Genomic DNA, 224223 nt, shown 5'->3' with positions numbered 1-224223 from the left:
CCCAGAGGGCCAGCTGGCCCTGACGCTGCAGGTTCGCGGACTCGTGGTCGAACCGGCGCACCACGACCATGTCGCGGTAGAAGCGCCGATAGTCGTCTTCACCGAGACGCTCGAGATAGGGGAGGTATTCCGCGGCCTCGTCGGTCGGCTGGAACCGGCCATCAGCCGTCAGCAACTGGACGGTGTTCGCCGGGCGCGGGTTATCGTTCGTTGCAGCCACCGTACTAACCTAACCGCTTGGCCGGGTGCCCATTTGGTAGGTTCCGCACAAGATCGGCCGCGACCTGAAGGAGTTTCTCCACAGATTCCTGCTCCCCGACGCTGATCCGGATGCCCTCCGGTGCGAATGCGCGAACGGTCAGTCCGGCATCGAAGAAGGCGTCGTTCGCCCAGGCCGTCTCGTCGCCGGTCGCCAGCCAGATGAAGTTGCCCTGCGCCTGCGGAACGTTCCAGCCCTGCGCGATGAGCGCATCCCGGAGCTCGTCGCGACGCATCGCGACCCGCGCGACGCGCTCCATGAGCTCGTCCTCCGAGTCGATCGACGCGAGCGCGGCCACGCGGGCGGCGTCGATCACCGACAGCGGGATCGCGGCGGAGCGTGCCGCGTTGAGCACCGCCTCCTGACCGACGGCGTAGCCGATACGGAGCGCGGCGAGCCCGTAGGCCTTGGAGAAGGTGCGGAGCACGACCAGGTTGGGGTAGCGGCCGAGCAGCGGGATGCCGTCCACCGACCCGTCGTCGGTGACGAACTCGTAGTAGGCCTCGTCGAGGAGCACGAGCAGGTGCGGCGGCACCGCCGCCATGAACGTCTCGAACTCCGCGGCCGTGACGATCGGGCCGGTCGGGTTGTTGGGGGTGCAGACGATGACGACACGGGTGCGATCGGTGATCGCCGCCGCCATCGCGGCGAGATCGTGCGAGCCGTCGGCGCGGTTCGGAACCTGCACACTCGTCGCACCGGCGACGGTCACGAGACCCGGATACGCCTCGAACGAGCGCCACGCGTAGACGACCTCGTCCCCGGCTCCGGCGGCGGCGGAGATCAGCTGCGCCAGCAGGGAGACCGAGCCGTTGCCGAGGTGCACCTGTCCCACGCCGATGCCGTGGCGCTGGGCGAGCCGCTCACGCAGATCGAGACCGCCGGCGTTGGGATAGCGGTTGAGGTCGCCGAGAACGGCGCCCACCGCATCCACCACCGAGGGCAGCGGAGCGAAGGGGTTCTCGTTGCTGGACAGCTTGAAGCCGTCGGCCGGTGCCGCGCGTCCCTGCTTGTAGGCGGGTACGTCCACGATCTCCTGGCGCAGCTTCACGCCGGGGGCGTCTTCAGAGCTCACAGACCCAACTTACCCGCGGCCGCATTCCGCAGGGGGAATTCCTCGCACGCCCGATTGGCGGCGCAGGGGTACAGAATCCCGGTCACGCTGCCATCATGGTGCCATGCGATTCCTCCTGCGCCTCATCATCAACGCGTTCGCGCTCTGGCTGACGACGCTCATCGTCTCGGGCGTCACCGTCAAGCCGTACGACCCGGGAACCCTCCCGACCGTTCTCACGTACCTGCTGATCGCCCTGATCTTCGGTGTGGTGAACGCGATCGTCGGCACGGCCATCCGGATCGTCGCCTTCCCGCTGTACATCCTGACGCTCGGGCTCATCTCGTTCATCGTGAACGGTCTCCTCCTGCTGCTCGTCGCGTGGATCAGCAGCCTGATGGGCTTCGGCCTCTACATCTCGGGCTTCTGGTGGGGCGTGCTCGGCGCGCTGGTGCTCGGCCTGATCGCCTGGCTGCTCGGGCTCGTGCTGCGCCCGCTCACCCGCCGCGACTAGCCTCCGGCGCCGGCCGTGGTGCGGATGCGCGAGAATAGTCGCGTATCCCACCACGCAAGGAGCCTCATGACCGCCCTGCCTCCCCAGCCGCTGAGCCCCCTCGACGGCCGTTACCGCCAGGCGGTCCTCGGCCTCGGCGACCACCTCTCGGAGGCGGGCCTCAACCGGGCCCGTGTGCAGGTCGAGGTCGAGTGGCTGATCTTTCTGACCAGCCACCGGATGTTCGGCTCGTCGCCCCTCACCGAGGCGCAGGTCGAGTCGCTGCGCGCGCTGGCCGCTGATTTCGGGCAGCCCGAGATCGACCGCCTCGCCGAGCTGGAGGCCACCACCAAGCACGACGTGAAGGCCGTGGAGTACCTGGTTCGCGAGCGCCTGCACGCGCTCGGTCTCGACTCGATCGCGGAGCTCACGCACTTCGCCGCCACGAGCGAAGACATCAACAACCTTTCGTACGCCCTCACGGTGAGCGCCGCGATCAACGAGGTGTGGCTTCCGAAGCTCCGGTCGGTCATCGGCGAGCTGCGCGCCCAGGCGATCGAATACCGCGACGACGCGATGCTGGCCCGCACACACGGTCAGCCGGCGACGCCCACCACGATGGGCAAGGAGCTCGCGGTCTTCGCGTACCGCCTCGAGCGCGTCGCGGCTCAGGTCGACCGCACCGAGTACCTCGGCAAGTTCAGCGGGGCCACAGGAACGTTCGCCGCGCATGTGGTCGCCGATCCGGATGCGGACTGGCCCCGCATCTCGCGCGAGTTCGTCACCAGCCTCGGGCTCGAGTGGAACCCGCTCACCACGCAGATCGAGTCGCACGACTGGCAGGCCGAGCTCTACAACCGCGTCTCCCACGCCAACCGCATCCTGCACAACCTGGCCACGGACATCTGGACGTACATCTCGCTCGGCTACTTCCGTCAGACGCCGGAGCCCGGCGCCACCGGATCGTCGACGATGCCGCACAAGGTGAACCCCATCCGGTTCGAGAATGCCGAGGCGAACCTCGAACTCAGTTCGGCGGTGCTCGACTCGCTCGCCGCCACCCTCGTCACCAGCCGCCTGCAGCGCGACCTCACCGACTCCACCACGCAGCGCAACATCGGCGTCGGGCTCGGCCACTCGCTGCTCGCGCTCGACAACATCCAGCGCGGCCTCGGTCAGATCGCTCTCGACCGCGACCTGCTCGCCGCCGACCTCGACGCCAACTGGGAGGTGCTCGGCGAGGCGATCCAGACCCTGATCCGCGCGGAGGTCACCGCCGGCCGGTCGCAGATCACCGACCCGTACGCGCTGCTCAAGGAGCTCACCCGCGGCAAGCGTGTCGACCGTGATGGACTGGTTGAGTTCGTGGCCGGACTCGATCTCAGTCAGGCGGCCAAGCAGCGCCTGCTCGAGCTCACGCCGCAGACCTACACGGGCGTCGCGTCCGCCCTCGTCGACTACCTCTGAGCCCCGAGTCGCCGCCGCCATCGAGTCCAGGAGAAATCAGCCGTCGGGTCGCGATGACCCCGATTTCTCCCGGACTCGATTACGTCGGGCTTCGGGGTGAGAGGGCCGGGCTCAGTGGGGGGCCGGGCCGTCTTTCTTCTGCTCGGCGTTCTGCTCTTCGAGGTCGTGCACCTCGGCCGCGTTCGGCTTGAACGCGAGGGCGAACAGGGCCATCAGCACCAGCGAGAGGATGAAGGCGACGCCGAGCGCGATGCCGGCCAGAACGAATTCCCGGGTGGAGATGAGAACGATCAGGCCCACGAACACGCCGAGAGCGGCGGAGATGCCGAGCAGCTCGGTGGGCAGGAAACGGTCTCGACGGCTCGGCTGGGTGCTGGAAGTCACGCGGGGGTCTTTCTTGTCTCGCCTGCTCACGATCCGCTCCCAGCGCTCTCGGGGGCGGTGTCGTGACGCGCGGCGTTCTGAAGAGTGGCTCCGCCGATCGCCTGGAAGACGCCGACGACGACCGCCCAGGCGCCGAACAGGCCGATGGCCAGCACGACGTCGGACGGGATGAGGAGGAACACGATCGCGAGCACTGCTGTGAGCGATCCGGTCACCAGCCAGTCGCGTGCAGCCGGGTCTTTGGCGCGGTTACGCAGTCCGGCGTAGAGCTCGAGGAAGCCGGTGAGCGCTGCCCACACGCTGACCAGGAAGAGGTAGAGGCCCAGTCCGCTGGTCATGAGCGTGAGCGCGAGGATGCCCGAGAGCACCCCGATCGCGCCCTGCACCAGGAAGAGCGTGCGGGTGACGGGGTCTGTGACCGTGCGCAGACTCAGCAGCGCGACCGCGAACCCTTCGATCAGGGCGAACACGCCGAAGACGATCAGGCCGAACTCGGCCGTGTGGGCGTCGCGGGTGAAGGTGATCACCGCGGCCGCGATCAGAGCGACGACGGCCCTGACGACGGGGACGACCCAGTACCGTCTGGATTTCTGGGCAGGAACAGCGGGTGCCACGAGGCGACCTCTCTCATACGGGATTCCCTCCCAGTTTAGTAGCGCCATTGCTGCGCGTTTGCCGCGTGGAGGACCGCGCCATCACTATGCTCGGCCCTGTCGGCGACCGGCCGGCCGACCCACGAGGAGATTCGATGCGCATCGGATTCGGCATCGTCCGCGTCGTCATGGCCGTGCTCACCATCGTCGCCATCGTGGCCCAGTTCGTGCACAGCGCGAACTTCACCAGGGCCGACGGCGGCGATGTGGGGTTCTTCGCTGTCAACTTCTTCAGCTTCTTCACCATCGAGTCGAATGTCGGCTACGTCGTCGTGCTGCTCATCGGCGCGTGGTTCATGTTCACCCGGTCGGGCGCCGATCCGGAGTGGTTCAGCATCCTGCGCGCGGTGATCACGACCTACATGGTGACGACCGGGATCGTCTACAACCTGCTGCTGCGGAACATCCCGCTCCCGCAAGGGCGGACGCTCGAGTGGTCCAACGAGATCCTGCACGTGGTGGGACCGATCTACCTGCTGCTCGACTGGCTCTTCGCGCCAGGGCGCACGCAGCTGCGCACGAACGTGCTGTGGTGGATCGCGAGCTTCCCGATCGTCTGGGCGCTCTATACGCTCATCCGGGGCCCGCTCGCGATCGACAAGCTCACCGGAAGACCCTGGTACCCGTACCCGTTCATGAACCCGGCGACGTCGGCGAACGGCTACCTCTCGGTCTCGTTCTATGTGCTGCTCATCGCTGCGGTCATCCTGTGCGTCGGGTTCGTGATCCTGTGGATCTCGAGACGCTGGCCCGGGCGATCCGCGGTCGCTGCGGTCGAAACCGCCTGAGACCTCAGACCGGACGGACGGCGGGGGAGTCGGTCTTCGACCAGACGATGGTCGCGGTCACCGCTGACAGGGCGAGCAGGAACGCGCCGGTCGGCGTGATGGTGTCCGCGATGCGGTGCTGAGCGAAGAGGCCCGACACGATTCCCGCGAAGAGGCCGGCGATCGAGACGATGGCGTAGGCGTACGACACGACGCGCGTGACCCCGGTCGCCAGCAGGCCGCGTAGCAGCAGGGCCGCCGCGGCGATGAGCCAGGTCGCCGCCACAGGGAAGACCAGGGCGAACCCGAGCTGGTCGCGCAGGAGCAGCCCGGGCGCGAGATAGAGCGGCACCGTCGCGATGAGGAGCACGAGGCCGAGCCCGCAGAAAGTCAGCAGGCGTGAGCGGTCCGTGCGCATCCCCTGGATCGGCGCGATCAGCGACGGCCAGGTCAGCGCCCCCGCGAACGCCACCACGGCCAGCGCGACGGCGCCGACACCCTGGAGCAGAGCGAGAAGTGTGACGTCCATACCTCTATTCCACACCGCGCGGCCGGTGCTCGCGTCGTGCGCTCGGCCGACCCGCATCATCCTCGGGAGGTATTCTGCGGGCGGTGCCCGCATTGCATGTTCAGTGCTGCTCCTCGTCGCAAGACTTGAGAGGATGTTCCTGTCGGGCCATCGCGGTGGTACCGGAAGTGAACCCTGGGAGATCTCGCTGCGCGAGGCCCAGGGTTCTGCGCTTAAACGGTGACGATCGTCACACGTTGCCGGATCGGCCCGAGAAACGACCCCTCGCCGCTTCGACCGAAGTTGATTGCGCCGCACACCGTGTCCGGAATCCATAGCAACGGCTCAGCCGAGCCGCGCTGGTGGTGCATACGCAACGAGCTGTCGATGACCTTGCGGGCACGAAGCGTGTCCAACAGTTGACGATCCAGCCGGTCTTCCTTTCCGCAAGACTCCAGGACTGGTCCGGCTCTGATTCGTCCACGAACGCGGTGATCAGAGGACGACTTCCGCCACATTCCTTCATCGACCGAGCTCCCCATCGGCGGCGATCACGTCGTGAAGGTACGCCACCGCGAGCCGCTCCGCTTCGGATCGACGAGTGACAGCGCTGCTGAGCGACGCCATCCATTCGCGATAGAGCGCCGCGCACGCGAGCAGGGCCTGCGCTGCGGCCGCGCGGTCGTAGGCGCCGATGGTCGCCTGCAGCGCCCGCGCATCGTCGGGCGCGACCGCCTCGAGTCGACGGACGCCCCGTGGACGCTCCCCGGCGCGCAGGGCGGCCAGCGGGCCGAGGACGAGCGAACGCAGGTCGCTGAGCACGCTCAGCACCTCGAAGAGCTCCCCGCGTCCCAGCTTGGTGGCGCCGTAGTGCACCCAGACCCAGAATCGGTCCTCGAACCACTGAAAGTCGGTTGCGGCCACCTCGAGCGGATGCGCGGCCAGTTCACGCGCCAATGCATCCGTGCGGTCCGAGACGATCACGGGATCATCGATGCGCTGCGCGAAGTCCGAGATCCGCACGAACTTCAGGTCGACATGAACGACAGGCGGCCCGACCAGGCTCACGATCAGGCGCGGCTCCCCGACGTGTTCACCGGTGAATCCGATGACGAGCGGCGTCCAGGAACCGACGAGCTCGAGCCGTTGCGCCATGACCTCGTCGAAGGCCCCGTCGGCGACGGCGATGATCAGGTCGACATCCGAGTAGTCGTCTGCGTGCCCAGCGGCGATCGATCCGGCGACGGCGACGCCGACCACACGGTGATCCGCCTGGATGCGCGGCAGTGCGGCATCCAGGACGTCGCGCTGCAGGCGGGGCAATTCCATGTCGAGACGGCGCGGGGAGTCGCGGCCTAGATCGGCGCCATATCGGTGAACCGCGAGAAGTGGCCCTGGAAGGCCACGGTGACAGTTCGCGTGGGGCCGTTACGGTGCTTGGCCACGATCAGGTCGGCCTCGCCCGCGCGCGGGTTGTCCTTCTCGTAGGCGGACTCGCGGTGGAGCAGGATCACCATGTCGGCGTCCTGCTCGATCGATCCGGATTCACGGAGGTCGCTCAGCGCCGGCAGCTTGTCGGCGCGCTGCTCGGGGCCACGGTTCAGCTGCGAGAGGGCGATCACGGGCACCTGGAGCTCCTTGGCGAGCAGCTTGAGCGCTCGGGAGAACTCGCTGACCTCCTGCTGGCGGCTCTCGACGCGCTTGCCGCTCGTCATCAGCTGGAGGTAGTCGATGACGACCATCTTGAGGCCGACGCGCTGCTTGAGGCGACGGCACTTGGCCCGGATCTCGACGAGCGTCATGTTCGGGCTGTCATCGATGTAGAGCGGGGCGTCATTGATGCGACCGCGGGTGGCGGCGATCGTGGTCCAGTCGCGGCTCTCCACCTTGCCTTTACGCATGCTCTGGAGGGGCACCGATGCCTCGGCCGAGAGCAGACGCATCGCGATCTCGCTGCGACCCATCTCGAGGGAGAAGAAGATCGTGGGCATCTCGTGGTGGATGGACGCGGCCCGAGCGAAGTCGAGCGCGAGCGTCGACTTTCCGAGCGCCGGACGCGCGGCGACGATGATCATCTGGCCCGGGTGCAGGCCGTTCGTGAGCTCGTCGAGCTCGGCGAAGCCGGTCGGCACGCCGGTCATGGAACCGTCTTTGTGACTCGCGGCCTCGATCTCGTCGATCGCGACGGTCACCGCGTCGGTGAGCGGCACGTAGTCCTCGGTCTCCTGCGAACCGGTGACCGAGTAGATCTCGGCCTGCGCGTTGTTCACCAGATCGAGCACCTCGCCCTCGGCCTTGTAGCCCATCTGCGTGATGCGGGTGCCCGCCTCCACGAGACGTCGCAGAAGCGCCTTCTCGGCGACGATGTTCGCGTAGTAGCCGGCGTTGGCCGCGGTAGGCACGAGGCTGGTGAGCGTGTGGAGGTACTCCGCACCGCCGGCGCGGGAGAGCTCGCCGACCTTGGTCAGCTCGTCGGTGACCGTGATCACATCGGTCGGCTCGCCGTGCGAGTACAGCGACAGGATGGCGTCGTAGATGATCTCGTGCTTGGGGATGTAGAAGTCGCCACCGCGCACCACTTCGACGACGTCCGCGACGGCGTCCTTGCTGAGCAGCATCCCGCCGAGCGCGCTCTGTTCAGCCAGGAGGTCGTGCGGCGGCGTTCGCTCGTGAGTCCTGCCTTCGCCCGGTTCGCGTTGGTCAGCGAGACCCAGATGGGCGATCGACACGATGTCTCCTCTGTTGTTCGTTGCGTTGCGCGGGCGTGCGTATTCGGCGCTCGTTTCCAGTGAACGCCTGCACGCGACCCTGCGCGCGACGGCTCGCTGGCGAGACCGATACTCACTCCTGGATACTGCGACCCACCGACACGATGAGTGCGAAGCCGGGTTGCGCCGACCCCCGTGTGTCGACGTCGCTCCACCCTAGGGAGCGCGTGACGATCCTCACAACTCGGCCTGTGGATAACCCTGGGGACAAACTGCGCGAAACGCCGTAGCGCTTGTGCACAACCTGTGGGGAGAACTGTGGAAAGTCAAAGAATTTCGGCGGTTATAGATCCCCTGACCAGGGATTTATCCTTCCCCACCCTGTGTGTAGAAACTTGTTTAAAGGTTGTGTCGAACCTTGTCCCCCGTGAGGGTGTCCCTGTGTACAAACATGAGGATGAAGCTTGCGTCCGCGCGTTAAAAGGGTGTAGCGGCGGGCCGGAGCCCGCCGCTACGAATACTGCTCGAGTGCGCCTACTTGGCAGCGACCACCTGAAGGGTGATCGTCGCTGACAGATCGTCGCGGAGACGAACGGTCGCCTCGTGGTCGCCCACGACCTTGATCGCGTTGGGCAGCTCGATCTTGCGCTTGTCCAGCTCGCCGATACCGGCCGCCTTGACGGCGTCGGCAACGTCGGAGGTCTTCACCGAACCGAAGAGGCGGCCTTCGCGACCGGCCTTGACGGTGAGCTTGACCTTGGTGGCCTCGAGCTTCGCCTTGAGGTCCTGGGCCTGCTCGATGGTGGCGAGCTCACGGGCGGTGCGAGCCGCCTTGATCTGCTCGACCTGCTTCTCGCCGCCACGGCTCCACGCGATGGCGAAGCCCTGGGGGATGAGGAAGTTGCGTGCGTAGCCGTTCTTGACGTCGACGACGTCACCGGCCGAGCCGAGGCCGGAGACCTCGTGCGTCAGAATCAGTTTCGACATATCCGTGGCTCCTAACGGCCCGAGCCGGCGTAGGGCAGAAGCGCCATCTCGCGCGCGTTCTTGACGGCGCGGGCGATGAGGCGCTGCTCCTGCACGGAGACACCGGTGATGCGACGGGCGCGGATCTTGCCACGCTCCGAGATGAACTTACGCAGGGTAGCGACGTCTTTGTAGTCAATGACGCCGACGCGAATCGACTTCGCGGGTGCGGCGTTCTTGCCGTCCTTGCCCTTGCGGATCGGCTTGCGGCGGTCGCCGCTCGACTTTCCAGCCATGATTTCCTTTGCTTTCGTTGAAGTGTGTATCGCCGCAGGGAGTCACTCCCCGGGTGCACCCTTTAGAAGGGAGTCTCGTCGTTGTAGTTGCCCGGCGTGTTCCAGACGTCCGACCCGGAGGACGAAGCGTCGGACGGCGCTGAGGCAGCCCACGGCTCTTCGACGGCGCCGCCGGGTGCTCCACCCGGGCCGCGCGACGACTGTGCGCGAGTGATCGAAGCAGTGGCGTAGCGAAGCGACGGACCGATCTCGTCGATCTCGAGCTCGATGCTCGTGCGCTTCTCGCCCTCCTTCGTCTCGTAGGAGCGCTGCTTGAGGCGACCCTGGGCGATGACCCGGGAGCCCTTCGTCAGCGATCCGGCGACGTGCTCGGCGAATTCACGCCAGACGCTCGCACGCAGGAAGAGAGCCTCACCGTCCTTCCACTCGTTCGCCTGACGGTCGAACGTGCGGGGAGTGGACGCGATGGTGAAGTTGGCAACCGCGAGTCCGTTCTGCGTGTAACGCAGCTCCGGGTCGCTCGTGAGGTTGCCCACCACGGTGATGACGGTCTCGCCGGCCATCGGACTAGGCGCCGGCCTTTTCGGCGGCAGCAGCCTTGGCGGGAGCGGCAGCCTTGCGGGCGGCCTTCTCGTCGGCGAGCTTCGCGGCGGCGGCGACCTGAGCGATCGCCTCTTCTGCACGGAGGACCTTGGTGCGCATGACGGCCTCGCTGAGCTTCAGCTGGCGGTCGAGCTCCTTGGTGGCGTCGCCGTCCGAGGTCAGCTGAACGACGGCGTAGATGCCCTCGGTCTTCTTGTTGATCTCGTAGGCGAGGCGACGGCGGCCCCAGATGTCCACATTGTCGACGGTTCCACCGGCGTCGCGAACGACGTTGAGGAACTTGTCAAGGCTGGGAGCTACGGTGCGCTCGTCGATCTCTGGATCGAGGATGACCATCAACTCGTACTGATGCATGACTAACCCACCTCCTTTGGACTTAGCGGCTACAGACGGTCTGTAGCAGGAGGGTTCTACATCTGCTGCGCGGGCATAGATCTGCCCAGACAACCTACCTAGAGTAGCGGACTGCGGGCATCCGGCGCCAATCGGAGCGGGACGGGCTCAGGATGCCGAGCGCTCCGACCACCATGCGAGCAGCCGGCGGGTGGCCTCCTCCTCGCCGAGCGGCCCGTGGTCGAGGCGCAGCTCGAGCAGGTACCGCATTGCGTCACCCACCTCCCGGCTCGGCCGCAGGCCCAGGATGCGCATGACCTGCTCGCCGTCGAGGTCGGGGCGCACGGCATCCAGTTCCTCTTTCTCCTGCAGCTCCCGGATGCGCGCCTCGAGGTCGTCGTAGGCGAATCCCAGCCGGTCGGCCTTGCGGCGATTGCGGGTCGTCACATCGGCGCGGGTGAGCATGTGCAGACGTTCGAGCTGCGGCCCGGCATCCCGTACATAGCGGCGCACGGCGGAGTCGGTCCAGTGCCCTTCGGTGTACCCGAAGAACCGAAGATGCAGCTCGATCAGGCGCGCGACCGCGTCGATGGTCGCCTTGTCGAAGCGCAGAGCGGTGAGCCGTCGCTTGGCGAGCTTCGCCCCGACCACGTCGTGGTGGTAGAAGCTGACCACTCCTCCCGGCTCGAGGCGGCGCGTGGCCGGCTTGCCGATGTCGTGCAGGATGGCCGCGAGCCGCAGCACGAGATCGGGCTCCGAGCCCGGATGGCGTTCCTTCTCGTAGCCGATGGCCTGATCGAGCACGGTGAGGCTGTGCTGGTAGACGTCCTTGTGGTGGTGGTGCTCGTCCATCTCGAGGCGGAGCGCAGGGATCTCGGGGATGACCCGATCGGCGAGACCGGTCTCGACCAGCAGTTCGATGCCGTCGCGCGGACGGTCGGTGACGAGGAGCTTGCTGATCTCGTCACGCACCCGCTCGGCGCTCACGATCTCGATGCGGTCGGCCATGTCCGTCATCGCACGCCGGGTGTCCTCGTCGACCGTGAATCCGAGCTGCGAGGTGAAGCGAGCGGCGCGCATCATCCGCAGCGGGTCGTCGCCGAACGAGATCTCCGGGCTGCTCGGGGTGGTGATCGTGCGGCTCAGCAGGTGCTCGACGCCCCCGGACGGGTCGACCAGCTTCACCTCCGGCACCCGCAGCGCGAGCGCGTTCACGGTGAAGTCGCGGCGCAGCAGGTCGTCTTCGAGGCTGTTGCCGAACTCCACGTCCGGTTTGCGTGTCTCGCCGTCGTAGCTGTCGGTGCGGTAGGTCGTGATCTCGACCGTGTCGTCGCCGAAGCGGGCACCGATCGTGCCGAAGTCACGGCCGATGTCCCAGACCGCGTCGGCGATGGGCCCGACGATCGACAGGATGCGGTCGGGGCGCGCATCCGTCGTGAAGTCGAGGTCGTGCACGGCGCGGCCGAGCAGGGCGTCTCTGACAGGGCCGCCGACGAGCGCCAGCTCGTGTCCGGCGTCGGCGAAAGCCGTGGAGACCTGGGTGACCGTCGCGGAGCGCGCGAGGTCGCCGAGGCGTTCGAGGGATTCGGCGACGCTCTGCATGGTGCCCCAGTTTACGGGCGTGCTCGCCGCGGTCTCTCAGGGCCCGCACTCTAGAATCGTCGACATGGAGGCCGAAACGGGATCGTGCGTCGACGCATGAGCGTACCCGGCCTCACCCGACTGCGGGGTGTGCGGGGCCTCGCTGCGCTCATCGGCGCCACCGTCGCCCTTGCCCTCGCTCCCGCTGCTGTCGCCGGCGCAGCCGCGCCGCCTGCCGCTCACGCCGCTGCGGCGTCATCCGCCCGCGCCGCCGCTGCCGCCGCATCTTCGCCGATCACCGCGTCGGTGACGACCATCGACGGGGGAGTGCTCGGCAAGGGCAAGAACCTCGTCGCCTCCGTCAGCGTCAGCAACACCTCGGAGACCGCGTACCCGGCGGGCACGGTCGATCTCTGGGTCGACCCGGACCCGCTCGCCACCCGCTCGAGCCTCTCGTCCTGGCTCGCCGCCACGGACGCGCCCGACGGGACGAGCACGATCGGCCACGCCGCCGTCGGCGCTCTGGAGCCGGGGACGAGCACGGTCGTCACCGTGACGGTCCCCGCGGCGAACGTGCCGTTCGCGGCGAGCACGACACAGGCGGTGTACGGGATCGGTACGACCGTCACCCTCCCGTCGGCCACCACCGCGATCGCCCGCGGCAGCGTCGCGTGGAACCCGGGAGGCGCAGCGACCAAGTCGTCGATCGGCGTCGTGCTCCCCATCATCAGCCCCTCGACCGGCGGGGGACTCATCTCCGCCGACGACCTCACGACCTACACGGCCGCCAACGGCGTGCTCACACGCGATCTCGACGGCGTGGCCAAGCACTCGACGGTCGCGATCGGCATCGACCCGATGATCATCGCGTCCATCCGGGTGCTCGGCAACGCGGCGCCGGCGACCGCGAGCGACTGGCTCGCACGGCTCGCCGCCTTGCCGAACGACGTGTTCTCGCTCGGCTTCGGAGACGCCGACCTCGTCGGGCAGATCCAGAGCGGCATCCGCACCCCACTGACGCCGACCTCGCTGTCCTACGCGCTGGATCCGAAGAACTTCACGCCGTCGCCGACACCGGTGGGCGAGGCGCCGGTCACGGAGACCCCGGCGCCGACCGGCGGCACCACGGAGACGCCGACCCCGACGCCCACCCCCACCGCGGGAGCCGGGCCGGTCCTCCCGACGCTGGACGAGCTGCTTTCGTGGACATATACGATGCAGGGCATCGCGTGGCCGGGGGATGCGACCGTGGTCAAGTCCGATCTGCCCGCGCTGGTCACGGCAGGGCTCACCACCACCATCGTCTCCGGATCGAACACGAACGCACCGGGGATGCAGAGCACCCCGAACGCCGTGCTCCCCTTCACCGGCGGCAAACTGGCGGTCTCCGACTCCGGACTCTCCGATGCCATCCGCGATGCCGCGTCGGCACCGAGCGACGTGGCCTGGAACAGTGCGATGTCGAAGGTCAACGCCCAGCTCCTGCTGACCAGCCAGGAGAGCGCGGACTCCAAGAACCTGCTGGTGGCGTTCGACCGCGCGTGGCCGTCGAGCGGCACGCAGCTCGACCGCACGCTCGACGCGCTGCTCGGGTCCGCCTGGTCGGCCCCCGCGACGCTTCCGTCGACCCTCGCTGCGCCCTCGACCAGCGGCCTGAGCCTCTCCGACAAGCCGGAGGGCCCCGCACGGATCGCCTCGATCAAGAACCTGGCTGAAGACGAGAAGGCGATCGGCGGCTTCTCCACGGTGCTCGACGACCCGACGACCATGACCGGCCGCACCCGGGCAGAGCTCCTCACTCTTCTCGCCGTCTCCTGGCAGGATCCCCGCAACGACTGGGCTGCAGCGGTCGTCGCAAGCCGGAAGGCGACCTCGGCGACTCTCGATTCGATCACGATCCTGCCGACCGAGAACGTCAATCTCGTGAGCGCTCAGGGCTCGATCCCGTTCACGGTGAGCAATGAACTCAAGGGCGAGGCCGTCAACATCGTGCTGAGCGCCTCGCCGTCGAACAGCCGGCTCGAGATCGACGAGGACGCGACCAAGCACATCCTGCCCGAGTCCCGCGCCACTGTGCTGGTTCCGGTCAAGGCCAAGCTCGGCAACGGTCAGGTGGTGCTCTCGCTGCGGCTGTTCAGCCCGACCGGTGTGGAGATCGGCTCGCCGAGCTTCGTGACGGTGGACGTGCACGCCGACTGGGAGGGCATCGGAGCGCTGATCTTCGGAATCCTCCTGGTGCTGCTCTTCGGCTTCGGCATCGTGCGCAACATCCTGCGACGCCGCAAGCGCGGCAGCGACGACGACGAGGCGACGGGCGCGGGGGCAGGGGCGGGGGCCGATCCGGATAGCGCACCGGATGCCGGACTACCCGCCGCGCCGGATGCCTCACCGCACTCCTCGGCGGAGAAGGACTCCGAGCGTGGCTAGCGTCGGTCGCGCGAGCGCGATGCTCGCGTCGGGCACGTTCGTCTCGCGCATCCTCGGCTTCGTCAAGGCCTGGCTGCTGCTGCAGGCCATCGGCGCCGTCGCGTTCGCCTCCAACCCGTACGCGACGTCGACCATCGTCCCGAACAGCATCTACGCGCTCATCGCGCAGGGCATCCTCAATGCCGTCCTGGTGCCGCAGATCGTGCGGGCGTCGTCGAACTCCGACGGCGGCAAGGCCTACATCAACAAGCTCGTCACCGTCGGCATCGTCGTGTTCGCCGGCGTCGCGCTGATCGCCACGCTGCTCTCGCCGGTGCTGATGCAGCTCTTCGGTCTCCGTGGCGATGGCGCCGCGATCGCCACGGCGTTCGCCTACTGGTCGCTGCCGCAGATCTTCTTCCTCGGCCTCTACACGCTGCTGGGGGAGGTGCTCAACGCCCGCAAGTCGTTCGGGCCTTTCACTTGGGCGCCGGTGGTCAACAACGTCATCGGCATCACGATGCTGGTCATCTTCATCGCCGTCTTCGGGTCGGACCCCGACAGCCTGCGCGGCGCGCACGCGTGGAACCCCGCGATGGTGGCGCTGCTGGCCGGCGGCGCGACGCTCGGCGTCGCCGTGCAGGCGTTCATCCTGTTCTTCTTCTGGAAGCGGATCGGACTCCGCTTCCGCTTCGACTTCGCCTGGCGCGGCGTGAACCTCGGTCACGCCGGACGCGCGGCCGCCTGGACCTTCGGCATGCTCATCGCGACCCAGATCGCCGGCCTCGTCGAGACGAACGTGGCGAACTCGGTCGGCAAGGGATTCGCCGGTCCGGCGATCATGAACAGCGCCTGGCTGATCTTCATGCTCCCGCACGGCATCATCGCCGTTTCGATCGTCACCGCCTACTACACCCGGATGGCGGAGCATGCGCATCGCGGAGACACGGTGTCGTTCCGCTCGGACTTCTCGAACGGCGCCCGCTCCATCCTGCTGCTCATCGTGTTCTCGGCCGCCGCCCTCATCGTGGTCGCGTTCCCGTTGGCGAGCGTCTTCACTCCGACCTACCAGGACTACGGGTTCGTGCTCATCGCCTATCTGGTGGGCCTCGTGCCGTTCTCGATCGTGTTCATGGCGCAACGCGCCTTCTACTCGCTGGGCGACACCCGCACACCCTTCTACTTCACCGTCGCGCAGGTGGTCCTGATCATCGCCGGTGTGCTTCTCTGCCTCACCGTCGACCGGTCGTTCCGCGCCGCTGCTATCGCGCTCGTCGTGTCGATCGCCGGCACCGTGCAGGCGATCATCGCGATCTGGCTGCTCCGCCGGCGCATCGGGGGAGTGGACGGCAGGCGCATCCTGCGCGGCCTGTGGCGGTTCGTCGTCGCGGCGGTCGCGGCGATGATCGCCGGAGCCGGCTTCCTCGTGCTGCTCGGCGGGGTGCGGGAGGGGTCCTTCTCGGTGTCGTCGTTCTTCGGCGCGCTGGTGTCGATCGCGGTCGTGGGCGTCGTGATGCTCATCGTCTACGTGGGCTTCCTCGCCCTGCTGCGCTCGCGCGACCTGGAGGCCGGGCTGGTGCCGCTTGTGAACCGGCTCAGCCGCCGATCCTGAACCCGCTTCTCGCGGGGCTGTGACCCGGATCGGTGCGGATTCTGAACCGTTCGGCCGCCCGCTCCGAACACACAGGTGACACGGAATAGCATCCGCCTAGGATGTGTTCTACACGTCAGCGATTCCAATCGGGACCGCTACAGATAGTGCAAGGAGCTCCGCTGTGCGGCAGATCATCATCATCGGTTCCGGCCCCGCTGGGTACACGGCTGCGGTCTACGCTGCCCGTGCCAATCTGAATCCGCTGCTGATCGCCTCGTCGGTCGAGGCGGGCGGCGAGCTGATGAACACCACCGAGGTCGAGAACTTCCCCGGCTTCCCGGATGGCATCCTCGGCCCCGACCTGATGTTCAAGATGCAGGCGCAGGCCGAGAAGTTCGGCACGGAGGTCGTGCTCGACGACGTCGTGTCCGTCGACCTGTCGGGCGACGTGAAGACCGTCACGCTCGGATCCGGTGCCGTGCACCAGGCCCTCGCGGTCATCTTCGCCACCGGCTCGGCCTATCGCAAGCTGGGACTCGACGACGAAGAGCGCCTGTCGGGCCACGGCGTCTCCTGGTGCGCCACCTGCGACGGCTTCTTCTTCCGCGAGCGCACGATCGCCGTCGTCGGCGGCGGTGACTCGGCGATGGAGGAGGCCAACTTCCTCACCCGCTTCGCCGACAAGGTGTACGTCATCCACCGCAAGGACAGCCTCCGCGCCTCCAAGATCATGCAGGACCGCGCGTTCGCCAACGAGAAGATCGAGTTCGTCTGGAACTCCGAGGTCGTGGCGATCAACGGCGACCAGACCGTGAAGAGCGTCACCCTGCGCGACACCGTGAACGGTGAGAAGAGCGACCTGGAACTCCAGGGCCTGTTCATCGCGATCGGCAACGACCCGCGGGTGCACCTCGTGCACGGTCAGCTCGACCTCACTCCGGAGGGCACCATCGCGGTCGCCGGCCGGAGCTCGAAGACGAAGGTCGCCGGTGTGTTCGCAGCCGGTGACGTGATCGACCCGACCTATCGTCAGGCGGTCACTGCGGCAGCATCCGGAACCGTTGCGGCTCTGGATGCCGAGCACTACCTCGCGACCCTCCCAAAAGACCTGCTGGCCCAAGCCGTTCCGGCTGAGGCGAGCGATCTCGAACTCACAACAACCGCATAAGGAGAACTACACAATGTCTGCAGCACGTTCGGTCACGGACGCTTCTTTCGAGAGCGACGTCCTCAACAGCGAGAAGACCATCCTGGTCGACTTCTGGGCAGAGTGGTGCGGCCCGTGTCGCGCCGTCGGACCCATCCTCGACCAGATCGCGTCCGAGCACTCCGACAAGATCGAGATCGTCAAGCTGAACGTCGACGAGAACCCGCAGACCGCTGCGAAGTACCAGATCACCTCCATCCCCGCGATGAAGGTGTACCAGGGTGGCGAGGTCGTCAAGACCGTCATCGGCGCCAAGCCGAAGCCCGCCCTCGAAGCCGACCTGGCCGCCTACCTCGCGTAGCCGACCAGTCCTTCACAGACCCGTCCGGCACACGCCGGGCGGGTCTTTTTTTTGTACCTCCCGCTGTACCGCGCACCATCCGCACTGCGTTACCTCGCACCACCCGCACCAAAAGTGTCACCGGCACCACGTCCCGACCCGATTTCGGGTCGGGACTCCACCCAAATAGCATTGGCAAACGGCGTTAGAAACGGAAGAGACGTGACTGATCAGGGCAGCCCGCGTTCACGCGGCAACAATCTGGACCCGTGGTACAACCACTACGCGCAGCGTACGAGCGGCCTGGCCGCCAGTGAGGTCCGAGCCCTGTTCGCCGTCGCCAGCCGCCCTGAGGTGGTCTCTCTGGCCGGCGGCATGCCGTTCGTCTCCGCCCTCCCCGAAGATCTGGTGGTCGGGGCGATGGATCGCGTGATGCGCGAGCAGGGTCCGGTCGCGCTCCAGTACGGCTCGGGGCAGGGCGTTCCTGCACTTCGCGAGCAGATCCTCGACGTGATGGCTCTCGAAGGCATCAGCGGGAGCGCCGACGACGTCGTCGTGACGACGGGCTCCCAGCACGCTCTCGAGCTGTTCAGCAAGCTCTTCCTCGACCCGGGCGACGTGGTGCTGGCCGAGGGCCCGAGCTACGTGACCGCCATGGTGATCTTCAAGTCGTACCAGGCCGAGGTCGACCACGTTCCGATGGACGAGAACGGGATGATCCCCGAAGCGTTGCGCGAGCACATCGCCCGCCTCAAGGCCGATGGCCGGCGAGTGAAGTTCTTGTACACCGTGCCGACGTTCCACAACCCCGCCGGAGTGACGCTGTCGTGGGAGCGCCGGCTCGAGATCCTCGAGATCGCGCGGCAGAACGACATCCTGGTACTCGAGGACAACCCGTACGGGCTGCTGTATTTCGGCGAGAAGCCCCCAGCCGCGATGCGCTCCGTCGAGCGCGAGGGTGTGGTCTATCTGGGCACCTTCTCGAAGACGCTCGCCCCGGGCTTCCGCGTCGGCTGGGCGCTGGCTCCGCACGCCATCCGCGAGAAGCTCATCCTCGCGAACGAGGCCGCGGTGCTCAGCCCGAGCTCGTTCAGCCAGCTCGTCGTCTCGCAGTACCTGAGCGACGCCGACTGGAAGGCGCAGATCGACACCTTCCGCGGGGTGTACCGGGAGCGCAAGGAGACGATGATCTCCGCGCTGCAGGAGCACCTCCCCGATCTGAGCTGGACGGATCCGAACGGCGGGTTCTACGTCTGGCTCACCCTGCCGCCGCACCTGGACTCCAAGGCAATGCTCCCGCGCGCGGTCACGGAGCTCGTGGCATACACGCCCGGCACCGCCTTCTACGCCGACGGCTCCGGACGCCACAACATGCGGCTCTCGTTCTGCTACCCGACACCGGAGAGCATCCGGGTGGGAATCCGGCGCCTCGCGACCGTCATCAACGGCGAGACCGATCTGCTCGAGACATTCGCCGGCACGGGACTGCTCTCGTCCGTGCGAGCGGACCGCACGAGCAACAACCTCCCGACCGACCTCCGCTAGTCGCAACGAGTTAGGAAACTACCTGATCATGGCCGATATTTCCGCTCTCGATATCGTGGTGCTCGCCGGCGGGATCTCGCACGAGCGCGACATCTCACTGCGTTCTGGCCGTCGCGTGGCCGACGGTCTCAACTCCCTCGGCCACACGGTGTCCTTCCGGGATCCGGATGCGTCGTTGCTGGGTTATCTGGCCGAGAACCGACCCGACGTGATCTGGCCGGCCCTCCACGGTGCGAGCGGCGAGGACGGCGCTCTGCGGGCACTGCTCGAGCAGACCGGCATCCCGTTCGTCGGCTCGCGCACCGACGCCGCTCGCCTGGCCTGGTCCAAGCCGACAGCGAAGACACTCGTTGCCCGGGCCGGGGGCGCGACACCTGCGTCGGTGACCCTGCCGAAGGAGACGTTCCGGGAGCTCGGCGCCAGCAGCGTTCTGGCGACGGTTCTCGCCGGGCTCGGTCTTCCCCTCGTCGTGAAGCCGGCCCAGGGTGGTTCTGCGCAGGGCGTGACGATCGTGACGACAGAGGACGAGTTGCCGCGAGCGATGGTGGACGCGTACACGTATGCAGACGTCGCGCTCATCGAGCGCAAAGTCGAGGGCGTCGAGGTCTCGGTCGCCGTGATCGACACGGGCGATGGTCCGGAGGCGCTGCCGGCCGTCGAGATCGAGCCTGTGGAAGGGGCATACACCTTCAACGCCCGGTACAACGCGGGGGAGACCCGGTTCTACGTGCCGGCGCGGCTGGACGATTCCGTGGCTGCGACCGTGGCCGAGGCAGCGACGACCGCTCACATTGCCCTCGGGCTGCGGCACCTGTCGCGCATCGACCTGATCGTCGACGCGGATGGCGTGCCGTGGTTTCTGGAGGCGAACGTGCTTCCCGGCCTGACCGAGACCTCGATCATGCCGCAGGCGATCGCCGCCTCCGGGCGGGACCTCGGTGACGTGTACGCGGCGCTCGCACGCGCAGCGATCGAGGACTCCGCGACGGGGCTGTAGGGACGACTGCCGCGGCCGCCGGCCTGGAGCGGCGCTCTGCATCGTGTTTCACGTGAAACGAGATGGCGTGCGGGAGCCCCACTCGTATCGCAGGTCAGCGTTTCACGTGAAACCGGGAGAGTCAGCTGTAGCTCGGCTGGCCGATCTCATCGAGGATGCGGTTGAGGTCCTGAATGGTGGCGAAATCCACCACGATCTGGCCTTTTCGTGCACCGAGCGAAATCTTGACGCGCGTATTGAGCCGATCACCGAGCCTTTCGGCGATTTCGTCGAGGTGCCCACGATGCTTGCCGGCCGTGACCTTCGTGCGGGCGGGCTTGGGCTCTTTGCTCGCGACCGCCTCAGCAGCGCGTACCGAGAGATCCTCGTTGACGATCTTGTCGGCAAGCCGCGTCATCGCAGCATCATCGGCACCGACGGAGAGGATGGCACGGGCGTGCCCGGCACTCAACACACCCGCCGCGACGCGGGACTGAACGCCCGAAGGCAGTTTCAGCAGACGCAGGGTGTTGGTGATCTGCGGGCGTGACCGACCGATGCGGTTTCCGAGCTCTTCCTGTGTGATCCCGAAGTCGGCGAGCAGCTGCTGGTACGCGGACGCCTCTTCGAGCGGGTTCAGCTGCGAGCGGTGCAGGTTCTCGAGCAGAGCATCACGCAGCATGTCCTCATCGGCGGTGTCCTTGATGACGGCCGGGATCGTCGGGAGCCCGAGCTGCTTGGTCGCGCGCAGCCGGCGCTCGCCCATGATCAGCTCGTACTTGTCCTTCTGACCGGCGATCGGGCGCACGACCACCGGCTGCAGAACACCGACTTCGCGGATGCTGACGACAAGCTCGTCGAGCGCCTCGCGGTCGAACTCGGTGCGCGGCTGCGCAGCGTTGGGAACGATGTCATCGGGGGAGAGGTTCGCGAGGCGAGCCCCCGGCACAGCGACGAGCTCCTCGGCCTGCGCCGAGGAGTCGGGGAAGAAGACATCGACGGGTCGTGCCGACGAATCGGTGGTGGGGATGAGTGCGCCGATCCCGCGGCCCAGTCCTGTGCGCTTCGCTGCCATTAGCGGGGTACTCCTCTTCGTGCGATCTCCGCAGCCGCCTCCAGGTAGGAGAGGGACCCGGACGAGTTCGTGTCGTAGCTGATGACGCTCTGCCCATAGCTCGGCGCTTCTGAGATACGCACCGAGCGCGGGATGATCGTGTTGAGCACTTCCTTGGGGAAGTGGGCTCGTACGTCCTCTGCCACCTGATGGGCGAGGTTGGTGCGCGAGTCGTACATCGTGAGCAAAATGGTCGAAACCCGGAGCTTCGGGTTCAGGTGCTTTTCGATGAGCTGGATGTTCTTGAGCAGCTGACTCAGCCCCTCCAGCGCGTAATACTCGCATTGGATCGGGATCAAGACTTCGGTCGCCGCCACGAAAGCATTGATCGTCAGAAGTCCGAGGGACGGGGGGCAGTCGATGAGCACGTAGTCGAAGTCGTATTCATCGAGGAACGTCGCGAGCGATCTGGAGAGTCGCTGCTCACGGGCGACCATGGAGACGAGCTCGATCTCGGCGCCGGCGAGGTCGATGGTCGCGGGGATCACGAACAGTCCGTCGAACTCGGGGCTCTTCTGAATGACCTCTTCGAGTTCCTTGTCGTTGACGATGACGTCGTAGACGCTGGGTGTGCCTTCCCGGTGCTCCACACTGAGCGCGGTCGACGCGTTGCCCTGTGGATCCAGGTCGATTACGAGCACTCGGGCGCCCGATTTCGCCAGCGCGGCGGACAGGTTGACGACAGTCGTCGTCTTGCCGACCCCACCCTTCTGGTTGGAAATCGTGAATATCCGAGTCCGCGAGGGGAGGGGGAGTGTTTCCGCGGCGATTGCCTGTCGGCGACGTGTCAGATCCTGAATTTCGCGCGCGAGCGGCGTCGATCCATCGAACTCCTTTGAGGTCACATCGACCTGGGCGTCCTGATCAGGATGTTTCACGTGAAACCTTGTCGCTCGATATGGTGTCCAACACCGCGTTCAGCAGTTGGGGCAGTCGTCGGGGAACAGTCGCGCCAGGGCAGCGGACCACCCGATCAACTCTAGCTTGAATGAAAGTCTGACTCGTCCGGTCCTCCTGACTGTGGATGAAACTCCGTGTTCCGCACCCGTGGAGGAAACTTCGTCCTAAATCCGCCCAGGGGCCCGCGTTTCACGTGAAACATTGCCGGCACGGCCACACCCGTACATTCAGAGAGCGGTAAGGACCAACGCCTGCGAATCGGGGGCGCAAGGTGAGTACAGGGAGGTCCCATCCAGCCCGCGCACGATGCGGCGTTCGTGGCCATAGCACCGCTGGGTGGGGTGAGCTCCCCAGCCGACGGGGCCGACAGTGCGTCTGTGCATGCGCAGCACCGCATCGCAAACACAATGGACGCGGAATTCAAAGCAGCCGCGGTCGCACAGCGGTAGCAGCTGCCCAAGGCGCTCCTGACGCTTCGTAGTCGGGGCCGACCGGGGCGCTAGCTACTACCCAAGGGCACTACCGGCGCTCCACAGCCGGGGGCCGACCGGGCAGCAGTAACAACTACTGACGCTCCACAGCCGGACGCCGACCGGGCAGCAGTAACAACTGCCCAAAGACACTCCCAACGCTTCGCAGTCGGACGCCGACCCGGGGGGCGCGACAACTCCTGCCGACGTCCGCCCGCGCAGCATCGCTGATGCCAGCACGCGAGAACCGTGCGGTCATGGCCACTCGCCGGACAATCTCTGACTCGACACACCTGGGTACGGCGAGGCTCAGCGTCCTACAGCCGGCCTTCGCGCGCCGGAAACGGCGGACTCGTGTGAGGAGCGTCACCCTCCTGCTGGCGGCGGCGGCGATGACCTTCGGGAGAGCCCGCCGCGCGCGCGTGGAGCTGCGAACTTCTGTGGGGGAGAGCGCACACCTGGGCCGAGCACGGAGCTAGAACCCGCGAGTCGCCTGAATCGCGAGTCGCGTCCTCCCCACGTCCGCCGCGGCCGCGACTCGCATGAGGAGGGGTGCCGCGCGCCATCCGTGAAGCCACGCCAAGTCGAGTAGTGGTGTCGAGGATTGGCCTGGTGTCAGGGCGGTCCGATCTTGACCAGCTGCAACGCTCACGCCATGCGCCGGCCGACGCCCAGTCCGTGTCGCCGAACTCGGTCTGGCGATCGGCAACCCCGTGTTGTGGCGCGAGCCTGCCGCGCCCGCCCCACGCGCTTGTACGACCGCGCTCGCCCTGTCGGGTAGAGGACCCTACGTCCAACACCGGTCGGTCGACGAAGTGTTTCACGTGAAACATGCCGCCTAAGATCTAGCGACGGACCCCGTGCGAGGCGCATTCAATCTCGTCCGCGACCGACAAGCACGAACACGCCTCCAGGCTGCGCAACGACGATCTGCGCCGTCCCGCGCACAGGCCCACCGGTGCCGGGGGAGGGGTGATGCCTCTTGGTTGCGCTCCGGCAGATCACGCTTGAACCCAAACCAAACCAGTACCGCTAGGTGGCAGGCATAGGCAGCCGTTGCCAGCCATGTCCATTAATGGCCGAACGCGAGGAAAGAAATCGAGACTGGGTCACCAGACCCAACCTCACCGTGAAGGACTCGGGCGGTCAGAAGGCACGCGCCTGCCCGTCAGTCGTCATCTTCCCGCTGCCTGCGAGTACCAACCGACCACAACACGGGGCCGACGAGGAACGGGGCCGGCGAGCGAATGGCGAAACCGTCGAACACATCCGTCGAGAACGGATCACCGGGCACCCGCGCCACCCACCGAACAACTGCCAGGAACGAGTGGCGGCCAGCTACCTCGCTCAGCGAGCCCCGCTGGCAGATGATTGGACCCCAGACGCCGCGTACCCAGCCTCCGTCACGTCGGCATCAGTCTCGCCTCCGCGTCCCATGAGGGCGGATAGTCCGCGTCTCCTGCTATGGCCATCAAGCAACGACTCACCAGGCTGATTGAGATGTGAGCTCAACGCCCCCCTGGCGTCGAATGTTTCACGTGAAACGTCGGCTGGAATGATCGGCGGGAGCCGCGTGACTTACAGGGAGCGAGTGGCCGAGGAGCCAGTCAGACGCGCAACGCTCCGCTTGTCCGCGGCAGAAGCCGATCGCAAAACACGGGTGCCTTCCCGACGCTATAGCGGCTCCAGTCTGGAAGGCGCACGCTCGACCAGCTCTCCGTGCAAAGCCCTGTGCCTGGTCGTCCGCGAGTGCAGATTCTCTCGAACCAGACAGCGGCGGGACTCAGTGAGCGTCTCGCGATCGAGTGAACGGGAGCACGTCCGCTGAAGTGAGCTCGGGCCAGGCGAGTGGGGGAGTGCATCCGAACGGCGACAGCTCGACGACGGGTTGACCCAGGCCACCTAGCGTCCGATCGGAACACGTTCGATCGACCACGCGACTCTCTCGCTCGAGGGTGCCGAATCCTTATCCTTGAGGCGAATGGATCGACCACCCCGATGCAGACCTGGTTCATGAGCGATCGCGTCCGATCGCCGATCAGCCAAGAAACGGACAGCAGACTCGACCCGGTTAGGACCGCTGGCCCATCGCCGAATAGTGGCGATCGCAAAAAAAACGCCACAAATCGCCGCGAAAACGGCCACCGAGCCATTGCCCAAACGGCCGGAGAATGGCTCTGACAGCAGCGAAGAGGGGTGCTTCCGCGCGCTCAGAGCGATTCTGCGGGTCCCATCGACCCTCCGCGCCGACCGAAAACTAGCGGACGCCGGCCCGAATCACGCGGGTGACGTCGTCGAGAACACCCTCGCCGAGGGTGAGAACCTCGACGTCGTGCAGTCTGAACTTGCGGATCTCCTTCGCGGCGGCATCCACCTCGGCAGGAGCGCCGGCACCCTTCATGAGGATCAGCTCGCCGCCATCCCGAACCAGGGGAGCGGTCAACGGGATCAGCTTGCGGAACGCACTCACTGCGCGCGCCGTCACCTGATCGAGAGGGGCATCAAGTCGGGCCTCCTCCGCCCGGGCGCGAACGACCTCGACGTTGTCGAGTCCAAGCTCCTCGACCTGCTCGGACAGCCAGGCAACACGTCGCTCCATCGGCTCGATCAACACGAGTGTCACATCCGGGCGGGCGATGGCAAGCACCAAGCCGGGAAGGCCGGCGCCACTACCGACATCCCCGGTTCTGCCGGGGCGCAGCAATGGCGCGACGATCGCACAGTTCAGGACGTGGCGTGACCAGAGACGGGGGAGCTCGAGGGGTCCGATGAGACCACGCTCCTCACCCTGCTCAGCAAGGTTTCTCGTGAAGCGTCGCGCGAGATCGATTCGCTCGCCGAAAAGTTCGGTCGCCGTCGAGGGCTCGGTCTCGAGGAGTTCCGTCGTCACGTTGTGTGCCGGCCTTTAGCGTTTCACGTGAAACTAGGCTGCGGTGATGACCGTGTGGCGGTCGCGACCCTCGCCCTGCGAGTTCGACACATAGCCGCGCTCGGACACGATGTCGTGGACCAGCTTGCGCTCGTACGACGACATCGGGGGAAGGGCAGCCTGCTCCGCGCCCTCTTCGATGCGCGTGATCGCGCGGGCGACGAGTTCCGCGAGCTCGGCCTGTCGAGCGTCACGGGATCCACCGATGTCGAGGATCAGCCGCGAGAACGAGCCGGTCTTGCTCTGCACCGCGAGGCGCGTGAGTTCCTGAAGAGCGGTCACGGTGTCCGGCTTGGAGAGCAGACGAAGGTTCGTCTCCTCGCCCGCGTTCACCGAGATGTACGACCGGCCGTTACGAGTGTCGATGTCGATGTCGCCGTCGATGTCGGCGATGTCGAGCAGCTCCTCGATGTAGTCGGCGGCGATGTCGCCTTCCTGGTCGAGCTGCGCTGCGGTCGGCTCCGCGTAAGCACTCTCACCGGCGGTCTCAACGTCGTTCGACGCCGCAGCGGCGGAATCGGTCGACTCGGCGGCGTCGGCGGTTGCGGCATCCTGGTCGACGATGGACTCGGATTCGGTCTGCTGTACGTCGGTCATCTGTCGGGTCCTCACTACTTTCCGGCTTGCTTCTTCGCGCGGTTCTTGCCGACCGGCTGAACTCGCTGCGTCGGCTTCTTGACCTCTTCGACCGTCAGAACGGTCGCGCCGTCGGCCTCGACGAGCTTGCCCTTGCGGGCCAGGCGCGCCTCACGTGCCTTCGCGGCGTCCGAACCGGGCGTCGGCATGTTGCGGATGACGAGGAACTGCTGGCCCATCGTCCAGATGTTCGAGGTCAGCCAGTAGAACATGACTCCGAGCGGGAAGGCGAAGCCCGAGAAGAGGAAGACGAACGGGAGCAGATACAACAGGATGCGCTGCTGCTTGAACTGGGGGCTCGCCTTGGTCTCCGGCGACATGTTCTTCGAGACGATCTGCAGCTGCGTCAGGAACTGCGAGCCGGTCATCAGCACCACCATCGTGGCGGCGATAACCATGACGGCGACCTGCTGCGGGTGGGCGTTCAGCGCACCCTGGAAGCTCTGGTGGAGCGGTGCGATACCGAACAGCGAGGCGTTCCCGAACTGCTGGGCGAGCGTCTCATTCAGCGGGCCGACACCGGCCTTGCCGCTCTGCGCCCCATTGAGCACCTGGAAGAGGCTGAAGAAGATCGGCATCTGGAGCAGCAGAGGCAGACACGAACTGAGCGGGTTCGTGCCCGTCTTCTTGTACAGCTCCATGGTCTCGCGCGACATGGCCTCGCGAGAGAACTGGTCCTTCTTGCCCTTGTACTTGTCCTGGATCTTCTTGAGCTGCGGCGCCACCTCGAGCATCCGGCGCTGGTTCTTGATCTGGCGAACGAAGATCGGGATGAGCGCGGCACGGACGACGACGGTGAGTCCGACGATGGACAGCACCCACGTCAGGCCCGCTGCCGGGTCGAGGCCCATGTTCGTGAGCAGCCAGTGGAAGGCCACGAGGATCAGTTCTACGACCCATTTGATGGGCCACAGAATCGTTCCGATGATGTCCATGTGGTTGCTAGGCCTTTCCCTGGCTTGCTGCGACGACGAAACCGAACGACGTCACCCGATAGCGACGGTTCTTCTTGAGAGGGACGTCATCGACCCCTCCGGCTGCCCACGGGTGGCAGCGAGCGATACGGCGGACGGCGAGCGCCGACCCCACTACGAGCCCGTACTCCTGGATGGCCTGCAAAGCATACGAGGAACACGACGGGTAGTAGCGGCACACGTCGCCGTACAACGGCGAGACGACAGCGCGATAGCCGCGCAACAGCAGAACCGCGACATTCCGAGGCATGAGCAGCACTGCTGTGAGCGCGGTGTTCATGAACGGAGGTTGCCTCTACTGGTGATGCGGCTGATCGAGCGTGACATCTCTTCGTGCAGGGTAGCCCACTCCGCATGAGCGGACGCTGGCAATGCCCTGATCACGACATCCATGCCAGGCGGGAGCTGGGGGAGCAGCTCGTAGGCCGCCGCCTTGAGCCGGCGGCGAACGAGGTTGCGCCGGTTGGCGATGCCCACCGTCTTGCCGACGATGAAGCCGAATCGCACCACGTCGGGATCGCTACCAGGGCGCACGTACGTCACGGTGTTCGCTCCGGTGAAGCGAGCACCGCGCCGCACGGTCGCCTTGTAATCGGCCCCCCGCGTGATGCGATTGGCGTGAGCGAGCACCCGGCCGGCCAGCTAACCGGGCTGGGTTAAGCCGAGAGCTTCGTGCGGCCCTTGCCGCGACGAGCGGCGAGGATGGCGCGCCCGGCACGGGTGCGCATCCGCAGACGGAAACCGTGGGTCTTCGCGCGCTTGCGGTTGTTCGGCTGGAACGTTCTCTTGCTCATATCAATCTCCGTGTGGTCTCTTAACAGGCCGGTGCTGAAGGAAAAGCCAGCACGGGGAGGCCATGAAAAGTTTTTGGGCAGCCTGAACGGCTGAAGTCAACTGATTAAAGCTACGACCTGAGGCCGACGAGGTCAAACCAATCGAGCCAAATCCATTGATTATGCACAGCATTAGCAGGAAAGCCGAGAACGACGCGCCGCTGTATTCCGAAGAACGAATTTGATCCCGTGCCTGTGGATTAGTTACCGTGGGGGACGAAAGTTATCCCCAGCCGTACCGAAAAAGGGCCGGAGATCGCTACGGTATTGGACACACAGCGGTGGATAACCCTGTGAATACCATTCCGGCGGCGACCACGCTTCCGGCTCGACGCTACGAGTCACGACGTTGTGACCTCGTCGTCGGATGACGGCATCAACACGACGACGAATACGGGGAACGATGGCAGGCGGCGAAGCGTCCATTTCTGCGGCATGGCAGAACGTGCTCGACACACTCGAGACGGATGACCGCATCACACCGCAGCTCCACGGCTTCCTGAGCCTGGTCGAGCCCAAGGGCATCATGGCAGGCACCTTCTACCTCGAGGTGCCCAACGAGTTCACCCGCGGCATGATCGAGCAGCGCAGCAGGGTCCCCCTTCTCAACGCCATCGGCACCCTCGACGAGGGACTCGAGGTCAGCACCTTCGCGATCGTGGTGAATCCGGAGATCCAGCAGGAGACGATGGCGGGCCCGACGGAACCGTCGGAAGCCGCGTACATCGAGACTCCGCTCGTGGCACCCCCGGCCGAGATCACGGCGCCGCCCCGCAACAACGACACCCGCCTCAATCCCAAGTACAGCTTCGACAACTTCGTCATCGGCCAGTCCAACCGTTTCGCCCACGCGGCCGCCGTCGCCGTCGCCGAAGCGCCGGCCAAGGCGTACAACCCGCTCTTCATCTATGGGGACTCCGGGCTGGGCAAGACGCACCTCCTGCACGCCATCGGCCACTACGCGATGAGCCTGTACCCGGGCATCCGGGTCCGCTACGTCAGTAGTGAGGAGTTCACCAACGACTTCATCAACTCGATCGCGAACAACCGCGGCTCGTCGTTCCAGGCCCGCTATCGCAACATCGACATCCTGCTGATCGACGACATCCAGTTCCTGCAGCGAGCGGTCGAGACCCAGGAAGCCTTCTTCCACACGTTCAACACCCTCCACGACCACAACAAGCAGGTGGTCATCACGAGCGACCTCCCGCCGAAGCACCTCACCGGCTTCGAAGACCGGATGCGCTCCCGCTTCGAGTGGGGTCTGATCACCGACGTGCAGGTCCCCGACCTCGAGACCCGCATCGCGATCCTCCGCAAGAAGGCGCAGAGCGAGAAGATCCAGGTCCCCGACGACATCCTCGAATTCATGGCGACGAAGGTGTCGAGCAACATCCGCGAGCTCGAGGGGACGCTCATCCGGGTGACCGCGTTCGCAAGCCTCAACAGGACCCCTGTCGACATGCCGCTCGTGCAGACCGTGCTCAAGGACCTCATCACGCTCGACGACGACAACGTCATCGCGCCGACCGACATCATCACGAACACCGCCGACTACTTCAAACTCACCGTCGACGACCTCTACGGCTCGAGCCGATCGCAGGCTGTCGCGACTGCCCGTCAGATCGCGATGTACCTCTGCCGAGAGCTCACCAATCTGTCGCTGCCCAAGATCGGTCAGCTGTTCGGCAACCGCGACCACACGACCGTGATGTACGCGAACAAGAAGATCAGCGAGCTCATGAAGGAGCGTCGTTCGATCTACAACCAGGTGACCGAGCTCACCAGCCGCATCAAGCAGAACCACCGCTACAGCAAGTAGCCGCTGGCGCTCCGAGAGTTATCCACAGCCTCTCCCCAACGTGGGGACAATGCGGTTTCCGCACATGTGGATAACTTGTGGACAACATCCGGAAACTCGGGGCGTTAATGGGGACGAATCATGAGTGCTTGTGAGTTACACGATTTTCACGGCCCCGACGATCGGCCTGATTACACCGGGTCTCCCCAGGCCATCAACAAGTGACATGGCTGTGCTTCCCTGTCATTCCGCGGTCTCCACCGAGTTATCCACAGTTTCCACAGCGGTTAACACCATTAATCGTTAACTCTTCTTAGTGGGGATGCCGACAACCTTCGCCCGGCGCTCGAATCGCAACTTTCCCCGACGGGGGCAGGCGCTAGGATTTGTCACGATCCATTTCCCGCCGACGACAGAGGTGACTTCGTGAAGTTCCAAGCCAATCGGGATGTGTTCAGTGAAGCCGTCTCGTTCGCTGTCAAGCTCCTTCCGCAGCGCACGACCCTTCCCATCCTGAGCGGCGTCCTGATCGAAACAACCGATACAGGGCTGCAGCTGTCGTCGTTCGACTACGAGGTCTCGGCGCAGACCGAGATCGCAGCCGAGGTCGAGGAGCCCGGTCGCGTCCTGGTCTCCGGCCGCCTTCTGGCCGAGATCGCGTCGAAGCTCCCGAACGCACCCGTCCAGCTCTCGACGGAAGACTCCAAGATCGTCGTGCGCGCCGGATCTGCGAACTTCACGCTGCTCTCCATGCCGGTCGAGGAATACCCGAGCATCCCGCAGGTGAGTGGGCAGTCCGGTCTGGTTCCGGCCGACGAATTCGCCGAGGCCGTCGCCCAGGTCGGCGTCGCCGCCTCCCGCGACGATGTGACCCCGGTGATCACGGGCGTTCAGCTCGAGGTCGGCGACAACACGCTCGGACTCGTGGCCACCGACCGCTATCGCGTGGCCGTCCGCGAGATCGACTGGGACAACGGCACCACGTCGGGTGAGCCCGTCACCGCGCTCGTGCCCGCGCGCACCCTCACCGAGATCGGAAAGACACTCGGTCACAGCGGCACCATCGCGGTCTCGATCACCAATCGCGACGATCGCGAGCTGATCGCCTTCACGGCCGACAAGAAGACCGTGACCTCCCTGCTCATCAAGGGCAACTTCCCGCCTGTGCGCCGGCTCTTCCCCGAGACGGTCGACAACTACGCGGTCATCAACACGGCCGAGCTCATCGAGGCGACGCGACGCGTGTCGCTCGTCCTCGAGCGCGAAGCCGCCCTTCGGTACACCTTCTCCGCCGACGGACTCACCCTCGAGGCCATCGGTTCGGAGCAGGCGCAAGCATCCGAGAGCATCGACGCTCTCCTCACTGGCCAGGAGACGGTGGTTTCGTTGAAGCCGCAGTTCCTGCTCGATGGTCTCGGTGCAGTGCACTCGGAATTCGTGCGCATTTCCTTCACCAAGACCGACAACCCCAACAAGCCGGGTCCGGTGCTCATCACGAGTCAGACATCGAAGGACCAGGCCGGCGCGGACAACTACAAGTACCTGCTGCAGCCGAACCTGCTGCTGCGCTAGTCGTCTCGCGTCCGAGAGAACAGAAGAAGGACAATCATGCACATCGGCCTCATCGGTCTCGGAAAAATGGGCAACAACATGCGTGCCCGCCTCGAGAAGAACGGCATCGAGGTGACCGGATACGACACCAATCCCGATGTGTCGGATGTCGCAACACTCGCCGACCTCGTGGCAGCACTGCCCGCCCCGCGCACGGTCTGGATCATGGTCCCGGCCGGAGCGATCACCGACGCCGTGGTCACCGACCTCGAGCCGCTGCTCGAGAAGGGCGACCTGGTCATCGACGGCGGCAACTCGCGCTTCACCGAGGACTTCAAGCACGCAGAGCAGCTCGCGCCCAAGGGCATCGACTTCATGGACGCCGGTGTCTCCGGCGGTGTGTGGGGTCTCGAGAACGGCTACGGCCTCATGGTCGGCGGCAGCGCCGAGCAGGTCGAGCGCGTGATGCCCGTCTTCGACGCGCTCCGCCCCGAGGGCCCGCGCGACGAGGGCTTCGTGCACGTCGGAATGGTCGGCGCCGGTCACTACGCCAAGATGGTGCACAACGGCATCGAGTACGCGTTGATGCAGGCCTACGCCGAGGGCTACGAGCTCCTCGACACCCGCAAGGACATCGTCAAGGACGTCACCGGAACCTTCAAGGCGTGGCAGCGCGGAACCGTTGTGCGGTCTTGGCTGCTCGACCTCCTGGTGCGCGCTCTCGAGCAGGACCCGGAGTTCGAGCACATCGAAGGCTATGTACAGGACTCGGGCGAAGGACGCTGGACCGTCGAAGAGGCACTCGCCAACGCGGTTCCCGTCCCCACGATCAGCGCGTCCATCTTCGCGCGGTTCGTCTCCCGCCAGGAGGACTCGCCCGCCATGAAGGCCGTGGCTGCGCTGCGCAACCAGTTCGGCGGCCACGCCGTGAAGGCCGTGGATTAACCCTCTTTGAGAGTTACACATCTTTCCCTGACCGACTTCCGTAACTATCGACACGCGGAAGTCCCGCTTGCGGCCGGCGCGAACCTCTTCGTCGGCCGCAACGGTCAGGGCAAGACCAACCTGGTCGAGTCACTCGGCTACCTCAGCACCCTCGGCTCCCATCGGGTCTCGAGCGACCAGGCGATGATCCGGCAGGGTGCGGAGTCCGCGATCGTGCGGGCCCGCATCCAGCACGAAGGCCGGGAGCTGCTCGTCGAGGTGCAGCTGAACCGCGGCACCGCGAACCGTGCCCAGGTCAATCGGTCGGCCGTGAAGACCCGGGAGCTTCCTCGCTACTTCTCGAGCGTGCTCTTCGCTCCTGAAGATCTCGCGCTCGTGCGCGGGGAGCCGAGCATCCGGCGCCGGTTCTTCGATCAACTGCTGGTGCAGCGGAACCCCCGCTTCTCCGGAGTGCTCGCCGACTACGAGCGGGTGCTGAAACAACGCAACACCCTGCTCAAGTCGGCGCGCTCATCCGGTCTGCGTGAGAGTCAGCTCGGCACCCTCGACATCTGGGACGAGCGCCTGGTCGCCCTCGGCTCCGAGCTGGTGGATGCGCGGGTCGACCTGGTGCAGCGGCTGACGGATCCCCTCATCTCGGCCTACCAGTCCGTCGCCGGCGACGACCACCATCCGAAGCTCATCCCTCTTCTCACGGTGCGCGGCGCGGATGTCGACGACATCGACGCTGATGGATCAACGGATGCCGGGGCTGTAACCGACTCGACCGGTTTCTCGACCGCGGACGCGTTCCGTCAGGCTCTGGCGACAGTGCGGCGCAAGGAGCTCGACCGCGGTCTCACGCTCATCGGGCCGCACCGCGACGACATCCTGTTCGAACTGAACGGCCTGCCGGCCAAGGGCTACGCGAGCCATGGCGAGTCCTGGTCGTTCGCGCTCGCCCTCAAGCTCGCCTCGGCCGAGCTCCTGCGCCGCGAGTCGGTGACGGGGGATCCAGTGCTGATCCTCGACGACGTGTTCGCCGAACTCGACCAGGCGCGGCGCCGGATGCTTGCAACCGCCGTAGCAGGTTACGAGCAGGTGCTCATCACGGCGGCGGTCTTCGACGATGTCCCGGCCGACCTGACGGCACACACGGTGCGCATCGAGGCCGGGGCAGTGGTGGAGCCTGGGCCAGTGGTCGATCCCGCCGCAGAACTCGAGGCAGGTTCCGAGGCCGACCATGCCTGACGAGCGCCCCGAACTGAGCGAGGCATCGGCGGTCTACCTGCGGTTCCGCGAGCTGTTCGGGGGAGTGCCGAGCCGAACCCGGCGAGCGAAGAAGCGCGACGAACGGGATCCTTCCGCCAGCCAGCCGTTCGGTAAAGGCCGGGATCCGCACGGCGTCGGCGATGTGGTCGACGCGCTCGCGACGCAGCTCGGCTGGAGCTCGTCGCTCGCTCAGTCGGACCTGCTCGCAGGCTGGCTCGAACTGGCCGGCGAGGAGACCGCGAAGCACGCGGTCCCGGAAGGCATCACCGAGGGTGTCCTCACCGTCAGATGCGAGTCGACGGCATGGGCGACCCAGCTGCGGATCATGCGCTCCGACCTCCTCGCGCGCATCGCCGACAGGTTCCCCCAGGCGGAGATCCAGTCCATCCGTTTTCAAGGGCCGGACGCCCCCTCCTGGAAAAGAGGCCCCAGGTCGATTCCAGGGCGCGGTCCGCGCGATACTTACGGCTGAGTGCACAAAAGAGGTCAGCCGCGTAAAAATAACGCGTCAGACGGGCGATTTCGGGCAATCCGGCACCCATCGCTTGGTAGAATGTATAGGTCACACCCAGTGCGGTCAGGAGCCTAACTTCATATGACGATGGAACCGAACAAGGCCGAGGCAGAACACGACTACGGCGCCAATGAGATCCAGGTACTCGAAGGTCTCGAAGCCGTACGCAAACGACCCGGAATGTACATCGGTTCCACCGGCCCTCGTGGACTCCACCACCTCGTTCAGGAGATCGTCGACAACTCCGTCGATGAGGCTCTCGCCGGCCATGCCGACAACATCGTGGTGACCATCCTCGAAGACGGTGGTGTGCGCGTCTACGACAACGGCCGTGGCATCCCGGTCGACATCCACCCGGTCGAGAAGAAGTCGACGGTCGAGGTCGTCCTCACCATCCTGCACGCCGGCGGCAAGTTCGGTGGCGGCGGCTACGCCGTCTCCGGTGGCCTGCACGGCGTCGGCAGCTCGGTGGTCAACGCGCTCTCCTCCCGTCTCGACGTCGAGGTGCGCCGTCAGGGCAACGTCTACCGGCAGAGCTATCGCCACGGTGTTCCCCAGGCTCCGCTCGAGATGGGCGAGGCGTCCGACGAGACGGGCACCATCATCACCTTCTGGCCGAGCCCGGAGACCTTCGAGAGCGTCGAGTTCGACTACGACACGCTCCGCACCCGCTTCCAGCAGATGGCGTTCCTCAACAAGGGGCTCCGCATCGCCCTCACCGACGAGCGTCCCCAGCCCGACGAAGACGATGACGCCGAACCGCGCTCCGACGTGTTCCTCTACGAGCAGGGTCTGACCGACTACGTGCACTACCTCAACTCCGCCAAGAAGGCCGAGGTCGTCAACGAGGAGATCATCTCGTTCGAGTCGGAGGACACCGAGCGCAAGATCGCGCTCGAGGTCGCGATGCAGTGGACGACGGGTTACAACGAGAGCGTCTTCACCTACGCCAACACCATCAACACGCACGAGGGCGGAACCCACGAAGAGGGCTTCCGCGCCGCACTGACCACGCTGGTCAACCGGTACGCGCGTGAAAAGGGCATCCTCAAAGAGAAGGACGACAACCTCTCGGGCGACGATGTGCGCGAAGGACTGACCGCGGTCATCTCCGTCAAGCTCTCGGAGCCGCAGTTCGAGGGTCAGACGAAGACCAAGCTCGGCAACACCGAAGCCAAGGCATTCGTTCAGAAGGTCGTCGGCGACCGGCTCGGCGACTGGTTCGACCGCAACCCGAATCAGGCCAAAGACATCATCCGCAAGGCGCTGCAGGCTGCGACCGCCCGTCTGGCCGCCCGCAAGGCGCGCGAGACCGCACGTCGCAAGGGTCTGCTCGAAGGCGGCGGAATGCCGGGCAAGCTCAAGGACTGCCAGTCGAAGGACCCGTCGATCTCCGAGATCTTCATCGTGGAGGGCGACTCGGCCGGTGGTTCGGCCGTTCAGGGCCGCAACCCCGAGACGCAGGCGATCCTTCCGCTGCGCGGCAAGATCCTGAACGTCGAGAAGGCCCGTCTCGACCGGGCGCTCGCCAACAACGAGGTGCAGGCGATGATCACGGCGTTCGGCGCCGGCATCGGCGAGGACTTCAACCCGGACAAGGCGCGCTACCACAAGATCGTGCTCATGGCGGATGCCGACGTCGACGGCCAGCACATCACCACGCTGCTGCTCACGCTCCTCTTCCGCTACATGCGTCCGCTCATCGAGCTCGGCTACGTGTACCTCGCACAGCCGCCGCTCTACCGGCTCAAGTGGACCAACGCGGAGCACGAGTACGTCTACAGCGACCGCGAGCGCGACGCCTTCCTGGCCGACGGCATCGCGGCTGGCAAGCGCATCCCGAAGGACAACGGCGTGCAGCGCTACAAGGGTCTCGGCGAGATGGACTACAAGGAGCTGTGGGAGACCACGATGAGCCCCGAGACCCGCACCCTGCTGCAGGTCACACTCGACGACGCCGCGGCGGCTGACGAGATCTTCGCCACCCTGATGGGCGAAGACGTCGAGTCGCGCCGTAATTTCATCCAGAAGAACGCGAAGGACGTGCGTTTCCTTGACATCTGACGACAACACCACCGGAGACGAGAACATCGTGACCGACGGCGACGACGCCACCACCGACGGAGCCGGCTTCGGCATCCACGGCCGCATCGACCAGGTCGATCTGCAGTCAGAGATGCAGCGGTCCTACCTCGACTACGCGATGAGCGTCATCATCGGGCGTGCGCTGCCCGAGGTGCGCGACGGTCTCAAGCCGGTTCACCGACGTGTGATCTACGCGATGTACGACGGCGGCTACCGCCCCGACAAGGCGTTCTCCAAGTGCGCCCGCGTGGTCGGCGACGTGATGGGGCAGTTCCACCCGCACGGTGACACCGCGATCTACGACGCCCTCGTTCGTCTCGTTCAGCCGTGGAGCCTCCGCTACCCGCTCGCGCTCGGGCAGGGCAACTTCGGCTCGCCCGGCAACGACGGCGCGGCCGCTCCGCGATACACCGAGACGAAGATGGCCCCGCTCGCGCTCGAGATGGTCCGCGACATCGACGAGGAGACCGTCGACTTCCAGGACAACTACGACGGTCGCACCCAGGAGCCGGCGGTTCTTCCGAGCCGTTTCCCGAACCTGCTCGTCAACGGGTCGGTCGGCATCGCGGTCGGCATGGCCACGAACATCCCGCCGCACAACCTGCGCGAGGTCGCGGCCGGCGCCCTCTGGCACCTCGCGAACCCGGATGCGTCGCGCGACGAGCTGCTCGAAGAGCTGATCAAGCGCATCAAGGGGCCGGACTTCCCGACCGGTGCCCAGATCCTCGGCATCAAGGGTATCCAGGACACCTATCGCACCGGTCGCGGCTCGATCACCATGCGCGCCGTCGTGACGATCGAGGAGATCCAGGGCCGCGTGTGCCTGGTCGTCACCGAGCTCCCGTACCAGGTCAACCCCGACAACCTCGCGATCAAGATCGCCGAGCTCGTCAAGGACGGCAAGATCGGCGGCATCGCCGACATCCGCGACGAGACGAGCGGCCGCACCGGTCAGCGCCTCGTCATCGTGCTCAAGCGCGATGCCGTCGCGAAGGTCGTGCTGAACAACCTCTACAAGCACACCCAGCTGCAGGAGAACTTCGGCGCCAACATGCTGGCGATCGTCGACAACGTTCCCCGCACGCTGCCGCTCGACGGTTTCATCACCGCGTGGGTCGATCACCAGATCGAAGTGATCGTCCGTCGCACGCAGTTCCGTCTGAGAAAAGCCGAAGAACGCGCGCACATCCTGCGTGGTTACCTCAAGGCTCTGGATGCACTCGACGAGGTCATCGCGCTCATCCGCCGGTCGCCGACCGTCGACGACGCGCGAGAAGGCCTGATGGACCTCCTGGAGGTCGACCAGATCCAGGCCGACGCCATCCTGACCATGCAGCTGCGCCGCCTCGCGGCCCTCGAACGCCAGAAGATCATCGACGAGCACGACGCGATCGAGCGCGAGATCGAGGACTTCAAAGCCATCCTCGCCGACCCGCAGCGTCAGCGCACGATCGTCAGCGACGAGCTGACCGAGATCGTCGACCGGTTCGGGGACGACCGCCGCACCGAGATCATGTTCGGCTTCGACGGCGACATGAGTGTGGAAGACCTCATCCCCGAAGAGGAGATGGTGGTCACGGTGACGCGTGGCGGCTACATCAAGCGCACGCGCAGCGACAACTACCGCAGCCAGCACCGCGGCGGCAAGGGTGTGAAGGGTGCGCAGCTGCGCGGGGAGGACGTGGTCGACCACTTCTTCGTCACCACGACGCACCACTGGCTCCTCTTCTTCTCGAACAAGGGCCGCGTCTATCGCGCGAAGGCCTACGAGGTGCAGGAGGCCGGCCGCGATGCCAAGGGTCAGCACGTCGCCAACCTGCTCGCCATGCAGCCGGATGAGGAGATCGCCGAGATCCTCGACATCCGCGACTACACAGCGGCCAAGTACCTGGTGCTGGCGACCCGCGACGGACTCATCAAGAAGACCGCACTCAGCGAGTACGACACAAACCGATCCGGCGGCATCATCGCGATCAAGCTCCGCGAGGAGGACGAGCTCGTCTCGGCCCTGCTGGTCGAAGACGATTCCGATCTGCTCCTCGTCTCGCGCAAGGGCATGTCCATCCGGTTCACGGCGTCCGACGAGGCGCTCCGTCCGATGGGCCGTTCGACCTCCGGTGTCATCGGCATGCACTTCCGGGGCGAGGACAAACTGCTCGACGCCTCCGTCGTCTCCGACGAGGGCTACGTGTTCGTCGTGACCGAGGGCGGCTATGCGAAGCGCACCGCCGCCGACCAGTACCGCCTGCAGAACCGCGGTGGTCTGGGCATCAAGGTCGCCAAATTGAACGACGATCGCGGCGACCTGGTGGGCGCCCTGATCGTGGACGAAGACGACGAGGTCCTTGTGGTTCTTGCCAGCGGCAAGGTGGTACGCTCTGCCGTGGCCGAGGTACCCGCCAAGGGCCGAGACACCATGGGTGTCGTATTTGCACGTTTCGCCGAGTCCGACAAGATCATCGCTCTGGCCAAGAACACCGAACGTAACCTCGATTCTCAGGAAGCTGACGAAGAATCCGAGGACGCCGGGAAGGAAGAAACCGTAGATGAGCAGTAGTGTCGCCGAGAAACTCGCGAAGAAGTCGTCGCGTCGACCGACGTCGGCCAAGCAGGTCCGGCTCAAGCTGGTCTACATCGACTTCTGGTCGACTGTGAAGCTGTCGTTCCTCGCTGGGATCTGCCTTGCGATCATCGCCATCGTCGGCACGTTCCTGGTGTGGACCGTGCTGGACCGCACCGGCATCTTCGACCAGGTGAACAGCCTGTTCAAGGACATCTCCGGGGCGGGCGGCACCGACCTGAAGGCCATCCTGGGCCTCGGGCAGGTGATGGGCTTCTCGCTCGTCGTCGGTGTGCTCGACATCATCGTGATCACCGCGCTCGGCGCCGTGTTCGCACTGCTGTACAACCTGTCGGTGAAGATCACCGGTGGGCTGCTGGTCGGATTCACGAACAGCTAGAACGGCGGTTCGGCGCGATTCGAGCCCGCTCGATTTCGTAATGCCGGGGCAGATCAGGTAGTCTCTAATCTGCCCAATCGGGGATATAGCTCAGGCGGTTAGAGCGCTTCGCTGATAACGAAGAGGTCCGAGGTTCAAGTCCTCGTATCCCCACGCAGAGTGTCATATGAACGACACGCTCCCGATTCGGGGCCTTAGCTCAGTTGGTAGAGCGCCTGCTTTGCAAGCAGGATGTCAGGAGTTCGAATCTCCTAGGCTCCACAAGAAAGTGTCTGAGCGTCAGCTCGCGGCCGGTGGCACGATCGGCCTCGTCGGGAACGGGCTCGAGTACGACACGCTCGTGGTCACGCTCCCGAGTGTTCCGATCTTGCCGGTCACCTGCTCGAGGTGCCGCATCGATGTCGCCACCACCTTCAGGATGAAGCAGTCGTCGCCCGTGACATGGTGCGCTTCGATCACTTCGGGAGTCTGCCCCAGCAGATCGTGCAGCGGCGTGTAGACGCTGCTCGGGTATCTCAGCCGCAGGAACGCGAGCACGGAGTACCCCAGCCGCTCCGGGTCGACGACCGCCCGGTAGCCGCCGATCACACCGGCTTCCTCCAGCCGGCGGACGCGCTCGGCAACCGCGCTGTTCGACATGTGCACCGACCGGGCGAGCTCGGCGATCGACTGACGGCCGTCGCGTTGGAGCTCGGCGAGGAGGGCATCATCGACGGAATCCGTGCTGATCGTGAAATTCGCGGCCATGCCCGGATTCTTCCACGAAAACGACGGCGCACGAGGCCGAACGCCGTGAGAAGTCTCTTCAATCCGGGCATCCGGCTGCCTAATCTCGTAGTCATGTCAACCATCGAAGCGCCCGTCGCCACCGCCCCCGCCACTTCCGACACCGTCGCCGCCGTCGCCGCCACCGCCATCTCGCCGTCGGAGGTCGCCCGACATTTCGCGGCGAAGCTCCGGTTCGAGACCGACCCCTCCGATGTGAAAGCAGCGCTGGATGCCGGGGAGCGGTTCGCCCTGGTGGACAGCAGGGGCGAGACGTCGTGGCGTCAGGGCCGCATCCCCGGCGCCATCCACCTGCCGACGGCCCAGATCGCGGAGAGGGCCGCCGAGCTGATCGACCCGTCGACCCCGGTCGTGGTCTACTGCTGGGGGCCGGGATGCAACGGCTCGACACGGGCAGCGCTCCAGTTCAGTCTGCTCGGGTACGACGTCACGGAGATGATCGGCGGCTTCGAGTACTGGGCACGCGAGGGACTCGGCATCGTCGACGACCACGGACGGATCGAACGCCCGACCGATGAACTGACGGCGCCCGTCTCCGTCGCGGCGATCGACTGCGACTGCTGACCGCGCGGGGCGTGCGCGTCCGGGTGCGACGCGGGCCGGGTGCGACGCGGTCCGGTGTTACTTGAGCAGCCGCGACAGCACGCGGTCGGCGAGCGGCTTGCCGCCGGTCTGGCAGGTGGGGCAGTACTGCAGCGTCGAGTCGTGGAAGATTACCTGCCTCACGGTGTCGCCGCACACCGGACACGGCTGACCCGTGCGGCCGTGCACCTGCATCCCGCTCTTCTTCTCGCTCTTCAGCTCGGAGGCCGCGAGGCCGTCTGCGCGCGCCAGTGCCGCGCGCAGGGTGGATTGCAGCGCCTCGTAGAGACGTGCGGCGTCGTCGGCCGGCATCGCCGCCGGCTTGAACGGCGACATGCGCGCGGTGTGCAGGATCTCGTCGGAGTAGGCGTTGCCGATTCCCGCGATGATCGACTGGCTGCGCAGTACGCCCTTGATCTGAGCGCGACCGGCGTCGTGCAGGATGCCCTCGAAGACCTCGAGCGTGAACGACGGATCGAGCGGCTCCGGGCCCAGACGCGCGATGCCTGGCACGTCGCTCGGGTCGCGCACCACCGAGATCGCGAGACTCTTCTTGGTGCCGGCCTCGGTCACATCGAAGCCAGACCCGTCGTCGAGCACGAGTCGAGCGGCCAGCGGGCCGTGGCCAGGACGACCGGACGGTGGGGGCGGAGCGCCGTCGCGCCAGCGGATCCACCCCGCCCGCGCGAGATGGATCGTCACGTGCAGAGCCTCGCCCGACGCTGCGTCCACGGCGATGTCGAGGAACTTCCCGTGGCGGCTCACGCCACTGATCGTCGATCCGGACAGCTCGGACACGGGCGGGTCGAAGGTCTTGAGCGCAGCGAACGCCACGATGCTCAGCCGATCGATGACGCGGCCTCGCAGGCGCGCATCCAGGTCGGCCGCCAGTGCGGTGACTTCGGGCAACTCGGGCACCATCCCAGTCTGCATCCCGCCACCGACATCCGCGAGTAGTCTGTCGGGATGGATATCCGGGTGGCCGCGTACGGCGTGATCGTCGATGAGGGCCGCATCCTTCTCGCGCACTGGAACGAGGGAGGGCGCTCCGGCTGGACCCTGCCGGGTGGCGGCATCGATCCTGGGGAGGACCCGGTCGACGCTGTGGTCCGCGAGATCGCGGAGGAGACCGGCTACGTGGCCGAGGCAGGAGAGCTGCTCGGGATCGACTCGCACATCGTGCCGGCCGAGCATCGCTTCGATCCGGATGCCGGCCCACTGCACGCGCTGCGCATCGTCTACCGCGCTCGGGTGGTCTCCGGATCGCTCACGAACGAGCTGGACGGCAGCACCGACGAGGCGGCGTGGTTCTCGCTGACGGCCATTCCGTCACGACGGGTCGAACTGGTCAACGTCGCGCTCCGGATGGCCGGTCTCGCCGACTAAGCGGTCGCGCGGGCCGAACCTTCGCTCGGCATGATGATCCACAGTGCGAGGTACGCGAGGAACTGCGGGCCGGGAAGCAGGCACGACAGCACGAACAGGATGCGCACCGTGCTGGGTCGCCACCCGAAGCGTTGCGCGAGGCCGGCACAGACCCCGCCGAAGATCCGGCCGTTGAGGGGACGCTGAAGAGTGTTCATGCTTCTACGGTGCCAGCCGAGCCGGGCGCTGACCATCGGGGTAACCCCCGAATGATCCCCGACACGAGAAGAGGGCGGCACCTCTGCGGTGCCGCCCTCTCGTGAAGCTGTCGCCTCTTCGCTCGTTCGCCTACTCGGCGGCGGGCGCCGTCGGCTCCTCGTCTGCGACCCAGAGCTCGTCGTCAGCGCGGAACGTCTGCCAGACCGCGTAGAGCAGTCCGACCGCGGCGATGATGCCGAGCCCGACGGCGATCACGGTGCCGGCGCCGGGGCCGGACTTCTCCGTCACTGCCTGGGCCCGCTTCGACACGTCCTGTGCACGCTTCGAGACCTCGCTGCCCGCCTTCTTGACGTCGCCGATGAAGGCGCGGGCGCGGGCGTCGCGTGCATGGTCGACCACCGACATCGCGGTGCCGATCGTCGCTCCGACGGCCGGGATCACATCGGTGACCAGCCGGTCGCGGGCGACGCCGGCGACGCGACTCGCGGTCTGCGTCGCGGGGCGCACGTACTGGTCGTATCCGTCGCGGACGCGGGGAGCGAGCTCTTCGCGTGTGTAGTAGTTCGCCTGGCGTCGGGCCTCGCTCGCAAGAGCATTGGCGTTCGCCAGAACCTCCTGCTGCGCACCCCACAGCTCCTCGGCGCTACTGCGCAGGCGTTTGAGTTCCTTCTTACGCTTCCGTGTCAGGCTCATCTGGACCTCCATTGCGTCGTGTAGCGATCAGACTCCATCTTGCCACCGAATGGGCTGTGGATGACCCGAGAGGTGAGAACCCCTGTGCAAGAATTGATGCCATGTCAAAGCACACCGCCGTCGCCACACTCCACACTAACTACGGGGACATCAAGGTCAACCTCTTCGGCAACCACGCCCCGAAGACGGTCAAGAACTTCGTGGGCCTGGCGACCGGTGAGATCGAGTGGACCAACCCGCGCACGGGTGCCAAGACGACCGACAACCTGTACGACGGCGTTGTGTTCCACCGCATCATCCCGGGCTTCATGATCCAGGGCGGCGACCCGCTGGGCAATGGAACCGGCGGCCCCGGCTTCCAGTTCGACGACGAGATCAACCCTGAGCTCGACTTCACCGAGCCCTACATCCTCGCGATGGCCAACGCCGGCATCCAGATGGGGCGCGGCACCAACGGTTCGCAGTTCTTCATCACCGTCGGCCCGACGACCTGGCTGCAGGGCAAGCACACCATCTTCGGCGCGGTTGAAGACGAGGCATCGCGCAAGGTCGTCGACAAGCTCGCCGAGCTCCCCACCGACGCCCGCGACCGTCCCCTCGACGACGTGGTCATCGAGTCGGTCGACGTCGAGCAGGTCTGAAACAGTAAGGCCTGAGTAGCGCCATGTCCCAGCCCGCTGATGTTCGGGCGAGCACCTGCTACCGGCATCCGGATCGCGTCAGCTACGTTCTCTGCCAGCGGTGCGGGCGAACGATCTGCCCCGAGTGCCAGACGCCGGCGGCCGTCGGTGTCATCTGCCCGGAGTGCATGGCGCAACAGCGTGCGACCGCGCCGAAGACAAAGCCTGCCATCCTGACCAGGATGACCGGGCGCGGCGCCCCGGTCGTCACGTATACCCTGATCGGCATCTGCGTGCTGGTCTACATCCTGCAGTCGCTGCCGGGCATCGGCGGCACGATCACGCAGGCGATCCAGTACGCGGGCGCCTACTCGTACCCGACGGGCACCTTCGGCGGCGTCGCCTTCGAGCCGTGGCGCCTGCTCACAACGGTGTTCGCGCACGCGAGCATCCTGCACATCGCGCTCAACATGTACACGCTGTGGGTGTTCGGGATGCTCCTCGAACCGCTGCTGGGTCGCGCGCGGTTCCTCGCGCTCTTCCTGATCAGCGGGTTCGCCGGGTCGGTGGCCGTGCTGCTGATCGCGTCGCCCGTGCAGCCGGTGGTCGGCGCATCCGGCGCGATCTTCGGGATGCTCGGGGCCTTCCTCGTCATCCAGCGCCGGTTGGGCGGCAACGCGACCCAGCTGTTCATCCTCGTGGGCATCAACCTCGTCATCGGGTTCATCCCGTCGTTCGGGATCGCATGGCAGGCGCACGTCGGCGGTCTGATCGCCGGAGTGCTCGTGGGACTGATCTATGTCGAGACCCGCACGTCCGCACGGCGTCGCCTGCAGATCCCCCTCCTCGTGGTGCTCTGCCTGATCCTCGTGGCGCTCAGCCTCATCCACCTGTTCGCCTGAGCCGGCAGCCCTCTTTCGCGGCTATCCCCGCTCTCCCCAATGCGTGGATAAGTTATCCACAGCCTTATTAACAATGGGGATAATTACACGCGTGTAACTCTCCACAGGCTTATTAACACTGGGGAGAACCGTGTGAGGCGAGTCCACGGAGTTCTCCTCACTGTGGATGAATGGTGTGGATAACCGCCTCGAGGCCGCAAAAAACCGGGACCGGCCGAAGCCGATCCCGGTGGAGTCGAAGAGTGGCGGGTTCAGCGCCAGCGGGTGGTCATAAGGAAGCCGATGAAGGCGATGCCGAAGCCGACGAGGATGTTCCATGCGCCGAGGGCCGGAATGGGGTACTGGTTCTGGCTGACGTAGAAGACGATGATCCACACCAGCCCCAGCAGCATGAAGCCGAACATCACGGGCTTGAACCACACGGGGTTCGGGGCGTCCTCGCCGGACTGCGCGTCGATGCGCTCGGGCTTGGTCTTCGACTTGGTGCGTGCCATAGCACCATAGTGTAGCGGTCGAGGCTGGGCGGTCAGGCCGCGTCATCCCCCGCGTTCTCGGGGTAGACGAGCCTGTGGAGAACTCTGCGGTCGCCCAGCAGTGGCAGCTAGCATGATCGACATGAGCGACCCAAACACCAGCGACCCGCCTGCGGCGCGTGGCCGGCGTTCGAGCCGCGCGACGGGTCGAACTCCTCGGCCCCCTCGACGGCCGACGTTCCTCGGTGTTCTGGGGGAGCTGCTGATCACCGCCGGTGTGCTCGTGCTCCTCTTCCTGGGCTGGCAGGTCTGGTGGAACAGCCTCGTGCTCGCCGGTCAGCAGACCAACGCCGCGAGCGAGCAGAGCCAGCGGTGGCTCGAGGAGGCGACGAAGAGCCCGTCGCCCAGTGCCACGACCACCCCGGCGCCGAATCCCACGGGGACGCCGACCCCGGCCGCTCCGCCGACCCTCGGCGCCCAGCCGGCCGACTACCAGCCGTTCGCCGTCATCTACATCCCCCGCCTCGGCGCCGACTGGAAGCGAACGATCCGCCAGACGGTGGACACGGAGAAGGTCCTCAACAGCTACGACGCGGGTGTCGGGCACTACGAGAACACCCAGCTGCCCGGCGAGGTGGGCAACTTCGCCGTGGCGGGCCACGACAGTGGTTGGGGAAATACGTTCATCGACCTGTCGAAGTTGCGGATCGGCGACCGCATCTACGTGCAGACGAAGGACGGCTGGTACACCTACACCTTCCGCAACTTCGAGTACGTGCAGCCCACCGCGGTCACCGTCATCGCGCCGGTTCCACGGCAGCCGACCACGAAGCCGGTGGATCGGCTCATGACCATCACCACGTGCAATCCGCCGTTCCACGCCGGGGAGCGGCTGATCGCCTACAACGTGTTCGCCGGGTTCCAGCCGACGGCGAAGGTTCCGAACGAGATCGCGGCCGCCGTCGCGGCGAACGGAGGTTGAGCATGTACGCAGCGCTGTGGCGCGTCCTGCCCGGGCCGGTGTGGGTGCGCATCCTGATTCTCGTCGTGCTGGCGGCGGTCGTGCTCTTCGCGCTCGTCACCTGGGTGTTCCCCTGGGTGGATTCGCTCTTGGGTCCGCAGGAAGGTACCGTGGGGCCGTGACCCGCGTACTCGTCATCGACAACTACGACAGCTTCGTCTACACGCTTAACGGCTACCTTCGTGAGCTCGGGGCGAGCACCGACGTGGTGCGCAACGACGACATCCCGGAGCAGGAGCTCGCCGAGCGTCTGGCGGAGTACGACGCGGTGCTGGTGTCTCCCGGGCCCGGAAAGCCCGCCGATGCGGGCGTTTCGATCCCGGTCGTGAAGATCGCCCTACGCACCGGTCAGCCGCTGCTCGGGGTCTGCTTGGGTCATCAGGCGATCGCCGAAGCGTTCGGAGGCGTCGTGACGAACGCCGAAGAGCTGATGCACGGCAAGACGTCGCAGGTCACCCACGACGACAGCGCCTTCTACGACGGTGTTGGGCAGCCCTTCACGGCCACGCGGTACCACTCTCTCGCGGTCGTCGACGGAACGGTCCCCGACGACCTGGTGATCACCGCACGCACCGCCGGAGGCGTCATCATGGGCCTGCAGCACCGCACCGCGCCGATCTACGGCGTGCAGTTCCACCCCGAGTCGGTGCTCACCGAGGGCGGTTACCGGATGCTCGGTAACTGGCTCGAGGTCGCCGGTCTCGCCGGTGCCGCCGAGCGCTCGCGCGCGCTGAACCCGCTGGTCAAGCTGGCCTGATCCCGCTCAGCGCTGCGCATGCCTGCGTTCAGCCGCATGCCTGCGCTCAGTCGCATGCCTGCGCTCAGTCGCATGCCTGCGCTCAGCCGGTGCAGTAGGTGAGACCGACGGTCGAACCCTGCGGGACATCGCCCGGCGCCACCGACTGCGTGTGCACCATCGGGGTCCCCGAATCGGACGGGCAGGTGTTGTCCGGCTTCGGATCCGCGGTCAGTCCGAGCTGCGACAGGATGCCGGTGGCGGCTTGGATCGACTGCCCGACCAGGTCGGTCAGGGTCACCTTGCCGCTGGACACGGTGAGATTGATCGTGTCGCCCTCGTGCGCGGTGGCGGACGCGGCCGGATCGGTCTTGATGACCACATTGGCAGCAACGGTCGCCGAATTCTCGGTCGTGAGCGTGCCCACGGTCAGCCCGGCCGCCGTGATCGCCTGCTTGGCGGCATCCGCGGTCATGTTGTGCACATCGGGCACGGTCACCGACTTCTTGCCGGTGGAGACGTAGACCGTGATCGTGTCGCCCGTGGCCACGACGATGCCGGCACCGGGATCGGTGCGCACCACCTGGCCCTCCGGATAGGTCGCGCTCGCCTCCGTCGCCTGGGTCCACTTGAGCTTCATGCCGTCGAGTTCCTGCGTGGCCTTGTCGACCGTCTGACCCGAGAGGTTGGGGACCTCGCGGGAGGTCTCCGGCAGTGACGTGCTCGGCGCGAGCCGGAGCACCCAGGCGAGAACCGCGACGACGACGACCGCCATGACAGCGATACCCGCCCAGACCCAGATGACGGGTGGGCGACGCTGGGTGCGCGTCATCGTCTGGTCCTCCGCCAGCTGACGGAAGGCCGCCTCCGGACCGGAGACCACGCTCGGCGGCGCGCCGAAGAGGGACTCCGAGAGGGGGTCGGGCTGCTTGTGGATCGGGACCTTGCCCGATGCGGCCGTCTCCAGGTCGGTGCGGAACTCGGCCACCGACTGGTAGCGCTCGAAGCGATCCTTGGTCATCGCGCGCGAGACGACGACGTCGAGCGCAGGCGAGACCTTGGGGTTGATCGTGCTGGGTGCGACCGCCGTCTCGCTGACGTGCTGGTACGCGACCGCCACCGGGGTGTCGCCGCGGAACGGCGGCCGCCCGGTGAGCATCTCGAAGAGCACGACGCCCGTCGAATACAGGTCGGTACGCGCATCCACGGACTCGCCCTTGGCCTGCTCGGGCGAGAAGTAGCTGGCGGTTCCGAGGATGGCGGTCGTCTGCGCCACCGTGGCCGACGAGTCGCTGATCGCGCGAGCGATGCCGAAGTCCATCACCTTGACCTGGCCGGCCTTGGTGATCATGATGTTGCCCGGCTTGATGTCGCGGTGCACGACGCCGGCGCGGTGCGAGTACTCGAGGGCCGTCAAAATGCCCTCGGTGATGCGCACGGCCTCGGTGATCTCGAGCGGCCCACGCTTGATGAGGTCCTTGAGAAGCACGCCGTCGACGTACTCCATCACGATGAAGGGCAGCTGCGCCTCGTGCCCATTGGGCTCGCGCACGGTCTCTTCTCCGGCGTCGAAGACGCGGACGATCGTGGGGTGCGCCATGCGGGCGGCCGCCTGGGCCTCCTGCCGGAACCGGGTGCGGAACGCCGGGTCGGTGGCGAGCGACGGCTTGAGGAGTTTGATCGCGACCGTTCGCCCCAGCCGGGTGTCGGTACCGCGATGGACATCGGACATGCCGCCGCGACCGATGAGTTCGCCCACCTGATATCTGCCTGCGAGCAGGCGGCTATCTGGGCTCAATGCGAACTCCTTTCCGGGTGAGGACTCCGGATAGTGTAGCGGGGGCTGTCTGGATATCTCCTAGGGGCGCGGCCGTGGCGACGACGGTCACTGACCGGCGCTGGGGTCGGTCGTCCCCTCGCCGCCGGGGACGGGCGCCGCCGGGTTCACCGTGTAGGTGATCGTCGGCGACGGATCAGATTCGACGGACTCGCCGCAGAAGATCGTGTAGGCCATCTGGTGATCGCCCTCGGTGGCGGTCCAGGTCGTGGAGTTCGCGTTGACGGGCGGCTGCGCCTGGCCGTCGATGATCAGACGACGGCCCGCGAGCTTCTGACCCGCCGGGCAGGTGGCAGAGCCGAACGTGATCGTGACGACGTTCTTCGTCGGGTCGGCATCGAGCGTGAACGGGGAGGGCGGCGAGGCGCTGACCGTGTCGGTCGGCGTGGGTACGGGGGTGACTGGCCCCCAGACCTTCACCGTGACCTCGGACCCCTTGGGCACGGGGCCGGTCGGGTTCACCGAGTAGACCTTGTTGACGTCGGCCGCCTTGGTGGCCGCGTTCCCCTGCTGCACGTTGGCGATCATCCCGAGGTCCTGCAGCTTGGCGCGGGCCTGGTCGGCGGTGAGCCCGTCGAAGTCCGCCTCGTTGATCGGCACGGTGTTGCTGGTCGGCGTCGGCGTGCTGCTCGGCGTCTGCGACGGCGTCTGCGAGGCGGTCTTGCTCGGGCTCGTCGACGGCGTCACGGGGTTCTTCGGCTGGGCGACCAGGGCGATGATCGTGCCGATCAGCACGAGTGCGAGCAGCGCGATGAGGGCGATGAGCGGCCAGGTCCACGGAGACCGCTTCTTGGTGGTGGTCGAGGTCTGTGTCTCCGTCTCCTCCGTCAGCGGCGCACCTGCCGCGGGGAGGACGGTGGTCGCCTCCGTGGCGGCGCCGGCCGACGGCATGAGCACGGTCGACGCGCTCGTCAGCCCGGCCACGCCGAGAACGGCCGGCACGGAAGCGGCAGCGGCCTGCACGTCGCCGCGGCGCAGCGCCTGGGCGGCACGCGCGAGGTGGGCAGCGGACGCCGGACGATCGGCCGGGTTCTTGGCGATGCAGGCGAACACGAGGTTGCGCACCGGCTCGGCGACGGTCGCCGGCAGCTCGGGCGGGGCTTCGTTGATCTGCGCCATCGCGATGGCGACCTGCGACTCGCCCGTGAAGGGGCGGCGGCCCGCGAGGCACTCGTACGCGACGATGCCCAGCGAGTAGATGTCTGTGGTCGGCGACGCTGGGTGCCCGGATGCCTGCTCGGGCGAGAGGTACTGCACGGTGCCCATGACCTGACCGGTCGCCGTGAGCGGCACCTGGTCGGCGATGCGGGCGATACCGAAGTCGGTGATCTTGACGCGGCCGTCGGGGGTGATCAGCAGGTTGCCCGGCTTGATGTCGCGGTGCACGAGACCGGCGGCGTGGGCGGCGTGCAGTGCGGCGGCGGTCTGCGCGACGATGTCGAGGGTCTTGTCGGTGCTGAGCACATGCTCGCGCTCGAGGATGGTGGAGAGCGCCTCACCGGGCACGAGCTCCATCACGAGGAAGGCGCTGCCCTCTTCTTCGCCGTAGTCGAAGACGTTGGCGATGCCCTCGTGGTTGACGAGGGCCGCGTGCCTGGCCTCCGCACGGAAGCGCTCGAGGAAGCCCGGGTCACCCAGGTACTCGTCCTTCAGGATCTTGATCGCGACGGTACGACCGATCACGAGGTCGGTGGCCTGCCAGACCTCGCCCATGCCGCCGATCGCAATGCGCGACTGCAGCTCGTATCGTCCCCCGAAGGTGAGCCCTGCTGTGGGTCTCATTTATTCAGCACCGCCTCTAGTACTTTCTTCGCGATCGGAGCGGCGATGGAGTTACCCGTGCCGTTCTGACCTTGGCCACCGCCATTTTCAACAACTACCGCCACTGCGAACTGGGGGTTCTCAGCCGGGGCGAAACCCGTGAACCACAACGTGTACGGATCGTTCTCGCCGTTCTGCGCCGTCCCGGTCTTTCCGCCCACCGTGACCCCGTCTATTCTTGCATTGCTCGCCACGCCGTGATCGACCCCGTCCACCATCATCTGCTTGATCGTGTCGGCGTTCTCCTGGGTCGCCGCCTGGTCGAGCTGCTTGGGTGTGAAGCTCTCGATCGTCTGCAGATTCGCGGACCGGATCGAGTCGACGAGGTTCGGATACATGACCTTTCCGCCGTTCGCGATCCCGGCCGACACCATCGCCATCTGGAGCGGCGTCGCCCGGTCGTCGAGCTGTCCGAACGATCCCTGCGCGCGCTGGGCGTCGTCCGTATAGAGCGGGTACACGCTCTTCTCCACGGGGATCGGGATCGAGAGGTCCTGGTTGAAGCCGAACTTACCGGCCTGCGAGTGGATGGTCTCCGCATCCAGCTGCATGCCCAGCTCAGCGAACGGGATGTTGCAGGAGAGGATCTGCGCCGTGGCGATCGACACCGTGTTGCCCGGACCGCAGGTGCTGAAGTTGTCGTTCTTGACGACGGTGCTCGTGCCCGGCAGCTGCAACGACGACAGGTTCGGCAGCTGGCTGTCTTTGTTGTACTTGCCGGTGCCGAAGGCGGCTGCGCTCATCACGGGCTTGAACGTCGATCCGGGCGGGTTCAGGTTTCCGCCGATCGCACGGTCGATCAGCGGCTGTGAAGGCGTGTCGACCAGCTGCTTGTACGCCGCGTTCACGGCCTCGGTGTCGTGGGAAGCGAGCACGTTGGGGTCGAACGTGGGCTTGGACACCATCGCCAGGATGCGACCGGTCTTCGGCTCGAGCAGCACGACGGCGCCCTGGTAGTCGCCGAGCGCGTCGTATGCGGCCTTCTGCGCCACGGGATCGATGGTCGTCTCGACGGATGCCCCCTGCGGGTTCTTGCCGGTGAGGATGGCGTTCACCCGGTCGAAGAACTGGGAGTTCGACGCGCCGCTGAGCGTGTCGTTCAGGGCGCCCTCGAGGCCGGTCGCCTGTCCGTCGATCGGATAGAAGCCCGTCACAGCCGAGTACAACGGCCCGTTGCTGTAGACGCGCTGGAACTTGTAGACGTCCTTCGACGGCACGGACTGCGCGACGGGCTGGCCGGCGACCAGGATGGCGCCGCGCTGCTGGGAGTAGCTGTCGTTGCGGGCCCGGCTGTTGCGGGCATCCGCCGACAGGGTGTCGGCCTGGAAGACCTGCAGGATCGACGTGGCCACGAGCAGCGCGAGGAACATCGCCAGAACGATGGAGCTGACGCGCTTGATCTCACGATTCACTCAGCTCACCACCAATCGTGGTTGATTGCGGACGGTGTCGGACAGGCGCAGCAGCAGCGCCACGATGATCCAGTTGGCCACCAGGGACGATCCTCCGGCCGCCAGGAACGGCGTGGTCAGTCCGGTCAGCGGGATGACGCGCGTCACGCCGCCGATCACGATGAAGCACTGCAGAGCCACAGTGAACGACAGCCCGACGGCGAGCAGCTTGCCGAAGTCGTCCTGCCCGGCGAAGCCGATCCGGAGCCCGCGTGCCACGAACAGCAGGTAGAGCGCGAAGATCGCGAACAGGCCGGCGAGGCCGAGCTCTTCGCCGAGGCTGGCGATGATGTAGTCGCTGTTCGCCACCGGGGTGACCCAGGGCTGGCCTTGGCCGAGTCCGGTGCCGATCAGGCCGCCGTGCGCGAGCCCGAACAGGCCCTGCACGAGCTGGAAGCTGCCCCCCTGCGCGTCGTAGACCTGCTGAGAGAACGGGTTGAGCCAGTTCTGGAAGCGGTCGTTGACGTACGGGAGGACCTGGCTGGCGACCACGGCGCCGCCGACGATCAGCAGCACACCCAGGATGACCCAGCTGATGCGCGCCGTCGCTGTGTAGATCATCACCAGGAACAGGCCGAAGATCAGGAGGCCGGTGCCGAGGTCGCGCTGGAAGACGATCACGGCCATCGACATCAGCCAGACGACCAGGATCGGGCCGAGGTCGCGCGCGCGGGGGAACCGCATGCCCAGGAACTTCTTGCCGACCATCGAGAGGGAGTCGCGCCGCTGCACCAGGTAGCCGGCGAAGAACACCGCGAGGCACAGCTTGGCGATCTCGCCGGGCTGGAAGCTGAACGGGCCGATGTGGATCCACACGCGGGCGCCGAAGATCTCCTGGCCGATGCCCGGGAGCATGGGCAGGAGCAGGAGCAACAGGGCCGCGAACCCGAAGATGTAGGTGTAGCGCTGCAGCACCCGGTGGTTGCGGATGACCATGATGACCACGAGGGCGCAGATGATCGCGATCGCGCTCCAGACGATCTGACGCACCCCGGCGCTGTTCCAGCCGACATCGGCGTAGTGGATGTCGATGCGGTAGATCTCCGCGATACCGATGCCGTTGAGCACCGTCGCGATTGGGAGGAGGAACGGGTCGGCCTGCGGCGCCACGTAACGCAGCGCGATGTGCATCCCGAACACCAGCACCGAGAGGCCGACGCCGAGGTAGACGAGGGTGAGGTCGACGTGCCCGAGGGCACCGAGCTGCACGAGCACGATGGCGGCGGCGTTGATGCCGCAGGCGATGAGGAGCAGCAGCAGCTCGAGGTTGCGGAGGCGGGCGGGGAGGCGCAGCCGTCGCACCCGACCCGTGTCGGGCCTGGGCGCGTCGGTCACTGCCGCTCTACTTGCCTGAGACATCGCTCAACTGTTCTACGATCGATCGCGCCGCGCTCAGCGAGTCGGCGTTGATGGTCTGCTCGACGAGCTGTTTGTCGTACGAGGGCAGGGTGTCCACGGGCGTCGACGACTCCTCGTAGACGTGGGACAGGGTGATCGGCCCGAGGTTCTGCTGCACCCCTTGGTAGACGGCGACGTTGCCGGCCGGGGATGCGCCCACGAAGTAGCGGGACTGCGTCCACTGGTAGCCGAGCAGGGCGGCCAGCGCGATGGCCACCACGAGAACGATGACCCCGACGAGCCAGGTGATCTTGCGGCGGCGGACGCGTCGCTGGTCCTCTTCGATCAGCTCATCGAGGTAGTCCTCGGACTGCGGCTCGAAGTGGGTCGGGCCCGTCGCCGGCCGGATCGGGTGCAGCCGCAGCGTCGGGAGGCGCGTGGTGCGCGAGGTCGGCTTCTGGTCGCCTCCGAACGACAGCGGTGCGGATGCCGACCCGACGGTCACCGGGTCTTTCATGACATCGCCGGGCGCGACATCCGCGATGTCGAGGAGCACGACCGTCACGTTGTCGGGAGCGCCCGCGTCGAGGCTCTGGCGGACCAGCTTCTCCGCGACCTGGCGGGGAGCGTCGCGGGAGGCGAGCGCGGCTTTGAGGTCGTCGTTCTTGACCACGCCGCTCAGGCCGTCGGAGCAAATGAGCCAGCGGTCGCCTGGCTGGGTGTCGAGGATCCAGGTGTCGATCTCGGGGGACGCGTCGACGTCGCCGAGCACGCGCATCAGCACCGAACGGCGCGGATGCACCATCGCCTCTTCTTCGGTGATGCGGCCGCTGTCGACGAGCCGCTGCACGAAGGTGTGGTCGATGGAGACCTGCTTCAGCTCGCCGTCGCGGAACAGGTAGATGCGCGAGTCGCCGATGTGCGCGAGCGCGATCTGGTCGCCGACCCGGATGAGGGCGCTGACCGTCGTGCCCATGCCCGTGAGCTCTGGATGCTCGAACACGGTCTCGGCCAGCAACGAGTTGGCGGCGATCAGTGCGGACTGGAGGGCGAACTCGGCTTCCGACGCGGTCTGGTACTCGCGGTCGGCCTCGCGGATGCGGTTGACGGCGATGGCGGACGCGACGTCGCCTCCCGCGTGGCCGCCCATCCCGTCGGCGACGACGAACAGGTCGTGCCCGGCGTAGCCGGAGTCCTGGTTGTTGGAGCGGATCTTGCCGACGTGCGAGACGGCCGCTGCCCTGTTCGGAGCTGCCACGGCTACCGTCGCAGCTCGAAGGTGGTCGTTCCGATCTTGATCGGGGTGTCGAGAGGGATCTGAGTCGGGACACTGACGCGCTTGCCGTCGAGGAAGGTGCCGTTGGTGGAGTCGAGGTCTTGGATCATCCACTCGTCGTTCCAGAGCAGGAGACGCGCGTGGTGGGTGGAGGTGTAGTCGTCGCGGATCACGAGGCCGGACTCGCTCGAGCGCCCGATCGTGATCGGCTCACGGCCGAGTGCGAGCTCGGTTCCCTGACGGGGACCCGAGGTGATGACCAGCCGCGTCGCGGAGACGAGAGTCGCCTTCGGCCGGCCGCTCGCGGTGTTCGCGCCGGACGGCAGGGTGGACACGGGCGGCGGCTGCATCGTGGGGGCGGTCGCACCGGAGGTGGGGGCGGCGGGGAACGGCGACGGGGCCGCGGCGGCCTGGGGCTCGGGCAGCTTGCGCACCCGCTGTCCGAACAGGTCGGTACGCAGGGCGTAGACGATGCCGAAGACGAACGCCCAGAGCAGGAGGAGGAACCCGAATCGCAGAACGAGCAGCGTGAGCTCGCTCGGGTTCACGACTCGCTCCAGAAGCCGCCGACGTCGTGGCGACGCGTGGCGTCGTCGACGAAGTTGCGCGGCGGCGACGGCGGTGCGGCCTCGGGCAGCACGCGGAACACGATGCGCGTGCGGCCGATGCTGATCACCGACTCGGGCTCGAGGATGGCTTTGCGCACGGGCTGGCCGTTGAGCTGCGAGCCGTTCGTCGAGCCGAGGTCTTGCACCTGCGCCCGCTGGCCGTCCCAGATGATCTGCACGTGCTTGCGGCTGATGCCCGTGTCGTCGACGGTGATATCGGCGTCGCTGCCGCGGCCGATCACGGTGGTGGAACGGCTCAGCGGGTAGCGCTTGCCGTTGATCTCGAGCACCGGGGTCCAGGCGACGGCGCCCTTCACGTTCTCGGAATCGACCTGCAGCATCCCCTCGGACACGGAGGCGTCTTCGACGAGGTCGATGGAGATGCCGCCCGCGAACTGGTAGTGCTGGCTGGTGGCGTGCTGCTGCACGAACGAGACGAGCTCGTCGGTGAGCGCGGCGCCCATGCCGTGCATCCGCTTGTAGTCGCTCGGCGACATGGTGAGCACGAAACGATTGGGTGCCAGGATGCGGTCGCGCGTGACCACCGCGGCCTTCGTGTCGAGTTCGCGCCGGAGCGCACTCGTCAGCTCGACCGGTTGCAGCCCCGATCGAAAGGTCTTGGCGAACGCACCATTGACAGCACGTTCGAGACCTCTCTCGAAGTTGTCCAGAATGCCCACAGGTCTCCCGCTCCGGCTCGTCGACTATGAGCATGTTAGTCGGCCCCGGTGAGAAGCCGCCCAAGCGCTCCTCTCTATTGTGCGAAGATCCATCCCGGGAATGACCTGTGCAGTACCCCGGTGCTGCGCGTGCCGGCATGCCCTGAGCGGGCGGCAGCGGCCCGAATTCAGAATGCGCGCGCTGTCGTGATAATCTCTCCTAGTTCGCGCGAGTGGCGGAATTGGCAGACGCGCTGGCTTCAGGTGCCAGTGCTCGAAAGGGCGTGGGGGTTCAAGTCCCCCCTCGCGCACGAACGTGAAAGGCCCCCGGTGATCCGGGGGCCTTTCCCTGTTTCCGGCCGCGATTGCAGACCGGACGCAACCTCGCGACTGGGAGGATGGGCCGCATGGCATCGTTCATCTTCATCTACCGGGCCGGCCCCGACCCCGTGCCGGCCGATCGGGTCGCGCAGAACAGGGAAGCATGGCGCGCGTGGAACATCGCGCTGCAGGAGGACTACGGGATCCGCGTCGCGGGTGGAAAGCTCGTGACATCGAGCGGCGTCAGCGAGTACAGCGGTGACGTGCGGGGTGCGTCGATGGTGGAGTTCGAATCGATGGATGCCGCCGTCGAGGTCGCCACGAGGAGTCCGAACCTCGCGTTCGGCGGAAGCGTGGAAGTGCTGGAGGAGTACGGGACCAGCCGCTGAGCACTCTCCCGGGTCGACGACGCCGACCCGAAACTGTGTGAGGAATGCTCAGTTCACCTTTCCTGAACGGTTTTCGAGGGCTAGCCTGAGGCCAGGGCCCGCACGCCGGGCTACTGCCTCTGACAGGACATCGAAGCCCTGTGACAGTAGAACGTGATCGCGAGCCGTTAAGGAGCGATCGGATGCGCGCCCTCCGAATCCCCGTGGCACTCGCCGCCTCTGCCGCCCTCGTCGTGGCCGCCATGGCCGTACCGGGAGCAGCCGGGATAGCGCCCAATGCGTCGACCGTGCGCTTCATGGCGGCCGGCGACTTCGGCACGGCCGCCTCGGCGCAGGCCGTCTTCGCGGGCATCGGCTCCGCGCATCCCGACCTCGCCCTCGCACTCGGCGATCTGTCGTACACGCCGACCGGTCAGGAGCAGTCGTGGTGCGACCTGGTCACGCAGAACGTCGGGGCCGGCTTCCCCTTCGAGCTCGTCTCCGGCAACCATGAGAGCAACGGTCAGAACGGCAACATCAACGACTTCTCGGCCTGCCTTCCGAACCAGTTGCCCGGCGCGGTCGGGACCTACGGGAGGCAGTACTACGTCGACGTGCCCCAGGGCGCTCCGCTCGTGCGGTTCGTGATGATCTCCCCGGCACTCCCGTTCGCCGACGGCACCTGGAGTTACGCTGCGGGCACGTCCCGCTACAACTGGACGGCGGCTGCGATCGACGGGGCACGCAGCGCGAGCATCCCGTGGGTCGTCGTCGGTATGCACAAGCCCTGCCTGTCGATGGGCCAGTACACCTGCGACCCCGGCGCCGACCTGCTCAACCTCCTCGTCAGTAAAAAGGTCGACCTCGTTCTCAGCGGTCACGAGCACCTGTACCAGCGCACGAAGCAACTGGCGACGGGTGCCGGATGCCCGGCGATCGTCCCCGGGACCTTCACCGCAGCCTGCGTGGCCGACTCCGACACCCTCATGACGAAGGGCGCCGGCACGGTCTTCGCAACGGTTGGAACGGGAGGCAACGGCAACTACGACATCAACCCGGCCGACTCCGAGGCGGGCTACTTCGGCGCAACGCGAGGCGTGAGCGCGGCTCCGGTCTACGGCTCTCTCGACGTGACGGCGTCCGCGACGGAGCTCACCGCTTCCTTCGCACGGGTCGCGGGCGCGGCCTTCACGGACTCCTTCACCCTCGGCGCAGGGGGTGGCAACGTGCCGCCGACCGCGAGCTTCACGTCGAACTGCACCGATCTGAGCTGCTCGTTCGACGGCATGGCGTCGGCCGACCCCGACGGCACCGTGGCCTCGTACGCCTGGGACTTCGGTGACGGCTCGACCGGCAGCGGCATCACCGCTTCACACGTATATTCCGCTGCGGGCACATACACGGCGCGGCTGACCGTGACCGACAACGGGGGAGCATCCGGCACGACGACCAGGACGGTGACGGTCACCGCTCCGCAGCAACCCGGCGCACTCGCGAGCGACCCCTTCGAGCGCGTCGTGAGCAACGGCTGGGGTACGGCTCCGACGGGCGGCGCCTGGACCTTCACGGGGAGCGCGACCAGATACGCCGTCGCCGGCGGCGTCGGCACCATGCAGTTGCCGACGGCGTCGGGTGGAACGACCTATCTCGCCTCGGTCGCGTCTGCGGCGACGGATCTGCGGTTCACTGTCGCACTCGACAAGCTGCCGTCGTCCGGAAGCGTCTACCTGTCGATCTCGGGCAGGCGCATCGCCACGGCGGGCGCGTACCAGTCGAAGGTCGTCATCTCGTCGGCGGGCAAGCTCTCGATGTACATCGTGCGCGTGAACTCGACGGGAGGCGCAGAGGTGATCGTGCAGAACGGGGTCGCCATCCCGGGAACCTACGCGGCGGGCGCGAAGCTCTCCATCAGGCTGAAGATCACCGGCACGAACCCCACGCTGATCGAATCGCGCGCCTGGCTGACCGGCACAGCGGAGCCGACGACGTGGCAGCGTTCCATCTCGGATGCGACACCCGAATTGCAGGGACCGGGCGGGCTCGGGATCACGGGCTACCTGTCGGGCGGAGTCGCCAACGCGCCGCTCTCGCTGAGTGTCGACGACCTGACGGCCGTCACGCCGTAGGAGCTGCCGGCGGCACGGCGGCACAGCGGCACCGCGTTTCTTCAATACAGCGCTCCCTGTACTATCGCGGGAATGGAGACCGCCTCACCCACGGCACCGTGACGTACACCGCGGCTCGCGCAGCTGACGTCGAACGGGTGCGTCCCGGTCAGCCCGCCGCTGCCGCCCGCTCCGCCGAGGCGATGATCGCGTCGACGCCGAAGCGGAAGATGTCGTGATCCTGCAGCGCACCCAGTTCGCCGGCCACCGAGGCGAGGTGCGGCTGCTTCGTCGGGTCGACCAGCAGCGGGCCCTCGAACCACGGGCTCGAACTGCCGGACGATGAGGCACCGGCTGAGGTGTCCGCGTCCGGATCGGCGTGATCGCCCCGGCCTCGCGCGATGCCTGCCGCTTCGGACAACACGTACGAGGCGTAGAACGCGTAGTGCTGCACGAGTGACTCGCCCGCGAGCCCGGCCTCGGCGAACGCGCCGAGGATGCATTCGATCGTGTCGGTCTCACCCGGACCGTTGGTCGTGAGCACCGTCGCCTCGAGGGCGATCGATGGCACGGCGACGAACGCCTCGAGGGTGCCGACCGCGAGGGAGGTGAGGCGCTGTCGCCAGTCCGCGCTCAGATCGATGCGCTCGATGACCCGCACCAGCACGTCGTCGAGCAGTGCCTCCATGAGTGCCTGCTTGCTCGGGAAGTACCGGTAGATCGCAGTCGGGTCGACGCCGAGCGCTGCGCCGATGTTGCGCACCGAGACGGCAGCCGTGTCGTGCCGGGAGCCGAGCTCCAGCCCAGCCCGGATGATGACCTCCCGGCTCAGCCGGGGCCGCTCCGCTCCATCGGGGCCTCGCGCTTCGGCCATGTTCCCCTCGCGTCCCTGCTCGGGCGTCGCCGCCGGTCGGCCCGCTCGATCTGCGACAACTCTAGGCGATGGACGAATGCAGTCAACAGCGTTGACAACACCCGTGACACGCGATTAGCATCCCATCAATCCGCCTCGACGACGAGCGGTGGCGCAGCTTCGACGAACCGAGGTCTCCACGTGACAACAGCCGATACGGTCTTCACCGGCGGTGCGATCTTCACCGGCTCCGGCCATCCGCTCGACGGGTTCGCCGTCATCGTGCGTGCGGGCAGGATCGACTCCATCGTGCCGAGCGACGAGGCCGCCGCCGTGATCGGGGACGACACGACCGTCGTCGACCTCGCGGGCGCGCTTGTCGCCCCGGGATTCCAGGACGCGCATATCCATCCGGTGGGCGGCGGCATCGAGCTGCTCCAGTGCAATCTCACCGACGCGACGGATGCCGCGGACGCGCTGCGCCGGATCGCGGAGTACGCGGTCGAGCATCCGGATGGCTGGATCCTCGGCGGGGGCTGGTCGATGGATCACTTCGCGGGCGGGGCGCCGACACGGCAGGCCCTCGACGAGTCCGTTGGCGACCGCGCCGTTCTGCTGAGCAGCCGGGACCACCACAGCGTGTGGGCGAGCTCGGCCGCCATCCGGATGGCCGGCATCGACGCCTCGACGCCCGACCCGGCAGACGGCCGCATCGAGCGCGAGCCCGACGGCTCACCCGCGGGAACGTTCCACGAGGGCGCGGCCGACCTGTTCGCGTCCGTGCGCCCCGAGAACGACGACGAGCTGAGCTATGCGGGCCTGCTCCGCGCGCAGAGCGAGCTCCTCCGGCTCGGGATCACCGGATGGCAGGACGCCCTCATCGGCACGGCCGCCGGGCTCAGCGAGAATCTGGGCGCGTACCGCAGGGCTGTCGAGGAGGGGACCCTCGTCGCGCACGTGGTCGGAGCGCAGTGGTGGTCACGCTCCGAGGGTGATGAGCAGGTGGCCTCGATGATCGAGCGGCGCGATCAGGTCGCCGCCCTCGGATCCGACCGCTTCCACGTGGGAACCGTGAAGATCATGGTCGACGGCGTGGCCGAGAACGCCACCGCTGCCATGAAGGCCCCGTATCGGGATGCCCACGGGCACGACACCGCCAACCGGGGTCTCTCGTTCATCGACCCCGTGCTGCTGCGCGACTACGTCACGGCGCTCGACCGTGAGGGCTTCCAGGTGCACTTCCATGCGCTCGGCGACCGGGCCGTGCAGGAGGCGCTCGACGCGGTCGCGGCGGCCAGGGCGGCGAACGGGGCGACGGACGGGCGCCACCATCTCGCCCATCTGCAGGTCGTGGCCGAGGAGGACGTGCCGCGCTTCGCGGAGCTGGAGGCGATCGCCAACCTGCAGGCACTCTGGGCCTGTCACGAGCCGCAGCTCGATCAGCTGACCCTGCCGTTCCTGCAGGAGAGCGCGGCGAGCCGCCAGTACCCGTTCGGCGATCTCGAGCGTCACGGCACACGACTGGCGGCCGGCAGCGACTGGCCCGTCTCCAGCGCCGACCCGGTCGAGGCGATCCACATAGCCGTCAACCGTGTCTCTCCCGGTAGCGACGACGCGCCGCTGGGGGGTGCGCACCAGCGCATCCCCCTCGCCGCGGCGCTCGCCGCATACACCTCGGGCTCCGCCTATGTGAACCACCGGGATCACGACACCGGCTCGATCGCGCCCGGCTACCTGGCCAACCTCGTCGTGCTCGATCCCGACCCCTTCGCCGGGCCGGTCGAAGACATCCACCTGTCCGAAGTGGTCTCGACGTGGGTGGAGGGCGAGCCCGTCTACACGCGTGAGGGCTGACCAGCCCCGACCATCCGACAGACCCCAGCCCCCCCCGAACCCCAAGGAGCGCGCCATGACGACATCCCCCTCGAACCGGCGCAGAGCGGCAGCCGTCGCCGGCGCGCTGACCGCCGCACTGCTGCTCGCCGCCTGCTCGCCCCAGGGGTCCTCGGGCGGCAGCAGCGGCGACCACCCGAGCTTCACGCTCACCTCGAAGACCGCGGCGCCGTCGGGCGACATCCCGTCGTTCACCTGGGCGATCTACGCGGAGCCGTTCACGCTGGACTACGCGCACGCCTTCGACTACCCGGACAACCAGGTGCTCGCCAATGTGTGCGAGTCGCTGCTGCGGCTCAATCCGGACTGGACCCTCTCGCCGAGCCTCGCCACATCCTTCAGCCATCCGACGCCGCTGAAATGGGTCTACGAGATCCGTGACGGAGTGACCTTCCACGACGGGACGCCGCTCACGGCGGCCGACGCCGTGGCCTCGATGCGTCGTCACCTCGACCCGGCCGTGGGCTCGGCGTGGTTCTCGGTGTACCAGAACGTTTCGTCGATCACTCAGACGGGCCCGCGCGAGGTCACCGTCACGACGACGAGGCCGGACTCGCAGTTCAACCTGGCGATGGGCGGTTCGGCCGGCGTCGTGGAGTCGGCGGCGACCCTCGCGAAGGCGGGGGCCGACTACGGCAACTCGACCGGCGGGGTCAATTGCACCGGTCCCTTCGAGTTCACCTCGTGGAAGTCGGGGGAGAGCATCACCCTCACGCGCTACCCGGGCTACTGGGACTCGACATTGAAGGCGAAGGCGGGCAAGGTCACCTTCCTCTTCATGAACGACTCCACATCGCGCACGAACGCGCTCACCTCCGGCGAGGTCGACGGCAGCTGGATGATCCCGATGGACGCCGTGGACAAGCTCTCCGGCTCCTCGTCGGGCGGCAAGCTGTACTTCGGGCTCAACACCGCGGTGAACAGCCTCGTCGTCAGCAATCTCAAGGGACCGCTCGGTGACGTGAACGTGCGCAAGGCGCTGATGATGGCGCTCGACCGTCAGGGGATCGTCGACGCCGCCGTCAAGGGCTACGGCACGGTGACCGACGCCCTCACGACGAAGTCGGTGTGGGAGGGCGCGAGCAAGGATGCCCTCGCCACGGCGTTCACCGGGCTGCACGCCTACCCGTACGACGTGAAGGCGGCCAAAGCCCTCGTCGAGAAGGCCGGGGCGACCGGCAAGCAGATCGTCATCAGGACGGCGCCGATCGGCACCGACTTCAGTGTCGTGGCACAGGCGACGGCAGCGGCGGCGCAGTCGATCGGCCTGAAGGCGAAGATCGAGACCGTCACACCGAACGCGTACACGACCCTCTTCAGCGACCCGGCCGCGCGGGCGGGCGCCGATCTCTTCTACACCTCCTGGTATCTGTCATCGCCGGATCCGCTGGAGATGTACTCCGTGCTCCGCACCGGGGACTTCAGCAACTACGGCAACTGGTCCGATCCCTCGTTCGACGCCGTCGTGTCCGATGCTCTGGGAATCGACGACCCCGCTGCGCGCTCGGAGAAGTCGGCCGAGGCCCAGCGCATCGCCAACGATCAGCTCCCGTGGCTGCCGCTGTTCGAGTCGCCGACCTCGGTCTACCTCGGAAAGCGCATCACCGGCGTGCAGCCGTCGGTCGCGTTCCTCTACTACCCGTGGGCGGCCACCATTGGCGCCCGTTAGGCCGGCCGGCCGCGCCGAAGCGGCGGCGCAGTGAGCGTCGCCCGCCGCGTGCTCGGCAAGCTCGGCTCGCTCCTGCTGACCCTGTTCCTCGCCTCGCTCCTGGTCTTCTTCTCGCGGTTCCTGGTGCCGGGCGACCCGATCAGCTTCCTGCTCCGGGGGCGCAAGCCGAGCCCGCAGGCGGTCGCCGATCTCACGGCGCAGTACGGCCTCGACCTGCCGCCCTGGCAGCAGTACGTGAACTGGGTCGGGGGCATCCTGCACGGCGACTTCGGCCGCTCCCTGCAGTACCGGCAGGACGTCGCGACGGTTGTCGGTGAGCGCCTGCCGGTCACCTTCGGGCTCGTTCTCATCGCCGGGCTGATCATCACGGTGGTCGGGCTCGCGGCGGGCGTCGTCGCGGCGCTCAACAAGGGCCGGATGCTCGACCGCGCCGTGCTGGTCGGGCTCACCGTGCTCGCCGCGATCCCGTCGTTCGTGGGATCGATCGTGCTCATCTCGGTCTTCGCCGTGCAGCTCGGCTGGTTCCCGTCGTTCGGTTCCGGTGACGGATTCGTCGACACGATCTACCACCTCGTCCTGCCGTCGATCGCGCTCGCCATCGTGTTCATCGTGCTCGTCGGCAAGGTGACCCGCACGTCGATGGTCGACCAGCTCGCACGCGAGCACGTCGAGGTGGCCACGAGCAGGGGGCTGACGCGGGCCACCGTCATCCGCCGCCACGTGCTGCGCAACGCGATCGGGCCGATCGTGACGGTGAGCGGCGTGCTCGTCGCCGGGCTGCTGGTGGCCAGCACGATCGTCGAGTCGGCCTTCGGGCTGGCCGGGATCGGCTCGCTGCTCGTGCAGTCGGTCGACCGGCTCGACTTCCCCGTGGTGCAGGCGATCGTGCTGCTCGTCGTGACAGCCTTCGTCGTGGTCAACGCGATCGTCGACATCCTCGAACCCGTGATCGATCCGCGCTCGGCGGCAGGAGCAGGTGCCCGATGACGACTCCCACCATGGCCGTGAAGGTGCTGCGGGCATCCCGAACGCGACGGCCGGCGATCAGCTGGACCATCAGTCTCGTCGTGCTCGCCGTGATCACGCTGGCCGCGGTCTTCGCCCCGCTGATCGCGCCGTACGACCCCGATCACATCGACTTCACGGCGATCTACGCGTCGCCGAGCACCGCGCACTGGCTGGGGGCGGACGCGCTCGGCCGGGACACGCTGAGCCGGCTGATCTTCGGCGCGCGCACCGCCTTGATCGGCCCGTTCATCGTCGTGATCGCCTCCACCGCGGTCGGCATCCTGCTCGGCCTCTTCGCGGCGTGGCGCGGAGGGTGGATCGATGCCGTGCTCGGTCGCGTGTTCGACGTGCTCTTCGCGTTCCCGTCGCTGCTCATCGCCATCATGGCGGTCGCGTTGTTCGGCAAGGGACTGGTCGCACCCGTCATCGCGATGAGCATCGCGTATGCCCCGTTCGTCGCCCGGCTCACCCGGTCGCTGGTCCTCGCCGAACGCAGCCGGCCCTACGTGGCGGCATACCGGGTGCAGGGCTTCTCCGGCGGCTGGATCGCGCTGCGCCGGGTGCTGCCGAACGTCGCTCCGATCGTGGGTGCGCAGTCGACGCTGAACTTCGGCTACGTGCTCGCCGAGCTCGCCGGCCTCTCATTCCTCGGCCTGGGGGTGCAGGCTCCGACCGCCGATTGGGGCGCGATGATCAACGAGGCGCAGGCCGGAATCGTCGGCGGCCACTTCCTGCCCGCGATCGTTCCTGCGGTGGCCGTGGTGATCGTCGTCGTCGCGGTGAACATCGTCGGCGAAGAGCTCTCGGACCGGATCGGAGGCGCATCCGCCGCATGACACTCCTCGACATCTCGCAGCTCACGCTCGATCTCCCGACCGGCGCGCGGCTCCTGCACGACGTCTCGCTCCACGTCGGCGACGGCGAGACCGTCGGCCTCGTGGGCGAGTCGGGCTCGGGCAAGTCGCTGACCGCCCGAGCCGTGCTCGGTCTGCTGCCCACCGGGGCCACGGTGACCGGTGCCCTCCGGCTGGAGGGCACCGAGGTCATCGGCGCGTCCAGGCGCGAGCTGCTGCGCCTGCGCCGCTCGCGAGCAGCCATGATCTTCCAGGATCCGCGCGCCGGCATCAACCCCATGCGCACGCTCGGTGACCACCTGACCGAGGCTCTCCGCCTCGGCGAGGGCTGGTCGGCATCCGCTGCACGCGCCCGGGCGATCGAGCTGCTGCACGCCGTGCGACTGCCGCGGCCCGAGGAGCACCTGCGTCAGTACCCGCACGAGTTCTCGGGCGGGATGCTGCAGCGGGTCATGATCGCGGGGGCCCTCGCCGGCTCCCCGCAGCTGCTGGTGTGCGACGAGCCCACGACTGCGCTCGACGTGACGACCCAGGCGGAGATCATCGCGGTCCTCACCGAGCAGCGGGCGCGGCGCGGGATGGGCATGCTCTTCATCACTCACGACCTCACGCTGGCGGCATCCATCTGCGATCGCGTCTACGTCATGCGCAAGGGCCGGATCGTGGAGGAGGGGCCGGCGCGCCAGGTGTTCCGGCAGCCGCGCGCGGAGTACACGCGGCTCCTGGTCGCCGCGACTCCCACCCTCGACCTCACACAACAGGGGCCCGGCGACGAGCGCGCCGCGATCCCGGATGCGGACCCGGCCCGCCTCGTGCCCTCCGACGCGCCCGCGCCGATGCTCGAGGCGCGGTCGCTGTCGAAGACCTACCACCCGCGGGGCAAGGCGCCGGTGCCGGCCGTCCAGGACACGTCGATCACTGTCCATGCGGGGGAGGCGCTCGGCGTGGTCGGCGAGTCCGGGTCGGGCAAGTCGACGCTCGCTCGGATGATCGTCGGGCTCGAGCATCCGGATGGCGGGGAGATCCGCATCGACGGCATCGAGCGCGCCACACGGCCGCGCGGTCGCGCCGAGCGGCTCGCCCATGCCCGCAGTGTGCAGATGGTCTTCCAGGACCCGTACCTGTCGCTCGACCCGCGCATCCCGGCGGGACGAGCGATCGAAGACGCCCTGCGGCTGCACGCGCCGTTGACCTCCGGTGAAGCGCGGGCACGCGCTCTGGGGCTGCTCGACCAGGTGGGGCTGAGCGAGGAGCACGCGCAGGCGCATCCGCGCACGCTCTCGGGCGGCCAGCGTCAGCGGGTGGCGATCGCTCGCGCGCTCGCCATCGAGCCGCGCGTGCTGGTGATGGACGAGGCGACGAGCGCGCTCGACGTCTCCGTTCAAGCGCAGGTGCTCGACGTGGTCTCGGAGATCCGGCGTGCCCGCAGCCTCACGGTGCTGTTCATCAGTCACGACCTGGCTGTGGTGCGCCGCGTCTGCGAACGGGTGGTGGTGATGCGTCAGGGCCGCATCGTCGAGCGCGGGGTGACGGACGACATCCTGCGGCATCCGGAGCATCCGTACACGCGGCTTCTCATCGACTCGATCCCGGCCATCGTCGCGTAGCCACGCCGGTCAGTGGTCGCCGGAGCCCGGCTCGGAGCCTGCCCCGGGGTCCGGCTCGGCGTCCGCCTCGGAGTCGATATCCGACACCGCCAGGAGCAGTGTGTCGATCGCGGGCCCGGATGCGTCCGGTTCGCCCGGATGCGCGAGCTCGGCGGCGTGCCGTTCGACGGTCCGCGACTCCAGCACCGTGAGACCGGCCGCGCGCGCCGCCCGCTCGAGCTGTTCTGCGGTGTGCAGCACCGCAGGGTCCCGTGGACCGGGCGCGCCGGTGCCGAGGTTCGAGCGGTCATGGCCGATGACGAGCATCCGCCCGCCGGGCACGAGCCACCCTGCCACCCGACCGATGACGGCGGCGAGGTCGGGCTCGGGCAACTGGAGGTAGGTGATCGTGACGAGGTCGAACAGCTCGGCCGGAATCCAGTCGAGTGCGTCGCCGACGACCCACTCGATCTCGAGCTCCGACGCTGCGGCCCGGTCGGCGGCGATGGCGAGACCCGCAGCGGAGGAGTCCACTCCGGTCACCACCCAGCCGCGCTCCGCGAGCCAGAGGGCGTTGCGTCCGTCACCGGTCGCGAGGTCGAGGGCGCGGGCGGGATCCAGCGCCGACACGATCGCGACGAGGTCGGGTGACGGCTCGGAATGCCACAGGGCGCCGCTGTTCTTCGCGGCGGCCTCGCGGTAGCGCGCGTCCCATTCGTCCGCTCTCATGACGGCCATCCTGACAGGCGATCGCACCGAATGACACCCTCTTGCGTGTCGCCCGATTTGGGGGACAGATTCGTGTCCTCCAAACAACCTACAGAACGTTCTTTCTAGGTATGCTCAGGGACTGTCACACACCCGAGTTACAGCCTTTGCCCCACAGAATCGCGTCGGTGCTCCAACCCGGATCTCCCGGATCGCCGAACCGAAGCGGAAGGACGTATCGTGAACCACCCGAATGGAATCTCAGTAGACCCCGACATGGCAGCCCAGCGCGCCAACGCCTTGCTCGAGTCCGAAATCAAGGCCAGGATCGGCTCGGTCCGCGAGCTGGCCCAGCGCCTCAACGCCCTGGACGCCGCCATCCTCGAATACGAGGTCGCCTGGCACTCGGCCACGCAGGCCGGCTGGACCGAGGACAAGCTGCGCGACATCGGATTGCACTCGCCCGAGTCGTCGCCCGCCGTCGCAGGCCGCCGCTCGACGGGCAGCCCCGCCGAGCCCGTCTCCTCCCTCGCGCCCGCTCCCGCTCCGGTCGCCGTGGCTCCGGCCGCCGCAGCTCCGGTTGCCGCAGCTCCGGTCGCGCCCGTCCCGGTCGCCGCTGCACCGTCCGCGCCGTCGCCGTCGATCGCGCCCGTCGTGCAGCTCTCGTCCGTCTCCGCACTCACGCCGCCCTCGCTCACCCCGGTGAACGACTCGGCGCGCCCCTCTCTGTAACACCGCCCTCCCGTCGCCCCCGCTGGGAGCGACCGATCGGAAAGCGCCCCGACAGCGCACCCGATCTCCCGGCGCCACCCGACCGGCGTCTACCACCGCACCCGACCGCGGCCGACGCGCCCGACTGCGCCCACGCGCGCTCCGGCGCACCCGCATCACTCACCCGAGAACAGTCACACTGTCTACCCGAAGGACACGTCTGTGAACACCACATACACCTACAACCGCGCCCACGACGACGCCCACCTGCTCGCCCGCCGCCATGAGCGCGACCTGCAGTGGGCCAAGGAGCGCCGCCGCCAGCACGAGCGCGAGCTCGGCGAGGCCCGTCTGCTGCTCGCCACGAAGCCCATCGCGCTCGCGGCCAAGACCATCACGGTCTCCGTGCTGATGCTCCTCGCCATCGCGGGCGCGGACTGGTTCGTGCAGAGCGTTCGCCTCCCCGCCGAGTGGATGCCCACCATCCAGTACGGGGCGCTCGCCCTGGTCGTCGCCGTTCTCGTCGGTGCGCTCATCTCCCTGCGCCGGGTGCGCGCACGCCGGTCTGCGGCCAGTGCCCTGCTGGCCACGCATTCCGCGCGGCTCGCCCACACGCAGTACCACATCGGCGAGAGCGTGCACTCGTTCATCGACGCCAAGGTCGATGTGCACAACACGCGCCAGGTGCACCTGGTCTGAGACGTCGCGACGCCGTCCCTCCGTCGCGCTCGAACGAGGGGTCCCGACACGCCGCGTCCGATGGACGATGGATGGCGTGTCGGGACCCCTCGCTGCGGGCTCCTCCGGTCAGCGGCGGCGCAGGACGACCGCGACCCCCGCGCCGATCACGGCCAGTGCCGCAGCACCGATGAACAGCCACGAGAATCCGGACGACAGCGCGACCGCGGTTGACCCTCCTGCCGCGCTGACGCCGGCGGCCCGTGCCGCGGCGATGGAACCCAGGATCGCGAGGCCGAGCGCTCCGCCGACCTGCTGACTCGTGTTCACGAGGCCGCTGGCGAGACCGGAGTCGGCTGCCTCCGTGCCGTCGACCGCGAGCTGGGTCGCTGTCATGAACACCGCGCCCAGCCCGGCGCCGATCAGGATGCTCGGACCGAGCAGGCCGCCCACGAACGTCGCCGCCGGACCGGCCGCCGCGAGCCAGAGGATGCCGCCGGCGAAGACGACCAGCGCGCCGGTCACCGTGGAGCGGAGTCCCACCCGGGAGACGACCGTCGGCACGACGCCCGCGACGAGCACGAGCGCGCCGGCGAGGGGCAACTGGCTGACGCCGGCCGTGAGCGCGTCGTAGCCCAGGACCTCCTGCAGGTACACCGAGAGCGCGAAGAACAAGGCGGTGGTCGCGCCGCCGGCGAGGAGCATCACGAGGTTGCCGGTCGCGGCATCGCGGTTGAGGAAGAAGCGGAACGGCACCAGGGGATGCTCGGCGCGGCGCTCGACGATGACGAACGCCGCCAGCAGGGCGAGGGCGGCAGCGGCCATCCCGAGGGTGAGAGGGCTGGCCCAGCCGAGCTGGCCGGCGGAGCTCAGTGCGGCGACGGTCGCCGTCAGGCCGAGGGTGATCGTTACGGCTCCGGCGACGTCCATGCGCTGGGCTTCGGCCCGGGGGTCGCGGCCGACCAGCGCCGGGATGACGGCCAGCACGACGATGCCGACGGGCACGTTCACGAAGAACACCGCCTGCCAGCCGAGTGCAGCGGTGAGCACGCCGCCGAGCAGCACGCCGGCCGCGCTCCCGATCCCGGCGACGGCGCCCCAGACGCCCAGCGCCTTCGCGCGGTCGCCCGCCGAGATGAAGAGCTGAGTGAGAAGGGCGAGGGATGCGGGAGCCAGCAACGCGGCCGACGCGCCCTGGACCGCGCGGGCCGCGAGGAGCATCCCGCCTGTCGCGGAGAGGCCGGCGAGGGCAGAGGCGGCCACGAACCCGGCGACGCCGATGAGGAAGACGCGCCGGTGCCCGAAGCGGTCGGCGAGGCGTCCGCCCAGCAGGAGGAGCCCCCCGAATGGCAGCACGTACGCCGTGATCACCCAGGCGAGCGCTGCGGTGTCGAGGTGGAGCTGCGTGCCGAGCGCGGGCAGGGCGATGTTGACGATCGAGGCGTCGAGTACCACGAGGAACTCGGCGAGGGCGAGCACGGTGAGCGCCCACCAGCGGTGGGTGCTCCGTGAGCTCCCGGTGGGGGCGAGGGCGGTGGTGGTCATGGTGGGATCCTTTCGATGGTGAGTGACTGGTCAATCACTAATGGAGATGCGGAAGAGGGGTTGGTGCGGACGAGAGCGGAGGGTTCGGAGTGGGCCGGCGGGTGTCTCGGTACCGGGTGTCGGCTAGGGGTGGCGGATGCCGGCGGTCAGGAGGCGCGCCCAGTCGGCGGTCTCGCCGTCGATCCCCGTGGTGACGATCAGGTGGCAGAGCTGCCCGAAGGCGATGAAGCGCTGCACTGCGTCATCGGATGCGCCCGAACGGCTCTTCGCGAAGCGGGTGACGCGTGCCAGGCCGTGCCGCAGCGCCTCGCCGATCTCCGGCACGTCGGCCGCGGACTGCGCGTGCACCTGCAGCATCAGGAGGGAGCGGTCGCCGATCAGGTCGGCGTAGGCGTCGCCCATCGCATCGAGGATGCCGTCGGGCGTGTGGTCCGTGCCGGCCTCGGCCCCGGTTTCGAGTGCTTGCTCGATGAGATCGAAGCACCGCTCGAGCGCGGCGACGAACAGGCTCTCCTTGCCGGGGAACAGCTTGAAGACGTAGGCCGTCGAGATGTCGGCGTGCGTCGCCACTGCCGCGATCGGCGTGCCGAGGTACCCGGTCCTGCCGAACACCTCGATCGCGCTGGCGATCACGGTCTCACGCCGGGCTTCGGCGGTCGAGAGGGTGGAGCGGGAGTTCGTTGCCATGTGAGTGACTGTACACTCACTCTTCTCGTGAGGCAAGTGACCGTTGCTCACAGTGGAGCACCCGGTCTACGGTGAGCAGCATGACGGGGTGGAATCGCAGGGTGATCCGGATGTCAGCGGGGGCGCTGGGGCTGGCCGCGGTCGTCGCGCTGACGGCGTGCAGTTCCGCGCGGACCGGTTCGACGGTCGACGACCCGCCGCAGTCCTCGGCGCCGCTCGCAACGGGTTCGGTCGTCGATGCGCTCGCCCCCTCGCCGTCCGCAGTGGTTCAGACGATGAGCCCGCCGACGAAGGCCGACGTGCTCGAGGGGACGACGGCATCCGGCCTGCTCAGCATGCCCTGGGTGCTCGTGTCGTTGTCCGCCGATCATCGCGTCGCCGAGATCGTTGCGGTGACGGGCAACGGCAGCTGTGTGGTGCCCGTCGGCGTGCGCGTCCAGCGGAGTCCCGGTGCCGTGACCCTCGCCGCGCTCAGCCGGAAGGTGCCGGACCAGTCGTGCGACGCCCGCCTCGACTTCGAGCGACTGACCGTGGAACTGCCGGTCGCGGTCGGCGGCGACGTGCGACTCATCCACCCGCCGACGGACCCGGACTGGAGCAATCCCGCGTTCCTCGCCGGGCTGACCTAGCGGGGTTCGAGAACTCCGTAGTCGAGGTACACCGTGCCGTCGGTGAAGCGGTGCTCGTCGCGCAACTCGAGCCGCACGAACAGGTCGTGGGGGAGTGCGGTAGTTCCGCCGCCGACCGAGACGGGAACGACGAAGAGCTGCACCTCGTCGACGAGTCCTGCGCGGAACGCCTCGACGGCGAGTGTCGGACCCCCGACGCTGACGGCGCGATCGGCGCTCGCGGCGAGGCTCCGCACGGCATCCGGTTCGAAACGACGCTCGATGCGCGTACGCGGTGTGGATGCCTCACTGAGCGTCGACGAGTAGACGACCTTGTCGGCAGCCTTCCAGATGGCGGCGTAGTCGCTCATCGCGGCCGACTCGTCCGGGCCCGTCGGCATGGTCTGCCAGACCCGCATGGTCTCGTACATCCTGCGGCCGTAGAGGTACGTGCCGATCACGCGCTCACGGTCGTTGACGAAGGCATGGACCTCTTCGCTGGGCGCGGCCCAGTCGAAGCCGCCCGTCGTGTCGGCCGTGTAGCCGTCGAGCGACATGATCGCCGAGTAGATGATGTCCGCCATGGAGGCACCTCCCTCGGGGCACTCTACGCTGCGGCATCCGGTCTGTCAGCGACGGGTCGAGACGCTAGGCCACCGTCCCCTCTAGCCCACCGTTTGGGGGAAGAGTGCGGCCAGCGCGTGGAGCTCGTTCCCGAACAGCACCGGCACGACGAGGTCGAGCACGAATGCGATTCCGAAGACGAGCGCCACCGCGCCGGCCGCGATGACGACGAGCACCGCGAACAGCTTCAGATAAGCGTTGTCCGCGATCGTTGCGAGAGCCCCCCGGCCTCGCGTGACCTGCGCTACCGAGCCCGTGATCGGTAGATGATGGTCGAACGTCGTCATGGTCTTGCTCCCCTCACTGGCCGACTGCTCCAGTCAAGCGAGCGGAGGGCGGCGGGGCATCCACCGTGGGTCGCCCGTGAGTCATCCGCGGGTATGACTTACGGGAGGCGAGCTCCGCCCAGGGGTGGGCGGGTAGTCAGGGGAGCGGGTTCTCCCGGAGCCAGGTCAGCACCTGCTGGGCGTGCGTGTTGGGCGGGAAGATCGGGTAGAAGGCGTGCTCGATCGCGCCGTCGCGCACCACCAGGGTCAGGCGGCTGTAGAGGCGCTCGCCGCCGGCGATGAAGGTCGGCAGCCGCAGGGCGTCCGCGACGCGGTGCTGAGGATCGGAGATCATGGCGAACGGCAGCTGCAGCCGGTCGACGAGTTCGCGCTGGTAGTCGCGGCTCTGGCTCGAGAGGCCGAAGACCGCATCGACACCGGCCGTCCGCAGATCATCGAAGTGGTCGCGGAAGTCGCAGGCCTCGGTGGAGCAGCCGCGCGCGCCGGGGATGGCGTCCCAGCCGTCGGGAAGGTCGACACCCGGGCGGCCGGTGAGCGGGTACAGATAGACGATCGAGCGTGCAGAGCCGGATGCCGGGCCACCGAGGCGGGAGAGGTCGACGGTGCGCCCGTCCGTCGCCGGCAGCGCCAGTGGGGGAAGCGCCATACCGGGCAGATGATCGGCGGCGCCGTCGTCGACCGGGCGGGGGAGGCCGGATGGAAGGGACGTGAAGTCGGCGGGTGGCGTCGGGGGAGCATCCGGGAAGCCGCGGAGCGCGCTCTCGTCGAGCCGCCGGGCGAGCAGATCGCGGCGCGCGGTGAGGGTCGCGATCGCGTGGTCGAGGTCGGCGATCCCGTCGCGATAGGCGGCGAGGGAGGCGGGGCACTCGTCGCTGTGGATGTGACCGGTTCCGAGGCATTCGATGAAGGGAGTGGCCTTGCTCGGAGCGATTCCGACCGCGGCGAGTTCGCGGATCTCCGCCACCGCGCGCACGTGCTCGTCGCCGTAGTCGCGGTAGCCGTTCGAGAGCCGGTCGGGCACGACCAGGCCGAGGCTCTCGTAGTACCGCACCGCCTTCACCGTGACGCCGGCCCGCTCCGCCAGTTCACTGATCTGCATGTCGTCCTCCTCCCACAGGCTAAACCTTCCCCCACGGGTCAAGGTCAAGCTCCGCTTTCGTCGAAGGGCGGCGAACGCAGCCAAAACCGACGAGGTGGATGCGTTAGCCGCCCCTCAACGAAAAAGGGTTGAAAGCGGTGTACACTAATGATTAGTGGGCTAATGAATTGAGGAGACGATGGCCGGACGTTTCATGAGCTGGTATTCGCGCGTGAACGAGTCGCTGATCAGGGTCGCGGGCCCCGCACAGCTCGGCGCGGGCCACCCGGAAGGTCCCGACCGGCGGTCGGCCGCGTCGCCGTGCCCGATCTGCGGCAACCCGATGACCGCGCACGAGGTGCTGCGGCCCGACGGGCAGCGCGACGCCACCAGGCTGATCTGCCCGGCGACCGCCTCGGTAGGATGACGCCCGTGTCAGAAGACCTGCTCGCCCTCGAGAACCAGGTGTGCTTCGGCCTCGCCGTCGCCGCTCGGAGCGTCATCGCGCTCTACCGTCCGCTGCTCGATCCCCTCTCGCTGACGCATCCGCAGTACTTGGTGATGCTCGCGCTGTGGGAGCGCGATCCGCGCTCGGTCCGCGACCTCGGCGAGGCGCTGCAGCTGGAGCCGGCCACGCTCTCGCCGCTCCTGAAGAGGCTCGAGGCGACCGGCTACGTCGAGCGCAAGCGGAGCACGAGCGATGAGCGCGCCCTCGAGGTGACGCTCACCGACAGCGGCCGCGCCCTGCGCGCCGAGGCGGAGAAGATCCCGCCGCAGATCGTCGCCCGGCTGGGACTCCCGGTCAGCGAGCTCGTGCACCTGCGCGAGGGACTGCACGCGATCATCGCGGCGGCGGTCCGACCGGCCTGACCGTCCGGCACGTCGGAACGAGCCGCGTGATCAGAGCTCGTCGGCGCCGGTGCTGCGCTCCTCGACCCGCGCGCCGGTCGACGGGTCGATGCCGGTGCGTGTCGTCGTGGTCGTCCTGCGCCGCCGCAGCGTGAAGATCAGCGACAGCACGAACACGATCAGCCCGGCGCCCATCAGGATGTAGCCGACGATCCGCAGATCGATCCAGGCGAGCTGCACGGTGATGGCGAACGCGAGGATGGCGCCGACGACGAACACGAAGATTCCGCTTCCGATGCCCATGACGGGCTCCTTCCGACTGTGCCGCATCCCTGCTGCATCCGGGTCGCGGTGCTGCGGCACACTATACGCCGCAGCCGGCCGCGTCACTCGGCCCGCGAGAACTCCGAGGCCCTGGCCACCTGCTCCGGGGTCAGCGCCACGCCCGTGTACCGCTCGAACTGGCGGGCCGCCTGCAGTGCGATCACCTCGGCGCCGGTGATGAGGTTCTTGCCCGCCGCACGTCCGGCCGCGATCAACGGCGTCTCCGACGGGAACGCCACCACGTCGAACACAGTGGATGCCGCCGCGATGTGCTCGGGAGAGAACGACAGCACGTCGGCCGCGTCGCCGTGCATCCCGAGGGGCGTGACGTTCACGATGATGTCGAACGGCGCATCCGGTTCGTCGGCCACCCACGCGTAGCCGTAGCGGGAGGCGAGCGCGGAGCCGGCCTCCTCGTTGCGCGCGACGATGGTCACGTTCTCGAACCCGACGCCGCGGAACGCCGCGACGACCGCCTTCGCCATGCCGCCCGACCCGCGCAGCAGCACGCTCTGCGTCACGTCGAGGCGTCGCTCATCGAGCAACAGCTCGACGGCCTCGTAGTCGGTGTTCGACGCCGTGAGCACGCCGTTGTCGTTGACGACCGTGTTGACGGACTCGATGGCGAGCGCCGACGGCTCCAACACGTCGACGAGCGGGATGATCGCCTCTTTGAACGGCATCGACACCGAGCATCCGCGGATCCCGAGCGCGCGGATGCCCCGCACGGCGCCCTCGAGGTCGGTGGTCGTGAACGCCTTGTAGATGAAGTTCAGACCGAGTTCGTCGTACAGGAAGTTGTGGAAGCGGGTGCCGATGTTGCTGGGCCGGGCCGCGAGCGACATGCACACCTGCATGTCCTTGTTCAGGATGGGCATGAGGCCATCCTCTCAGAGCGCGTGAGCGATTCCGTCGACCAGGCGGTCGATCACCTCCGGTGCTCCGACGGCTCGGGTCGGGTTGAACTCGCCGATCGACAGGATGCGGAACCGCGGGTCCCGGCAGATCATCGCGAGCGCCTCGGTGAGCGCCGCGAGGGTGGGGCCCGTGTTGCGCCCGCCCGTGTCCTCGGCGAGTGGCGCATCCGTGAAGTCGAGCACGTCGACGTCGACATGCGCGACGATCGGCCCTGGACCGAGCGCCTCGAGGGCACGGGCCGCTGCCGCCCGCGGATCGTGGGCGAGGTCGTCGCTGACGGTCATCTGCAGCCCCAGCGCGTCCCGGATGCGGCGCTCGCCCGGAGTGGATGCGGACGGCACCACACCGAGCAGGTGCACGTGCTCCGGGGTCAGCAGCGGAGCGGGACCCAGCGCATCCCGCAGCTCGGGGAGGGCGCCGGGCACGTCGAGCAGGTGGGCGAGCCCCATCCAGTCCAGTGCTCCGTCCGTCGTGGTCTGCGGGGTGTTGAGATCGGAGTGGCGATCGATGTAGAGCAGCGAGGCATCCGGAGCGCGGGGGACCAGCGCGCTCATCGCACCGAGCGCGACGAGGCAGCTGCCGCCGAGCAGGAGCACATCCGCTCCGTCGTCGAGCGCGGCTCCGACCTTCTCGGCGACGGCCGTGACCGAGGTCACGACGTCGCCGAGGTTCTGAGCGAGCGGATGCTCGTCGTCAGGACTCCAGATCTGCACCGGCCCGTCACCGGCGTCGGTCACCGTGATCCCGCGCGAACGCAGGCGATCGACCAGCCCGTGCTCCCGCAGGACCGCGGGGGCGAGCTCCTGCCCCGGGGCGTAGCTCCCCGCGCTGGAGGGGGCTCCCACGATGACGAGCGTGCGGTCGTCGACGGTCATCCGCCCATCCTGCTCCTGTGTGCGCGCCCGCGCGAGGGAGGTGGACGGGCGAAGCAACCCCGGCTGGTCGTGGACCTCGCTCGGGGGTCGACGGATGCGTTCACAACTTGACTACAACCCACGGATATTGCACCCTTATCGCATGACCGCCACTTCGGGTCCGCTCGTCCGTGGCGCACGCAACCCCGGGTCGCAAGGCGCGCTGAGGCACTTGAACCAGGAACGGCTTTTCGAGTTCCTCCTGGCGAACGGCCCATCGACCCAGGCGGAGCTGGCGCGCGGAACGGGACTCTCGACCGCCACCGTCTCGAACATCGTGCGAGACATGGCGGCCAAAGGCGTCGTCGCCACCAGCCCGGTCAACAGCTCAGGGCGGCGCGCCCTCCTCGTGCGGCTGACCGACACCGGCGACATCGCCGTCGGCGTCGACTTCGGCCGGCGGCACGTGCGCATCGTGCTCGCCACACTCGGCTACGACGTGCTGGCCGAGGAGTCCATCGTGCTCCCGCTCGGCTACGACGTCAGCGAGAGCCTGACGGCGGCCTCCGAGCTGCTCGACCGGATGCTCGAGGCGGGCGGTTTCGAGCGGCAGTCCGTGCTCGCTGTGGGCGTCGGCATCCCCGGCCCCATCGACCGCCGCACCGGAACCGTGCTGCAGGGCGCGATCCTGCCCGAGTGGGTCGGAGTGAACCTCCGCGAGCTCGAAGATGCCTTCCGCTTCCCCGTCATGGTGGACAACGACGCCAATCTCGGCGCGCTCGGCGAGGTGACCTGGGGCGAGAACCGCGGGGTGCGCAACCTCATGTTCGTGAAGATCGGCTCCGGCATCGGCGCGGGCCTGATCCTCAACGGCCAGCCGTACTACGGGTACCTCGGGATCACCGGCGAGCTGGGCCACACGCCCGTCGCCGAGCACGGCATCATCTGCCGCTGCGGCAACCGCGGATGCCTCGAGACGGTCGCGTCGACGACAGTGATGATCGAGTCCCTGAGTCGTGGAGCAGAGAAGCCGATCGGCACGGCCGACATCGTCAGGCACGGTCTGGCGCGCGACCCGGCGACCCTCAGGATCGTCGGCGACGCGGGGTCGGCGATCGGCCAGGCCATCGCGAACATCGCCAACATCATCAACCCCGAGATCGTGCTGATCGGCGGCCCGCTCGCCGGTCTCGGCGATGCCCTGCTCGACCCCATCCAGCACGGGATCCTGCAGAACGCCCTCCCCGCGATCGGCGAGACGACGACGTTGCGCATGTCGTCCCTCGGCGACCGTGCGGAGTCCCTGGGAGCCGCGGCCCTGGTCATCCAGAGCTCGCTCGCAGGGCACGACTGAGGTCCACCCCGGCCGAAGCCCGTCAAGTCGTTATCAGGTCGTTGTGTTCACTATTTGACGCCAAGGTTGAACGTAGCGTTTACTACTTAGGCAGATAGTTCGCTGTAAAGCTATAAACCCGAAGGAGCGACGATGTCGTCGAACGCAGTCATCTTGGAGATGCGCGCGATCACCAAGGAGTTCCCTGGTGTGAAGGCTCTCGAAGATGTCTCCCTCACCGTGAAGGCCGACGAGATCCACGCGATCTGCGGCGAGAACGGTGCAGGCAAATCAACTCTGATGAAGGTTCTCTCGGGTGTGTACCCGTACGGGACCTACAGCGGAGACATCGTCTACAACGGCGAAGAGATGCGCTTCAAGGACATCAAGTCCAGTGAGCAGCAGGGCATCGTCATCATTCACCAGGAACTGGCGCTCATCCCGGAGCTCTCGATCACCGAGAACATCTTCCTCGGCAACGAGCCCGGCCGGAGAGGCGTCATCAACTGGCAGGAGGCCAAGACGCGTGCCGTCGAGCTCCTCGCCCGCGTGGGTCTCACCGACGACCCCGACACCCCCATCAAGAACATCGGCGTCGGCAAGCAGCAGCTCGTCGAGATCGCCAAGGCGCTCAACAAGTCGGTGAAGCTGCTCATCCTCGACGAGCCGACCGCCGCCCTGAACGAGGCCGAGTCCGCCCACCTCCTCGACCTGATCCTCGGACTCAAGTCCAAGGGCATCAGCTCGATCATGATCTCCCACAAGCTCAACGAGATCGAGCGCGTCGCCGACGAGATCACGATCATCCGCGACGGCCGCACGATCGAGACGCTCAACGTGAAGGCAGACGGCGTCGACGAGGACCGCATCATCCGCGGGATGGTCGGCCGCACGCTCGAGAGCCGCTTCCCGGAGCACACGCCGAACATCGGCGAGAAGTTCTTCGAGGTGAAGGACTGGGTCGTGCAGCACCCGCAGATCACCGAGCGGCTCGTGGTCAAGAACTCGAGCTTCTTCGTGCGTCGCGGCGAGATCGTCGGCTTCGCCGGCCTCATGGGCGCCGGCCGCACCGAGCTCGCGATGAGCGTGTTCGGCCGCTCCTACGGGAACTTCGTCTCCGGCGAGCTCTACAAAGACGGCAAGGAGATCCAGGTCCGCAACGTCAGCGAGGCCATCGACGAAGGCATGGCCTACGTGAGCGAGGACCGCAAGGTGCTCGGCCTCAACCTGCTCGACGACATCAAAGAGTCCATCGTCTCGGCGAAGCTCAAGAAGATCTCGAAGTTCAACGTCGTCAACGACGAGGAAGAGCACAAGGTCGCCGAGGAGTACCGCAAGAGCCTCCGGATCAAGACCCCGGATGTCGACCGCGGCGTCAGCACCCTCTCCGGTGGAAACCAGCAGAAGGTCGTGCTGGCCAAGTGGATGTTCACCGACCCCGACCTGCTCATCCTCGACGAGCCCACCCGAGGGATCGACGTCGGCGCGAAGTACGAGATCTACGGCATCATCCAGCAGCTGGCCTCGCAGGGGAAGGGCGTCATCGTCATCTCCTCCGAGCTGCCCGAGCTGCTCGGCATCTCCGATCGCATCTACACGATCTTCGAGGGTCAGATCACCAATGAGCTTCCGATCAGCGAAGCAACCCCCGAAACACTCCTGAAAAGCATGACATCCGCCGCGAAGAGGCCCGTTACGAAGGGTGCATCCCACTCATGACCACACAGATCCCCGAAAAGAAGAAGTCCGGAGGAATCCGCGACCTCGGCAAGATGTTCGGCGGCGGCCAGTCCACCGGTCGCCAGTTCGGCATCCTCGGCGCCCTGGTCGTCATCATCATCTTCTTCGAGATCCTCACCGGCGGTAAGACGCTCGAGCCGGTCAACCTGATCAACATGGTCAATCAGAACGCCTACGTTCTGATCCTCGCCATCGGCATGGTCATGGTCATCATCGCCGGGCACATCGACCTGTCCGTCGGCTCGGTGGCGGCGGTCGTCGGCATCATCGTCGCCAAGTCGATGAACGACTGGCACGTGCCGTGGCCGCTCGCGATCCTGCTCGGCCTGGTCATCGGTGTGCTCATCGGCGCCTGGCAGGGCTGGTGGGTCGCCTACGTCGGTGTCCCCGCCTTCATCGTGACCCTGGCCGGCATGCTCATCTTCCGTGGCCTGAACCAGCTGATCGGCAACGCGAACACCATCCCGGTGCCCGACGGCTTCACCTACATCGGCGGCGGCTTCCTGCCCGACTGGGGACCCGACTTCGGCTACAACAACTCGACGCTGCTGCTCGGACTGATCATCGCGGTCGTCATCGCCTACATGGAGATCCGCCGCCGCCGCACCCAGACCAAGATGGGCTCGGAGAAGGCGCCCCTCTGGGTCAGCATCTTCAAGGTGGTCATCCTCGACGCGGTCGTCATCTACGCCGCCTTCCTGTTCGCAGGCGGCCGCATCGGCACCAGCTTCCCGGTGTCGGGCGTCATCCTCGGCATTCTCGTGATCCTGTACTCGTTCATCACCCGCAACACGATCTTCGGACGCCACATCTACGCGGTCGGCGGCAACTGGCACGCGGCCGAGCTCTCCGGCGTCAAGATCAAGCGCATCAACTTCTTCGTGATGATGAACATGTCGGTGCTCGCCGCGCTTGCCGGCATGATCGCGGTCGCCCGCTCGATCTCGTCGGGCCCGCAGGACGGCCTCGGCTGGGAGCTCGACGCCATCGCCGCTGTGTTCATCGGTGGCGCCGCCGTCTCCGGTGGTATCGGTACCGTCGCCGGGTCCATCATCGGTGGTCTCGTCATCGCCGTCCTGAACAACGGCCTGCAGCTGCTCGGTGTCACCTCCGACAAGGTCCAGATCATCAAGGGCCTCGTGCTCCTCGTGGCGGTCGGCGTCGACGTCTACTCCAAGCGCACGGGAGGTCGGTCGCTGATAGGCCGGTTCAGTCGCAAGGAACGCGAGGCCGCGGCCGTCGGGGCCGACCAGCCAGAGGTCCTGCCGACCGGCGACTCCGCCGAGGCGAGCAGCCGCTCCCTCTCCCACTAGAACTTCGTTTCTGCACCACAACACAACAATCCCTGCACCATCCATAAAGAGAAAGTGAAAGTACACATGCGCAAAATCGCACTCGCGACAGTGGCCGTCGCTGCTGCCGCCGCGCTCGCCCTGTCGGGCTGCTCGAGCCGTGGGTCGGGTTCCGACTCCTCGGCCGCCGGCTTCGACAAGGGCGCGACCATCGGTGTCGCCCTCCCGACTAAGACGTCGGAGAACTGGGTGCTCGCCGGTGACCTGTTCACCAACGGGCTGAAGGACGCCGGATTCAAGGGCGACGTGCAGTACGCGGGCGCTTCCGGTGCTGTCGCCGACCAGCAGTCGCAGATCCAGTCGATGATCACCAACGGGGCCAAGGTCGTCATCATCGGTGCCGTCGACGGTGGCCAGCTGGCCGCTCAGGCGAAGGCTGCACATGATGCAGGCGCCAAGGTCATCGCGTACGACCGCCTCATCCTGAACTCGCCGGACGTCGACTACTACGTCGCGTACGACAACGAGAAGGTCGGCGAGCTGCAGGGTCAGGCCCTGCTCGACGGCATGGCCAAGAAGTACCCGGGTAAGAAGAACTTCAACATCGAGCTCTTCTCCGGTTCGCCCGACGACGCCAACTCGGCCGTCTTCTTCAACGGCGCCATGAAGGTCCTCCAGCCGAAGATCGACGACGGCACCCTGAAGGTCGTCTCCGGTCAGACCGACATCAAGCAGACCGCTACCCAGGGCTGGCTGCCGGCCAACGCGCAGACCCGCATGGACACCCTGCTTGCCAAGAGCTACGGTTCGACCGAGCTCAACGGTGTGCTGTCGCCGAACGACACCCTGGCTCGCGCCATCATCACCTCGGTGAAGGGTGCAGGCAAGCCGGTCCCGACCGTCACCGGTCAGGACTCCGAGGCCGAGTCGGTCAAGTCGATCATGGCGGGCGAGCAGTACTCGACCATCAACAAGGACACCCGCAACCTGGTCAAGCAGGCCATCGCGATGGTGACCTCGCTCTCGAAGGGCGACAAGGCGGAGACCAACGACGACAAGTCGTACGACAACGGCAAGAAGGTCGTTCCGGCCTTCCTGCTGAAGCCGGTCATCGTCACCAAGGAGAACGCGGCCGAGGCGTACGCCAACGACCCGACCCTCGAGCCGCTGACCAAGTAGTCAACGACTCACCGTCTCGCTGAGACGACGAGCGGGCCGGATCCCTTCGGGGGTCCGGCCCTTTCTCTGTCCGGCGAGTGGCTCCGCGGTGCGCGGCCGCCCGCACACGAGTAGGGCCGGAGCGGATGATTCCGCTCCGGCCCTGGTCACCCCCCGGTGTCCCCCAGCTGATTGCTGACTCTCACGTTATGGCCAGGTCGCTCGCACCGGCATCCGGGCTGGCACGGATCTTTCTCATCCGTTGAAGGGCAGCGAACGCAGGAAAACACGCCGTGCGACCATGCGTCCGCCGCCCCTCAACGAAAGAAGACTCGAGCCGTCTGAGAGGATCGGGAGAGTGAGGCGAGCAGACGGAAGCGCGGGCGACGCGGACTACGGAACGATCGGACGCGGCTACACGTACTACCGTCGGCCCGACCCTGCGATCGAGTCGGCGATCGTCGAAGCACTCGGTGATGCCGCGACCGTGGTCAACGTCGGAGCGGGCGCCGGCTCCTACGAACCGCGCGACCGAGCCGTGACCGCGGTCGAACCCTCCGCCTCGATGCGAGCACAACGGCCCGCCTCGCTGCCGGTTGCCCTGGATGCCACAGCCGAGCAGCTCCCGTTCGCCTCCGGTTCCTTCGAGGCGGCCATGACCACGTTCTCCGTGCACCAGTGGGGAGACCTCGCCGCTGGGCTGGCCGAGCTGCGACGGGTGGCGACCGGCCCGGTCGCCGTACTCACCTGCGATCCGGATGTCCTCGACCGGTTCTGGCTCGCCGACTACGCGCCCGAGGTGATCGAGACCGAAGCGCGACGCTATCCCCGGCCCGCGCTCATCGCTGAGCTGCTCGGTGGGGAGACCACCGTCACGACGGTGCCGATCCCGCTCGACTGCACCGACGGCTTCGGTGAGGCGTACTACGGACGCCCGGAGCTGCTGCTCGATCCCGGCGCCCGGCTGGCGAACTCGGCATGGAGCTTCGTGGGACCGGAGGTGGAGGAACGGTTCGAGCGCCGCCTGCGCGACGACCTCGCATCCGGAGCCTGGGACGCCCGGTACGGCGCCCTGCGCACCACGCCGGAGTTCCTCGGCTCCCTCGTCCTCATCGTCGCGCGCCCCTCAACGTGAGAACGTTGCCTCAGGCATGCTCGGCCGGCTCGGTGCGGCGGAGGATCTGCGCGACCGACCGTGGGAAGACGAGGAGCAGCAGCACCAGCAGCACGAGCACGACGCAGGCGGCCGTGATGGCCGCGGTGCGGTTGAGGGTGACGTCGAAGATGAAGAACACGACGCCTGTGGTGAGCACCGCGACCAGAGCCAGCGTCGCGCGCAGCAGGATGTTCGCGATCACCACCGCCCGCACCTTCTCGTGGCGACGGAAGAGCTGACGGTGCAGCGCCACGGGGGCGAGCGCGAGCGCCGTGCACGCGGCCGCGATCACCACGAGCGCCAGGTAGAAGCCGACCTGAAACGTGTCCAGCTCGTGGAACCGCTGCTGGAACACGATCGAGAGCAAGAACCCGCTGATGATCTGGGTTCCGGTCTGGGTCACCCGCAACTCCTGAAGGATCTCGGCCCAGTTCCGGTCGGCGCGTTGGGACGCGCTCTCGTCGCGTCCGTCGGTGGGGTCGATGTCGATGCCTCGGCCCGTCGATTCGGCCATCACTGCCTCCCGGATGTCGTGCGCTCCATCGTGCCCGCCGCTGTCCGTCTGCGCAATGAGGCGCGGTAGAAGCGGACGAGGTCGGCGGCCGGAGGGCGGCGCCGGTCCATCGTGGTCGCATCCGTCCGCTTGGCGGCGAGGTGGTGGCGCCATGACTCGGCCGCGCAGCGGTGGTCCCAGCCGGCGGCGGCAGCGGCCTCGAGCGTGCGGCACCAGCCGATCAGTTCGCGCCCCTCGGACCGCGCCGCCCACGTGACCACCCGGAACCAGACATCCGGATGATTGGGGTCACCGAACGCGAAGCGGCGCACGACCGCATACGGCGTGTCCATCGCGCCCTGCCGCAGCAGCCACTCCGACGCGTGCGCGTTGGCGACGGGATGCCACGGGGCCACTGCTCTCCTTCATACCTGGTGCGCAGCCCGGCCCGCTGCACTCACAGAGTACGAACGGCCGCCGACACCCGGCGTGCGCGAGCGGCCCGATCCGCCGAGCGGTGCCGAATGTCGCTCATTCGGCGAGAATGGGCGACATTCCGCACCTCTCGCGCGGAGGGGTTGTTGTCAGGGGATGAGCCGGATGAGTGCGGCGACGACGGCCGCGGCGGGAACGACCACGATGAACGGGACGCGCAGGGCGTAGAGGGCCGCCGCGATCGCCAGGGCCGGGATGCGCGCATCCAGCACGAGCCCCTGGCCGGCGCCGAACGTCTGCACGCAGATGAGAGCGGCGAGGAGTGCCGCGGTGAGGAGGTCGCTGATCCGCGCGACCGTCGGATGGTCGAGTGCCCTCGGCGGCACGAGCCAGCCCACCGCTTTCAGGGCGAGCACCGCGATCGACGCGAGCAGGATGATGTTCCAGGTCGTCACGGCTCCACCTCGCGTTCCATCGGGATGGCTTCGGGATGTGGGGGGTCCGATCGCGCGCCGAAGAGGTTGAGCGCGCCGATCACGATCGCGACGGCCGCGGCGGCCAGCACCGGGAGCCCAGGGGTGAGGAACGGTGTGAGCAGCGTGGCGACGAAGCCGGCCGCGACGGCGACGGCCTGGGTCTGGCGCGCCTTGAGCCGCGGCCAGAGCAGGCCGAGGAAGGCGGCCGCGGCAGCAGCATCCAGCCCGTAGGCCTTGACGTCGCCGATCAGGTTGCCGAGGAGGGCGCCGGCGAGGGTGGTGAGGTTCCACCCGATGTAGACGACGAGGCCCGTCGTCCAGAACCCGATGCGCTGGGCGCGCGGTTCTGTCTGTGCCGTGGCGACGGCCGTCGACTCGTCGATCGTGAGCTGGGTGGCGGCGGCGCGGCGCCAGAATCCGGGTCCGATGATGCGGGACAGCCGCAGCGCATAGAACGAGTTGCGCACGCCGAGCAGGGCTGCGCCGGCGATGGCCGAACCCCCGGCCGCGGTGCCGCCCGAGGCGAGCACGCCGATCAGCGCGAACTGCGAGCCACCGCTGAACATGAGCAGGCTGAGCACGCAGGTCTGCCAGATGTCGAGTCCGGATGCCGTGGCCAGTGCGCCGAACGAGACGCCGTAGGCGGCCGTCGCGATGCCGACGGCCCAGCCGGAGCGTGCGGCGACGCGCTCGGGTCGGCTTCGGCTCATCCTCCGACGATACCCAAACGGACGACGGCTCGGCGGTGGGCAGGTCGGCGACGCCGCCTCCGGGCGGTCAGGCGAAGAGGCGGGAGACGAGGTCCTCGGCGGTCTGGTCGGTGAGCGTCCACGGCTGGAAGATCACCCGGTAGATGATCGGGGCGACCACATGATCCACGATGTCGTCGGGGGTGATGCCCGCTGCATCCGCTCGGTCGAGGAACATCGTCGCCTCGAGGCGGCGATTGCGCAGGCAGTCCGACTCCCGGTCGCCGGCATTGGCGGCGCCGCCGCGCAGCAGCGCGGCGTTCACGGGCTTGCGATAGTGGGCGACGATCTCGCGCGCCCACTCGGTGAGGTCGTCCTGCAGGCTTCCGCTGTGCGGCAGCTCACGCTCGGGGTCGAGGTGGTAGGTGGCGATGTCGTTGATGAGGGTGGGCAGGTCTCCCCAACGGCGGTAGATGCTCGTTGGGTTGACGCCGGCCCGCTCGGCGACGAGCGGGACCGTGACGCGATCGCGGCCGCGCTCCTTGACGAGCTCCTCGACCGCCGTGCGCACATTGTGGATGACCGCGGCGCTGCGTCCACCCGTACGTTTCGCCCCTGTGGTCTGGGTTTCCATGCCTCGATGGTACGCCCGGAATGAATTAAAGCAAAATATGTTGCTTTAATTCAGCGGCGGGTCTAGCATCCCTAAAGCAATCGGATTTGCTTTTAGTGTCTGCTCTCAGGAGGGGAAGATGTCAACAGCCGCAGAAACAGGCTCCATCGCCGCCGTTCGTCCCGCGCGTCGCACGCTCCGGCCGATCGCCGCGTTCGTCGGCGCCGCGCTCGCGTTCGTCGGCGTGACCTTCGCCGCGGGCGCCCCCAGCCCGCTGTTCGTGCTCTACCAGCAGCAGTGGGGCTTCCCCGACTGGGTACTGACCGGCGCCTTCGCGATCTACGCGATCACCCTTCTCGTGACGCTGCTGATCGCCGGTTCCCTGTCCGACCACATCGGTCGCCGACCGGTGCTGATCGGAGCGCTCGCGCTCGAGATCGTCTCGATGGTGCTCTTCCTGTTCGCCCGCGACATCGGGTGGATCATCGTGGCCCGCGCGGTGCAGGGCGTGGCGACCGGTGCGGCGACGGGAACCTTCACGGCCTCGATCGTCGAGCTCGCTCCCCAGCGCCACAAGAAGCTCGGGGCGGTCATCGGCGGAACGGCGCCCATCGGCGGGATCGCACTCGGTGCGCTCGTCACCGGCATCGCCGTGCAGTTCACCGCGCAGCCGACGCTCCTCATCTTCACCGCACTGGCGCTCGTCTTCGTCGCCGGGATCGTCGTGGTCGCCTGGTCCGCCGAGACGGTCGAGAGCCGCCCGGGAGCGGTGCGGTCGCTCATCCCGCGCCTGAACGTGCCGCGGGCCGCGCGCCGCGAGTTCACGGGGTCCATCCCCGTGCTGGCCGCGACCTGGATGCTCGCCGGCCTCTTCCTCGGGCTGGCCCCGTCGATCGTGCACGGGGTGTTCCACATCGACAGCGGACTGGTCAACGGCCTCATCGTCGCCCTGCAGCCGGCGGTCGGCGCGGTCGTCGGGTTCCTGCTGAGCCGGGTGCCCGCTCGCCTCGCGATGATCACGGGCATGGCCGCGGTGATCGTCGGCGTGGTGCTCGCGACGGTGGCGATCGCGGGCGGGGTGCTCTGGCTGCTGTTCGTGGCCGCGGTCTTCGGCGGGGCGGGCTTCGGTGCCGCGTTCTCGTCGAGCCTGCGCATCCTGGCTCCGCTCGCCCCGAACGACCAGCGTGCGGAGCTGTTCGCCGCCGTGTTCCTGGTGAACTACCTGGCGTACGGGGTGCCTGCGCTCGTGGCGGGTGAGCTGATCGGGATGGTCGGGCTGTTGCCGTCGGTGATCGGGTACGCGGTGGCGATCGCGGCGGTCGGAGTGGTGGCGCTGGTGACCCAGCTGGCGCTCGCACGTACGGACCGCGCGGCCCGCGCGGCCGGCCCGGCGATCGCCGCCACGGTCGTTGCTGCTGCATCCCGCTGCCCCCGCGCTGCCGCCGACTGAGGCCGGGCGTCGTTTGCCACTTGTGGTGGTTACATTGCCTGGATGACCACATCAAGTGGCAAACGACGATCAGGAGAGGCGCTCGGCGCGGCTGGGCCGCGCTCAGGCGACGTCGATGAGCGCCTTGCCGACGAGGCCGTTCTCGACCGCGTCGTGCGCGGCGGCCGTGTCCGCCAGCGTGAAGCGCGTGATCGGCAGGCCGTGCTCCGTGCCCACCGGCAGAGCGCCGTCGGCCAGCGCCGCCGAGACGGCGCGCACCGCAGCCGCCTTCACCTCGGGCGGAGTCGTGTAGGTCAGCACGAACTGGAACCGCAGGTTCTTCGACATGCTCGGCCGGGTGGGGATCGTCACCCCGGGGGAGTCCGCGCCGTCGGCGTAGATCGCGATCGAGGCATCCGGTGCCGCGACGCGCACGTCGAGCTCGGCGTTGGCGGCCGCATTGACCTCCACGATGATGTCCACGCCGCGCGGAGCGAGCGCGCCGATCGCCTGGGCGGCATCCGAGTCGCGGTAGTTCACCACGTGGTGGGCGCCGGCGGCGCGCGCCAGTTCCGCTTTTTCGTGACTGCTCACGGTCGAGACCACGGTGGCTCCCGCCCAGACGGCGAGCTGGATGGCCGCATGCCCGACCGCGCCTGCGCCCCCGGCGACGAGAACGGTGCGGCCGTCGAGCGCGCCGGGCGCGAGCTCACCGGGTGAGTTCTCATGCACGGTCAGGGCGCGGTGCGCCGTGAGTGCCGGGATGCCGAGCGAAGCCCCGACGTCGAAGCTCACGTCGTCGGGCAGGCGGACCACCTGACCGGCCGGGACAACGGCGAGCTCCTGGGCCGTGCCATCCGGACGCTTGTAGGCGGCGTCCCACACCCAGACGCGGTCGCCGACGGCGATGCCGCTCACGCCGTCGCCGATCTCGTCGACGACGCCGGCGCCATCCTGGTTCGGGACCTGCGGCTGGGGGAGCTCCGCCTCACCGCTGCCCTGTCGCGCCTTCCAGTCGGTCGGGTTCACCCCCGAGACGTGGATGCGCACGCGCACCTCACCCGCGGCGGGATGCGGCTCGTCGCGCTCGCCGAAGTGGAGGACGTCGGAGGAACCGGTGGACGAATAGGTGACAGCCTTCATGCTCCCAGCCAACCACCGCTGAGGGAGAACTGTTCCGAAAATGCGGGCGGGCGTTCCGAAAACGTTCAGTCCGTCAGCCGGGAAAACACGATCCCGGACTCGATCGGCGAGCCCGGGATGGTGTCAGGCATCCGGCCCCCACGTGTGTCGCCCGGAATCATTCGGTCCGACGTGCGCCTGGATGCGATGACACCAGGGTAGCCAGGCTCGCGCGCGATCGCGAGGGGGATGACTTCCCGGCCGTGTCAGGGTACGGGTCGGTCGGTGGTCATCCGGTCGCGCAGCCCCCGGAGCTGATCGGAGCGGTTCTGACCGAGGACAGAACGGGGCGGAGCTCGGCCAGGGAGAGCGCGTAGCCCGTGTCCGGGTCGGCGGTCGAGCGTGCGAAGACGACACCGGCGACCCTGCCGGAGGAGTCCAGCAGCGGGCCGCCCGAGTTGCCGGGTCGCACCGATCCGCGCAGCGAGTAGATGTCGCGCTCGACGATGCCGCTCTGGTAGATGTCGGTGCCGCGAGCGTTCAGTCGGTCGCGTACGCGCTGCGGGCTCACCGTGTACGGGCCGTTGCCGGGGTAGCCGGCGGCGTAGGCCTGGGCCCCCGCGGTGAGGTCGGGGCCGATGTCGAGCGCGGGCGCGGTGAGGTCGGTCACGTCGAGTACGGCCAGGTCGCGCTCCGGATCGAAGGCGGTGAGCGTCGCGCTCTCGGGACGGTCGGTGATGGGGTCGCGGACGACGATCGAGGAGGCGCCCGCGACGACGTGGGCGTTGGTGACGACCCGGCCGCGGGACACCACCCAACCGCTTCCCTCCGAGTCGACACCGCAGTCCGGCTTGGAGGCGAGCACCGTGACCACCGAGTTCTCCGCGCGGGCGACGGCGGCCGGCACCGCCGTGCTCGGCGGCTGAGCGGTCTTGATCGACTCGCCGCCCTCGAACACCTTGGGCAGGCCGGCGTCGGCGAGCACGTCGTCCACGGCGCCGAGCACGGTCGACGACGGAACGGGCGCGACGCTGTCGAGCGTGGCGACGACGCGCGACGAGTTGGCGGCCTGGACGACCGTCGCGATGTTGGTGGCGAGCGCGAAACCGGCGAGCAGCCAGACGACGACGGCCCAGGTCAGCAGGCCGAAGACGGAGCCGATCAGAGAGTCGAGCCACCGGATCGGACCGTGCCGCAGCACCTTGCCGATGACGGATGCGAGTGTCACGGCGATCGCGTAGGAGACCGCCGCGCACGCGAGCACGACCAGGGAGGCGATGACCGACCGCTGCATTACGCTGGTCCAGCCCATCGACGCCAGCCAGGCTACGGCTGCGGGCGCCAGCGCCAGACCCGCCCAGAGTCCGAGACCGAGACCGACGAGAGAGGCGGCGGCCTTGATCGCGCCATTGCTCCAGCCCGCGGCGATCGCGGCGACGGCGAGCACGATGAGCACGACGTCCACCACGATTTCCACGTGGCCACCCTGCCCCATCTGGCTGGGGGAGTGCTCAACCTCCGGTGTGGAGTCCTGGTGTATCCGCTGGACCCCTTCCGTCGGCGCGCGGGTGGGGATACCGTTCATCGCCACGGTCGATGGGCCGGCCGTCCAGGCCGCCCCGGCACAGCCGCGGCGACTCAGCCGCAGGAGAGGATCACTGATGAGCGATGAGCAGAACCGTCCCGATCTCGACGAGGGCGAGCGCGAGATGACGAGCGCCGACTTCACGGCATCCGATCCGGAGCACGGCCAGGAGTCCGAACCGTCGCAGCAGCAGCACCACAACGCCGAGACCGAGGAGGACACGGCATCCGGCGGCGCGCCGGATTAGGCGATCGACCGGCTCAGAGGCGGCCGTCCTCCTCGTCGCCGTCGTCGACGGCCGCCGGATCGGGGAGGCTCGCCGGAACGATGTCCGGGTCCATCTGGTAGTCCGGAATGGGTGGCTGCGGGGTCTGGGCGTCCTTGTCCATGGGCTGAACGTACGCTCCTCGACGGATCGCCGAAAGCCCCTGTGTCGCGGATGACGCCCCGCGTACCGTGCGCCGCATGTCCGATCAGCTCACTTTTCAGAATCCAGTCGACCGTTACCCGTCCGTCGATGCGCCCGAGCAGCAGCAACCGGCGCCAGGCCTCGACGAAGAACTCACCCCCACCGCCGACCGCGGTGAAGAGACCTACCGGGGCACCGGACGGCTCGAGGGCCGTCGTGCCCTCATCACCGGAGGCGACTCCGGGATCGGCGCTGCGGTGGCGATCGCGTTCGCCAGGGAGGGTGCGGATGTCGCCATCGCGTACCTGCCCGACGAGGAGCAGGATGCCCGCGCCGTCGTCGAGCTCATCGAGAAGAGCGGCAGCACGGCGGTCGCCCTGCCCGCCGACATCACGACCCCGGATGCGTGCCGCGCGCTGGTCGGTGACGCCGTCGAGGCGCTGGGCGGCTTGGACATCCTGGTCAACAACGCCGGCAAGCAGCAGTTCTGCGAACGCCTCGAAGACCTGAGCGACGAGCAGTTCGACGAGACGTTCCGCACGAACGTCTACGCGATGTTCTGGATCACGAAGGCGGCCCTTCCCCACCTGCCCGCCGGGTCGTCGATCATCAACACCACGTCGGTCCAGGCGTATCTGCCGAGCGAGATCCTGGTCGACTATGCCACCACGAAGGCCTCGATCAACACCTTCACGAAGGCGCTCGCCTCGCAGCTCGCCCCCCGCGGCATCCGGGTGAACGCGGTCGCTCCTGGACCGATCTGGACGCCGTTGCAGGTGTCGGGTGGCCAGCCGAAGGACAAGCTCCCCGACTTCGGCGAGCAGACGGCGCTCGGCCGGGCGGGTCAGCCGACCGAGCTGGCGCCCGCCTACGTGTTCCTGGCGTCGCCGGAGTCGAGTTACGTGGTCGGCGAGACCCTCAACGTCAACGGCGGCATGCCCACCCCCTGAGCCGGCGCGCGCATCCGAGCGCGCACCCGAGCTCGCACCCGCGCTCGCACCCGAGCTCGCACCCGCGCTCGCACCCGAGATCGAGTCGGGGAGAAATCACGTGGATCGGCCGAGAACCGATACTTTTCCCCGACTCGATCGCGGGCCTGGATGCGCGGGCCTGGCTGCGCGGGCAACGCCGCGCGGTGACGCGCGCGAGCGACGCGCGCGGGTGACGAGCGCGGGCGACAAGCGCGTCGGCGCTCAGTCGCCCGACGCGCCGCCCGACGCGCCGCCCGAACCGCCGCCCGAACCGGACTCGCCGCCTGACGCCCCGGCCGCGGGACCGGCCCCGGCCCCGGGGCCGCCCGCCGGCGGCTTGCGCCGCGCCGTGAACACCACGATCAGCACGCCGGCGATCGCGAGCACGACGATCCCGATCGCAATGCCGATCACGAGCCCGAGGTTGCCGGAGTCACCAGACGCGGTCTGCGTCGGCACCGCGGATCCGGCCGTCTCGGTCGGCTGCGCGCCAGGGGTCGACGACGCAGAGCCCGTCGGCGATGCAGTCGAGGTCGACCCGCCGCTGCTCCCGCTGCCCCCGCCGGCCCCGCACACTGCGGTCTCGCTGCCGCCCGCCGCGGCCGCCCCGGCGGGCGGCTGGTACACGAACTTCACCGTGTTCGACACCGTGTGCCCGTCGGCCGAGACGATCTGGTAGGTCACCGTGTAGTCCCCGGCGCCGCCGAGGGCCACGGGCGCGGTCACGACGGTGTCGGCGACGGTCGGGCATCCGGTCTCGAAGTGGCGTACCGCCGAGCCCGAGCCGGGTCCGGTGACCGTCACGAGGGTGCTCGCGCCGTCACCGGAGAGATCGATCACCCGGTCGTTGAACGTGAGCGTAACCGTCTGAGGTGGTGTCGTCACCGTCGACCCCGCGGCAGGGTCGCTCGACACGAGATAGTCGTGCGCGGATGCCGCGGCGACGGGCGCGAGCGCCAACGCGAGCGCGCCGAGAGCGACGGCGGATGCGGTCAGCAGTCGCAGGCGCATCAGGCGCCTGCCTGTCCGCGCGAGCGACGCGTCACGGCGAACACCGCGACGACCAGGGCGATGGCTCCCAGCGCCAGTCCGGCGATTCCGAGTCCGATCGCGACGGCATCCGTGATCCCATTGGACGCGGCGGTGGGAGCCGGGGCGGGCGTTGCGGTGGCCACCAGGGGGCTCTCATCGCCGGCCGGCACCGGGTCGTTCACGTAGAGGGTCGGCGCCGGGTGCTCGGGTTCCTTGCCCGAGGCTGGCGTCGCCTCCGTCCAGTCGACGACGGTGCCGTCGGAGTAGGTCTGGTGGGTCGGCAGCGCGAGACTGCCGACATCCGGGACCGCTCCCGCGGAGATCGTGAACTGCTGGAACTGGCCCGGTGCGATCGATACGCCACTGCCCGCCGTCCAGGTGACGCGCACCGGCGCCTCGGTGATCGTGCCGCCCTCCGCAGTAACCGGCTTGGAGAGTTTCTCGGTGTCGACGGTCGTCGTCCAGCCGGCGATCGGCAGGTAACTGACCGAGGTGAACGGGTGGTCGGTGGGCAGGTCGACCACCAGCTTGACGGTGCCCGCGGTCGCGGATTCCGTCGGAACCCGGAACGTCAGCGTGGTGTAGCTGCCGGGCGTCGCCTGGTCGGGGTCGACGTGCACGTGGGCGCTCGCGGCGAGCGGGGCGCCGAGGAGGAGCAGGGCGGTGGTTCCTGCCGCGATGGACGCGGCGATGGTGCGTTTCTTCATGGGGATGTCCTGATCGAAGTCGTTGGGTCGAAAGCGGATGCGCGTGCGCGCGATCACCGACGGCGCGACCACGGCACCCGTGGTGGCGCGCGTCAGAACGCGGCGACGGCGACCGGTGGACCTCGATGGCGCAGACGCCCGAGCGGGATGCCGAGCTCACGCAGGTGCACGGGTTCGGTGTCGACCGTGGCGATCGCCGAGGAGCGCGGCACGACCGGAAGGCTTGCGAGGCTCTGAGCGGCCAGCGCAGCGCGTGTCAGCCGGGCGACGCCCATCCTGGCGGTGTCGCGGAGCCCCCAGAACGCCCGCTCGCCGAAGCGCAGCGCGATCACGGTGACGAGAACGGCGGCCGCATGCGAGAGCCACATCGCCGGATCCGACGGAAGTATTCCCATGTCGGCATGTGCGCCGGCGGCATCGCTGATCGACATCGTCAGCTGCGACCCGGAGTGCAGGTGCTGCATGCCGCCGGCCTGCATGCCGCCGGCCGCGGTGAACGTGGCCGTGCCTCCGCCGAGTCCGAAGAGCGCGTGGAAGAGCAGCTGACTGAGGACGACCGAGATCGTGAGGCGCCAGAGCGAGAGGCGCCGCGTGGTCAGGGCGATCGACGCGATCGTCGCGAAGGCGAGACTCAGTGCGAGGGGAACGGGCCCGGGGGCCGCTCCGCCGCCGGCCACGTGGAACAGGGCGGCGACGAAGATGGCGACGCCGGACGCGAGCAGCCCGCGCAGCACGCGAGCCCATCTCGATCCCATAGTGCGTCCCTCCGTCGGCCGTTCTCGACCGTGGTTCGTAGCAAGTCTAGGAGACGGATGGGGTGACCACGGGGCCGCTCAGTGCAGCAGCCGCTGCCAGTCCTGCGGCACGCGGCCCTCGGGCCCGGGCGCCGGCTGATCGAGTGGATGGTGCTGCGGCGCCGCCAGGTCCGGCCCGTCGGAGAGCTGTTCGGTCTCGTAGTCGTAGAACCACGTCTCACCGGGCTCGAACGAGCGGATGACGCGGTGACCGGTCTCGCGGAAGTGCGCAGTCGCGTGCTGCGAGGGTGAGCTGTCGCAGCATCCGACGTGACCGCACGAGGCGCAGCGTCGCAGGTGGAACCACCAGCCGTCGGTCTCCGTGCACTCAACGCAGACGGGTCCACTGGGCGGGACCGCGGGGTCGATCGACGTCGTTTCGCTCATATCCCCCATTGTGGTCATCCGCCGAGCCGAGCGCGAGACGGTATGTATCCTACGAATGCCCGGAGCCGTGGAAGGAGGCCGCATGCCGAGAGGAGCGAACCTCCCCGCGATCGCCGCGTTCAACGACACGGTGGTGCTCGACGCGATCCGCCGTTCGGGTGACGGGATGAGCAGGGTCGAGCTGGTGGGAGCCACGGGCTTGTCGGCGCAGACCGTCTCGAACGTGAGCCGCCGGCTGCTCGGCCAGGGCCTGATCAGGGAGGCCGGCAAGCAGATCGATGGGCCGGGCAAGCCGCGGACCATCCTGCAGCTCGAGCCACGAGGCTCGTACGCCGTCGGGGTGCACCTCGACCCGACGGTGATCACCTGCGTGCTGCTCGATCTCGAGGGCTCCGTGATCGAGCACGTGCGGCGCCATTCGCCCGTCTCCGGCGACCCGGCCGAGACGATCGCCGCGGCCGTCGACGCGATCGGGGATGTGCTGAAGCGCTCCGGCGTCGACCGCTCGCGGGTGAGCGGTGTCGGCGTGGCCGCTCCCGGGCCGATCGACGTCGGAACCGGCGTCGTCGTGCGACCCCCGCTCGTGCCCGGCTGGAACGACCTGCACCTGGGCGAGGAGCTCACGGCCGCGACCGGCCTGCCGTCGCTGCTCGCGAAGGATGTCACGGCCGCCGCGGTCGGCGAGCGCTGGCGCGACCCGGCCGGCGCGAGCGGCAACTTCGTCTTCGTGTACTACGGCACCGGAGTGGGTGTCGGCATGGTGCTCGCGGGCGCGGTCTACACCGGCGCATCGCAGAACGCGGGCGACGTGGGTCACGCGATCGTCGACCCCGGGCTGGATGGCGCCCTGTGCGCCTGCGGTCGGCGCGGCTGCTACGGCGAATCCGTGCGGCCGTACCGTCTCGTGATGCAGGGCATCCGGGCGGGCGTGCTCCGGGCGCCGGGCGGCGCGCCCGTTCCGGATGGGGTCGACCTCGACCTCGACGTCGACACGGTGGACGAGCTGTTCACGGCGCTCACGCGCGCGGCCGACGACGGGGATGCTGCGGCGGCGGCCATCCTGGATCGCTCGATCCGGAACTCGGCGCTGTACCTGTCGAACCTGGCGGCTCTTCTCGACATCGATCGCGTGGTCTACGGCGGTCCGTCGTGGGCGCGGGTGGAGCGCCGCTACCTGGAGCAGCTGCCGGAGCGCCTGCGCGAGATCGACATGAGCATCCTGACGCACCCGGTGACGCTGGCCTCGAGTTCGGTCGGCGACGACGTGGCCGCGGTCGGCGCCGCCTGCCTCGTGCTCGACGCGACCTTCTCACCCCGCTGAGCCGACTCACCCCGCTGAGCCGACTCACCCCACTGGGGCGCGGGCACATCACCGTTCCGTAAATGTTCTGACAAAGTCTTGCAATGTAAATCAAATTGATTTATAAAATACGACTAGGGTCCGGCATCGAGGGCGTGAGCGCCCACCGGACATCGAAGCAAAGGAGCATCGATGAAACGCAGCAGGATACTGGCCGCCGTCGTGGCCGCGTCCACCCTCGTCGCTTTGGCCGGATGCTCGTCGTCCGGTTCCAACGACGGGAAGACCATCAAGGTCGCCTATCAAGACTTCGGATCCGACCTCATGAGCGTCTTCATGAACAAGGCGAAGAAGGGCTTCGAAGCGGCCAACCCGGGCGAGAAGGTCACCCTGGTTCCCATCAAAGCCGCCGAGAACGACTACTACACGAAGCTCGCGCTCATGAACCGCAGCGCGTCCACCGCCCCCGACGTGCTCTACGAAGACACGTTCCTCATCCGCTCGGATGCCCAGGCCGGCTACCTCGAGCCCCTCGACTCCTACGTGAAGAAGTGGGCCGACTGGTCGCAGTTCTTCGACAACGCGAAGGACGCCGGTAAGGGCGACGACGGCAAGATCTACGGCGTCTCGATGGGCACAGACACCCGCGGCCTCTGGTACAACAAAGAGATCTTCGCCAAGGCGGGTCTGCCGACCGACTGGAAGCCGAAGACCTGGGCCGACGTCATGGACGCGGCCAAGACGATCAAGTCCAAGGTCCCCGGTGTCACGCCGATCAACATCTTCTCCGGCAAGGCCGGCGGCGAGGCCAGCTCGATGCAGGGCTTCGAGATGCTCCTCTACGGAGCGAGCAAAGACGGACTGTACGACGCGAGCAGCGGCAAGTGGATCACCGGATCCCAGGCCTTCACCGACTCGCTGAAGGTGCTGAAGGACGTCTACCAGGGCGGCCTCGGCCCGTCGCAGGAGATCACCAGCGACACCAACTACCAGAACATCGTCACGAGCCAGCTGCTGCCAGAGGGCAAGCTCGCGATCAACCTCGACGGCTCGTGGGTCTCGAACACCTGGCAGTCCACCGGCGCCAAGCCGTGGGCGGACTGGAACAAAGTCATGGGCACCGCGCCGATGCCGACCCAGAACGGCGACGACCCGGGCAGCATCAGCATGTCGGGTGGCTGGACCCTCTCGATGGGCGCCAAGAGCAAGGCCAAGGACGAGGCGTTCAAGTTCATCACCTACGCCCTGAACAAGGACAACTCGCTCGACTTCGCCATCAAGCTGAGCCAGATCCCCGTTCGCAAGGACGTCGCGGCCGACCCCGCGTACGCCAAGGCGAACCCGACGTCGGAGTTCTTCTCGTCGCTCGTCGCCGTCACCAAGTTCCGCCCGGCGACCCCGGACTACTCGAAGATCTCCAACGGGATCCAGGTGGCCATGGAGTCGGTGATGACCGGTCAGCAGTCACCGGCTGAGGCGGCGAAGGCGTACGACGACACGGTCGTCGGCATCGTCGGGAAAGACAAGACGGAGTCGGAGTAGCTCCAGTGACGTCGACACTCGACGCCGTCGGCTCCGACGCGCGCGGCCGGGGAGGATCTCCCCGGCCGCAGCGCCCGGAGCGCACGGCACGTTCGCGCAGAATGGGCCGGTCCGTCGCCAGGGCCGTCCCGCTCGTCCCGGCCATCGGCCTGCTGGTCGTCTTCCTGGTCGGTCCCATCCTCGCGTCGTTCTACGGCTCGTTCACCAACTCGTCCCTGACCGGCTCCGCCGCGGCGGACACGGAGTGGATCGGCCTCAAGAACTACATCGACCTGTTCAACAGCCCCGACTTCCCGGTGGCGGTCGTGCTGACCCTGGTGTTCGTGATCGGTTCCGCCGTGATCGGCCAGAACGTGATGGGCATGGTGCTCGCCCTGCTGATGCGGCACGGCGGGCGTGTGGTCGGCGCCATCGTCTCCACCTTCGTGGTGGGCGCGTGGGTGCTCCCGGAGATCGTCGCCGCGTTCGCGTCGTACGCGTTCTTCAGCTCGAAGGGCACCTTCAACGCCATCCTGGCCGCGTTCGGGATCGCCGGCCCGGCGTGGCTGTTCGCCTTCCCGATGCTGGCGGTGATCCTCGCGAACACCTGGCGCGGCGCCGCGTTCTCGATGCTCGTCTACTCGGCGGCGCTGTCGGAGGTGCCGCCTGAGATCACCGAGGCGGCAGAGGTCGACGGCGCCAACGGGGTCAAGCGGTTCTTCCTCGTGACGCTGCCGATGATCCGCCGCAGCATCTCGACCAACCTCATGCTGATCACCTTGCAGACCCTCTCGGTCTTCACGCTGATCTACGTCATGACCGGCGGCGGTCCCGGCAACAAGAGCATGACCCTGCCGGTGCTGGCCTACCAGGAGGCGTTCAAGTTCTCCGAGCTCGGCTACGGCACCGCGATCGCGACCATCCTGCTCCTCGTCGGCGCGATCTTCGCCTTCGTCTACGTTCGCGCACTCAAATCGGAGGTGGACTGATGTCGTCGATCCGGCTGTCATCGCCCAGCGGCAAGGGCCTCAAATGGCTCGCCAACGTGCTGCTCATCGTCATCGGAATCGTGTTCGTGCTGCCCATGGTCTGGGTGGTGCTCGCCTCGTTCGACGGCGGTGCGACGCTCGCCGTCGCGTGGCCGAAGCAGTGGACGCTCGAGAACTTCCAGAAGGTGCTCACCCCCGAGCTCGCCTTCGTTCCGCTCTGGAACAGCCTGCTGCTCTCGGCGGGCTGCGCCATCCTGACGGTCATCGTGGCGGTGCTCGCCGCCTACCCGCTCTCGCGCTACCGCAACCGGTTCAACAAGCCGTTCCTCTACGCAATCCTGTTCGGCACCTGCCTGCCGATCACGGCGATGATGGTTCCCGTCTACAGCCTGTTCGTGTCGCTGAATCTGATCGACTCGCTCGGCGGGACCATCCTGTTCATGGCGGCGTCGTCGTTGCCGATGGCCATCTGGATGACCAAGAACTTCGTGGATGCCGTGCCGATCTCACTCGAGGAGGCGGCCTGGGTCGATGGTGCGTCGAGCATGAAGACGCTGTGGACGGTCGTGGTGCCGCTCGTGCGGCCCGGGATCGCCGTGGTGTTCATCTTCGTGTTCGTGCAGGCGTGGGGCAACTTCTTCGTTCCGTTCGTGCTGCTGCTGAGCCCGGAGAACCAGCCGGCGGCGGTCAGCATCTTCACCTTCTTCGGTCAGTACGGAGCCGTGGCGTACGGACAGCTCGCCGCCTACTCGCTCGTCTACTCCGTTCCGGTCATCGCTCTCTATGTGCTCGTCTCGCGGGTGCTCGGCGGTTCGTCGGCGCTCGCCGGGGCGGTCAAGGGCTGAGCCCCTTCGCCTCCCCAGCCCGTACCTCTATATAAGGAGTCTCGTTGTATCAGCAGAATCAGCTCGTGGAGATGCGCGTGGACCGGTTCGTCCGCGAGCGTCTCGCCCCCGCGGTGGAGCGCGTGCGTGTGCCCGTGACGATCGAGGCGTGGGAGGTGCCGGATGAGCCGGTGCCGTTCGCGCAGGCGATCGCCGCCCCGTACGTGCCGTTCGCCGTCGGTCAGCCGTGGGGCAAGCCGTGGGGGACCACGTGGTTCCACGTCACCGGCACCGTGCCTGCTGAGTGGGAGGCGGACTCCGACGATGTCGAGCTCGTCGTCGATCTGGGCTTCACGGCCGGCCAGGTCGGGTTCCAGGCCGAGGGCCTGGTGTGGACACCGGACGGCCGCATCCTGAAGGCGCTCGAGCCGTACAACGGCTACGTGCGGCTGCAGGTCGCGCCCGGCACGTCGTTCGAGCTCTACCTCGAGGCCGCCTCGAATCCGGATGTCGGCAGCGAGTTCGTCGACTTCATCCCGACCAAGCTCGGCCGCAAGTCGACCGCGCCGCCGACCCCGATCTACGCCCTGCGGCGCATCGACGTCGTGCACCGCGACCGCGAGGTGTGGGAGCTGATCCAGGATGTCTGGACGGCTCGCGGCCTCGCGGCGGAACTGCCGGAGACGTCGCCGCGCCGCGCATCCCTGTTCGCCGCGCTCGACGCCACGGTGGATGCGGTGGATCCGTGCGACGTGAGCGGAACCGCGTCCGCGGGCCGCGCCGTTCTCGCGCCGGTGCTCGCCTCGCCGGCGGCCCCGAGCGCGCACCGTGTGTTCGCCGTCGGCCACGCCCACATCGATTCGGCCTGGCTCTGGCCCGTGCGCGAGACGGTGCGCAAGTGCGCCCGCACGTTCTCGAACGTGCTCGACCTGATGGACCAGGATCCGGACTTCGTGTTCGCCTGCTCGTCGGCCCAGCAGTTCGCCTGGATGAAGCAGTTCTATCCGGAGCTCTTCGAGCGCATCCGGGCGAGGGTCGCCGAGGGGCGCTTCATCCCGGTCGGCGGCATGTGGGTGGAGTCCGACACGAACATGCCGGGCTCGGAGGCGCTGGCGCGCCAGTTCGTCGAAGGCAAGCGGTTCTTCCTCGAGGAGTTCGGCTACGAGCCCAAAGAGGTGTGGCTGCCCGACTCGTTCGGCTACACCGGCGCGCTGCCGCAGATCGCTCGTGCGGCCGGCGCCGACTACTTCCTCACGCAGAAGATCTCGTGGAACGAGGTGAACCGGTTCCCGCACCACAGCTTCGACTGGGAGGGCATCGACGGCACCCGCATCTTCACGCACTTCCCGCCCGTCGACACCTACAACTCGCAGCTCTCCGGAGCCGAGCTGGCGCACGCCGAGCGCAACTTCCAGGACAAGGACAGGGCGAACACCTCCCTCGTGCCGTTCGGCTACGGCGACGGCGGCGGTGGCCCGACGCGCGAGATGGTGGCGGCCGCGCGGCGCACCGCCTCGCTCGAGGGCTCCCCGACCGTACGGGTCGCCTCACCCGCGGAGTTCTTCGCCGCGGCGTCTGCCGAGTTCGACCCGGCGCCGGTGTGGGCCGGCGAGCTGTACCTCGAGTTCCACCGCGGCACCTACACCTCGCAGGCGCGCACCAAGCGCGGCAACCGCCGCAGCGAGCACCTCCTCCACGAGGCGGAGCTCTGGGCGACCACGGCCGCCGTGCGCGCCGGCGCCGCGTATCCGGTCGAGGCGTTGCGCGCCGCCTGGCAGACGGTGCTGCTGCAGCAGTTCCACGACATCCTGCCCGGCTCGTCGATCGGGTGGGTGCACGACCAGGCCGAGCAGAACTACGCGATCGTCGCGCAGTCGCTGGAGGTCGTGATCGCCGAGGCGATCGGCGCACTCGGCGCGGGTGCACCGGATGGTTCGGGTCCGGCCGCCACGGCCGTCGCCTTCAACGCCTCCCCGTACGCGGTCGACGGCGTTCCTGCCTACGGCGCCGCGGTGCCCGATCGCGGAACGGACGCCGGCATCGAGCGCGACGGAGACGGCTATCTGCTCTCGAACTCCGTCCTGAGCATCCGGATCGACGGCGACGGTCTCATCTCCTCGATCGTCGACCGCGCGACCGAGCGCGAGGTCGTGCCGCCGGGCACCCGCGCCAACGTGCTGCAGGTGTTCCGCGACACCCCGACGCAGTGGGATGCGTGGGACGTCGACGTCGAGTACCGCCGGTCGGGCGTCGATCTCACCGGCCTCGAGAGCCTCGACGTGATCGCCGACGGGCCGACACGCGTCGGCCTGCGGATCGTGCGCCGCACCGGTGCCTCGGTGATCACCCAGACGCTCACCCTCGACGCCGGCGCGCACGCGCTCGACATCGAGACGCACGTGGACTGGCACGAACGGCAGCGGATGCTCAAGCTGGCGGTCCCCGTCGACGTGCACACGTCGTCGGCGCGCTCCGAGATCCAGTTCGGCCACATCGACCGTCCCACCCACACGAACACCAGCTGGGACACGGCGCGCTTCGAGACGCCGGCCCACCGCTGGGTGCACGTCGCCGATGCCGGATTCGGAGTCGGCGTGGCCAACGACTCGACCTACGGTCACGACATCACCCGTCACGCGCGCGACGGCGGCGGAACCTACTCGCTCGTGCGGCAGACGCTGCTGCGCGCGCCGATGTTCCCCGACCCCGTGGCCGACCAGGGCGAGCACGTGCTGCGCTCGGCCATCGTCGTCGGTGGTGTCGACCGCGCGATCGAGGAGGGCTACCGGCTCAACCTGCCGTCGCGCGCCGTCTCCGCCGGACCGGAGGTGCAGGTCGAGCCGCTCGTCGCCTCGTCCGACCCCGCCGTCGTGATCGAGACCGTCAAGCTGGCCGAAGACGGATCGGGCGACGTGATCGTGCGGCTCTACGAGGCGCACGGCACGCGGGCGACCGCGGACATCAGCACCACGTTCCCCCACTCGGGCGTGATCGAGACCGATCTGATCGAACGCGAGACCCCGCCGGATGCTGTGGCCGGGTCGTCGGAATCCGGCGTCACGGTGGCGCTCCGCCCCTTCCAGCTCGTCACGCTGCGCTTCGCACGCTGACGCACCGACCGTCCGCCCCGGGCCGCGCGAACCCCGGGGCGGGCGACACCTCTGCGACCGCCCACCCGGTCCCGATTTCAGGCGCCGGCACAGCACCCGAACTGGGGTGCCGAATCGGCTGGGAGCACCTCCGCCCGCGGTTATCCTGGCGACGTGACGGCTGGGGACTGGACGAGACGAGCGCTGGTGGTGGAGGACCACGCCCTGATGCGTTCGCTCGTCGCCGACGGGATCGGCTCCCGCGGGTTCGAGGTCGCCGCCTTCGGCCGGGCCGCTGACGCGCTCGATGCGCTGGAGTCGTTCGACCCCGATCTGCTCGTGACCGACATCGATCTGGGCGAGCGTCCGAACGGCGTCGAGCTGGCCGGGATCGTCCGCTCGCGTGCTCCCCACGTGGCGGTCGTGTTCCTCACGAACCTCTCGCGGGAGGCCGCTTCGGCCAAGGCGCGCGAGCTGATCGCCGGGGCGTCGTTCGTCAACAAGGGTGCGATCGAGTCGATCGACGAACTGGTCGACGCGGCCGAGGCGGCGCTCGACGACCGCCCGTACGCGCGGGAGGTGCCGCTGCGCGCGCCGCAGACCTCGCTCGCGGGCCTGAGCTCCACGCAACTCGCGACCGTGCGGCTCCTGGCCGCCGGCCTGACCAACGCGGAGATCGCCCGACGGCGCGGCGTCTCGGTGCGCGCGGTCGAGAAGAGCGTCGAGCGCATCTTCGCCGCCCTTCAGCTCTCCGACGACGGCGTCGCACCCCGGGTGGCCACGGCCGCCGCGTACATCGCCACATTCGGCGACCCGGCGACGGGGCTCGGATGATCCCGCCGTCAGCGCGCCGGATGCTCGCCCGGGCCACCGGCCCGAGTGCCGTCACCGTGTGGACCTGGCTGGTCAGCGCACCCTTCGCGCTCACCGCGATGTCCGGCTCGCAGTACGTGGAGCCCGGCTCGCCGTCGGGCGCCATCTGGGGACTGGCGGCACTCGAGCACGTCGGCGTCGGCATCCTTCTCCTGGCCTGCCGGCTGCTGCTGCGGCCCGTGCGTGGCGGACTCCGGCCGATCGCGGTGCTTCTGGTGTTCGCCGTCGTCGGCGCCGCCCGCCCGTACCTCTTCCTCGGGTCTGCGGCCCTGCTCGGCATCGACGTGACCGTCGGCGACATGGCGTCGCGGGTCGCCGTGAACATCGTCGTGTGCGTCGTGTCGTTCGCACTCATCGCGATCTGCGTCGACCTGGTGCACGAGCACTTCCGGGTGCTCGGGCGGCTGCGCGCCGTCCAGCGCGCGGCGGACGCCGACAGCGAGACCGGACGGCGCCGCATCGAGGAGCTCCGCGAGAACGTCGTCGACGCGGTGCTCGCCCGCATCGACGAGACCGTGCGGCCGGCCATCCGGCCCGGGCTGGCGCCGGGGGAGGCATCGCGGTTGCTGCGCTCGATCGCCAACGACATCGTGCGTCCGGTGAGTCACGACCTGTTCGACTCCGAGCCGGACGAGCCCGTCGCGACCGCACCCGAACTCGCCGAGCCCCGGATGCGCGACTGGCTGCTGGCCTCTGTCACCGAGCTGCGACCGGCTCCACCCGTTTTCACCTCGCTGCTGTTCGTCGCGCTCTTCGTGCCCTACGCGGTGGGGGCATACGGCATCCCGCTCACGGTGGTGCAGGGGGTCATTGCGGCCGCCCTGTTGTACGCGGGGAATGTCGTCGTCGGCTGGGCCGCGCGTCATGCCGCCGGCCCGGCCGCCACGGTGGTGGTCATCGTGGGCTACTTCGCCGTCGGGGTGGTCGTCGCCGCCGAGAGCACGGCCCTGGTCGACCTCAGCGGCTTCCGCACCGACCTGGTCTGGATGCAGGCGCTCCTGTTCCCGGTGATCGCCTGCGCGATCGCGCTCGTCGTGTCACTCGCGGCGAGTCTCGGCGACGACGAGCGCCGGCTCGAGGAGTCGCTGCAGTCCAGCGTCGCCGTCGCGGCCCGGGTGCGTGCCGCCTACGACCACGAACGCACGGGTCTCGCGACGCTACTGCACTCCGGAGTGCAGGCCGACCTGATCGCGACGGCGCTGGCCATCGCGGGAGACGACGACGCGGATGCCGAGGGCGCCGTGCGGGATGCGCTGGACCGCATCCGGGCCGAGCTGGAAGGGGCCCCGGTGGAGACGCGCGACGGCCGGGGGCCGCGCGTGCAGGTCGGCCGGCTGGTCGACAGCTGGAGTTCGGCCATGCCGCTCGCGGCGGAGATCGATGAGGCCGTGTGGGACCGGCTGCACGATCCGGTGCGCCGTCAGGTGGTCGTGGACGCGGTGTCGGAGGGACTCGCCAACGCGGTGCGCCACGGGGACGGATCGGCCGTCACGCTGGCCGTGCGGGCGAGCGGACGCGATGGCGTCACGGTCGTCGTCACCTCAGGAGGTCAGCTGCGTGGCGGCCGTCCCGGCATCGGATTGAGAGACCTCTCGCGGCATTCGGAGGTGATTCTGAGGCAGCGTCTCGGCGCCGTCGAACTCGCGGTGGCCGTCCCGTGACCCCGAGGCGGATGTCGTAGAGACCGAACCCGCCGAAAACCGAGCGCTGACGGGCATGTACGCTCGCTCCAGTCGAGACGACGAAGGGGCCTTCCAGAGCCTCATCGCTCGTATCACCCCCGGACAGGGGGCGCTTTCTGCGTGACCCGAACACGCAGGAAGGGCCCCTCCGACCTCGCACATCGTCGTGTCCGGTTTCCTCGCGGGCGATTTAAGGACAGAATGGTGGGAACGCGTTGCGCCAGGCCCGGCGCTCTTACCCCGCCCACGAAAGCCCCCGATTTGCCAAACTCCAGTGCCCCGATGCGGTCTCGCCGCACCTACAGGGCCCCGGTCGTCGTTGTCGGCGTCCAGGCGTCCGAGGTGTCTGCCGACGACGCAGCACTTCTCGACGGCACACGCGCGGGCGAGCAGGTGTGGTCGAGCAGACGCGAGCGACTCGAGCACGAGCGCACCGGCACCCGCGAGCCGCGCCCGGCCAGGGCTCCGCGTTCCGGCCACTCCGCGCGCTCCGAGCGCTCCGCCTCGAGGGCGGCCGCCGTCGAGGCCAAGAACACCCGCCGCGAGGTGAAGGCCAAGCGCGTCGTGGCCGCACGTGCGACTCCGGCACCCACCGCCGTGCCCCACGGTATGCGCGGCGCGTTCGCCCGCCTGCGTGGCGGAGACCGCCGCCGCTTCGGGTTCCACGCCGTCGTGTTCCTCGCTCTCTCCGCGTTCTTCGGCACCGCTGCGCTGCCGGCATACGCCACATCCGACACCGCATCGGTCGAGGGCGACACGAGAGTGGCGCTCGCCGTGCAGACGCTGACGGGCGGTGGCGCCGCCACCATCCAGACCGTCGCCCGCGATGCCTTCTCGACGCAGGAGGCGGCCATCGCGCTCGACTCCACCCAGAACAACTACGTCTCGCCGACCGTGCAGGCGCTCGCCACCCAGCTGATGGGCGCTGTCGCCACCGGCCGGCTCGTGGGTTCGATCCCCGACCACATCCCCGAGATCGCCAACCTCGCCGAGGGCAAGGCCGTGCCCGACTGCGGCATCGACTACCGCGTTCTGCAGGCGATCTCGGTCGCGCTCGCGCACTACCGCCAGGTCGGAGTGAGCGACATCAACCGCCGCTGCACCGGTCAGATCGAGGGTGCGGGAACGGACTCCTCCCACTACGCCGACGGCGGCGGCCACGCGGTCGACTTCTACCTCCTCGACGGCCAGGCGCTCACCGGTGGCGATGCGAAGTCGGTCGAGCTCATCCGGTACCTCGACCCGCTCGTCCCCGCCGGCTCCGGCCTCGGTCAGGTCGGGTGCCGTGAGTCGATGTCGCTGACGAACTTCGTGCCGTTCGACGACACCTGCAACCACTTGCACATCGATTTCGGCAAAGCGCAGGGCGTCGCCCTCACGCAGTAGCCCGCGTCGCGTCGCGTCGTCGCGCTCAGAAGAGGTTGAGCGCCGCCCACTGCAACAGGATGACGGTCTTGCCGTCGACGATGCGCCCGTCGGCGATCATCGGGAGCGCTTCGTCATAGCCGATCGTCACGGCCTCGATCTCCTCGCCCTCCTCTTCGACGCCGCCTCCGCCGTCGACGTCCCCTGCCGTGTACGGGGCCGCGAAGAAGTGCACACGTTCCGTCACCGACCCGGGGCTCATGTAGAGGTCGAACAGGTGACGCAGCGTGCCGACCGTCACCCCGAGCTCCTCGGCCGCCTCCCGCCGGATGGCGTCTTCCGCCGAATCGTCGTCGAGCAGCCCGGCCGCGGCCTCGATGAGCAGGCCGTCCGGATGCTCGTTGACGTAGGCGGGAAAGCGGAACTGCCGGGAGAGCAGGATCGTGCGGGCATCCGGGTCGTAGAGCAGGATCGTGGCGCCGTTGCCGCGGTCGTAGGTCTCGCGGGACTGCGTCGTCCAGACGCCGTCACGGCCGAGGAAGTCGAAGGTGGTGCGGCGCAGCACGTGCCAGCCGTCGGAGGTCACCTCGACATCGTGGATGCGCACTCCGGGGTTGCGGTCGAGGTCGCGTCCGACGGCGTCGAGGCCCGTGCGTCCGCGGGCATCCGGGATCGTGGTTCCGGGGCGGGCGGAGGCGGTGGGGTCGTCGGGCGCGCTCATGGTCCGAGCCTACTGAGCGCACTCCGGCCCGCTGAGCGGCGTGGCGCGCTCAGGAGCGGTAGCGCCGGCGCACCTCGCGCGCGGCCAGGATGCCGGCATCGTCCGCGTCGCGCGCCTTGACGATCGCCTTGTCCGACTTGAGCGGCAGCCGCAGGTCGGTCGTCGCGTCGATCCCGGCTATCAGCTCGCGGGCCCGCTCGATCTCCGAATCGAGCTCCGCGCCGAGCAGCAGCGCGACGTTGGCGATCCAGATCCAGAGCAGGAAGACGATGATGCCGGCGAGAGCTCCGTACGTCTTGTCGTAGCTGCCGAAGTTGCCCACGTAGAACGCGAAGAGGGCGGATGCGATGCCGAGCACGATGATGGCGGCGAACGATCCGGTGGTCAGCCAGCGGAACTTCGGCTGCTTGACGTTCGGGGTCGCGTAGTAGAGCAGAGCCACCAGCAGCACGATGGCCACCACCATCACCGGCCACTTCAGAACGGACCACACCACCTGCACGGTCTCGCCCACGCCGATGGCATCGCCGATCGCCGTCGCGACGGGACCTGAGATCACCAGCAGCACAGCGATCACGGCGACGAGCACCAGCGCGGCGATCGTCACGCCGAGCTGCACCGGTCGCAGCGAGAAGACCGTTCGACCCTCACGCACGCCGTACACACGATTGAGCGCGCGGCCGAATCCGCCGACGTACCCGGAGGCCGACCACACGGCACCGACGATTCCGATCACCAGAGCCCATCCGCTCGCCGGAGACGACGCGAGGTTCTCGATCGGTCCGCGAACCGCGTCGAGGGTGCCCGGGGCCACCTGGTCGACGATGCCGAACAAGGCATCGATGCCCGACTTGCTCTGACCGATCAGCCCCAGGATGCTCACCAGGGCGATCATCGCCGGGAACAGCGACAGCACCGCGAAGTAGGTGAGGCCGGCGGCGAGGTCGGTGCAGGCGTCGAGCGAGAAGCTCCGCAGGGTGCGCTTGAGGATGAACCCCCACGGCAGCTTGGACCACGAGACCTGGTTCATCCCCTCGATGCGTCCCACGGCTTCCGCCCGAGCGGAGCCGACGCCCCCGTTGTCAGCGGGGGCCACGCGACCGTCCCCGGACAAGCAGGACCACCGCGCCGGCGGTCGCCGCGAGCGTTCCCAGGAACAGCCCGACGGCCAGCACCGGATGCGAGCGGATCTGCACGCCCGGGTTGAACGTCGCGAACAGGTCGTCGAGCGTGCTCGCGAGCTCGTCCCTGGTCTGCTCGAGGTCGAGCTGGATGGTGTGGATGCCGGCGTCCTTGGGAAGCGGTGGCCGTTCGGGGCGGCGGTCGGTCACGGTCGCTCTCCCTTCAGGGCGCGCACGTCGTCGCCCAGTTCCTGCTTGAGGTCGTCGGGCACCGGCGGAAGCCCTCGCTTGAGGCTGGCGCGCCCGATGAGCGCGGCGATCCCGGCGAGCAGCAACAGGATCACGGCGACGACGAGGGCGGCGAGCCAGGCGGGCAGGATGAGCGCGAAGGCGAGGATCGCCGTCGCCACCAGCGCGCACAGTGCGAAGAACACGAAGGCCAGGGCGGCGACCAGCAGTCCGGCGCCGATGCCTGCGGCCTTCGCCTTCGCCGTCATCTCGGCCTTGAACAGCGCGAGCTCGCTGGAGACCAGGCGGCGCAACTGCGCGACGAGATCCCGGGTCAACTCCGGAATCGGTCGGAGACCTCGGGTGGTGCGCCTCCGCTCGCGCGGAAGAGGCGGCTTTTCGAAACTCATGCGGGCTCCCTTCAGGCCGTCTCAGGCGACCGTACCCCAGCAATGGGGTGCCGCCAAGGGCATGCACCGCCTGCGCGCCGCTGGACTCGGAACGCGTCGGCGCATCACACTGGTCTCATGAGCGGTTCGGATCACACGCAGCGCGGCGGCGTCCTCGTCGCCGTCGTCCCCGGGCAGTCGGTGACGGTGCTCGAACAGGCGGCGAAACTGGCCGACGACCTCGACGTTCCGTTGGTCTGCGCGAACGTCGACCCGAACCGGTATCTGGTCTCCAGCTACGTCGACGGCACGGTCGTGGCGCTGCCGTACGACCCGGATCTGCCGGAGACGGAGGAGGAGCGGTTCGACCCAGAGCTCGAGGAGCGTGTGCGCAGCGTGCTGACCCCGCTCGGTATCCCCTTCACACTCGAGCAGCTTGCAGGCGACCCGGCCTGGGCGCTCGCGCGACTGGCCGAGGAGGTCGACGCCAGGTACATCGTGGTCGGAACCCGCGAGGCCGGCATCCGGGGGAGCATCCGGGAGTTCTTCAACGGCTCGGTCGCGGTGCACCTCGCCCATCGGCAGCACCGCCCGGTGATCGTGGTGCCCATCGCTCCGGTCGAAGGCTCGGGACGCCTGCCCTGGGAAGACCCGCCCGTATAGTGGCCGGCCCTCCTCCCGTTCATCTGCACTGGCGGTACATCGGGCTCGTCTTCGTCGGCGGTGCCATCGGTACGGCCGTGCGTGCCCTGATCGCTGCAGCCGTCCCCCCGGTCGCCGGCATCCCCGTGGCGACGTTCGGCATCAACGTCGTCGGCGCCTTCGCGCTCGGGATGCTCTTGCAGAGCCTCGCCCTCCGGGGTGACGACACCGGATGGCGGCGCGATGTGCGCCTGTTCGCCGGAACCGGCATCCTGGGCGGCTTCACCACCTACAGTGCCTTCGCCGTGGACGCCGACGGACTCATCGTGGCGCAGAACCTCGGCGGCAGCATCCTGTACGCGGTCGCGACGATCGTGGTGGGCGCGCTGGGCACGCTGGCGGGTATCGCCGTGGCGTCGCGGATCGGGCGGTCGGCCCGGTGACGCCGCTGCTGCTCCTCGCGATCGCCGCCGCCGGAGGGCTGGGCGCCGTCGCGCGACTCGTGCTCGACGGAGTGCTGCGCAGCCGGTTCGCCGTGAACTTCCCGCTCGGCACGACGGTCATCAACGTCACGGGCTCGTTGCTGCTCGGCCTGGTGACCGGGCTCGCGCTGACCCACGGCCTGCCGGCGGAGTGGCGCGCGGTGCTGGGCACCGGGTTCCTCGGCGGCTACACCACGTTCAGCACGGCGAGCTACGAGACGGTGCGGCTCGCGCAGCAGCGACGGTACCGCGCCGCGCTCATCAACGGCTTCGGGATGATGGTGCTCGCGCTCGCCGCGGCCGGGCTCGGCCTCTGGCTCGGATCGCTCTGACGGCTACTCGTCGCCGTCGTCGTCCTGCTCCATCCACCACTCGGTGAACTCCTCGGCGCGGCCGTCCGGAGCCAGCCGGATGAGCCAAAGATTGCTGTAGACCGGGCCCGCGTGATAATCGGTGACGCCCTCGACGAAGTACTGCGGGCCGTCCTGACCGAGCAGCCGCCACTCGAACGTCGCCGCGCCCGGATCGTCCTGAGCGTCCAGCCAGCCCTCGACGATCTCGAGGTGGCCGTCCCACGGCTCGGCGAACGGCTCGGTGCGGTACGAGGCGTCCTCGGTGAACAGTGCGCGGATGTCGTCGGGGTCGTTGCTCTCCCATGCTCGGCGGTACAGGTCGATCCAGTTCGTGATCGCGTCGCTCATGGCACCGTTATACGCCCCCGGCGCGGTCATGCACCAGGGTGGGGACGCCCGGTGAGGGCGCCGTCGCCGGTCGCACGCGCGGGCGCGCAACGCGGCCTGCAGAAATTCTTTCGGCACTTAGTCGAAATGCGGTGGTGCCCGGGCGACGTCATCACGTACCGTCACAACCAAGGAGGCGACATGCAGTATCTGTTCCTGATCCGCACGGATGTCGATGCGGAGCCGTATCGCGCAGAAGACGACAACATCGAGGAGTGGGGTGCCGAGGTCGTCGCCCGGGGGAAGCCGACGCAAGGCGACCGGCTGCGGCCCATCGAGGAGGCGAAGACCGTTCGGCTGCGCCATGACCGTCTGGATGTCACCGACGGGCCGTTCGCCGAAGCCAAAGAGTGGGTCGCCGGCTACGACCTCCTGGAGTGCGACTCGATGGAGGAGGCCGTCGGAATCGCCGCGCGGCACCCGATGGCCAGGTTCGGCCGCGTCGAGGTGCGGGAGGTCTGGCCGTTCGAATGATCGGCCGTCCACGACCGGCTCGCTAAGGTGTGACCCATGGATGCCGCGCTCGCGTCGTGGAGCGAATTCAATGTCGCCGTCGCCGGGGCGGGCGCGGCGCTCGGCGGTCTGCTGATCGTGGCGCTGTCGGTGAACATCCGGCAGATCGCCGAGTCGCGCGGACTGGCCGCCCGTGCGGGAGCCGCGATCTCAGCGCTGATCCTCGGCGTCGTGCTGGCCTGCGCCGCATTGATCCCCGGGCAGGCGCTCGTCGTCTACGGAGTGGAGGTGCTCGTGGGGACAGCGGCCGGCGCGGTGATCGCGGTGCTGGCCGCTCGCGCCATCACGGGCGACCAGGCGGCGGACGCGTATCACCGGTACGACACGGGTCACATCGCGTCGTTCACGCTGCCGCTTGCGATCTTCGCGGTCGGGGGAGTGCTGCTCGTGTTCTCCCTGACCGCCGGCCTGGTGCTCGTCGCGATCGGCACGTTCACCGCGCTGATCGGCGCCGTCGTGTTCTCGTGGGTGGCGCTGATAGAGATCCTGCGCTGATCGAGAAGTTGCGCTGACGGCTCTACGGCAGGGCGAACGGAGGGCGCGAGAGACCGGCGGTGTGCGCGCCGGCGGGGTCGGCGTCCACCGCGACGATGCGGTTGTCCGCATCCACGTGCACGACCGTCGGCTCGAAGACGCGGGCCTCCTCGTCCGTCAGCTGGGCGTAGGAGATGACGATCACCAGATGGCCGACCTCGGCCAGGTGGGCGGCCGCACCGTTGACGCCGATCACGCCGCTGCCGCGCTCGCCGGCGATGAGGTACGTCTCGAAGCGGCTCCCGTTGGCGATGTCGACGACGCTGACCTGCTCACCGGGGAGCAGATCGGCCGCATCCAGCAGATCGGCGTCGACGGTGAGCGAGCCCACGTAATGCAGATCCGAATGCGTCACGGTGGCGCGATGGATCTTCGACTTGAACATGGTTCGGAGCATGAGGTTCCTTAGGGTGCGCGTCGGTCAGTGCGCGAGGGCGAGCTGGGGGAGCGCGGCGATGAGCCCGGCGAGCTCGGGCAGGTCGTTCGCCTGGCTGAGCGCGCTCTCGAGGGCATCGTCGTGGATGGGCCGCGCCCGGTCGAGCAGGTGGTGGCCGGCAGCGGTCAGCTCGGTGTAGATGCCACGGCGGTCGTCGTCGCAGAGCACCCGGGTCAAGAGTCCGCGCTCCTCGAGCCGGTTGACGAGCCGGGTCGTGGCGCTCGGGCTGAGCGCGCTCGCGCGGGCGAGCTGCTGCATGCGCATGTGCCAGCCGTCCTGGCGGCTGAGGGCGTCGAGCACCGTGTACTCGACCACCGAGAGCTTCACGTTCGCGGTGAGTGCCCGCTCCAGCTCGTTCTCGATGAAGTTGTGAAGTGCGGCGAGTGTTCGCCAGCCCTGGGCGCGCACCTCGACCGCGTCGTCGGCGATTCCCATGTCGGTCTCCCTGATCGGTTGCTGCGCAGGGTTGCATCAGATACTTGCATGTGCAACTATTTATGACGCGCCTGCAACTATCAGAGTACGCGCCTTTGGACCCACCACCCAACCCAGACAGGAAGTTCTCATGCCCGTCGGCCTCATCGCCCTCGCCCTCGGCGGATTCGGCATCGGCCTCACCGAGTTCGTCATCGCCGGCCTCCTCCCGGAGGTCGCTGCCGATTTCCACGTCGACGAAGCGGCCGCCGGCTGGCTCATCTCGGGCTACGCTCTCGCGGTGGTCGTCGGCGCCCTGGTGCTGACGGCCGCGCTCATCCGGGTGCCGCGCAAGGCGGCGCTGATCGGGCTGATGGTGCTCTTCATCGCGGGCAACGCTCTTTCGGCCCTCGCGCCCACCTACGAGGTCATGCTGCTCGGGCGCATCCTCGCCGCGCTGTGCCACGGCGCGTTCTTCGGCATCGGATCCGTCGTCGCGGCCGGGATGGTCGCGCCGGACAAGAAGGCGCGCGCCATCGCGATCATGTTCACGGGACTCACCGCCGCCAACGTGCTCGGCGTGCCGTTCGGCACCCTGCTCGGTCAGGCGCTCGGCTGGCGCTCGACGTTCTGGGCCATCACGATCATCGGCGTGATCGCACTCGCCGGCGTCGCCCTGCTGGTGCCGCGGGTCTCAACGGACGCGAAGAGCGCCGGCGTGCTGCACGAGCTGCGGGCGTTCCGCTCCGGTCAGGTGTGGCTGTCGATCGTCGTCACAGTGCTCGGCTTCGGTGGGATGTTCGGCGCCTTCACCTACATCGCCTACACGCTGACCCAGGTGTCCGGCTTCGCATCATCGGCAGTGCCCTGGCTGCTCATCCTGTTCGGTGTCGGTCTGTTCGCCGGGAACGCCATCGGCGGCCGGCTCGCCGACCGCGCGCTCGACCGGTCGCTCCTGATCATCCTGATCGGTCTCGCGATCGTGCTCGCCGCCTTCGCGCTCGTCGCAGGCAACCCGATCGCCACGATCGTCGCGCTGGTGCTCATGGGGGCCTTCGGGTTCGCGACCGTGCCCGGGCTGCAGACGCGCGTGATGATGTACGCGGAGCAGGCGCCGACCCTGGCCTCCGGCGCCAACATCGCCGCGTTCAACCTCGGCAACGCCGTCGGCGCCTGGATCGGCGGCATCACGATCACCGTGGGACTCGGCTACACGTCGCCCCTCTGGGTGGGCGCGGCGCTGACCGTCGGGGCCGTCGTGGTGATGGCGATCGCCGCCGGGACCGCGCGTCGCGGTTCCCGCGCCGGTGTCCAGGCGAAGTCGGAACAGCCACTTCCGGTGGGATAGAACGGCGAGTACAGTCCCTCGTACCAACGCGCGACCCAGGGGGTGATCGTGATGGACGGTACGAGCACCGTGAAGCTCCCGTTCCTCACTCCTGCGCGCATCGTGATCGGGTCGCTGATCGCCGGAGCCGGGCTCGCACTGCTCGGCGTCCTCCTCGGGGGCTCGCCCGCCTCCGCAGCCGAACCGGCGCCCCCGCAGCCCCCGGCGCACTCCGTCACGGGGGTCGTGGGCTCGGTGCTCGGCAAGGTCGACGGTGTCGTTTCGGGTGTCACGCAGAAGACCGCGAAGGTCGCAGAGTCGGTCACGAAGCCGGTGGCCGCGGTGGTTCCTGCTCCGGCATCGACGATCGTCTCCCACGTGACCGCGCCCGTCTCGGATGCGGTGGCCGACATCGCCGCCGCCAAGCCGGTTGCCACAGTGGTCACGCCGATCGCCAAGGCCGTCGACCCGGTCGTCGACACCGTCACCGCCACGATCCCGGTGGTGCACGAGCTGATCGGGGACGATCCCGTGACGAGCGTCACGGCGCCGGTCGCCGACACGGTCGACGACGCGATCGCCGGTGTGGTTGACGGGGTGACGGACGCGATCGACCCGATCGCGCATCCGGCACCCGGTGGTGGGCTGCCGGGACTGCCCGGTCTGCCGGGGCTTCCCGGTGTGCCGGATCTACCCGGTCTGCCCGGAATCTCGGGTGGCCCGGCGTCGCCCGGTGACACGCTCGGCGCGCTCGGTGCTCCCGCGGGTGCGGGGATCACCGTGGTGGCCGCTCCGACGTCTTCGAATGACCCCGTGGGCGCGTTCGCGTCGCACCGAGGCGGCAGCGCGGCGGCGACCTCTGCGACGGCGGGTGGGTTCGCCGATCCGGGCGGCAGCCCGTTCGCGCCGCGTGCACCGATCGGAACGCCGGACGGCACGACGACCGGCTCTCTTTCGTCCGGGGCAGGCGGCTTCGCGCCCGCCGCTGCCATCCCCGGCGATCGCTTCATCCTGCTCGCCGGCGACTCCGCCGCGAGCCCCCGTGCCACCGACGACCGACTCCCGTCGTCGCCGGTCGCCGACCACGATACGAACCCCGACTGAGTGGGTCGACTCCGCCTGTCCCCAGGCGGAACGCGACCGAAGCCTCCCGCACGGGAGCAGCTGACACTCAATCGAAAGGTTCTACGACCATGAACAAATACGTCTCGAGGGGGCTGTGGTTCACAGTCTTCCTCGGTGGACTCTCACTCGCCGGGGTCGGTGTCGCGAACGCGGCCGAGACCAGCGGCTCCGACGGAACGGCCTCGGGCGACCAGGCCGCCGTCGACCTCACCATTCCGGTCACCATCGGCGGAAACGGCATCAGCGTGCTCGGCGACTCGACGAGTTCGGGATCGGCCGCGGCCGCGCCTGCTGCTGCGCCTGCGCCGTCGGTCTCGACCTCCGGGCTGGGCGGCGTCGCATCCGGTGACCAGGCGCTGGTGAACGTCAGCGTTCCGGTGACAGTGGCCGGCAACGCGATCAGTGCGGTTGGCGACTCGTCGAGCAGTGATTCGGCGGCGCCTGCTCCGGCCGCTCCTGCTCCGACCGCCCCTGCTCCGGCGCCGGCTCCGACGACGTCGGGTGCGAACGGGATCGCCTCGGGGATCCAGGCGCCTGTGGCGGCGGATGTCCCGGTGACCGTCGGTGGCAACGCGATCAGCGTGCTCGGCGACAGCTCGTCGGCGGATTCGACGACGGCGGCTACGGTTGCCGATTCGCCGGCATCCGGATCGTCGGCCGCGGGATCGACGACGTCGGGCGCTGACGGCATTCTCTCGGGTGTTCAGGCTCTGGTGAACGCCGACGTTCCTGCGACGGTCGGCGGCAACGCGATCAGCGTGCTGGGCGACTCGTCGAGCAGCGGATCGTCGGTCGCGACGCCTGCCGCTCCTGCGGCGGCCTCGGGTCCCGGATCGGGTGCGGCTCCGACGACGTCGGGTGCGGATGGCATCGCGTCGGGCATCCAGGCGCCGATCGATGTTGCGGTGCCGGTGACGGCCGGCGGCAATGCGGTCAGCGTGCTGGGTGACTCGTCGAGCTCGGGTTCGACGACGACCGGTGGTGGCGCGGACAGCCCTGCGGGGTCGGGTGCGACGACGACCGGTGACGACGGCATCCTGAGCGGTGTTCAGGCGCCGATCGATGCTGCACTGCCGGTGACGGCTGGCGGCAATGCGGTGAGCGTACTGGGTGACTCGTCGAGCTCGGGTTCCACGGCGACGGGCGGTTCGACCGCTCCCGGCGCTGGTGGAACGACTGGTGGGAGCACCACGACCGGTGACGGCGGCCTGCTCGGTGGCATCCAGCTGCCGGTCGGTCTCGACGTTCCGGTGACGGTGGGAGGCAACGCGGTGAGCGTCGTCGGCGACACTACGTCCGACGGCTCGGAGGTCTCCACCCCGGTGACCCCGACCACCCCGGTGACCCCGACCGACCCGACGACGCCGACCGACCCGACGACACCGACCGATCCGACGACACCGGTCACGCCGGTAGACCCGGGTACGGATGAGAACGCCGCCGGCGGTCTGGGCGAGACGACGGGAAGCGGAACGGCCACGGCCGGCGCCGATGGCATGGTCGCGCTCGACAGCGGGCCGGCCGCGGATGCCGCATCTGCTCTGGCCGAGACGGGCTCTGAGACCGGAGACCTCTCCGCGCTCGGTGTCATCGCGGCCCTGCTGGCGCTGTTCGGGTTGGTGCTGACGTTCGGGGCGCGCAACCGTGAGGCCGTGCGCCTCCACGCGGCGCGCCGCACGCACCGCATCCAGTGAGAACAGGCGGAGGTGCCGCCGGGCGATGCGTCCGGCGGCACTCCGTCATGCCCGGGCCGTGTCCGCGGAGAACCTGTACTCACAACGCCGGACGTTTCAGCCGATGGCGCTCGTAAGTTCCGGAATCAGGAGGCTCGCGGCGGCGTGTCGCCCCTGGGTTCCGGAGTTGTGAACGGCTGCCGCCGTCTGCCTTCCGAGTGCGCGGCTGCGTTCATCCGGAACTCTGGTCGGCCACCCGGCGTGTCAGCGCACAACTCCGGAACGATCGCGTCAGGTCGGCTTCGGGTTCCGGAGTTGCGGGACTGCCGAGCAACCGCCGGCCGCCCGACGGCCGAACGACCGCCGCCCGAACGACCGCCGCCCGAACGACCGGCGCCCGAACGACCGCCTACAGCTCGACCGAACGGTTCTCGCCGATGTCCGGTCGTGTCCGTGTCACCGCGGCGCGCGCGATCTTGAACGCCGTCACGATGCCCGGCTCGTTCGTCGCCCAGAACTCCGCGGAGTCCGCGTGAACGAGCAGCAGGGCCACCGCCGGGTCGTCCTTGCCCGCCGGGAACCAGGCGTCCATCGAGGGCGTCCAGAGCTCGTCGACCTTCTCGCGGTCGTGCACCACCTCGGCGGTCCCGGCGATCGACAGGTAGCCCTTGCCCGTGTCGTACGCCACATTCACCTGCGGGTGGGCGTGGATGTCTGCGATCTTGGGGCTCGGATCCTGGGTGAAGAACCAGAGGTCCCCCTCGAACTCCGCCTCCTGGGTGGCGAGGGGCCGCGAATGGAGGTCGCCGTTGGCGGTCTGCGTCGTGAGGAGGGCGACCTTGGACGCCTTGATCAGGCGCGCGATCGTCTCGAGGTCGTCGGTGCTGGCGGTGTCGCCGCTCGTGGTGCCGGTGCCGGTTTCGTCTGTCATGGCGGTCACGGTACGCCGCACCCCGGCGAGCGCAATCGCGATTCCCCTCGCACCCGCCCGTGACTAGGTTGAGGGCATGAAGACCGCACGCAGCACCCTGGTCGTAGTGGCGGTCGTGGCCGCAGCCGTCCTCTCCGGATGCGCGGCCGACCCCGGCGCGCCGACCTCCTCCACGACTGTGGTCTCCCCGTCGCCGACGCCATCCGCCACACCGCCGTCCACCACATCGCCGTCCGGGACCCCGTCGGACGCGTCGCCCGTCGGCGGCTGGGGCGACGATGCCTCGGGAAAGGCGAACGTGGTGTTCACCGACGACGGCACGCTCTCCGGCAACGACGGCTGCAACCACTTCAGCGGGTCGTGGAAGCAGGCAGCCGACGGGTTCGAGATCAGCGCGATCGTCTCCACTCTGATGGCCTGCCCGGACGTCGATGCGTGGCTGGCGACGATGACCGCGGTCACGGTCGACGGCGACACGCTGCACGTGTTCAAGGACGGCACCGAGATCGGGACCCTGCCACGGCAGTAGCGCCCCCTGCGCCCGGCGTGCGCCGTCCAGCTCGTCACGAATCGATGATGCGCACCAGCTCGTCGATGAAGCCCGTGAACCCGTCGGAACGCCGGATGAGCTGCAGCACGGCCTCGCGGTCGGAGAACACCTCGACGAACTGATCGAACACCGTCTGGAAGCCGCCGCGGCCGGCCGCGTCGAAGGCGATGAACGCGATGACGTTGACGCGCGAGTCGCCCCAGTCCATCGCGTTGTCGTTCACCACGATCGCGATCGCCGTGCGTTTGGCCGTCATGGCCATCGCGTGCGGAACCGCCAGCGAGTCCGTGAACGCCGTCGACGACATGTGCTCGCGCTCGATCGACCGGTCGACGTAGTCCTGGTCGATCGCTCCCGCCTCGATCATCCGGTCGCCCAGCGCCTGGATCATCGCGATCGCGTCGCGTGCGTAGAAGTTGCGCAGGAACAGCGACTCGTCGAAGTACTCGAGCAGGTCGTTCTTGATGCGGGCGCGCCGGCGCTGGCGGCGGATGCGGGCGATCGCCTGCCGGGTGTGCTCGATGTCGGCCTCGGTCAGGAACGGCTGCACGACGATCGCGTTCTCGCGGTGTCCACGCGGTTCGATCGTGGTGAGCACGAGGTCGGCGTCGATCGCGTCCCAGTCCACATCCGTCGAGGTGATGACACTGGTCACGTCGAGCTCGTCGCCGAGCGCGTTCTCCAGGCGCTCGCGCAGCAGGATGTGCATGTCGTAGTAGTTGGGGCAGACCACCGCGCAGGTCACCGAGTCGCTCCTGCGTGACTGCTGCTCGAGGTACGCGCCGACGTGCATCGCGATGTAGGCGATCTCATCGTCGTTGACCACGATGTCCTCCGCGGTCTGCAGGCGGCTGGCGATGTAGACCGCGAGTTCGTAGATGAGCGGGTACGAGCTCTTGATCGAACGGGTGAGCGGGTTGCGTGAGTATGACTTCTCGTGAGCGCGGGCGACCAGGTTCTGCACGTGCAGCGTGAGCCGCACGATGAAGTCCTCGTCGCGCAGGTCGACCAGGTACTCCAGCGAGGCGCGCGCGATGATGCTGCGCACCACCTCGAGGTCGCCCTCGCTCACATACTGCGCGACGGTGGCCTCGCCGGCACCGGGGGCGATGACGCGCGTGCGCAGCAGGATCGCCAGGTAGTGCAGCTCGGTGCGGTCGAGCGCGACGTCGAAATGCTGCGTCACCAGCGCGCCGAGATCGGCGGCGAGCGTGCGGATCGTCTCACTCACATCCGGATCGGCTGTCGCCGGGAGCGCGCGGTGCTTGGCGACGCGGTCGAGCGCGACCGCCATGTGCAGCAGCACGTCGTTGATGCCGTACTCGTTCACGAAGTAGCCCCGCGCGTCGAGCATCTCGACCAGATCGGATTTGAAGGCGGCCAGCCCCTGCGAGTCGAACGCCTCCTGGATGCGCGCCAGCTCGACGACGCCCTGGCGCATCTCGTCGCGGAACAGCCGGCTGAGCAGCTTGCGCCGGGCGATCTCCGGCCCGGTGAGCTGAACGCGTCCGCCGTGGCGTGCCAGCGCGAGCTCCGTGTCGGCGAGGACACCGCGCATCCTGGTCAGATCGGACTCGAGGGTCGAGTCGCTGACGAACAGGCTCTCGGCCGCTTCGTAGACGTCGATGCCCTCGGGCTCGTCGAGGAGCCTCCGCACCAGGAAGACGAGCCGTTCCTGCGGAGAGCGCACCGCCCCATCGGCCGCGGTCGCCCCGTCGTCGAGGAACCGCTCGTACGCCTCGAAGTCGAGGCGGTAGCCGTTCGGTCCGGACTCGACGAGCTCGAGCGGAGCCGCCGCCTCCTTGAGCTCCGTCACATAGTTGCGGATGCTCCGGGTCGTGACTCCGAGGTCGTGTGCGAGTTCGGCCGCGGTCACCCAGGCGGCACGGCGCGCCAGGATGTCCAGCATCCTCGCCTGCTTCGCCGGGAGCGCCACGTGTCTGACCTTTCCGCCGTGCGCTTCGCGCACGATGTCACCTGAGTCAACCACCTCGCCGTGTTCCGCCAGCGCGTTTCCGCGAAGTTTCCGGTCCCGCGGAAGAAACGCTGCTGGATCGGCATGCGGCAGCGGGGGAGCATGGCAATGATCCACCCCGCAGCTCCACCAGCTCCGTCCGCTCCATCGCTTGATCAGCAGTACCTCGAAAGGCAGATCGATGAAGATCCTCGTCGTGTGCGGTGCCGGCGCGTCCAGCACGTTCGTCGCGCTGAAGGTGCGCAAGGCGGCCGGCCTCCGAGGAATCCCTGCCACGGTCGTCGCGGGCAGCGCCGATCAGCTCGAGACATTCACCGGTGTCGACGTCGTGCTCGTCGGAGCGCACCTCGCCCCGGGTTCGTCCGAGCTGCGTGAGCGTGCCGCGGCCGCCGGTGCCGCCGTCGCTGTCCTTCCCGCCGTCTCGCCGGCGGCCCTCGACGGCGACACCGCGCTCGACCTCGCGCTCGACGCTGGCCCTGTGCGCGAGCACGACGGCACTATGGGAGCACCCACTGCAATTCCGAGTCACACCGAAGGAGTACAGAATGGCTGAGCGGATCATCACTGTCGGATCGAGCCACGGGCTGCACGCCCGCCCGGCGAAGCTCTTCGTCGAGGCGGTCAACAAGTCGGGCGCCGCCGTCAAGCTCACCAAGGAGGGCGGCAAGACCGTCGACGCCGGCAGCATCCTCGGCGTCATCTCGCTCGGCATCGACCACGGCGACAAGATCGTGCTGACCACCGAGAGCACCGACGCCGAAGGCGTGCTCGACGATCTGGCCGAGATCCTCTCCACCGACCACGACGCCTGATCATGTCCGACATCGCAACAGAAACGCTCACCGGCGCCGGCATCGGTCAGGGCATCGCCCTCGGCCGCGTGCTCCGGATGTCCGCACCCCTCCCCGAGCCGGCCGACGAGTCGAGCGCCCGCACCCCGGATGAGGAGCGCGCCCGCGTCGCCGAGGCCGTCGCAACCGTGGCTGCCGACCTCCGGGCCCGCGCCGCTGCGGTGTCCGGCACGGCCGCCGACGTGCTCGAGGCCCAGTCGATGATGGCCGAGGACTCGACGCTCGCCGACGACGTCTCGCAGCGCATCTCCACCGGCAAGACCGCCGAACGCGCCGTCTTCGAGGGTTTCGCGGTGTTCCGCGACATGCTCATCGACCTGGGCGGCTACATGGGGGAGCGCGCGAGCGACCTCGACGACGTGGCCCAGCGCGTGATCGCCGCCCTCGCCGGCCGCCCGGCGCCCGGCGTGCCCGACTCGGACGAACCGTACGTGCTCGTCGCCCACGATCTCGCCCCGGCCGACACGGCGCTGCTCGACCTCACCAAGGTGCTCGGCCTCGTCACCCGCGAGGGCGGCCCCACCTCGCACACCGCGATCCTCGCGAGGGAGAAGGCGATCGTCGCGATCGTGGGTGTCGCGGGCGCGGACGCGCTCGCCGATGGCAGCGAGGTGATCGTCGACGCGGGCGCCGGAACGGTCACCGTCGCCCCCGACGAGGCCCAGCGAGCGGATGCCCAGCGACGCATCGACGAGCGCGCATCCGCTCTCGCCGGAGGTCTCGAGCCGGGTGCCCTCGCCGACGGAACCCCGATCCCGCTGCTCGCCAACCTCGGGTCGCCCGACGGCTCGCAGAAGGCGCTCGAAGCGGGAGCGGAGGGCGTCGGACTGTTCCGCACCGAGTTCCTCTTCCTTGAGCAGCGCATGGCGCCCACCGTCGAGCAGCAGCGGGGGCAGTACACCCGCCTCCTCGCCGATTTCCCCGGCAAGAAGGTCGTCGTGCGCGTGCTCGACGCCGGCGCCGACAAGCCGCTCGAGTTCCTGAACGACGCGCACGAGGACAACCCGGCGCTCGGGCTCCGGGGGCTGCGCTCGCTGCGCGCCAACGAAGACATCCTGCGCGAGCAGCTCACGGCGCTCGCCGATGCCGACGCCGTCTCCGAAGCAGACCTGTGGGTCATGGCGCCCATGGTGGCGACTGTCGAGGAGACGCGGTACTTCGTGCGCCTGGCGACCGAATACGGTCTCAAGACCGCCGGCGTCATGGTCGAGGTCCCGTCGGCGGCCCTGCTGGCCGACCGCGTGCTGCGCGAGGCGGCCTTCGCCTCGATCGGCACCAACGATCTCACCCAGTACACGCTCGCGGCCGACCGTCTCCTCGGTTCGGTCGCGGCATATCAGAGCCCGTGGCACCCGGCCGTGCTCCGCCTCATCGGCGAGGTCGGCCGCGCGGGGACCGCCGCAGGCAAGCCGGTCGGGATCTGCGGCGAGGCCGCGGCCGACCCGCTGCTCGCGGTCGTGCTGGTCGGCCTCGGCGCGACCACCCTCTCGATGTCGCCGGCGGCCATCGCCGACGTCCGGCTGTCGCTGCGGCAGCACACGCTCGACCAGGCCAAGCGCCTGGCCGGGATCGCCCTGGCCGCCGACGGCGCGGCCGAAGCCCGGGATGCGGTGCGAGCCGCCATCGCGGGAGAAGCCCCCACCACACCAGAAAGAGACGAGGCACCATAATGACAACGGCGTCAGAGACGACGACGAGGAAGCCGGGAGGCGCACGGGTCCACGTGCAGCGCTTCGGTACCTTCCTCTCGAACATGGTCATGCCGAACATCCCGGCGTTCATCGCCTGGGGCATCATCACGGCCCTCTTCATCGCAGAAGGTCCGATCCCCAACAAGGACATCGCGAGCATGGTCGGCCCGATGATCACCTACCTGCTCCCGCTCCTGCTCGCGAACACCGGTGGACGCCTCGTCTACGGCGTGCGCGGCGGCGTCGTCGGCACGATCGCGGCGATGGGCGTGATCGTCGGGACCGACATCCCGATGTTCATCGGCGCGATGGTCATGGGTCCGCTCGGCGGCTACCTCATGAAGCTCGTCGACCGCATCTGGGAAGGCAAGATCAAGGCGGGCTTCGAGATGCTCGTCAACAACTTCTCGGCCGGCATCCTCGGCTTCGTCCTCGCGATCGGCGGGTTCTTCGGCATCGCCCCGCTGGTCGAGGGCCTGAGCAAGGCGCTCGAGAGCGGGGTGAACTGGCTCGTGTCGGTGCACCTGCTTCCGCTCGTCAGCATCCTGGTCGAGCCCGGCAAGGTCCTGTTCCTCAACAACGCCATCAACCACGGTGTCTTCACCCCGATCGGAACCCTCGAGTCGCAGCAGGCCGGCAAGTCGATCCTGTTCCTGATCGAGACGAACCCCGGCCCCGGTGCCGGCATCCTGCTCGCGTGGGCGATCTTCGGCCTGGGCGCCGCCCGAGCGGCGGCTCCGGGAGCGTTCATCATCCAGTTCTTCGGCGGCATCCACGAGATCTACTTCCCGTACGTGCTCATGAAGCCGATCCTGATCATCGGCGCCGTCCTCGGCGGCATGACCGGTGTCGCGGTGAACGTCGCCTTCCAGACCGGATTGCGAGCGCCAGCAGCACCAGGGTCCGTCTTCGCGATCTTCGCGCAGGCTCCCGTGTCGAGCATGTTCGGCATCGCGTTGGCGATCGTCGCGGCAGCCGCCGTCTCGTTCACCTTCACTGCCATCGTGTTGCGGTCCAGCCGGAGGCGCGACATCGCGGCGGGCAACGCCGGCGACCTCGCGGGCGCCGTCGCCCAGACCGAGGCCAACAAGGGCAAGTCGTCGTCGGTGCTCGGCGGCCTCGTGCAGGAGGGTGAGCACGACACCGGCGATGCCCAGGGCGACGCCACCGACCGACTGGTGCGCAACATCGTCTTCGCGTGCGACGCTGGGATGGGATCGAGCGCCATGGGCGCGTCGGTGCTTCGCAACAAGATGAAGAAAGCAGGAGTCGAGGGGGTCACGGTCACGAACCAGGCGATCAGCAATCTCGACGGCACGGCCGACCTCGTGATCACGCAGCAGCAGTTGACCGATCGCGCCAAGGGCCAGTCGCCGGACTCGGTCCACGTCTCGGTCGACAACTTCATGAACAGCCCCAAGTACGACGAGGTCGTCGAACTCGTGAAGAGCCAGACGCAGCAGAACACACCGGAGGACGTCAAGAAATGACAGAAACGATTCTCGACCGGGCGAACGTGGTGGCCGCGGGCAGCGCGACCACCCGGGAGGACGCCATCCGCGAGGCGGGCGCGCTGCTGGTGAAGGCCGGCGCCGTCGAGCCGGGTTACGTCGACTCGATGCAGGATCGCGAGAACACCGTGTCCACGTTCATGGGCAACGGGCTCGCCATCCCGCACGGCACCAACGAGTCCAAGGACGAGATCAAGCACTCGGCGCTGTCGTTCATCCGCTACTCCTCCCCGCTCGACTGGGGCGGGGAGGAGGTGCGGTTCGTCGTCGGCATCGCCGGGCAGAACAACGAGCACCTGGAGATCCTGTCGAAGATCGCCATCCTCTTCTCGGAGGACGACGATGTTCAGAGCCTCCTCGATGCTCCGGATGCGGACGCCCTGTTCGCCCTCCTGGGGGATGTGAACGAGTGAAGGCCGTCCACTTCGGCGCCGGCAACATCGGCCGCGGCTTCGTGGGGCTCCTGCTCCACGAGGCCGGGTACGAGGTGGTCTTCGCCGACGTCAACGCCGAGCTGATCGACGCGCTCGCGGCGGCGGACTCATACACGGTCCACCTGGTCGGAGAGACGGAGGAGACGCGCGTCGTCGACCGCTTCCGTGCGATCAACAGTTCGACCGACGAGGCGGCCCTGATCGCCGAGATCGCGACGGCCGACGTGGTGACCACGGCGGTCGGGCCGCGCATCCTGCGGTTCGTCGCCCCCGTGATCGCGGCCGGACTGGCCGCACGCCCCGATGACGCTCCGCGTCTCGCCGTGATGGCGTGCGAGAACGCCATCGGCGCGACGGATCTGCTCGCCGCCGAGATCGCCGACGGACTGCCCGACGATGCCGCACGTGAGGCGGTCGCGGCAAAGGCGGTCTTCGCGAACACGGCCGTCGATCGCATCGTGCCCGCGCAGGACCCGGCGGTCGGCATCGACGTGACCGTGGAGACCTTCTCCGAGTGGGTCGTGGATCGCACGCCCTTCGCGGGCGCCGAGCCGGACATCCCGGGCGCTCACTTCGTCGACGACCTCGCGCCGTACATCGAGCGCAAGCTGTTCACGGTGAACACCGGTCACGCGACGGTCGCCTACACCGGCTTCCTGCAGGGTGCGACCACGATCAGCGAGGCCATCGCCATCCCGGCGGTGCGGGCGGCGGCGGAGGCGGCACTCGCCGAGACCTCGGCGGCTCTCACGGCGAAGCACGGTCTCGACCCGGAGGAGCTCGCCGCGTACCGGGCGAAGATCCTCGACCGGTTCTCGAACCCGTACCTCGTCGACGAGGTGACGCGCGTCGGCCGGGAGCCTCTGCGCAAACTCGGACGCAACGAGCGTTTCATCGGCCCGGCGTCGGACTTCGCGCAGTACGTCGGCCGCACTCCGGATGCCCTGCTCGCCGCCGTCGGAGCCGCGCTGCGGTTCGACGTCCCGGATGACTCGCAGAGCGTCGAGCTGCGGCGCATCCTCGAGGAGGCGGACCCGGACGAGGTCGTCACCGAGGTGATGGGCGTCGCGGCCGGCGAGCCGCTGTTCGCGCCGCTCGTGGAGATGGTGCGCGCGGCGCAGGCCTGACCGGGCCGCGGCCGGTCGTGCGTTATCGCGACGCGGGCGCGGTCGGTGGTGCGTTTCCGCACGATCGGCACGCGGCTGGCGGCGAGCTCAGCCCGCGTCGACGGTTTCGCGGGGCAGCAGCGGCGCCGACGGATCGAGTGACCACGCGAGCACGGACGGCCACTCGCCGTAGCCGGCCGTGCGCTCGAGGTGGCCACCGCCCGGGATGACGACAACCGGGATGCCCAGCGGCGCTCCGAAAGCGGTGTCCGCACCCTCCGGGCAGTAGGGGTCGGCATCCGAGGCGGCGATCGTCGTTGCTGCGGACGGGCGGCTCGGGGTGAGGGCGGCGAACGCGGCGATCTCCGGGATGCCTCCGACGAACTCCCGTGACGGTGGCGCCACCAAGAGCACACGCTCGACGGACGCGTGGTCCGCGGGACGCGCGCCGAGCCAGAGCAGACACGCGAGGCTGTGGCACAGCACCGTGACGCGGGCGCCGTGGGCCGAGGCCTCGGCCAGAGCATCCGCCACCGCGTGCCGCCAGGCGGCGACGGACGGCGTCGCGGCATCCGGCAGTTGCGGGTAGACGACGCGCTCCCCGCGCTCGCGCAGGGCCGCGGCGAGCTCGTGCTGCCAGTGCCCGGGCGGGCGGAAGTTGTCCCACCCGTGCAGGATCAGGAACGCGCGGGCGCCGGGCGCGGTCGCGGTCGAGGTCATCTGCTCATCAAAACGCACCGGACACGTCGCTCGCAATGCGGTCCCGCCGATCAGGGGCGCGCGGGCGATCGATGCCGGAGGGCGCGGCCGGGGCGATGCGCGGTGCGCGCCGCATCGTCGATCACGGGCTCGCCGGCCACGAACACCCACGGGATGCCGGCGGCGGTCCGCCGCGGGTCGTCGTACGTCGCGCGGTCCGACACCCGCGTCGGATCGAACAGCACGAGGTCTGCCACCGCGCCGGGCACGATCCGTCCGCGGTCGGTGAGCCCGAGCCGGGCCGCCGGTCGCGCCGACAGGTGCACGATCGCGTCCTCGAGCGTGAGCACGCCCTCCTCGCGCACATAGCGGCCGAGGTAGCGCGGGAACGTCCCCCAGCCCCGTGGATGCGGCTTCGCGCCGATCAGGATCCCGTCGCTGCCCCCGGTGTGGCGCGGATGACGCATCATCGTCCGCACGTTCTGCTCGTCGCCGACGTGCTGCAGGATGCTCGTGCCGAGCCGGTCGGCGACGAGCAGTTCGAGGAACACCTCGGACGGCCGCTGTCCGTCGCGCGCACCCAGCGCCGCGATCGTGTGGCCGACCGCCGGCGCGAGCTGCGGGTTCCGCACGCCCGCGATCTCGATGGTCGCCCAGTCGACAGGGACGCCGTGGCAGCCGTCGGACCCGGTGACCTCGAGTTCGCGGACCACGCGCTCCCGGATGCCGGGGTCGCGCATCCGGTCGATGGTCGCGTCGGGACCACCCACCGCCGACCAGCTCGGCAGCAGGGCCGCCAGCGTCGTCGCGCCGGAGAGGTAGGGGTAGCTGTCGAGCGTGATGTCGACGCCGGCGGCGATGCCCCGGTCGATGAGCTCGACGAGTTCACCGGCGCGGCCGCGGTTGACGTCGAAGTTCATCGTCGCGTGGGTGAGGTGCAGCGCGCAGCGGGCGCGCGCGGCGACGTCGATCATCTCCGCATAGGCGTCGAGCGCGCCTGCTCCGTAGGAGCGCTGATGCGGTGCGTAGAAGCCTCCGTGCGACGCGACCACTTCGCAGAGCGCGACGAGTTCGTCGGTGCTCGCGAACATCCCGGGCACGTAGGTGAGCCCCGACGACATCCCGAAGGCGCCATCGCGCATCTCGTCGTCGACCAGGCGGCGCATCCGGGTGAGTTCGCTGCTGGTCGCCGGGCGGTCGTCGGTGCCGACAACGGCCATGCGCACGCTGCCCTGCGGCACGAGGTAGGCGACGTTCGTGGGCGGCCGGGCGTCGTCGACGGCGCGCAGGTATTCGCCGACGCTGCGCCAGGCGAAGTCGACGTCGGCGGGCACGCCGTTCCAGCCGGCGATCTGCTCACGGATGACCGGCATCGTCGCCTCGGTGGCGGGAGCGTACGAGAGGCCGTCCTGACCGAGGACTTCGGTCGTCACACCCTGCGAGACCTTGGCGAGATGGTCGTGGTCGGTGAGCACGGCCAGATCGGAGTGGGCGTGCATGTCGATGAAGCCGGGGGCGATCGCGAGCCCGTCCGCGTCGATCACGCGCGCTCCGGCGGGCGCGGCGACGTGAGGGTCGCCGGAGGTTCCGACGACGGCGACGCGTCCGTCGGCGACGAGCACGTCGGCCGTGCGCCCCGGCTCTCCCGAGCCGTCGAGCACGAGGCCGCCGCGGAGCAGGACGTCGCCGTCGCCAGGCACGGTCATCGCCGGCGGGCGGCGGCGGAGAACTCGCGGGCGCGGGCGGTGATCGTCTCCCAGTCACCCGACTCGATGGAGGAGGCGCTCACCACGCTGGAACCCGCCGTGACGGCGAGCGCGCCCGCTGCCGACCACTCGGCGGCGTTGCCCGCGTGCAGGCCGCCCGACGGGACGAACGGCACCTCGGGGAACGGACCACGCAGGTCTTTCAGATAGCCGGGACCCACGAGGGAGGCCGGAAAGACCTTGACCGCCGCCGCGCCCCACTCGACGGCGCGCATCACCTCGGTCGGGCTGAGCGCGCCGAGCAGCACAGGGACGCCGGCCTCCCGGGCGACGGCTGCGACTCCTTCGTGCAGGCCCGGCGTCACCAGGAACTGCGCGCCCGCCCGGATCGCCGCCTCGGCCTTGTCGGTGTCGGTGACGGTCCCGGCCCCGATCACGGCTCCGGTCGTCCCCGCCTCTGCGACGGACGCCGCGATGATCTCGTCGACACCGGGGGTGGTGAACGTGAACTCGACCGTGCGGATGCCGCCGGCGACCAGAGCGCCGCAGAGCGCCACCGGGTCGTCGATGCGGGGCGCACGCACCACGGCCAGGGTGCGGTCGGTGCTCAGGATGTCGACGATCATGCGTCTCCTCTGGTGTGTCTCGTCTGAAGGATGTGCCGGTTGCGCAGGTGGTGCGTTCAGCCGAACGCGGTCTCGAGCAGCCCCGTGACCCGGGGGTACGGGGCGTCCACGTCATCGATGACGGCCAGTGCCCGCCACTTGTCGAAGGTGGTGCACGGATGCGAGAGGCCGAAGCGCACCACATCGCCCACCTCGAGCGCGGCATCCGGAGGCACCGCGACGAAGCTGTGCTGGTCGTTCATCGCGGTGACTGTCGCGCCCGTGAGCGGCCGGACCTCGGTCGATCCGAAGGCGCGAACCGCCTGAGGGATGGGGAGGCCCTCGTCATAGGGGAAGTCGCGCTTGCCCGCGTCCACCAGCGCCAGGTCCGGCTCCGGCCGGGACACGACGGTCGCCCAGCCGTGGATGGCGGAGCGGAACGATCCTTCTCCCACACGCCCGAGCGGGGTGATCCCGCTGTAGAAGCCGTCGTCGTGGGTGATGTACGCGCCCGACCGCAGGAGCACCTCGACCGCCCGGCCGCGGTGCCCATCGAGGTCGCGGAGCGGCCCGAGCACGTCGGCGACGACGTCGAAGTACGCGCTGCCGCCGGCGGTGACGATGACGGTCTCGCCGTGCGGGTAGAGGCCGTCGGCGGCGATGGCGTCGTGCAGTTCGGCGAGGCGCTCGAGATACGTACGCACGGTCTTCAGCGATTCGGCGTCGCCGGAGTGCGCCAGCGCGCCCTCGTAGCCGGCGACGCCCGCGAGCCGGAGCGAGGGGGATGCGGCGATCGCGCGTGCGACGGCCAGCGCCTCGGGCAGGGTGCGTGCGCCGGTTCGGCCGCCGGCGCCGCCGAGTTCGACGAGCACGCCGAGCGGCGCACTGGCCCGGGCGGTGGTGTCTGAAAGGGTCGCGTGCATGATCTCGACCGCGCGCACCGAGTCGGCCCACACGATCACCTCGTGCGTGCCCGCCCTCGCGTCGGCCGCCGACGCGAGCCGCTCCGCGACGAAGCGCAGCGCATCCGGTTGCACGAGCGCGTTGGCGAGCATCACGCGCGGGATGCCCCAGTCCATCGCGACGGAGAGCTGCCAGGGGGTCGCGACCGTGATGCCCCAGGCTCCGGCGGCGAGCTGGCGCTCCCAGAGCATCCGGTTCATGGTGGTCTTGCCGTGCGGTGCGAGTCCGACACCGGCGCGTTCGCACCATGCGCGCATCGTGTCGAGGTTGTGCTGCACGGCCGCCTCGCTGACGGTGACGAGCGGGGTGGGGAAGGTGCTCAGGGCGGGGCGCCGCTCGCCCAGTGCCGCGACGTCCGTGTCGTCGTACGACAGCGGCAGGGCCTTGCGGTCGCCCATTCGCGTCTCCTTCGCTGCCTGTTGCGGGTTCATCGATTGCACAGTGTGCAACGTGCGTTGCACACTGTGTCCTCCCTGTTCTACCATCCTGAGAGACGCCGGCGGAACCCCGCAGGCGTCGACGGGGCACATGAACGACGACCGACCGGAGGAGCTCGAGGTGGCGGACGACCGACCGATCGCGATCACCACGATCGGCGAGGCGATGGTCGTGCTGTTCCCCGAGGGGCAGCGCCCGTTGGCGGAGGCGCACGAGTTCGGGTCCGACGTCGGAGGTGCCGAGTTCAACGTCGCCACCTCGCTCGCGCGCATGGGCGTCGCGACCGCCTGGATCTCCCGCCTCGGCGACGACGGCTTCGGCGACCGCATCCGCGCCACCGCGCTCGAGGCCGGCGTCGACCTCCGGGCCGTCGAACTCGATTCGGAGCGGCCGACCGGGCTGTACGTCAAGGAGTCGCTGGCGGGTCCGGACGGCGCACGCACCCGGATGCACTACTACCGTCGCGAGTCGGCGGCGTCGGCGATCGGTCCCGCCACGCTCGACGGCGAGGGCGCGACGCAGGTCATGTCGACCTCGTCGATCGTGCACACCTCCGGCATCACGGCCGCCCTCTCGGCGAGCACGGCAGAGGCCGTTGCGGGACTGCGCGAGCGTGTCAGGCCGTCCGCGATGGTGAGCGTCGATCTCAACTACCGGCCGCTGCTCTGGCGAGGGCGACCCACCGACGCCCTCGATGCGCTGATCGCGCAGGCGGACACGCTCTTCGCCGGGGTCGACGAGGCCGGCGTGTACTTCGGCCACGCGGAGCCGGACGCGCTCTTCGCTGCGCATCCGCACCTCGACCGGCTGGTGCTGAAAGACGATGACAGGGCCGCGTCGACGCTGCTGCGCGATGGGACGACCACCCACGTTCCGTGCCTCACCGTCGAGGTCGTCGAGCCGGTCGGAGCGGGCGACGCCTTCGCCGCCGGCTATCTGGCCGGGCTGGCGGAGGGCCGCACGGACGTCGCATGCCTGCGGCTCGGGCACGCGCTCGCGGCGCTCACGCTCATCGGCGCGGGCGACCGGCCACTCACGGTTCCGGATGCGGCGGAGCGCGATCGCATCGCCGAGGCGCCCGACGCCGAGTGGAACGGGTGGCGCGTGCATCCGGGTGATATCCCGTGGCGGAGCCGCGCGTGAGTCAGTCTCTCTCCCGGGCCCTCGACCTGCTCGACCTCGTCGCGCGCGGGGTCGACTCGCTCGATGCGCTCGCCGATGCGGCCGGTGTGCACAAGACCACGGTGATGCGGCTCCTCCAGACGCTGGACGCCCATGGCTACGTCACGCGTGACGCGTCGTACCGGTACCACCTGGGGTCCGCGGTGTTCGCGCTCGCCCAGACGGCGCTCGACGGCCAGGATGTGCGCAGGGTCGCCTCTCCGACACTGCAGTCGCTCGGCGCTGCGACGGGACAGACCGTGCACCTCGCCGCATACGACGACGGCACCGTGATCTACATCGACAAGGTGGAGTCGCGGCAGCCGTTGCGGATGTACTCGCGCATCGGGCTCCCGGCTGCGCTGCACGCCACTGCGGTGGCCAAGGTGCTGCTGGGCGGCCTCGACGACGGCGAGCTGCAGCGCATCGCCGACGCGATCGACTACGAGCGGTTCACCGGCTCGACCATCCTTACTCCGCGGGCCCTGGTCCGCGAGGTGCGGCTCAGCGCCGAGCGCGGGTGGGCGGTGGATCACGAGGAGCACGAGACCTTCATGAACTGCGTCGGCGCTCCGGTCTTCGGCGCAGACGGACGGGTGGCCGCCGCCGTCTCGATCTCGGTGCCGAACCAGGTGCTGAGCTACGACCAGGTGCTCGGCCTGCTGCCGGCGCTGCATGCGGCCACCACGACGATCTCCGCGAACCTCGGCTACTCCGGGGACGCCCCGTTCCTCCCACCGGCCCCGTCCGCCTCCCACGGCTCACGGAGCTCCCGCGTCTCGAAAGGACAGTCATGACCGACCGCATCGCCCTCTCCACCACCGACGCCCCCGCACCGGCGCACACCTTCTCGCAGGGGGTCAAGCGCGGCCCGTTCGTGCAGGTGTCCGGCCAGGGCCCTGTCGATCCGGCCACTGGCGAATACGTGTTCGGCGGCGATGTCGCGGCGCAGACGACCCGCACGCTGCAGAACGTCGAGGCGATCCTCGCTGCGGGCGGCGCCACGTTCGACGACGTGATGATGCTGCGGGTGTACCTGACGAAGCGCGAGGACTTCGCGGCGATGAACGACGCCTACGGCGAGTTCGTCGGCTCGCGGGTCGCCTCCGGCGTGCTGCCCTCGCGCACCACCGTGTTCACGGGGCTGCCCCGCGAGGAGATGCTCGTCGAGATCGACGCGCTCGCCGTCACCGACTGAGCCCGGGAGCGAAGCCGTACCGCTCGAGCCGCTGTTGCGCCGAGGTCGCGGCCGTTGTCGCACCGAGGTCGCAGCAACTGCGTGTGCCGGGGAAGCATCCGCCACTAGATTCACCGTATGAGCGACATCGCGCTGACCCTGGTGATCCTCGCGCTGGTCGTCGTCGCGTTCGTCAGCGGCAGGATCCCGGCGGGGCTCGTGGCCATCGGCGCATCGCTGGCCTTGCTGGCGACCGGCGTGCTCGACCTCTCCCAGGCGTTCGCGGGCTTCGCCGACCCCGCGGTCGTGCTGATCGCCTCCCTGTTCGTCGTGGCGGAAGGCCTCGACGCCACGGGACTGACGGGATGGGCCGGACAGCAGATCGTCAACCGCGGCGGGACGCGGGTCGGCGTGCTCACCGTGCTCGTCATGCTCGTCGTCGCGGTGCTCTCGGCCCTGATCAGCGTGAACGGAGGCGTGGCCGCGCTGCTGCCGGTCGTCGTCGTGGTCGCCTCGCGCATCCACGTCGCCCCGTCTCGACTGCTGCTGCCGCTGGCGTTCGGCGCGCACGCCGGCTCCCTGCTGACCCTCACCGGCAGCCCGGTGAACGTGATCATCTCCGAGCTCGCCGCCGAGACGGGGCATGGGGCCTTCGGGTACTTCGAGTTCACTGCGATCGGAGCCGTGCTCGTGGTCGGCACGGTACTGATCACCGTCGTGTTCCGGCGCTGGCTGGTGCCCGACCGGGTGCCGGCGACGATGCCGCGCGATCTGAGCGATCATGCCCGCACCCTGCTGAGTGCCTACGCGGTGCCGCAGCCGTTCGCCATGGTGCGGGTGCGGGCGAACTCGCCGCTCGTCGGCCGCACCGCGGCGGAGGCGGACCTGGAGTCGGTCGCGGCGGTCCAGCTCATCGCGGTTCAGGGCACGCGCCGCAGGCCCGCCGGCGAGACCATCCAGGCCGGCGACCGGCTGCTCGTGCGCGGCGACACGTCGAACATCAAGACCCTGCAGAGGAAGGCCAAGCTCGACGGGCCGACGGGGAAGCGCGGGGGACGCGCGGACGCCCTCATCGACGCGACCTACGGCGTCGCCGAGGTGGTGGTGGCGCCGCGGTCGTCGATGGTCGGTGAGACGGTCTTCCCCGGCATGATCACCGACAGCGGCGACCTGGTCGTGCTCGCCGTGCAGCGGGCGGGTGAGCCGATCGATGCGGCGACCACCGTGCTCGCGTCCGGCGACACCCTGCTCGTCCAGGGGCGCTGGGAGGCGCTCGACACCAACCTCGCGGATCCCGCGCTGCTGGTCGTGGACGCGCCCGACCAGTTGCGCCGGCAGGCGGCGCCGCTCAGCGGCCGTGCCTGGGTAGCGCTCACGATCCTGGTGCTCATGGTGATCTCCCTCGCGACCGGCGTGATGCCCGCGGCGGTCACCGGCCTGCTCGCCGCCGCCGCCATGGTCCTCACGCGCTCCGTCACGGTGGAGCGCGCGCATCGCTCGATCTCGTGGACGACCCTGCTGCTCGTGGCCGGCATGATCCCGATGTCCACCGCGATCACGCAGACCGGGGCGGCCGCCCTGATCGCCGACGGTCTCCTCTCGGTGGTCGGCCGGTTCGGCCCGTTGCTGGTGCTCCTCGCCCTGTGCCTGGTGGCTCTCGTGTTCGGGCAGCTCATCAGCAACACCGCGACCGCCCTGATCATCGCGCCGATCGCTGTGTCGGTGGCCGCCGAGCTGGGAGTGTCGCCCCTGCCGTTCCTGATGGCGGTGGCGGTGGTGTCGGCGGCGGCCTTCCTCACGCCGGTGGCGACGCCGGCGAACTTCATGATCATGGGTCCGGCCGGTCTGCGCTTCGGCGACTACTGGCGGCTCGGCATCGTGCTGGTGGTGCTGTTCCTCGCGGTCGCGGTGCTCCTGGTGCCCGTGCTCTGGCCGTTCTAGGCTGCTCCGGCGTTTTGGGCGCTGCGCGATCGGGCAGGATGGGGGAGTGAGTGGACAGCCGATTCTGAAGGCCGACGGTGTGGGTTTCGTGCGCGGCGGCCGCACCATCCTCGACGAGATCGGCCTCGAGGTGCGGGCGGGCGAGCACTGGGCCCTGATCGGAGCGAACGGCGCGGGCAAGAGCACCATCCTGAGCATGCTGGGTGCCGTCGTGCATCCGACCAGAGGCACGGTCGACGTGCTCGGCCGGCGGTTGGGGCGCGTCGACCTGCGCGAGCTGCGCGGCCTCATCGGCCACGTCAACCCGCGTCACCAGGTGCGCTCCGCTCTCACCGTGAAAGACGTCGTGCTGACCGGAGCGACCGGAACCACGGAGCTCATGATGCGCTGGGAGCCGACGCCCGAGCAGTCCGCCAGGGCCGATGAGCTCATCGACCTGCTCGGGATGCGCGGCCTCGCCGACGCGACCTGGCCCACCCTGTCGCAGGGCGAGCGCGGACGCGCGCTGATCGCCAGGGCGCTGCAGCCCGACCCGCACCTGCTGCTCCTCGACGAGCCGAGCACCGGGCTCGACATCGCCGCCAGGGAGCACCTGCTCGACCGGATCGACGGGCTGCGTGCTCAGCATCCGGATCTCGCGAGCGTGCTGGTCACCCACCATCTCGAGGAACTCCCCGCCAGCACGACGCACGCGGTGCTGCTGCGGGACGGCCGCATCGTGGCGCAGGGCGTGGCCGATGACGTGCTCACGAGCTCACTGATCAGCGAGACCCTCGACTATCCGCTGAGCATCACGCGCACGGACGGCCGGTGGGCTGTGCGCACCGCCCGCTGACCGCGCGGAGCACGACGCCCGCGCTGCGCACACTGCGGGTTGGCTGCGCGTAACCCCACAGCCCCGTACGCGGGTGTACGTTCCGCATATGACGCGAATCGTGGCAGTAGAGCCGGTGGTTCCTGCACGGAGCTACAGCCAGGACGAGATCACCAGTGCGTTGCTCGCGATGATCACGAGCGATCCGGGTCGGCAGGCGGTCATGCGGCGCATCCACGCGTCGAGCGGGGTCGAGACCCGCAACCTGGTGATGCCGCTCGAACAGTACAGTTCGCTGGCCTCGTTCCAGGAGTCGAACGACTACTTCATCGCCGAGGGCACGACCCTCGCCGAGCGTGCCCTGGTGGGCGCCCTGCACGCGGCGGGCCTCGAGCCGGCCGACGTCGACTTCCTCCTGTTCACATCGGTCACGGGCATCGCGGCCCCCTCGATCGACGCTCAGCTCGTCTCGCGGCTGGGCCTGCGCCCCGACGTGAAGCGGCTCCCCAGCTTCGGACTCGGATGTGTCGCCGGCGCGGCAGGGATCGCACGCGTGCACGACTACCTGGTCGGGCATCCGAACGAGGTCGCTGTGCTGCTGTCGGTCGAGCTCTGCTCGCTCACCGTGCAGGCGAGCGACGACTCGATGGCGAACATCGTGGCCAGCGGGCTCTTCGGCGACGGAGCCGCCGCCGTGATCATGGTCGGCGACCAGCGGGCGCAGCAGCTCGGACTCGGCGGACCCGAGATCGTCGACACCCGCAGCCGCATCTACCCGGACACTGCCGACGTGATCGGGTGGGACATCGGCGGCACGGGCTTCCGCATCGTCCTCAGCGCCGGCGTGCCCGAGGTGATCGACCGCAACTTCGCCGCCGACGCCGCCGGGCTGCTCGCCGCGCACGATCTGACGATCGCCGACGTGGGCGCCTGGGCCGCGCATCCGGGTGGACCGAAGGTTCTCGAGGCGTTCGCGCGGGCGCTCGATCTGCCCGACGGAGCCCTCGACGCCAGCTGGAGATCGCTGGCGCGGGTGGGCAACCTGTCGTCGGCGGCCGTGCTGCACGTTCTCGCCGAGCTCATGGACACGCATCCGGCGGCCGGCACCAACGGGCTGCTGTTCGCCCTCGGTCCCGGGGTGACGGCCGAACTGGTGCTGCTGCGCTGGGCCGACGGCGAGAATCTCGCACCGGTTGGCGAGGCGATCGGCGCGGCCGCGTGATCCTCTACACGGTGCTCGTTCTGGCGACCGGCGCCGAGCGCATCGCGGAGCTGGTGGTCTCGACGCGCAACGCCCGCTGGTCGTTCGCGCGCGGTGGGGTCGAGTTCGGCCGAGGGCACTTCCCGCCGATGGTCGCGCTGCACACGGGTCTGCTGCTCGCCTGTCTGGCCGAGGTGTGGTTCGGCGACAGGCCGTTCATCCCGTGGCTGGGCTGGCCGATGTTCGCCCTGGTACTCGCCAGTCAGGGACTGCGCTGGTGGTGCATCGCGGTGCTCGGCCACCGCTGGAACACACGGGTCATCGTCGTGCAGGGGCTGCCCCTGGTGAATCGCGGACCGTACCGCTGGCTGACGCACCCGAACTACGTGGCCGTCATCGTGGAGGGCTTCGCGCTCCCGCTCGTGCACACCGCGTGGATCACGGCCCTCGTCTTCACGGTACTGAACGCCGTGCTCCTCTTCGCAGTGCGCATCCCGTGCGAGAACCGCGCGCTCGCCACGGTCGTCCCTGCGACGCCATGAACACCCCGAATGCCGGCCTGATCGTGGTCGGGGCCGGACCGGTCGGACTGGCGGCCGCGATCGAAGCACGCCGCTCCGGAATCGACGTGCTGGTGATCGAGGCCCGTGAGGGACCGATCGACAAGGCCTGCGGCGAGGGCCTGATGCCCGGAGCGCTGCACGCACTCCTGCGGCTGGGCGTCGATCCGGACGGCAGCGACCTCGCCGGGATCGCGTACATCGACCGCGAGCGACGGGTCGAGCACCGGTTCGCGGGCGGCGCCGGCCGTGGCGTGCGGCGCACGGTGTTGCAGGCCGCGCTTGCGCACCGCGCGGTCGAGGCCGGTGTGCGCATCGAGCACGGACGCGTGATCGATGTGGAGCAGGACGCCGAGCAGGTGACGGTGCGGCTGGCCGACACGGATGCGGTGCTGCGCGCGCCCTGGCTCGTGGCGGCGGACGGCTTGCACTCGCCGATCCGGCGCCTTCTCGGCCTGGAGCGGCCGCCGCAGCCCGAGCCACGCCGCCGCTACGGGATCCGTCGCCACTATGCGGTCTCGCCGTGGACGGACCTCGTCGAGGTGCACTGGTCTAAGGAGGTCGAGGCGTACGTGACCCCCGTCGACGCGTACACCGTGGGGGTGGCGATGCTCGGCCCGCGTCGGGTCGACCTCGAGCAGGCGCTCGCGGGCATCCCGGAGCTCGCGGAGCGCGTGGCGTCGGCGCCGATCGCAAGCGCGACCAGAGGGGCGGGTCCGTTGCTGCAGCAGACGCGGGCGCGCACGAAGGGCCGGGTGCTGCTGGCGGGCGACGCGTCCGGTTACGTCGACGCGCTGACCGGCGAGGGGATGCGCGTCGGCTTCGCGCAGGCGCGGTCGGCGATCGATGCGGTGCGCTCGGGCGACACCCGCCGGTACGAACGCGCGTGGCGCGCGGAGACGCGGGACTTCCGGATGCTGACGACGGGGCTCGTCGCGGCGGCCCGGTCGCCGCTCCGGGCGCGCATCGTGCCGGCGGCGGTGGCGCAGCCGCGGCTGTTCGGGTCGATCGTCGAGCGGCTCGCGCGCTGAGCGGGGCTGGTGCGGGGGCCGCGTCGGCCGCGTCGGACCCGCCCGCAGCGCGCCCACGCCCCGCACCGCTCCCGCGCCGCATCCGGCTGCAATCGAGTCGGGGGTTAATCACGCGCTGGACCTCCTGAGCGTGATTAATCCCCGACTCGATGAAACGGACGTCCGACTCGGCGAGGCCGGGCCGCCGACTCGGCGAAACGCACAGCCGAGTCGACGAGAGCGGACTGCACGAGAACGGACTCGCGGGTCGCGTCGCGGCGCACGGGGCTGTCGCGGGTCGCGCACGCAGTCGCGCCGAGGCCACGCCGAGGGCGTGAAGTGCACACCTAGTATCCGAAGGAACCTACACAAGCAATACTTCTGGAGGTACGGAATGTCCAGCGACTCCGACGGGACGACGAGCGCGGCCCGCACGACGATCACGTTCTACATCCCGGGCCCGCTGCGCGATCGGGCCCGTGCCGCCTACCGGTCGACGTCCTTCGCCGAGAAGGACACGAGCTGGTCGGAGATGCTGACCAAAGCGCTGGTGGTGGAGGTGGAGCGGCGCGAGGCGCAGTACAACCACGGCGACCGCTACACCGGCGGTGAGGCTCCGCTGAGCCCGGGCCGGCCGATCACCTTCTGAGCCCCGGCCAGCCGATCACCTTCTGAGCCCCGGCCAGACGATCGCTTCTGAGCCCCGGCCAGCCGATCATCTTCTGAGCCCCGCGGGCCGGCTGGCGGACCCACGAGAGCGTCGAGCCCGAACGCAGCGACGCCGCGCACCTCGCCCGGAGGCGGAGTGCGCGGCGTCAGAGGCTCGCCGAAGCGGCAGGACAGCCTGCGCGAATCGCGCGGCCGCGGCTGCGACTAGTTGGCGGTGACCAGGTACGTCACCGAGACGCCGGGCGTGCCGACAGCGACGGTGTACTTGTCGTTGACGTAGATCGCCTTGGTGTCGGTGGCCGTGCCGGAGGCCTTGTAGCCTGCCTTCTCCAGGGCTGCCTTCGCGTCGGCGAAGCCGGTCTTGGTCGTCGGCTGCACCGTCACGCTCCAGCCGTTGTCCTTGTCGCCGCGGGCGACCAGGATCGTGCCGTCGATGATCGGGACGTCGCTCTTCGGGAAGCTCGAGGGGAGCGACTGCGAGGAGGCCGACTCGGAGGCGGACGGTGAGGAGGTGTCGGAGCCGGAGCCGCTGGAGCATCCGGCGAGCGAACCGATGGTGAGGGCCGCTGCGATCACGGCGGGAACGAACAGTTTCTTACGGGTGTGCTGCATGCTGTTTCCTAGTGCTGTATATGTGTGCGAGATTGCCAAACATCCAGCGTACTCCCGGGTCTACCCGGTTCGAAAACGTCTATTCGCATGCATAATCGCAGCGATTCGCCCGACGACTCCAGCGGTCGGCGCGAGAGGCCTCAGCCGAGCAGCAGCGAGCTGAGCTGGTCGGCCGAGTGCACGACCGCGATCGCTCCCGCGGCCTCGGCGGGAGAGCCGTAGCCCCACTCGACGAGGATGGTCGAGAGCCCGTTCTGGGCGGCGCCCTCGACGTCGAACGCACGGTCGCCGACCATGACGGTCTGCGCGAGGTCGACGCCGTTCTCGGTCAGGCGGCGGAGCGCATCGGCGACCACGTCGGACTTGGCGCTGCGCGTCTCGTCCTCGCTCGCGCCGGCGATGACGTCGAAGTACTTGGCCAGGTCGAAGTGCTCCAGGATGCGGGTCGCCTGCAGCTCGGGCTTGCTCGTCGCCACCGCGATCGGGATGCCCGCGTCGTTGAGGCGCGACAACAGGCCGCGGATGCCGGGGAAGACGGCGCTGTCGAAGGCGCCCTTCTCGTGATAGTCGGCGCGGTAGACCGTGAGGGCGTTGCGGGCCTGCTCCTCGTTCATGCCGGCGAACAGCCGCAGAGAGTCGAGGAGGGGCGGCCCGACGTATTCGACGAGCTGGGCGGGGGAGGGCACGGGCAGACCGAGGGTCTCGAAGGTCGAAGCCAGGGAGGAGGTGATGCCGGGTGCTGAGTCAGTGAGGGTGCCGTCGAGGTCGAAGAGGACGCAGGTCCAGGTTCGGGTGACGGTCGGGGTCGGGTTCGTCATAACCGTCCAATGGTAGGTGAGGGATCTCGAAGAACGCTCAACGTCCGCCGAGGGCGGACTCGATGTGCGAGCGGGCGACCACCATAGTGTCGGGGGCGCCCGGATCGAACTGCACCGCGACGAAGTCGGCCGACGTGATGAAGCCGAGCGCTTCGAGGGCCGGGACGATCACCGCCTGCACCTGACTGCCCTCGCCGTCAGCGGTGGCGGCCACGGCTGCCCGCAGCGCGGTCATCGAGGTGAATAGGGGCAGCACGGCCTCGCCCGTCGTCGAGGAGATCGTGCGCAGCCGGGTGTCCTGCGGGGTCGAGCCGGTGACGTCGACGACCAGGCCGCCCTTCACGGCGGCGGCGAGCAGAGCATCCAGGTTCTCGAGGGTCGGCTCGGCCGCGATGGCGGTGAGCGCCTTGCGCACGGCGACGTTCTCGTAGCTCTGCGGGAAACGGGGCTTCATCGCCATCAGAACAGCCTGCTCTCGCTGTCGTCGAGCCCGCGCATCGCGTCGTAGTCGAGTACGAGGCAGCGGATGCCGCGGTCCTCCGCCAGCGTTCGTGCCTGGGGCTTGATCTCCTGCGCGGCGAAGATGCCGGTCACCGGGGCGAGGTGCGGGTCGCGGTTCATCAGCTCGAGGTAGCGGGTGAGCTGCTCGACGCCGTCGATGTCGCCGCGACGCTTCAGCTCGACCGCGACCGACGCGCCCGACGCATCCCGCGCCAGGATGTCGACCGGTCCGATGGCCGTCATGTACTCCCGGCGCACCAGCACGTGCCCGTCGCCCAGCAGGTGGATCTGCTCGGCCAGGAGCTTCTGCAGGTGGGCCTCGACGCCGTCCTTCTGCAGGCCGGGGTCGACGCCGAGTTCGTGCGCGGAGTCGTGCAGGATCTCGTGGATCGAGACCACGAGCATGTCGGCGGTCTTGGCCTGGGTGACCTTCCAGACCTCGGTCACGCCGGCCTCGGCCTGCGCCTCGTCCGGCTCGAGCACGGAGAGCGTGCAGGGCGGGCTCATCCAGTTGAGCGGCTTGTACGAGCCGCCGTCGGAGTGCACCAGCAGACTTCCGTCGGACTTGAGCATGAGCAGCCGGTTCGCGAGCGGCAGGTGAGCGCTGAGGCGGCCGGCGTAGTCGACGGAGCAATGGGCAATGACGAGGCGCACCGGAACATCCTACGGCGCGCAGGTGACGCGTCCGGCCCCGACCGGATGCCCCGGGCGGCGGCTGGCAGGATAGGCGCATGGATCGCGAACTGCTCATCGGCACGTACACCGAGACCCTCCCGCACGTCGACGGCGGAGCGGAGGGCATCCTGAGCGCGCGCTTCGACGGGGAGCGGGTCACGCAGGTTGCGCTGGCGGCAGAGCTGCGCAATCCGTCGTGGGTGACGGCGAGCTCCGATGGCAGGCGCGTGTACGCCGTGATCGAGACGGCACCGGATGGCGGCGTCGCGGCCTTCTCGCGCGGGGCCGACGGTGTGCTCACCCCGCTCGGCACGGCCTCGGCCGGCGGTGCGGAGCCGGCGCACCTCACCCTCGATCCGAGCGAGCGGTTCCTCGTGGCCGGCACCTACGGCGGCGGATCCATCTCGGTGTTCGCACTCGCGGACGACGGCGCCCTCGGCGAACGCGTGACGTTCGTGCAGCACGACGGGTACGGTCCCGACCCGGATCGCCAGGCCTCGCCGCACGTGCATCAGCTGAGCTTCGACCCGGTCACCGGCGAGCTGGCGGCGGTGGATCTCGGTCTCGGCGAGGTGCGGTTCTTCGTCTTCGGCGACGAGGGCGAGCTGACCCTGCGACCGGAGGCCACGATCATCGTCGGGGCGGCCGGGCCGCGCCACCTGGCGTTCCACCCTGACGGCCGCCACGCGCTGCTCGTCAACGAGCTCGACAACACAGTGGATGTGCTGCGCCGGGAGAGCGCGCGCGGCGGCATCGACGGTGCCGGCGGCCAGGACGACGGTGCGAGCAGCGGGGATCGTTTCGCGATCGCGATGGGCGCGTCGACCAGAGCGGCGGATGCGACCGGCGACAGCTCAGCGGCGGCGGTGCGGGTCTCGAACGACGGCCGCACCGTGTTCGTGACCAACCGCGGCGACGACACGATCGGCGTCTTCGCCTTCGACTCCGGATCGGCGGCGGTCGAGCTGGTCGCGGCTGTTCCGGCCGGGGTGCGGGCCCCGCGCGACCTCGTGGTGTCGCCCGACGGCGCGCGCATCCTGGTCGCCGGGCAGAACAGCCGGGATGTCGCGGTGTTCGCTTTCGACGAGGACGGGCGCACGCTCGACTTCGTCTCGCGTACGCCCGTCCCGACCCCGGTCTGTCTTCACTTCGTGTGAGCCCGGCGCCCTCCCGGCGCGCCGTGCGTACGGCCGTCGGGCGAGCATCCGGCGTCTGTCAGCGGCTCTGGACCGCCGCGAAGAACGTGCGGATGTCGGCGGCGAGCACCTCGGGACGCTCCAGGGCCGCGTAGTGGCCGCCGGTCTCGAACTCCGACCAGTGCACGATGTTGTCGTTGTCCCGCTCGGCGAACGTCCGCACCGACTTGAAGTCGTCCGAGAAGACCGCGACGCCCACCGGCGAGTGGTTGACCGCGGGCTCGGTTCCGGCGTGCGCCTCCTCGTAGTGGTAGCGCCCCATCGTGGCCGAGGTGTTCGTGAACCACTCGAGCGACGCCTCCGTGAGGATCTGCTCGGTCGTCACGAGGCTCGTGCCGTTGCCGAACGACTGGAACAGCTCGTTCCAGGCGAGCTGGCCGATCGGCGAGTCGGACACCCCGACCGCGACGGTCTGCGGACGGCTCGAGTTGATCGCGTTGTAGCCCCCGACCGACTGGAACCACTGCATGTGCTCGAGGGCGGCGTAGTCCTTCGGCTCCAGCTTCTCGAACTCCGCGGGGTCGCCCGACGGGAACGAGAACAGCTGCAGCACGTGCGATCCGAGGAAGCCCTCCGGAGCGAGCAGTCCGAGCTCGCGGCCGACCATCGCACCGCCGTCGCTGCCGTGCACCCCGTAGCTGTCGTACCCGAGCCCGCGCATCAGGGTGTCGAACGTGCGCGCGACCCTCGCCATCGTCCAGCCGCGGTCGACGACCGGAGTGCTGAACCCGAAGCCCGGCAGTGAGGGGACGACCACCGTGAAGGCGTCTTCCGCGCGGCCGCCGTGGGCGACCGGGTCGACCAGTGGGCCGATCAGGTCGAGGAAGTCGACGAAGCTGCCGGGGTAGGTGTGGACGAGGAGGAGCGGGGTCGCGTCCTCCTCCGCCGACGGCACGTGCAGGAAGTGGATGTTCTGCCCGTCGATCTCGGCGACGTACTGCGGGAAGGCGTTGATCCGCTCCTCCTGCGCGCGCCAGTCGAAGTCGTTCGCCCAGGTCGTGGCGACCTCGCGCAGATAGGAGTTCGGCACCCCGTACTGCCAGTCGTCCTCGTCGGGAACGGGCCGGGGGAGACGCGTACGGGCGAGGCGCTCGTGCAGGTCGGTGAGGTCGTCGTCGGAGATGGCGACTCGGAAAGGGGCGATGGTTCCGATGGTGCTCGTCTGCGTTGTCATGGCTTCACTGTAGAAAGCTAATAGGACGATACAGTTCCTATTCATCCGGGTTCGTGCAAGGCTTTTCGCGTGACCGACACCGCCGCCCGATTGCTGCGAATCCTGGGCCTGCTGCAGGTCCGCCCGGCCTGGACGGCGCCCGAGCTGGCCGACCGTCTGGGCGTGAGCACGCGCACGATCCGCGCCGACATCGACCGCCTGCGCACGCTCGATTACCCGGTGGATGCGGTGCGGGGCCCGGCCGGCCACTACCGGCTCGGCGCGGGGGCGAAGCTGCCACCGCTGCTCCTCGATGACGAGGAGGCGGTTGCGGTCACCGTCGGGCTGCGCGCGGTGACCGGCATCAGCGGCATCGAGGAGAGCAGCGCGCGCGCGCTCGCGAAGCTCGACCAAGTGCTTCCGGGTCACGTGCGTGCCAAGGTGACCGCGATGAACGAGACGGTCTCGAAGGCCCCGGAGAACACCGGGAGCAACGTGGCCGACCCCGAGGTGGACGCGGACGTGCTCGCCGCGATCGCCACGGCCATCCACGACCGGCACTGGCTGCGCTTCGACGATCGGGGGGAGCCGCACGTCGTCGAGCCGTATCGCCTGGTGAACTGGCAGCGGCGCTGGTATCTCGTGGCCCGGCACGCGCAGACCGCCGAGTGGAACGCGTACCGGGTGGACTGGCTGCGCCTCCGGATGCCGACCCGTCGTCCGTTCGAGCCGCGTCCGCTCGAGGGCGAGGACTACCCGAGCTTCGTGCTGCGCACGGTCGCCTTCGGCGGCTGGAGCGTCCACACGCGCATCACGGTGTTCGCGCCGGCCGCCGAGGTGCTGGCGCGGATCAACGCGGCCGTCGGCGTGGTCGAGCCCATCGACGACGAGACCTGCGTGCTCGTCACGGGCGGCGACAGCGTCGAGGTGATCGCCGTCTACATCGGGATGCTCGGCCTCGACTTCCACGTCGACGGGCCTCCGGCGCTGGTGGAGCACCTGCGGGTGCTCGGCGCGCGGTACGCCCGCGCGGCCGGCTGACGCCCGCCGGCTGCCTGGCCGGCTGCCGCCTGCGCGGCCGGCTGCCGCCACCTGCCGGGGCGTCGTTTGCCACTTGTGGTGGTTATCCGGGGCTCATGACAACTACTACTGGCAAACGACGGTATGCCTCCGTGGAGCTGCGCGCCGGCGCGCCTGAGTGAGCCGACTCAGGCCGCGTTCTCGGTGGCGGGTTCCGGGGTGCCGGCACGCGGCCGTGACGACTCGCGAACGGCGGGCGCCGCGAGGAAGGCCGCCACCAGCAGCACGAGGATCAGGTACAGGGCGTTGAGGAGTCCGAACTCCTTGCCGAGGAAGCCGATCACCGGAGGGCCGACCAGGAACGCGCAGTAGCCGATGATCGCCACCGCGCTCACCCGGGCGGCCGGGTTCGCGGCGCCGTCGGCAGCAGCGGACATCCCGAGCGGGAAGCCGAGCGAGACGCCGAAGCCCCAGAGCACGGTTCCCACGACGACCAGCCAGAGCGGGCCGCCGAGGATGAAGATGAGGAGACCGACGGCGCCGAGTCCTGCCGTGATCCGGATGGCGGCGACGCGGCCGATCAGGTCGACGAGCGGCCCGCCCAGCACGCGACCGACCGTCATCGCGACGACGAAGAAACCGAACACCACCGCGCCCGTCGAGTTGGTCTGGCCGTGCCCGTCGACGGTCGCCAGCGAGATCCAGTCGTTGGCGGATCCCTCGCCGAACGCCATGCCGAGCATCACGACGCCGATCAGGATGAGGCGCCAGTCGGCCCACACAGCGAGGCTCTCGCGCATCCGCTGGCCGAACGGCACCTTCGGCGCAGCCACAGCTTCGTCGCCGAGGTCGGCCTCGCGCGGGATGTAGCGGACGGCGACGACGGCGATCACCGCGATCACGACGGCGACGGCGATGAGGTGCCACGACACGTCGATGTTCAGTGCGGCGGATGCGGCGCCGATGCCGGCTCCGAGCACGGTGCCGAGGCTGAAGAAGGCGTGCATCAGCGGCATCAGCGTCTTGCCGATCTCCCGCTCGACGGCGGTTCCTTCGACGTTCATCATCACGTCGACCATCCCGTTGCCGAAGCCGAGCAGCACGAGGCCGATGGCGACGAGGGGAACGGAGTGGGCGATCGAGGTTCCCACGCCGACGAAAACGAGGCCGACGGAGACGATCATCAGGCCGGACACCATGCCCTTGTGCGGCCCGAAGCGCACGAGCACCGGCGACGAGACGGCGAGGCCGACGATCGCGCCGACCGACATCCCGAGGATGAGCAGGCCGACCGACGACGGATCCTTGCCGAACCCGAGCCCGTCGCGCACGCCGGGGATGCGCGCCACCCAGGTGGCCATCGCCGTGCCGCTCAGGATGAAGATCACGAACACGGCGTTGCGCCAGGCCACCAGCTCTCGGCGGCTGCGCATGGGGGTCGGGGTCGTCTGTGACATGCTCGGTCCTGCGGTTCGGTGATGCTCGGAAAATGGGGCTCGAATCGATTCGATCGAAACGATTCGACTAAGCTACCACACGTGAACGACACAAGCACCGCCTCCGTCGCCCGTCCCACCCTTGCGGCGGTCGCCCGGCTGGCCGGCGTCTCCAACTCGACCGCGTCGCTGGCGTTCAGCGGCACGGGGCCCGTCTCCGACGCCACGCGCGACCGTGTGCTGGCCGCCGCCAAAGAGCTCAACTACGCGGGTCCCGACCCCCGCGCCCGCTCGCTGCGCCGTGGGCGCTCCGGCATCGTCGGCGTCGTCATGGAGGAGCGCGTGCGCGACGCCTTCCGCGATCCGATCAAGATCGCCCTGCTCGACGGCATCACCGAGGAGATCGCCGCGATCGACGCCGGCCTGCTGATCCTGACCGACGCGGGCGAGGCCGCCCAGCGCATCGGGGACGCGCCGATGGATGCCGTGGTGCTCATCGGCTGCAGCCCCCGCCTCGACGAGTCGGTCGCCATGCTTCGCCAGCGCGGCATCCCGCTCGTGGCCATCGAGGGCGACCCCAGCGACGGCGTGCTCACGATCGGGCAGGACAACCGGGAGGCCACCCGCGTCGCCGCCGAGCATCTGCGCGAGCTCGGGCACCGCGACGTGGCACTGGTGACGCTCTCACTCGACCGCGACCGCACCCGCGGACCCCTCACGCCCGACCGCGTCGCTGCCGGCAGCTCGAACACCACGCTCGAACGCCTGGCCGGGGCGCGCGATGTGTTCCCGGATGCGGGCGGCTACGTGACGCGCGGCTCCTTCGTCGAGGAGGGCCGCCTGGCGGGGCACGCGCTGCTCGATGATCCCTCCCGGCGCCCGACGGCGATCATCGCGCAGAGCGACCTGCTCGCGGCGGGCGTCATCCGTGCGGCCGAGGAGATCGGCCTGTCCGTGCCCGACGACGTGAGCGTCGTGGGGTTCGACGGCGTGCGCGTCGACGGCCTCTGGCCCTACGACCTCACGACGCTGGTGCAGCCGGCCATCGACAAGGGCCGCGCGGCCGGCAGCGCGATCGTGGACATGCTCGAGGGCTCGGTGGCGCATCCCGCGACCTTCACGAGCGTGTTCCACCTCGGCAACACCACCGCCGCGCCGCGCGCCGCCGCGCCCGGCGCCGCCGCGCCCGGCGCCTGACGGCGGCCCCGCCGCGCCCGGCGCCTGCCCGCTGACGCGCTACCCCACCTTCGTAACTCCGGAACATCGGCCCACAATCCGGTCCGGCTTCCGGAGTTGTGCAGATCCGGGCGGCGTGTCGACCCGACCTTCCGGAGTTGTGCGCGTGACCGGATGCTGCTGCGACCAGACCGGGGCCACCTACGCCCCGGCCCGCCGTTCGCAACTCCGGAACATCCGCCCTGATCCGGTCCGGCGTCCGGAGTTGTGCCGATCCGAGCGGCGTGTCGACCCGACCTTCCGGAGTTGTGCGGGCGAGCGGACCCTTCGCGCTCCCGGCCCCGCGAGCATCCGGAGCCGGGGGAGAGCGACCCGACCCCGCCGCGCGTCGAACGGGTCGAGCATCCGAACCCGCCGGGGCGCCGCATAGGGTGGACGCATGGATCTCGAAGCCCTGTACCGTGACCTCCACAGCCACCCCGAGCTCGCATTCGCCGAGCATCGCACCGCAGGGATCGTCGCCGATCACCTGAACGGGTTCGGCCTCGAGGTCGTCACCGGGATCGGCGGGACCGGCGTCGTCGGGATCCTGCGCAACGGCGACGGCCCCACCGTTCTGCTGCGCGCCGACATGGACGCGCTTCCGGTGCGGGAGGAGACCGGCCTGGAGTGGGCGTCGACGCAGACCGTCGTCGATGAGACGGGAGCGACCGTTCCCGTCATGCACGCCTGCGGCCACGACATCCACATCACGTGCCTGCTGGGCGCGGTCGAGGCGCTCGCCGATTCCCGGTCCGAGTGGTCGGGCACCCTCGTCGCGCTGTTCCAGCCGGCCGAGGAGCACGGCGGCGGCGCACAGGTGATGGTCGAGGACGGCCTGTACGAGAAGGTTCCGACGCCGGATGTCGTGCTCGGTCAGCACGTCACGCCGCTCCCGAGCGGGATGCTCGGCGCGCACTCCGGCGCCGCGATGGCGGCCGTCGACACGATGGAGGTCACGCTGCACGGTCGCGGCGGGCACGGGTCGCGTCCGGAGACGACGATCGACCCGGTGGTGATGGCGGCCGCGACGGTCCTGCGGCTGCAGACCGTCGTCTCGCGTGAGATCGCGCCGCAGGACACCGCGGTCGTGACCGTCGGATCACTGCACGCGGGGAGCGCGAACAACATCATCGCGCCGAAGGCGACGCTCGGCATCAGCATGCGCAGTTTCAGCGAGGAAGTCCGCGAGCGGGTGCTCGGCGCGGTCGACCGGATCGTCCGGGCCGAGGCGGCCGCATCCGGTGCCGTCGAAGAGCCGACCGTGAAGTTCGGCGAGCGGTACCCGGTCACGGTGAACGAGCCCGAGGCGACGGCGCGGGTGACGGCGGCGTTCACGTCCGAGTTCGGAGAAGACCGGATCTTCGATCCCGGCGCGATCTCGGGAAGCGAAGACGTGGGCAACCTCGCCACGGCGGCGGGCGTTCCGCTCGTCTACTGGATGCTCGGCGGCGGCGACCCCGCGACGGTCGCGGCGGCCATGGCGGCAGGAACGGTCGACACCGACATCCCGTCGAATCACTCCCCGTACTTCGCGCCCCTCGCGCAGCCGACGATCGACACCGGCGTGCGCGCGCTCGTCGTCGCTGCCCGGGAGTGGCTGACGGAGCACTGACCCAGCACTGACAGCCCTGACAGCACTGACGCAGCACTGACGCAGCACTGACGCCGACGGGATGCGCACAACTCCGGACGATCGAGACGACGCGCCGACCGGATCCGCACGACTCCGGAACATCGGGCGTAGCCGCGCGAGAGTTCCGGAATTGCGAACGAGCGGCAGCGCTCAGGCGGTCGCGCCGGCGCGCATCCAGCGCGTCGTACGAGCGCGCAGCCCCAGGGTGAGCGCGCGGGCGCCGATGTACCCGAACGCGAACGCCGCCGTCAGCCACGCCAGCCCGGATGCGTCGTGGCCGCCCCACGCGCCCACCGCCAGCGCCATCGGCACGAAGACCGCCACGTTCGTCAGCCCGGTCAGCGCCAGGTACCGCGCGTCGCCGGCACCGATCAGCACCCCGTCGAGCACGAAGACGTAACCGCCGAGCGGGGCGCCGATCCCGATGATCGCCAGCGCGAGCGGCAGCAGCGCCGCCACGGACGGGTCGCTCGTGAACAGCGCTGCGGCGAACGGGCTGGTCACCACGACGATGGCACCCAGCACGATCCCCGCGCCGACGCCCCACTGGAGGCAGCGTCGCAGAATCGCGCGCACAGTCTCCAGCTCGCCGGCTCCGAGTCCCTTGCCGATCAGGGCCTGAGCGGCGATCGCCAGCGCATCGAGGGCGAACGCCACCGTGGCGAAGACCGTCATCGTCACCTGGAAGGCAGCCAGCTCATCCGGTCCGAGTCGCGTCGCGGTGAACACGGCGAGCAGCATCGCCGCTCGCAGGCTCGCCGTTCGCAGAAAGAGCCAGCCGCCCGAGCGGGCGGTGTGCGTGAGCCCGGTGTGATGGGGGAGCAGCTGCGCGCCGACGCGGCGCGCGTGCCGGGCGACGATCACCAGGTAGACGATCACCATCGCCCATTGGGCGGCCACCGTTCCGATCGCCGAGCCGGCGATGCCCAGGCCCAGGCCGTAGATGAAGAGGAAGTTGAGCAGGATGTTCACCGCGAACCCGCCCACGGCGACGGCGAGTGGCGTGCGGGTGTCCTGGAGCCCGCGCAGCAGGCCCGTCGCGGCGAAGACGAGCAGCATGGCCGGGAGGCCGAGCATCGAGAGCTCGAGATAGCGCGTGGCGGCGGCCGCGACATCCGCGGGCGCGCCGAACAGGCTGACCAGGGCGGGCGACGCGAACCAGCCGCCCACCGCCAGCACGATTCCGAGACCGAGCGCGAGCCAGCATCCGTCGATGCCGGCCGCGACGGCCCCGCGCTCGTCGCCCGAGCCCAGCCGCCGGGCGACGGCGGGCGTCGTGCTGTAGGCGAGGAAGACCATCAGGCCGACGATCGTCTGCAGGATCGCGCTCGCGATACCGAGACCCGCCAGGGGTGTCACACCCAGGTGCCCGACCATCGCCGAGTCGGCGAGCAGGAAGATCGGTTCGGCGACGAGAGCGCCGAGCGCCGGCACGGCGAGACGGAGGATGTCCCGGTCGACCGGGCGACGTTGGAGGAGATTCACGACGGCCTCACGCTATCGCGACCGGGCGACAGGCTGCACCGACACTTCCGGCGCCCCTTCGCGTAGCATCGGCCCATGAGGGTGACGACTCTGGGTGGCGCGACCCACTATCCGCGCCCCGGCAACGCCTGCTCGGGCTATCTGGTGCAGAGCGGCGAGACGACCATCTGGGTGGATGCCGGACCGGGCACCCTCGCCGAGTTGCAGCGTCATGTGCAGCTGGAGGACGTGAACGCGATCTGGATCTCGCACACGCACGCCGACCACACGTCCGACCTGCTCACGGCGTACTACGCCTACCGGTTCGGAGATGTCGAGCCGCGTCCACCCATCCCGCTGTTCGCGCCGACCGCGCTCCGCGAGCGGCTCGTCGATTTCCTGGGCGGGAGCGCGGAGACCGGACTCGACCTGGTGTTCGGGTTCGCCGACCTGGGTGCGTCGCCGGCCGGGGGCTCCGCCGTCATCGGTGACCTCACACTGTCGTGGCGGGCGGTCGACCACGACGTCCCCGGGTTCGCCCTGCGCGTCGACGGGCCGGACGGCTCGTTCGCGTACTCGGGCGACACAGCGCCCTGCGCCGCGCTCGACGAGCTGGCGGCCGGATGCGAGGCGCTGCTGTGCGAGGCGGGCGCGGCCGGGCACGATCCCGGCGAGAAGGCGGCGCACCACACGCCCGAGGAGGCCGGCGCGACGGCGGCCAGAGCCGGCGCCAGGCGGCTGATCGTGACACATGTCGCGCTCGGGCTGTCGGGCGAGGAGGCGGCCGTGCGGGCGCAGACCCGCTTCGACGGGCCGGTCGAGCTCGCGCGTCCGGGGACCATCTTCGTCGTGGAGCGCACCGCGCCCGTCGCGGGCTGACTGGCCGTCCCGGCTGGCCGTCCCGCTCTACACGGTGAGGACGGTCACCCGATCCTTGCCGCTGCGCTTCGAGTGGTACATCGCGCGGTCAGCGATCCGGAACACGTCGATGGCCACCAACTGCGGCGGGTCCGACGGCAGGTGCACCGCCGCGCCGATGCTCGCCGTGAGTCCGTGCGGGAGCAGCGGCGACGCGAGCGGTTCCGTCAGTGCCGCGCGGATGCGCTCGGCGACCGCCGCCGCTGCGGTCTCGTCGGTGTTCTCGCACACCACGATGAATTCGTCGCCACCGTAACGGCCCACGACGTCCGCCCGCCGGACCGAGGCTCGGAGGCGATCGGCCACGGCGCGGAGCACGTCGTCCCCGGCGCTGTGGTCGACCTCGTCGTTGATGGCCTTGAAGCCGTCGAGGTCGAGGAACACGAGGGCCATCGGCTGCTGGGCCGCCCCGCCGCGCCGCATCACGTCGGCGATGTGCGAGCGCAGCACATTTCGATTGGCGAGCCCGGTCAGCGGGTCGAAGTGCGCGATCGCCTCGAGCTCCTGCTGCAGACGAATGCGGATGAGGGCCTGGGAGGCCTGTCGCGCCAGCGCCTGATGCAGCTCGATCTGCACCGCGTCGACATCGCGGACGCGCGCGTGGAAACAGCTCAGCATGCCGATCGCCGTGCCCCCGTCCACCAGCCCGACCACCGTCGCGGTCTCGACCCGGGTCCGCTCCAGCTCGGCGGCGACGTCTGCCGGCGCCTCGGCGCGCTGCACGATCAGCACCTCGCCGTCGGCCAGTTCCGTGTCGGCGTCGTCGATCAGCGACGCGAGCGCGGCCACGGGCCCATCGCCGGCCGCCCGCTCGAAGCGGCCGGCGTCGTCGGTCAGGGTGACCGCCACGCGCGCCGCCGAGAACGCATCCGCCGCGCTCGCCGCGATGGCTGCGGCCAGTTCACTGTCATCCCGTGCAGCGCCGAAGGCGGCCGACGCGTTCTGCAGGGCGCGGAGCCGCAGCGCCGACGCCTCGGCGGAGCGGCGGGCAGCCAGCAGCTGGCGCTCGTAGTCCTGGCGCTCGGTCGTGTCGAAGAGCGCGCTGTGCACCGCGACCTGCGAGCCGTGCTCGTCGATCTCGGCGGTGGAGTTGAGGAGGGCGGGCAGCACCGTGCCGTCGGCGGCGACGATGTTCAGCGCGATCTCGCGCACCTCGCCGCGCAGCCGCAACGACGGCAGGTAGCGCGTCTCGTGGAAGAGCTTGCCGCCGCCGTCGAGCAGCGAGAGGAAGCGTCGCCCGATCACCGCGTCGGCCGTGTAGCCGGTCCAGGCGAGGAAGGTGTCGTTGACGTGCGTGAGCGTACCGTCGGGCGCCGTGGTGATCAGGCCGCAGGGTGCGAGATCGTAGAGCGAGGCGGCGGTCGCCGACGCGCTCCCCGCATCCGGAATCGTCATCGCAGGTAGTCGAGCACGGCGCGGGTCAGCTCGTCGGGCCCCGAGAGGTTCGGGGTGTGACCCGTGGTGTGAAGGCGCACGAGCGCGCTGCCGCGGATGTGCTCGTGCACGTAGGCGCCCACCGCATCCGGCGCGATGACATCGTCGGCGCACTGGATCACCAGGGTCGGCGTGACGACCTTCGCCAGATCGTCCCGGTTGTCGGAGAGGAAGGTCACCGCGGCGAAGTGACCGGCGATCGTCGGGTCCGTCCGGCAGAAGCTCTCCGTCAGCTCGCCGCCGATCTCCGGGCGGTCGGGGTTGCCCGCGATCACGGGCGCCATGGTCGCCGACCAGCCGAGGTAGTTGGCGTCGAGCGCGTCGAGCAGGGCATCGATGTCGGCCTGCTCGAAGCCGCCGAAGTACCCGTCGGTGTTGACGTAACGGGGCGACGGCCCCACGAGTACGAGGGCGCCGAACCGCTCCGGATGGGCGCCGGCCGCCAGCACGCCGATCATCGAGCTCACCGAATGGCCGACGAAGACCGCATCGGTGAGGTCGAGCGCCTCGAGGATCTCGACGACGTCGTCCGCGTAGCCGTGCAGCGAGTCGTACTTGGCTGCGTCGTAGGCGGCGAGGTCGGAGCCGCCGGAGCCGACGTGGTCGAACACGACGACCCGGTAGTCGGCTTCGAAGTGGGGGACGACGCGGCTCCACATCTCCTGGCTGCAGCCGAAGCCGTGGGCGAACACGATCGGCCTGCCGTTCGGGTCGCCCGTCACGGTGACGTTGTTGCGGCGCAGGACAGCCGCGGGATCAGGGGCGGGGTCGGAGGCGGTGAGGGTGGATGAAGTGCGATCGGCGGGCTCTTCGTCGATCAGAGGGGTCGGGTCGGTCGGGTACGGGTGCGGGGACATGCTGCTCCAGTCGGGGTCTGGGACCGGGCGCCGATGGATTCGGGCGATCTCCATTATCCGGCACGGAATCCGCCGGGGTCAGCGGTAGAACCGGGGGCGTCACCAGGAGTATGGCCCCCCGTGCCGGCGCGGTTCGGGGCCCGGAGTATACGAGCCGAAATCCGACCCTCCCGGACGGTTGACTTCTGCCCGGCATCCGCGCACTGTCGCGCACATGCCACACGCTGACATCGATCGCGAACGTCTCGCCGCCGACCTCCCCGGCGCCGCGGCGCGCAACGAGCTCGTCGTGTACTTCCAGCCGCAGATCGAGATCGGTACGGGCCGCGTCGTCGCCGTCGAGGCCCTCAGCAGGTGGGAGCATCCGGCGCTCGGCACGGTCATGCCGGACGCCTACATCCCGTTCGCCGAGCAGAACGGTCTCATGCACGAGGTGGGCGGCTCCGTTCTGATGGACAGTTGTGCGTGCATCCGGGACTGGGCGCGCGAGGGGTGGAACGTCGAGGTCGCGGTCAATGTCGCACCGGTGCAGCTCGCCGGCGATCGGTTCTTCGAAGACCTCGATGGCGTGCTCGGTGGGGCCTCCGGCAGCTCGGTCGCGGACCCGTCGCGGCTCATCCTCGAGATCACCGAATCGGATGCGATCGACGACGTGGATGCGGTGGCGCCACGACTCGACGCCCTCCGCGAGCGCGGGGTGACGATCTCGATCGACGACTTCGGCATCGGCCACTCGTCGGTGCAGCGCGTGGTCGACCTGCGGGCCACCGAGCTCAAGCTGGACCGCGACATGGTCGTACGCCAGGCGACCGGTGTCGTCGCAGCGGCGATCGACTTCGCCCACGGACGGGGCCTGCGCGTGGTCGGCGAGGGCGTGGAGAACGAGTCGCAACTCCGGATGCTCGCGGAGCTCGGCTGCGATCGCGCGCAGGGCTATCTCATCGCGCGTCCGGCGCCGCGGGCTGCGTTCGAGGGCTGGGCGCGTGCGGCGGGGCTGCTCGGGAGCTAGATGTCGAGTCCGTCGACGTCGACGTCGGCCGACCGCGGGGGCTGCTCGCCGCCCACGTCGATCTGCGTCCACGTCACCGGCATGCCGGGGGAGAACAGGATGTCGATGCCAGGGCCCGAGCGCAGGGGAGGGATGTTCACGTATCCGCCGCCGGACTTCACGGCCTCCAGGATCTTCGCACGCAGTTCGTCGACCGGGTCGGGCAGGAAGTAGTCCTTGCCGTCGACCGTGAGCCTGTTGACGATCATCGAATCTGCCTCCGCAACGAGTCGAGGGTGTGTGGGACAACGCTACCGCGATGAGCGCGGTACAACGGTCGCCCGGTATTCTTGGGATGACCGCCGCCGGCGGGGAACGCGAAAGGTTGACGTGGGAACTCTCTTCTACGACGGCGAAGGCTACGAGCTCGACGACCGCGTCCTCTTCCACCTGCAGATCGCGATCAGCAGCAAGCTGCGCCGCGGCGAGAACTTCTTCCTCACCTGGCCCGTGCCGGTGGAGCGCGGAAGCGGCCGGCACGCGATCTGGGTCGACAACGGTGTGCCCATCCACTTCTACTACTCGGGTTCGCGCACGGCCGGCATCAACCGGGACTGGATCGAAGAGCTGGTGCAGTCCGGTGGCCGCGCATCCGGGATGTTCGTCGGCGACGAGCCGGACGGACCCGCGTCATCCCCGGCCTGACCTGATCTCGTTTCGTTGAGGGGCGCAGAAGACACGGCGTAAGGATTTCGTTAGAAGTTTTCACAAATTTGTGAAAACGGCGTAGAGTCCCGCTCATGAATACAGTGATTGAGGCCACCGGCCTCGAGAAACGATTCGGTCGTGTGCGGGCCCTCGACGGGCTCGACCTCTCGGTGAGCGCCGGTGAGGTGCATGGATTCCTGGGCCCGAACGGCGCGGGGAAGTCCACGACCATCCGCATCCTGCTCGGTCTCGCCAAGTCCAGCGGTGGCACCGCGACCCTGTTCGGTCGCGACCCGTGGAAGGACGCGGTCGACCTGCACCGTCGCATCGCCTATGTTCCCGGCGATGTGAGCCTGTGGCCCAACCTCTCCGGAGGGGAGGCCATCGACCTGCTCGCCCGACTGCGCGGCGGCACCGACGACAAGAAGGCCTATGCCGAGCGTAAGAAGCGTTTGACCGACGTGTTCCAGCTGGACCCGTCGAAGAAGGGGCGCGCGTACTCGAAGGGCAACCGGCAGAAGGTGGCCCTCGTCGCGGCGTTCGCCACTCCGGCCGACGTCTACATCCTCGACGAGCCGACCAGCGGGCTCGACCCTCTGATGGAGGCGACCTTCAACCGGGAGATCGCCCGGGTGGCCGCCGACGGGGCGACCGTCCTGCTGTCGAGCCACATCCTGTCGGAAGTGGAGCAGCTCTGCGACCGCGTCAGCATCATCCGGTCGGGCAAGACGGTCGAGACGGGGACCCTGACCGAGCTGCGGCACCTGACCCGCACCGAGATCTCGTTCGCCTCCGACGGCGTCACCGATGAGCAACTGGCGCGCATCCCGCAGGCGCACGACCTGCACGTCGACAACGGCCGGGTGCGTTTCACCGCCGACAGCGATGCGCTCGCCGGCGTGCTGTCCGCGCTCGCCGGACTGGACACCAGGGGACTCACGGTCGCACCGCCCTCGCTCGAAGAGCTGTTCCTGCGCCACTACGGCGACGAGCTGACGGGGGCGAGCGCGCGATGAGCACCGCGACGTCGGCCCCCACCGCGGAGCCCCTCTCAAGCCGGAGCGCCAACGCTCCCGCCCGCCGGCAGAGCCACGTCCACACGCTGGGCGTGCTGCTGCGGCAGCGCATCCGTCGTGACCGCTGGCAGCTGCTGGTCTGGATCGTCGTCATCGCGCTGTTGGCGATGTTCTCGGCCGCGAGCATCCAGAACACCTACGGGGATCCCGCCGGTCGCGCCGAACTGGTCAAGCTGGCGATCGCGAACCCGGCCATCCTGATGCTGCGCGGCCTGCCGCAGGGCACCGGACTCGCCTCCGTCACCTTCTTCGAGATCTACACCTTCCTCGCACTGCTCGCCGGTCTGATGAGCACGTTCCTCGCCGTGCGGCACTCGCGCGCCGAGGAGGAGAGCGGACGCGCCGAACTGGTCGCGTCGACGCCCGCCGCGCGCATCCTGCCGACGGTCGCGACGCTGATCCACGGTGTGCTGGCGAACGTCGTGCTCGCGGTGCTCACCGGCCTCGCCTTCGCCGCCTCCGGGCTCCCGCTCGACGGCTCCCTCACGGCCGGGGCGGCGGTCGGCGGCGCCGGCATCGCGTTCCTCGCCGTGGGCCTGCTCCTCGCTCAGCTCATGATGACCTCGCGCGGCGCCAACGGCTTCGCTGCCGGAATCGTGGTGCTCGCGTACATCCTGCGCGGCATCGGCGACGCAACCGGAACGGTGACCGGCGACGGCACCCACATGATCTCCACCTGGCCGAGCTGGCTCAGCCCGATCGGCTGGGGCGAGCAGTCCGCCGCGTACACCGCGAACGACTGGCGTCCGCTGCTGCTCGACCTCGGCCTGGCCGCCGTGCTGATGGCCGTCGTGTTCTGGCTGCAGTCGGTCCGCGACAGCGGGGCCGGGCTCATCCCGGAGCGCGCGGGACGACGGGATGCCCGGGCGATGCTGTCCGGGCCGGTGGGGCTCGCGTGGCGGCTGCAGTGGCCGACCATCCTGGGCTGGGTCATCGGCGGCCTGTTCACCGGACTGCTCGCCGGCGCGCTGGGCAGCGTGGTGAGTTCGTCGATCGCGAACGACCCGAGTCTCGCGAGCATCCGGAAGGCGATCGGGGCGATCGGGCCCGGCGGCTCCGGGCCGCTCACGCAGATCTTCATCTCGGCGATCTTCTCGATCGTGGGCGTGATCGCCGCCACCTGCGCGACGCAGGTCGTCATCCGGATGCGGCAGGAGGAGGCGAGCGGCTCGGCGGAGATCCTGATGTCCACGCCGCTGTCGCGTGTGCGCTGGCTGCTCTCGTTCATCACCGTCGGTGTCGTCGCGATCGTGCTGGTGCTGCTGGCGGCGGCCGTCGCATCCGGATTGTCGGCGGTCTCGGCCGGGGAGGACGGAAGCGTCATGAACGCCTCGTTCGCGGCGGCGGCGGCGCAGCTCCCGGTCTCGCTCGTCTACCTGGGCGTGCTGTCGCTCGTGTTCACGCTGCTGCCGAGCTGGACCATCGGGCTCTCCTGGACGCTGCTCGGCCTCGGCGCCTTCGTCGGCATCTTCGGCGGGCTCATCGGGCTCTCGAAGGAGGTGCACGACCTGTCGCCGTTCTCGCACACGCCCGTCGTGGTCGGCGCTCCGGACTGGACCGGTGGGTACTGGATGTTCGGGATCGCCATCGTGGCGGCGGTGCTGGCGGCAGTGCTGGTGCGACGCAGGGACTTCGCGATCGGATGAAAGGATAGGGCCGTGGCCACAGACGAGCGCGCGCTGACCGAGGTGATGGAGCATGCTGCTTCGGTGCTGACCGCGGCAGGATTCCCCAAGATGCCGGCGCGCGTTCTGATGGCCCTCACGGTCACCGAAGCGCCCGGGATGACGGCCTCCGAGCTGGCGGAACGACTCGACAGCAGCGCGGCCAGCATCTCGGGCGCTGTTCGCTATCTGCAGACGATCAGCATCATCCGCCGGGTCTCCCAGAACGGCAGCCGGCGCGACCGCTACGAGCTGCCGAGCGACTGGTACGCCTCGCTGGTGCGGCAGAGCCCGGTGTACGGGGTGCTGGCGGCGCAGGCGGACTCCGGGATCGCCGCGGTGGGCGACCCGTCGTCGCCGGCCACGGAGCGCCTGCGCGACATGGCGGGGTTCTACCGCTTTCTGGAGCGGCAGCTCCCGAAGCTCCTCGACGAGTGGGAGCAGGTGCGCGCGGCGCGCGACGCCTGACCCCGCACCGGATGCGCGGCGAGGCGACCCGGCACACGGTGGCGCCGCTGCCATGCTGGGCAGAGCGCCGTGAGGTGGTCGGCGCAGAGCACCAAGGGGTCAGCATGCGCTTCGTCACCGTCCGCGAGAAGGCGATCGTCGTCGCGATCCTGCTCGCCGTCGACCTGGTGCTCACGCTCGTCCTGAACGCGATGGGGTCGGAGATCGGTTCGATCGTGCTGTCGGTGCTGCAGCTCGCCGGCTGGTACGCCGCCACGCGCGTGTTCCGGGGTGCGGGGGAGCCCGTCGCTCCGCGCCGGCCGTGGTGGCGGATGACCGCGCGTCCCGCTCTCAGCGGCGTGCTCGGCCTCGCGTACGGCCTGGTCGCGCTGGTCAACCTCGTGCTGTCGTTCGCCGGATTCGGGAGCGCATCCGGATTCGTATCGATCCTCGTCGAGGCCGTTCTCGCCGTTCTGTTCCTCAACTCGGCGAAGCGGCTGCGCTCTGCCGGGCGTCTGCGGTCCGCCGGGCGTCCGGGAGCGGCCCGGGGTCAGCGGCCCGCCGCTCGGCCGGCGGCCGCATCGGAGCCTGTTCGCCGCTAGCGTCCGCGCCCGGCGTCGATGCCGTTCCACCCCCGCCGACGCACCCCGTAGGCTGGCGGAATGACCGATTCCGTCACCAGCGCCGGCGTCAGCTCCGGCATCGAAACGTCCGAACTCGACCCCGCCGTGCGCCCGCAGGACGACCTCTTCCGGCACGTGAACGGCAAGTGGATCGACCGCACTGAGATCCCCGGCGACAAGGCCAGGTGGGGGTCGTTCATGATCCTCGCCGAAGAAGCCGAGTCGGCCGTGCGCGACATCATCGCCGAGGCGCAGGATGCTCAGGAGGGCACCGAGGAGCGCAAGTTCGGCGACCTGTTCGCGAGCTTCATGGACGAGGAGCGCATCGAGCAGCTCGGCACCGCGCCCATCCAGGCGCAGCTGGCGCTCGCGAGCGACGTGGACAGCGTCCCCGGCCTGCTCGAGACCATCGGAAAGCTCGAACGCCACGGCCTGGCCGGCTTCTACCAGCTCTTCGTCGACAACGACCCGGGCAACCCCGAGCGGTACCTCGTCTTCGCCGAGCAGGCCGGCATCTCGCTGCCCGACGAGTCCTACTTCCGCGAAGAGACCTTCGCGTCGATCCGCGAGGCGTTCGTCGCCCACATCCAGCGGATGTTCGAGCTGGCCGGCTTCGACGACGCCCCCGAGCGCGCGCAGCGGGTCTTCGACCTCGAGAAGGCGATCGCGTCGCACCACTGGGACAACGTGAAGTCCCGCGACTCCGAGAAGACCTACAACCTCTACAGCTGGGAGGATGCCGCGGCCCTGTTCTCGGGCGCCGCGACCGGTGACGCCGATCTCACCGTCTGGGAGAAGGCGCTGGGTGCACCCGAGGGCGCTCTCGCCGAGCTCGTGCTGCGTCAGCCGTCGTTCACCGCCGGGCTCGCCGAGCTGCTCACCGACGACCGCCTCGAGAGCTGGAAGGACTGGCTCGCCTGGCAGATCATCCACGGCGCGGCGCCCTACCTGAGCGGCGACTTCGTCGAGGCCAACTTCGACTTCTACGGCCGCACCCTGACCGGCACGCCGGAGATGCGGGCCCGCTGGAAGCGCGGCGTCTCGCTCGTCGAGGGCGCGATGGGCGAAGCCGTCGGGCGCATCTACGTCGACCGGCACTTCCCGCCGGCGTCGAAGGAGAGCATGGATGTGCTCGTCGCCAACCTGATCGAGGCGTACCGGCAGAGCATCCGGGTTCTGGAGTGGATGGGCGAGGACACCCGCGACCGCGCCCTCGACAAGCTCGAGAAGTTCACGCCCAAGATCGGCTATCCCGTGAAGTGGCGCGACTACTCCAGCCTGGAGATCGACCCGACCGACCTGGTCGGCAACGTTCGGCGCACGAGCACCTTCGAGTTCAACCGCGAGCTCGGCAAGATCGGCACGCCGCTCGACCGCGACGAGTGGTTCATGACGCCGCAGACGATCAACGCGTACTACAACCCCGGTTTCAACGAGATCGTGTTCCCGGCCGCCATCCTGCAGTTCCCGTTCTTCGACGCGACACGCGACGACGCGGCGAACTACGGGGCGATCGGCGCGGTCATCGGTCACGAGATCGGTCACGGCTTCGACGACCAGGGCTCCAAGTACGACGGCGACGGCCGACTGCAGGACTGGTGGACCGAGGCCGACCGCGAAGCCTTCGAGAAGCGCACCGGCAGCCTGATCGAGCAGTACAACGCGCTCGCTCCCGCGCAGGTGCCCGACCACCACGTGAACGGCGCTCTCACGATCGGCGAGAACATCGGCGACCTGGGCGGGCTCGGCATCGCCTGGAAGGCGTACCGCATCTCGCTGAACGGCGAGGAGCCGCCCGTGATCGACGGCCTCACCGGTGCGCAGCGCTTCTTCCTGTCGTGGGCGCAGGCCTGGCAGCAGAAGGGCCGCGACGAGGAGGTCATCCGCCTGCTGGCGATCGACCCCCACTCGCCGAACGAGTTCCGCTGCAACCAGATCGTGCGCAACATCGACGCGTTCTACGAGACGTTCGAGGTGTCGGAGGGCGACAAGCTGTGGCTTTCGCCCGAGGAGCGCGTGACCATCTGGTGACGCCGGCACGACCTCGTGGGAGGGGGCGCACGCACCCCTCCCACGGGGGTAACATCGACCGTGTTGTGCCGACTGCGATCACCGGGTCGGAACCACGCGGAGCCGGGGGGTGCCGCACCCGGATGCACCAGACCCCGATGAAGGACCAACCCACGCCGTGACGATCCAGACCCAGGAATCCGAACGCCGCAGCCGGCATACCGCCGGCCGTCGTGGCCGCCATCGCGGCAGCGATCCGAGCGAGAACTTCAGCCGCGGATTCGCCACGCTGGGCCAGCTGGCGCTCAACGGCGTGCAGGTCTCCGCGCGCGCGACCGACTTGGCGACCGGCACGGTGCTGTTCTCGGTCGATGACCACGTCGTGATGCCGACGGCGAGCATCGGCAAGGTGCTGCTGCTCGTCGAGGTGGCCGCGCGACTCCAGACCGGGCAGCTCAGTCCGCTCGCCCTCATCGACCGCTCGCCGGAGGACGCGGTGGGGGACTCGGGCATCTGGCAGCACCTGCAGGTCCCCTCGCTCCCGGTGGCCGACCTCGCCGCCCTGGTCGGGGCGACCAGCGACAACCTCGCGACGAACGTGCTGCTGCGCCGCGTCGGGCTCGAAGCCGTCAGCGCGCGCACCGAGGCGCTCGGGCTCACCCGCACCGCGCTGCTCGACCTCGTGCGCGATCACCGCGGTCCGGATGACGCCCCGCAGCTCTCGATCGGCAGCGCGAACGAACTGACCTGGCTGTTCTCGGCGCTCGCCCGCGGCGAAATCGTCGACCCGCCCACCAGCCAGCGCGTGATCTCCTGGCTGTCGCTGAACAGCGACTTCTCGCTCGTCTCGAGCGCCTTCGGCCTCGATCCGCACTCCCACCGCTCGGCCGAGCACGGCATCCTGGTCGTCAACAAGACGGGTACGGATGCCGGCGTGCGCAGCGAGGTCGGCGTGCTGCGCGGCCCGCGTGCCGGCGTGACCTACGCGGTCTCGATGTATTTCGACGATGCGACGCTGCCGACCCGCCTCGCGGTGATCGACGGGATGCGCACCGTCGGCCTCGACCTGCTGGAGTACGTCTTCTAGCTGGCCGCGATCACGTTCCCGATCAGACGGATCATCGAGTCCTTCTCATCCGGTCTGGACATGGCGGTCATCAACGTGACGGCAGCGAGCATCTTCGGGTTGACGAGTTCGCGGCCGAGAACCTCGGCGATGCCCGCGACGGTGTCGTCGGTGGACCGCTCGAGCAACTGGACCATCGCGCCGATCTCGCGCAGTCGAGCCTCATTAGTCGCGACACCATGCACGAGGTAGCGACGGAGGACGTCATTGGCCCAGTGTCGGAACTGGACTCCCTGCTGCGATTTCACGCGGTAGCCGACCGAGATGACGACGTCGAGGTTGTAGTGCTCGACGTCACGGTGAACGCTGCGATCACCTTCGATTTGAACCTGTGCATATTTTGCACGAGTTCGGACGCCGGCTAGTTCCTCGCGTTCAGCGTTAGCGATGTGCCTGACGATGACAGTCCTGTCGCGGCCGAATAGGGTCGACATCTGCGCCTGGGTCAGCCAGACAGTGTCGCCATCGGTCTTCACATCGAGCGTGACAGTACCGTCGGCCGACTGATAGAGCTCCACCTCGTCCATCCCCCCATTGTGGCGCAGCGAAGAGTGCGCTCAGTGGCGGTGCAGGCGCTCCTTCAGGAACGCATCCTCGGTCGCGTAGTCGAACCACTTGTCGGCCGCAGCGCGCTCCGCCATCGACGGGAAGACCACCTCCCAGCCCTCCTCGCGACGCTCCGCCGCCGCCACCTCGCGCACGGTCCAGTCGACCGCATCCGCCACCGCGTCCGCGTAGCTCGCCGGCTGCCGGTAGCCCAGCTCGACCCGCGCGCCCGCCATGCTCAGCAGCAGCGGATGCGCGACCGACCAGGGCGTTGAGCCCAGGTCTTCGAGGGGCGGCCCCGGGTAAACCACGACCTCCACGTCTCGCTCCATGATTTCGAAGATCGTGCGGGCGATCTCGGCCACGCTCAGATCGTCCTCGTCGACGGCGTTGAGCACGCGGCGCCCTGGCTTGTTCGCGCAGAGGGCCACGAGCTCGGCGATGTTCACGGTGGCGGAGGTGCTGAAGCGGTTGGCGCCGTTGTCCGACAGCAAGATCTGGTGCCGGTGATCCAGCGCGCGTTTGATGAAGTACCACTCGCGCAGCGCCGGGCTGAAGGGGCCGTGGATCGCGCCCGGCCTCAGGATGCTCACCGGCAGGTCCTCCGTCTCGAGCAGCCGGCGTTCCATGGCGGCCTTCAGCGGCGAGTAGGTGGTCTCGCTGTTGTCGACGGTGGGGTCGGTCTCGCGGAGCGGCACCGGATACTGCGGGAAGTCATCCGGACCCGTCACCACGTCGAGGTACCCGCCGTCGGTCCCGGTGTAGACCGAGCCGGTCGAGATGACGACGACGGACCCGACGTCGCCCGCGAGCCGGGCGAGCTGGTCGGCGTGCCGGGGCTCGTACGCGACGGTGTCGAGCACGAGGTCGTGGCCGCGGGCCCGGGCGAGCAGGCTCTCGGTGTCGTCACGGTCGAGCCGGATGGTGGTGACGTCGAGGTCGGTGAGCGCCGCGTCCCCCGGGTGCTTGCCGCGATGCGCGATGAGCACGGACCAGCCGTCCGCAGCCAGCCGACGGGCGGCGGCCGCGCCGATCTGCCCCGTGCCTCCGATGATCATCGCCGTGCGCGTGGTGTCGACGTGCATGCGACCAACCTACGCCGCGCGCCCCGGAGATCCGAGGGCGTCTGCGCGCGGCAGACGGGAGTCGCGTCCCGCGCTCGAGGAAGGCGCCGCCCGCTCAGGGGAGGAGGGTGCGCGCGAGCGCCAGGTACTCCTTGGGACTCGCATCCGGCAGGTAGGCGCGCCCGATCGCCGCGCCGATCGCCGGAAGGGCGAGCGGATCGGGAAAGGCGAGGTAGATCGTCTCGTACCGGGGATTGAACTTGCTCTTGAACGCGAAGAGCGAGGCGAACCCGTAGGCCGGTTCGAGCGTGCGTGCGAGCAGCGCGAGCACCGTGTCCAGGGCCTCGCTCGAGCCGGGTTCGGCGGAGACCCCTGTGCTCTCGGTGGCATCGGCCGGCGCACCGGCGCCCGCCGGCTTCGTGGCCAGCGGCGCCGCCGACAGGCTGAGCACCTCGACACCGTCGTCGCGCATCCGGAGGGCGGCGGTCGCGATGAGGAACTCCATGATGCCGGGCATCGCGTCGTCCGCCCGGCGCATGAAGTCGATCGTGTAGCCGGCCACGGCGCCGTCGCGGTAGCTGGGGAGCCAGCTGGTGACCGCCTGCACCGTGCCGTCGGGGGCGAACGCGAGCAGCAGGCGCACATCCGGGTCTTTGAGCTCGTCGAGGGCGCCGAGCGTGAAGCCCATCTCGGGCAGCTCCTTCTCGGAGACCCACTGCTCGCTGATCGACGTGATGCGCGCCGTGACCGACGGCGACAGGTCGTCCCAGGTCGTCCAGAGCGTGGTGATGTTCTCGCGGAGTCCGCGATTGTGCGCCTGACGCACCTTCTGCCAGGGCTTTCCGGCGAGGTCGAAGGTCTGCGGGTTCAGGAGCGTCTCTTCTCCGACGGAGGTGTGCTGCCAGCCGAGGGAGTCGAAGACCGGCAGGTACTCGCCGTGCACGCTGTAGAACACCGGGATCCAGCTGTTCACATCGCAGAACGCGACGAACTCGGTGATCGTGCGCTCGGCGCGCTCCGGCGCGCAGACCGGGTCGGAGATAGTGATCGCGATCCCGTTGATGACCCGGTACGCGACGGCCGCCTCGCCGTCTTCGCTGAACCAGTACACATTGCCGGGCCAGGTGCCCATGAAGCCGAGTGTGCCGCCACCTCCGCGCTTGAGCAGTGCCCGGTACCGCAGCTCGTCTCCCGGCGTCCGGCCGGTCACGGTCGCGCGGTAGAGCTGCAGCGTGGCGAGCGTGAAGATCAGCCAGAACACCGGCCCTACCCACTGGTAGAGCACGATCACGAACGGGGATGTCGGGTAGATGACCGTGCCCAGCACGGCGTCGAAGCCGGTGGGCACGAAGCGGCGGCCGGTGGAGGCGAAGACGTCGGCGATCGACGCGTTCGGCACGTACTCCGTGAGGGAGGCCAGGCCTGCGACGAGATAAGCGATCGCGAGCACGGCGAACGAGATGGCCACGGTGAAGACGAAACGGGCGACAGCGCTGCGCGGTGCCCGGATCTGGAAGTGCCTGCGCGTGGCGAGCAGCAGCACGATGGAGCCGATCGGCACGAGCAGGGCGGCCAGCAGCCAGAGGGCGAGCTCGACGAACTGGCCGAGCTCCCGTACGGAGTCCACGTCGAAGAAGATGTCGCCGACGCCCAGCACGATGAAGGCGAGCACGATCGTGCCGGCGTTGACCACGAGACCCAGGATGAGCGCGAAGTGCCGCCCGCGGCGCAGCCCGATCGCGACCAGCAGCAGCAGCACGAGCGGCAGCAGGCTCAGGATGAGCGAGCCGAGACCCGTGGCACCGGCTGCGGCGAGATCGCGGGTGCAGTTCGCGGTGAAGTTGGTGTCGCATGCATCGAGCACCGACTGCGTGACCGGCGCCCGCTGCTCGAAGAGCTGGCCGATGAACGAGAGCGGGCCGAATCCTCCGGGCGGCAGCAGTGCCGCCAGCGGGCCGAGCCCCGTGATCGCGACGATGGACGCGACGAGGTTACGGGTCTCGCCGTGGGAGCTGCGCCGCAGCGGCAGCCGGAAGGGGCCGGGCCGCAGGGCGGCGCCGAGGATGAGCCCCAGTACCGCCGCGATCAGGCGGTACCCGTTGTCCTGGTCGCCGTTGTAGAGCACGAACATGATCACGACCGCGAACGTCAGCAGCCGGATGCGCCGGCGCCAGAGCGACGTGGCGAACGCGCTCGCCGTGATCAGGGCTCCGATGATCCCGATGGTCGGGTCGAGCGTGATGTCGAACGCCGTGGCCGAGGCCCACAGCTCGCCGATCGCGGTGCCGCCCCACTGGATCAGCACGCCCAGCGTGATGCCGAGCACGCCGGTGACGAGGAAGGCGCCGATCGTGCGTGCCGTCCCGAGCAGACGCTCGGCCAGGGCGAGCAGGGTCAGCGACAGCACGACGACGACCACCAGCTGAACCGCGTTCTCGGGGACGAAGAGCGCGGTGAGCGGCGTCCACCACCATCCACGCTCGATCGTCGTGGAGATCCCGGCCGCCCACACGAGGGAACCGCCGGATGCCGTCGCCGGGTGCCAGAGGGTGCCCGTGACGATCGACGTGACGATCACGACCACGGCGAGCCCGATGCTGGCCGGGGCCGCGCGGGCGTACCGGGTCGCAGCGGCTCGAACCGTCGACGGCGTGCTGGGGGAGGCGGTGGCGGTCACAGTGGCACCACCATAGCGGTGGGCTGTCGCGGGACGATACGCCCTAGAGCTCCTTCAGGCGGCCGGCGAGGTAGGCGTCGAGCTCGTCGACCGGGATGCGCTCCTGCTGCATCGTGTCGCGGTCGCGCACGGTGACGGCGTTGTCTTCGAGCGAGTCGAAGTCGACCGTCACGCAGAACGGCGTGCCGATCTCGTCCTGCCGGCGGTAGCGCCGGCCGATCGCGCCCGAGTCGTCGAAGTCGACGTTGCGCCGCTTGCGCAGGTTGTCGGCGAGCGAGCGGGCGAGCGGCGAGAGGCGCTCGTTGCGCGAGAGCGGGAGCACGGCGACCTTGACCGGCGCGAGGCGCGGGTCGAGGTGCAGCACGGTGCGCTTGTCGGTGCCGCCCTTGGCGTTCGGCACCTCTTCTTCGTCGTAGGCGTCGACCAGGAAGGCCATCAGCGCACGGGTGAGGCCGAACGACGGCTCGATCACGAACGGCACGAACCGCTCGTTCTTGTTCTGGTCGAAGAAGCTCAGGTCTTTGCCGGCGTGCTCGATGTGGGTCTTGAGGTCGTAGTCCGTGCGGTTGGCGACGCCCATGAGCTCGCCCCACTCGCTTCCGGTGAAGTTGAACTTGTACTCGATGTCGATGGTGCGCTTCGAGTAGTGCGCGAGCTTGTCCTTCGGGTGCTCGAAACGCCGGATGTTCTCCACGTTGATTCCGAGGTCGACGAACCAGTCCCAGCAGAGCTCGATCCACTTGTCGAACCACTCGTCGTCGGTGCCCGGCTCGACGAAGAACTCGATCTCCATCTGCTCGAACTCGCGGGTGCGGAAGATGAAGTTGCCCGGTGTGATCTCGTTGCGGAAGGCCTTGCCGATCTGGCCGATGCCGAACGGCGGCTTCTTGCGCGAGGTCTGCAGCACGTTGGCGAAGTTGGTGAAGATGCCCTGGGCGGTCTCCGGGCGCAGGTAGTGCAGGCCGGACTCGTCGTCGACGACGCCGAGGAAGGTCTTGAGCAGCCCCGAGAACTGGCGGATCTCCGTCCACTGGCCGACCTTGTCGGGGTGATCAGGGTCGGGGATGTCGGCGAGTCCGTTCACCGGCGGGTGGCCGTGCTCGGCCTCGTACGCCTCGAACAGGTGGTCGGCACGGTAGCGCTTGTGGGTGATGAGCGACTCGGTGAGGGGGTCGCTGAACACCTTGATGTGCCCGGATGCCTCCCAGACGGCCGTCGGCAGGATGACGGCCGAGTCCAGTCCGACCATGTCGCCGCGGCCGCGCACGAAGGTGTTCCACCACTCGCGCTTGATGTTCTCTTTCAGCTCGACGCCGAGGGGGCCGTAGTCCCAGGCCGACCGGGTTCCGCCGTAGATGTCACCGGAGGGGAAGACGAACCCGCGGTGCTGCGCCAGCGTGATTACCGAATCGAGTCTCGACTGTTCAGCCAATGGTGCTCCCAAAATGTCTTGTGCTCCGGGCAGACGGCCCGCCGAACCAATCCTACCGAGGTCGTCCAGGGCCCGCGTCCGCGGGCGTCGCCGCGTCGCCGCGTCGCCGCGCGCCGCGTCGCCGCGCTGGCTCGTCGTTTGCCACTAGATGCGGTCCCGCTGCCCCACCCAACGCATCGACTGGCAAATGGCGGCCGGCCACAGGTGCCGTTTCCACATCCGGATGCGGACCGGGTCGGGGCGCGTCCCTGCTCGTCGTTTGCCATTGGATGCGGTCCCGGTGCCCCACCCACCGCATCAACTGGCAAATGGCGGCCGGCCGCGGGCCGCGCCAGGAGGGCGCAGGGGAGGGAGACAGACACGCCGGCCGGCCGCGGGCAGCGCCGGGCGGTGCCGGGCGCGGTCAGCGCGCGCTGTACTCGCTGTCGAGCATCGCGTAGACCGCGGTGTCGCCCCACTCGCCCTTGAAGATCTCGTTCTGGCGCAGCAGCGCCTCCTGGCGCATCCCGAGCCGTTCGCAGAGCCGGGCCGAGGCCTCGTTCCGGGCGTCGAGCTGGGCGAACACGCGGTGGGCGCCGAGCGTGCCGAAGCAGACCGCCAGCACCGCCTCCGCCGCTTCGGTCGCGTAACCGCGCCCGTGCACGGCCGGGTGGAAGACCCAGCCGACCTCGACCTGTCCGTGCTCCGCGCTCTTCAGGAAGATGCTCATGTCGCCGATCACCCGGCCGTGGCCGCCCTCGGGATCGGGCAGCTCGACGGCGTAGATGAGCCCGTCGCCGTCTTCGGCGAGGTGGTTCATCGCGATGCGCTTCTTGAGGTGCTTGGCCGACTCCTCGTGGTCGTGCACCTCCCAGTAGAGGTAGCGCACGACGTCTTTGCGCTTCTGGTACTCGTGCACGTCGTCGAGGTCGCCCGTGTTCAGCGGCCGCAGCACGAGACGCTCGGTGCGCAGCTCTTCTGCGCCGTACGGCAGGCCGATGACGCCGTGGGGATCTTCGTCAGCTCCGTTGCTCACTGTTCCTCCTGGGTTCGTGGTCAGGATGCGGCGGTTGCGATCAGGATGCGGCGGACTCGTCGCCGACCGCGCGCAGGCGTGGAGCGGCGACATCGTCGACGTCGAGCCCGAACAGCGTGTTCGCGGCGTCGACGACGCTCTGCGCCCCGCCGGAGCGGGCGAGCTCCCTGGCGCGCACCGACGGGGTGTGCAGGAGCACGCCGGCGAGGTGACGAAGCGCGGCCTCCGTCTGCTCGCTCGAGTCGCCGCGGGCCCGTGCGCGCTCGATCTCGGCGTCGAGCACGTCGAATACGTGCGAGCGCAGCGCGATCAGCGCGGGCGTCACCGACTGCTCGGCGGACTGTGCGGCGAACTCGGCGGCGGCGGCGTCGACGATCAGCCGCGCATCCTGTGCCGCGTTGAGCTCTTCGAGCGGGGCGTGCCGGCTGATGGTCTCGAGGTCGAGCAGCTCGGCGCCGCGCAGCTGCGCGACGGCCGGGTCGACGTTGCGCGGCAGCCCGAGGTCGATCACCAGGCGCCGCTCGAGCGCTCCGGGGAGGCTCATCGCCTCGGTGAGCTGGGCCGCGGTGAGGATGGGGTCGGTGGCGGCGCTGCAGGTGACCACGAGGTCGCTGCCGGCGAGCGCGGCGACGAGGTCGGCCGCCTCGACGGGCACGATCTCGTGGGAGAGCGCGAACTTGGCCGCCCGGCCGGACGGGGAGAAGACCCGCACGTCGACGACCCCGCGGTCACGCAGCGCCGCGAGGCTCGCCCCGGCGTAGGCGCCCGTTCCCACCAGGAGCACGCGGGTGGCCGCCCAGTCGGTGACGCGGCTCTCGGCCAGGTCGAGTCCGAGGCGCACGAGCGACCGGCCGGCAGTGGTGATACCGGTGCGGTTCTTCACGCCGCGCGACGTGCGCGAGGCGCCCTGGAAGAGTCGTTCGAGGTCGTGGGTGACCGTGCCGGCCGTGCGGGCCGACTCCAGTGCGCGGCGCACCTGACCGGCGATCTCGCCTTCGCCGACCACGACGGACTCGAGCCCGCTCGACACCGAGAACAGGTGCTCGGCGACGCCTTGGTCGCAGATCACCGTGCTGGATGCGCGCAGCTCGTCGGCGTCGACACCGGATGCGGCGCTCACGGCCTCGATCACGGTCTCGGCCGAGACGGCGACGGCGGCGGTCAACGGCTCGTCGACGTCGAGGTAGGCCTCGAAGCGGTTGCAGGTCGCGAGGACCACGGATCCGCTGATGACTTCGCTGTGCTCGGCGAGCGCGGCCTTCACGGCCGGAGCGCGACGCTCGAGCCGTTCGAGAAGGTCGAAGTCCGCAGTGCGGTGGCTCGACGAGAAGCAAAGAAGCACCTCGAAAGCCTACGCTTGCATCCGCGGAACCTCGAATCGGATCGCACCTGCGACAAGCGCTCAGCTTTCATTCCCGGCACTTTGACAGAATCGTCCGTGTGAACACCCTCGCCCCCTCCCACCCGCTCAACACGCGCACCGCGTCGGCGCGCCTCATCCGCGCCTACCAGGGGGTGCGCCAGAACGTCACACCGGTCTGGTTCATGCGCCAGGCCGGACGGTCCCTGCCCGAGTACCGGGAGCTGCGCGTCGGCACCCGGATGCTCGACGCCTGCCTCGATCCGGCGCTGGCCAGCGAGATCACTCTGCAGCCGGTCCGCCGCCACGGCGTGGACGCCGGAATCTTCTTCAGCGACATCGTGATCCCGTTGCGGCTCGCCGGCGTCGACGTCGACATCGTCCCCGGCAAGGGGCCGGTGCTGTCCTCCCCGGTGCGCACGGCCGACGACGTCGCCCGGCTCACCGAGATCGACGCCGCCTCGCTCACCGAGGAGACGTTCGCTCCGATCATCGAGGCCGTGCAGCTGACGACCGCCGAGCTCGGCGACACCCCCTTGATCGGTTTCGCCGGAGCGCCCTTCACGCTCGCCGCCTACCTCGTCGAGGGCGGCCCCTCGAAAGACCACATCCGCGCCCGCACGATGATGCACGCCGACCCCGAGGCATGGGCGCAGCTCATGGCATGGACCGCGGATGTCACCGGCGCCTTCCTGCGCACGCAGGTGCTGGCGGGGGCCAGCGCCGCCCAGCTGTTCGACTCGTGGGCGGGTTCGCTCTCGCTGCACGACTACGCCGAGCACGTCGCGCCGGCGTCGATGCGCGCGCTCTCGCACGTGCGCGACCTGACGTACCAGGCGGCGGGGCAGGCCGCGGCCGGCGCGACCGGCGCCGGCCACGCGGCCGACAGCGAGACCGCCCGTGAGCCGGAGCCCGAGACCCGCAACGTTCCGATCGTGCACTTCGGCGTCGGCACCGGTGAGCTGCTCAAAGCCATGCACGAGGTCGGGGCGGACGTGGTCGGGGTCGACTACCGCATCCCGCTCGATGAGGCGAGCCGGCGCCTCGGCCATGTCGTCCCCCTGCAGGGCAACGTCGACCCAGCCATGCTGTCCGCGCCGTGGCCGGTGCTCGAGGCGCACGTGCGCGACGTGCTCGCGCGCGGCGTCGACGCCCCCGCCCACGTGCTCAACCTCGGACACGGCGTTCCGCCGGAGACGGACCCGGCGGTGCTGACCCGGCTCGTCGAGTTCGTGCACGCGCTGTGACGGGTTCGGACGCAGAACAGATGGACGCAGAGCAGATGGACGCAGAGAAGTCGGACGCAGAGCAGTCGGGCGCAGAGCAGACGCTCGCCGACGAGCTGCGCCAGGCCGTCGAGGCCCCGCCGACCCGCGTGATCGTGATCGGGGGCGGGATGGCCGGCCTGGTCGCCGCACGCGACTGCGCCCGGCCCGGCTTCTCCGTGACCCTGCTCGAGGCGGGGGATCGGGTCGGCGGCTCCGTCGCCTCCCTCGAGATCGACGGGCTGACCGTCGACGCCGGGGCCGAGAGCTACGCGACCCGAGGCGGTCACGTGCGCGAGCTGGTCGACGAACTCGGGCTCGGCCGCGGCGTCGTCACACCGAACCCGGCCGGCGCCTGGGTGCGGTTCGGGTCGCAGAGCGTGCCCCTGCCCAAGGCGGGGCTGCTGGGCATCCCGAGCTCGCCGCTCGCCAGCGATGTGGTGCGGGCGATCGGCTGGGCCGGCGCGTGGCGCGCGTACCTCGACCGTGTCATGCCCGTACTCAAGATCGGCACGGAGCGCAGCCTCGGCACGCTCGTGCGCAAGCGGATGGGCGCGAAGGTGCTCGAGCGTCTGGTCGCGCCGGTGGCGACCGGGGTGTACTCGGCGCGTCCGGACGACCTGGACATCGACGTGGTCGCTCCCGGCCTCAACTCCGCACTGACCCGGCTCGGCTCTCTGTCTGGTGCGGTCGGTGAGCTGCGGTCCAACGCCAAGGCGGGAGGTGCCGTTGAGGGCATCCGCGGTGGCATGTGGCGGCTGCCGGCCGCGCTCGCCGCCGACATCGCCGAGCGCGGAGGAGTCGTGCGCACCCAGGCCGCCGTGGCCGAACTGCTGCCCTTCGTGGCACCGGAGGAGACGGACGACGCGGTCGCCGATGGAGCAACTGAAAGCGTGCTCGACGGAGCGGCCGAGGGCGACGTCGCCGCCGCTCAGGCCGACGACGCCCGCTGGGTCGTGCGGCTGACCGACGGCGAGGAGCTCCTCGCCGATGCCGTCGTCGTCGCGGTGCCCGCCTCGGCGGCGCTCGACCTGCTCGGCGAAGCCGCCGCCGAGCTCACCACCTTGGGCGACCTCGACTGGCCGCCCGCCTCCAGCGTCGAGCTGACCACCCTGGTCATCACCGACGAACGTCTGGCCGCCGCCCCGCGCGGAACCGGCGTGCTCGTCTCCGACTCGGGGACACCGGATGTCGGGGCCAAGGCGACGACCCACTCCACGGCGAAGTGGTCGTGGCTCGCCCACGATGCGGGGCCGGGCCGTCAGGTCATCCGGCTGTCGTACGGGCGCGCCGGGATGCCGTCGGCGACGAGCGGGATGAGCGACGACGAGTTGCGTACAACGGCGATCGCCGACGCGTCCGCTCTCTACGGCATCCCCCTTGCGGAATCCGCCGTCGCCGGTTTCGCGCGCACCAGCTGGACCAACGCGCTGCCGTACGCGGCGCTGGGCGAGGGGGACCGCATCCGGCAGGTCCGCGACGCGGTCGCGGCGGTCGAAGGCCTCGAGGTGACGGGTTCGTGGCTCACGGGCACCGGCCTCGCCTCGGTCATCCCGGATGCCCGCGAGACGGCGACGCGCGTCAGGGGTCTACGCTGGAGGACACTGACCGAGAACCTTTGACGAACGGGGCCAGCAATGCGCGGAAAGCTTCTCTTTGTCGCCGGAGCAGCGGTGGGCTACGTGCTCGGTGCGCGTGCCGGCCGCAAGCGGTACGAACAGATCAAGTCGGCTGCCGCCAAGGTGTGGGAGTCGCCGGGAATCCAGAAGCAGGTCAACGCCGCAGAGGACTTCGTGGCCGCCAAGGTCGGTGAGGTTCCCGGCACCGTGTACGACACCGCCAAGAAGCTGATCGTGCAGGCTTCGGCTCGCCGCAAGGAGGCGAGCACCCCGGTGCCGTCCCCCGCGGCCAAGGCCGCCATCGACAACGCGGGCGGCTCCGCGAACGGCTCCGCGAGCGGCTCGGCCGGTGGCGCCGGCACCGCCGCCGGACAGGGCGCTTGAGCCGACCACGGCGAGGAGTACGGTGACGCGTATGACCGACAACGACCCGCGTTTCCACGGCGATGCCCGCTCGCGATCGCTGTTCACGCTCGTCTCCGAGCTCCCGCAGCAGCTGATCGCGCTGCTGAAGGCCGAGATCGCCCACCTCAAGGCGGAGTTCGCCGAGAAAGCGAAGCATGCCGGAGTCGGAATAGGCCTGTTCGTGGTGGCCGCCGTTCTGGGCTTCTTCGCCCTCGGCTCGCTGGTCGCCGCGGCCATCCTCGGGATCGCGGTGGCGCTGCCCGGCTGGCTCGCGGCCCTCATCGTGGTCGTCGCACTTCTACTGATCGCGGCGATCCTGGCGCTCATCGGCATCTCGTCGTTCAAGAAGATGAACGGCGTCGCACCGGAGAAGACGATCAACAGCATCAAAGAGGACTCCGAGGCGCTGAAGGGACTTGGCCGCTATGACAACTGAGCGCACCGACGTCGAACGGGCCCGTGCCCAGGTGGCCGACACCCTCAGCGCGATCGAATACAAGCTCAACGTTCCCAAGCGCACCGCCGAGCGGGTTCAGCGGCTGCGTCAGGAGAATCCGCTGGTGCTGGTCGGTGCGGCCGTCGCGGTCGCCGCAGCGATCGGCGGAGTCGTCTGGCTCGCCGTCCGCGCTGCGCAGCGGTGAGCATCCGGCCGCTGTTTTTGGCTCTCACAGGTTTGAGAGGGAGACTGTGAGGTATGAGTAACCCGGCTGCCGCTACGGCAGATTCGAGCGTCCCTGTCGAGAATCCGAGTGGTTTCACTTTGTGGGCCGTTCTGCGCCGCGATCCGGCGCGTCCCGACGATCTCGACGGCACCGACGTGCCCCGTGCGGTGCAGGAGCTCGAAGGCGTGATCGCCGACCTCGAGCTCCAGAACGTCACGACGCGCGGCCTGTACGACGTCTCCGGCCTGCGTGCCGACGCCGACGTCATGATCTGGCTGCACGGGCCCGAGGCCCACACCCTGCAGTGGGCGCTGCGCCAACTGCGCCGCACCCAGCTGCTCAAAGCCCTCCTCCCCACCTGGAACGCCATGGGTGTGCACCGGGATGCGGAGTTCAACAAGTCGCACGTCCCCGGCTTCCTGCGCGGCAAGGAGCCGAAAGAGTGGCTGACGGTCTACCCGTTCGTCCGCAGCTACGAGTGGTACCTGCTTCCCGACGAGGAGCGCGGCCGGATGCTCGCGGAGCACGGCCGCAAGGGCGCCGCGTTCCGCTCGGTGCTGGCCAACACCGTCGCCTCGTTCGCGCTCGGCGACTACGAGTGGATCCTTCCCCTCGAGTCCGACGAGCTCACGGACCTGGTCGACCTGATGCGCGATCTGCGCCAGACGGATGCCCGCCGCCACGTGCGCGAAGAGGTGCCGTTCTTCACCGGCCGCCGCATCGCACCCGCCGAGCTCGTGGAGGTGCTGCAGTGACCGACGTCACGGGCACCACGACCGGCCGGGTCCTCGGAGCAACGCCGGCAGCGGCGAACGGTCCCGAGCACGTCACCGAGCCGGTCGCCTACGACGCGATCCTCCTCGCCGGCTTCGGCGGGCCCGAGGGTCAGGACGACGTCATCCCGTTCCTGCGCAACGTGACGCGCGGGCGCGGCATCCCGGAGGAGCGCCTCGAGGAGGTCGCGCACCACTACCGTCACTTCGGCGGGGTCTCGCCGATCAACGATCAGAACCGCGAGCTCAAGGCGGCGCTGGAGGCCGAGCTGGCGTCCCGCGGCATCGATCTGCCCGTGCTGTGGGGCAACCGCAACTGGGACCCGTACCTGAAGGACGCCCTCACCGAGGCGAACGAGCGCGGGCTCACGAAGATCATCGCGATCGCCACGAGCGCCTACTCGTCGTATTCGTCGTGCCGTCAGTACCGCGAGGACTTCGCGATGGCGCTCGAGGACACCGGCCTCGAGGGCACCATCGAGATCGACAAGGTGCGTCAGTTCTTCGACCACCCCGGTTTCGTCGAGCCCTTCATCGAAGGCGTGCGGGATGCGCTGGCCGATGTGCAGGCGAAGGTGCCGGGCATCGACCCCGCGACCGAGATCGAGCTGCTGTTCACCACGCACTCGATCCCGTCGGCAGATGCCGCACGCTCCGGCCCGGCCGAGCGCGGTTTCGGTGAGGGCGGCGCGTACGCGGCGCAGCACCTCGCCGTGGCGGAGGTCGTGGCTCAGGCGGCGACCGACGGCGTGGTGAAGTGGCAGCTCGTCTACCAGTCGCGCAGCGGTCCCCCCTCGATGCCGTGGCTCGAACCCGACATCAACGACGCCATCGCCGAACTGCCCGCGAAGGGCGTCAAGGCCGTGATCATCGTGCCGCTCGGCTTCGTCAGCGACCACATGGAGGTTCTCTGGGACCTCGACAACGAGGCCATGGAGACGAGCGAGGAGCACGGTCTCGTCGCGGTCCGCGTGCCCACCCCGGGAACGCACCACGCGTACGTGAAGGGCCTCATCGACCTGGTGCTGGAGCGCCGTGACGGCGTTCCGGTCGACCAGCGCCCCGCCATGACGGAGCTCGGCCCCTGGTACGACGTGTGCCGGCCCGGCTGCTGCGAGAACGTGCGGCTCGGTTTCAAGCCGGCGGCTGCGGGGCTGGCGCCGTGACCGGTTCGGTGAGCCGGGCATCCGGACCGTCGGAGCCGCGCGACGGCGTGCTGCGCATCGGCACGCGGGGGAGCGCCCTCGCGGTCGCGCAGACCACCGCCGTCGCCGAACAGCTCGCCAAGGCCACCGGTAACGACGTCGAGCTCATCACCGTCACGACCCACGGGGACACCTCGCGCGAGTCGCTCTCCGAGCTCGGCGGCACCGGGGTCTTCGCCACGGCGCTCCGCGAGTCGCTGCTCGCCGGCGAATGCGACATCATCGTGCACTCCCTCAAAGACCTGCCGACCGGAGACGCTCCCGGTCTCGTCATCGGCGCGATCCCGAAGCGTGCGGACGCCAGGGACACCCTGTGCGCACGTGACGGGCTCACCGTCGAGACGCTGCCGGAGGGCGCCCGTGTCGGCACCGGCTCGCCGCGTCGGGTCGCCCAGCTGAAGTCGCGCCGCCCCGACCTCGAGGTGGTCGACATCCGCGGAAACGTCGACACCCGTCTCTCGCGCGTCGCCGACGGCGACCTCGACGCCGTGGTGCTCGCGGCCGCCGGTCTGGGACGGCTGGGCCGTTCCGACGCGGTGACGGAGTTCTTCCCCCTCTCCCAGGTGCCGACCGCGCCGGGCCAGGGGGCGCTCGCGCTCGAGGTGCGAGCGGGTGACGAGAAGGGGCACGGCGCGATCGCCAAGGCGGTCGCGGCCGTCGATCACGCCACCACTCGCGCCTGCGCCACCGCCGAGCGCATCGTCCTCGCCGGACTCGAAGCCGGATGCGCCGCTCCGATCGGCGCGACCGCCCTCGTCGACGACGGGTTGCTGTTCCTCACCGCGACCGTATACCGGCCCGACGGCACCGAGCAGCTCACCGCATCCCACGCCGCCACCCCCGATTCGATGAGCCGCGCCGACCTGGCCGCCGCTGCTCGCGATGTGGGAGAACGCGTCGTGGCCGAACTGCTCGGCGCGGGGGCCGCCGGCCTGGCACCGCTCGGGAGCGCGCGATGACCACGTCCACAGCATCCACCGGCAAGCCGCTGACCGGCTGGCGCGTCCTCGTGCCGCGCGGCGGTCCGTGGGGCGACTCGGTCGCCGCCGACCTGCGTTCCAAGGGAGCGTCGCCGATCGTCGCCGCGATGATCAACTTCGCGCCGACCGACGATGCCCCGGCCCTGGAGCGCGCGCTCGCGCGGCTGGCCGCCGGCGAGTTCGACTGGATGACCGTGACCAGCGCGACGACCGTCGATGTGCTGAGTGCGCAACGCGCGGTGGTGCCGTCGTCGACGCGCGTCGCCGCTGTCGGCGAGACCACGGCGGCCGCCCTGGCGGCCGCCGGCTACAAGGTCGACCTCGTCCCTTCGGAGGACAACTCGGCCAGGGGGCTCCTCGCCGAATGGGAGGCCGCGACGAACGGGGTCGTCCCGCTGCGCGTGCTCACGCTCCGGTCGGAGATCGCCAAGCCGCTGCTGACCGAGGGGCTCAAGCGCGTCGGCCACGAGGTCGAGTCGGTCGTCGCCTATCGCACGATCGGCGTCCCCGTGCCGGAGAACGTGGTGAACGACGTGGCGTCCGGCCTGGTGCAGGCGATCCTGGTCACCAGCGGGTCGGTGGCGGAGCAGGTGCAGCGCCAGCTCGGCCCGATCCCCGAGAGCACGCTGGTCGCCGCGATCGGACCGCAGACCGCGCGCGACGCCCGCGACTTCGGGCTGCGCGTCGACGTGGTCGCTGCCGAACGCACGGCGGCGTCGCTGATCGAGTCCGTGGTCGAGGCGGCGAACACGGCGTCCGAGCCCGACGAGACCGCCGACGCGGCCGACGCGGGCTAGCCGGCCGCCCGACCCGAATCGGCGCCGTGCAACTCCGGAACCCGCACCGCGCTCCGTCTCGATCTTCCGAAGTTATGGGCGACGCGCCGTGCCGCGCTCGCAGTCTTCCGGAGTTATGCGCCGCCCGTCCCCGCGTAGCTGGGAGCGCACGCAGGGTGCCCCGCCGCCACGCGCGTAGGCTTGCCGAGTGAGCGAAGTGACGCACCCCGTTGTCCGACCACGGCGGCTGCGGCAGTCCCCGGCAGTGCGCCGGCTGACCGCCGAGACCCGCCTCCATCCCGCAGAGCTGATCCTGCCGATGTTCGTGCGCGAAGGCACGCCGGAGGCGCTGCCCATCCAGTCGATGCCCGGCGTCGTGCAGCACAGCATCGACTCGCTCAAACGCGCCGTGGCCGAAGCGGCCGAGGCCGGCGTCGGCGGCGTGATGCTGTTCGGCGTCCCGGAGACACGGGACGCGGTCGGCTCCGCCGCGACCGATCCGGACGGCATCCTGAACGTCGCGACGCGTGCCGTCGCCGCCGAGGTCGGCGATGCGATCGTGCTGCAGACCGACCTGTGCCTCGACGAGTTCACCGACCACGGCCACTGCGGCGTGCTGGATGCGCGTGGGCACGTCGACAACGACGCCACCCTCATCCGGTACCGCGACATGGCGATCGCGCAGGCCGAGGCGGGCTCGCAGCTGCTCGGGCTGAGTGGCATGATGGACGGCCAGGTCGCCGCCGTGCGCGACGCGCTCGACGAGGCCGGCCACACCGACACGATCATCCTCGCCTACGCCGCCAAGTACGCGTCGGCGTTCTACGGGCCGTTCCGCGAGGCCGTCGACTCCCAGCTCAGCGGCGACCGCCGCGCCTACCAGCAGGACCCCGCCAATCGCCGCGAGGGCCTGCGCGAGGCGCGTCTCGACCTCGAGGAGGGCGCGGACGTGCTGATGGTGAAGCCGGCGCTCAGCTACCTCGATGTGCTCTCGGACGTCGCCGCGATCAGCGATGTTCCGGTCTGGGCCTACCAGGTGTCGGGGGAGTACGCGATGGTCGAGGCCGCAGCCGCGAACGGCTGGATCGACCGGCGCCGCATCATCGAGGAGACCCTCATCGGCGCCCGCCGGGCCGGAGCCGATGCCGTCATGACCTACTGGGCGACCGAGGTCGCGAGGTGGCTGCGATGAGCGACCAGGAGGCCCTGGCCGACGGTGCGGCCCTCTCCGACGTGAACCTCGTCCAGTTCGAGCGTGCTCAGCGGGTCATCCCGGGCGGCGTGAACTCGCCGGTGCGCGCGTTCCGCTCGGTCGGCGGCACCCCACGGTTCATGGTGTCGGCCCGCGGTCCGTACATCACGGATGCGCAGGGTCGCGAGTACGTCGACCTCGTCGCGTCGTGGGGTCCCGCGATCCTCGGGCACGCGCATCCGGCCGTCATCGCCGCCGTGCAGGAGGCTGCCGCGCGCGGCCTCTCGTTCGGTGCGTCGACGCCGGCGGAGACCGAGCTCGCGGAGGCCGTGCTGGCCCGCGTGCCGTTCATCGAGAAGCTGCGCCTCGTCTCCACGGGCACCGAGGCGACCATGACGGCGATCCGGCTCGCGCGCGGCTTCACCGGCCGGCCCCTGCTGATCAAGTTCGCCGGGCACTACCACGGGCACTCCGACAGCCTGCTCGCCGAGGCCGGATCCGGCCTGGCCACGCTCGCGCTCCCCGGCTCCGCCGGTGTGACCGAGGCGACGGCGGCCCAGACACTGGTGCTGCCCTACAACGACCTGGATGCCGTGCGAACGGCCTTCGAGGAGCACGGCCCCGACATCGCGGCCGTCATCACCGAGGCCGCCGCCGCCAACATGGGCGTGGTCGCACCCGACGAGGGATTCAACGCCGCGCTAACCGACCTCGCGCACGAGTTCGGTGCGCTCCTGATCCTCGACGAGGTGCTCACCGGGTTCCGCGTGAGCGAGGCCGGATTCTGGGGCCTCGACCGCGGCTACACGCCCGATCTGGTCACCTTCGGAAAGGTCATCGGTGGCGGGATGCCGCTGGCGGCTCTGGGCGGTCGCGCGGAGCTCATGGACTTCCTCGCGCCGACCGGCCCGGTGTATCAGGCGGGAACGCTGTCGGGCAACCCGGTCGCGGTCGCGGCGGGGCTGGCGACCCTCGCGAACGCGGACGAGGCGGTCTACGACCGGCTCGACGTCGTCGCCGACACGGTCTCGGCGGCGGTCTCGGCCGCCCTCTCGGCGGAGGGCGTCGCCCACCGGGTTCAGCGGGCGGGCAGCCTGTTCAGCTTCGTCTTCGGCGACTTCGCGTCGGCGCCCCGCACGTACGCGGAGGTGCAGCGGCAGGAGGCGTTCCGGTACCGGCCGTTCTTCCACGCGATGCTCGACGCGGGCGTCTCGCTGCCGCCGAGCGTCTTCGAGGCGTGGTTCGTCACCGCCGCCCACGACGACGCGGCGGTCGACCGCATCCTCGCAGCGTTGCCTGCCGCAGCCGCCGCCGCCGCCCGCGCCACCCCCTGACCGCCCCATTCCGTTGAGGGGCGGCAAACGCAGGAAAACACGCCGGCGGACGGTGCGTTAGCCACCCCTCAACGGCGAGCGAGCGGATGCGGTGCCCGGCTCAGCCGCGCCGGTCGGCGGCCGCAGCGCCCGCGTTCTCGAAGAAGGGGCGCAGGTGGAGGTCGATCGCCGCGGCGTCCACGTCGTGCGTCTGCCCCTCGACCACCGCGAACTGCGCGTCCAGGATGGCGTCGGCCAGCGCCTGCGCCCCGAAGCGCAGGAAGTCCGGGCTCGCGCCGCCCGCGAGCGTGAGCGTCGGCGTCCTGAGTGCGTGCACCAGAGCATCCGGAACGCTGCTGTCGCCCATCGCCGCATCGTCGTAGGCGAGGGTCGGCGCGATCCGGACCATGCCGGCCCACATCGGGGTGCCGCGCATTCCCGCGATGGCCTCCTCCGGCATCCCGACCCGGCGCACGAACAGCTCGACGGCGCCCTCCTGGTCGCCACGAGCCAGCGCTGCGGTGAGCTCGGCGGTGTACGCCGCGGCCCCGGCGCGTGCTGCCTCCGGCATCAGCGGCGGCTCGTACAGTGCGACGCCGGCGATGCGCTCGCGCCCCAGGGCGGCTGCCGCACGCAGCAGGAGCATCGCGCCCGACGAGATCCCCAGCCCGACCGCGGGTGAGCCGACGGCCGAGATCAGCGCGTCGATGTCCTCGATCTCGCGCCCGACGGCGAAGGGGGCGGTGTCCGTGCTCGCACCGCGTCCCCGCCGGTCGTAGAGCACGACCCTGAACCGGTCGGCGAGGCGATCGGCGATGGGACGCATCGGGCCGGCGTCGCGGAAGCACATCGCACCGTCGACCAGGATGACGACCGGGCCGGAGCCGACCGTCTCGTAGCCGATCGTGGTCCCGTCAGCGGAGGTGAGTGTGGTCATCGTTCGTCCTTTCGGAGTGTGGCTTGTGCGGTCAGCGCAGCGCGGCGCCGAGCCGGATGAGCAGGGCGTCGAGCTGGTCGAGGGCGCGCGAGAAGCCGTGCTCGACGCCGCCCTGGATCGCACGGTCGCGATCGAGCGGGGTCTGGTACCGGATGCGCGCGGTGAAGACGGTACCGTCGCCGTCGTTCTGCAGGGTGATCGTGACGTAGGCGCCCGGACGATCGTCCGTCACGGCGCCGGACGGGTCGGATGACCGTTCGACGTAGGTCACGCGCTCGGGCGGCACGATCTCGCGATAGACCGAGCGCGCCCACACCTCGCCGCCATGGCGTCCGCGCAGGCTGTAATGCCAGACGCCGCCCGGACGGAAGTCGACGCTGCACTGGTCGACCGGATAGTCCGGGGGACCCCACCACTGCTTGAGGTGCTCGGGCTCGGAGAGGGCGCGGAAGACGAGTTCGCGCGGGGCGGCGAAGCGCCGCGTGATGGTCAGTCCGTCGGGGTGGCGGGTCACGGTGGCCGCGCTCATCGCGTGGCTCCCGCATCCGCATCCGCGTCCGCAACCGCACCCGCGGAGCCGTCGTCGGCCACCGCATCCGGGCCGGTCAGGAGGGTGCCCAGATAGCCGTCGAGCCGGTCGAGGCTGCCCTCCCACAGGGAGGCGTAGTGCCGCATCCACTCGTTCAGTTGCTCAAAGGCCTCGGCCTCGAGCCGGCAGCGCCGCCACTGCGCGACGCGTTCGCGCGAGATGAGGCCGGCGCGCTCGAGCACGCTCAGGTGCTTCGAGACCGCAGGCACCCCGACGTCGAAACGGGCCGCGAGCTCGCCGACGGTCTTGGGCCCGTCGCGGAGGTCGGCGATGAGCGCCCGACGCGTCGGGTCCGCGAGCGCCGAGAACATCATCCCGACCCGCGCATCCGCATCATACTTTCCCGCAACGGAACTTTCCACACCAGGAAAGTACCTCGCGGTCGTTCATCCCGTCAAGCCCCGCTTCGTTGAGGGGCGGCAAACGCGCCTAAACACGCCGACGGAGCCTGCTTTTGCCACCCCTCAACGAGAAGCGAGAGGCGAACGCGAACGGAAGGGAGAAACCGGGCTCAGATGTCGGCGTCGGCCGCCGAACGCTGCACCGACTCCACGTACGAGTACGTCGCCTCGTTGGGCCACCCGTCCGCATCCACCAGCGCGTACACGTCGAACGTCAGCTGGTCGCCCCCGCCGGCCGCCCGGCGCAGTGTGCGCGGGGGAGCGTCCGAGGACGCGCGCACCGTGATCGTCTGCGGCTGCACATCCCGCCGCAGCAGCCGGGCCCGGAACGTCGTCGTGCGCGTCATCGTCACGCCTGCCCGTGCGACGCCCGCGAGCGCCGCGAGAGCGAGTCGATGATCACCGCGAGCAGCGTCACCACGCCCGTGATCATGTAGCGGTACGAGCTGTCGAGGTTGAGCAGGATCAGCCCGTTCGAGATCGACTGGATCACTAGGATGCCCACCAGCGCCGACCACGCCCGTCCACGTCCGCCGAAGAGGCTGGTGCCGCCGATGACCGCAGCGGCGATGGCGTTGAGGCTGGTGTCCGTGCCGCCGCTCGACAGCGACACCGACGCCAGCCGCCCGGCCGCGAGCACGCCGCCCAGCGCGGCGAAGCTCGAGCACAGCACGAACACGCTGATGTAGACCCGATCCACCCGGATGCCCGACCGCCGGGCAGCCTCGACGGAGCCGCCGACCGCGTACACCGAGCGGCCCCAGCGGGTGCGCCGCAGCAGGAAGTTCATCAACGCGACGAGGATCACGAAGAGCAGGAACATCGCCCCGACCCCGCGGTCCTTCGCGAGGTACCAGACCACGACGCAGAGCGCCACGAGCAGGAGCGCGGCCTTCAGCGTCGCCAGCGTCAGCGAGCCCTCCGGCAGGCCGGCGCGACGGCGGCGGACGATCGTGCGCCAATCGGTGAGGAACATCCCGAGCGCCGCGATCCCGGCAACGGTGTACGCCAGCCACGGCGGCAGGAACAGCTGCTGCGTGAAGAAGACCAGCGGGGAGTCGAACGGGATGTTGATCGTGCTGTTCTTGCCGAGCACCCAGAACTGCAGGCCGAGCACCGAGAGCAGTGCGGCCAGCGTGATCAGGAAGCTGGGCACCCCGAACGACGTGAAGAGCAGCCCGTAGATCAGGCCGAGCACGCTGCCGGCGAGGATCGCGGCGACGATCGAGACCGCGAGCGGCCAGCCCAGATTGACGAACGTGACGCCGACGATCACCCCCGAGAGGCCGCTGACGGCGCCGACCGAGAGGTCGATCTGGCCGATGAGCAGCACCAGCACGATCCCGATCGCGATGGTGCCGACGGCCGCGCACTGCACGGCGAGGTTCACCAGGTTCTGCGGCGACAGGAACGTCGGGTTGAGCAGCTGGAAGATCGCCCAGATCAGCACCAGGCCGACCACGACCGGCAGGCTGCCGAGGTCGCCGCCGCGCACGCGGTGGCCGAAGCCCGTGACCACGTCGCGGATCGTGTCGCCACGGGGGATCCGGTCGGTCGCCACCGGGGTGGGCGCGGTTCGGGTGCGGGTCACAGCGCACCCCCGTCGAGGCGGTCGGCGTCGTCGAGGCGCTCGGCGCGGTCGAGGCGGTCCGCGCGCCGGCTGACCACGTTGTCGGTGGCCCCGGTGATCGCCGAGATGATGTCTTCGTAGCTGACGTCGGGGATGCGGAAGTCGCCATTGTTCCGGCCGAGCCGCAGCACCGTGACGCGGTCGGCGACCGCCTGCACGTCGGCCATGTTGTGGCTGATCAGGATGACGCCGAGACCCTGCTCGCGCAGCCGCTCGATCAGGTTGAGCACCTCCGCCGTCTGGGCGACGCCGAGGGCCGCGGTCGGTTCGTCGAGGATGACCACGCTCGGCTCCCCGACGAGCGAGCGGGCGATCGCCACCGTCTGTCGCTGGCCGCCAGACAGCGTCGCCACGGCGACCCGCACCGACGGGATGCGCGCCGACAGCTGGCGGAGCAGGCTCCACGCCCGGCTCTCCATCTCCTCCTCGTCGAGCGTCCCGTGGCTGATCTCCCGGCCGAGGAACAGGTTGGCGACCACATCGAGGTTGTCGCACAGCGCGAGGTCCTGGAACACCGTCGCAATCCCGAGTTCCCGCGACGCGGCCGGGCTCGGGATGCTCACCTGTTCCCCGTCGAACCAGATCGTCCCGGCATCCTGCGGGTGCACACCGGCGAGGATCTTGATCAGCGTCGACTTGCCGGCGCCGTTGTCGCCGACGATCGCCACGACCTCGCCGGCGAACACCTCGAAGTCCACCTCGGTCAACGCCTGCACGGCCCCGAACCACTTCGAGATGCCGCGCATCGAGAGCACGGGTTCACGTGCGCTCGTCGCGTCTGCGAATGCGGGGGATTCCATCGTCACGGTGCTGTTCGTCCTATCCGATTCCGTGCTGGGCGCAGGCGGCCTTGTAGTCGCCCGCGCAGATCTTGGCGGCCGTCGCCGGCCCGTAGAACTTGTCCTTCACGACGGAGCTTTCCACATTGTCCGCGGTCACGGCAGTGACGCCGAGGAGGAACGAGGGGATCTCGGCCGTGCCGACACGAACCGTCGTGTCCGCCGGCGGATGCTCGGAGCGCGTGAGGGCGACAGCGAGCTGCGCCGCCTTCTCTGCTTCCGGCTGGATGGCCTTGTAGACCGTCATGTACTGGTCGCCGGCGAGGATGCGCTGCACGGCGGCGAGTTCCGCATCCTGTCCGATCACGGGCCGGAGCGGGGTGACGTCCGCCGCCTTGAGCGACGCGATCGCGGCGCCGGCGAGCACGTCGTTGGCGGCGTAGATCCCGTCGATGCGGTCGCCGAACTGGGTGATCTGCCCGGTGACCCAGTCCTGCGCCTTGGCCGGGTCCCAGGCCGGGGTGTCGTACTCCGCGAGCAGCCGGTAGCCGCTCTTGTCGATCACCGAGTGCGCGCCCTTCTTGAACAGCGCCGCGTTGTTGTCGGTGGGCGATCCGTTCAGCATCAGGATGCCGTGGTCGCCTTTCCCCGCGCCGTCGGCTGCGAGCTTGTCGATGAGCGCCTGCGCCTGCAGCCGGCCGACCTTCTCGTTGTCGAACGAGATGTAGTAGTCGAGGTGCTCGCTGTCGACCAGGCGGTCGTAGGAGATGACCGGGATGCCGTTGGCGCGGGCCTCGGCGGCGATCGAGGCGGCCGCCTGGGAGTCGAAGGGGTCGAGCACGAGCACGCTCACGCCCTGCGCGAGCATCGACTCCGCCTGCTGCTGCTGCTTGCCCGCGTCGCCGTCGGCGTTGGCGTAGAGCAGGTGGCATTTCGGGCAGAGCCGGGTGAGCTCGGCCGCGAAGTACGGCTTGTCGGCGCTTTCGTAGCGCGCGGTGACGGAGTCGGGCAGGAGCAGGCCGATCTTGGCCGTGCGGGGGTCGACGCTCGGCCGGGTGCCGGGGTTGACGGCATTGCTGCAGGCGGCGAGAGCGATCGCGACGACGAGGGCGGTCGCTGTCGCGAGGAGGGATCGCGCGATCTTCACGGGTGCCTCCGTTCGGGTCGTGGCAGGGTGCGGGTTGATGGGTCGGGCATGGTGCCGGGTGTCGTGTCGGGTGTTCGGAGCATGGGAGTCATGGCATCAGTACGGCATCAGGTCGCCGCCGATGTTGGCGCGGTCGGCGGCGTAGATGACGGCACCGAGGGTCGCGGCGCGATTGCCGAGCTGGCCCTCGACGATCTCGGGTGCGACATCGGCGCCCCCGATGATGGACCGTTCCACGGCGTGCCGCAACGGTCCGAGCAGCAGTTCTCCGGCGCGGGCGAGCTCGCCGTCGACGATGACGAGCTCCGGGTCGAACAGGTTGCACAGGTTCGCCGTCGCCTCGCCGACGTGGCGTCCCGCATCGCCGATGGCCCGGATGCACCGGGCGTCGCCCGCCTTCGCCTGCGCCACCACGTCGCCGAGTTTGAGGCTGCCGAGGTGGTCGCGCAGCTCGTCGAGGATGGCGGGGCCGCCGGCGATCGCCTCGAGGCAGCCGCGGTTGCCGCAGCGGCAGAGGGGACCGTTCTCGCGCACCACCATGTGCCCGAACTCGCCGGCGATGCCGTGCGAGCCGCGGTAGAGCTGGCCGTTGAGGGTCAGGCCCGCGCCGATGGTGTCGGCGATGTCGAGGGTGACGGTGTTCCGGATGCCGCGGCCGGCTCCGAGGCGGGACTCGGCGAGCGCCGTCAGGTTGGCGGAATTGTCCACGAAGACGGGCCGCTTCACGCGGCGCTCCAGCGACTCGGCGATCGGCACGCCGTCCCAGCCGCGCATCATCCCGAGGCGTGCGACGGTGTGCGTCGCCTGGTCGATCGGCGCCGGAACCGCGACGCCGACGGCAAGCACCTCGTCACGACGCGCGTCGACCGAGTCGAGCATGTCGGTGAGCAGCAGCGACACCTTGTCGAGTTCGTTGTCGGCGCGATGGTCTTTGGCGAGCGGCATGTGGTGCTCCGCCACGACCGTATGGGCGACGTCGGCGAGGGCGATGCGCATGTGCCGCGTCGATACGTGCACTCCGACCACCAGCCCGAGCGCGTGGGCGAGCGTCACGTGCTGCGCCCGCCGCCCGCTCCGGATGCTCTGCGACGTGTTGAGCACACCGGAGCTCGACAGCTCTTTGACGATGTTCGACACCGTCGCGGGGGAGAGCCCGGTCGCGCCGGCCAGCTCGATCTGGGTCAGGCCGCCGTGGCGTTTGATGGCGTTGACGATGCGTGCCCGGTTCGCCTCGCGCAGAGAGGTCTGCGATCCCGGTGTCCGACGCTGCGTTGCCACCAGATGAGCGTACAGCGCGCGGCCCGGCACTCACCCGGTGTGGGAATGCACGCGGGCAGACGGTTATCTCTTTGTGAACATTCGACGCGCACGACAGGGGTGGGAGTTGGCAGGATAGGGATATGGCCGACATGCATGTGCACTCCGATCGTCTGGAGATCCATCTCACGGCGGCCGAGAAGGTGCTCGCCCTGAAGCGGGACGACCTGCTGATCCCGCGGGAGAGCATCCGGTCGGTGGCCATCACGGAAGACCCGTGGATCTGGATCCGCGGCATCCGGGCCCCAGGCGCCGCCGTGCCGCTGACGCTCGCGATCGGGACCTGGAAGTTCCACGGCGGCAAGGACTTCCTGCTCATCAAGGGCAAGCAGCGCGCTGCTGTGGTGATCGACCTCGAGGGCGAGGAGTACTCGCGCGTGATCGTGTCGACCCAGCACGCCGCCAAGCTCATCGAGACCCTGCGCGTCGACGTGAACGACATCGGCGCCGCCGGCGAGGCCATCGACTAGAGCCGCCGGCCGCGAGCATCCTTCACGGTCAGCCGAGCGCGAGCAGCACGAGCCCCACGAGCGGCAGCACGCCCTGCAGCAGGGCGGCGCGGAGGTACCTGCGGCCGGTGGTGAGCAGCACGAGCGCCGCCAGCACCATGCAGGTCGCACAGAAGAACACCAGCCCGAAGCCGACGTCGCGCAGGGTGGTCCAGTAGAGCACGAGACCCACCGCCGTGCCTCCGGCGAGGAACAGGTTGTAGAAGCCCTGGTTGTATGCCATCGGCCGCACGATGTCGGCGTCGTCCTGCGACGCGACGCCGAATCGCCGCCAGACGGTCGGCGACGACCACATCACGCTCTCCATCGCGAAGAAGAACAGGTGCACCAGCGCGGCGGCCGCGATCAGAATGGATCCGATGATGGCCATGTGGTGAGCATACGCTGGGGTTCGGGAGGGACAGCGGATGGAAACGTCGTGTGTGATCGCCGGAGGTGGCCCGGCTGGAATGATGCTGGGACTCATCCTCGCCAGGGCGGGGCTGGATGTCGTGGTGCTCGAGAAGCACGCGGACTTCTTCCGCGACTTCCGCGGCGACACCATCCATCCGTCGACCATCACGCTGCTCGGGGAACTGGGGCTGCGTGAACGATTCCTCGCGCTGCCGCACAACAGCATCCGCACGCTGGATGCGGTGGTGAACGGCACACGCCTCCATCCGATCGACTTCGGCCGGCTCGGCCCGCCCGACGACTTCCTCGTGCTCGCGCCGCAGTGGGACTTCCTGAACTTCCTCGCGGCCGAGGCGGCGCAGTACCCCGGCTTCCACCTGCTGATGGAGACCGAGGCCACCGGCGTCATCGAGGAGGCGGGCATCATCCGCGGGGTGACGGTCGACGGTCCGGATGGCGCCCTGGAGGTGCGGGCGTCCCTGACGATCGCCGCCGACGGCCGCGACTCGACGGTGCGCCGGGCTGCGGGTCTGCGACCGCGCGCGTTCGGCGTCGCGATCGACGTGCTCTGGTTCCGAATCCCCAAGCCCGCGGTGGTGCCGCCGAGCACGCTCGCCTACGTCGACCGCGGCGGGATGATCGTCACGATCGATCGCGGCGACTACTACCAGACCGGGCTGATCATCCCGAAGGGCGGCTTCGACGAGCTCAAGGCGGCGGGGCTCGAGGAATTCCATCGGGTCCTGTCCGGGATCGCGCCGGTGCTGAAGCCGGTAGTCGGCAACATCGAGAGCTGGGACGACGTGAAGCTGCTCTCGGTGCAGATCGACCGGCTCGAGCGCTGGTACCGTTCCGGGCTCCTCGCCATCGGGGATGCGGCGCACGCGATGTCGCCGGCCTTCGGTGTCGGCGTCAACTACGCGATCCAGGATGCGGTGGCCGCGGCGAACGCGCTGGTCGCGCCCCTCAGAACGGGTGCGGTCGATCTGCGGGTGCTCGATGCCGTGCAGAAGCGCCGGTTGCCACCGGTGGCGCGGATGCAGGGGCTGCAATTGGCGGCGCACCGTCGGATCGCGCGGCCCGGCGGTGCGGCGATCCTGCCGGACCCGGCGCCGGAGCCGCTGCGGCTGGCGCTCGACGCCGCCATGCCATTGCTGCAACGGGTGTCGGCGCGCGTGATCGGCCGCGGCTTCCTCCCGGAGTCGCTCGCTCCCGAGCTCCGGGAGCCGGCGCGCGTGCCCGCCGTCTAGCGCCCGCCGGCGCGTGCTCGCCGTCTAGGAGAGCAGCATCAGCACGAAGCCGATCAGCGGCAGCGTGCCCTGGATGATCGCCGCGCGGATGAAGCCGCGACCGGTGGTGACGAGCACGATCGCCGCGGCGAACATGCTGGCCGTGGTGAAGAGGATGAGCGACAACCCGGCCGCGTGCATCCCGACCCCGTAGAGAATGAGGCCGACGATGGCCCCGATCGCGAGGAACAGGTTGTAGAAGCCCTGGTTGTACGCCATCGGACGCACCGTGTCGGCGACCTCCTGCGAGGCGATGTTGAACCGCTTCCACACGGCCGGCCGCGCCCAGCCGACGCTCTCCATGACGAAGATGGCGATGTGCAGGGCCGCGGCGAGGGTGACCACAACGGTCGCGAGGACGATCATGCTGTCAGCATAGGGCCGCCGGCGCCCACGGCTCCGGACCCCCGCACGTCACTCCCGCACGTTCACCACGGTGCGCCCGCGCAGCCGGCCGGCCAGGATGTCGTCGGCCGCCGGCACCGCCTCGGCCAGCGGGATGAACGTGGTCATCGCCGCGAGCGACTCCGGATCCAGGTCGGTCGCGAGCCGCCGCCAGGCCGTCTCGCGCAGCGCGAGCGGCGCATCAACCGAGTTGATCCCGGCGAGCGTGACACCGCGCAGGATGAAGGGCAGCACCGTCGCCGGGAGGTCGGAGCCCTGCGCGAGCCCGCACGCGGTGACCGTACCGCCGTATCTGGTCTGCGCGATCGCGTTGGCGAGCGTGTGGCTGCCGACCACGTCGACGACGCCCGACCAGCGCTGGCGCTGCATCGGCTTGCCCGGCTCCGTCAGCTCGGATCTGTCGATGATCTCGCTCGCGCCGAGGTCCGTCAGGTACGCCGACTCCTCCTCGACGCGGCCCGTCGATGCGGTAACCGGGTAACCCAGTTTCGCGAGGATCGCGACGGCGACCGATCCGACACCGCCGGCGGCTCCGGTGACGAGCACGCTGGATTCGTCGGCGCGCACCGTATCCGCATCGAGGCCGTGCCGTTCGAGCGCGAGCACCGAGAGCATGGCGGTGAATCCCGCGGTGCCGATGGCGGCGGCCTGTTCACTGGTGAAGATGTCGGGGACGCGCACGAGCGAGGCACCGCTGACCCGGGCGCGCTCGGCGAGGCCGCCGTGGTGGCTCTCCCCGATGCCGCTGCCGTTCAGCACGACGCGGTCGCCCGGGCGCCAGTTCGGGTCGTCGGACTCCTCCACCGTTCCCACGAGGTCGATGCCCGGGATGAGCGGCGAGGTGCGCGCGACCCCCGGCTTCCCCGCGACGGCCAGCCCGTCTTTGAAGTTGAGGTCGGAGAACTCGACGGCGATCGTGACATCTCCCGGCATCAGGAACGCATCAGTGATGCGTCTCACCTCCGCCGTGTGCGCCAGGATGCGCCCGGCATCCGTCTCCTGTTCGATCACGATCGCCCGGAAGTCCGTCATGGCTTTCACCCTACGCCGCGAGGTCGGCGGCTACGGGCGAGGCCGGCGGGAGCCGCATCCGGACGGCCGCGGGAGCCGCATCCGGACGGCCGCCGGCGCCGGTCATAGGATGTCCCCATGCCGCAGACGACGGTACCGAAGACGCGGTCGGCCACGGCCCGCCCGCGGTCGGTCAACGCCGTCGTCGACAACCTCTTCTTCGTGTTCGGTGGCGTCGCCGCTGTCTGGCTCGCCTGGATCGCGCTCACCGAGAGCTTCAGCTGGGGCTGGTTCCTCGCCCTCTTCTTCGTGCTGTTCTGGTTGCTGCTGGCCTACCTCGTGCTGCCGCGGCTGCATCGCATCCTGACCTCGGTCTACGTGCCCGACTACTTCATCGGCCGGGCCCGCACGAGCGATGGACTGCTCGGCGACCCGATCAATCTGGCCGCCGTCGGCACGGAGGCGCAGCTCGACGAGGCCATGTCGAAGGCCGGCTGGACGCGCGCCGACGAGATCACGCTGCGGTCGAGCTGGCGCATCATCACCTCGACCCTGCTGCGGCGGAGCTACGACGAGGCGCCGGTGAGCCCGCTCTACCTGTTCGGTCACCAGCAGGACATCGCCTACCAGCAGGAGGTGCAGGGCAACCCGTCCAAGCGCCATCACGTGCGGTTCTGGCGCTGCCCCGACGGCTGGTTCCTGCCCGGGGGCCATCAGGCCGACTGGATGGCGGCCGGCACTTTCGACCGCGCGGTCGGCTTCTCGCTCTTCACCCTCCAGATCACTCACAAGATCGACGCGAACACCGACATCGAGCGTGATCACATCGTCGCCACCCTCACCGACGCGGGGGTGGGCGTGCAGGTGAACGTGATCAAGGACTTCTCGACGGGGTACCACGCGCGCAACGGCGGCGGGGACAGCATCGAGACCGACGGCGACCTGCCGGTCATCGACGTGCGGTCCGTCCCGGTCGAGGCCGAAGCCATCGCGGTGGCCGATCAGGCGGATGCGCGCCGCGCCGCGCTCGCCGAGCAACGCCCGATCCCGACCGTCCTCGGTTTCCTGCTGATGATCCTGCGCATCGGAGCCGGGGTGGTGTTCATCCTGCTCACGGTGCTCGACTGGCGGCATTTCATCGCCTCCCTGATCGCGGAGTCGACGGTGCCGCTGGATGCGCAGTCGCGGCAGGCCGTCACCGTGGTGCTGATCATCGCGCTCGCCGTGTGGGGTGCGGGACTGCTGATCTACCTGGGGCTCGCCCTGCTGGTGCTGCGCGGCAGCAACTGGGCGCGCATCGCGTCGATGGCCTTCAGTTCGCTCCTGATCGTGCTGGCCGCGATCGACTTCTTCAACGGCGGTCCGCAGGTGTCGTTGCGGAACAATGTGTTCGGCCTGCCGCTCGACATCCTCGTCGTGCTGGCCTTGTCGTCGCAGCGGGCGCGGCTGTGGGCGCGACGCCCGCGCCGACGCGGCGCTGAGAGCACCGATCCGGTCGTGAGGGACCGCGCTGCGGCCGACGGCACGACGGTCGCCTGAGTCATGGCGTCGCCCGGGCGACGCGGTCGGGCAACGCTCTGACACTCAGAGCAGCGGCTTGCGCGGCCCCGACGACTTGAGCGCCGCTTCTTCCGCGTCGAGGAAGGCGAGCACGGAGCGCACAGCCAGATCCTGGTAGCGGCCCTCCGATCGGGCTGCCAGCACTGCCTCCCGCTCGGCCGTGATCATCGACCGCCGCAGGTGCAGGTACTCGACCGGTACGTCCTCGTCTTCGTTCGGGCTCGGGTTCTCGAGGGCGTCCGAGAGGAACACCGCGTTGATGCGCAGCCGCTCGATGACCCGATGGTCCTCGGTGCCGGTGACTCTCGTCTGCAGATGGTCGAGCCCCGCCGTCTGCGCTTCGGCGAGCAGCCGCTGCATCTCTCCGGCCTCCTGGGCGAAGTCGGGCGGCGGCAGCCGCAGCCGCCGGATGATCCAGGGGAGGGCGAGCCCCTCGAGCAGCGTCGCGACGACCACGACGAACGCGAGGAACTGCAGGAACTCGCGGTGGGGTGTCCCGTCGGGCAGCAGGAACACGGCCGCAAGTGTGACCACACCGCGGATGCCCGCGAACGAGACCGCGATGCCGGTCGGCCAGCTCCAGCCGCGTTCGCGGAGGCGCTCCGGACCGTAGCGGTAGATCGCCGTGGTCAGCACCATCCAGATGAATCGCGCGGCGAACAGGGCGAGCAGCACGACGATGCTGATCACCACCGTCTGCCCGACCGTGATGCCCGAGCTGAACGCGCCGCGCAGGATGCTCGAGAGCTCGAGGCCGATGAAGAGGAAGACCGCGTTCTCGAGCAGGAACTGGATCGTGCGCCAGTTGATGGTCTCGGCGATGCGCGCCTCGGCCGTCTGGATGGTGGGCGAGCGATAGCCGAGGAACAGGCCGGCGACCACGACGGCGAGGATGCCGGAGCCGTGCAGGAACTGCGCGGGGATGAAAGCCAGGTAGGGCGTGACGAGGCCGAGCGAGGTGTCGAGCACAGGCGAGCGCAGCTGCTTGCGGATGATCGCCAGCAGGTACCCGATGCCGAGCCCGACCGCGACGCCGACGACGACGGCGAGCACGAAGTCGCCCGCGATGGCCCACGGATTGACCACGCTCACGATGGCGGCGATCGTCGCGTTGAGCGCGACCAGGGCGGTGGCGTCGTTGAGCAGGCTCTCGCCCTCGAGCACCGTGACGAGTCGGCGGGGCAGGTGCAGCCGCCCCGCGATCGCCGTGACGGCGACCGTGTCGGTGGGTGCGACGACGGCGCCGAACGCGAACGCGGCCGCGAGGGTGAGCGCCGGAACCACCAGCCAGGTCGCGACACCGACCACGACCACGGTGAAGACCACGAGGCCGACCGATAGCAGCAGGATGCTGTCGCGGCGCGCCCTGACGTCGACGAACGACGTCTGGATGGAGGCGGCGAACAGCAGCGGAGGCAGCAGGCCGAAGAGCACGATCTCGGGTTGCAGCTGCACGTTCGGCACACCCGGGATGAACGAGGCGCCGGCCCCGACGGCCACCAGCACCACCGGTGCCGACCAGCCGAAGCGGCGCGACAGCCCGGTGACGGTGACCGTGACGAGTACGAACGACACGATCCAGACGATGGTGGCGACCGGATCCATGGAGTTCATGATGGCCGCAACGCCCCCGGGGCGGCAATGTTTCCCGCGTTACGGTGGACAGCCGATCGCTACGAGCGAATGTGGAGGAGGACCGTCTGGGTCACGCCGCGTGCGCGACGCAGTTCACGCGCGCACCCTCGTCCGCGCACCCGTCGCACACCACGAGCTGCTCGCGGCATGACGGGTCGGCGCAGTTGCGCATCCGGTTCGTGTCGGCGCCGCAGCTCACGCACGTGCCGAGTACGGCGGCGTGATCGGTGAAGTCGATCGATCCCCGCCCGTCGAACACGTAGAGCGAGCCCTCCCACAGTCCATCGTCGCCGAAGGTCTCGCCGTAGCGCACGATCCCGCCCTCGAGCTGGTAGACCTCGCCGAAGCCCCGTGAGCGCATCAGCCCGGAGAGCACTTCGCAGCGGATGCCGCCGGTGCAGTAGGTGACCACCGCCTTGTCCTTGAGGTGGTCGTAGCGGCCGCTCTCGAGCTCTGCGACGAATTCGCGCGTATTCGACACGTCGGGCACGACCGCGTCGCGGAACCGCCCGATCTCGGCCTCGAACCGGTTGCGCCCGTCGAAGAACACGACGTCGTCGCGGCTCTCGACCAGCTCGTGCAGGGCGGTCGGGTCGAGGCGCTCGCCGCCGCCGACCACGCCGGAGGCGTCCACCTGCAGCTCGCCGGGCGCGCCGAAGCTCACGATCTCGTCGCGGACCTTCACCGACAGCCGGGGGAAGTCCAGGCTGCGCCCCTCGTCGTCGAGGCCGCTTCCCTCGCTCCACTTCACATCGAGATCCTTGAACGCGGGATAGTCCTTCGTCTTCCGCAGGTAGCGTTTGACCGCACCGAGCTCGCCGCCGATCGTGCCGTTGATCCCGTGCTCCGAGATCAGGATGCGCCCCCGCAGCCCCAGCGACTCGCAGAGGTCGCGCTGCCACAGTCGCACCGCATCCGGATCGGCGAGCGGCGTGAAAGCGTAATAGAGGAGGATCTTCGGCACGGGCACCGCTCCATGCTAGGCCGGACCCCCTGAATGGATTCTCAGTTCACGAGCATCATTCGGTTTCCTCTCGTTCACCAGGATCCGCGATGCTAGGGGTGTACAGAATGCTTGAGAAGTTCCGAATGCTTGAGGCGTACAGTTCATGTCGCGCAGAGGAGGTGGGTCCGTGAGCACCCTCGTGATCATCCCCACCTACAACGAGCGCGAGAACGTGGAGCCGATCGTCGCACGCGTGCGCGCAGCGACGCCTGAAGTAGAAGTCCTCGTGGTCGACGACAACTCTCCGGACGGCACGGGAGCGATCGCGGACGCGCTCGCCGCGGCCGACACGCACGTGCACGTGCTGCACCGCGCGGGCAAGGAGGGCCTCGGAGCCGCCTACCGCGACGGCATGCGCTGGGCGCTCGACAGCGGCTACGACCGGATCGTGGAGATGGACGCCGACGGCTCGCACCAGCCGGAGCAGCTCCGGCGCCTGCTCGACGCCCTCCGCGCAGAGGGGGGCGGGGCTCCGGATGCCGGTGCCGACGTCGTCCTCGGCTCGCGCTGGGTGCCGGGCGGCGGCGTCGAGAACTGGCCGGCGCGCCGGCGTCTGCTCTCGCGCGGCGGCAGCACCTACTCGCGGATCGCGCTCGGCGTGCCCGCCCGCGACGTCACCGGCGGCTACCGTGCGTTCACGGCCGACGCCCTGCGGCGCATCCGGTTCACCGATGTGGAGAGCCAGGGCTATTGCTTCCAGATCGACATGCTGCGGCGCGCATACGATGCGGGCCTGACCGTCGCCGAGGTGCCGATCACGTTCGTCGAACGCGAGCACGGCGCCTCCAAGATGACGGGCGGGATCGTCGCCGAGGCCATGCTGCGCGTGACCGGCTGGGGCATCACCGGCCTCCCGTCGCGCTTCCGACGGCGCCAGCACGCAGCCGCACCCGTCGAGTCGTCCGCGCACCGCTGAGGCGAACAGCGGGTGAACGTCGGGCGACGTCGGGCGTACGGTGAAGTCATGACTGCGACAGACCCGTACGAGCGCTTCGGCGCCGTCCCTCAGTTCACCCTCACCAGCGACGACGTCGCCCAGGATGTTCCGCTCGACCGCGCCCACTGGGGCGCAGGCGGCGGTGGCGGCGACATCTCGCCGCAGCTCAGCTGGAGCGGCTTCCCCGCCGAGACCAAGAGCTTCGCCGTCACCATCCACGATCCGGATGCTCCCACCGGGTCGGGCTTCTGGCACTGGGCCGTGTACAACATCCCGGCCTCCGTCACTTTCCTCGAACGTGGCGCCGGAGCGGAGGGCGGGGGAGATCTCCCGCAGGGCGCGGCCATGCTCTCGAACGAGCTCGGCTCCAAGAGCTTCACCGGTGCGGGGCCGCCTCCCGGCACCGGCACCCACCACTACAACATCGTCGTGCACGCCCTCGACGTCGAATCCCTCGACCTCGACCCCGCGTCGACACCGGCCGTGCTCGGCTTCAACGCGCACTTCCACTCGCTGGCGCGCGCGGTACTGACCCCGGTCGCGACCGCGGGCGACATCTAGGCCTTCGCTCGCGGACTCAGTGCTTGCTGCCGGTCAGCGCGAGCACGCCGCCGAGCCCGATCATCATCACGCCGCCCGCTGCCCCGAGGTGCTCCACGCGCTTCGGGGAGCGGGCGAACCACGTGCGGGCCGTTCCGGCCACGAGGGCCCAGCTGCTGTCGCAGGCCAGCGCGATCAGCAGGAAGACCAGGCCGAGCTCCATCATCTGCAGCGGGATGGAGCCCGCCGAGTAGTCGACGAACTGCGGCAGCACCGCCACGAAGAACACGAGCGACTTCGGGTTGGTGATCCCGACCAGGAACCCCTCCGACAGGATGCGCACCCGAGACCGCGCCGGCGGCGTCGCCTCGTGCGTCACCGCCGTGTGCCGCCGATGCCGGATGGCCTGGACGCCGAGGTACACGAGATACGCGGCGCCCGCGAACTTGATGACGGTGAACACGACGACCGACTGCGCGACCACGGCGCCGACGCCCAGGGCGACAGCGGCGATGAGCGGGAGCATCCCGAGGGCGTTGCCGAGCACGCTGAGCAGCCCGCCGGCGCGGCCGAGGGCCAGCGAACGGCCGATCACGAAGAGCACGCTCGGGCCGGGGATGACGATCAGCGCCAGCGACGCCAGCGCGAACGCGAGCAGGGACGACGTCGGAACCATGCGCACAGCGTACTGCCCCGCCACGCAGCCGGAGCGGGTAGGTTCGAGGGGTGAAGCTCCACAACGTGCGCGTGCACCGCAGCGACGAAGAACTCACCCGTCAGAACCAGCTCGCCTGGAAGATCGCCGAGGTCGCTGCCGACCCGGTCGAGGTCACGCCGGAGGTCACCGAGATGGTGATCAACCGCGTCATCGACAATGCGGCGGTCGCTGCCGCGTCGCTCACGCGCCGGCCGGTCGTCTCCGCGCGGTCGCAGGCGCTCGCGCATCCGCTGCCGACCCGGCAGCTCGAGGAGCTGACCGAGACGCTCGAGCACCCGCAGGACGGCTCGACGGTGTTCGGCGAGGAGCAGGCGCTGCGGGTCAGCCCCGAGTGGGCGGCCTGGGCGAACGGTGTCGCCGTGCGCGAGCTGGACTACCATGACACGTTCCTCGCGGCCGAGTACTCGCATCCGGGCGACAACATCCCGCCGATCACCGCGGTCGCGCAGCACGCGGCGCGCGCGTTCGGCCTGACCGGGCGCGAGCTGGTGCGCGGCATCGCGACCGGCTACGAGATCCAGATCGATCTGGCGAAGGCGATCAGCCTGCATGCGCACAAGATCGACCACGTCGCACACCTCGGCCCGAGCGCCGCCGCAGGCATCGGCACGATGCTCGGACTTCCCGTGGAGACGATCTTCCAGGCGATCGGGCAGGCGCTGCACACGACCACCGCGACGCGGCAGTCGCGCAAGGGCGAGATCTCCAGCTGGAAGGCGCACGCCCCGGCGTTCGCCGGCAAGATGGCCGTCGAGGCGATCGATCGCGCGATGCGCGGAGAGACGAGCCCGACCCCGATCTACGAGGGTGAAGACGGAGTGATCGCCTGGCTGCTCGACGGCCCGCAGGCGTCGTACGACGTCCCGCTCCCCGAGCCCGGCGAGGCGAAGCGCGCGATCCTCGACTCGTACACCAAGGAGCACTCGGCCGAATATCAGGCGCAGGCCTGGATCGACCTGGCCCGCAAGCTGCACCGCGAGCATCCGGAGGTCGCCGACCCGTCGCGGGTCGACGCGATCGTGATCCACACCTCGCACCACACGCACTATGTGATCGGCTCGGGCGCCAACGACCCGCAGAAGTACGACCCGACGGCGTCGCGCGAGACCCTGGACCACTCCATCCCGTACATCTTCACCGTGGCGCTGCAGGACGGCGGCTGGCACCATGTCGACTCCTATCTCCCGTCGCGGGCGGCGCGGCCGGACACGGTCGAGCTCTGGGGCAAGGTCACCACGACCGAGGACCCGGAGTGGACCCGCCGCTACCACTCGATCGACCCGGCCGAGAAGGCGTTCGGCGGACGCGTCGAGATCCGGATGGCCGACGGCACGGTGATCACCGACGAGATCGCCGTCGCCGACGCCCATCCGCTCGGCGCCCGCCCGTTCGCCCGCGCCGACTACGTGAACAAGTTCCGGATGCTCGCCGCCGACGTTCTCGAGCCGGCCGAGATCGACCGCTTCCTGTCCGTCGCCGAACGGCTCCCGTCACTGACCGCCGCCGAGCTCGGCGGCCTCACCATCACAGCGGCCCCGGGCGTGCTCGCTTCCGTCCCGGCCCCGAAGGGACTCTTCTGATGCTCTACTCCACCGTTCCAGCCCACGAGAAGCGGGCCGCCTTCCGCGCCCGGTTGAACTCAGGCGAGCTCATCCGGATGCCCGGCGCCTTCAACCCGCTCAGCGCGCGCCTCATCGAGCGCAAGGGCTTCGAGGGCGTCTACATCTCGGGCGCCGTGCTCAGCGCCGACCTCGGCCTGCCCGACATCGGCCTCACCACGCTCACCGAGGTCGCCGGCCGGTCCGCCCAGATCACCCGGATGACCGACCTGCCCGCCCTCGTCGACGCCGACACGGGATTCGGCGAGCCGATGAACGTCGCACGCACCGTGCAGACGCTGGAGGACGCCGGGGTGGCCGGGCTCCACATCGAAGACCAGGTCAATCCGAAGCGCTGCGGGCACCTCGACGGCAAGCAGGTCGTCGACGAGGACACCGCGCTCAAGCGCATCCGGGCCGCCGCCGACGCCCGCCGCGACCCGAACCTGCTGATCATGGCCCGCACCGACATCCGGGCCGTCGAAGGCCTCGACGCCGCGATCGACCGTGCGAAGGCGCTCGTCGACGCGGGCGCCGATGCGATCTTCCCCGAAGCCATGGCCGACCTCTCCGAGTTCGAGGCCGTGCGCCGGGCGATCGACGTGCCGATCCTGGCCAACATGACCGAGTTCGGCAAGAGCGAGCTGTTCACGGTGGACCAGCTCCGCGACATCGGCGTCAACATCGTCATCTGGCCGGTCTCGCTGCTGCGCCTCGCGATGGGCGCCGCTGAACGCGGCCTCGACCAGCTGCTCGAGACCGGCACGCTCGAGCCGAAGCTCGGCGAGATGCAGCATCGCGCGGAGCTGTACGACCTGATTGACTACGAGGGATACAACGCGTTCGACACCTCGGTGTACAACTTCGAGGTTCGACGCTAGCGACCCGCAGCGAAGGAGCAGCATGACCGATCCGGAGATCCACAAGGGCCTGGCCGGCGTCGTGGTCGACACCACCGCCATCTCGAGCGTCAACCCCGAGACCAACTCCCTGCTCTATCGCGGCTATCCCGTGCAGGAGCTGGCGGAGCACTGCTCGTTCGAGGAGGTCGCCTATCTCCTCTGGAACGGCGAGCTGCCCGGCGACGACGAGCTCGTCGCCTTCGAGGCGCTGGAGCGTTCGCTGCGTGTGCTGGACGACCGCACCAAGCGCATCATCGACGATGTGCCGGTCGCCGCGCATCCGATGGATGTGGTGCGCAGCGCGGTCAGTCAGCTCGGCGGGCTCGACGAGACCCTGGAGCAACCGGACGGCGTCCTCGACCCCGAGCTGAACAACGGCCGCGCGATCTACCTGCTCGCCCAGCTGCCCACGATCGTCGCCTACGACCAGCGTCGCCGTCGCGGACTGCCGGCGGTCGAGCCGCGGGACGATCTGGACTACGCACGCAACTTCCTGTGGATGACCTTCGGCGAGGTCCCCGACGACGTGGTGGTTGATGCGTTCCGTGTGTCCCTTGTGCTCTACGCCGAACACTCGTTCAACGCCTCGACGTTCACCGCCCGCGTCATCGCTTCGACGCTCTCCGATCTGTACTCGGCGGTCACGGGCGCCGTCGGTGCTCTGAAGGGACCGCTGCACGGCGGCGCGAACGAGGCCGTCATGCACGCGTTCGACGAGATCGGGTCGGCCGACAAGGCCGAAGCCTGGCTCGACGACGCGCTGGCGAACAAGCGCAAGATCATGGGCTTCGGGCACCGGGTCTACAAGAACGGCGACTCGCGGGTGCCCACGATGAAGGCCGCGTTCGAGAAGCTCGCCGAGCACTACGACCGCCAGGACATGCTCGACCTCTACAACGCGCTCGAGAAGGCCATGGGCGACCGCAAGAACATCAAGCCGAACCTCGACTACCCGTCGGGGCCGGCGTACAACCTGATGGGCTTCGACACCGAGACGTTCACGCCGCTCTTCGCGGCCGCCCGGGTCGCCGGCTGGACGGCGCACATCGCGGAGCAGTACGCGGCGAACTCGCTCATCCGGCCGCTGTCGCTCTACAACGGGCCGGCCGAACGGCACCTGTCGCGCTAGCGGCGCCGTACCGCCCCCCACTGCCACCTCGTAACTCCGGAAGATCGCGTCGAAATCGGCCGGACTTCCGGAGTTACGCGCATCCGGGCGGCGTGTCGAGCGAACCCTCCGGAGTTGTGCGGGCTCGCCCTCTCGCCCTATCGCCAGAGCAGCAGCGCCTCGCCCTGCCCGCCGCCGCCGCACAGCGCCACCGCCGCCCGCCCCGACCCGCGCCGCGCCAGTTCGTGCGCCGCGTGCCCGGCCAGTCGCGCCCCCGACGCGCCGATCGGATGCCCGAGCGCGATCGCGCCGCCGTGGATGTTCACCTTCTCCGGGTCGAGCCCGAGGTCGGCCATCGACTGAAGCCCGACCGCGGCGAACGCCTCATTGATCTCCACGAGGTCGAGGTCGTCGACGGTCCAGTCGGTCTTGGCGAGCGCCGCTGCGATCGCGTGCGACGGCTGCGAGTGCAGAGAGTTGTCCGGACCGGCCACCTGCCCGCTCGCGCCGACCACCGCGAGCCAGTCGAGACCGAGCCGCTCCGCCTTCTCGCGGCTGGTCAGCACCAGGGCCGCCGCGCCGTCGCTGAGCGGTGACGAATTGCCCGCGGTCAGCGTGCCGCCGTCGGCGAAGCTCGGGCGCAACCGTGCGAGCGTCTCGACGGTCGAATCCGTCCGCACGCCTTCGTCGCTGGAGACGACGATGGGCTCCCCGCGCCGCTGCGGGATGCTCACCGGCGCGATCTCGTCGTCGAAGGTCCCGTCGGCAGCCGCACGCCCAGCCCGCTGGTGCGAGGTCGCGGCGAACGCATCCTGCGCCTCGCGCGTGAGCCCGAGCTTCTCGGTGTACCTCTCGGTGGAGGCACCCATCGAGATGCCCTCGAACGCGTCGGTCAGCCCGTCGTGGGCCGCCGAGTCGACGGCCTGGATCGAGCCGTAGGTCCAGCCTTTGCGGGAACCGGGCAGCACGTGCGGGGCGTTCGTCATCGACTCCTGACCGCCGGCGATGACAACCTCGGCGTCCCCGGTGCGGATGAGACGCGCCGCATCCGTCACCGACACCAGGCCGGACAGGCACACCTTGTTGATCGTCACGGCGGGGACGTCCCATCCGATCCCGGCTGCGATCGCCGTCTGCCGCGCGGGGTTCTGCCCGGCGCCCGCCTGCAGCACCTGCCCGAAGATCACCGCATCGACGGCGTCCGGCGACAGGCCGGACCGCTCGAGAGCCCGGCGGAGCGCGACGGCGCCCAGTTCGACAGCGCTCAGCGAGGCGAGCGCCCCGAGGATCTTGCCCTGCGGTGTGCGGGCGGCGGACAGGATGACAGCGTCTCGTGGACTGTTCACGGCGACTCCTTCGTGGCCTTCGTGCACCGGCTCGTGACCGGCTCCTCCCAGATTCTCATACCCTGGGCTGTTATGGACCGCTACCCCGAGATCGACCCGTTCGCCACCGGAATGCTCGACGTCGGCGACGGTGACCTGGTCTATTGGGAGACCAGCGGCAACCCGGCCGGAACGCCCGTCGTCGTGCTGCACGGCGGCCCCGGCTCCGGCTCCACCCCGGGCGGCCGGCGCACCTGGGATCCGGCGAAGTACCTCATCGTGCAGCTGGATCAGCGCAACTGCGGGCGCAGCACCCCGTCGGCGTCCGATCCGGCGACCGATCTCTCCAGCAACACCACGCACGCTCTCATCGCCGACCTCGAGCAGCTCCGCCGGCACCTCGGCGTCGACCGGTGGGTCGTCTGGGGCGGCTCCTGGGGCTGCACGCTCGCCCTGGCCTACGCCGAGAAGTATCCGGAACGCGTGCGTGCGCTGATCCTGGTGTCGGTCACCATGACGCGGCGCTCCGACGTGCATTGGCTGTACCACGAGACCGGCCGGTATCTGCCGGCCGAGTGGCACGCCTTCCGCGACGGTGTTCCGGAGAGCGAGCGGGATGGCGACCTGGTGGCCGCCTACGACCGGATGCTCAACCATTCCGGCGACGTCGAGGTGCAGGCACGCGCGGCGGAGCTCTGGTGCGCGTGGGAGGACGCCGCGGTCTCGCTCGAACCGGGCTGGCGGCCGAGCGAACGCTACCGCGACCCCGGGTTCCGGATGCAGTTCGCGCGGATCGTCGCGCACTACTTCAGCAACGGCGCCTGGCTGGAGGAGGGGCAGCTCCTCCGTGACGCCGGGCGACTGGCGGGCATCCCCGGCGTGCTCATCCACGGCCGGTTCGATGTCGGCGGTCCCGTCGACGTTCCCTGGCTGCTCGCGCAGGCGTGGCCGGATGCCCGCCTCGAGGTCGTCGGCTCCGCCGGCCATCAGGGCAGCGCGGAGACGACGCGGCTTCTGCTCGAGGCAGCCGCGCAGTTCGCCGACGCGCCCTGAGAGTTTCCACAGGTCGAGTTGTCCACCGATCGGGCGCCGACCGACCCTGTGCGCTCTCCTCTTCTTAGCGTGGGGGCATGTCATCAGACGTCCTGTCCTCAGACGCCACAGCCTCGCACGAAGAAGAGGTGCCGCTCGCAGAGATCCCGCACCATGACAGGCCCCGTGAACGGATGCGCCGGCTCGGTGTCGGCGCCCTCACCGACGACGAGGTGCTCGCCCTGGTGCTCGGCTCCGGGCAGCCCGGCCAGAACGTGATCGCCTTCGCCCGTGCCATCCTGCGTCGCACCGGCGGTTTCCCCGGTCTGGCGACGATGGACTACGCACGCCTCGAGCGGCTCGATGGCGTCGGTCCCGCGACCGCCGGACGGCTGGTGGCGATCATCGAGATCTGGCGCCGGGCGGGAACGGCGAAGGCCTGGGCCCGGCTCGTCGACCATGCGGCCGTCGCACGCATCGTGCTGCCGGAGCTCGTGCACCGCGACACCGGCCGCTTCGTCGTGGTGGTCGCCGACCGCGCGGCGAGGCCGATCGAGGTCTCGCTCCTCCGCGACGGCGGGGTCGATCAGGTCAACGTCGAACCGGCGGAAGTTCTCCAGGCCGTGCTCGCGCGCGGCGGCCGATCGTTCGCGGTGGCGCACAACCACCCCGGGGGCACCCTCGACGCCAGCGTCGCCGACGTCGCGACCACGCGCAGGCTCGATCAGGCCGCGGCCACGATCGGCGTGCGTTTCCTCGGGCACATCCTGGTCGCCGGCGACGAGTGGATGGCCCTTCCGCCGCGGGCTACGGCAGCAGGCGCGTCGGTCCGCGGAAGAGGTAGGTCGTCTCCCGCAGGTTCGACAGGTGCAGCATGAGCATCAGCACCCGCGCGAGTCCCATCCCGAAGCCTCCATGCGGCGGAACGCCGTAGCGGAAGAAGTCGAGGTAGAAGTCGAGTTCCTCGGGCTCGAGGCCCTTCTCGCGGGCCTGCTCCTCGAGGATCTCCACGCGGTGCTCGCGCTGAGCACCGGTCGAGATCTCGACGCCGTTGAAGATGAGGTCGTAGCTGTTGGTGAGCGACGCGTCGTCGGCGTGACGCATGTGATAAAACGGCCGGATGCTCGACGCGTAGTCGGTCAGGAAGACGAATTCGTGACCGAACTCCTCCTTGACGTAGGCCGAGATCTGGCGTTCGCCCTCCGGGTCCATGTCGTCGTCGTGACGGGGGACCTCGTAGCCGCGCTCGGCCACGATCCGCTTCGCCTCGGCGAGGGGGATGCGCGGGAACGGCGTGGTGGGGACGACCACCTCGACGTCGAACAGCTCCTTGATCTGCTCGCCGTGCTTCTCCTTGACCGCGGTGAAGCCGGCGACGATGAGGTTCTCATGGAGCGTCATGACGTCTTCGTGGCTGTCGATCCAGCTGAGCTCGGTGTCGACGCTCGTGAACTCCGTCGCGTGGCGGCTGGTGAAGCTGGGGTCGGCGCGGAACGCCGGGCCGATCTCGAAGATCTTGCCGAAACCGGCCGACTGCGCCATCTGCTTGAAGAACTGCGGGCTCTGCGACAGGTAGGCAGTGCGGTCGAAGTACTCCACCTCGAACAGCTCGGCGCGCGACTCGCTCGGGCTCGCCATCAGCTTGGGGGTGTGGATCTCGATGAAGTCGTTGTTCACCCAGTACTCGCGCAGCGCGTGCTCGAACGTCGTCTGGATGCGGAAGATCAGGTTGTTCTTCGGCTCGCGCAGGTCGAGGAAGCGCCAGTCCATGCGCTTGTCGATCCCGCTGTCGCCGGCGATCGGTGTCTCGGGGATGGCAGCGGTCGCGACGGTGAGCGACGAGAGCTTGATCTCGATCCCGCCGAGCTTCACGCGCTCGTCGTGCTTGAGCTCGCCGGTGGCGGTGACGAAGCTGCCCTGCGAGAGCCCCGAGATGGTGGTCGCAGGCTCGTCGGCGATGACGACGCCCTCGGCGTCGACGTTCCGCGGGTTCACGAGCTGAACGGCACCCGTCTCGTCGCGCAGAACGACGAACTGCACCTTCTTCTGGTCGCGGACGGTCTCAACCCAGCCGGCGACGGTCACAGGGCCGTCGGATGCGGCGGCCAGGTCCTTGATCAATACTCGTGCGGTCACGAAGCACAAGCCTACCGTCCGCTACTACCGCCCGAACGGCCGGTCCGAGCGGCGCCCGACCCCGCGCTCAGTGAATTCAAGGGAAACGCCTCCGTAGACTGGGGCCGTGGTAGCAAGCCAAGTACATCTCGTCCGTCACGGAGAGGTGTTCAATCCCGACGGCATCCTGTATGGCAGGCTGCCGGGCTTCGGCCTCTCCAAACTCGGCCACCGCATGGCTTCCGCCGCCGCCGCCGACCTCGCCTCGCGCGACCGCTCCATGACGGGTCTTCGGGTGTCGCCGTTGCAGCGCACCCGAGAGTCCGCTGCTCCGATCGCGACAGCGCTCGGCCTGACGCCCGAGATCGACGACCGCATCATCGAGCCGACGAACCACTTCGAGGGCACGGTGATGCGACGTGCGCTTCGCAACCCCGTCAACTGGCCCTATCTCGTCAACCCGGTGCGTCCGACCTGGGGCGAGGCCTACAAGCGCATCGAGAAGCGGATGCTCGCGGCCGTCGACGACGCCTTCGATTCGGTCGACGACGGCGACGTCGTGCTCGTCAGCCACCAGCTGCCGATCTGGGTCACGCACCTGTCTGTCTCGGGGGAGCGCTTCTGGCACGACCCGCGCAAGCGCCGCTGCGCCCTGTCGAGCATCACCACCTTCGAGCGCACCCTGTTCCAGCCGAGCGAGCTGCCACCCGCGCCGCCCGGAGCGCCCGTGCCGACCGAGCCCGTGCTGCGCATCGTCGAGGTCGGCTACGTCGAACCCGCCGCCTCGCTGAGCGCCACCGCAACCGATGTGGGGGCCGTGTGAAGCGCCGGACCCGCCTCCTGACCTCCGCCGTGGCGCTCGTCGCCGCGACAGGACTCCTTCTCACCGGATGCACGACCGACAAGCTCGCCGAGCAGTACCGCGCGGGCACCGGTCAGAACTACATCGCCGGTGACGGCACCGTCAGCGAGTTCGCCGCGGCCAACCGCGGCGCCGCGATCTCCTTCACCGGAAAGACAGGGGAAGGCGAGACGGTCTCGTCGAAGCAGTACGCCGGCAAGGTCCTCGTGGTCAACTTCTGGTACGCCGGCTGCCCGCCGTGCCGCGTCGAGGCTCCCGACCTCGAGAAGCTCTACCAGAAGTACAAGGGCTCGGGCGTCGACTTCCTCGGCGTCAACATCTACGACTCGGCGGCCACCTCGGCGAGCTTCGACGACGAGAAGGGCATCACCTACCCGTCGGTCCTCGACCGCGACACGGGTTCCGTCCTCCTGGCGTTCAGCAAGACCGTGCCGCCGAAGGCGACCCCGACCACGCTCGTCATCGACAAGAAGGGCCGCGTCGCCGCCCGTATCCTCGGCGCGATCCCCGACCGCAGTATCCTCGACACGCTCATCAGCGACACGCTCGCCGAGACCGACTGACGTGGGAAGCATCGGAGAGATCGTCTTCAGCGGGCAGCTGCTGCTGGCGCTGCCCATCGCCCTGCTGGCGGGCCTCGTCTCGTTCGCCTCGCCGTGCGTGCTTCCGCTGGTGCCGGGCTACCTCGCGTACGTCGGGGGGTTCAGCGACCCCGGAGAGAAGCGGGACAAGTCCCGGCTGCTCACCGGTGTGGCCCTCTTCATCCTGGGTTTCGCCGTCGTGTTCATCGCCTACGGAGCGGCCTTCGGCGCCCTGGGGCAGTGGCTGTTCCGCTGGCAGGACGTGGTCGTGCGCATCCTGGGTGTGTTCGTGATCGTGATGGGGCTGGTCTTCATCGGACAGTTCTCGTTCCTGCAACGAACGATCAAGCCGTCGTGGCGGCCGGCGACCGGGCTCATCGGCGCACCCCTGCTCGGTATCGTGTTCGGCCTCGGCTGGACACCGTGCATCGGCCCGACTCTCGCGGCCATCAGCGCACTCAGCGTCGGCACGGGCTCTCCGTGGCGCGGGGCGCTCCTCGGCCTCTTCTACTGCATCGGCCTCGGCATCCCGTTCCTCCTCGTCGCCCTCGGCTTCGACTGGGTCGCCGGGTCGGTGGCGTTCCTCAAGCGGCACATCCGTGCCATCAACATCATCGGCGGCGTGCTGCTGGTCATCATCGGCATTCTGATGGCGACCGGCATCTGGAGCGCGCTGATGTCGCAATTCCTGGCGGTGATCCAAGGCTTTGAGCCGGCCCTCTGACCACATCGACTCCGCGCCACCGCGTGAAGACCCCGGCATCGTCCAGCCCAAGCTGGGCTTCGTCGGGTGGATCCGCTGGTTCTGGCGGCAGCTCACGAGCATGCGCACGGCGCTGTTCCTGCTGCTCCTGCTCGCCGTCGCGGCGGTGCCGGGCTCGCTGGTGCCGCAGCGGTCGTCCGACCCGAACGGCGTCACGCAGTACTTCGCCGAGCATCCGGACATCGCGCCGTTCCTCGACAAGCTGCAGGCGTTCGACGTCTACACGTCGGCCTGGTTCTCGGCCATCTACCTGCTGCTGTTCGTCTCGCTCATCGGCTGCGTCATCCCGCGCACCAAGCACCACTGGGATGCGCTGCGCGCCAAGCCGCCCCGCACACCGGCCCGGCTCACCCGCATGGCCGGCTTCCAGGCGCGGCTCCTCTCGTCCGAGCAGGCGGCCACGGCGCCCGAGCCGATCCAGGCCGCGAGCGAGCTGCTGCGCAGGAGCCGCTATCGCGTCGCGCTGTACCAGGACGCGCGGTCGACCTCGGTGTCGGCGGAGCGCGGCTACCTGCGCGAGACCGGCAACCTCGTCTTCCACATCGCGCTGCTCGGCGTCCTCCTCGCGGTCGGGCTCGGCGGCGGCTTCGGCTTCACGGGGCAGAAGATCGTCGTGGAGGGCCAGAGCTTCGTCAACAGCATCACGTCGTACAACTCGTTCAACCCCGGCCGGTTCTTCAACAGCTCCTCACTGGTGCCGTTCTCGATCCAGGTCGACAGGCTCGACGTGAACTACGAGACCAAGAACAAAGACGCCCTGGGTACGCCGATCGACTACACCGCGCACGTCACCACGACCGAACCCGGATCTCCGCCGCGCAAGCAGACGATCAAGGTCAACGAGCCGCTCGCGATCGGCGGCACCAACGCCTACCTCCTCGGCAACGGCTACGCCCCGTCGATCACCGTGCGCGACGCCAAGGGCAAGGTCGTCTTCCAAGACGACGTCGTCTTCCGCCCGACCGGCGACGTCAACCTGACGTCGCAGGGTGTGATCAAGATCCCGGATGGCCTCAGCAAGCAGGTCGGCATGACCGGGTTCTTCTACCCGACGGTCGGCGACAGTTCGGTCGCCGGGGCCAAGGCGTCGACGTCACCCGGGCTCAACGACCCGCTCGTGAGCCTCAACGTCTATGTCGGCGACCTGGGTCTGGACAGCGGCGTTCCGCAGAACGTCTACACCCTCAACACCGACAAGATGACGCCCGTGGCGGCCGCCGGCGCGAAGTCGGGGCAGAAGGCGCTCGAGATCGCGCCCGGTCAGACCGTGCAGCTGCCGAACGGTCTCGGCTCGATCGAGGTCACCGGGGTGAAGAGGTTCATCGGCCTCGACATCCACCACGACCCGGCGCAGGGCTGGGTGCTGCTGTTCGCGATCCTCATCCTGGGCGGGCTGCTCACCTCGCTGTTCGTTCCCCGCCGTCGCATCTGGGTCAAAGCCGTCGACAACGCCGACGGTTCGGTGACCCTCGAATACGCGGGCCTCGCCCGCGGTGAAGACCCCAACCTGCTCGGCGCGATCCGCGACATCGCGGATCAGCATTCCGCCGTACTCACCGACCGACGAAACACTTAGGCTTACTGACGTGACCGAAACACTGGCTCAACTCTCGACCGTGTTCATCTACGCGGCGATGGGGATCTACGCGCTCGCGTTCATCGCGTTCGCCCTCGACCTCGCCCGGCGCGGGGCGAGAGCCACGGCCGACGAAGTCGCCGCGGTCCCGAGTGCTGTCGCACGGCGAGCGGAAGTCGGCGCCCGGCAGGGATCGGGCGCCTCCACAGTGGTGACGGTCGGCTCCGCCGAGGGGGGAGGCAGCTCGGGCACCTCGACGCTGACCCGCCTCAGCTCACGGATCACGTCGAGGGTCGAAGACGAGGTCGCCAACGGGGGACCGGCATCGGTCGCGATGCGCACCGCCTTCGTGCTCACGATCGTCGGGTTCGCGTTCCATCTGTTCGCCACGATCCTGCGGGGCATCGCCGCCGGCCGCGTTCCGTGGGCGAACATGTGGGAGTTCTCGATGACGGGCACCCTCGTGATCATCGGGGTGTTCCTGCTCGTCAATCTGCGCTGGGATCTCAAGTACCTCGGCACCTTCGTGCTCGGCTTGGTGTGCATCCTGCTGATGATCGCGACGGTGCGGTACTACGTTCCGGTGGTCCCGCTCCCGCCGGCCCTCCAGTCGTACTGGCTCGTGATCCACATCATGGTGGCCATCCTCGGCACCGCGTTCTTCGCGCTCGGGTTCGCGCTGTCCGGTCTGCAGCTGCTCCAAGTGCGCCGCGAGCGGCAGATCGAGGAGTCGCGGCCGCAGCAGTTCAAGTTCCTGTCGACCCTTCCGGGATCCAAGACTCTCGAGAACCTCGCCTACCGCGTGAACATCGTGGGCTTCATCTTCTGGACGTTCACCCTCATCGCCGGTGCGATCTGGGCGGAAAAGGCATGGGGCCGATATTGGGGCTGGGACACCAAGGAAGTCTGGACGTTCATCATCTGGGTGATCTACGCCGGCTACATCCACGCGCGGGCGACCCGCGGATGGCGCGGTTCACGTTCCGCCTGGCTGGCGATCATCGGCTTCTCCGCCGTGATGTTCAACTTCGGCGTGGTGAACGTGTTCTTCAAAGGCCTTCACGCGTACTCCGGTCTGTGATCCACGGACTCTGATCGACACGTTCGACACGCAAGCCCCTCGGTGCATCAGCATCCGAGGGGCTTTCTGTTTTCGCGGGATGCAGCTCCCGTCCGCGCGGACCCGCGGGAGTTGCTCGAGCATTCCGGAACTTATGGAGAGAATCCGGCGCCGACGGCACGGCACTCTGCCGTGCGCTGATGTCGGCGCTGGAGACCGGGAAAGGGGGCGGATCCGCGGAATCACGCGGAAGTCGGGGTGCGACACGCCCGGGCTGCAAGCCGGATTTGCGAGCCCCTGGGGACCTGCGTAAAGTACTTACTTGTCACCCCAAAGGTGCGGGAGAGCCGAAGAGCTCCCCGGCCTCAAGCGGGACCGAATCCTTAGCCTAACGGCAAATCTCAACTTGATTGAGAGCGCCCGAAATGCTTAGGATATAAACCCCACTCACTGAGCAGGTCTAACCGACTCGGATCGTGTGAAGCGGTTGCGTCCAGAAAGGGCCGCCGGGAGAACGCGAAACGGTCGACTTGACAAACTGACTGAGAGTGGTAAGGTAGAGAAGTTGCCCCAGAGAGACGGCCGGGAGGTCAGAAACTGGGAGCGTCCGATCCTTGAGAACTCAACAGCGTGCACAATGTCAAATGCCAAATAACCTCGGCTTGACTCTTCGGAGACAAGCGAGATTCCTTTGGATTAGAACAGAATGTCAGTAGATATTCGAAACTAGTCAGATCAACTCGCGGGAAGAACAGATCAATTCCGATCCGCTTCTCGCACAATGTTTCCCAGTCGCTTGCGACTGTGGAGCTAAACATTTACGGAGAGTTTGATCCTGGCTCAGGACGAACGCTGGCGGCGTGCTTAACACATGCAAGTCGAACGATGAACCAGGAGCTTGCTCTTGGGGATTAGTGGCGAACGGGTGAGTAACACGTGAGTAACCTGCCCTTGACTCTGGGATAACCTCCGGAAACGGAAGCTAATACCGGATATGACGTACGGAGGCATCTCCTGTACGTGGAAAGAATTTCGGTCAAGGATGGACTCGCGGCCTATCAGGTAGTTGGTGAGGTAACGGCCCACCAAGCCTACGACGGGTAGCCGGCCTGAGAGGGTGACCGGCCACACTGGGACTGAGACACGGCCCAGACTCCTACGGGAGGCAGCAGTGGGGAATATTGCACAATGGGCGCAAGCCTGATGCAGCAACGCCGCGTGAGGGACGACGGCCTTCGGGTTGTAAACCTCTTTTAGTAGGGAAGAAGCGAAAGTGACGGTACCTGCAGAAAAAGCACCGGCTAACTACGTGCCAGCAGCCGCGGTAATACGTAGGGTGCAAGCGTTGTCCGGAATTATTGGGCGTAAAGAGCTCGTAGGCGGTTTGTCGCGTCTGCTGTGAAATCCCGAGGCTCAACCTCGGGCCTGCAGTGGGTACGGGCAGACTAGAGTGCGGTAGGGGAGATTGGAATTCCTGGTGTAGCGGTGGAATGCGCAGATATCAGGAGGAACACCGATGGCGAAGGCAGATCTCTGGGCCGTAACTGACGCTGAGGAGCGAAAGCGTGGGGAGCGAACAGGATTAGATACCCTGGTAGTCCACGCCGTAAACGTTGGGAACTAGATGTGGGGACCATTCCACGGTCTCCGTGTCGCAGCTAACGCATTAAGTTCCCCGCCTGGGGAGTACGGCCGCAAGGCTAAAACTCAAAGGAATTGACGGGGGCCCGCACAAGCGGCGGAGCATGCGGATTAATTCGATGCAACGCGAAGAACCTTACCAAGACTTGACATATACGAGAACGGGCCAGAAATGGTCAACTCTTTGGACACTCGTAAACAGGTGGTGCATGGTTGTCGTCAGCTCGTGTCGTGAGATGTTGGGTTAAGTCCCGCAACGAGCGCAACCCTCGTTCTATGTTGCCAGCACGTAATGGTGGGAACTCATAGGAGACTGCCGGGGTCAACTCGGAGGAAGGTGGGGATGACGTCAAATCATCATGCCCCTTATGTCTTGGGCTTCACGCATGCTACAATGGCCGGTACAAAGGGCTGCAATACCGTAAGGTGGAGCGAATCCCAAAAAGCCGGTCTCAGTTCGGATTGAGGTCTGCAACTCGACCTCATGAAGTCGGAGTCGCTAGTAATCGCAGATCAGCAACGCTGCGGTGAATACGTTCCCGGGCCTTGTACACACCGCCCGTCAAGTCATGAAAGTCGGTAACACCCGAAGCCGGTGGCCTAACCCTTGTGGAAGGAGCCGTCGAAGGTGGGATCGGTGATTAGGACTAAGTCGTAACAAGGTAGCCGTACCGGAAGGTGCGGCTGGATCACCTCCTTTCTAAGGAGCATCTGGCACTCTTCGGAGTGTCCAGGCGCCGGATCGAGACACACGTTCTCGCCGGTAGCTCATGGGTGGAACATTGACATTGGTGCGGAGCTGAAAGGCTCGACGTCAGTACGCTCTTCGGAGTTGGAAAGCATCGAGCAACTAAGAACCGCACATGCACGCTGTTGGGTCCTGAGGGACCGGACCTCATCCACTCGGATGAGAACTGGACCTCTGGACCTTTTCTTGTCGCTCATAACTCGAGCCGGCAGAAAAGGTACCGCCCGTACTTTGAGAACTACACAGTGGACGCGAGCATCTTAGATTCGAGTCGAGCCGGTTTCGGCTGGCGAGTCTCGGATCACAAAGATCTGATTTATTTAGATCATTGGTCAATTTTTCCTGCACCTCTTTTAGAGGTGCGAAGAATCGATTCAAACTCATGTGATTTCAAATTTCTAAGAGCAAACGGTGGATGCCTTGGCATCTGGAGCCGAAGAAGGACGTAGTAATCTGCGATAAGCCTCGGGGAGTTGATAAACGAACTTTGATCCGAGGATTTCCGAATGGGGAAACCCCGCTGGGCCCGTAAGGTGACCCAGTGACTCCCGCCTGAATATATAGGGCGGGTAGAGGGAACGTGGGGAAGTGAAACATCTCAGTACCCACAGGAAGAGAAAGCAAAAGCGATTCCGTTAGTAGTGGCGAGCGAAACCGGAAGAGGCTAAACCGATCATGTGTGATAGCCGGCAGGCGTTGCATGGTCGGGGTTGCGGGACTTTTCTGCTGATTCTGCCGAACAGCGAGCGTTACAAAGGAATATAGACGAATGGCATTGAAAGGCCAGTCATAGAGGGTGCCAACCCCGTAGTCGAAATGTTCCAATGGCGCGAAGAGTATCCCAAGTAGCACGGGGCCCGAGAAATCCCGTGTGAATCTGTCAGGACCACCTGATAAGCCTAAATACTCCCAGATGACCGATAGCGGACAAGTACCGTGAGGGAAAGGTGAAAAGTACCCCGGGAGGGGAGTGAAATAGTACCTGAAACCGTTTGCTTACAAACCGTTGGAGCCTCCTTGTAGGGGTGACAGCGTGCCTTTTGAAGAATGAGCCTGCGAGTTAGCGATATGTGGCGAGGTTAACCCGTGAGGGGTAGCCGTAGCGAAAGCGAGTCTGAATAGGGCGATTCAGTCGCATGTCCTAGACCCGAAGCGAAGTGATCTATCCATGGCCAGGTTGAAGCGACGGTAAGACGTCGTGGAGGACCGAACCCACTTAGGTTGAAAACTGAGGGGATGAGCTGTGGATAGGGGTGAAAGGCCAATCAAACTTCGTGATAGCTGGTTCTCTCCGAAATGCATTTAGGTGCAGCGTTGCGTGTTTCTTGCCGGAGGTAGAGCTACTGGATGGCCGATGGGCCCCAAAAGGTTACTGACGTCAGCCAAACTCCGAATGCCGGTAAGTGAGAGCGCAGCAGTGAGACGGTGGGGGATAAGCTTCATCGTCGAGAGGGAAACAACCCAGACCACCAACTAAGGTCCCAAAGCGCGTGCTAAGTGGGAAAGGATGTGGAGTTGCACAGACAACCAGGAGGTTGGCTTAGAAGCAGCCACCCTTGAAAGAGTGCGTAATAGCTCACTGGTCAAGTGATTCCGCGCCGACAATGTAACGGGGCTCAAGCACGCCACCGAAGTTGTGGCATTGACATTATTGGTAGGCCTTCGTGGTCCAGCCGTGTTGATGGGTAGGAGAGCGTCGTGTGGCCAGCGAAGCGGCGGTGTAAACCAGCCGTGGAGGCCACACGAGTGAGAATGCAGGCATGAGTAGCGAAAGACGGGTGAGAAACCCGTCCTCCGAAAGACCAAGGGTTCCAGGGCCAGGCTAATCCGCCCTGGGTAAGTCGGGACCTAAGGCGAGGCCGACAGGCGTAGTCGATGGACAACGGGTTGATATTCCCGTACCGGCGAAGAACCGCCCAAGCTAATCCAGTAATGCTAAGTGTCTGAATCCCCTTGATCGAAGCCTTCGGGCCTAGACGAGTGGGCCTAGCACACGACCCTATGCTGGTGCGGCTAGCGTATTAACAGGTGTGACGCAGGAAGGTAGCCGAGCCGGGCGATGGTTGTCCCGGTCTAAGTGTGTAACCCGAGAGATAGGCAAATCCGTCTCTCATATAGGGCCAGGCACGATGGGTAGTCTTAATTGACGAAATCGGTGATCCTATGCTGCCAAGAAAAGCATCGACGCGAGGTTCCAGCCGCCCGTACCCCAAACCGACTCAGGTGGTCAGGTAGAGAATACCAAGGAGATCGAGAGAATCGTGGTTAAGGAACTCGGCAAAATGCCCCCGTAACTTCGGGAGAAGGGGGGCCTGAGGCGTGTAGGGATTTACTCCTGAAGCGTTTGAAGGCCGCAGAGACCAGTGGGAAGCGACTGTTTACTAAAAACACAGGTCCGTGCTAAGTCGCAAGACGATGTATACGGACTGACGCCTGCCCGGTGCTGGAAGGTTAAGAGGAAGGGTTAGCTTCGGCGAAGCTCAGAATTTAAGCCCCAGTAAACGGCGGTGGTAACTATAACCATCCTAAGGTAGCGAAATTCCTTGTCGGGTAAGTTCCGACCTGCACGAATGGCGTAACGACTTCCCAGCTGTCTCAACCGCGAACTCGGCGAAATTGCACTACGAGTAAAGATGCTCGTTACGCGCAGCAGGACGGAAAGACCCCGTGACCTTTACTACAGCTTGGTATTGGTGTTCGGTGTGGCTTGTGTAGGATAGGTGGGAGACTTTGAAGCTTGGACGCTAGTTCAGGTGGAGTCATTGTTGAAATACCACTCTGGTCACTCTGGATATCTAACTTAGAACCGTAATCCGGTTCAGGGACAGTGCCTGGTGGGTAGTTTAACTGGGGCGGTTGCCTCCCAAAAAGTAACGGAGGCGCCCAAAGGTTCCCTCAACCTGGTTGGCAATCAGGTGTCGAGTGTAAGTGCACAAGGGAGCTTGACTGTGAGACTGACAAGTCGAGCAGGGACGAAAGTCGGGACTAGTGATCCGGCAGTGGCTTGTGGAAGCGCTGTCGCTCAACGGATAAAAGGTACCTCGGGGATAACAGGCTGATCTTGCCCAAGAGTCCATATCGACGGCATGGTTTGGCACCTCGATGTCGGCTCGTCGCATCCTGGGGCTGGAGTAGGTCCCAAGGGTTGGGCTGTTCGCCCATTAAAGCGGTACGCGAGCTGGGTTTAGAACGTCGTGAGACAGTTCGGTCCCTATCCGCTGCGCGCGTAGGAAATTTGAAAGGATCTGACCCTAGTACGAGAGGACCGGGTTGGACGAACCTCTGGTGTGTCAGTTGTTCTGCCAAGAGCACCGCTGATTAGCTACGTTCGGGATGGATAACCGCTGAAAGCATCTAAGCGGGAAGCCGGCCTTGAGATGAGATTTCCATGCCTTCGGGCGAGAGGCTCCCAGCTAGACTACTGGGTTGATAGGCCGGATGTGGAAGTGGGGACTAAAGACCCATGGAGCTGACCGGTACTAATAAGCCGATAATTTGATAATCACTATCTTCATACTGTTGTAAGGCTGGTATGAGGAGCCTGAGATTGCTTGCGTCCACTATGTGGTTCTCGATGTACGGTCGAGAACTGAAACAATCGTGATGATTGTTCGTTCACTTTGATACATCAATAGTGTTTCGGCGGCCATAGCGAGAGGGAAACGCCCGGTTACATTCCGAACCCGGAAGCTAAGACTCTCTGCGCCGATGGTACTGCAGGGGGGACCCTGTGGGAGAGTAGGACACCGCCGGACTTCTTTTGTGAAATGGCCACCCATTGTTGGGTGGCCATTTCGCGTTTAACGGCTCGGGTGCCGCGATCTGCGGCCCGCCGAACATCCATGAAGAGCAACGTCGTAGGCTGAGCACGCTGTGCCCGCCACCCAACAGGAGAAGTCGTGAGCGAAACACCGGCAGACGACCACGAAGAACGGCGCGCATCGCAGCGCCCGGACGGCGCGGCCGGCCGCAACGACGGCGACCGTCGTCCTCCACGGAACGACGGAGAGCGTCGGCCCCCGCGCAACGACGGACGTCCCCCGCGCAACGATGGACGTCCCGCGCGCAACGACGGTCGAGGCAGCAGTCGCGACAGCGGTCGCGACGGATCTCGTGACGGCACGAGCGGCGGCTACCGCGGGAACAGTGCGAACGGCGCCGGCGGTGCGGGTAGGGCCGGGGGCGCATCCGGCGGTCGCGGCGGGTACAGCCGCGACGACCAGCGCGGTGGACCCGCACGTTCGGGGTACAGCCGCGATGGCCAAGGCGGCAGTCAGTCGCGGGGTTACGCTCGCGACGGCCAGGGCTCCGGGCAGGGCCAGTCACGTGGGTACGGCCGCGATGGGCAGGGCGCCGGCGGCGGTCAGTCGCGTGGCTATGGCCGCGATGGCCAGTCCAGTGGCGGCGCTGAGCGGCGCGGATATGCGGCGGGTGGATCCTCACGCGACGGCGATCGCCGCGGCGGAACCGGCAGTCGCGGTGGCGCCGCGCGCAGCGGAGACCGGGATGGCGCGAACCGTGACGGCGCGAAGCGCGAGTGGTCGCGGGACAGCAAGCCGGCCTCGAGGCAGGGCGGCGGGCATCCGGGCAATCGGGGTACGCGCGACGAGAAGTTGTGGACGCGCGGCGGAAAGCCGGCACGCAACGATCGGGATGCCCGCGAAACCGAGTACGAGCTGACCGAGGAAGAGCGCCTGGCTCGCGAGCTGCGTTCGGTGCGGGCCCGCCACGACGATCCCGAGATCCCGGAGGGCGTGGAGCCCCGCGATCTCGACAAGGGCGCTCGCGTCGAACTGAAGTCGTTGAGCAAGGAGAACGCCGACTGGGTCGCGCAGCATCTCGTGATGGCCGCCCGCCTCATCGAGGACGACCCCGAGCAAGCGCACGCGCATGCCATGTCGGCCGCACGTCGTGCGGGCCGGATCGGCGTCGTGCGGGAAACTCTCGCGATCACGGCATACGCGACCGGCGACTTCGCTCTCGCCCTGCGGGAGCTGCGCACCTATCGCCGGATCTCCGGGTCGAACGACCAGCTTCCGCTGATGGTCGACAGCGAGCGTGGTGTCGGTCGCGCAGACCGCGCGCTGGAGCTCGGCCGCAGCGTGGACCGCTCGACCCTCCCGAACGACGTGCAGGTGTCGCTCGCGATCGCGATGTCCGGTGCGCGGCTCGACCTCGGCCAGACCGATGCGGCCCTCGCCGAGCTCGAGATCCCGCAGCTGGACCCGAACCGGGCGTTCAGCTGGAGTCCGGATCTCTTCCATGCCTACGCCGATGTGCTCGACGAGCTCGGTCGCGCAGAGCAGGCGGAGTCGTGGCGCGAGCGTGCCGCCCGTGCCGACGAAGCGATCGGCGCGGCGCTCACCGTCGACGAGCACGAGACGATCGACATCGTCGAGGAGGAGTACGAGTTCGACGTCGATGGCGAAGACAGCGTCTCCATCGGCGACGCCGACACGATCGATCACGATGCCGACGTCATCGTCGAGCTCGAAGACGACGCTGACCTGGATGCGGACGTCGAAGCGGAGCTCGACGCGGATGTCGAAGTGGAGACCGAAGCCGACCTCGACGCTGAGGGCGACGCGGACGAGAACGAGAACGAGAACCAGGACGAGGACGAGGACGACACCGACGATGGCACTGTTCCGGCGGAGCGCTAAGACGATGACCCCGCTGGACGGAGTCGACCTGGTGCTGGCGGACCTCGACGGCGTCGTGTACAAAGGTCCGCACGCCATCCCGCACGCGGTCGAGAGCCTGAACGCGGCCGCGGAGTCCGTGCGCGTCGGCTACATCACGAATAACGCCTCGCGCACCGACGCTTCGGTCGCCGGGCACCTCACCGACCTCGGCCTTCACGTCGAGCCGTCGGACGTCGTGACCTCCCCGCAGGCCGCGGTGCGCCTGCTGGCGCAGCATGTGGAGCCGGGGTCGCGCATCCTGGTCATCGGCGGCGACGGGCTGGTCGACGAGGTGCAGAAGGGCGGCTTCACGGTCACCCGCTCGGCCGACGACGATCCTGCCGCGGTCATCCAGGGATTCGCGCCGGAGGTCGGCTGGACCCAGCTCGCAGAAGCCGCGTTCGCACTGCAGGATCGCACGGAGGAGCAGCGGCCCTGGGTCGCGACCAACACCGACTGGACGATCCCCGTCGCGCGCGGGATCGCCCCCGGCAACGGAACGCTCGTCTCGGCCGTCCACACTGCGGTCGGCAGGCTCCCGCTCGTCGCCGGCAAGCCGGAGGTGGCGATCTTCGACGAGGCGATCGCTCGCTTCGGCGCGAGCAAGCCGCTCTTCATCGGGGACCGTCTGGACACCGACATCCTGGGCGCGAACCGGGCCGAGATCGACTCGGTGCTCGTGCTGACGGGCGTCGACGGTGCCAAGCAGCTGATCGCCGCCGATGCCGGATCACGGCCGCGTTACATCCTGGCCGATCTCCGCGGACTCTCCGAGCCGTATCCGGAGACGACGTTCTCGAAGGACGGCTCGTCGGCGACGGTGGGCTCATCGACCGTGCGCATCGCCGGCAACGACGTGCAGATCGTCAGCGATGGGCACTCCGAGCTCGACCTGCTGCGCGCCGCCTGCGCCGTGATCTGGAACTCCGGCCGGGCGATCTACGGGCTCGAGGTCCCGGAACGCCTCTACTCCTGAGCGCTCGGTCTCAGAGCGCGGTGGCGTGCTCCACGACGCGGTAACAGCGCCGGATGCGGTCCAGCCACCACTCGCGGCGGTCTTCGTCTGCGGCGAGGGCGTCGAGGCGCGCATCCGAGACCGTCGGTCGTGTCACCGGGATAGCGCCGTCGACCGGGAGCAGGGGTTCGTCGGCGACGTCCTGCACGAACATCGCGACCGTGCCGAGCCCGCAGTCGAACTCCAGCTCGGGGATCGCTGCCGCCAGGTGGGCGCCCATGGCGATGCCGACGGAGGTGTCGATCGCGCTGGAGACGACCACCGGCAGGCCGGCGTCGGCGATGATACGGAGTGCTGCGTGGATGCCGCCGAGCGGCTGGGCCTTCACGATCAGGAGGTCGGCGGCGCCGGCCCGCGCGACGGCGAGGGGATCGCTCGCCTTGCGCACGCTCTCGTCGGCGGCGATCGGCACCCCCATGTACTTGGTGCGACGCCGGATGTCGGCCAGTTCGTCGACGGTGGCGCACGGCTGCTCGACGTACTCGAGGTCGAACGGGGCCAGCGCGTGGATGGCGTGCTCGGCCTCGTCGACGTTCCAGAGGGCGTTCGCGTCGATCCGGATGCGTCCCTCCGGGCCGAGGAGCTCGCGCACCGCTCGCACGCGCTCGACGTCGTCGGCGAGTGTCTGGCCGGGCTCGGCCACCTTCACCTTCGCCGTGCGTGCGCCCGGGTAGCGGCCGAGGACGGCGGCCACCTCGCGCGCGGGGACCGCGGGAACCGTCGCGTTGACCGGGATCGCGGAGCGTAGCGGAGTGGGAGCGGGATGCCAGCCGAAGTCGATCGCGGCGTGAAGCCAGGCGGCGGCCTCGGCGTCGCCGTACTCGACGAAGGGCGAGAACTCGGTCCAGCCCTGCGGGCCCTCGAAGAGCACCGCCTCGCGGACGGTGATGCCGCGGAAACGGGAGTTCATCGGAAGCGAGACGACGCGTGCGGTCCTCAACAGGTCGGCCAGGTCGGGCAACATTCCACAAGTGTGGCACGCTCCGATCCGGTGTCCGGCGCCGAACCGTAGTCTGGACGTATGGCACAGGCAGTATCAGACATCTTCGACGCGAGCGCGTGGCGTGAGGTCCCCGGCTTCGAGGCGCTCACCGACGTCACGTACCACCACGATCTCGCGGGACGGGTGGCGCGTGTGGCGTTCAACCGGCCGGAGGTGCGCAATGCGTTCCGGCCCCATACGGTCGACGAGTTGTACGCCGCTCTCGAAGACGCGCGCACCAATCCGCGCATCGGCGTGGTGCTGCTCACGGGCAACGGGCCCAGCCCGAAAGACGGCGGTTGGGCGTTCTGCTCGGGCGGCGATCAGCGCATCCGCGGCCGGGACGGCTACAAGTACGCCGAGGGGGAGACGGCCTCGGGTATCGACACCGCACGGAGCGGGCGGCTGCACATCCTGGAGGTGCAGCGTCTCATCCGCTTCATGCCCAAGGTCGTGATCGCGGTGGTGCCCGGGTGGGCGGCCGGCGGCGGTCACTCGCTCCACGTGGTCTGCGATCTCACGATCGCGAGTGCGGAGCACGGCAGGTTCAAGCAGACGGATGCCGACGTCGGTTCGTTCGACGGCGGGTACGGCAGCGCCTACTTCGCGCGTCAGATCGGGCAGAAGCTCGCACGCGAGGTCTTCTTCCTGGCGCAGGAGTACTCGGCCCAGCGGGCGTACGAAATGGGCGCGGTGAACGCGGTCGTGCCGCACGCCGAGCTCGAGTCGACGGCGCTCGCCTGGGCGAACGAGATCCTCACCAAGTCGCCCACGGCGATCCGCATGCTCAAGTTCGCGTTCAACGCCGTCGACGACGGGATGGTCGGCCAGCAGGTGTTCGCGGGCGAGGCGACGCGCCTGGCATACGCATCGGACGAGGCGGTGGAGGGTCGCGACGCCTTCCTCGAGAAGCGCGAACCGGACTGGTCGGCGTTCCCGTGGCAGTACTGAGCTCGGCCGTCGTGAGCGGAGCCGTAGTAGACGCAGCGGCGCTCCGATGACGCGGCCGCTCCTGGCGCTTCCGTCCGACCGTCCCGATGAGATCTTCCGTGCGCTGCGCGAGGCGCTGGGCGGCGGAGGGCCGGCGGTGGTTCCGCGCGATGCGGCGTCGGCCGGTACCACGGAGTCGTGGCCGGCCCCCGGGGAGACCGTCCCGCAGAACGTTGCGCTGGTGATCGAGACGTCCGGGTCCACGGGGGTTCCCAAGCGGGTCGCCCTGTCGGCGGACGCACTGCTCGCCAGTGCGGCGGCCTCGGCGGGCGCGATGGGTGGCCAGGGGCAGTGGCTGCTCGCGCTGCCGGCGCACTACGTGGCCGGTGCCCAGGTGCTCGTGCGCTCGATCGCTGCCGAGACGGAGCCGATCGTCTACGGAAGCGGACACTTCGATCCGAGGCGATTCGCGGCGCTCGCCGCTGCCCTCACCCACGACCTGCGGTTCGTGTCGCTCGTACCCGTGCAGCTCGGCCGCCTGATCGAGGCCGCCGAAGCTGGTGACCGCGAGGTGGCGGACGCGGTCCGACGGTTCGACGGCATCCTGGTCGGTGGCCAAGCGCTCAGCGAGACGCTGCGCGAGCGGGCCGTCGCCGTGGGAGCACGAGTGATCGGGACCTACGGGTCGAGCGAGACCGCCGGCGGCTGCGTGTACGACGGCGTGCCGATCGGTTCCACGGTCGTGCGCGAGGTCGAGGGCGCGCTCGAGATCGGCGGCCCGGTGCTGGCCGAAGGTTATCTCGGTGACCAGGCCCGCACGGCCGCGGCTTTCCACGAGGCGGACGGACACCGGTGGTATCGCACGGGAGACCTCGGGCGGGTCGGGTCCGACGGCCGGGTGACGGTGCTCGGCCGCGCCGACAACGTCATCATCTCCGGCGGCGAGAAGGTGTTGCTCGACGCGGTGGAACGGGCGGTTCGCTCGGTCGAGGGATTCGAGCACGCGGTCGTCGTGGCCGCGCCCGACGCGGAGTGGGGCCAGGTGCCATTGGTCGCCGTCGGCAGCCGCCCCGCGATGACGCTGGCACAGCTGCGCGCGTTCGTCTCCGAGAGTGTGGGACGAGCTGCCGCCCCGGCGGGCATCGTCGAACTCGGGGAGCTGCCGCACCTCAGCAGCGGCAAGCCCGATCGCGTCGCCATCGCACGAGCCGCCGTGGCGCTCGCCGTGGACGGGAAGGCATAGCGGATGTCGTTACAATTCGCAGTGTGATGAGCCAGAACAAGCCGAAGATGCAGAGGATGTCTGCTGCCCAGAAGCGCTCGAAGGGCAGGAGCGGCCGTCCCGGCGCGTCCAAGACGAAGGTCAAGCCGGCCACCGCATCCGATTGGATCGCTGGCGCCCGCCTGCGCACCCTCCCGCTCGCGATCGCGCCCGTCATCATCGGTGTCGGCGCGGCCAAGCTCGCCGACGGGCCGGGCATCTGGCACCCCGTGCGCGGGCTGCTCTGCCTGGCGGTCGCGGTCTTCCTGCAGATCGGCGTCAACTACGCCAACGACTACTCGGACGGCATCCGCGGTACCGACGCGTTCCGTGTCGGCCCGAGCCGGCTCACGGGATCGGGCCGCGCCACGCCCAAGCGTGTGCTCACCGTGGCGCTCGTCTTCTTCGGTCTCGGTGCCGTCGCCGGCCTCATCCTGGTGATCCTCACTCAGCAGTGGTGGCTGCTCCTCGTGGGCGCAGCGGCCATCGCGGCCGCGTGGTTCTACACCGGAGGCAAGCGACCCTACGGCTATTACGGCCTCGGCGAGGTCTTCGTGTTCGTCTTCTTCGGGCTGGTCGCGACGGCAGGTACGACCTTCCTCCTCGCGGGCGTCGTCAACCAGGAGGCGTGGTTCGGAGCGGTCATCGCCGGTCTCATCGCCTGCGCGGTGCTGATGGTCAACAACATCCGCGACATCGAGCCCGACAAGCAGGCCGGCAAGCACACGCTCGCGGTCGTGCTCGGAAACATGGCCTCGCGCATCGTGTTCTGCGTGTTCCTGCTGGTGCCGTTCGCGATCCTGGCCGTGCTCGCGCTGCTGTACCCGATCGCCTGGCTGGGCTTCTTCGCCCTGCTCGCGGCGCTGCCGGCGTGCGCGATCACGCTGTTCGCCAAGACCCCGCGCGAGCTCGTGACGGCGCTGCAGCTGACCAGCCTCACCGGGCTGCTCGTCGCGATCGCGCTCGGCTGCGCCTTCGCGTTCTAGCCCTGCGAGGCGCCGGCGCAGGCCGGAGACGCGGCGATCAGGCCGTGGTGTCGTGCGGCTTCGTGCGCGGGGTCGCCGCTTCGGAGGAGTCGATCGCCGCATCCTCGACGTCGTCGTCGACCGTCGTCGCGGGCTTGTCGCGGTGACGGGCGGCATACAGATCGGTCGCCACCGCGTTGCGCGACTTCCGCAGGAAGATGTAGGAGAGGCAGAGCCCGATCAGCGCCGCCGCGACGACGGCGATCCACGCCTCGATGCGCAGCACCAGGAGAATCACGAGCGGGACCACGAACAGCAGTAGACGGAGCACTGAGTATGTGATCCACGAGGGAATGCCTTTCACCCTCCCAGCTTAGAGACACTCTCTGAGAGTTACGATTGACACATGGTTCGCCTCTGGATAGTCCTCGGCGTCGCCGCCGCGGTGTTTTACATCTATTCCGTGGCAGACTGCGCCTTTTTCGACCGCTCTCGAGTGCGTGGCCTTCCCAAGCCCGTGTGGCTTCTCATCATCATCCTGTTCCCGGTGATCGGCGGAGCCCTGTGGTTCCTGGTCGGCCGGGGGCGCCGCAGCAGTTCCGGCGGTCGACGCATCGTCGCGCCGGATGACGACCCGCAGTTCCTGAAGCGCCTCGCGCAGGACCGCGACCAGGAGGAGCGCATCCGGCAGCTCGAGAAGGAACTCGCTGACCTCGACGACAACGGACCCGACAACGACCAAACCGGCCGCCGGGATGGCTGAGGCCGACACCGAGACGTCTGACACGACAGCGGCGACGGGACGTCCCGGAGCGCAGGTGGACGACGGCCTTCCTCTGACGGGCAACCCGGCCACCGACTACTCGATCGCCCTGCTGAGTGCGCTGGTCACTGCCGGCGTGCGCGACATCGTCGTCAGCCCGGGCTCCCGCTCCCAGGCGCTGGCTCTCACGGCCGCCGAGTTGGAGCGCTCCGGGGCGATCCGACTGCACGTGCGCATCGACGAACGTGTCTCCGGCTTCCTCGCGCTCGGCCTCGCGCGGGAGAGCGGCGCGCCCGCCGTCGTGATCACCACGAGCGGCACCGCGACCGCGAACCTGCACCCGGCGGTGCTCGAGGCGCACGAGTCCGGCATCCCGCTGGTCGTCCTGACGTCCGACAGGCCCGCGGAGCTCCGCGGCATCCGGGCCAATCAGACGACACAGCAGCCCGGAATCTACGCGGACGCCGCGCGCTGGGAGATCGACGTCCCCGCGCCGGAGGGGAGCGCCGACGAGCGCGCGACGGCGGAGGCTCTCGCGCGAACCGCCGTGAGCACCGCGGTCGGTGCCGATTCCGCCGATCCGGGGCCCGTGCACATCAACCTCGCGCTGCGCGACCCGCTCTCGGTCGCGGTTCCATCGATCGACATCGCGCAACCGGGAACCGTGCCGTCGACGGCGGGCCCGGATGCGCTCGGCCGGGACATCCTGCCTCTTGCCGACGGTCCGCTCACGGTCGTCGTGGCCGGGGCGGACGCCGGCGAGGTCGCCGAGTCGTTCGCACGCGCGGGCGGCTACCCGCTGATCGCGGAGGTCTCGAGCGGCGCCCACTTCGGGCCGAACCTCGTCGTGGCCTACCGGGAGCTGCTTCGCGAGGAGGGCTTCGGCGA

Annotated in this window: 224 protein-coding genes, 3 tRNA genes and 3 rRNA genes (2 of these 230 cut by a window edge); 128 read left to right on the top strand and 102 right to left on the bottom strand. The window is 68.7% G+C overall.

Going from position 1 to position 224223, the window contains the following annotated elements:
• Both AC1DB1_RS04610 and AC1DB1_RS04605 read right to left on the bottom strand, forming a co-directional pair.
• On the bottom strand, positions 1-220 hold the start of the coding sequence (locus AC1DB1_RS04610) for a thiamine pyrophosphate-dependent dehydrogenase E1 component subunit alpha (RefSeq protein WP_477199937.1). 917 nt of this gene lie to the left of the window's left edge; the window shows 220 of its 1137 coding nt (coding positions 1-220); the start codon lies at positions 218-220; its stop codon lies off the left edge, out of view.
• Between the two features lie 4 nt (positions 221-224).
• Positions 225-1334 (bottom strand): histidinol-phosphate transaminase, encoded by a 1110-nt coding sequence (locus AC1DB1_RS04605; RefSeq protein ID WP_271177659.1) that lies wholly within the window; start codon positions 1332-1334, stop codon positions 225-227.
• A 103-nt stretch (positions 1335-1437) separates the two neighbouring features.
• On the opposite strand from AC1DB1_RS04605, the gene AC1DB1_RS04600 reads away from it, so the two are divergent.
• Together AC1DB1_RS04600 and purB are read left to right on the top strand one after the other, a co-directional pair.
• A complete protein-coding gene (locus tag AC1DB1_RS04600; protein WP_271177660.1) occupies positions 1438-1827 on the top strand; it encodes a phage holin family protein in 390 nt (129 codons plus the stop codon).
• A gap of 66 nt (positions 1828-1893) precedes the next feature.
• The gene (gene purB / locus AC1DB1_RS04595; RefSeq protein ID WP_477199936.1) at positions 1894-3273 is read left to right on the top strand and encodes an adenylosuccinate lyase; all 1380 of its coding nucleotides are present in this window, start codon (positions 1894-1896) and stop codon (positions 3271-3273) included.
• Between the two features lie 111 nt (positions 3274-3384).
• On the opposite strand, the gene AC1DB1_RS04590 is transcribed toward purB, so the two are convergent.
• Both AC1DB1_RS04590 and AC1DB1_RS04585 read right to left on the bottom strand, forming a co-directional pair.
• Positions 3385-3657, bottom strand: coding sequence for a hypothetical protein (locus AC1DB1_RS04590; protein ID WP_271177662.1), 273 nt, complete (start codon positions 3655-3657; stop codon positions 3385-3387).
• Positions 3658-3683: 26 nt separating this feature from the next.
• The gene (locus AC1DB1_RS04585) at positions 3684-4271 is read right to left on the bottom strand and encodes a DUF308 domain-containing protein (RefSeq protein ID WP_271177663.1); all 588 of its coding nucleotides are present in this window, start codon (positions 4269-4271) and stop codon (positions 3684-3686) included.
• 134 nt (positions 4272-4405) lie between these two features.
• Here AC1DB1_RS04585 and AC1DB1_RS04580 point away from each other — a divergent pair, with 134 nt between their 5' ends.
• Entirely contained in the window at positions 4406-5098 is a 693-nt protein-coding gene (locus AC1DB1_RS04580; protein ID WP_271177664.1) for a Pr6Pr family membrane protein, read from the top strand.
• 4 nt (positions 5099-5102) lie between these two features.
• Here AC1DB1_RS04580 and AC1DB1_RS04575 read toward each other — a convergent pair whose 3' ends face one another.
• The 9 genes from AC1DB1_RS04575 to AC1DB1_RS04535 form a co-directional block, all read right to left on the bottom strand.
• Positions 5103-5606: a hypothetical protein gene (locus AC1DB1_RS04575; RefSeq protein ID WP_271177665.1), complete on the bottom strand. Its 504-nt coding sequence runs from the start codon at positions 5604-5606 to the stop codon at positions 5103-5105.
• A 212-nt stretch (positions 5607-5818) separates the two neighbouring features.
• Entirely contained in the window at positions 5819-6001 is a 183-nt protein-coding gene (locus tag AC1DB1_RS04570) for a hypothetical protein (RefSeq protein WP_477199935.1), read from the bottom strand.
• A gap of 106 nt (positions 6002-6107) precedes the next feature.
• Positions 6108-6914: a hypothetical protein gene (locus AC1DB1_RS04565; protein WP_477199934.1), complete on the bottom strand. Its 807-nt coding sequence runs from the start codon at positions 6912-6914 to the stop codon at positions 6108-6110.
• 26 nt (positions 6915-6940) lie between these two features.
• The gene (gene dnaB, locus AC1DB1_RS04560) at positions 6941-8314 is read right to left on the bottom strand and encodes a replicative DNA helicase (RefSeq protein ID WP_271176504.1); all 1374 of its coding nucleotides are present in this window, start codon (positions 8312-8314) and stop codon (positions 6941-6943) included.
• A 513-nt stretch (positions 8315-8827) separates the two neighbouring features.
• Positions 8828-9280 (bottom strand): 50S ribosomal protein L9, encoded by a 453-nt coding sequence (gene rplI / locus AC1DB1_RS04555; protein ID WP_271176505.1) that lies wholly within the window; start codon positions 9278-9280, stop codon positions 8828-8830.
• Positions 9281-9291: 11 nt separating this feature from the next.
• Positions 9292-9555, bottom strand: a complete 264-nt coding sequence (gene rpsR, locus AC1DB1_RS04550; protein WP_055897232.1) for a 30S ribosomal protein S18 — start codon at positions 9553-9555, stop codon at positions 9292-9294.
• A 62-nt stretch (positions 9556-9617) separates the two neighbouring features.
• A complete protein-coding gene (locus tag AC1DB1_RS04545) occupies positions 9618-10118 on the bottom strand; it encodes a single-stranded DNA-binding protein (RefSeq protein ID WP_271176506.1) in 501 nt (166 codons plus the stop codon).
• A gap of 4 nt (positions 10119-10122) precedes the next feature.
• Positions 10123-10512 (bottom strand): 30S ribosomal protein S6, encoded by a 390-nt coding sequence (gene rpsF, locus AC1DB1_RS04540; protein ID WP_271176507.1) that lies wholly within the window; start codon positions 10510-10512, stop codon positions 10123-10125.
• 147 nt (positions 10513-10659) lie between these two features.
• Complete coding sequence (locus tag AC1DB1_RS04535; protein WP_477199933.1) at positions 10660-12093, bottom strand: CCA tRNA nucleotidyltransferase; 1434 nt, start codon at positions 12091-12093, stop codon at positions 10660-10662.
• 96 nt (positions 12094-12189) lie between these two features.
• On the opposite strand from AC1DB1_RS04535, the gene AC1DB1_RS04530 reads away from it, so the two are divergent.
• The 6 genes from AC1DB1_RS04530 (at position 12190) to AC1DB1_RS04505 (ending at position 20101) form a co-directional block, all read left to right on the top strand.
• Positions 12190-14499 (top strand): DUF6049 family protein, encoded by a 2310-nt coding sequence (locus AC1DB1_RS04530; protein ID WP_477199932.1) that lies wholly within the window; start codon positions 12190-12192, stop codon positions 14497-14499.
• Positions 14492-16090: a murein biosynthesis integral membrane protein MurJ gene (murJ, locus tag AC1DB1_RS04525; RefSeq protein ID WP_477199931.1), complete on the top strand. Its 1599-nt coding sequence runs from the start codon at positions 14492-14494 to the stop codon at positions 16088-16090. Before AC1DB1_RS04530 ends, murJ begins: the two co-directional genes overlap by 8 nt.
• Positions 16091-16253: 163 nt before the next feature.
• Complete coding sequence (gene trxB, locus AC1DB1_RS04520; protein WP_477199930.1) at positions 16254-17240, top strand: thioredoxin-disulfide reductase; 987 nt, start codon at positions 16254-16256, stop codon at positions 17238-17240.
• Between the two features lie 13 nt (positions 17241-17253).
• A complete protein-coding gene (trxA, locus tag AC1DB1_RS04515; RefSeq protein ID WP_271176512.1) occupies positions 17254-17580 on the top strand; it encodes a thioredoxin in 327 nt (108 codons plus the stop codon).
• A 201-nt stretch (positions 17581-17781) separates the two neighbouring features.
• On the top strand, positions 17782-19104 hold the full coding sequence (locus tag AC1DB1_RS04510; RefSeq protein WP_271176513.1) for an aminotransferase-like domain-containing protein: 1323 nt from the start codon (positions 17782-17784) through the stop codon (positions 19102-19104).
• A 28-nt stretch (positions 19105-19132) separates the two neighbouring features.
• Complete coding sequence (locus tag AC1DB1_RS04505; protein WP_477199929.1) at positions 19133-20101, top strand: D-alanine--D-alanine ligase family protein; 969 nt, start codon at positions 19133-19135, stop codon at positions 20099-20101.
• 121 nt (positions 20102-20222) lie between these two features.
• On the opposite strand, the gene AC1DB1_RS04500 is transcribed toward AC1DB1_RS04505, so the two are convergent.
• The 8 genes from AC1DB1_RS04500 to rpmH all read right to left on the bottom strand — a co-directional run bounded on the left by AC1DB1_RS04500 (position 20223) and on the right by rpmH (position 27897).
• The gene (locus AC1DB1_RS04500; protein ID WP_477199928.1) at positions 20223-21155 is read right to left on the bottom strand and encodes a ParB/RepB/Spo0J family partition protein; all 933 of its coding nucleotides are present in this window, start codon (positions 21153-21155) and stop codon (positions 20223-20225) included.
• Positions 21155-22072, bottom strand: coding sequence for a ParA family protein (locus tag AC1DB1_RS04495; RefSeq protein ID WP_271176516.1), 918 nt, complete (start codon positions 22070-22072; stop codon positions 21155-21157). Before AC1DB1_RS04495 ends, AC1DB1_RS04500 begins: the two co-directional genes overlap by 1 nt.
• Positions 22073-24821: 2749 nt before the next feature.
• Positions 24822-25454: a 16S rRNA (guanine(527)-N(7))-methyltransferase RsmG gene (rsmG, locus tag AC1DB1_RS04490; protein ID WP_271176517.1), complete on the bottom strand. Its 633-nt coding sequence runs from the start codon at positions 25452-25454 to the stop codon at positions 24822-24824.
• Between the two features lie 33 nt (positions 25455-25487).
• Positions 25488-26090 (bottom strand): Jag family protein, encoded by a 603-nt coding sequence (locus AC1DB1_RS04485; RefSeq protein ID WP_477199927.1) that lies wholly within the window; start codon positions 26088-26090, stop codon positions 25488-25490.
• Between the two features lie 14 nt (positions 26091-26104).
• A complete protein-coding gene (yidC, locus tag AC1DB1_RS04480; protein WP_271176519.1) occupies positions 26105-27064 on the bottom strand; it encodes a membrane protein insertase YidC in 960 nt (319 codons plus the stop codon).
• A gap of 7 nt (positions 27065-27071) precedes the next feature.
• Positions 27072-27383 (bottom strand): membrane protein insertion efficiency factor YidD, encoded by a 312-nt coding sequence (gene yidD / locus AC1DB1_RS04475; protein WP_477199926.1) that lies wholly within the window; start codon positions 27381-27383, stop codon positions 27072-27074.
• Complete coding sequence (gene rnpA / locus AC1DB1_RS04470; RefSeq protein ID WP_477199925.1) at positions 27380-27733, bottom strand: ribonuclease P protein component; 354 nt, start codon at positions 27731-27733, stop codon at positions 27380-27382. Before rnpA ends, yidD begins: the two co-directional genes overlap by 4 nt.
• A 26-nt stretch (positions 27734-27759) precedes the next feature.
• A complete protein-coding gene (gene rpmH, locus AC1DB1_RS04465) occupies positions 27760-27897 on the bottom strand; it encodes a 50S ribosomal protein L34 (protein WP_223693057.1) in 138 nt (45 codons plus the stop codon).
• Between the two features lie 442 nt (positions 27898-28339).
• Between rpmH and dnaA the strand changes: the two genes are divergently transcribed.
• The 10 genes from dnaA to AC1DB1_RS04415 all read left to right on the top strand — a co-directional run bounded on the left by dnaA (position 28340) and on the right by AC1DB1_RS04415 (position 39304).
• A complete protein-coding gene (gene dnaA / locus AC1DB1_RS04460; protein ID WP_271176522.1) occupies positions 28340-29758 on the top strand; it encodes a chromosomal replication initiator protein DnaA in 1419 nt (472 codons plus the stop codon).
• Between the two features lie 405 nt (positions 29759-30163).
• On the top strand, positions 30164-31309 hold the full coding sequence (gene dnaN / locus AC1DB1_RS04455; RefSeq protein WP_477199924.1) for a DNA polymerase III subunit beta: 1146 nt from the start codon (positions 30164-30166) through the stop codon (positions 31307-31309).
• A gap of 36 nt (positions 31310-31345) precedes the next feature.
• Positions 31346-32233, top strand: a complete 888-nt coding sequence (gnd, locus tag AC1DB1_RS04450) for a phosphogluconate dehydrogenase (NAD(+)-dependent, decarboxylating) (RefSeq protein WP_271176524.1) — start codon at positions 31346-31348, stop codon at positions 32231-32233.
• Positions 32234-32239: 6 nt separating this feature from the next.
• Positions 32240-33463 (top strand): DNA replication/repair protein RecF, encoded by a 1224-nt coding sequence (recF, locus tag AC1DB1_RS04445; RefSeq protein WP_477199923.1) that lies wholly within the window; start codon positions 32240-32242, stop codon positions 33461-33463.
• Positions 33456-33956, top strand: coding sequence for a DciA family protein (locus tag AC1DB1_RS04440; protein ID WP_271176526.1), 501 nt, complete (start codon positions 33456-33458; stop codon positions 33954-33956). Before recF ends, AC1DB1_RS04440 begins: the two co-directional genes overlap by 8 nt.
• A gap of 123 nt (positions 33957-34079) precedes the next feature.
• A complete protein-coding gene (gene gyrB, locus AC1DB1_RS04435) occupies positions 34080-36062 on the top strand; it encodes a DNA topoisomerase (ATP-hydrolyzing) subunit B (protein ID WP_271176527.1) in 1983 nt (660 codons plus the stop codon).
• 28 nt (positions 36063-36090) lie between these two features.
• Positions 36091-38640, top strand: a complete 2550-nt coding sequence (gene gyrA, locus AC1DB1_RS04430) for a DNA gyrase subunit A (RefSeq protein WP_271177126.1) — start codon at positions 36091-36093, stop codon at positions 38638-38640.
• Positions 38630-39043, top strand: a complete 414-nt coding sequence (locus AC1DB1_RS04425) for a DUF3566 domain-containing protein (RefSeq protein ID WP_271176528.1) — start codon at positions 38630-38632, stop codon at positions 39041-39043. The genes gyrA and AC1DB1_RS04425 overlap by 11 nt, the downstream gene beginning before the upstream one ends.
• Positions 39044-39122: 79 nt before the next feature.
• Positions 39123-39196, top strand: a tRNA-Ile gene (locus AC1DB1_RS04420).
• A gap of 35 nt (positions 39197-39231) precedes the next feature.
• Positions 39232-39304: transfer RNA gene (locus AC1DB1_RS04415), tRNA-Ala, on the top strand.
• Positions 39305-39322: 18 nt separating this feature from the next.
• Here AC1DB1_RS04415 and AC1DB1_RS04410 read toward each other — a convergent pair.
• Positions 39323-39790 carry an Lrp/AsnC family transcriptional regulator gene (locus AC1DB1_RS04410; protein WP_271176529.1) on the bottom strand — a complete coding sequence of 156 codons (468 nt, stop codon included), beginning with the start codon at positions 39788-39790 and terminating at the stop codon, positions 39323-39325.
• 93 nt (positions 39791-39883) lie between these two features.
• Here AC1DB1_RS04410 and AC1DB1_RS04405 point away from each other — a divergent pair, with 93 nt between their 5' ends.
• Positions 39884-40393 (top strand): rhodanese-like domain-containing protein, encoded by a 510-nt coding sequence (locus tag AC1DB1_RS04405; protein WP_477199922.1) that lies wholly within the window; start codon positions 39884-39886, stop codon positions 40391-40393.
• A gap of 57 nt (positions 40394-40450) precedes the next feature.
• Here the strand turns inward: AC1DB1_RS04405 and AC1DB1_RS04400 are convergent, their stop codons facing one another.
• Positions 40451-41329 (bottom strand): DNA-formamidopyrimidine glycosylase family protein, encoded by an 879-nt coding sequence (locus AC1DB1_RS04400; RefSeq protein ID WP_477199921.1) that lies wholly within the window; start codon positions 41327-41329, stop codon positions 40451-40453.
• Between the two features lie 48 nt (positions 41330-41377).
• Here AC1DB1_RS04400 and AC1DB1_RS04395 point away from each other — a divergent pair, with 48 nt between their 5' ends.
• On the top strand, positions 41378-41797 hold the full coding sequence (locus AC1DB1_RS04395) for an NUDIX hydrolase (protein ID WP_271176532.1): 420 nt from the start codon (positions 41378-41380) through the stop codon (positions 41795-41797).
• On the opposite strand, the gene AC1DB1_RS04390 is transcribed toward AC1DB1_RS04395, so the two are convergent.
• Together AC1DB1_RS04390 and AC1DB1_RS04385 are read right to left on the bottom strand one after the other, a co-directional pair.
• Positions 41794-41994: a PspC domain-containing protein gene (locus tag AC1DB1_RS04390; protein WP_271176533.1), complete on the bottom strand. Its 201-nt coding sequence runs from the start codon at positions 41992-41994 to the stop codon at positions 41794-41796. The genes AC1DB1_RS04395 and AC1DB1_RS04390 overlap by 4 nt on opposite strands.
• A gap of 130 nt (positions 41995-42124) precedes the next feature.
• Positions 42125-42688, bottom strand: a complete 564-nt coding sequence (locus AC1DB1_RS04385) for a hypothetical protein (RefSeq protein WP_271176534.1) — start codon at positions 42686-42688, stop codon at positions 42125-42127.
• Positions 42689-42789: 101 nt separating this feature from the next.
• Between AC1DB1_RS04385 and AC1DB1_RS04380 the strand changes: the two genes are divergently transcribed.
• Both AC1DB1_RS04380 and AC1DB1_RS04375 read left to right on the top strand, forming a co-directional pair.
• Positions 42790-43329 carry a peptidylprolyl isomerase gene (locus tag AC1DB1_RS04380; RefSeq protein ID WP_271176535.1) on the top strand — a complete coding sequence of 180 codons (540 nt, stop codon included), beginning with the start codon at positions 42790-42792 and terminating at the stop codon, positions 43327-43329.
• Positions 43330-43550: 221 nt separating this feature from the next.
• Positions 43551-44210 carry a rhomboid family intramembrane serine protease gene (locus tag AC1DB1_RS04375; RefSeq protein WP_477199920.1) on the top strand — a complete coding sequence of 220 codons (660 nt, stop codon included), beginning with the start codon at positions 43551-43553 and terminating at the stop codon, positions 44208-44210.
• 251 nt (positions 44211-44461) lie between these two features.
• On the opposite strand, the gene AC1DB1_RS04370 is transcribed toward AC1DB1_RS04375, so the two are convergent.
• Positions 44462-44704, bottom strand: a complete 243-nt coding sequence (locus AC1DB1_RS04370; RefSeq protein ID WP_271176537.1) for a cell division protein CrgA — start codon at positions 44702-44704, stop codon at positions 44462-44464.
• Between the two features lie 121 nt (positions 44705-44825).
• Between AC1DB1_RS04370 and AC1DB1_RS04365 the strand changes: the two genes are divergently transcribed.
• The 3 genes from AC1DB1_RS04365 to AC1DB1_RS04355 are packed head-to-tail and all read left to right on the top strand — an operon-like array spanning position 44826 to position 46461.
• Positions 44826-45665 (top strand): class E sortase, encoded by an 840-nt coding sequence (locus AC1DB1_RS04365; protein ID WP_477199919.1) that lies wholly within the window; start codon positions 44826-44828, stop codon positions 45663-45665.
• Positions 45666-45667: 2 nt separating this feature from the next.
• The gene (locus tag AC1DB1_RS04360) at positions 45668-45826 is read left to right on the top strand and encodes a hypothetical protein (protein ID WP_271176539.1); all 159 of its coding nucleotides are present in this window, start codon (positions 45668-45670) and stop codon (positions 45824-45826) included.
• Positions 45823-46461 carry an anthranilate synthase component II gene (locus tag AC1DB1_RS04355; RefSeq protein WP_477199918.1) on the top strand — a complete coding sequence of 213 codons (639 nt, stop codon included), beginning with the start codon at positions 45823-45825 and terminating at the stop codon, positions 46459-46461. Before AC1DB1_RS04360 ends, AC1DB1_RS04355 begins: the two co-directional genes overlap by 4 nt.
• Positions 46462-46543: 82 nt before the next feature.
• Here the strand turns inward: AC1DB1_RS04355 and pknB are convergent, their stop codons facing one another.
• From pknB to AC1DB1_RS04320, 7 genes are all read right to left on the bottom strand, one after another.
• The gene (pknB, locus tag AC1DB1_RS04350) at positions 46544-48238 is read right to left on the bottom strand and encodes a Stk1 family PASTA domain-containing Ser/Thr kinase (protein WP_271176541.1); all 1695 of its coding nucleotides are present in this window, start codon (positions 48236-48238) and stop codon (positions 46544-46546) included.
• Between the two features lie 87 nt (positions 48239-48325).
• A complete protein-coding gene (locus AC1DB1_RS04345; RefSeq protein ID WP_477199917.1) occupies positions 48326-50059 on the bottom strand; it encodes a serine/threonine-protein kinase in 1734 nt (577 codons plus the stop codon).
• Entirely contained in the window at positions 50056-51510 is a 1455-nt protein-coding gene (locus tag AC1DB1_RS04340; RefSeq protein ID WP_271176543.1) for a peptidoglycan D,D-transpeptidase FtsI family protein, read from the bottom strand. The genes AC1DB1_RS04345 and AC1DB1_RS04340 overlap by 4 nt, the downstream gene beginning before the upstream one ends.
• Complete coding sequence (locus tag AC1DB1_RS04335) at positions 51511-52908, bottom strand: FtsW/RodA/SpoVE family cell cycle protein (RefSeq protein WP_271176544.1); 1398 nt, start codon at positions 52906-52908, stop codon at positions 51511-51513. It abuts the gene before it with no gap.
• Positions 52892-54145 carry a PP2C family protein-serine/threonine phosphatase gene (locus tag AC1DB1_RS04330; protein WP_477199916.1) on the bottom strand — a complete coding sequence of 418 codons (1254 nt, stop codon included), beginning with the start codon at positions 54143-54145 and terminating at the stop codon, positions 52892-52894. The genes AC1DB1_RS04335 and AC1DB1_RS04330 overlap by 17 nt, the downstream gene beginning before the upstream one ends.
• Positions 54146-54147: 2 nt before the next feature.
• Positions 54148-54711, bottom strand: a complete 564-nt coding sequence (locus AC1DB1_RS04325; RefSeq protein ID WP_271176546.1) for an FHA domain-containing protein FhaB/FipA — start codon at positions 54709-54711, stop codon at positions 54148-54150.
• A complete protein-coding gene (locus AC1DB1_RS04320; RefSeq protein ID WP_477199915.1) occupies positions 54708-55451 on the bottom strand; it encodes an FhaA domain-containing protein in 744 nt (247 codons plus the stop codon). The genes AC1DB1_RS04325 and AC1DB1_RS04320 overlap by 4 nt, the downstream gene beginning before the upstream one ends.
• A gap of 206 nt (positions 55452-55657) precedes the next feature.
• Here AC1DB1_RS04320 and AC1DB1_RS04315 point away from each other — a divergent pair.
• From AC1DB1_RS04315 to AC1DB1_RS04305, 3 genes are all read left to right on the top strand, one after another.
• Positions 55658-55741 (top strand) — tRNA-Leu (locus AC1DB1_RS04315).
• Positions 55742-55837: 96 nt separating this feature from the next.
• The gene (locus AC1DB1_RS04310; RefSeq protein WP_477199914.1) at positions 55838-56140 is read left to right on the top strand and encodes a YciI family protein; all 303 of its coding nucleotides are present in this window, start codon (positions 55838-55840) and stop codon (positions 56138-56140) included.
• Between the two features lie 182 nt (positions 56141-56322).
• Positions 56323-58245: a PKD domain-containing protein gene (locus AC1DB1_RS04305; RefSeq protein WP_477199913.1), complete on the top strand. Its 1923-nt coding sequence runs from the start codon at positions 56323-56325 to the stop codon at positions 58243-58245.
• Between the two features lie 148 nt (positions 58246-58393).
• On the opposite strand, the gene AC1DB1_RS04300 is transcribed toward AC1DB1_RS04305, so the two are convergent.
• Positions 58394-59098 carry a TetR/AcrR family transcriptional regulator gene (locus AC1DB1_RS04300; RefSeq protein WP_477199912.1) on the bottom strand — a complete coding sequence of 235 codons (705 nt, stop codon included), beginning with the start codon at positions 59096-59098 and terminating at the stop codon, positions 58394-58396.
• Between the two features lie 180 nt (positions 59099-59278).
• On the opposite strand from AC1DB1_RS04300, the gene AC1DB1_RS04295 reads away from it, so the two are divergent.
• The 5 genes from AC1DB1_RS04295 to AC1DB1_RS04275 are packed head-to-tail and all read left to right on the top strand — an operon-like array spanning position 59279 to position 66108.
• Positions 59279-60931: an amidohydrolase gene (locus AC1DB1_RS04295; protein WP_477199911.1), complete on the top strand. Its 1653-nt coding sequence runs from the start codon at positions 59279-59281 to the stop codon at positions 60929-60931.
• 55 nt (positions 60932-60986) lie between these two features.
• Positions 60987-62639: an ABC transporter substrate-binding protein gene (locus AC1DB1_RS04290; RefSeq protein WP_477199910.1), complete on the top strand. Its 1653-nt coding sequence runs from the start codon at positions 60987-60989 to the stop codon at positions 62637-62639.
• A gap of 30 nt (positions 62640-62669) precedes the next feature.
• On the top strand, positions 62670-63626 hold the full coding sequence (locus AC1DB1_RS04285) for an ABC transporter permease (protein ID WP_271176554.1): 957 nt from the start codon (positions 62670-62672) through the stop codon (positions 63624-63626).
• Positions 63623-64483, top strand: coding sequence for an ABC transporter permease (locus AC1DB1_RS04280; protein WP_477199909.1), 861 nt, complete (start codon positions 63623-63625; stop codon positions 64481-64483). The genes AC1DB1_RS04285 and AC1DB1_RS04280 overlap by 4 nt, the downstream gene beginning before the upstream one ends.
• The gene (locus AC1DB1_RS04275) at positions 64480-66108 is read left to right on the top strand and encodes a dipeptide ABC transporter ATP-binding protein (RefSeq protein WP_477199908.1); all 1629 of its coding nucleotides are present in this window, start codon (positions 64480-64482) and stop codon (positions 66106-66108) included. The genes AC1DB1_RS04280 and AC1DB1_RS04275 overlap by 4 nt, the downstream gene beginning before the upstream one ends.
• Positions 66109-66117: 9 nt before the next feature.
• Here AC1DB1_RS04275 and AC1DB1_RS04270 read toward each other — a convergent pair whose 3' ends face one another.
• Positions 66118-66816 carry a class I SAM-dependent methyltransferase gene (locus AC1DB1_RS04270; protein ID WP_477199907.1) on the bottom strand — a complete coding sequence of 233 codons (699 nt, stop codon included), beginning with the start codon at positions 66814-66816 and terminating at the stop codon, positions 66118-66120.
• Between the two features lie 255 nt (positions 66817-67071).
• Between AC1DB1_RS04270 and AC1DB1_RS04265 the strand changes: the two genes are divergently transcribed.
• Positions 67072-67527 carry a hypothetical protein gene (locus tag AC1DB1_RS04265; protein ID WP_477199906.1) on the top strand — a complete coding sequence of 152 codons (456 nt, stop codon included), beginning with the start codon at positions 67072-67074 and terminating at the stop codon, positions 67525-67527.
• A gap of 201 nt (positions 67528-67728) precedes the next feature.
• Positions 67729-68205, top strand: a complete 477-nt coding sequence (locus tag AC1DB1_RS04260) for a hypothetical protein (RefSeq protein WP_271176559.1) — start codon at positions 67729-67731, stop codon at positions 68203-68205.
• Positions 68206-68313: 108 nt separating this feature from the next.
• On the opposite strand, the gene AC1DB1_RS04255 is transcribed toward AC1DB1_RS04260, so the two are convergent.
• Positions 68314-69729 carry a DHA2 family efflux MFS transporter permease subunit gene (locus AC1DB1_RS04255; protein WP_477199905.1) on the bottom strand — a complete coding sequence of 472 codons (1416 nt, stop codon included), beginning with the start codon at positions 69727-69729 and terminating at the stop codon, positions 68314-68316.
• Positions 69730-69852: 123 nt separating this feature from the next.
• On the bottom strand, positions 69853-70416 hold the full coding sequence (locus tag AC1DB1_RS04250) for a TetR/AcrR family transcriptional regulator (RefSeq protein WP_477199904.1): 564 nt from the start codon (positions 70414-70416) through the stop codon (positions 69853-69855).
• Positions 70417-70496: 80 nt separating this feature from the next.
• Here AC1DB1_RS04250 and AC1DB1_RS04245 point away from each other — a divergent pair, with 80 nt between their 5' ends.
• Positions 70497-71045, top strand: a complete 549-nt coding sequence (locus tag AC1DB1_RS04245) for a hypothetical protein (protein WP_477199903.1) — start codon at positions 70497-70499, stop codon at positions 71043-71045.
• On the opposite strand, the gene AC1DB1_RS04240 is transcribed toward AC1DB1_RS04245, so the two are convergent.
• The 3 genes from AC1DB1_RS04240 to AC1DB1_RS04230 all read right to left on the bottom strand — a co-directional run bounded on the left by AC1DB1_RS04240 (position 71042) and on the right by AC1DB1_RS04230 (position 73034).
• Complete coding sequence (locus AC1DB1_RS04240) at positions 71042-71608, bottom strand: dihydrofolate reductase family protein (protein ID WP_477199902.1); 567 nt, start codon at positions 71606-71608, stop codon at positions 71042-71044. The genes AC1DB1_RS04245 and AC1DB1_RS04240 overlap by 4 nt on opposite strands.
• 81 nt (positions 71609-71689) lie before the next feature.
• Entirely contained in the window at positions 71690-71935 is a 246-nt protein-coding gene (locus AC1DB1_RS04235; RefSeq protein ID WP_387843429.1) for a hypothetical protein, read from the bottom strand.
• A 136-nt stretch (positions 71936-72071) separates the two neighbouring features.
• Entirely contained in the window at positions 72072-73034 is a 963-nt protein-coding gene (locus AC1DB1_RS04230) for a MerR family transcriptional regulator (protein ID WP_477199901.1), read from the bottom strand.
• 178 nt (positions 73035-73212) lie between these two features.
• Here AC1DB1_RS04230 and AC1DB1_RS04225 point away from each other — a divergent pair, with 178 nt between their 5' ends.
• Together AC1DB1_RS04225 and AC1DB1_RS04220 are read left to right on the top strand one after the other, a co-directional pair.
• Complete coding sequence (locus AC1DB1_RS04225; protein WP_271176566.1) at positions 73213-73440, top strand: hypothetical protein; 228 nt, start codon at positions 73213-73215, stop codon at positions 73438-73440.
• A 5-nt stretch (positions 73441-73445) separates the two neighbouring features.
• Entirely contained in the window at positions 73446-73883 is a 438-nt protein-coding gene (locus AC1DB1_RS04220) for a MarR family winged helix-turn-helix transcriptional regulator (protein WP_477199900.1), read from the top strand.
• 30 nt (positions 73884-73913) lie between these two features.
• Here AC1DB1_RS04220 and AC1DB1_RS04215 read toward each other — a convergent pair whose 3' ends face one another.
• The 3 genes from AC1DB1_RS04215 to AC1DB1_RS04205 form a co-directional block, all read right to left on the bottom strand.
• A complete protein-coding gene (locus AC1DB1_RS04215; protein WP_271176568.1) occupies positions 73914-74165 on the bottom strand; it encodes a DUF6458 family protein in 252 nt (83 codons plus the stop codon).
• 83 nt (positions 74166-74248) lie between these two features.
• On the bottom strand, positions 74249-75064 hold the full coding sequence (locus tag AC1DB1_RS04210) for a shikimate 5-dehydrogenase (RefSeq protein WP_477199899.1): 816 nt from the start codon (positions 75062-75064) through the stop codon (positions 74249-74251).
• Positions 75065-75076: 12 nt separating this feature from the next.
• Positions 75077-75979, bottom strand: a complete 903-nt coding sequence (locus tag AC1DB1_RS04205; protein ID WP_477199898.1) for an arginase family protein — start codon at positions 75977-75979, stop codon at positions 75077-75079.
• Between the two features lie 142 nt (positions 75980-76121).
• Here AC1DB1_RS04205 and AC1DB1_RS04200 point away from each other — a divergent pair, with 142 nt between their 5' ends.
• The 5 genes from AC1DB1_RS04200 (at position 76122) to AC1DB1_RS04180 (ending at position 82616) form a co-directional block, all read left to right on the top strand.
• Positions 76122-77312, top strand: coding sequence for an ROK family transcriptional regulator (locus AC1DB1_RS04200; protein ID WP_271176571.1), 1191 nt, complete (start codon positions 76122-76124; stop codon positions 77310-77312).
• A gap of 132 nt (positions 77313-77444) precedes the next feature.
• A complete protein-coding gene (mmsA, locus tag AC1DB1_RS04195; protein ID WP_477199897.1) occupies positions 77445-79010 on the top strand; it encodes a multiple monosaccharide ABC transporter ATP-binding protein in 1566 nt (521 codons plus the stop codon).
• Complete coding sequence (gene mmsB / locus AC1DB1_RS04190) at positions 79007-80344, top strand: multiple monosaccharide ABC transporter permease (RefSeq protein ID WP_271176573.1); 1338 nt, start codon at positions 79007-79009, stop codon at positions 80342-80344. The genes mmsA and mmsB overlap by 4 nt, the downstream gene beginning before the upstream one ends.
• 66 nt (positions 80345-80410) lie before the next feature.
• Complete coding sequence (locus tag AC1DB1_RS04185; RefSeq protein WP_271176574.1) at positions 80411-81502, top strand: substrate-binding domain-containing protein; 1092 nt, start codon at positions 80411-80413, stop codon at positions 81500-81502.
• Between the two features lie 337 nt (positions 81503-81839).
• Positions 81840-82616, top strand: coding sequence for a class I SAM-dependent methyltransferase (locus AC1DB1_RS04180; protein ID WP_477199896.1), 777 nt, complete (start codon positions 81840-81842; stop codon positions 82614-82616).
• A 10-nt stretch (positions 82617-82626) separates the two neighbouring features.
• Here the strand turns inward: AC1DB1_RS04180 and AC1DB1_RS04175 are convergent, their stop codons facing one another.
• From AC1DB1_RS04175 to AC1DB1_RS04155, 5 genes are all read right to left on the bottom strand, one after another.
• Positions 82627-83151 (bottom strand): DUF6328 family protein, encoded by a 525-nt coding sequence (locus AC1DB1_RS04175; protein WP_271176576.1) that lies wholly within the window; start codon positions 83149-83151, stop codon positions 82627-82629.
• Positions 83151-83546, bottom strand: coding sequence for a hypothetical protein (locus AC1DB1_RS04170; protein WP_271176577.1), 396 nt, complete (start codon positions 83544-83546; stop codon positions 83151-83153). The genes AC1DB1_RS04175 and AC1DB1_RS04170 overlap by 1 nt, the downstream gene beginning before the upstream one ends.
• 168 nt (positions 83547-83714) lie before the next feature.
• Positions 83715-84020, bottom strand: a complete 306-nt coding sequence (locus AC1DB1_RS04165) for an AzlD domain-containing protein (protein WP_477199895.1) — start codon at positions 84018-84020, stop codon at positions 83715-83717.
• Positions 84017-84751: an AzlC family ABC transporter permease gene (locus AC1DB1_RS04160; RefSeq protein WP_477199894.1), complete on the bottom strand. Its 735-nt coding sequence runs from the start codon at positions 84749-84751 to the stop codon at positions 84017-84019. The genes AC1DB1_RS04165 and AC1DB1_RS04160 overlap by 4 nt, the downstream gene beginning before the upstream one ends.
• Positions 84752-84818: 67 nt before the next feature.
• Complete coding sequence (locus tag AC1DB1_RS04155) at positions 84819-85364, bottom strand: TetR/AcrR family transcriptional regulator (RefSeq protein ID WP_477199893.1); 546 nt, start codon at positions 85362-85364, stop codon at positions 84819-84821.
• Between the two features lie 118 nt (positions 85365-85482).
• On the opposite strand from AC1DB1_RS04155, the gene AC1DB1_RS04150 reads away from it, so the two are divergent.
• Positions 85483-86793 carry an MFS transporter gene (locus AC1DB1_RS04150; RefSeq protein WP_477199892.1) on the top strand — a complete coding sequence of 437 codons (1311 nt, stop codon included), beginning with the start codon at positions 85483-85485 and terminating at the stop codon, positions 86791-86793.
• A 102-nt stretch (positions 86794-86895) separates the two neighbouring features.
• On the opposite strand, the gene AC1DB1_RS04145 is transcribed toward AC1DB1_RS04150, so the two are convergent.
• Together AC1DB1_RS04145 and AC1DB1_RS04140 are read right to left on the bottom strand one after the other, a co-directional pair.
• A complete protein-coding gene (locus AC1DB1_RS04145; protein WP_477199891.1) occupies positions 86896-87915 on the bottom strand; it encodes an NADPH:quinone reductase in 1020 nt (339 codons plus the stop codon).
• 268 nt (positions 87916-88183) lie between these two features.
• Positions 88184-89371: a MarP family serine protease gene (locus tag AC1DB1_RS04140; RefSeq protein WP_477199890.1), complete on the bottom strand. Its 1188-nt coding sequence runs from the start codon at positions 89369-89371 to the stop codon at positions 88184-88186.
• Between the two features lie 184 nt (positions 89372-89555).
• On the opposite strand from AC1DB1_RS04140, the gene AC1DB1_RS04135 reads away from it, so the two are divergent.
• Positions 89556-89726, top strand: coding sequence for a hypothetical protein (locus AC1DB1_RS04135; protein WP_271176584.1), 171 nt, complete (start codon positions 89556-89558; stop codon positions 89724-89726).
• A gap of 13 nt (positions 89727-89739) precedes the next feature.
• Here AC1DB1_RS04135 and AC1DB1_RS04130 read toward each other — a convergent pair whose 3' ends face one another.
• Positions 89740-89868 (bottom strand): hypothetical protein, encoded by a 129-nt coding sequence (locus AC1DB1_RS04130; RefSeq protein ID WP_271176585.1) that lies wholly within the window; start codon positions 89866-89868, stop codon positions 89740-89742.
• Positions 89869-89944: 76 nt separating this feature from the next.
• On the opposite strand from AC1DB1_RS04130, the gene AC1DB1_RS04125 reads away from it, so the two are divergent.
• Positions 89945-90838 carry an SDR family oxidoreductase gene (locus AC1DB1_RS04125; RefSeq protein WP_477199889.1) on the top strand — a complete coding sequence of 298 codons (894 nt, stop codon included), beginning with the start codon at positions 89945-89947 and terminating at the stop codon, positions 90836-90838.
• Positions 90839-91081: 243 nt separating this feature from the next.
• Here the strand turns inward: AC1DB1_RS04125 and AC1DB1_RS04120 are convergent, their stop codons facing one another.
• From AC1DB1_RS04120 to AC1DB1_RS04105, 4 genes are all read right to left on the bottom strand, one after another.
• Positions 91082-91870, bottom strand: a complete 789-nt coding sequence (locus AC1DB1_RS04120; protein ID WP_477199888.1) for a copper resistance CopC family protein — start codon at positions 91868-91870, stop codon at positions 91082-91084.
• Positions 91870-92598 carry a YcnI family copper-binding membrane protein gene (locus AC1DB1_RS04115; protein ID WP_477199887.1) on the bottom strand — a complete coding sequence of 243 codons (729 nt, stop codon included), beginning with the start codon at positions 92596-92598 and terminating at the stop codon, positions 91870-91872. The genes AC1DB1_RS04120 and AC1DB1_RS04115 overlap by 1 nt, the downstream gene beginning before the upstream one ends.
• A gap of 92 nt (positions 92599-92690) precedes the next feature.
• The gene (locus AC1DB1_RS04110; protein ID WP_477199886.1) at positions 92691-93353 is read right to left on the bottom strand and encodes a hypothetical protein; all 663 of its coding nucleotides are present in this window, start codon (positions 93351-93353) and stop codon (positions 92691-92693) included.
• Between the two features lie 78 nt (positions 93354-93431).
• Positions 93432-93788: a UBP-type zinc finger domain-containing protein gene (locus AC1DB1_RS04105; RefSeq protein WP_271177127.1), complete on the bottom strand. Its 357-nt coding sequence runs from the start codon at positions 93786-93788 to the stop codon at positions 93432-93434.
• A 73-nt stretch (positions 93789-93861) separates the two neighbouring features.
• Here AC1DB1_RS04105 and AC1DB1_RS04100 point away from each other — a divergent pair, with 73 nt between their 5' ends.
• The 8 genes from AC1DB1_RS04100 to AC1DB1_RS04065 all read left to right on the top strand — a co-directional run bounded on the left by AC1DB1_RS04100 (position 93862) and on the right by AC1DB1_RS04065 (position 105443).
• Positions 93862-95100, top strand: a complete 1239-nt coding sequence (locus tag AC1DB1_RS04100) for an ROK family transcriptional regulator (RefSeq protein ID WP_477199885.1) — start codon at positions 93862-93864, stop codon at positions 95098-95100.
• 171 nt (positions 95101-95271) lie between these two features.
• A complete protein-coding gene (locus AC1DB1_RS04095) occupies positions 95272-96621 on the top strand; it encodes an extracellular solute-binding protein (protein ID WP_271176591.1) in 1350 nt (449 codons plus the stop codon).
• 5 nt (positions 96622-96626) lie between these two features.
• Entirely contained in the window at positions 96627-97589 is a 963-nt protein-coding gene (locus AC1DB1_RS04090) for a carbohydrate ABC transporter permease (protein WP_271176592.1), read from the top strand.
• Positions 97589-98434 carry a carbohydrate ABC transporter permease gene (locus AC1DB1_RS04085; protein ID WP_271176593.1) on the top strand — a complete coding sequence of 282 codons (846 nt, stop codon included), beginning with the start codon at positions 97589-97591 and terminating at the stop codon, positions 98432-98434. The genes AC1DB1_RS04090 and AC1DB1_RS04085 overlap by 1 nt, the downstream gene beginning before the upstream one ends.
• A 44-nt stretch (positions 98435-98478) precedes the next feature.
• Entirely contained in the window at positions 98479-101523 is a 3045-nt protein-coding gene (locus AC1DB1_RS04080) for an alpha-mannosidase (RefSeq protein WP_477199884.1), read from the top strand.
• Between the two features lie 153 nt (positions 101524-101676).
• Entirely contained in the window at positions 101677-102336 is a 660-nt protein-coding gene (locus AC1DB1_RS04075) for a response regulator transcription factor (RefSeq protein ID WP_477199883.1), read from the top strand.
• Positions 102333-104036: a sensor histidine kinase gene (locus AC1DB1_RS04070; RefSeq protein WP_477199882.1), complete on the top strand. Its 1704-nt coding sequence runs from the start codon at positions 102333-102335 to the stop codon at positions 104034-104036. Before AC1DB1_RS04075 ends, AC1DB1_RS04070 begins: the two co-directional genes overlap by 4 nt.
• Before the next feature lie 363 nt (positions 104037-104399).
• Entirely contained in the window at positions 104400-105443 is a 1044-nt protein-coding gene (locus AC1DB1_RS04065; RefSeq protein WP_477199881.1) for a hypothetical protein, read from the top strand.
• A gap of 25 nt (positions 105444-105468) precedes the next feature.
• Here the strand turns inward: AC1DB1_RS04065 and AC1DB1_RS04060 are convergent, their stop codons facing one another.
• Genes AC1DB1_RS04060 through AC1DB1_RS04045 form a run of 4 tightly spaced genes read right to left on the bottom strand, consistent with a single transcriptional unit; the run spans position 105469 to position 107902 of the window.
• Positions 105469-106143 (bottom strand): NUDIX domain-containing protein, encoded by a 675-nt coding sequence (locus AC1DB1_RS04060; RefSeq protein WP_477199880.1) that lies wholly within the window; start codon positions 106141-106143, stop codon positions 105469-105471.
• Positions 106144-106192: 49 nt separating this feature from the next.
• Positions 106193-107239 (bottom strand): YihY/virulence factor BrkB family protein, encoded by a 1047-nt coding sequence (locus tag AC1DB1_RS04055; protein ID WP_477199879.1) that lies wholly within the window; start codon positions 107237-107239, stop codon positions 106193-106195.
• Entirely contained in the window at positions 107226-107474 is a 249-nt protein-coding gene (locus tag AC1DB1_RS04050; protein ID WP_271176600.1) for a DUF3618 domain-containing protein, read from the bottom strand. Before AC1DB1_RS04050 ends, AC1DB1_RS04055 begins: the two co-directional genes overlap by 14 nt.
• Entirely contained in the window at positions 107471-107902 is a 432-nt protein-coding gene (locus tag AC1DB1_RS04045) for a phage holin family protein (RefSeq protein WP_477199878.1), read from the bottom strand. The genes AC1DB1_RS04050 and AC1DB1_RS04045 overlap by 4 nt, the downstream gene beginning before the upstream one ends.
• Before the next feature lie 117 nt (positions 107903-108019).
• Between AC1DB1_RS04045 and AC1DB1_RS04040 the strand changes: the two genes are divergently transcribed.
• The 3 genes from AC1DB1_RS04040 to crcB are packed head-to-tail and all read left to right on the top strand — an operon-like array spanning position 108020 to position 109337.
• Positions 108020-108544 carry a universal stress protein gene (locus tag AC1DB1_RS04040; RefSeq protein ID WP_477199877.1) on the top strand — a complete coding sequence of 175 codons (525 nt, stop codon included), beginning with the start codon at positions 108020-108022 and terminating at the stop codon, positions 108542-108544.
• Complete coding sequence (locus AC1DB1_RS04035; protein WP_477199876.1) at positions 108544-108966, top strand: fluoride efflux transporter FluC; 423 nt, start codon at positions 108544-108546, stop codon at positions 108964-108966. The genes AC1DB1_RS04040 and AC1DB1_RS04035 overlap by 1 nt, the downstream gene beginning before the upstream one ends.
• A complete protein-coding gene (gene crcB / locus AC1DB1_RS04030) occupies positions 108963-109337 on the top strand; it encodes a fluoride efflux transporter CrcB (protein WP_271176604.1) in 375 nt (124 codons plus the stop codon). The genes AC1DB1_RS04035 and crcB overlap by 4 nt, the downstream gene beginning before the upstream one ends.
• 3 nt (positions 109338-109340) lie before the next feature.
• On the opposite strand, the gene AC1DB1_RS04025 is transcribed toward crcB, so the two are convergent.
• On the bottom strand, positions 109341-109706 hold the full coding sequence (locus tag AC1DB1_RS04025; protein ID WP_477199875.1) for a nuclear transport factor 2 family protein: 366 nt from the start codon (positions 109704-109706) through the stop codon (positions 109341-109343).
• A gap of 180 nt (positions 109707-109886) precedes the next feature.
• Here AC1DB1_RS04025 and AC1DB1_RS04020 point away from each other — a divergent pair, with 180 nt between their 5' ends.
• On the top strand, positions 109887-110219 hold the full coding sequence (locus AC1DB1_RS04020; protein ID WP_477199874.1) for a YciI family protein: 333 nt from the start codon (positions 109887-109889) through the stop codon (positions 110217-110219).
• A 36-nt stretch (positions 110220-110255) separates the two neighbouring features.
• Complete coding sequence (locus AC1DB1_RS04015; RefSeq protein ID WP_271176607.1) at positions 110256-110753, top strand: hypothetical protein; 498 nt, start codon at positions 110256-110258, stop codon at positions 110751-110753.
• A 22-nt stretch (positions 110754-110775) separates the two neighbouring features.
• Here AC1DB1_RS04015 and panD read toward each other — a convergent pair whose 3' ends face one another.
• On the bottom strand, positions 110776-111189 hold the full coding sequence (gene panD / locus AC1DB1_RS04010) for an aspartate 1-decarboxylase (RefSeq protein ID WP_271176608.1): 414 nt from the start codon (positions 111187-111189) through the stop codon (positions 110776-110778).
• A gap of 24 nt (positions 111190-111213) precedes the next feature.
• Positions 111214-111663, bottom strand: coding sequence for a MarR family winged helix-turn-helix transcriptional regulator (locus tag AC1DB1_RS04005; RefSeq protein ID WP_271176609.1), 450 nt, complete (start codon positions 111661-111663; stop codon positions 111214-111216).
• Positions 111664-111793: 130 nt separating this feature from the next.
• Between AC1DB1_RS04005 and AC1DB1_RS04000 the strand changes: the two genes are divergently transcribed.
• The 3 genes from AC1DB1_RS04000 (at position 111794) to AC1DB1_RS03990 (ending at position 115788) form a co-directional block, all read left to right on the top strand.
• Complete coding sequence (locus tag AC1DB1_RS04000; protein ID WP_477199873.1) at positions 111794-112990, top strand: MFS transporter; 1197 nt, start codon at positions 111794-111796, stop codon at positions 112988-112990.
• Between the two features lie 48 nt (positions 112991-113038).
• Complete coding sequence (locus AC1DB1_RS03995) at positions 113039-114073, top strand: hypothetical protein (RefSeq protein ID WP_477199872.1); 1035 nt, start codon at positions 113039-113041, stop codon at positions 114071-114073.
• Between the two features lie 89 nt (positions 114074-114162).
• The gene (locus AC1DB1_RS03990) at positions 114163-115788 is read left to right on the top strand and encodes a chaplin family protein (protein ID WP_477199871.1); all 1626 of its coding nucleotides are present in this window, start codon (positions 114163-114165) and stop codon (positions 115786-115788) included.
• A 388-nt stretch (positions 115789-116176) separates the two neighbouring features.
• Here AC1DB1_RS03990 and AC1DB1_RS03985 read toward each other — a convergent pair whose 3' ends face one another.
• Positions 116177-116698: a pyridoxamine 5'-phosphate oxidase family protein gene (locus AC1DB1_RS03985; RefSeq protein ID WP_271176613.1), complete on the bottom strand. Its 522-nt coding sequence runs from the start codon at positions 116696-116698 to the stop codon at positions 116177-116179.
• Between the two features lie 76 nt (positions 116699-116774).
• Here AC1DB1_RS03985 and AC1DB1_RS03980 point away from each other — a divergent pair, with 76 nt between their 5' ends.
• The gene (locus tag AC1DB1_RS03980) at positions 116775-117227 is read left to right on the top strand and encodes an META domain-containing protein (RefSeq protein WP_477199870.1); all 453 of its coding nucleotides are present in this window, start codon (positions 116775-116777) and stop codon (positions 117225-117227) included.
• 34 nt (positions 117228-117261) lie between these two features.
• Here the strand turns inward: AC1DB1_RS03980 and AC1DB1_RS03975 are convergent, their stop codons facing one another.
• Positions 117262-119184, bottom strand: coding sequence for a BglG family transcription antiterminator (locus AC1DB1_RS03975; protein ID WP_477200081.1), 1923 nt, complete (start codon positions 119182-119184; stop codon positions 117262-117264).
• A 220-nt stretch (positions 119185-119404) separates the two neighbouring features.
• Here AC1DB1_RS03975 and AC1DB1_RS03970 point away from each other — a divergent pair, with 220 nt between their 5' ends.
• Genes AC1DB1_RS03970 through AC1DB1_RS03945 form a run of 6 tightly spaced genes read left to right on the top strand, consistent with a single transcriptional unit; the run spans position 119405 to position 124837 of the window.
• Complete coding sequence (locus tag AC1DB1_RS03970; RefSeq protein ID WP_477199869.1) at positions 119405-119776, top strand: PTS sugar transporter subunit IIB; 372 nt, start codon at positions 119405-119407, stop codon at positions 119774-119776.
• Positions 119769-120035, top strand: a complete 267-nt coding sequence (locus AC1DB1_RS03965; RefSeq protein WP_271176616.1) for an HPr family phosphocarrier protein — start codon at positions 119769-119771, stop codon at positions 120033-120035. Before AC1DB1_RS03970 ends, AC1DB1_RS03965 begins: the two co-directional genes overlap by 8 nt.
• A 2-nt stretch (positions 120036-120037) precedes the next feature.
• Positions 120038-121744 carry a phosphoenolpyruvate--protein phosphotransferase gene (gene ptsP, locus AC1DB1_RS03960; protein ID WP_477199868.1) on the top strand — a complete coding sequence of 569 codons (1707 nt, stop codon included), beginning with the start codon at positions 120038-120040 and terminating at the stop codon, positions 121742-121744.
• On the top strand, positions 121744-123255 hold the full coding sequence (locus tag AC1DB1_RS03955) for a PTS mannitol transporter subunit IIBC (protein ID WP_271176618.1): 1512 nt from the start codon (positions 121744-121746) through the stop codon (positions 123253-123255). The genes ptsP and AC1DB1_RS03955 overlap by 1 nt, the downstream gene beginning before the upstream one ends.
• Positions 123252-123689, top strand: a complete 438-nt coding sequence (locus AC1DB1_RS03950) for a PTS mannitol transporter subunit IIA (protein ID WP_271176619.1) — start codon at positions 123252-123254, stop codon at positions 123687-123689. Before AC1DB1_RS03955 ends, AC1DB1_RS03950 begins: the two co-directional genes overlap by 4 nt.
• Complete coding sequence (locus AC1DB1_RS03945) at positions 123686-124837, top strand: mannitol-1-phosphate 5-dehydrogenase (RefSeq protein ID WP_477199867.1); 1152 nt, start codon at positions 123686-123688, stop codon at positions 124835-124837. The genes AC1DB1_RS03950 and AC1DB1_RS03945 overlap by 4 nt, the downstream gene beginning before the upstream one ends.
• A gap of 87 nt (positions 124838-124924) precedes the next feature.
• On the opposite strand, the gene AC1DB1_RS03940 is transcribed toward AC1DB1_RS03945, so the two are convergent.
• From AC1DB1_RS03940 to AC1DB1_RS03925, 4 genes are read right to left on the bottom strand one after another with little or no spacing between them, the layout of a single operon-like run.
• Positions 124925-125536 (bottom strand): RBBP9/YdeN family alpha/beta hydrolase, encoded by a 612-nt coding sequence (locus AC1DB1_RS03940; protein WP_477199866.1) that lies wholly within the window; start codon positions 125534-125536, stop codon positions 124925-124927.
• A gap of 50 nt (positions 125537-125586) precedes the next feature.
• Positions 125587-127221 carry an N-acyl-D-amino-acid deacylase family protein gene (locus AC1DB1_RS03935; RefSeq protein ID WP_477199865.1) on the bottom strand — a complete coding sequence of 545 codons (1635 nt, stop codon included), beginning with the start codon at positions 127219-127221 and terminating at the stop codon, positions 125587-125589.
• Positions 127218-127847 (bottom strand): bifunctional 4-hydroxy-2-oxoglutarate aldolase/2-dehydro-3-deoxy-phosphogluconate aldolase, encoded by a 630-nt coding sequence (locus AC1DB1_RS03930; RefSeq protein ID WP_477199864.1) that lies wholly within the window; start codon positions 127845-127847, stop codon positions 127218-127220. The genes AC1DB1_RS03935 and AC1DB1_RS03930 overlap by 4 nt, the downstream gene beginning before the upstream one ends.
• A gap of 56 nt (positions 127848-127903) precedes the next feature.
• Entirely contained in the window at positions 127904-129187 is a 1284-nt protein-coding gene (locus AC1DB1_RS03925; RefSeq protein WP_477199863.1) for an alanine racemase, read from the bottom strand.
• 130 nt (positions 129188-129317) lie between these two features.
• Between AC1DB1_RS03925 and AC1DB1_RS03920 the strand changes: the two genes are divergently transcribed.
• The 9 genes from AC1DB1_RS03920 (at position 129318) to AC1DB1_RS03880 (ending at position 137740) form a co-directional block, all read left to right on the top strand.
• Positions 129318-130370 carry a sugar kinase gene (locus AC1DB1_RS03920; protein WP_477199862.1) on the top strand — a complete coding sequence of 351 codons (1053 nt, stop codon included), beginning with the start codon at positions 129318-129320 and terminating at the stop codon, positions 130368-130370.
• The gene (locus AC1DB1_RS03915) at positions 130367-131185 is read left to right on the top strand and encodes an IclR family transcriptional regulator (protein WP_477199861.1); all 819 of its coding nucleotides are present in this window, start codon (positions 130367-130369) and stop codon (positions 131183-131185) included. Before AC1DB1_RS03920 ends, AC1DB1_RS03915 begins: the two co-directional genes overlap by 4 nt.
• Complete coding sequence (locus AC1DB1_RS03910; protein ID WP_271176627.1) at positions 131182-131586, top strand: RidA family protein; 405 nt, start codon at positions 131182-131184, stop codon at positions 131584-131586. The genes AC1DB1_RS03915 and AC1DB1_RS03910 overlap by 4 nt, the downstream gene beginning before the upstream one ends.
• Positions 131587-131703: 117 nt before the next feature.
• The gene (locus tag AC1DB1_RS03905) at positions 131704-133506 is read left to right on the top strand and encodes an SLC13 family permease (protein WP_477199860.1); all 1803 of its coding nucleotides are present in this window, start codon (positions 131704-131706) and stop codon (positions 133504-133506) included.
• 46 nt (positions 133507-133552) lie between these two features.
• A complete protein-coding gene (locus AC1DB1_RS03900; RefSeq protein ID WP_477199859.1) occupies positions 133553-134341 on the top strand; it encodes an ABC transporter ATP-binding protein in 789 nt (262 codons plus the stop codon).
• Between the two features lie 88 nt (positions 134342-134429).
• Entirely contained in the window at positions 134430-135542 is a 1113-nt protein-coding gene (locus AC1DB1_RS03895; protein ID WP_477199858.1) for a type III polyketide synthase, read from the top strand.
• Positions 135539-136063: an isoprenylcysteine carboxyl methyltransferase family protein gene (locus AC1DB1_RS03890; protein ID WP_271176631.1), complete on the top strand. Its 525-nt coding sequence runs from the start codon at positions 135539-135541 to the stop codon at positions 136061-136063. Before AC1DB1_RS03895 ends, AC1DB1_RS03890 begins: the two co-directional genes overlap by 4 nt.
• Complete coding sequence (locus AC1DB1_RS03885) at positions 136060-137112, top strand: NAD(P)/FAD-dependent oxidoreductase (RefSeq protein ID WP_477199857.1); 1053 nt, start codon at positions 136060-136062, stop codon at positions 137110-137112. The genes AC1DB1_RS03890 and AC1DB1_RS03885 overlap by 4 nt, the downstream gene beginning before the upstream one ends.
• A gap of 373 nt (positions 137113-137485) precedes the next feature.
• Positions 137486-137740, top strand: coding sequence for a ParB family protein (locus AC1DB1_RS03880; protein WP_477199856.1), 255 nt, complete (start codon positions 137486-137488; stop codon positions 137738-137740).
• Positions 137741-137964: 224 nt separating this feature from the next.
• Here AC1DB1_RS03880 and AC1DB1_RS03875 read toward each other — a convergent pair whose 3' ends face one another.
• The 4 genes from AC1DB1_RS03875 to nucS all read right to left on the bottom strand — a co-directional run bounded on the left by AC1DB1_RS03875 (position 137965) and on the right by nucS (position 140345).
• Entirely contained in the window at positions 137965-138372 is a 408-nt protein-coding gene (locus AC1DB1_RS03875) for a hypothetical protein (RefSeq protein WP_477199855.1), read from the bottom strand.
• A 140-nt stretch (positions 138373-138512) separates the two neighbouring features.
• Positions 138513-139190: an HAD family hydrolase gene (locus AC1DB1_RS03870; protein ID WP_477199854.1), complete on the bottom strand. Its 678-nt coding sequence runs from the start codon at positions 139188-139190 to the stop codon at positions 138513-138515.
• A 37-nt stretch (positions 139191-139227) separates the two neighbouring features.
• The gene (locus AC1DB1_RS03865; protein ID WP_477199853.1) at positions 139228-139650 is read right to left on the bottom strand and encodes an SseB family protein; all 423 of its coding nucleotides are present in this window, start codon (positions 139648-139650) and stop codon (positions 139228-139230) included.
• Positions 139650-140345 (bottom strand): endonuclease NucS, encoded by a 696-nt coding sequence (gene nucS / locus AC1DB1_RS03860; protein ID WP_477199852.1) that lies wholly within the window; start codon positions 140343-140345, stop codon positions 139650-139652. The genes AC1DB1_RS03865 and nucS overlap by 1 nt, the downstream gene beginning before the upstream one ends.
• A gap of 77 nt (positions 140346-140422) precedes the next feature.
• Here nucS and AC1DB1_RS03855 point away from each other — a divergent pair, with 77 nt between their 5' ends.
• Positions 140423-141523: a lactonase family protein gene (locus AC1DB1_RS03855; RefSeq protein WP_477199851.1), complete on the top strand. Its 1101-nt coding sequence runs from the start codon at positions 140423-140425 to the stop codon at positions 141521-141523.
• A 58-nt stretch (positions 141524-141581) separates the two neighbouring features.
• Here AC1DB1_RS03855 and AC1DB1_RS03850 read toward each other — a convergent pair whose 3' ends face one another.
• Entirely contained in the window at positions 141582-142736 is a 1155-nt protein-coding gene (locus tag AC1DB1_RS03850; RefSeq protein ID WP_477199850.1) for an epoxide hydrolase family protein, read from the bottom strand.
• Between the two features lie 69 nt (positions 142737-142805).
• Between AC1DB1_RS03850 and AC1DB1_RS03845 the strand changes: the two genes are divergently transcribed.
• The gene (locus AC1DB1_RS03845; protein ID WP_477199849.1) at positions 142806-143756 is read left to right on the top strand and encodes a helix-turn-helix transcriptional regulator; all 951 of its coding nucleotides are present in this window, start codon (positions 142806-142808) and stop codon (positions 143754-143756) included.
• A 167-nt stretch (positions 143757-143923) separates the two neighbouring features.
• Here the strand turns inward: AC1DB1_RS03845 and AC1DB1_RS03840 are convergent, their stop codons facing one another.
• Positions 143924-145192 carry an MFS transporter gene (locus AC1DB1_RS03840; protein ID WP_477199848.1) on the bottom strand — a complete coding sequence of 423 codons (1269 nt, stop codon included), beginning with the start codon at positions 145190-145192 and terminating at the stop codon, positions 143924-143926.
• Between the two features lie 81 nt (positions 145193-145273).
• Here AC1DB1_RS03840 and AC1DB1_RS03835 point away from each other — a divergent pair, with 81 nt between their 5' ends.
• A complete protein-coding gene (locus AC1DB1_RS03835) occupies positions 145274-146368 on the top strand; it encodes a LacI family DNA-binding transcriptional regulator (RefSeq protein ID WP_477199847.1) in 1095 nt (364 codons plus the stop codon).
• A 418-nt stretch (positions 146369-146786) separates the two neighbouring features.
• Complete coding sequence (locus AC1DB1_RS03830; RefSeq protein ID WP_477199846.1) at positions 146787-148001, top strand: amidohydrolase; 1215 nt, start codon at positions 146787-146789, stop codon at positions 147999-148001.
• A 171-nt stretch (positions 148002-148172) separates the two neighbouring features.
• Here AC1DB1_RS03830 and AC1DB1_RS03825 read toward each other — a convergent pair whose 3' ends face one another.
• Positions 148173-149507, bottom strand: coding sequence for an MATE family efflux transporter (locus AC1DB1_RS03825; RefSeq protein WP_477199845.1), 1335 nt, complete (start codon positions 149505-149507; stop codon positions 148173-148175).
• A gap of 75 nt (positions 149508-149582) precedes the next feature.
• Here AC1DB1_RS03825 and AC1DB1_RS03820 point away from each other — a divergent pair, with 75 nt between their 5' ends.
• Positions 149583-150365 (top strand): MBL fold metallo-hydrolase, encoded by a 783-nt coding sequence (locus tag AC1DB1_RS03820; protein ID WP_477199844.1) that lies wholly within the window; start codon positions 149583-149585, stop codon positions 150363-150365.
• Positions 150366-150392: 27 nt separating this feature from the next.
• On the opposite strand, the gene AC1DB1_RS03815 is transcribed toward AC1DB1_RS03820, so the two are convergent.
• Positions 150393-151799, bottom strand: a complete 1407-nt coding sequence (locus tag AC1DB1_RS03815; RefSeq protein WP_477199843.1) for a sensor domain-containing diguanylate cyclase — start codon at positions 151797-151799, stop codon at positions 150393-150395.
• Entirely contained in the window at positions 151796-152695 is a 900-nt protein-coding gene (locus AC1DB1_RS03810) for an alpha/beta fold hydrolase (RefSeq protein ID WP_477199842.1), read from the bottom strand. The genes AC1DB1_RS03815 and AC1DB1_RS03810 overlap by 4 nt, the downstream gene beginning before the upstream one ends.
• Before the next feature lie 214 nt (positions 152696-152909).
• Between AC1DB1_RS03810 and AC1DB1_RS03805 the strand changes: the two genes are divergently transcribed.
• Entirely contained in the window at positions 152910-153704 is a 795-nt protein-coding gene (locus AC1DB1_RS03805) for an EAL domain-containing protein (RefSeq protein ID WP_477199841.1), read from the top strand.
• Here the strand turns inward: AC1DB1_RS03805 and AC1DB1_RS03800 are convergent.
• On the bottom strand, positions 153701-153952 hold the full coding sequence (locus AC1DB1_RS03800; protein ID WP_271176649.1) for a hypothetical protein: 252 nt from the start codon (positions 153950-153952) through the stop codon (positions 153701-153703). The genes AC1DB1_RS03805 and AC1DB1_RS03800 overlap by 4 nt on opposite strands.
• 121 nt (positions 153953-154073) lie before the next feature.
• On the opposite strand from AC1DB1_RS03800, the gene AC1DB1_RS03795 reads away from it, so the two are divergent.
• From AC1DB1_RS03795 to AC1DB1_RS03765, 7 genes are all read left to right on the top strand, one after another.
• The gene (locus tag AC1DB1_RS03795) at positions 154074-154388 is read left to right on the top strand and encodes a DUF7882 family protein (RefSeq protein WP_271176650.1); all 315 of its coding nucleotides are present in this window, start codon (positions 154074-154076) and stop codon (positions 154386-154388) included.
• 95 nt (positions 154389-154483) lie between these two features.
• The gene (locus AC1DB1_RS03790) at positions 154484-155407 is read left to right on the top strand and encodes an ABC transporter ATP-binding protein (protein WP_477199840.1); all 924 of its coding nucleotides are present in this window, start codon (positions 154484-154486) and stop codon (positions 155405-155407) included.
• Positions 155404-157113 (top strand): ABC transporter permease, encoded by a 1710-nt coding sequence (locus AC1DB1_RS03785; protein ID WP_477199839.1) that lies wholly within the window; start codon positions 155404-155406, stop codon positions 157111-157113. Before AC1DB1_RS03790 ends, AC1DB1_RS03785 begins: the two co-directional genes overlap by 4 nt.
• A 12-nt stretch (positions 157114-157125) precedes the next feature.
• A complete protein-coding gene (locus AC1DB1_RS03780; protein ID WP_477199838.1) occupies positions 157126-157599 on the top strand; it encodes a GbsR/MarR family transcriptional regulator in 474 nt (157 codons plus the stop codon).
• Between the two features lie 104 nt (positions 157600-157703).
• The gene (locus AC1DB1_RS03775) at positions 157704-158180 is read left to right on the top strand and encodes a hypothetical protein (protein WP_477199837.1); all 477 of its coding nucleotides are present in this window, start codon (positions 157704-157706) and stop codon (positions 158178-158180) included.
• Positions 158181-158240: 60 nt separating this feature from the next.
• Entirely contained in the window at positions 158241-160232 is a 1992-nt protein-coding gene (locus AC1DB1_RS03770; protein WP_477199836.1) for a M13 family metallopeptidase, read from the top strand.
• Positions 160233-160389: 157 nt separating this feature from the next.
• On the top strand, positions 160390-161298 hold the full coding sequence (locus AC1DB1_RS03765) for a serine hydrolase (RefSeq protein WP_477199835.1): 909 nt from the start codon (positions 160390-160392) through the stop codon (positions 161296-161298).
• On the opposite strand, the gene AC1DB1_RS03760 is transcribed toward AC1DB1_RS03765, so the two are convergent.
• The 6 genes from AC1DB1_RS03760 to AC1DB1_RS03735 all read right to left on the bottom strand — a co-directional run bounded on the left by AC1DB1_RS03760 (position 161295) and on the right by AC1DB1_RS03735 (position 169413).
• Positions 161295-161864, bottom strand: a complete 570-nt coding sequence (locus AC1DB1_RS03760; protein WP_477199834.1) for a virulence RhuM family protein — start codon at positions 161862-161864, stop codon at positions 161295-161297. The two genes, AC1DB1_RS03765 and AC1DB1_RS03760, sit on opposite strands and share 4 nt — an antisense overlap.
• A 30-nt stretch (positions 161865-161894) precedes the next feature.
• Positions 161895-162968: an NAD-dependent epimerase/dehydratase family protein gene (locus AC1DB1_RS03755; RefSeq protein ID WP_477199833.1), complete on the bottom strand. Its 1074-nt coding sequence runs from the start codon at positions 162966-162968 to the stop codon at positions 161895-161897.
• A gap of 94 nt (positions 162969-163062) precedes the next feature.
• Positions 163063-165624 (bottom strand): bifunctional lysylphosphatidylglycerol flippase/synthetase MprF, encoded by a 2562-nt coding sequence (locus AC1DB1_RS03750; protein WP_477199832.1) that lies wholly within the window; start codon positions 165622-165624, stop codon positions 163063-163065.
• 43 nt (positions 165625-165667) lie between these two features.
• Complete coding sequence (locus tag AC1DB1_RS03745) at positions 165668-167056, bottom strand: glycine--tRNA ligase (protein WP_271176660.1); 1389 nt, start codon at positions 167054-167056, stop codon at positions 165668-165670.
• Between the two features lie 403 nt (positions 167057-167459).
• Positions 167460-168071 (bottom strand): GNAT family N-acetyltransferase, encoded by a 612-nt coding sequence (locus tag AC1DB1_RS03740; RefSeq protein ID WP_477199831.1) that lies wholly within the window; start codon positions 168069-168071, stop codon positions 167460-167462.
• A 40-nt stretch (positions 168072-168111) separates the two neighbouring features.
• Entirely contained in the window at positions 168112-169413 is a 1302-nt protein-coding gene (locus tag AC1DB1_RS03735) for a glutamyl-tRNA reductase (protein ID WP_271176662.1), read from the bottom strand.
• 98 nt (positions 169414-169511) lie between these two features.
• On the opposite strand from AC1DB1_RS03735, the gene hemE reads away from it, so the two are divergent.
• The 11 genes from hemE (at position 169512) to hemL (ending at position 179642) form a co-directional block, all read left to right on the top strand.
• Positions 169512-170678 (top strand): uroporphyrinogen decarboxylase, encoded by a 1167-nt coding sequence (hemE, locus tag AC1DB1_RS03730; protein WP_477199830.1) that lies wholly within the window; start codon positions 169512-169514, stop codon positions 170676-170678.
• Between the two features lie 20 nt (positions 170679-170698).
• Complete coding sequence (gene hemG, locus AC1DB1_RS03725; protein ID WP_477199829.1) at positions 170699-172318, top strand: protoporphyrinogen oxidase; 1620 nt, start codon at positions 170699-170701, stop codon at positions 172316-172318.
• Positions 172319-172333: 15 nt separating this feature from the next.
• A complete protein-coding gene (locus tag AC1DB1_RS03720; RefSeq protein WP_477199828.1) occupies positions 172334-172699 on the top strand; it encodes a hypothetical protein in 366 nt (121 codons plus the stop codon).
• A 31-nt stretch (positions 172700-172730) separates the two neighbouring features.
• Positions 172731-173156: a phage holin family protein gene (locus AC1DB1_RS03715; protein ID WP_271176666.1), complete on the top strand. Its 426-nt coding sequence runs from the start codon at positions 172731-172733 to the stop codon at positions 173154-173156.
• Positions 173146-173361, top strand: coding sequence for a hypothetical protein (locus tag AC1DB1_RS03710; RefSeq protein WP_271176667.1), 216 nt, complete (start codon positions 173146-173148; stop codon positions 173359-173361). The genes AC1DB1_RS03715 and AC1DB1_RS03710 overlap by 11 nt, the downstream gene beginning before the upstream one ends.
• Before the next feature lie 53 nt (positions 173362-173414).
• The gene (gene hemQ / locus AC1DB1_RS03705; RefSeq protein WP_477199827.1) at positions 173415-174137 is read left to right on the top strand and encodes a hydrogen peroxide-dependent heme synthase; all 723 of its coding nucleotides are present in this window, start codon (positions 173415-173417) and stop codon (positions 174135-174137) included.
• Complete coding sequence (locus tag AC1DB1_RS03700) at positions 174134-175321, top strand: ferrochelatase (protein ID WP_477199826.1); 1188 nt, start codon at positions 174134-174136, stop codon at positions 175319-175321. Before hemQ ends, AC1DB1_RS03700 begins: the two co-directional genes overlap by 4 nt.
• Positions 175318-176319: a hydroxymethylbilane synthase gene (hemC, locus tag AC1DB1_RS03695; protein WP_477199825.1), complete on the top strand. Its 1002-nt coding sequence runs from the start codon at positions 175318-175320 to the stop codon at positions 176317-176319. Before AC1DB1_RS03700 ends, hemC begins: the two co-directional genes overlap by 4 nt.
• Positions 176316-177137, top strand: a complete 822-nt coding sequence (locus AC1DB1_RS03690; RefSeq protein ID WP_477199824.1) for a uroporphyrinogen-III synthase — start codon at positions 176316-176318, stop codon at positions 177135-177137. Before hemC ends, AC1DB1_RS03690 begins: the two co-directional genes overlap by 4 nt.
• A 196-nt stretch (positions 177138-177333) precedes the next feature.
• Entirely contained in the window at positions 177334-178308 is a 975-nt protein-coding gene (gene hemB, locus AC1DB1_RS03685) for a porphobilinogen synthase (protein ID WP_271177129.1), read from the top strand.
• On the top strand, positions 178305-179642 hold the full coding sequence (gene hemL, locus AC1DB1_RS03680; protein WP_477199823.1) for a glutamate-1-semialdehyde 2,1-aminomutase: 1338 nt from the start codon (positions 178305-178307) through the stop codon (positions 179640-179642). The genes hemB and hemL overlap by 4 nt, the downstream gene beginning before the upstream one ends.
• A gap of 100 nt (positions 179643-179742) precedes the next feature.
• On the opposite strand, the gene AC1DB1_RS03675 is transcribed toward hemL, so the two are convergent.
• The 8 genes from AC1DB1_RS03675 to AC1DB1_RS03640 form a co-directional block, all read right to left on the bottom strand.
• The gene (locus AC1DB1_RS03675; RefSeq protein WP_477199822.1) at positions 179743-180558 is read right to left on the bottom strand and encodes an alpha/beta fold hydrolase; all 816 of its coding nucleotides are present in this window, start codon (positions 180556-180558) and stop codon (positions 179743-179745) included.
• Between the two features lie 31 nt (positions 180559-180589).
• The gene (locus AC1DB1_RS03670) at positions 180590-181087 is read right to left on the bottom strand and encodes an SRPBCC domain-containing protein (RefSeq protein ID WP_477199821.1); all 498 of its coding nucleotides are present in this window, start codon (positions 181085-181087) and stop codon (positions 180590-180592) included.
• A complete protein-coding gene (locus AC1DB1_RS03665; RefSeq protein ID WP_477199820.1) occupies positions 181084-181509 on the bottom strand; it encodes an ArsR/SmtB family transcription factor in 426 nt (141 codons plus the stop codon). Before AC1DB1_RS03665 ends, AC1DB1_RS03670 begins: the two co-directional genes overlap by 4 nt.
• A 149-nt stretch (positions 181510-181658) precedes the next feature.
• Positions 181659-181895 (bottom strand): hypothetical protein, encoded by a 237-nt coding sequence (locus tag AC1DB1_RS03660; protein ID WP_271176676.1) that lies wholly within the window; start codon positions 181893-181895, stop codon positions 181659-181661.
• A 2-nt stretch (positions 181896-181897) separates the two neighbouring features.
• Positions 181898-183139, bottom strand: coding sequence for a sugar ABC transporter permease (locus tag AC1DB1_RS03655; protein ID WP_477199819.1), 1242 nt, complete (start codon positions 183137-183139; stop codon positions 181898-181900).
• Positions 183136-183978: an ATP-binding cassette domain-containing protein gene (locus AC1DB1_RS03650; protein WP_271177131.1), complete on the bottom strand. Its 843-nt coding sequence runs from the start codon at positions 183976-183978 to the stop codon at positions 183136-183138. Before AC1DB1_RS03650 ends, AC1DB1_RS03655 begins: the two co-directional genes overlap by 4 nt.
• Before the next feature lie 19 nt (positions 183979-183997).
• The gene (locus AC1DB1_RS03645) at positions 183998-185104 is read right to left on the bottom strand and encodes an ABC transporter substrate-binding protein (RefSeq protein WP_477199818.1); all 1107 of its coding nucleotides are present in this window, start codon (positions 185102-185104) and stop codon (positions 183998-184000) included.
• Between the two features lie 96 nt (positions 185105-185200).
• Positions 185201-186382, bottom strand: a complete 1182-nt coding sequence (locus tag AC1DB1_RS03640) for an ROK family transcriptional regulator (RefSeq protein WP_477199817.1) — start codon at positions 186380-186382, stop codon at positions 185201-185203.
• A gap of 122 nt (positions 186383-186504) precedes the next feature.
• Between AC1DB1_RS03640 and AC1DB1_RS03635 the strand changes: the two genes are divergently transcribed.
• On the top strand, positions 186505-186891 hold the full coding sequence (locus AC1DB1_RS03635) for a hypothetical protein (protein WP_271176679.1): 387 nt from the start codon (positions 186505-186507) through the stop codon (positions 186889-186891).
• Between the two features lie 28 nt (positions 186892-186919).
• On the opposite strand, the gene AC1DB1_RS03630 is transcribed toward AC1DB1_RS03635, so the two are convergent.
• Positions 186920-187300, bottom strand: coding sequence for a DUF1304 domain-containing protein (locus AC1DB1_RS03630; protein ID WP_271176680.1), 381 nt, complete (start codon positions 187298-187300; stop codon positions 186920-186922).
• A 37-nt stretch (positions 187301-187337) separates the two neighbouring features.
• Between AC1DB1_RS03630 and AC1DB1_RS03625 the strand changes: the two genes are divergently transcribed.
• Positions 187338-188573, top strand: coding sequence for an FAD-dependent oxidoreductase (locus AC1DB1_RS03625; protein WP_477199816.1), 1236 nt, complete (start codon positions 187338-187340; stop codon positions 188571-188573).
• A gap of 24 nt (positions 188574-188597) precedes the next feature.
• Here AC1DB1_RS03625 and AC1DB1_RS03620 read toward each other — a convergent pair whose 3' ends face one another.
• Both AC1DB1_RS03620 and acuI read right to left on the bottom strand, forming a co-directional pair.
• Positions 188598-188978 carry a DUF1304 domain-containing protein gene (locus AC1DB1_RS03620; protein ID WP_271176682.1) on the bottom strand — a complete coding sequence of 127 codons (381 nt, stop codon included), beginning with the start codon at positions 188976-188978 and terminating at the stop codon, positions 188598-188600.
• Positions 188979-189026: 48 nt separating this feature from the next.
• A complete protein-coding gene (gene acuI, locus AC1DB1_RS03615) occupies positions 189027-190049 on the bottom strand; it encodes an acrylyl-CoA reductase (NADPH) (protein WP_477199815.1) in 1023 nt (340 codons plus the stop codon).
• Positions 190050-190166: 117 nt separating this feature from the next.
• Here acuI and AC1DB1_RS03610 point away from each other — a divergent pair, with 117 nt between their 5' ends.
• Positions 190167-191567, top strand: a complete 1401-nt coding sequence (locus tag AC1DB1_RS03610) for an LssY C-terminal domain-containing protein (RefSeq protein ID WP_477199814.1) — start codon at positions 190167-190169, stop codon at positions 191565-191567.
• A gap of 45 nt (positions 191568-191612) precedes the next feature.
• Here the strand turns inward: AC1DB1_RS03610 and AC1DB1_RS03605 are convergent, their stop codons facing one another.
• Together AC1DB1_RS03605 and trhO are read right to left on the bottom strand one after the other, a co-directional pair.
• Positions 191613-193193 carry a Na+/H+ antiporter gene (locus AC1DB1_RS03605; protein ID WP_477199813.1) on the bottom strand — a complete coding sequence of 527 codons (1581 nt, stop codon included), beginning with the start codon at positions 193191-193193 and terminating at the stop codon, positions 191613-191615.
• Positions 193194-193293: 100 nt separating this feature from the next.
• Entirely contained in the window at positions 193294-194193 is a 900-nt protein-coding gene (gene trhO / locus AC1DB1_RS03600) for an oxygen-dependent tRNA uridine(34) hydroxylase TrhO (RefSeq protein WP_477199812.1), read from the bottom strand.
• A 163-nt stretch (positions 194194-194356) separates the two neighbouring features.
• On the opposite strand from trhO, the gene AC1DB1_RS03595 reads away from it, so the two are divergent.
• Both AC1DB1_RS03595 and AC1DB1_RS03590 read left to right on the top strand, forming a co-directional pair.
• A complete protein-coding gene (locus AC1DB1_RS03595) occupies positions 194357-195145 on the top strand; it encodes a polyprenol monophosphomannose synthase (RefSeq protein ID WP_271176687.1) in 789 nt (262 codons plus the stop codon).
• Positions 195146-195193: 48 nt separating this feature from the next.
• Entirely contained in the window at positions 195194-195727 is a 534-nt protein-coding gene (locus tag AC1DB1_RS03590; protein WP_477199811.1) for a YbhB/YbcL family Raf kinase inhibitor-like protein, read from the top strand.
• A 16-nt stretch (positions 195728-195743) separates the two neighbouring features.
• Here AC1DB1_RS03590 and AC1DB1_RS03585 read toward each other — a convergent pair whose 3' ends face one another.
• On the bottom strand, positions 195744-196382 hold the full coding sequence (locus AC1DB1_RS03585; RefSeq protein ID WP_477199810.1) for a LysE family translocator: 639 nt from the start codon (positions 196380-196382) through the stop codon (positions 195744-195746).
• A gap of 50 nt (positions 196383-196432) precedes the next feature.
• Here AC1DB1_RS03585 and AC1DB1_RS03580 point away from each other — a divergent pair, with 50 nt between their 5' ends.
• Genes AC1DB1_RS03580 through AC1DB1_RS03570 form a run of 3 tightly spaced genes read left to right on the top strand, consistent with a single transcriptional unit; the run spans position 196433 to position 200053 of the window.
• Positions 196433-198004 carry an MmgE/PrpD family protein gene (locus AC1DB1_RS03580; protein ID WP_271176690.1) on the top strand — a complete coding sequence of 524 codons (1572 nt, stop codon included), beginning with the start codon at positions 196433-196435 and terminating at the stop codon, positions 198002-198004.
• Positions 198004-198903, top strand: a complete 900-nt coding sequence (prpB, locus tag AC1DB1_RS03575) for a methylisocitrate lyase (protein ID WP_477199809.1) — start codon at positions 198004-198006, stop codon at positions 198901-198903. The genes AC1DB1_RS03580 and prpB overlap by 1 nt, the downstream gene beginning before the upstream one ends.
• Positions 198904-198925: 22 nt before the next feature.
• Entirely contained in the window at positions 198926-200053 is a 1128-nt protein-coding gene (locus AC1DB1_RS03570; RefSeq protein WP_477199808.1) for a bifunctional 2-methylcitrate synthase/citrate synthase, read from the top strand.
• 137 nt (positions 200054-200190) lie between these two features.
• Here the strand turns inward: AC1DB1_RS03570 and AC1DB1_RS03565 are convergent, their stop codons facing one another.
• Entirely contained in the window at positions 200191-201378 is a 1188-nt protein-coding gene (locus tag AC1DB1_RS03565; RefSeq protein ID WP_477199807.1) for an acetyl-CoA C-acetyltransferase, read from the bottom strand.
• 72 nt (positions 201379-201450) lie between these two features.
• On the opposite strand from AC1DB1_RS03565, the gene pip reads away from it, so the two are divergent.
• Together pip and AC1DB1_RS03555 are read left to right on the top strand one after the other, a co-directional pair.
• Positions 201451-202410 carry a prolyl aminopeptidase gene (gene pip / locus AC1DB1_RS03560; protein WP_477199806.1) on the top strand — a complete coding sequence of 320 codons (960 nt, stop codon included), beginning with the start codon at positions 201451-201453 and terminating at the stop codon, positions 202408-202410.
• A gap of 77 nt (positions 202411-202487) precedes the next feature.
• Entirely contained in the window at positions 202488-203267 is a 780-nt protein-coding gene (locus AC1DB1_RS03555) for a JAB domain-containing protein (RefSeq protein ID WP_477199805.1), read from the top strand.
• On the opposite strand, the gene aspS is transcribed toward AC1DB1_RS03555, so the two are convergent.
• Positions 203197-204510, bottom strand: a complete 1314-nt coding sequence (aspS, locus tag AC1DB1_RS03550; RefSeq protein WP_477200080.1) for an aspartate--tRNA(Asn) ligase — start codon at positions 204508-204510, stop codon at positions 203197-203199. The genes AC1DB1_RS03555 and aspS overlap by 71 nt on opposite strands.
• Positions 204511-204631: 121 nt before the next feature.
• Here aspS and AC1DB1_RS03545 point away from each other — a divergent pair, with 121 nt between their 5' ends.
• The 10 genes from AC1DB1_RS03545 (at position 204632) to AC1DB1_RS03500 (ending at position 218395) form a co-directional block, all read left to right on the top strand.
• On the top strand, positions 204632-205327 hold the full coding sequence (locus AC1DB1_RS03545) for a histidine phosphatase family protein (protein ID WP_477199804.1): 696 nt from the start codon (positions 204632-204634) through the stop codon (positions 205325-205327).
• Positions 205324-205929, top strand: a complete 606-nt coding sequence (locus AC1DB1_RS03540) for a TlpA family protein disulfide reductase (protein ID WP_477199803.1) — start codon at positions 205324-205326, stop codon at positions 205927-205929. Before AC1DB1_RS03545 ends, AC1DB1_RS03540 begins: the two co-directional genes overlap by 4 nt.
• A gap of 1 nt (position 205930) precedes the next feature.
• Positions 205931-206671, top strand: a complete 741-nt coding sequence (locus AC1DB1_RS03535) for a cytochrome c biogenesis CcdA family protein (RefSeq protein WP_271176699.1) — start codon at positions 205931-205933, stop codon at positions 206669-206671.
• Entirely contained in the window at positions 206655-208286 is a 1632-nt protein-coding gene (gene resB, locus AC1DB1_RS03530; protein WP_477199802.1) for a cytochrome c biogenesis protein ResB, read from the top strand. Before AC1DB1_RS03535 ends, resB begins: the two co-directional genes overlap by 17 nt.
• A 10-nt stretch (positions 208287-208296) precedes the next feature.
• Positions 208297-209367, top strand: a complete 1071-nt coding sequence (ccsB, locus tag AC1DB1_RS03525) for a c-type cytochrome biogenesis protein CcsB (protein WP_271176701.1) — start codon at positions 208297-208299, stop codon at positions 209365-209367.
• Between the two features lie 796 nt (positions 209368-210163).
• Positions 210164-211687 (top strand): 16S ribosomal RNA (locus AC1DB1_RS03520).
• Positions 211688-212123: 436 nt separating this feature from the next.
• A 23S ribosomal RNA gene (locus AC1DB1_RS03515) occupies positions 212124-215238 on the top strand.
• A 135-nt stretch (positions 215239-215373) separates the two neighbouring features.
• Positions 215374-215490, top strand: a 5S ribosomal RNA gene (gene rrf, locus AC1DB1_RS03510).
• Together the 16S, 23S and 5S rRNA genes form the textbook arrangement of a ribosomal RNA operon.
• Positions 215491-215634: 144 nt before the next feature.
• Complete coding sequence (locus AC1DB1_RS03505) at positions 215635-217398, top strand: tetratricopeptide repeat protein (protein ID WP_477199801.1); 1764 nt, start codon at positions 215635-215637, stop codon at positions 217396-217398.
• Positions 217373-218395, top strand: coding sequence for an HAD-IIA family hydrolase (locus AC1DB1_RS03500; protein WP_477199800.1), 1023 nt, complete (start codon positions 217373-217375; stop codon positions 218393-218395). The genes AC1DB1_RS03505 and AC1DB1_RS03500 overlap by 26 nt, the downstream gene beginning before the upstream one ends.
• A 10-nt stretch (positions 218396-218405) precedes the next feature.
• On the opposite strand, the gene AC1DB1_RS03495 is transcribed toward AC1DB1_RS03500, so the two are convergent.
• Positions 218406-219398, bottom strand: coding sequence for an o-succinylbenzoate synthase (locus tag AC1DB1_RS03495; RefSeq protein ID WP_477199799.1), 993 nt, complete (start codon positions 219396-219398; stop codon positions 218406-218408).
• Positions 219399-219455: 57 nt separating this feature from the next.
• On the opposite strand from AC1DB1_RS03495, the gene AC1DB1_RS03490 reads away from it, so the two are divergent.
• Genes AC1DB1_RS03490 through AC1DB1_RS03480 form a run of 3 tightly spaced genes read left to right on the top strand, consistent with a single transcriptional unit; the run spans position 219456 to position 222593 of the window.
• Positions 219456-220367 carry a 1,4-dihydroxy-2-naphthoyl-CoA synthase gene (locus AC1DB1_RS03490; RefSeq protein WP_477199798.1) on the top strand — a complete coding sequence of 304 codons (912 nt, stop codon included), beginning with the start codon at positions 219456-219458 and terminating at the stop codon, positions 220365-220367.
• Between the two features lie 46 nt (positions 220368-220413).
• The gene (locus tag AC1DB1_RS03485; protein WP_477199797.1) at positions 220414-221589 is read left to right on the top strand and encodes an AMP-binding protein; all 1176 of its coding nucleotides are present in this window, start codon (positions 220414-220416) and stop codon (positions 221587-221589) included.
• Between the two features lie 26 nt (positions 221590-221615).
• The gene (locus tag AC1DB1_RS03480) at positions 221616-222593 is read left to right on the top strand and encodes a 1,4-dihydroxy-2-naphthoate polyprenyltransferase (protein ID WP_477200079.1); all 978 of its coding nucleotides are present in this window, start codon (positions 221616-221618) and stop codon (positions 222591-222593) included.
• A 37-nt stretch (positions 222594-222630) separates the two neighbouring features.
• Here the strand turns inward: AC1DB1_RS03480 and AC1DB1_RS03475 are convergent, their stop codons facing one another.
• Positions 222631-222936, bottom strand: coding sequence for a DUF4229 domain-containing protein (locus tag AC1DB1_RS03475; RefSeq protein WP_271176707.1), 306 nt, complete (start codon positions 222934-222936; stop codon positions 222631-222633).
• A 42-nt stretch (positions 222937-222978) separates the two neighbouring features.
• Here AC1DB1_RS03475 and AC1DB1_RS03470 point away from each other — a divergent pair, with 42 nt between their 5' ends.
• Together AC1DB1_RS03470 and menD are read left to right on the top strand one after the other, a co-directional pair.
• Complete coding sequence (locus AC1DB1_RS03470) at positions 222979-223335, top strand: PLD nuclease N-terminal domain-containing protein (protein WP_271176708.1); 357 nt, start codon at positions 222979-222981, stop codon at positions 223333-223335.
• A protein-coding gene (gene menD / locus AC1DB1_RS03465) for a 2-succinyl-5-enolpyruvyl-6-hydroxy-3-cyclohexene-1-carboxylic-acid synthase (protein ID WP_477199796.1) crosses the window boundary here: on the top strand, positions 223328-224223 show its 5' end (the start). Its footprint extends 919 nt past the window's final position; the window shows 896 of its 1815 coding nt (coding positions 1-896); the start codon lies at positions 223328-223330; its stop codon lies off the right edge, out of view. Before AC1DB1_RS03470 ends, menD begins: the two co-directional genes overlap by 8 nt.

This window comes from Leifsonia sp. 10N434, assembly GCF_056394405.1.
This window is presented reverse-complemented; position numbering and strand designations above follow the sequence as displayed.

What these genes read in the sequence shown, in the direction of transcription:
- AC1DB1_RS04600 (WP_271177660.1), top strand. Translation starts at nt 1,438, where the DNA reads ATGCGATTCCTCCTGCGCCTCATCATCAACGCGTTCGCGCTCTGGCTG.
- purB (WP_477199936.1), top strand. Translation starts at nt 1,894, where the DNA reads ATGACCGCCCTGCCTCCCCAGCCGCTGAGCCCCCTCGACGGCCGTTAC.
- AC1DB1_RS04580 (WP_271177664.1), top strand. Translation starts at nt 4,406, where the DNA reads ATGCGCATCGGATTCGGCATCGTCCGCGTCGTCATGGCCGTGCTCACC.
- AC1DB1_RS04575 (WP_271177665.1), bottom strand. Translation starts at nt 5,606, where the DNA reads ATGGACGTCACACTTCTCGCTCTGCTCCAGGGTGTCGGCGCCGTCGCG.
- AC1DB1_RS04565 (WP_477199934.1), bottom strand. Translation starts at nt 6,914, where the DNA reads ATGGAATTGCCCCGCCTGCAGCGCGACGTCCTGGATGCCGCACTGCCG.
- rplI (WP_271176505.1), bottom strand. Translation starts at nt 9,280, where the DNA reads ATGTCGAAACTGATTCTGACGCACGAGGTCTCCGGCCTCGGCTCGGCC.
- rpsR (WP_055897232.1), bottom strand. Translation starts at nt 9,555, where the DNA reads ATGGCTGGAAAGTCGAGCGGCGACCGCCGCAAGCCGATCCGCAAGGGC.
- AC1DB1_RS04545 (WP_271176506.1), bottom strand. Translation starts at nt 10,118, where the DNA reads ATGGCCGGCGAGACCGTCATCACCGTGGTGGGCAACCTCACGAGCGAC.
- rpsF (WP_271176507.1), bottom strand. Translation starts at nt 10,512, where the DNA reads ATGCATCAGTACGAGTTGATGGTCATCCTCGATCCAGAGATCGACGAG.
- AC1DB1_RS04535 (WP_477199933.1), bottom strand. Translation starts at nt 12,093, where the DNA reads ATGCAGAGCGTCGCCGAATCCCTCGAACGCCTCGGCGACCTCGCGCGC.
- AC1DB1_RS04530 (WP_477199932.1), top strand. Translation starts at nt 12,190, where the DNA reads ATGAGCGTACCCGGCCTCACCCGACTGCGGGGTGTGCGGGGCCTCGCT.
- trxA (WP_271176512.1), top strand. Translation starts at nt 17,254, where the DNA reads ATGTCTGCAGCACGTTCGGTCACGGACGCTTCTTTCGAGAGCGACGTC.
- AC1DB1_RS04505 (WP_477199929.1), top strand. Translation starts at nt 19,133, where the DNA reads ATGGCCGATATTTCCGCTCTCGATATCGTGGTGCTCGCCGGCGGGATC.
- AC1DB1_RS04500 (WP_477199928.1), bottom strand. Translation starts at nt 21,155, where the DNA reads ATGGCAGCGAAGCGCACAGGACTGGGCCGCGGGATCGGCGCACTCATC.
- AC1DB1_RS04485 (WP_477199927.1), bottom strand. Translation starts at nt 26,090, where the DNA reads ATGACCGACGTACAGCAGACCGAATCCGAGTCCATCGTCGACCAGGAT.
- yidC (WP_271176519.1), bottom strand. Translation starts at nt 27,064, where the DNA reads ATGGACATCATCGGAACGATTCTGTGGCCCATCAAATGGGTCGTAGAA.
- yidD (WP_477199926.1), bottom strand. Translation starts at nt 27,383, where the DNA reads ATGAACACCGCGCTCACAGCAGTGCTGCTCATGCCTCGGAATGTCGCG.
- rpmH (WP_223693057.1), bottom strand. Translation starts at nt 27,897, where the DNA reads ATGAGCAAGAGAACGTTCCAGCCGAACAACCGCAAGCGCGCGAAGACC.
- dnaA (WP_271176522.1), top strand. Translation starts at nt 28,340, where the DNA reads ATGGCAGGCGGCGAAGCGTCCATTTCTGCGGCATGGCAGAACGTGCTC.
- gnd (WP_271176524.1), top strand. Translation starts at nt 31,346, where the DNA reads ATGCACATCGGCCTCATCGGTCTCGGAAAAATGGGCAACAACATGCGT.
- AC1DB1_RS04440 (WP_271176526.1), top strand. Translation starts at nt 33,456, where the DNA reads ATGCCTGACGAGCGCCCCGAACTGAGCGAGGCATCGGCGGTCTACCTG.
- gyrB (WP_271176527.1), top strand. Translation starts at nt 34,080, where the DNA reads ATGACGATGGAACCGAACAAGGCCGAGGCAGAACACGACTACGGCGCC.
- AC1DB1_RS04425 (WP_271176528.1), top strand. Translation starts at nt 38,630, where the DNA reads ATGAGCAGTAGTGTCGCCGAGAAACTCGCGAAGAAGTCGTCGCGTCGA.
- AC1DB1_RS04410 (WP_271176529.1), bottom strand. Translation starts at nt 39,790, where the DNA reads ATGGCCGCGAATTTCACGATCAGCACGGATTCCGTCGATGATGCCCTC.
- AC1DB1_RS04405 (WP_477199922.1), top strand. Translation starts at nt 39,884, where the DNA reads ATGTCAACCATCGAAGCGCCCGTCGCCACCGCCCCCGCCACTTCCGAC.
- AC1DB1_RS04395 (WP_271176532.1), top strand. Translation starts at nt 41,378, where the DNA reads ATGGATATCCGGGTGGCCGCGTACGGCGTGATCGTCGATGAGGGCCGC.
- AC1DB1_RS04390 (WP_271176533.1), bottom strand. Translation starts at nt 41,994, where the DNA reads ATGAACACTCTTCAGCGTCCCCTCAACGGCCGGATCTTCGGCGGGGTC.
- AC1DB1_RS04385 (WP_271176534.1), bottom strand. Translation starts at nt 42,688, where the DNA reads ATGAGCCTGACACGGAAGCGTAAGAAGGAACTCAAACGCCTGCGCAGT.
- AC1DB1_RS04380 (WP_271176535.1), top strand. Translation starts at nt 42,790, where the DNA reads ATGTCAAAGCACACCGCCGTCGCCACACTCCACACTAACTACGGGGAC.
- AC1DB1_RS04375 (WP_477199920.1), top strand. Translation starts at nt 43,551, where the DNA reads ATGACCGGGCGCGGCGCCCCGGTCGTCACGTATACCCTGATCGGCATC.
- AC1DB1_RS04370 (WP_271176537.1), bottom strand. Translation starts at nt 44,704, where the DNA reads ATGGCACGCACCAAGTCGAAGACCAAGCCCGAGCGCATCGACGCGCAG.
- AC1DB1_RS04365 (WP_477199919.1), top strand. Translation starts at nt 44,826, where the DNA reads ATGAGCGACCCAAACACCAGCGACCCGCCTGCGGCGCGTGGCCGGCGT.
- AC1DB1_RS04360 (WP_271176539.1), top strand. Translation starts at nt 45,668, where the DNA reads ATGTACGCAGCGCTGTGGCGCGTCCTGCCCGGGCCGGTGTGGGTGCGC.
- AC1DB1_RS04345 (WP_477199917.1), bottom strand. Translation starts at nt 50,059, where the DNA reads ATGAGACCCACAGCAGGGCTCACCTTCGGGGGACGATACGAGCTGCAG.
- AC1DB1_RS04335 (WP_271176544.1), bottom strand. Translation starts at nt 52,908, where the DNA reads ATGTCTCAGGCAAGTAGAGCGGCAGTGACCGACGCGCCCAGGCCCGAC.
- AC1DB1_RS04310 (WP_477199914.1), top strand. Translation starts at nt 55,838, where the DNA reads ATGGCATCGTTCATCTTCATCTACCGGGCCGGCCCCGACCCCGTGCCG.
- AC1DB1_RS04305 (WP_477199913.1), top strand. Translation starts at nt 56,323, where the DNA reads ATGCGCGCCCTCCGAATCCCCGTGGCACTCGCCGCCTCTGCCGCCCTC.
- AC1DB1_RS04300 (WP_477199912.1), bottom strand. Translation starts at nt 59,098, where the DNA reads ATGGCCGAAGCGCGAGGCCCCGATGGAGCGGAGCGGCCCCGGCTGAGC.
- AC1DB1_RS04290 (WP_477199910.1), top strand. Translation starts at nt 60,987, where the DNA reads ATGACGACATCCCCCTCGAACCGGCGCAGAGCGGCAGCCGTCGCCGGC.
- AC1DB1_RS04280 (WP_477199909.1), top strand. Translation starts at nt 63,623, where the DNA reads ATGACGACTCCCACCATGGCCGTGAAGGTGCTGCGGGCATCCCGAACG.
- AC1DB1_RS04275 (WP_477199908.1), top strand. Translation starts at nt 64,480, where the DNA reads ATGACACTCCTCGACATCTCGCAGCTCACGCTCGATCTCCCGACCGGC.
- AC1DB1_RS04270 (WP_477199907.1), bottom strand. Translation starts at nt 66,816, where the DNA reads ATGAGAGCGGACGAATGGGACGCGCGCTACCGCGAGGCCGCCGCGAAG.
- AC1DB1_RS04265 (WP_477199906.1), top strand. Translation starts at nt 67,072, where the DNA reads ATGGCAGCCCAGCGCGCCAACGCCTTGCTCGAGTCCGAAATCAAGGCC.
- AC1DB1_RS04255 (WP_477199905.1), bottom strand. Translation starts at nt 69,729, where the DNA reads ATGACCACCACCGCCCTCGCCCCCACCGGGAGCTCACGGAGCACCCAC.
- AC1DB1_RS04250 (WP_477199904.1), bottom strand. Translation starts at nt 70,416, where the DNA reads ATGGCAACGAACTCCCGCTCCACCCTCTCGACCGCCGAAGCCCGGCGT.
- AC1DB1_RS04245 (WP_477199903.1), top strand. Translation starts at nt 70,497, where the DNA reads ATGACGGGGTGGAATCGCAGGGTGATCCGGATGTCAGCGGGGGCGCTG.
- AC1DB1_RS04240 (WP_477199902.1), bottom strand. Translation starts at nt 71,608, where the DNA reads ATGGCGGACATCATCTACTCGGCGATCATGTCGCTCGACGGCTACACG.
- AC1DB1_RS04235 (WP_387843429.1), bottom strand. Translation starts at nt 71,935, where the DNA reads ATGACGACGTTCGACCATCATCTACCGATCACGGGCTCGGTAGCGCAG.
- AC1DB1_RS04230 (WP_477199901.1), bottom strand. Translation starts at nt 73,034, where the DNA reads ATGCAGATCAGTGAACTGGCGGAGCGGGCCGGCGTCACGGTGAAGGCG.
- AC1DB1_RS04225 (WP_271176566.1), top strand. Translation starts at nt 73,213, where the DNA reads ATGGCCGGACGTTTCATGAGCTGGTATTCGCGCGTGAACGAGTCGCTG.
- AC1DB1_RS04215 (WP_271176568.1), bottom strand. Translation starts at nt 74,165, where the DNA reads ATGGGCATCGGAAGCGGAATCTTCGTGTTCGTCGTCGGCGCCATCCTC.
- AC1DB1_RS04210 (WP_477199899.1), bottom strand. Translation starts at nt 75,064, where the DNA reads ATGCCCATCCTGAACAAGGACATGCAGGTGTGCATGTCGCTCGCGGCC.
- AC1DB1_RS04205 (WP_477199898.1), bottom strand. Translation starts at nt 75,979, where the DNA reads ATGACCGTCGACGACCGCACGCTCGTCATCGTGGGAGCCCCCTCCAGC.
- AC1DB1_RS04200 (WP_271176571.1), top strand. Translation starts at nt 76,122, where the DNA reads ATGACCGCCACTTCGGGTCCGCTCGTCCGTGGCGCACGCAACCCCGGG.
- mmsA (WP_477199897.1), top strand. Translation starts at nt 77,445, where the DNA reads ATGTCGTCGAACGCAGTCATCTTGGAGATGCGCGCGATCACCAAGGAG.
- mmsB (WP_271176573.1), top strand. Translation starts at nt 79,007, where the DNA reads ATGACCACACAGATCCCCGAAAAGAAGAAGTCCGGAGGAATCCGCGAC.
- AC1DB1_RS04185 (WP_271176574.1), top strand. Translation starts at nt 80,411, where the DNA reads ATGCGCAAAATCGCACTCGCGACAGTGGCCGTCGCTGCTGCCGCCGCG.
- AC1DB1_RS04175 (WP_271176576.1), bottom strand. Translation starts at nt 83,151, where the DNA reads ATGGCCGAATCGACGGGCCGAGGCATCGACATCGACCCCACCGACGGA.
- AC1DB1_RS04160 (WP_477199894.1), bottom strand. Translation starts at nt 84,751, where the DNA reads ATGAGCCGAAGCCGACCCGAGCGCGTCGCCGCACGCTCCGGCTGGGCC.
- AC1DB1_RS04155 (WP_477199893.1), bottom strand. Translation starts at nt 85,364, where the DNA reads ATGGAAACCCAGACCACAGGGGCGAAACGTACGGGTGGACGCAGCGCC.
- AC1DB1_RS04150 (WP_477199892.1), top strand. Translation starts at nt 85,483, where the DNA reads ATGTCAACAGCCGCAGAAACAGGCTCCATCGCCGCCGTTCGTCCCGCG.
- AC1DB1_RS04145 (WP_477199891.1), bottom strand. Translation starts at nt 87,915, where the DNA reads ATGAAGGCTGTCACCTATTCGTCCACCGGTTCCTCCGACGTCCTCCAC.
- AC1DB1_RS04135 (WP_271176584.1), top strand. Translation starts at nt 89,556, where the DNA reads ATGAGCGATGAGCAGAACCGTCCCGATCTCGACGAGGGCGAGCGCGAG.
- AC1DB1_RS04130 (WP_271176585.1), bottom strand. Translation starts at nt 89,868, where the DNA reads ATGGACAAGGACGCCCAGACCCCGCAGCCACCCATTCCGGACTACCAG.
- AC1DB1_RS04125 (WP_477199889.1), top strand. Translation starts at nt 89,945, where the DNA reads ATGTCCGATCAGCTCACTTTTCAGAATCCAGTCGACCGTTACCCGTCC.
- AC1DB1_RS04120 (WP_477199888.1), bottom strand. Translation starts at nt 91,870, where the DNA reads ATGCGCCTGCGACTGCTGACCGCATCCGCCGTCGCTCTCGGCGCGCTC.
- AC1DB1_RS04115 (WP_477199887.1), bottom strand. Translation starts at nt 92,598, where the DNA reads ATGAAGAAACGCACCATCGCCGCGTCCATCGCGGCAGGAACCACCGCC.
- AC1DB1_RS04110 (WP_477199886.1), bottom strand. Translation starts at nt 93,353, where the DNA reads ATGGGATCGAGATGGGCTCGCGTGCTGCGCGGGCTGCTCGCGTCCGGC.
- AC1DB1_RS04105 (WP_271177127.1), bottom strand. Translation starts at nt 93,788, where the DNA reads ATGGGGGATATGAGCGAAACGACGTCGATCGACCCCGCGGTCCCGCCC.
- AC1DB1_RS04100 (WP_477199885.1), top strand. Translation starts at nt 93,862, where the DNA reads ATGCCGAGAGGAGCGAACCTCCCCGCGATCGCCGCGTTCAACGACACG.
- AC1DB1_RS04095 (WP_271176591.1), top strand. Translation starts at nt 95,272, where the DNA reads ATGAAACGCAGCAGGATACTGGCCGCCGTCGTGGCCGCGTCCACCCTC.
- AC1DB1_RS04085 (WP_271176593.1), top strand. Translation starts at nt 97,589, where the DNA reads ATGTCGTCGATCCGGCTGTCATCGCCCAGCGGCAAGGGCCTCAAATGG.
- AC1DB1_RS04070 (WP_477199882.1), top strand. Translation starts at nt 102,333, where the DNA reads ATGATCCCGCCGTCAGCGCGCCGGATGCTCGCCCGGGCCACCGGCCCG.
- AC1DB1_RS04060 (WP_477199880.1), bottom strand. Translation starts at nt 106,143, where the DNA reads ATGAGCGCGCCCGACGACCCCACCGCCTCCGCCCGCCCCGGAACCACG.
- AC1DB1_RS04045 (WP_477199878.1), bottom strand. Translation starts at nt 107,902, where the DNA reads ATGAGTTTCGAAAAGCCGCCTCTTCCGCGCGAGCGGAGGCGCACCACC.
- AC1DB1_RS04040 (WP_477199877.1), top strand. Translation starts at nt 108,020, where the DNA reads ATGAGCGGTTCGGATCACACGCAGCGCGGCGGCGTCCTCGTCGCCGTC.
- AC1DB1_RS04025 (WP_477199875.1), bottom strand. Translation starts at nt 109,706, where the DNA reads ATGAGCGACGCGATCACGAACTGGATCGACCTGTACCGCCGAGCATGG.
- AC1DB1_RS04020 (WP_477199874.1), top strand. Translation starts at nt 109,887, where the DNA reads ATGCAGTATCTGTTCCTGATCCGCACGGATGTCGATGCGGAGCCGTAT.
- AC1DB1_RS04015 (WP_271176607.1), top strand. Translation starts at nt 110,256, where the DNA reads ATGGATGCCGCGCTCGCGTCGTGGAGCGAATTCAATGTCGCCGTCGCC.
- panD (WP_271176608.1), bottom strand. Translation starts at nt 111,189, where the DNA reads ATGCTCCGAACCATGTTCAAGTCGAAGATCCATCGCGCCACCGTGACG.
- AC1DB1_RS04005 (WP_271176609.1), bottom strand. Translation starts at nt 111,663, where the DNA reads ATGGGAATCGCCGACGACGCGGTCGAGGTGCGCGCCCAGGGCTGGCGA.
- AC1DB1_RS04000 (WP_477199873.1), top strand. Translation starts at nt 111,794, where the DNA reads ATGCCCGTCGGCCTCATCGCCCTCGCCCTCGGCGGATTCGGCATCGGC.
- AC1DB1_RS03990 (WP_477199871.1), top strand. Translation starts at nt 114,163, where the DNA reads ATGAACAAATACGTCTCGAGGGGGCTGTGGTTCACAGTCTTCCTCGGT.
- AC1DB1_RS03985 (WP_271176613.1), bottom strand. Translation starts at nt 116,698, where the DNA reads ATGACAGACGAAACCGGCACCGGCACCACGAGCGGCGACACCGCCAGC.
- AC1DB1_RS03980 (WP_477199870.1), top strand. Translation starts at nt 116,775, where the DNA reads ATGAAGACCGCACGCAGCACCCTGGTCGTAGTGGCGGTCGTGGCCGCA.
- AC1DB1_RS03970 (WP_477199869.1), top strand. Translation starts at nt 119,405, where the DNA reads ATGAAGATCCTCGTCGTGTGCGGTGCCGGCGCGTCCAGCACGTTCGTC.
- AC1DB1_RS03965 (WP_271176616.1), top strand. Translation starts at nt 119,769, where the DNA reads ATGGCTGAGCGGATCATCACTGTCGGATCGAGCCACGGGCTGCACGCC.
- ptsP (WP_477199868.1), top strand. Translation starts at nt 120,038, where the DNA reads ATGTCCGACATCGCAACAGAAACGCTCACCGGCGCCGGCATCGGTCAG.
- AC1DB1_RS03955 (WP_271176618.1), top strand. Translation starts at nt 121,744, where the DNA reads ATGACAACGGCGTCAGAGACGACGACGAGGAAGCCGGGAGGCGCACGG.
- AC1DB1_RS03950 (WP_271176619.1), top strand. Translation starts at nt 123,252, where the DNA reads ATGACAGAAACGATTCTCGACCGGGCGAACGTGGTGGCCGCGGGCAGC.
- AC1DB1_RS03940 (WP_477199866.1), bottom strand. Translation starts at nt 125,536, where the DNA reads ATGACCTCGACCGCGACCGCGCCCGGCGCCCGCGCGTTCCTGATCCTG.
- AC1DB1_RS03935 (WP_477199865.1), bottom strand. Translation starts at nt 127,221, where the DNA reads ATGACCGTGCCTGGCGACGGCGACGTCCTGCTCCGCGGCGGCCTCGTG.
- AC1DB1_RS03930 (WP_477199864.1), bottom strand. Translation starts at nt 127,847, where the DNA reads ATGATCGTCGACATCCTGAGCACCGACCGCACCCTGGCCGTGGTGCGT.
- AC1DB1_RS03925 (WP_477199863.1), bottom strand. Translation starts at nt 129,187, where the DNA reads ATGGGCGACCGCAAGGCCCTGCCGCTGTCGTACGACGACACGGACGTC.
- AC1DB1_RS03920 (WP_477199862.1), top strand. Translation starts at nt 129,318, where the DNA reads ATGAACGACGACCGACCGGAGGAGCTCGAGGTGGCGGACGACCGACCG.
- AC1DB1_RS03910 (WP_271176627.1), top strand. Translation starts at nt 131,182, where the DNA reads ATGACCGACCGCATCGCCCTCTCCACCACCGACGCCCCCGCACCGGCG.
- AC1DB1_RS03905 (WP_477199860.1), top strand. Translation starts at nt 131,704, where the DNA reads ATGAGCGACATCGCGCTGACCCTGGTGATCCTCGCGCTGGTCGTCGTC.
- AC1DB1_RS03895 (WP_477199858.1), top strand. Translation starts at nt 134,430, where the DNA reads ATGACGCGAATCGTGGCAGTAGAGCCGGTGGTTCCTGCACGGAGCTAC.
- AC1DB1_RS03885 (WP_477199857.1), top strand. Translation starts at nt 136,060, where the DNA reads ATGAACACCCCGAATGCCGGCCTGATCGTGGTCGGGGCCGGACCGGTC.
- AC1DB1_RS03880 (WP_477199856.1), top strand. Translation starts at nt 137,486, where the DNA reads ATGTCCAGCGACTCCGACGGGACGACGAGCGCGGCCCGCACGACGATC.
- AC1DB1_RS03875 (WP_477199855.1), bottom strand. Translation starts at nt 138,372, where the DNA reads ATGCAGCACACCCGTAAGAAACTGTTCGTTCCCGCCGTGATCGCAGCG.
- AC1DB1_RS03870 (WP_477199854.1), bottom strand. Translation starts at nt 139,190, where the DNA reads ATGACGAACCCGACCCCGACCGTCACCCGAACCTGGACCTGCGTCCTC.
- AC1DB1_RS03865 (WP_477199853.1), bottom strand. Translation starts at nt 139,650, where the DNA reads ATGGCGATGAAGCCCCGTTTCCCGCAGAGCTACGAGAACGTCGCCGTG.
- AC1DB1_RS03855 (WP_477199851.1), top strand. Translation starts at nt 140,423, where the DNA reads ATGGATCGCGAACTGCTCATCGGCACGTACACCGAGACCCTCCCGCAC.
- AC1DB1_RS03850 (WP_477199850.1), bottom strand. Translation starts at nt 142,736, where the DNA reads ATGACAACGCAGACGAGCACCATCGGAACCATCGCCCCTTTCCGAGTC.
- AC1DB1_RS03840 (WP_477199848.1), bottom strand. Translation starts at nt 145,192, where the DNA reads ATGTCACAGACGACCCCGACCCCCATGCGCAGCCGCCGAGAGCTGGTG.
- AC1DB1_RS03830 (WP_477199846.1), top strand. Translation starts at nt 146,787, where the DNA reads ATGGATCTCGAAGCCCTGTACCGTGACCTCCACAGCCACCCCGAGCTC.
- AC1DB1_RS03820 (WP_477199844.1), top strand. Translation starts at nt 149,583, where the DNA reads ATGAGGGTGACGACTCTGGGTGGCGCGACCCACTATCCGCGCCCCGGC.
- AC1DB1_RS03815 (WP_477199843.1), bottom strand. Translation starts at nt 151,799, where the DNA reads ATGACGATTCCGGATGCGGGGAGCGCGTCGGCGACCGCCGCCTCGCTC.
- AC1DB1_RS03810 (WP_477199842.1), bottom strand. Translation starts at nt 152,695, where the DNA reads ATGTCCCCGCACCCGTACCCGACCGACCCGACCCCTCTGATCGACGAA.
- AC1DB1_RS03805 (WP_477199841.1), top strand. Translation starts at nt 152,910, where the DNA reads ATGCCACACGCTGACATCGATCGCGAACGTCTCGCCGCCGACCTCCCC.
- AC1DB1_RS03800 (WP_271176649.1), bottom strand. Translation starts at nt 153,952, where the DNA reads ATGATCGTCAACAGGCTCACGGTCGACGGCAAGGACTACTTCCTGCCC.
- AC1DB1_RS03790 (WP_477199840.1), top strand. Translation starts at nt 154,484, where the DNA reads ATGAATACAGTGATTGAGGCCACCGGCCTCGAGAAACGATTCGGTCGT.
- AC1DB1_RS03785 (WP_477199839.1), top strand. Translation starts at nt 155,404, where the DNA reads ATGAGCACCGCGACGTCGGCCCCCACCGCGGAGCCCCTCTCAAGCCGG.
- AC1DB1_RS03775 (WP_477199837.1), top strand. Translation starts at nt 157,704, where the DNA reads ATGCGCTTCGTCACCGTCCGCGAGAAGGCGATCGTCGTCGCGATCCTG.
- AC1DB1_RS03770 (WP_477199836.1), top strand. Translation starts at nt 158,241, where the DNA reads ATGACCGATTCCGTCACCAGCGCCGGCGTCAGCTCCGGCATCGAAACG.
- AC1DB1_RS03760 (WP_477199834.1), bottom strand. Translation starts at nt 161,864, where the DNA reads ATGGACGAGGTGGAGCTCTATCAGTCGGCCGACGGTACTGTCACGCTC.
- AC1DB1_RS03755 (WP_477199833.1), bottom strand. Translation starts at nt 162,968, where the DNA reads ATGCACGTCGACACCACGCGCACGGCGATGATCATCGGAGGCACGGGG.
- hemG (WP_477199829.1), top strand. Translation starts at nt 170,699, where the DNA reads ATGGACGCAGAGCAGATGGACGCAGAGAAGTCGGACGCAGAGCAGTCG.
- AC1DB1_RS03720 (WP_477199828.1), top strand. Translation starts at nt 172,334, where the DNA reads ATGCGCGGAAAGCTTCTCTTTGTCGCCGGAGCAGCGGTGGGCTACGTG.
- AC1DB1_RS03715 (WP_271176666.1), top strand. Translation starts at nt 172,731, where the DNA reads ATGACCGACAACGACCCGCGTTTCCACGGCGATGCCCGCTCGCGATCG.
- AC1DB1_RS03710 (WP_271176667.1), top strand. Translation starts at nt 173,146, where the DNA reads ATGACAACTGAGCGCACCGACGTCGAACGGGCCCGTGCCCAGGTGGCC.
- hemQ (WP_477199827.1), top strand. Translation starts at nt 173,415, where the DNA reads ATGAGTAACCCGGCTGCCGCTACGGCAGATTCGAGCGTCCCTGTCGAG.
- AC1DB1_RS03690 (WP_477199824.1), top strand. Translation starts at nt 176,316, where the DNA reads ATGACCACGTCCACAGCATCCACCGGCAAGCCGCTGACCGGCTGGCGC.
- hemL (WP_477199823.1), top strand. Translation starts at nt 178,305, where the DNA reads ATGAGCGACCAGGAGGCCCTGGCCGACGGTGCGGCCCTCTCCGACGTG.
- AC1DB1_RS03675 (WP_477199822.1), bottom strand. Translation starts at nt 180,558, where the DNA reads ATGACCACACTCACCTCCGCTGACGGGACCACGATCGGCTACGAGACG.
- AC1DB1_RS03670 (WP_477199821.1), bottom strand. Translation starts at nt 181,087, where the DNA reads ATGAGCGCGGCCACCGTGACCCGCCACCCCGACGGACTGACCATCACG.
- AC1DB1_RS03660 (WP_271176676.1), bottom strand. Translation starts at nt 181,895, where the DNA reads ATGACGCGCACGACGACGTTCCGGGCCCGGCTGCTGCGGCGGGATGTG.
- AC1DB1_RS03650 (WP_271177131.1), bottom strand. Translation starts at nt 183,978, where the DNA reads ATGGAATCCCCCGCATTCGCAGACGCGACGAGCGCACGTGAACCCGTG.
- AC1DB1_RS03635 (WP_271176679.1), top strand. Translation starts at nt 186,505, where the DNA reads ATGGCCGACATGCATGTGCACTCCGATCGTCTGGAGATCCATCTCACG.
- AC1DB1_RS03630 (WP_271176680.1), bottom strand. Translation starts at nt 187,300, where the DNA reads ATGGCCATCATCGGATCCATTCTGATCGCGGCCGCCGCGCTGGTGCAC.
- AC1DB1_RS03625 (WP_477199816.1), top strand. Translation starts at nt 187,338, where the DNA reads ATGGAAACGTCGTGTGTGATCGCCGGAGGTGGCCCGGCTGGAATGATG.
- AC1DB1_RS03620 (WP_271176682.1), bottom strand. Translation starts at nt 188,978, where the DNA reads ATGATCGTCCTCGCGACCGTTGTGGTCACCCTCGCCGCGGCCCTGCAC.
- acuI (WP_477199815.1), bottom strand. Translation starts at nt 190,049, where the DNA reads ATGACGGACTTCCGGGCGATCGTGATCGAACAGGAGACGGATGCCGGG.
- AC1DB1_RS03610 (WP_477199814.1), top strand. Translation starts at nt 190,167, where the DNA reads ATGCCGCAGACGACGGTACCGAAGACGCGGTCGGCCACGGCCCGCCCG.
- AC1DB1_RS03605 (WP_477199813.1), bottom strand. Translation starts at nt 193,193, where the DNA reads ATGGATCCGGTCGCCACCATCGTCTGGATCGTGTCGTTCGTACTCGTC.
- AC1DB1_RS03590 (WP_477199811.1), top strand. Translation starts at nt 195,194, where the DNA reads ATGACTGCGACAGACCCGTACGAGCGCTTCGGCGCCGTCCCTCAGTTC.
- AC1DB1_RS03585 (WP_477199810.1), bottom strand. Translation starts at nt 196,382, where the DNA reads ATGGTTCCGACGTCGTCCCTGCTCGCGTTCGCGCTGGCGTCGCTGGCG.
- prpB (WP_477199809.1), top strand. Translation starts at nt 198,004, where the DNA reads ATGCTCTACTCCACCGTTCCAGCCCACGAGAAGCGGGCCGCCTTCCGC.
- AC1DB1_RS03570 (WP_477199808.1), top strand. Translation starts at nt 198,926, where the DNA reads ATGACCGATCCGGAGATCCACAAGGGCCTGGCCGGCGTCGTGGTCGAC.
- pip (WP_477199806.1), top strand. Translation starts at nt 201,451, where the DNA reads ATGGACCGCTACCCCGAGATCGACCCGTTCGCCACCGGAATGCTCGAC.
- AC1DB1_RS03555 (WP_477199805.1), top strand. Translation starts at nt 202,488, where the DNA reads ATGTCATCAGACGTCCTGTCCTCAGACGCCACAGCCTCGCACGAAGAA.
- AC1DB1_RS03500 (WP_477199800.1), top strand. Translation starts at nt 217,373, where the DNA reads ATGGCACTGTTCCGGCGGAGCGCTAAGACGATGACCCCGCTGGACGGA.
- AC1DB1_RS03495 (WP_477199799.1), bottom strand. Translation starts at nt 219,398, where the DNA reads ATGTTGCCCGACCTGGCCGACCTGTTGAGGACCGCACGCGTCGTCTCG.
- AC1DB1_RS03490 (WP_477199798.1), top strand. Translation starts at nt 219,456, where the DNA reads ATGGCACAGGCAGTATCAGACATCTTCGACGCGAGCGCGTGGCGTGAG.
- AC1DB1_RS03485 (WP_477199797.1), top strand. Translation starts at nt 220,414, where the DNA reads ATGACGCGGCCGCTCCTGGCGCTTCCGTCCGACCGTCCCGATGAGATC.
- AC1DB1_RS03480 (WP_477200079.1), top strand. Translation starts at nt 221,616, where the DNA reads ATGAGCCAGAACAAGCCGAAGATGCAGAGGATGTCTGCTGCCCAGAAG.
- AC1DB1_RS03470 (WP_271176708.1), top strand. Translation starts at nt 222,979, where the DNA reads ATGGTTCGCCTCTGGATAGTCCTCGGCGTCGCCGCCGCGGTGTTTTAC.